This is a genomic window from Citrobacter sp. CFNIH10 (assembly GCF_002934585.1).
GTDB lineage: Bacteria > Pseudomonadota > Gammaproteobacteria > Enterobacterales > Enterobacteriaceae > Citrobacter_A > Citrobacter_A amalonaticus.
The window spans coordinates 4,133,667-4,358,177 of record NZ_CP026216.1 but is presented as its reverse complement, the minus strand read 5'-3'; the positions used below and the strand labels follow the sequence as shown (position 1 = coordinate 4,358,177).

Below are 224,511 nucleotides of genomic sequence, written 5' to 3'. Positions count from 1 at the left end.
GTTCCGTTGTTTTTTGGACTGAGAAGGGCGCGGCACGTATGTCTAAGATTGTTGACACGGATGAAGCATGGTCTTTCTTCGAGCGTCTGGAAGACTCGTATTTCCGACCAACTCCAGTGGTTGGTATCCCGCTTACTTATGAAGCTGCGCTTGAAGACCTGCTGGTAAAAGTTAAGGAAAACCGCATCATCACCGAGCAGCGTGACCGGGCTGTGAAAGAGAAGCTTTGGATCTCTGAAAAGAGAGAGGCTACAGCAATGGCTACCGCTTCCGCTGAAAAGCGCAAGGCTAACGCATTAGCTGAAAAGCTTGGTGAGAGCAGGAAGCACGCCACTATAAAGGCTGTCCACAGAGCTACTGGAAAACTTGTAGGCCATTGGCCCATGAAGAAATGGTGCGCTGCAAATGGATTGTCACCGAAGGATGTTCCTGACGAGACCTACGGAACAGTGAAGTCCTGGCCGCGTGAGGCATGGCTTGCTGTGTATGACGTAGATCTTCGCAAGCTGTTTTAATGTAGTGTCGACAACTCAAACCCGCTTAACTGCGGGTTTTTGTGTAGATCGTCCACACATAGGAAACCTCCAGTCTTCAGACTGAAAGTATAGGTGATGGGGCATGGGTGGGGCATAAAACGTCACTCGTTCTAAGGTGAACTTAGACGACTGAAGTTTTCGACGACTGCAACCATCTGTTATTTGGTGCGCTCTTGGACGATCTTTGTCGTTTATGAAAAATACATGGTCATATGATGTCCATGCAGGTTTAGGTTTGAGTGCCGGATGGCGCTGGCGCTTATCCGGCCTGTGATTCCCTGTAGACCGGATAAGGGGCCGTTGCCTTCCGGCAAACAGTTACTTCTGAATCAAATAACGAATTGTCGGCCCATCTTGCTGAATATCGAGCACGTTGTAGCCATGGTTGCGCGCGTCCAGCGGAATGTTATTGATGGATTGCGGACAGTCGCTGACCACTTCCAGAATTTCCCCTTTCTTCAACTGCGGCATCGCTTCCAGCGTCGCGACGGCAGGGTAAGGGCAGGGCTCGCCGACCATATCAAGGCGATAATCAGGAACAATGTTTTTCATGCGGATTCCTTAGCAGGGGTCAGCCCGGCACGACGGAAGAAATGTTTTTCCCAGCCGATGATTAACATCAGGGCGGCAAACAGCAGCAGATAGGTCACCAGCAGGCCGCCGAGCGGACCGAAGGTGTTGAGTAGATTAATTTTATCCCAGTTGGTGGCCAGCGCAGGGGCGAAGTCATCCCAGTAGTAGGCCAGAATCGTTGAGCCGATGACGTTACCGAGACCCACCCACCAGTAGTGTACCTGGCCTTCCACCGCGCGGTACATCCAGCCGGTTTCACACCCGCCCGCCAGCACGATACCAAAACCAAACAACAGCCCGCCGATTACTGCATTCGGGCCCGCCCACATGATTTTGGCTTCCACGCCCAGTTGTACGTAGCTGAAAATACCGATTGCGCTGACGCCCATCCCGAAGATGATCGCCTTTGCCATATGGGTGCGTCCGGTGATCCACAGATCCCGGAAGGCGGAGGTGAAGCAGATTTGCGCGCGCTCGATCAGCAGACCAAAACCCACGCCGAACAGCATCGCCAGACCCAGCTTCGGCTGGTTCATGGCGGTCAGCAGCGCCCAGCCAATCATGCCGATAAACACCAGCATGCCGAGGCGGAAACGACGGCGCGCCTGATCCGGTTTCTGCGTCAACGGCGACGCAGCGGAGACTTTCTGCATCTTGACCGGAATGCGGAATATTGGCAGCAGGGTGAATCGCGCGCCAAACCAGGAACCGATGGCGGTTGCTAGGGCAAAGAACCAGGCGTGCAGAGAGAATTGAGGAATACCGGTAAAGAATGCCGCCAGGTTGCAGCCCATCGCCATACGCGCGCCGAACCCGGCGATGATCCCGCCCAGCACCGCCTGCATGATGCGGATGCGACTGCGCGGCATGCGTAGTTTGACGTTGTTGGCCCACAACGCTGCCGCGAAGCAACCGCCGAACATACCGAGGATCATCATCCCGTCGATGCGAGTGAGCGGGGTGCCTTCCAGGTGGATCAGCTTGTAGTAGCCCCATTCTTCCGCATGGACGCCAAACAGTTGCAGGATTTGTCCGCCCCAGCGGGTAAATTCACCCGTGACGGCCCAGAAGGTGCCAGTGATGCCAAAATAATACGTAGAGAGAATACCCGCTGCGATGACCGCAGGGATGGGCGCCCAGAATTTAACTAACCAGGCTTGTTTGAATTGTTGCCATGACATGTGTTTTGCCTCTGAACTCAGAAGGTGTGAAACAAGAAAGCGGATAGTACACCACGGCGGCAATTTTGCCTGGTACTATTAAGCGGTAATCCCAAATGGATCAAAGTTCTGCTGGCACCGCGAAAGGCTGGCGACCGCAGGCCTTTAATGCCACAATCCTCTTTTCTTCGCATGCAGGATGAATGATGAAAAAATGTGCAATCGTTGGGGCGTTACTGATGTTAGCGGGATGCGCCGAGGTGGAAAACTACAATGATGTGGTCAAAACGCCTGCGCCCGCCGGGCTGGAAGGGTACTGGCAGACTAACGGGCCGCAGCGCAAACTGGTGAGCCCGGAAGCTATTGCCAGTCTGGTGGTGACCAAAGAGGGCGATACGCTCGATTGTCGCCAGTGGCAGAGGGTTATTGCGCTGCCAGGTAAGCTAACGATGTTGTCCGGTGACTTAACCAACGTGACGGTCAAACGTGAACTTTATGAGATCGAGCGGGAAGGGAACACCCTGGAATATGACGGGATGACCCTGCAACGCGTGGACCGTCCAACGGTGGAGTGTGCCGCCGCGTTGGAGAAATCCCCGCTGCCAACGCCATTACCGTAATCAATTGTCCCCGACAGTTTTCCCTGTCGGGGCGCTTCATCAGATCACCTCTTCAATGACCCATACGCTGACGCTGCCGCCATTGCAGTAAAACGTAGCCTCGCCATTTTCGTCAGTGATGACGATCTCCTCGCGGTTTCCCAGATAGTCGCGCCAGGTTTTATTGCCGTAGTTTTCACCCAGCATAAGCGTTTTTTCACCGTCGTCGCCATTGGATAACACCACCACACATCCGGGATCGTCGTCCGTTCCGCTACGACTGAAAGCAATGCAGTTGGGATGATCAAACCAGAGCGTCTGAATGCCGTGGGCGAAACGCTGGCGGGCAAGAATGAGTAAGTCGAGTTGTTCAATGATCGGCATGTCGATGGTATAGGTTTCTCCGTCGCCTCCGGTATCTTCATAGTGCGCGCCATAGAGATCTGGATAGAAAATCGACGGTACGCCATTTTCCCGCAGCAGGATGAGCGCGTAGGCCAGCGGTTTGAACCATGCTTCAACGGGGGCTTCCAGCGCTTGCAACGGCTGGGTGTCATGGTTGGCGACCAGCGTCACGGCGTGAAACGGATCGGCTTCTACCAGCGTGCCGCTGAAGATCTGGCTCATGTCGTAATCACGTCCCTGACGCGACGCTTCATGAAAATTGAGCTGTAACGGGGCGTCGAACAGCATCGTTTTGCCTTCCACCTGGTCGATATAGGTTTGCAGCTTATCCACTTCGTGCGACCAGTATTCGGCAACGATAAACAGCGGCTTCGGTGCCACCTCCTGAACGTGTTCAATCCACTCTTTATAGAACCAGGCCGGAATGTGTTTTACCGCATCGAGACGAAAGCCATCACACTGCGTTTGTTCCATCACCCAGCGCGCCCAGTATTTAATCTCCTCAGTGACGGCGTGATTACGAAAATCGATATTTTCACCCATCAGGTAATCGAAATTGCCCATTTCATCGTCGACCTGGTCGTTCCAGCCCTCGCCGGTATAGTCGTTGACGATTTTAAAAATGCCGTCTTCGTCAGGGTTTTCGATGTGGTCGATGCCGCTGAAACATTTGAAGTCCCAGATGAACTGCGAGTACTGACCGCCTCGCGCCGGAAAGGTGTAACGCGTCCAGGCTTCGCATTCGATGATCTCATCGGCAATCTGCGTGCGATCGTCTTCGTTGACCCGCTGTACGCGGAGGGGCTCTTTTTCGTCCGCCCCCATTTTGTGATTCACCACCACGTCGAGTAGCACCGCGATGTCGTTTTTCTTCAGCGCGTCGATAGCCGTAAGAAGCTGCGCCTTATCACCATATTTGGTGGCAAGGGAACCTTTTTGGTCAAACTCGCCGAGATCAAACAGATCGTAAGAGTCATAGCCGACGGAATAGCCGCCTGACGCGCCTTTATAGGCGGGCGGTAACCAGACCATGTTGATACCGATATCATTGAGGCTGTCTGCGCGCTCTGTCACCTCTTGCCAGAGTTTGCCACCTTCAGGGTAATACCAGTGGAAGAACTGCAGTAACGTGGGGTTTTTCATCTTCCGAGCTCCAGAAGTCTTGTAGACGACCTCTGGAGTATGGAAGATTTTTGCTAACGTAGCGGGAATTATTGTGGAGCAGGGGGAGCGTCGGGTACCAGCAGCATGCCGGAAAGCCGACCATAAGCATTGTTAAGCGACTGCTGACGCGTTGACTGGCCGATCAGACCACTAAGCTCATCGAGCCGTTGGCGCAGTAAACCTTTCAGGCATTCTTCGTTATCCAGCGTCTGTTTGATATAACTGGCCACGATATCCTGAATACTGCGTGTCATGCCCGGTGGAGTTTGCGTTTCAACGACCGCTTCAATACTTTGCAGATAGGTGACTTCCTGTTCCAGTAAAAGGTCCCATTCACCCCGCTGCGCAAGTTCGAGCAGCGACTGACTGAGCAGCGCAATGCGCTGCCAACGGTTGATAAACTCCACGGCTGAGGTCATTAACGAGACTCCTGGGAAGATGCTTTCGGTGAGATCTGTTTCCAGGCTTCCGCAATGTTGCCGAGTAACCCTTCCACTTCTTCAATGGCTTGACTGTCATTGCGTAAATTAGCAAGTAATAAACGACGGATCATATAGTCATACAGCGAAGAGAGATGGTCGGCGAGTTCGCCGCCATTCTCCTGATCCAGTCCCGCTTTCAGACCATTATCAATGATATTGATAGCCTTACTCAGCGCTTCCCCTTTGGCGGTAATATCACCTTGCTCTAAAAACAGGCGAGCGCGCACCAGGGCGCTGTTTGCGCCATCAAACAACATTTCGATCAACTGGTGCGGACTCGCACTCATCACGCCGCTTTCCACGCTGATTTGCGCATAAGCTTTGGTACCGCTCGCGGTATACATGTTTACCTCTGGTTATCAGGAACTGGTCATCGCAGTAAATTGCTGGTTCAGGTAGCTACTGGTGTTATTCAACTTGCTCATCATCGTATCCAGTTGCGTAAATTGAGCCTTATACCGCGCAATGGTATCGTCGATACTGGCACTGACGGAAAGATACTGTTTAGTCAGTTTTTTCAGCGTGGCATTGATGCTGTCCTGGGCGCTGTCGATAATGCCATCATCGGCCAGGTAACCTTTCACCAGCGAAGCCACTTTGGTCGTAATTCCGGTCTCTTTGCCATCACCGACTAACAGCTGTTGAACATCCACGCTATTATCGGTTAGCGCTTTTTTCAGTTTTTCATCATCAATTTTCAGCTTACCGGTGGTGCCATCCTGGGTAATGCCCATTTGCGATAACGTTTGGAATTTCCCGTCATTGGCGCTGGAGGAGAATTGACCACGGATACCGGTCTGGATGGTGCGAACGGTGCTGTCACCGAGGAGTGCGCCGTTGCTCGTGCTTTGTTCTTCTGCGCCCGGATCGACTGAGGTGTATTTCGTCAGGGTACCAATGGTATCTACCAGCGAATTGTATGCGTCCACCCAGCTTTTAATCGCGGTTGTTGCTTTATCATTACTTTTCGTTACCGTGACGGTGACATCTTTAACTTCTTTTGTCAGGTTCAACGTAATACCCTGAGGGGCATCGGTCACGGTGTTACTGCTACGAACAATATCAATGCCGTTGACGTTAAGTTCTGCGTCTTTCGCTTCAACAATTTGCTCAACGTTATTGCCAACCACATCCGGGTTATTGAAGCTGATAAATTGATTGAGTTTTTCATCTCCTGAGACGGAGATGCTCATTTTATTAGCGACACCCGTTTCTGATGAGGTCAGTACAAGCTGAAAATCATTGTCTTTCAGTTTTACAATACTGGCAGTGACACCACCGTTGGCATTATTAATCGCATCACGCATCTCGACTAAAGAAGTCTGATCTTTGGTAAGCTTTATCTCCAGAGGCTTCTCTTTCCCGTCCTGCTTAATGATGAGTGTGCGTTCCGCGTTGTCATTACCTTGGACAGCTTTACTGTCCGTCACTGTTGTGGTCGTGCGAAGCGATTGCGCTTGGGCTATATGCGTCACATTTATTTTATAAATACCAGCCGCTGCTCCTGCTGTGGTGCTGACGGTGAGATCGGTTGAGTTGCTGACTGCGGTCGTGCTTTTAAAAAGGTTTGCATCATTCAGTGCAGTGTTCGCGGTCTGGAATTTTTCCAGCGAGCTTTTTAACGTTCCAAACGCCGTCAGTCTTGCTGTAAAACTGCTCTGCTGCTGAGTGATAGGTTTCAGGCGTCCCTTCTCAGCCGTGGTCAGGTTCGTCAGTAATGTATCCAGCGGCAGGTTTGAACCCACGCCTAATGAAGTAAAAGAAGCCATGCGTAATCCCTTTTAATTGCAAACAGTGGTTAGCCACCTTATCGGCAATCTGGCGGCAAAGTTTAATAATAAATTTGGAGAAATAATGGCCGGAATAGTGTGCAAGAAGACGGGTTATTCAAAGGCTAAGAAAAAATGGGGGGAAACTAAAAATTCTCTAAAGTTCGAAATTCAGGTGCCGATACAAGGGTTACGGTGAGAAACCGTGGGCAACAGCCCAATAACATCAAGTTGTAATTGATAAGGAAAAGATCATGGCACAAGTCATTAATACAAACAGCCTGTCGCTGTTGACCCAAAACAACCTGAACAAATCTCAGTCTTCCCTGAGCTCTGCGATTGAGCGCCTGTCTTCCGGTCTGCGTATCAACAGCGCGAAAGACGATGCTGCGGGTCAGGCGATTGCTAACCGCTTTACGTCAAACATTAAAGGCCTGACTCAGGCTTCTCGTAACGCCAACGACGGTATCTCCATCGCGCAGACGACGGAAGGTTCTCTGTCGGAAATCAACAACAACCTGCAGCGTGTCCGTGAACTGTCTGTGCAGGCAACGAACGGCACCAACTCCGAATCAGATCTGAAATCCATCCAGGCTGAAATCACCCAGCGCCTGAGCGAAATTGATCGTGTATCCGGTCAGACTCAGTTCAACGGCGTAAAAGTGCTGGCTTCTAACCAGACCATGAAAATTCAGGTCGGTGCAAATGATGGCGAAACCATCGAGATCAATCTGCAAGAGATCACTTCCAGCACTCTGGGTTTAGGTAATCTGGATGTGACTAACAAAGGTCTGGATCTGAGCAAGCTGTCTACTACTGCGCTGACTGATGCTAAACCATCTTCTAGCGTTCCGACTGCAAGTCATACGTTGACTGCAAAAGATACTGCAACAACCAATCCATACTCTCTGTATGTTGATGATGCGGATGCCAACATTGTTTACGCAAGTAATAACGGCACAGATTTCTACAAAGTGTCTAACTATGACAAAGATACCGGGGTTGTAGATTTTGACGGTGCAACGAAGGAAACCGGCACTATCACTGCAACTAAAGCAGCCGCTGGTCAAAACGTCAATATTGGTGGCACTACCGTTGTAAACGCAGATTCTATCTCTCTGAATAACACGGCTCTTGCTGCGACGACCTCTTTCTCTGTTGATAAAGATGGTCAGATGTATGTGAAAGTAGGTTCTGATATTTTCAAAGGTACGGTTGACCTGAATACCGGGATTGTGAGCTATAAGAGCTCTGATACTCCGGAAGCTGCGGCAGCGGCGAGCGAAGCTGCTGTTACCACTGGTGACGTTATTGGTAGTACTACGCCAGCGGTTAAACTGGATCTTGGGGGCATTACAGGTCTGGGTGACAACCCGCAGGTATTCTCCGTTAAAGGCGGCGGTTATGTCATCAAAGGTACTGAAAACGATGCCGATGCATACTACAGCGCCACCATCAAAGATGATGGTACCGTTGTGAAAGGCGATAAGCTGAATTCTGATCCGATGGCTTCTATCGATAAAGCGCTGGCTCAGGTTGACTCTTTGCGTTCTGACCTGGGTGCGGTACAGAACCGTTTCGATTCTGCTATCACCAACCTAGGCAACACCGTTAACAACCTGTCTTCTGCTCGTAGCCGTATCGAAGACGCTGACTACGCGACTGAAGTGTCTAACATGTCTCGTGCGCAGATCCTGCAACAAGCAGGTACTTCTGTACTGGCACAGGCTAACCAGACGACTCAGAACGTTCTGTCTCTGCTGCGTTAATTTACGCTTCTTGCGCAAACCCCGCTCCGGCGGGGTTTTTTCGTTCTGGCTTTACCGGTAACCCCTAAATAACCCCTCATTTCACCCACTATTCACCCGATTAAAACCCCTGCAGAAACGGATAATCATGCCGATAACTCATTTAACGCAGGGCTGTTTATCGTGAATTCACTGTATACCGCTGAAGGTGTAATGGATAAACACTCGCTGTGGCAGCGTTATGTACCGCTGGTGCGTCACGAAGCGTTGCGCCTGCAGGTGCGTTTGCCCGCGAGCGTAGAACTGGACGATCTGCTACAGGCGGGCGGTATCGGGTTATTGAATGCAGTTGACCGATATGACGCTCTGCAAGGAACGGCATTTACCACTTACGCAGTGCAGCGTATTCGTGGGGCGATGCTGGATGAACTACGCAGCCGCGACTGGGTGCCGCGTAGCGTTCGGCGCAATGCCCGCGAAGTGGCACAGGCGATGGGGCAACTGGAACAGGAATTAGGGCGCAACGCGACAGAAACTGAGGTGGCGGAGCGGCTGGCGATTCCTGTAGAAGAATATCGTCAGATGTTGCTTGATACCAACAACAGCCAACTCTTCTCCTATGACGAGTGGCGGGAAGAGCATGGCGATAGTATCGAGCTGGTGACAGAAGAACACCAGCAGGAAAACCCGTTACAACAGCTCCTTGAGAGCAATTTGCGCCAGCGCGTGATGGATGCCATTGAAGCCCTTCCGGAACGCGAACAACTGGTGCTCACGCTCTATTACCAGGAAGAACTCAATCTCAAAGAGATTGGCGCGGTTCTGGACGTCGGAGAGTCACGGGTCAGCCAGTTGCACAGTCAGGCCATAAAACGGTTACGCACGAAGCTGGGTAAGTTATAGCGAACGACGTTGTCGGCGCTGAAAAATGCCGCACAACGTATTGACTACCAGGAGTTCTCATGACGGTGCAGCAATCAAAAAGACGGCCTCTAAGCCGCTACCTCAAAGACTTTAAACACAGCCAGACGCATTGCGCCCATTGCCACAAGTTACTGGATCGCATCACGCTGGTGCGCAAAGGGCAGATCGTCAATAAAATCGCCATTTCCCGCCTCGATACACTCATGGATGAAGCCGCCTGGCAGCAGGAGCAGAAAGAGTGGGTGGCGCTATGCCGTTTCTGCGGCGATCTGCACTGCAAGACGCAGAGCGATTTCTTCGACATCATTGGTTTTAAACAATTCCTGTTTGAACAGACCGAAATGAGCCACGGGACCGTACGCGAGTATGTTGTCCGTCTGCGCCGTCTCGGTAATCATCTCAGCGAGCAGAAAATTTCTCACGATCTGCTCCAGGACGGTTACCTTGATGAAAACCTGGCGCCGTGGCTGCCGGAGACCAGCACCAACAACTATCGCATCGCGCTGCGTAAGTACGCACAATATAAAGCGCATGCTCGCCCCGAGCAGCAACAGAATTCCTCCCTCCGGATGACTTCTGATATATATTAAAAATGAATAAGATGTAGCAGAGTGATTTATGTCGTTACCCATAAACGCTCTACACTACGGGCATTCATAACAACATTCGGGGTAAATATGAAATTAGCACTTCTGGGTCGCCAGGCGCTGATGGGCGTGATGGCTGTGGCGCTTGTCGCGGGAATGAGCGCAAAAACGTTTGCAGATGAAGGTTTGTTAAAGAAGGTTAAAGATCGCGGCACGCTGCTGGTGGGGCTGGAAGGTACCTATCCGCCGTTCAGTTTCCAGGGCGATGACGGTAAATTGACCGGTTTTGAAGTGGAATTTGCCGAAGCGCTCGCGAAGCATCTGGGCGTGAAAGCCACGCTGAAACCGACCAAATGGGACGGGATGCTGGCCTCTCTGGATTCTAAACGCATCGATGTGGTGATCAATCAGGTCACCATCTCCGACGAGCGGAAGAAGAAATATGATTTCTCTACCCCTTATACCGTCTCCGGTATCCAGGCGCTGGTGAAAAAAGGCAATGAAGGCGCGATTAAAACCGCAGCCGATCTGAAAGATAAGAAAGTGGGCGTGGGTCTGGGTACTAACTATGAAGAGTGGTTACGTCAGAACGTCCAGGGCGTTGATATCCGGACTTATGATGATGACCCGACGAAATATCAGGATCTGCGCGTAGGCCGTATCGACGCCATTCTGGTGGATCGTCTGGCGGCGTTGGATTTGGTTAAAAAGACCAAAGATACGCTGGCGGTCACCGGTGAAGCCTTCTCCCGTCAGGAGTCAGGCGTTGCGCTGCGTAAAGGCAATGAAGATCTGCTGAAGGCGGTGGACGCAGCGATTGCTGAAATGCAGAAAGACGGCTCGCTGAAGGCGCTTTCTGAGAAGTGGTTTGGCGCGGATATCACCAAATAGTCCGAACGATATGAAAAAAAAGGCGCTTTAATCAGCGCCTTTTTTATTTCATGCGTTTGAACGTGCATAATAAAAAGAACATCACAACAACGAATAATCGGAGGCTTTATGCCACTGCACAACCTGACACGCTTTCCGCGCCTGGAATTTATCGGTGCGCCGACGCCGCTGGAATACCTGCCGCGCTTTTCTGACTACCTGGGACGGGATATCTTCATCAAACGCGATGACGTCACACCGATGGCGATGGGCGGAAATAAGCTGCGCAAGCTTGAGTTCCTGGCCGCAGATGCGCTGCGTGAAGGCGCTGATACGCTGATCACGGCAGGCGCGATTCAGTCTAATCACGTGCGTCAGACGGCGGCGGTCGCCGCGAAGCTGGGACTGCACTGCGTGGCGCTGCTGGAAAACCCCATTGGCACCACGGCGGAAAACTATCTCACCAATGGCAACCGACTGCTGCTGGATCTGTTCAACGTACAGGTTGAGATGTGCGAGGCGCTACATGCACCGGATGCCCAATTGCAAGAACTGGCCACCCGAATCGAAGCGCAGGGCTTTCGTCCCTACATTATACCGGTCGGTGGTTCAAACGCGTTGGGGGCATTAGGCTATGTTGAAAGCGCGCTGGAAATCGCTCAGCAGTGTGAAGGCGCGGTGCAGCTCTCTTCGGTGGTGGTAGCATCTGGCAGTGCAGGAACGCACGCCGGGCTGGCGGTTGGGCTGGAACAACTGATGCCGGATGTGGATCTGATTGGCGTAACCGTTTCACGCAGCGTAGCCGATCAAAAGCCGAAAGTGGTGGCGCTGCAACAGGCTGTTGCCAGAGAACTGGAACTGACAGCGGCGGCGGAGATTTTGTTGTGGGATGACTACTATGCCCCAGGCTATGGCACGCCAAATGAAGAGGGGATGGAAGCCGTGAAGTTGTTGGCGCGTCTGGAAGGGATCCTTCTCGACCCCGTCTATACCGGAAAAGCGATGGCCGGACTGATTGACGGAATCAGCCAGAAACGCTTTAAAGACGAAGGCCCGATTCTCTTTATCCATACTGGTGGGGCGCCTGCGCTGTTTGCCTACCATCCACACGTGTAATTTCGGATAAGCTCATGCAAGAAAGTATCCAACTGGTTATTGATTCCCTGCCGTATCTGCTCAAAGGGGCGGTGTTTACGCTGCAACTCAGTATTGGCGGGATGTTCTTCGGCCTGCTGCTGGGATTTATCCTCGCGCTGATGCGCCTGTCGCCGCTGCTGCCACTGCGCTGGCTGGCGCGTTTCTATATCTCTATTTTTCGCGGTACGCCGCTTATCGCACAACTGTTTATGATCTACTACGGTCTGCCGCAGTTTGGTATTGAGCTGGATCCGGTGCCGTCCGCAATGATTGGCCTGTCGCTCAATACGGCGGCCTATGCCGCGGAAACGCTGCGCGCGGCGATTTCATCGATTGACAAAGGACAGTGGGAAGCGGCTGCCAGTATCGGGATGACGCCGTGGCAGACCATGCGTCGCGCCATTTTACCGCAGGCTGCCAGGGTAGCGCTGCCGCCGCTGAGCAACAGTTTTATCAGTCTGGTGAAAGACACGTCGTTGGCGGCCACCATCCAGGTGCCAGAATTGTTCCGTCAGGCGCAACTGATCACCTCGCGCACGCTGGAGGTATTCACCATGTATCTGGCGGCATCGCTGATCTATTGGATCATGGCAACCGTGCTGTCTTCATTGCAGAACTACTTTGAAAATCAACTGAACCGCCAGGAGAGAGAGCCGAAATGAGTGCGATCGACGTAAAAAACCTGGTCAAGAAATTTCATGGGCAGACGGTGCTGCACGGCATCGATCTGCAAGTGCAGGCGGGAGAGGTGGTCGCGATCATCGGTCCCAGCGGGTCGGGAAAAACGACGCTTCTGCGCAGTATTAACCTGCTGGAACAACCGGAAGCGGGTACGATCACCGTGGGTGATATCACCATTGATACGGCGCGATCGCTCGGTCAGCAACGAACGCTGATTCGCCAGTTGCGCCAGCATGTGGGCTTCGTGTTCCAGAGCTTCAATCTCTTTCCCCATCGCACGGTACTGGAGAATATTATTGAAGGTCCGGTTATCGTGAAAGGCGAGGGCAAAGAAGAGGCGATGGCGCGGGCGCGGGAACTGCTGGCGAAAGTGGGGTTGGCCGGGAAAGAGACCAGCTACCCGCGGCGCTTATCCGGCGGGCAGCAGCAGCGAGTGGCGATTGCCCGTGCGCTGGCCATGCGCCCGGAAGTGATTCTGTTTGATGAACCGACGTCTGCGCTCGATCCTGAGCTGGTGGGCGAGGTGTTGAGCACTATCCGTCAACTGGCGCAGGAAAAACGCACCATGGTGATTGTGACCCATGAAATGAGCTTTGCCCGCGATGTTGCGGACCGGGCGATATTTATGGATCAGGGGCGCATTGTGGAACAGGGGCCAGCCAAAGCGCTATTTGCCAATCCACAGCAACCGAGAACCCGTCAGTTTCTTGAGAAGTTTCTGCTGCAATGATTGGTTTTCTCCACTCGTCCGGGATTATCCCATTTCGGCCGAGTGGAGATGCATAAATAGTAATACCAGACGCATGATGATGAACGTATTTCCCTGGACAAAATACGCGAACTGAAACAACGCTCAAGTAATCTGCTCCCTGACCGATATTTTATACATCTACCGTATGTTTATGTGATAGGTTATTTCTCACATTTAAAATGATTATCACTCTCAAGGGTGCGAATACTGAGTATGCAGGATTTAGATTTCTTTACCTGGCGACGGACGATGCTGTTACGCTTTCACGAAATGACTTGCGCAGAAGACGTCTACAGCGAATTACAGCAGCAGACACTATTGCTGGAATTTGATTATTACGCGCTGTGTGTCAGGCATCCGGTTCCGTTCACGCGTCCTAAAATTTCCCTTCATACCACTTATCCCGATGCGTGGGTTTCGCAATATCAGGCGGAAAACTATTTCGCGATTGATCCTGTGCTGAAGCCGGAAAACTTCATCCAGGGACATCTGCCCTGGAATGACGCATTATTCAGTGACGCGCAGACGATGTGGGATGCTGCTCGTTCACACGGATTACGCAAAGGCGTCACGCAATGTCTCATGCTGCCAAATCGCGCATTAGGCTTTCTCTCGGTCTCACGGTCAAGCCTGCGTAATACGCCGTTTGCGGGCGATGAAGTCGAATTGAAACTGCAGTTGCTGGTGCGCGAAAGCTTAACGGTACTTTCCCGACTCGAAGATGAAATGGTGATGGCGCCGGAAATGCGCTTTAGCAAACGAGAAAAAGAGATTCTGAAATGGACGGCGGAAGGGAAGACTTCAGCTGAAATTGCGATGATTCTGTCGATATCAGAAAATACCGTTAACTTTCACCAGAAGAATATGCAGAAGAAGTTTAACGCGCCGAATAAGACGCAGATTGCGTGCTATGCCGCGGCGACCGGGCTTATCTGAAACAATAAACGTTCTGCGTGGCAGACGATAAACCGGCTGAAAGCACTGCTCTCAGCCGGTTTTTCTTTACTGACGGTAAGCTTGTTTAATTTGCTTAACAGTGCTGGAAAATACTGCAGCCTGCGCGTCGTCTTCGACCAGCGCGATCTGTTTTTCCATTTTAAGAATCACGCGGCCCGCATCCGCCTGGCCCATGGCTTGCAGCATCAGCGTTAACAGCGCCTTCAGGCAGGTGACTTCATTAGCCAGTTCTTGATTATTCTCGGCAGTGGAAAAATCAGGCGTACTCATTTATTTTCCTCGTAATGTTTCAGTAAAAATTTGCGATGATAAATGTTAAGGCCGCGGAGTATACCATAAGCTGAGGGAAAAATAGCAGTGGTTGTTTTTCGATCGGAAATCACACCAGCGGAGTTAAATTAAACAACAACATAAGAAGTCTATATTTTCCTCATTTATTGTTTATTCCGAGTATTTTACTCGTTAATTATTGTTACAAACTTACCTGTCTATTTAGCATTTAGGCGAGAGAAAGCGAGTTTTTGTCACTATTGTGAAACCTCGTTCCCGAAAATAGTGCGTGTAACTGGCTGTTCTTAGCCTAAGTTTCCACAAAGCGTACAGACTAATTTCCGAAAACGAGAGCAAAATCGGTTACCGGACGTTTTTTACGTTTTAAAGTTGAGATAAAACCCGCTAATATAGTGGCGATCCACTATCAGTAGCGTTATCCCTATTCTGGAGATATTCCTTTGATCAACGTTCTTCTTGTTGATGACCACGAACTGGTGCGCGCAGGGATACGACGCATTCTTGAAGATATAAAGGGTATAAAAGTTGTCGGTGAAGCAGGTTGCGGTGAGGATGCCGTTAAATGGTGTCGCGCCAACACCGTCGACGTCGTGTTGATGGACATGAACATGCCCGGTATTGGTGGCCTTGAAGCCACGCGCAAAATTGCGCGTTCAACTGCCGATATTAAAGTGATTATGTTGACCGTTCACACGGAAAACCCGTTGCCGGCAAAAGTGATGCAGGCCGGAGCCGCAGGTTACCTGAGTAAGGGCGCTGCGCCTCAGGAAGTGGTAAGTGCCATCCGCTCGGTTTATTCCGGGCAGCGCTACATTGCTTCTGACATCGCCCAGCAAATGGCATTAAGCCAGATTGAACCCGAAAAAACGGAAACCCCGTTTGCCAGTTTGTCTGAGCGCGAATTGCAGATTATGCTGATGATCACTAAAGGTCAGAAGGTGAATGAGATTTCCGAGCAGTTGAATCTCAGCCCTAAAACGGTGAACAGCTATCGCTATCGTATGTTCAGTAAACTAAACATTCATGGTGATGTAGAGCTGACTCACCTGGCAATTCGCCATGGCCTGTGTAATGCGGAGACGTTAACAAGCCAGTGAGCGATCAGTTTGACGCGAAAGCGTTCCTAAAAACCGTAACCAGTCAACCCGGCGTTTATCGTATGTATGATGCCGGTGGTACGGTTATCTATGTGGGTAAAGCGAAAGACCTGAAAAAACGGCTTTCCAGCTATTTCCGCAGCAACCTGGCTTCGCGTAAGACCGAAGCGCTGGTTGCGCTCATTCAGCAAATCGATGTGACGGTGACGCACACCGAAACGGAAGCGTTGCTGCTCGAGCACAACTATATCAAGCTGTATCAGCCGCGTTACAACGTGCTGTTACGTGATGACAAATCCTATCCCTTTATTTTTCTCAGCGCGGATACGCATCCCCGGCTGGCTATGCACCGTGGCGCGAAACATACCCGAGGCGAATACTCTGGCCCGTTTCCCAACGGCTATGCCGTCCGTGAAACGCTGGCGCTGTTACAGAAAATTTTCCCGATCCGTCAGTGTGAAAACAGCGTTTATCGCAATCGCTCGCGCCCTTGTCTGCAATACCAGATCGGCCGTTGCCTGGGGCCCTGCGTCGAAGGCCTGGTGAGTGAAGAAGAGTATGCGCAGCAGGTTGACTATGTTCGGTTGTTTTTATCCGGTAAAGATGACCAGGTCTTAACTCAACTGATCGCGCGGATGGAGAAAGCCAGTCAAAATCTGGCGTTCGAAGAGGCTGCGCGTATACGCGATCAGATCCAGGCCGTGCGCCGGGTGACGGAGAAACAGTTCGTTTCCAACGCGGGGGACGATCTGGACGTGATCGGCGTTGCGTTTGATGCCGGGATGGCCTGTGTCCATGTGCTCTTTATCCGCCAGGGGAAAGTGCTGGGCAGCCGTAGTTATTTCCCGAAAGTGCCGGGAGGGACTGAACTGGGCGAAGTGGTAGAAACCTTCGTCGGGCAATTCTACCTCCAGGGCAGCCAGATGCGCACGTTGCCTGGCGAGATCCTGCTGGATTTCAATCTGCACGACAAAACGCTGCTGGCCGATTCGCTTTCTGAACTGGCAGGGCGTCGTATTAATGTGCAGACCAAACCCCGCGGCGATCGCGCACGTTATTTGAAACTGGCGCGGACCAATGCCGCCACGGCGCTGACCACGAAACTCTCTCAGCAGTCGACCATTACCCAACGGTTGACGGCGCTGGCAACCGTGCTGAAGCTGCCAGCTGTAAAACGGATGGAATGTTTTGACATCAGCCACACGATGGGCGAACAGACGGTGGCATCGTGCGTGGTCTTTGATGCGAACGGGCCGCTGCGTGCGGAATACCGTCGCTACAATATCACCGGTATCACGCCGGGCGATGACTATGCGGCAATGAATCAGGTACTGCGTCGCCGTTATGGTAAAGCGATCGAAGAAAGTAAGATTCCGGATGTGATCCTGATCGACGGCGGAAAAGGGCAACTGGGGCAGGCGAAGGCCGTTTTCGCCGAGCTGGATGTCCCCTGGGATAAAAACCACCCTCTGCTGTTAGGTGTTGCAAAAGGCGCTGACCGTAAAGCCGGTCTGGAAACGCTGTTCTTTGAACCGGAAGGTGAGGGATTTAGCTTGCCGCCGGATTCGCCGGCATTGCATGTGATTCAGCATATCCGCGATGAGTCCCACGATCATGCCATTGGCGGCCACCGTAAAAAACGGGCGAAAGTGAAAAACACCAGTACGCTGGAGACCATCGAAGGCGTTGGACCGAAACGTCGCCAAATGTTGTTGAAATATATGGGTGGTTTGCAAGGATTACGTAACGCCAGCGTTGAAGAAATTGCAAAAGTGCCGGGTATTTCGCAAGGACTGGCAGAAAAGATCTTCTGGTCGTTGAAACATTGAGTCCGCTGTAGCAACATAGGGGTAAATTCTCTGACAACAGATAGTTACCCGTCACTATGCAATTTAATATTCCAACGTTGCTTACGCTGTTTCGCGTCATACTTATCCCATTCTTTGTCGTGGTGTTTTATCTGCCATTCACCTGGGCGCCGTTCGTTGCTGCGCTGATCTTCTGTATCGCTGCGGTGACCGACTGGTTTGACGGTTTTCTGGCGCGTCGCTGGAACCAGAGTACGCGTTTTGGTGCGTTTCTCGACCCGGTTGCGGATAAAGTGCTGGTGGCAATTGCGATGGTACTGGTGACCGAGCACTATCACAGTTGGTGGGTGACGCTGCCCGCGGCCACGATGATTGCACGTGAAATCATCATTTCCGCGCTGCGTGAATGGATGGCGGAACTGGGTAAGCGCAGCAGCGTGGCGGTCTCCTGGATCGGCAAAGTCAAAACCACCTCGCAAATGGCAGCGCTGGCCTGGCTGCTGTGGCGTCCGAATATCTGGGTGGAGTACGCGGGGATTGCACTGTTCTTCGTCGCTGCGGTCCTGACGCTGTGGTCAATGTTCCAGTATTTGAACGCCGCGCGTGGGGATTTGCTTGATCAGTGATCGTTTCGCCGTAAATTTCAGCAAACGAGCGTAAGTGGCGAAAAATATCGTTGACTCATTGCGTCAGGTAAGTAGAATGCAACGCATCGAACGGCAGCACAGATTGCCAGACGATAGTAAAATCAAGTGATTAACGATTTACTTGATGATGCGGGAATAGCTCAGTTGGTAGAGCACGACCTTGCCAAGGTCGGGGTCGCGAGTTCGAGTCTCGTTTCCCGCTCCAGATTAAGACATCGGCAGTTGCGGGTGTCAGTCGCAAGACAAAGATTTAAGGCGCGTTAGCAAAGCGGTTATGTAGCGGATTGCAAATCCGTCTAGTCCGGTTCGACTCCGGAACGCGCCTCCACTTTCTTTCCGAGCCCGGATGGTGGAATCGGTAGACACAAGGGATTTAAAATCCCTCGGCGTTCGCGCTGTGCGGGTTCAAGTCCCGCTCCGGGTACCATGGGAAAAGCAGAATAATCAAAGCAATAAGCAGTGTCGTGAAACCACCTACGGGTGGTTTTTTTGTGTCTGAAATTTGCCTCCAGATTGTCTGGTAACCGTCTGTGGGCGTCATTTCATGGACGAGAGTTTATGGTGTATTGTGCTGAAACCGAACGCGTTTTCTGTATACTGATCTCCAGTCTGGCGATTCGCAGTGAGGCGACATCATGTTAAGCATTGAAGCTAAGCGCAAAAGAGACGCACTTTTCAGGAATTACGCAAGCAATGTAGATTTCGTGCTTAACACGCCTCTTCATGAGCAAAGAAGAGTATGGGAAGAAGGGGCAATGAATGTTCCGTTACCCGAAAATGTCAGCACAGAAGAAATTGATGAAGAGGGTATTTCAGCGGAGTGGGTGCGACATTCGCAGGCCGAAAAGCGGAAAGTTATTCTGTACCTTCATGGCGGAGGTAACAGTCAGGGATCAAGCATCACACACCGGAAACTGGTTGGACATATTGTCCATTGTGCAAACGTGAATGCCCTCACGCTCAACTATTCATTAGCTCCTGAAAATCCCTTTCCCGCCGGTTTGATGGATGCCAAATATGCCTGGCAGTGGCTATTAGCGCAGGGGTATCGGCCTGATGAGATCATTCTTGGCGGTGACTCAAGCGGTGGAGGGCTGGTTTTATCTCTGCTCCTGCTACTCAAAAGTGAAAATTCTCCGTTGCCGCATTCCGGTTTCTTGTTATCTCCGATGCTTGATTACACCTTATCGGGCGACAGCATCTCTTCCTGTGCAGATAAGGACCCGCTGATCGTTATTGAGGATTTGCGGCAAACCGTCGCATACTATTGTTCTGATGCCGAAACCTCAAATCCGCTGGTTTCTCCTCTTTTTGGCGATCTGACCGGACTTCCCCCTCTCCTGGTACAGACAGGAAGCGATGAATTACTTCTCGATGACGCGATCCGCCTTGCGAAACAGGCGACAGAGGCGGGTGTTAACGTTCAAATTGAAGTGTGGAAAGGTATGTGGCACGTCTTCCAGTCATCCGCTGGCAAGATACCGGAGGCCAGTCGCGCAATACGCCGAATCGCATCCTTTATTCATTCTTAGCCACCTGAAACATTGTAAATAGGGCGTCAAACAAAGCGCGTCAATATAATACGCAACAGAGATATATTCTGGGCTGTAAAACCAGGAATAATCCCGCCTCTATTTAACAAGTCAATGATAAAAATAAAATGATATTTTCACAAATAAATAGCCCTATACATTTGGCATTTTTCTGGCTATATTTAATACGGGTGATTTCTATTCTTCATCTTTCAGTAGATGAAATCATCTGATGTTACGAGAGTATTTTATCATTTAACATGAAGGCCATTATTCTGAAACGTACAGTTTTGGTGGCTTTCTGTGCATCTAATTTTATATTCTACCGGCTTTTATATGATGCCTGAAAAGTAATATTTCTTTTAAAAACAAAGAGAATTCTTATCAGGAGTATTGGTTTTTAATAAATCGGAATAATGGGAATTGGATGCTAATTATCTTAATTAGCAAGGTTATACGCTGTTATTAAGAACCTGGTATTGATGAAATATATCGTAGTGAGGAGATAGTGTTATTGTTTTATTTAAAATCATTAGCCGGGAAATTTTCTTTCTGGGGAAAAACGTTATCGCAGCGACACTGGCAATGAAAATGCTTATCAGGAGGACAGACAAATGATTCAAGGGATATTGAAAAAGATATTATTAGCAGCTTCAGGTTGTACCGTTATAGTTGCTTTTCCTGTCTACACGGAAGAATTAGTCAGCCGGAATTACACCACCGGCATAAACCAGATTGCTTCGGGTGATCATACCGTAACGGCGGGTGATGTGTTGCTGGATGCCAGCGGATATACCGGAATGTTTTATTACCAGCGTTCAATACTTAATACGACTAATGGCAGGATGAATATTGACATTGCTCAGGGCAAGACATTGAGCATTATAGGGTTTAATAATAATCCCGTTGATAACAGTTCTGCGGTTTATGCCTGGAAAAGAGGAACACTTAGCGGAACGATGACCTTTACCGGAGGCAATGTTGTTGTCAGCAATGTTGTTAAAGACAGCTATTCCGATATCTATGGCCTCTTCGCCGGGCCTGGAGGGGTACTAAATTTTGAGAGCGATGGTGAAAATAAAATCAATCTCTCAGTGCTCGTGCCTCTGGCCGATGAGGTTTCTACGCACCGCCATGGTATTGGTCTTTATGGGGGAGAGTTGAATTTTAACGGAGGGCTGTTTTACATCAATGTTGATGGCGATCCGGGGAGTTACTCGATTGACAGACGCATCGGGATATTAATAGCCGGGGGCAGTTCAGTGAACGTCAGGGCGGATAACATTCTGATTGATACAAATGAATCTGCAATCATGGCCGGGAGAGATGCAGGATCGGCTAATTACCCGATGGCCAATAATGTCGTCAACAGCGTGAATCTGGAAGCAAATTTCATCCATCTGAAAAGCAGTCAGGGTATTTTATCCAGAGTGAGTAGCGATTACCTCACCCGCTCGCGTTTCACCTTCACCGGCACTACGCTCATTGAAGCCATTGTCCATGGAGATATAGACAATCTTTTTGGTGACAATGTTGGGGGGGACATTCTTTCTGCTAACTCGACAGATTTTGTCTTTAACAGCGACACGACCCTGATTGGTGAAAACCTGACGCCACTCGGTACGCGTGGTGAATATGAACACGAATATCTTGGATGGTTAGATGGGCACTGGCTTAGAGGCGTCGCGCTGATGGATACCTCATCATTAATCGCCAATGCGGATTTCAAACTCCAGAGCAACGGGGGATATTACAACACGGGACTCTACCTGTGGGAAAGTCAGGCCCTCTTCAAAGGGAGAACGTCTATTTCCGTATTAAACGGCGTGGATACAACTCGGGGTGTCTATCTTTATGGCAGTCCCGAAGAAACGACTTATGCTGAATTTCAGGATGACCTGACGGTTTCCACTTCAGGTTCTCAGGCGAAGTATATTTCCGGGATTGAAGTTCTTGCCGGAGGCAAAGCGGATATTCAGAAAGGGTTATTTATCAATGATAATCCTGCGATAACCTGGTCGCTGTTCTCATCAGGCGATGGAAGCCTGATTGATGTGAACACATCAGAAACCGGAACCGTTCAGATTGACGGCGATATTGGGGCGACAAACGGCGGTACGCTGAATATGACCCTCAATAATGCCAACTCCTGGTTAACCGCGGCCAGTTATACCGCAACAACAACGTCGACCAGCCAGGGTGTCGTAGACATGAATATCACTAACGGCGCGGTATGGAACATGACTGGCAATTCGCATGTCACTAACCTGTCGCTGTCGGGCGGGCGAGTGAATATGCTGGCGCCGGGCAATACTGGCGCGTTTAAGTCTTTGACTGTGGAAGGCGATTATACCGGCGGTGGCACCCTGATGATGAACACGGTACTCGGAGGGGATAACTCCGCAACGGACAAACTCATCGTAGAGGGAAATACCTCCGGCCACACGTTGGTGGCAATCAATAATATTGGTGGCATGGGCGCGCAGACGGTCGAAGGGATTGAAATTGTCAATGTTGCAGGAAACTCCAGTGGGACTTTCGAGAAAGAGAGTCGCATTGTTGCCGGTGCGTATGATTACAATGTGATCCGGCGCGGCAGCAACTGGTATTTAAGCAGCACTGGGGGGCTGAGTGACCCCGTTGACCCGGGCGTGCCAGCTTCGCCAGAAATCCCGCAGGCACCGGTTCACCCTGGTGGTCCTTCACAGATTCGCCCGGAATTTGGCAGTTATCTGGCTAATAACCTGGCTGCCAATACCCTGTTCATTTCGCGGCTTCACGATCGTCTTGGCGAAACGCAGTATACCGATGCGCTAACTGGTGAGAGTAAAACTACCAGCATGTGGATACGCAACGTGGGAAGTCATACGCGCTTTAACGACGATAGCGAACAGTTAAAAACCCAGAGCAATAGTTATGTGCTGCAACTTGGCGGCGATCTGGCGCAGTGGAGTTCAGATGGTCTGGACCGCTGGCATCTTGGGCTAATGGCGGGTTATGCCAACAGCCGTAGCCGCACCACATCAGCGTTAAATAACCATCATTCCCGTGGTTCGGTCGACGGTTACAGTGTGGGTCTGTATGGTACCTGGTATGCCAACGAACCTGATCAATCCGGAAGCTATGTGGACACCTGGATGCTCTATAACTGGTTTGATAACACCGTCAATGGTCAGTATCAGGTAAGTGAAACGTATAAATCCAAAGGCATCACGGCTGCGGTTGAGGCGGGTTACAGCCTGAAGGTTGCAGAAAGTCAGCAACTGACCTACTGGATCCAGCCCAAAGCTCAGATCGTCTGGATGGATGTGCAGGCGGACGATCATCGGGAACGTAATGGCACGCCGGTGAAGGCGGATAGCACTGGTAATCTGATGACCAGTCTGGGTGTCAGAGCATACGTCAATCGTAAACCCACCGTCGAAGAGGACAAGATGGCAGGCATCCAGCCATTTGTTGAAGCGAACTGGATCCACAACTCACACAGCCCGCGAGTGACCATGGGTGAGATGCCAAATGACGTCCAGGGAGTAAAAGATTTGGCAGAACTGAAAATTGGTGTGGAAGGACAACTCTCCTCTCGCTTGACGGTCTGGGGAAATATCTCCGGGCAAGTGGGGAGCGACCACTACAGCAATGCCCAGGGCATGGTGGGTGTGAAATACAACTGGTAAGCATGGGACTGGATATTCCATGAGAAGGGTGAGGGGCAGGGTAAAATCTGCTCCTTTTTTATTCGGGCCTGAGTCGAGTCTGTTCCAGCTAATTACAAAAGATGGGTCGTCTGTCTTCGTTTCAGAGGGTATCTTGAGAGAATCGATGTTTATCTCCCTCCATGACCATGAGAAAACGACCATGAAAAAAGACGTTCATCAGGTGAAGCAGTACCGTCGTGTGATACCTGATGTTGAAATACTGTCGTTATATTCAGCGCGCGCGTTCCCTCGTCACTCTCATGATCAATTCGGCATTGGGGTTTTCATCCAGGGAAGCCATCGCTCATGGAGTAATATCGGCAATGTAAATGCGGTAACAGGGGATATCATCATGGTCAATCCCGGCGAAATTCACGACGGGATCCCCGCTACGGGTCCGCGGGGCTGGCATATGTTGTATATCAATCCTGACGTCTTTATAAAAGAATGGAATACCGACATACCCACAGGTGATTTAACCCTGAAGCCTGTGGCTAACGATCCTACTCTTGGTCTGATGATTAGGCAGTTTCTTCATCAGCTCGCTGCCGATGATCCTGATGCTATGGCGATTGAAGAGATGATCATGCGTTGCCTTATGCAGGCTGGACGGCACCACACCCTTTCTGCCGCACCGCGTATTCTGCCTTCTCCGACAGTACGACGGGTAAAAGAGTTCATTGATGATGCCCCGGAGGAGAACATGACATTGACAAGATTAGCCAGTCTGTGTGACATCTCCCGATTCCAGCTCATTCGCCGTTTTTCCAGGGAGGTGGGGATGACGCCGCATGCTTATCTTTTACAGTCCAGAGTTCGGCTGGCAAAAAAACTCTTGGCACAGGGCAAGAGAACGGTTGATGTTGCATTAATGGCTGGTTTTTCCGATCAAAGCCATCTGACTCATGCATTTCAGAAACAGACAGGCATCACGCCGGGGCAATATCGTTCCGCGATGGTGGATTAACCATCTGCAATTTTCTACAAGATCTGCAGGGGTATCCTGATAAACACTGACTCTCCTGTTTTGTGTTTACCAGAGATAACGCCATGCTAATCAGTATCGAATTCTTATTAACCTCTTTGATTGTGATTATTTCGCCGGGAACCGGTGCTATCTACACCATCGCGATGGGGCTGTCGCGGGGGACAGCGATGAGTTTGCTGGCTGCCGTGGGATGTACATTGGGGATTGTTCCGCATATGTTGGCCGCCATCACGGGATTAGCCGCCATTTTCTACTCCAGTGAAATGGCGTTTACCGTCATCAAATATGCCGGGGTCGTGTGGCTGTTATATATGGCGTGGAATATCATAAAAGAGAAATCAACATTACAACCGGATGATTGCGACATTTCTCAGTCAAGGGTAAAAGTGATCCTGCACGCGATATTTATCAATCTGTTAAATCCCAAGTTGTCACTGTTCTTTTTGGCCTTCCTTCCTCAATTCATTCAAACCACATCAACCGCACCGGCAACCGATATGTTAATACTGAGTCTGATCTTCATGTTAATGACGCTGCTCGTGTTCATGTTGTATGGTGTTTTTTCATCCTTTATGCGCACGAAGGTATTAAACCACCCGATGATTTTGTCGGGACTACGGATCCTGTTTTCATGTGGTTTTGTGAGTCTGGCGGTGAATTTATTGTTAACCCAGCGTGGGTAGCGCGAGTCAGGTCTGTGGCATACTATGTCTGTGGGAAGGTTATTCCTGAGAATTGCTCTTGCGGTGAGTTTATTCATTACGCCGCAAGAACGCTCTGTAATAGGATGGGATATTATCGGCAAGCAATGGCGTCAAGTTGAAACAACATTCCTGATGTGCCTCCGCGATGAGCAAATTCAGTCTGAATGGATTTTCTGGCCGGAAATTGGCCATCAAAGCGCTGCTTCATGACGTTCTCCATCACCGGAATATCCCACACGTCGCGGAACAGCGCATCAATTTTCACGACTGACTGCAGCGTCAGGCCGATAGTGCTTAGCCTTTCACTCAGATTATCAAACGCGCCATTGATTTGTGCCTCAATGGGTTGTCCGATATTACCAACACAGTAACTCACAAAGATAAAACCGCCAGCCTCAACCATTCCGGCAAGCGCCCAGTCTTCATTTATTTCATGCCTTGTAATCGTCGTCATAATGTAAGTCATTATCCTTTGGTTTTACATGGGGTCGTTTCTGTCACCATACTAGCCTCAGACATTCTCATGATAAAGGGATCTTTCAAAGATGAGAAATAAAAAAGGTCAAATGTCCTTAAAGATTTTTTTATCATTTTTTATAAATACTCCGACGTGGTTAATGCGTTTCTCCAGAGGGGAGGCTTCTCGATCCAGGTAAGAAAATAACATTATTTTTAGTAAGTAACATTCGGTGTAAAGAATGAGTAACGTATTTAAACTTCTTATGGTCAGTGAGAAACTCAGGCTGCTTATCCCGGCGTCATTGCATGAGACGGGTGATCTCAGGACTGCATCACTCATCAATATTCCTTTAATATGATTTTATTGTGTGCTGACAGTTTAATGTTTTTGTTTTATCTTATTGTAAATCATACGGTTACAAACATGATTTTTACTTGAGATGTCTGATGTTCTTCATTTAAGGTCGTTTAAGGCTATTTAAAATGACAGTTTAAGATATTTACAGCAATAATCAATATCATAAAGACGGTAGTTGTCTTTATTGTGGTTTTGTTTGAATTTTTCAATTAATTTTCAGGAATGTATCGCCAGGCGAAAGGAATCGACTCTGTGGAAACGGTAAAAATATAATGTTGTAATAGATGAATTTAGCATGCAATTTCAAATCCTGGAAATATCGCTGTTACAAGTGGAGTTAACGAATAATGCATATATTTTCACATGATCAGTACTTTATTGCTGGTCTGCAGCAAATACTGTTCTTTACTGGTCTTGATAAATCACCTGAGATTGTTGTTTTTGATCCAGGAGGTGGTACTGTTTATATTACAAACAGTATTGAATGTCTGCGTGCGGATACAATGGATACGTTAACGCATTTTACACAACTACGATGCTATTCATTGACCCGAAATGCGCCTTTAACGGAGTACTTTTACGTACTGGATCAGCTAAAGCAGAATAAGCGGATCCCTCTGCATACCCGATCATTGTCGAACAGGGAACGGATAATCATTGAATATTATCTGGCGGGACTCGGAAAGCGCGCCATTGCACGAAACATGCTGCTCAGCGAGGGAGCTATCAGCAATAGTCAGTTAAGAGCGTTGCGGAAAATGAATATGAAGAATATTGCATTGTTTCTTCAGGTTATGCGCAACTGGTGCGTCTTCAGAGCCAAATATTCCTGTGAACGCAGTATCACATTTTTGCCATAGGCTTTAAGAATTATCGATTATTCCATTGGGCAACATGTCCAGGGGACGACACGGTGATGAAGAACCATTTTAGGGGGATAACGGGAATTATCCAAAGGACATCGCGATGATATTGTACTTAATTAATGGAACAGTAGAGTTCAATCCGCAGACCAGAAGCCTGAAAAATCAATCAACTGGAGAGGTTGTTTATTTACAGCAACCCGCCACTGCATGTTTCCTTTATCTTATTTTGAATCAGGGTAGGGTCATCGCGCAAAAAGAACTGGTAAACGAAGGCTGGAAAGCGCGTGATGTTGTGACCCTGCCCAATACGTTTTATCAGACTATTTTAACATTACGTAAGACACTGGAAGAGATAGGATTACCAAGACATATGGTAAAAACTATTTCCCGTCAAGGACTAACATTATCATCAGATATTGTGATTGAACCGTTTCCTCTTCAGAATCTTGCTATTTCTGAAAATTCAGCAATCAAAACGCTAACCAGTGAAAAAGAATGCACCGCAAGCATTCTACCGAACAAATCCCGCGGGCTACGCATTGGAATATCCTTTTTCTTTATTGTGACGATAATAAACTGCATGTTTATGTATCAGAATCGATTGAAAATGCCATTTCAGAATTTTGTGGCCCTGCACATGGATAAGAAAAATGATAATCGCTGCCATGTCTATTATGAAGTGACGCAGTCGGTCACTGATAATTACGCTGCGCTGATAAAAAAATATTCGAACTTTTGCCAGGACAACAATTATATCTTTCTCTCTGACTACGCCAAAACCGGACGTGCTGTGGCTTTTGTGTGCAACAAAGATGTTCGATCTGACACTGAGGCATTTTGTTCATCTCATTTTTTCTGGAATTTACACCAATGAGTAAAAATACGGTTGTATTACTCCTGATTTGGTTGTTCAGCACATCGGTGATTTCCGGTGTTTACCTGTTATATCTGCTATTCAAACCGTCATACCTGGATTGTATTGGTGATGCTGACTGGAATGTTGGTGATGCCCGTTTCGTTGGCGTGGTTTCCTATCAGATGCACAAGCGAGAAGGGCTGGCCGTCATTACGGGTAAAGTGGATGGCGAGACAAAGATTAATGTCAATCGGCTGGTCTATTTTAACTATACCCAGCAGTTCAGAACGCGGATTTTACATACAGTACGCATTGTCAAAACCTTTTCCGATACCGTGACGGATGAAAAACTCGAAAAGATATTATCTCCATTCTTTTTGAAGAAAGGTGGTGAATTGACCCTGACCGTGGATGAGTATCAATCTGCGTATGTCTTTTCAAACGCCAATGTGCCGTATCTGTTTTGCAGAAAGAAATGATGAGGAGAATGGATGCCCATGTGAGGTGTCCCACGCGGCAATCAGTATCCGTTTCCTCGTTCGCCATGTAAGATAGCCGCTGGCGAGAGTGTTTACCGAGGACAAGTATGATGAAAACGGGACCGTTGAACGAAAGTGAACTGGAGTGGCTGGATGATGTGCTGACCAAGTACAACACCGAACATGCCATTCTTGACGTGGCAGAACTGGATGGACTGCTGACGGCTGTACTCAGTTCACCACGTGAAATTGAGCCAGAGCAGTGGCTGGTTGCCGTATGGGGTGGGGCGCAATATGTGCCGCGCTGGTCCTCTGAAAAAGAGATGACGCGTTTTATGAATCTCGCTTTCCAGCATATGGCGGACACCGCTGACCGGTTGAATGATTTCCCGGAACAGTTTGAACCGCTGTTTGGTCTGCGCGAAATTGAAGGGCGTGAGATTACCATCGTGGAAGAGTGGTGCTTCGGCTACATGCGCGGCGTTGCGCTTTCCGACTGGTCCGCGCTACCGGATACACTGAAACCCGCTCTTGACGCCATTGCGTTGCACGGTACAGAAGAGAATTTCGAGGTGGTTGAGAAACTCACCCCGGAAGCGTTTGAAGAAAGCGTTGAGGCGATCCGCCTGGCAGCGTTGGATCTCCATGCATACTGGATGGCGCACCCGCAGGAAACGCCAGTGCAGGTGCCAGTGAAAGCGGAAGTGAAAGTCGGCCGCAACGATCCATGCCCGTGTGGAAGCGGTAAAAAATACAAGCAGTGCTGTCTGCACTGAAAAGAAAGGGGCTGACGCCCCTTTTCTTTATCCCACTTCGGGCAGCAGTCCGGCGGCAATCAGAAATTGTACGCCGATCACCACAATGCCACAGGTAAACACCAGTGCCAGCGCGGGGCGTCCGCCCAGTACGCGATAGCCCGCCTGCGGATTCTGTTTACGACTCTGCCATGCCAGCAGTGAAGGGATGATCAGCGCCAGCACTGCCAGCGCGACGCCGGCGTAGCCCAGCGCCATCACAAAACCACGTGGATAGAAGAGGGCGAAAGCCAGCGGTGGCAGAAAGGTGATTGCACCCGTTTGCAACCGGCCAGCGGCTGTATTGCGGCCCTGAAACAGATCGGCCAGATAATCGAACAGCCCCAGAGCGACGCCGAGGAAAGAGGTTGCCAGCGCTAAGTCAGCAAAAAGGTGCACCGCCAGCTCAACGTGCGGCGAGGCAACGACCTCCCGTAACGCCTGCAACAAACCATTCAACCCGGCATGATTTGCCAGCAGTCCCATAAACGTTGTGGAGTTGATGCTACCGAGCGTCGCCAGTTGCCAGAAAATATAGGCCACTAACGGAATCGCGCTGCCGATAATAAATACCCACCGCAGTTTGCGGATGTTGCCTTCCATGTAACTCACGATGCTGGGGACGCTGCCGTGAAAGCCGAAAGAGGTGAAAATGACCGGGATAGCCGAAAGCGCCAGCCCCTGCTCAAGCGGCAGGGTCAGAAGATTGACTTTATGGATGTGCGGCATCAGCAGCGCCAGCATCACGACCAGGAAAATAATCTTGGCGCTAAAGAGAAAGCGGTTAAACAAATCGACCAGCGAGGTGCCCACGCAGACGACGCCACCGGCAACAAAGGTGAACAGTAATACGCCAGCGGTGGGGGACATTTCGCTTCCGGTCCAGTCGCTGATACTGGAGGCGAGTAACTCACCCGCGCCGCTGATATAAGCGGCGGTCAGCGCATACATCAGGAACATCATACTGAAGCCGGTTATCCACTGACCATAGCGTCCCAGATAGCGCTTAGCCAGCGTCCCTAAACCGGTGTCAGCGGGGACGTGCTGATACACTTCAAGCAGCAACAGCGCGGTGTAGCACATCAATGCCCACAACCCAATCAATAACGCTAAAGTGACGCCAAAACCGACCCCGGCGGCCGCCAAAGGCATCGCCAGCATCCCTGCGCCAATCGTGGTGCCTGCCACGATGAAAACACTTCCCAGAGTTCTATTCTTCACGCTTTACACTGTCCCAGAGAAAACCAACGGTTAGATCTGCGGCGCAGGGTAAGGCAAAACGCTATTTTCGTCAAATGACCGTTACATCGACTGTATAAGAATATTTACACCCTAAATGAGCGCAACCTGCGTTGGCGCAAAGCAGAGGATGCCGTTTCGCCGTAGGCTACGCACTTTATTGAGGAGGAATGATGGATTCTGTTCACGGTCACGAAGTGTTGAATATGATGATTGAGTCAGGCGAGAACTATTCTACGGCTAGCCTCGAAGCTGCGATTAAGGCGCGGTTTGGCGAAGCGGCGCGTTTTCATACTTGCTCAGCGTCGGGCATGACGGCGGGAGAACTGGTGGCGTTTCTGGCGGCGAAAGGGAAATTTATCGCTCAGGATGACGGTTTCTCTACGCACGAAAGCAAGATATGCCGTCATTAAGAAAACGGTGAGGAATTTCCTCACCGTTTTATGATTAATTTGCGGTATCGAGCGTCGACAGCTCTTTATCGATAAAATACAAACCTTCGCCGCTTTTTCCTGCCAGCGTTAATTTATCAATCACCGATTTAAACAATTTCTCTTCTTCATGCTGTTCGGCAACATACCATTGCAGGAAATTAAAGGTCGGATAATCCTGACTAGTCATTGCGGCATGCGCCAGTTCGTTAATTTTCTGGGTGATCAACTGTTCGTGTTCGTAAGTCACACGGAATAACTCATCCAGCGATGCATATTCAGCAAAAGGCGATGAGACGGTATTAATGCGCGGCAGGCTGCCGGTATCGGTCAGATAGTCAAACAGACGCTGCATGTGCGTCATCTCTTCCTGCGCGTGGCGACGCAGGAACGCGGCGGCACCTTCAAAGCTGTGGTAGCTACACCAGGCACTCATCTGCTGATAGAGCAGGGAGGAATATAATTCCAGGTTCATTTGCTCATTCAGTTTGTCGATCATTTCTGTTTTCAGCATGACTTCGCTCCACAAAATTCATAAATATGTTGATGTGGCGTCACTATAATTTGTTATTTAAATATTTGCAAAAGGTAAAATAATAAATTTAATTATTAAAAATACGAATGGGAATAAAACGCATTTGCGCTATAAAATAATTAGCGCGGGATAAATCAGGCCAGTTAATACTGGCCCGTAAATTAATAATAATGAGGTGCTGCTTGCGAAATGGCGATGCCCTGACATTGCCAGGAGAGTGTAATTTTCGTGTTCATACACAGGGAGCCTGCATAAACACTGCAGGTGCTGACGGGTTGACCGAATGGCAGGGCGCTGGCATAGCCTAGTTGCTGACACGCGCGTGTGGCGGTGCCCTGGGCGATATAGTCGTCGGTATAGGCGTTTTGCAGCATCGCCTGATCGTAACTCAATCGCACAACGCCGGTTGTCGCGCTGGCATCACTCACCTGTGCCTGTCTGTTGATCGCGCATCCCGTCAGGAGTATCAGTGAGAGGGCAATAAAAAGAGTCTTCATGGTATCGCTCTGAATGTTCGGTGATACGCTATCCTAATTCACACATCAGCGTTTCAATGGCCTGAATAACTTATAGATCAGCAACGACTAATTCACACGACGACGGTCATTTTGCGGTCACCTGAAGAAAATGTGAAATTATCCATCATTTTTAAAACCATCTTTCATAAAATTTGAAAGTATGTTTGCTAAGTAGTACTGTGCGGTATCGTGATGACTCAAGGCGGGACTTCCCGCATCGCATTCAGGAGAAGACAGAATGAAAATTGCACTGATGATGGAAAACAGCCAGGCGGGTAAAAACGCCATCATTCACCGCGAGCTCAAAGCGGTGGCGGATGAAAAGGGTTTTCCGGTATTCAACGTCGGGATGAGCGACGAGAATGACCACCACCTGACCTATATCCATCTTGGCATCATGGCGAGCATTCTGCTGAATTCAAAAGCGGTTGATTTTGTGGTGACCGGCTGTGGTACAGGCCAGGGCGCGTTGATGTCACTGAATATTCATCCGGGCGTGGTGTGTGGCTACTGCATTGATCCGGCGGATGCCTTCCTGTTCGCGCAGATTAACAACGGTAATGCGCTGTCTCTGCCGTTTGCGAAAGGGTTTGGCTGGGGAGCGGAACTGAACGTGCGCTTTATCTTCGAGAAAGCCTTTACGGGGCGCAATGGCGAAGGTTACCCGCCAGAGCGTAAAGAACCGCAGGTGCGTAACGCCGGGATCCTTAACCAGGTCAAAGCGGCGGTCGTTAAAGACAACTATCTTGATACGCTGCGTGCCATCGATCCGGAACTGGTGAAGACGGCAGTTTCTGGGCAGCGTTTCCAGCAATGCTTCTTTGAAAATGGCCAGAGCAAAGAGATTGAAGCGTTCGTTCGCGAAATCCTCGGCTAATTTTTGCTGACAAGCCGGAGGGCGTAATGCGCATCCGGCTTTCCACTTTACTTCCTGGCAGACACCGCGCTGCCCGCCTCTTTCACCAGTCGTAACGTCTCCACCATGCCAGTCAGGCAGATAAGCGCGATGACCACAAAAACCAGACGAAAGCTGATGCCGCTAAACTGAATCCCGAGGGACAGCACCAGCAAAATAAGCCAGACAGGCGTGCTGAAGGTGATCTGGGTGGCAGAAGAGATTCTTCGTTTGCTTTCTGTGGTTCGAGCTTCTTGCATCGTGCACTTGCCATTCAAAAAAAACGATAAAAATTCACCAGAACTGATATTGCTGTAGGTAATTGATTTATCGGTGAAAGAGTCGCAAATGCAAAGAATATGTTAAGTATAAAACGTGATGCAAATCACGAAGTAGTTGATTTTTGTGATGATGGTCATACTATATGCGCATAGACGATAACACCTGCATAACAAAATAGTTGGAGTCATGGCATGAAACTGCGCAAAATCCTGAAAAGCATGTTTGAAAATTATTGCAAAACGTTTAAAGACGTACCGCCGGGCGATATGTTCCGCTGATAAAAAACCTGCTTCGGCAGGTTTTTTTATACCCGTCGTCCGCGGCGTCAGGTGTGGCTATCGTTTCGGCCTCTGAATCGGTACTATGACGGTCTTTCATCACTAACAGGAACGCCTGCTATGTCCCAACCGCTGAATGCCGATCAGGAACTGGTCTCTGACGTTGTCGCCTGCCAGCTCGTCATCAAACAAATTCTCGATGTTCTCGACGTGATTGCTCCCGTTGAAGTTCGCGAAAAAATGACCAGCCAGCTGAAAAACATTGATTTTTCAACGCATCCCGCAGCTGCCGATCCCGTCACGCGGCGCGCTATCCAGAAAGCGATCGCACTGATTGAACTGAAATTCACGCCGCAGGGCGAAGCGCACTAAAATAAGCCATTGTTTTATATTATAGAAATACTTTTTGCAATGCCTCCCAAAGTGGAGGCATCAGGCTGAAAAGGCTTTGCGAATTGGCCTGCCGGGGAGTGAAATGCAGGCCAATAGCGTGGTCAATTAATGCTGTTGATAATTGACGACGTTGAGCACGTGCTGATCGGTCTGCTCAGGGCACAGTCCCGCGCGTTTGGCGCTACGCACTTCCTCAAGAATCGTTTGTAACAACAGCCCATCTTGCTGCTGTTCTTTTTCCAGAGCGTGGAGAAAATTCAGGGTAGGCGCATCGTTCAGGGCTTCCGCTTCGTTGGTGAGCTGCGAAAGCGTGCTGGCGCGCTGCTCATAATCTTCCATTGTTTTCTGAAACAGTTCTTCCAGCGAATGTAAGTCTTCGCCTGGTACATCAATGGCCTTAACGACCGGATTCGCCCCGGCATTTTTCATGAAGTTAAAGACGCGCATCATTTGGGTGACATTACTCTGGGCTTGAGTACGTAAGAAAGTCGCAGTACCCATCAGACGGTGTTCAGAACACCACTCACTCAGATGGAGGTAGAGATTGGAAGCATAAAACTCAAGATTCATTTGATTATTGAGTTTGTTTACCATTCCAACTGCAGCCATATCAATATCCTTATTTCCTGATAGAAGGGATGTGCAGCGCTAATCTGCACAACTTACTGTTAGCAGAATACGTCCATTCTGCCAGTCCATTATGTGATCGAAGAGTCAATTCCATCGCGAATCGAAAATAAGCATACCTGCATCAACGGAATAAGAAAATCCTTAAATGGCATTGTTTATGATTTTTTACACATTACTGAAGTTAATACATCACCCCGTATTTGGTAAACAGAATGTGAAATTATATATCTGATTGATTTTGTTGAATCTTGAATGGTTTTATGATTTTGAAATAATGTTTTAAGTCACAAAAGTGGATAGTTTAGCGTGGTAATATCAGAATATTGATAATCTTTACCGTCCCTGCCGCGATAATAATCCTGTGAAACCGTTCTGGCAGAAATAATGCCAGTTTGTCTCTTACTAAAAATCAGGGCAGCGACATCTTGTTCAATTATAACCGAATGATTAATTCGTCATTTTCGGTGTTATCAGCCTGTAATAAATGAGGAAAGGTGAATGAAAAGAGTGGCCGTCTTGCTGGCATCGGGTTTCGAGGAAGCGGAAGCGATCGTTACTATTGATATCTTGCGTCGTCTGAATATTGACGTCGATACCCTGGCCTGCGCGGAATCTCGCGCCGTCGTGAGCTACCACAATGTCCCAATGGTCACCGATTACACGCTGGCGGGGCAGCAGGAGCGCCTGTATGACGCGGTGGTGCTGCCGGGCGGCCCACAAGGGAGCGTAAACCTGGCGGCGAATCCACAGGTTATTGAGTTTGTCTCGCGCCATGATGCCGCCGGAAAATTAATTTGTCCCATTTGTTCAGCGGCCGCTCGTGTATTAGGCGGCAACGGCTTACTGAAGGGGCGCCGTTATGTCTGCTCAGGCGATCTCTATAAAACGGTGACTGATGGCGTTTATGTTGATGCGCCGGTTGTGGAGGATGGGCATCTCCTGAGTGGTAAAGGATTAGGCCATATTTTTGATTTTGCCCTGACGCTGTCAGCCCGTTTGTTAGGCGATGACCAACCCGTTCGTGAACATGCTGAACATATCTATTATCCCTGGTAATTCGTTTGTACCCGAATACAGGGGGATTCGGGTACAAGGACTTGTGAGCTGACCTTATGGATTAATGTGCTACGCCACTTTTTATTTGTCTGACAATTACCCCATTTCTTATGTCATTTTCCGCTGAATTTATGTACGCAATTACTGTAATTCTGCGGTGTGATGCCGCTCTCCTATGGAGAATCAATTTCCCGCTACAACTATTCCAGCACTGGCACTTATCTTGAGTTCTTTTGGTAATGCCTTGTTTTTCGTCTGAATTACATAAAGTCGTTGAATATTACCCTACATAAAATGACGCTAAAGCTGGAGTTAACCATGCACAAATTCACTAAAGCGCTGGCAGCCATCGGTTTGGCTGCCGTTATGTCACAATCCGCTATGGCAGAATCGATGAAACTGGGTTTTCTGGTGAAACAACCGGAAGAACCCTGGTTCCAGACGGAGTGGAAATTTGCCGATAAAGCCGGGAAAGATTTGGGCTTTGAAGTGATTAAAATTGCGGTGCCGGACGGCGAGAAGACGCTGAATGCGATCGACAGCCTGGCGGCGAGCGGGGCGAAGGGGTTTGTTATTTGTACCCCGGATCCAAAACTGGGTTCCGCTATTGTCGCGAAGGCGCGCGGCTACGACATGAAAGTGATCGCCGTGGACGATCAGTTCGTCAATGCCAAAGGCAAACCGATGGATACCGTCCCGTTGGTGATGATGGCGGCAACCAAAATCGGCGAACGTCAGGGCCAGGAACTGTATAAAGAGATGCAGAAACGGGGTTGGGACGTCAAAGACACCGCGGTTATGGCGATTACGGCCAACGAACTGGATACCGCACGTCGTCGTACCGGCGGTTCGATGGAAGCGCTGAAAGCCGCCGGTTTCCCGGAAAAACAGATCTACCAGGTTCCTACCAAATCTAACGATATCCCCGGCGCATTTGATGCTGCCAACTCCATGCTGGTTCAGCACCCTGAAGTTAAACACTGGTTGATTGTCGGCATGAACGATAACACGGTACTCGGCGGCGTGCGCGCCACAGAAGGCCAGGGCTTTAAGGCGGCGGACGTGATCGGCATTGGTATTAATGGCGTTGACGCAGTGAGCGAACTGTCGAAAGGGCAGGCGACCGGCTTCTATGGCTCACTGCTGCCAAGCCCGGACGTTCACGGTTATAAATCCAGCGAAATGCTCTACAACTGGGTGACTAAAGGCGCAGAACCACCGGCATTCACCGAAGTGACTGACGTGGTGCTGATCACCCGTGACAACTTCAAAGAAGAGCTGGCGAAAAAAGGGTTAGGCGGTAAGTAAGACGACAGCAAGTGAAAAGCCGGATGGCATCGCTCATGTCGCCATCCGGCAACCGGTTAGAACGATACTGACTCACGGAGACGTTATGCAACAGTCTACCCCGTATCTCTCATTTCGCGGCATTGGTAAAACCTTCCCCGGCGTTAAAGCGCTTACGGATATCAGTTTTGACTGTTACGCCGGTCAGGTGCATGCGCTGATGGGTGAAAATGGCGCCGGGAAATCAACGCTTTTAAAAATTCTCAGCGGTAACTATGCGCCAACCACGGGCTCTTTGGCGATTCGCGAGCAGGAAATGCGCTTCGCGGATACCACCGCCGCGCTGAATGCCGGCGTTGCCATTATTTACCAGGAATTACATCTCGTGCCGGAGATGACCGTTGCCGAGAATATCTATCTCGGGCAACTGCCACACAAAGGCGGCATTGTGAACCGCACTCTGCTTAATTATGAAGCGGGTTTACAACTTAAACATCTGGGGATGGATATCGATCCTGCGACCCCTCTGAAATATCTCTCCATCGGCCAGTGGCAGATGGTGGAAATTGCCAAAGCACTGGCGCGCAACGCCAAGATTATTGCCTTCGATGAACCGACCAGTTCGCTCTCTGCAAGGGAGATCGAAAACCTGTTCCGGGTGATCCGCGAACTGCGTAAAGAAGGGCGCGTCATTCTGTATGTTTCGCACCGCATGGAAGAGATTTTCGCGCTCAGTGATGCGATTACCGTGTTTAAAGATGGCCGTTACGTGAAAACCTTTACCGACATGCAGCAGGTCAACCACGATGCGCTGGTGCAGGCGATGGTTGGGCGCGATCTGGGCGATATTTACGGCTGGCAGCCACGTCCCTATGGCGCAGAACGCCTGCGCTTGCATGCCGTAAAAGCGCAGGGCGTACGCACACCCATCAGCCTTACGGTACGCAGCGGCGAAATCGTTGGGCTGTTTGGGCTGGTAGGCGCGGGCCGCAGTGAGTTAATGAAAGGCTTATTTGGCGGCACCCGTATCAGCGAAGGGCAGGTGTACATCGACGAAAAACCGATTGATATCCGCAAGCCGGCGAATGCTATCGCGGCAGGCATGATGCTGTGCCCGGAAGACCGGAAAGCGGAGGGGATCATCCCGGTGCATTCGGTACGTGACAACATCAACATCAGCGCCCGGCGTAAGCATGTGCTGGGGGGATGTGTGATCAACAACGGATGGGAAGAAACCAATGCTGACCAACACATTCGCTCGCTGAATATCAAAACCCCCAGTGCCGAACAGTTAATTATGAATCTCTCCGGTGGTAACCAGCAAAAGGCGATTCTCGGTCGCTGGCTATCGGAAGAGATGAAAGTGATTTTGCTCGACGAACCGACACGCGGCATTGATGTTGGCGCGAAGCACGAAATTTATAACGTTATTTATGCCCTGGCCGCACGCGGCGTTGCCGTGCTGTTCGCCTCCAGTGACCTGCCGGAAGTCCTCGGCGTGGCTGACCGCATTGTGGTGATGCGGGAAGGAGAGATCGCCGGGGAATTACTTCACGAACAGGCGGATGAGCGCCAGGCGCTAAGCCTTGCGATGCCTAAAGTTAGCCAGGCTGTCGCCTGAGAAAGGAGAGAATGATGTCTTCCGTAACAACTTCCGGATCGGGCGCACCAAAGTCGCCATCACCCTTTAGCCTGGGACGTATCTGGGACCAGTATGGCATGCTGGTGGTCTTCGCCGTCCTGTTCCTCGCCTGCGCTATTTTTGTGCCGAACTTCGCAACATTCATCAACATGAAAGGGCTGGGGCTGGCGATCTCCATGTCGGGCATGGTGGCCTGCGGCATGTTGTTCTGCCTGGCATCAGGAGATTTTGACCTGTCCGTGGCGTCGGTGATTGCCTGTGCCGGGGTGACCACGGCGGTGGTCATCAACATGACCGAAAGCCTGTGGATTGGCGTGGGGGCGGGTCTGTTGCTGGGGGTGCTGTGCGGGCTGGTTAACGGCTTCGTGATTGCACAACTCAAGATCAACGCGCTGATCACCACGCTGACAACGATGCAAATCGTCCGTGGTCTGGCATACATCATTTCCGACGGTAAAGCGGTGGGGATTGAAGACGAGCGCTTCTTTACCCTCGGCTACGCCAACTGGTTCGGCTTACCGGCGCCGATCTGGCTCACGGTAGGCTGCCTGATTATCTTTGGCTTGTTGTTGAACAAAACCACTTTCGGGCGCAACACGCTAGCGATTGGGGGCAACGAAGAGGCGGCGCGTCTGGCCGGGGTGCCGGTGGTGCGTACCAAAATCATTATTTTCGTGCTCTCCGGTCTGGTCTCTGCGGCGGCCGGGATTATCCTCGCCTCGCGTATGACAAGTGGACAGCCGATGACCTCCATTGGCTATGAACTGATCGTCATCTCCGCCTGCGTGTTAGGCGGCGTTTCCCTGAAGGGCGGCATCGGAAAAATCTCATATGTGGTGGCGGGTGTCCTGATCCTGGGGACCGTGGAGAATGCGATGAACCTGCTGAACATTTCGCCCTTCGCCCAGTACGTCGTACGCGGCTTGATCCTGCTGGCAGCAGTGATCTTCGACCGTTACAAACAAAAAGCCAAGCGTACGGTCTGATAAAAAAGTCTAACTTTTTAGTCTAGTTCCTCTCCTTTGCCAGCCGCTACACCCGGCTGGCAATTGTCTTTGCAAATGGCGAGCATCGTCACACTGTCTATACTTACGGTTGCTTATGAGGCGCGATTCGCGCGGCTCAGATATAACAATAAGGAGGAGTACCGGGTGGCAGAACCGTTAACCGTAACCCCTGAACAGTCCGTGCACTATGCTTATTTTTTTGATCTCGATGGAACCCTTGCGGAGTTAAAGCCGCATCCAGACCAGGTGGTGATTCCTCCCACGATCCTTCAGATGCTCCACCACCTTGCAGAACGCAACGCAGGGGCTTTGGCATTGATTTCAGGGCGCTCAATGGTTGAACTTGACGCGTTGGCTCACCCCTGGCGCTTTCCGCTGGCAGGGGTGCATGGGGCTGAACGCCGTGACATCAATGGGAAAATGCATATTGTGCATCTCCCTTCGGCAATAGAACGCGATATTAGCGTGCAGTTACATACGGCGCTGGCGAAACTGCCGGGGACGGAGATGGAAACCAAAGGGATGGCGTTTGCGCTGCACTATCGACAGGCGCCAGAACATGAAGCTGCGCTGCAGGCGCTGGCACTGCGTATTACGCAAACCTGGCCGCAGCTTGCGCTCCAGCAAGGGAAGTGCGTTGTCGAAATTAAGCCGAAAGGCACCAATAAAGGTGAAGCGATAGCCGCGTTTATGCGTGAAGCGCCGTTTGCCGGGCGGGTCCCTGTTTTTCTGGGTGACGATCTGACCGATGAGACCGGGTTTCGCGTGGTGAACGAGGCGGGTGGTATTTCAGTGAAGGTGGGAGAGGGGGAGACGCAGGCGCAATGGCGATTAGCCGGGGTGCCAGACGTCTGGCGCTGGCTGGAGTCTGTTTACACTGCACAACAAGAAACAACCATGAATGACAGGAGAGATGGCCATGAGTCGTTTAGTCGTAGTATCTAATCGAATTGCGCCCCCCGATAACAAAACCAGTGCAGGCGGCCTGGCCGTTGGTGTGCTGGGCGCGCTGAAAGCGGCGGGGGGACTGTGGTTCGGTTGGAGTGGCGAGCTGGGTAACGAGGATCAGCCATTAAAAAAGGTCACCCGGGGCAATATCACCTGGGCGTCGTTTAACCTGAGCGAAAAAGACCACGAGGAGTATTACAACCAGTTCTCTAATGCCGTGTTGTGGCCCGCCTTTCACTACCGTTTAGATCTGGTGAATTTTCAGCGCACCGCCTGGGAAGGCTATCTGCGGGTGAACGCGCTGCTGGCAGATAAGCTGCTGCCGTTACTGAAAAAAGATGACATCCTCTGGATTCATGATTATCACCTTTTGCCGTTCGCCAGCGAACTGCGTAAACGTGGCGTGAATAATCGTATTGGTTTCTTCTTACACATTCCTTTCCCAACGCCGGAAATCTTTAACGCGTTGCCGTCATCGGAAGAGTTGCTTGAGCAGTTATGCGATTTTGACCTGCTGGGATTCCAGACTGAAAACGACAGGCTGGCCTTCCTTGACTGTCTCTCCAGCCTGACGAGAGTCACGACTCACGATACGCGCAGCCACACGGCCTGGGGAAAATCGTTCAGCACCGAGGTGTATCCCATCGGAATCGAGCCGCAGGAGATTGCCCAGCAGGCTTCTGGTCCACTGCCGCCAAAACTGGCGCAGCTGAAAGCGGAGCTGAAGAATCTAAAGAATATCTTTTCCGTTGAGCGACTGGATTACTCAAAAGGGTTGCCAGAGCGTTTTCAGGCCTACGAGGCGTTGCTGGAGAAATACCCTCAGCATCACGGAAAAATCCGTTATACGCAGATTGCGCCCACTTCACGTGGCGATGTGCAGGCGTATCAGGATATCCGTCACCAGCTTGAGACAGAAGCCGGGCGCATTAACGGTAAATACGGGCAACTGGGCTGGACGCCACTGTTCTATCTCAACCAACATTTCGACCGCAAATTACTGATGAAAGTGTTTCGCTATTCAGATGTAGGGCTGGTCACGCCGCTGCGAGATGGTATGAATCTGGTGGCGAAGGAATTCGTTGCTGCCCAGGATCCCGCCAATCCAGGCGTTCTGGTGTTGTCTCAGTTCGCCGGTGCGGCAAATGAGCTGACCTCAGCGCTGATCGTTAATCCTTACGATCGCGATGAAGTCGCGGCGGCGCTGGATCGTGCACTCACAATGCCGCTTTCCGAGCGTATTTCGCGGCATGCTGAGATGCTGGAAGTGATTGTCAAAAACGACATCAACCACTGGCAGGAGCAGTTTATCTGCGATCTAAAGACGATCACCCCGCGCAGCGCTGAAACTCTTCAGCAACGGAAAGTCGCGACGTTTCCAAAGCTTGCCTGAGCGAGGTTTTTGGGGATCAATCTCCTTCAAGCGGGACCAGCAGGACATCCACCAGGCTTGAACTCACCACACTTTTCGCCGAGCAGGAGGCTCGCGAAAAGAAGCTATGGTTGTGGTTGCCACAGATGACCAGATCCACGTCGTGTTTGCGGCACACGTCCAGAATATGCTCGCTTAACTCGCCGTAGGTAATGAACGTCTGCGCGATCGGATAGCCCGCCTCTTTCCCCAGTTTTTCAAGAAAATCAGTGGTCTCTTCATGCATTACCGCGCGTAAATCCTCCAGCATGGGGGCGGCAAATTGATTGTATAACTCGGGGTCGGAGGCGAGGGTGATGAGGCTGATTCGTGCGTTGACGGGACGGGCAATGGAGACGGCTTTCGCCAGGAGTTGTTGGCTTTCCGGGGTGACTGCCACGGCGACAAGAATGTGGGTGTAGCTCATAACTCGCTCCTTATTGCAAGAATATGAGGTGGTTCTTCAGCATTACTCCGATTTGCTGACAACTGCAATGCCTCTATATGACAATAATGTGAACGCTATCATAATTATTCATTAATATTCCTTATAGGTGTAACTCAGGAATAACTAAAAAAGTTAACCAAATCGATTGACTTAAATTAAATCAGCGAGTCAATCAAAATTTGGTTTAACAAATTCATGTTCGTGATTAATCGCAATCTAATCATAAACTCTGCGTATTCATAAAAAATAAGTAACAAATAACATGTTGTTTCACAAGCATAAAAATAATTTTGCTTGCGCAGGCGGATAAATGCATTTCAATTATTTTACTTACGTGATATTAACGCTGGTTGCGTAAAATCTTTCGCTGCCCCTGACGCTTGATTTAATACCCGTGAGAATAAAATGGCGTTTTGCTGATTAATTTCCCAGCAAAATAAAAGCCCAACTGATGGATTTATGTTAACGATTAAGTTAATTTATGTGAAGTGCATCACATATTTTCCAAATTCGCAGCGTGGATTTGTTGTATGTCTCGGGTGTGACGAGTACAGTTGCGTCGAATTAGGAAAAATCTTAGGCATTTGTAAGAATTCATGTGCTCGCGTTACAACCAGGCAAGATGCCAGCGTGACGCGCGCATTGATGTTTTAAGCGCCTGAGTCGAAGGTATGTGTTTGACCTATTTGATTTTTTTACCGGGAATTCCCGGCGACATCACGGGGTGCGGTTTTTCCGCATAAAAATAAAAGTTGGTTATTCTGGATGGGAATAATGCATACATCCGAGTTGCTGAAACACATTTATGACATCAATTTGTCATATTTACTCCTTGCACAGCGTCTAATCGTTCAGGACAAAGCGTCCGCCATGTTTCGTCTCGGAATCAATGAGGAAATGGCGACCTCTCTGGGGGCGCTGACCCTTCCGCAAATGGTAAAACTGGCAGAAACGAATCAGCTTGTGTGTCATTTCCGTTTCGACAGTCATCAAACCATTACGCGTCTGACTCAGGATTCCAGAGTAGACGATCTCCAGCAAATTCACACCGGTATCATGCTGTCCACGCGTCTGTTAAGTGATGTCAATCAGGCTGATGAAACCGCGCGTAAGAAAAGGGCCTGATGATGAGTGAAAAAAGCATTGTTCAGGAAGCTCGTGATATCCAGTTAGCGATGGAATTGATCACACTGGGTGCCCGTTTGCAAATGCTGGAAAGCGAAACGCAGTTAAGCCGCGGTCGCCTCATCAAGCTGTACAAAGAACTTCGCGGCAGTCCCCCGCCAAAAGGCATGCTGCCGTTTTCCACTGACTGGTTTATGACCTGGGAGCAAAATATTCATGCTTCCATGTTCTGTAATGCCTGGCAGTTCTTACTTAAAACGGGCCTGTGTAGCGGTGTTGATGCCGTCATTAAAGCGTATCGACTGTACCTGGAACAGTGTCCGCAGGGTGAAGATGGACCGCTGTTGGCGTTGACTCGCGCGTGGACGCTGGTGCGTTTTGTCGAAAGCGGCTTGCTTCAGTTATCAAGCTGTAACTGCTGTGGTGGTAATTTCATTACCCACGCTCACCAACCTGCGGGCAGTTTTGCCTGCAGTTTATGCCAGCCGCCTTCCCGTGCGGTAAAAAGACGTAAACTTTCCCAGGATGCTGCCGATATTATTCCACAACTGCTGGATGAACAGATCGAACAGGCTGTTTAACCGATACGGTGTGGACGAAACACTCCAGCAGCGGTAAGTCATTACCGCTGCTTTTTTTTGCCTCGCCAACGCGTTAACGCCCCGACTGCGCATCCTGTCATAGTCAACAGCAGAAGGATGATGTCGTGCTTATCTTATTAGGTTACCTGGTGGTTATTGGTACAGTTTTCGGCGGTTACATGATGACTGGTGGAAACCTGGGGGCACTCTATCAACCGGCTGAATTTGTCATCATCGGTGGCGCGGGAATAGGGGCATTTATCGTGGGTAACAACGGTAAAGCCATCAAGGGGACACTGAAAGCGCTGCCGTTACTGTTTCGTCGTTCGAAATACACCAAAGCGATGTATATGGATCTGCTGGCACTGCTCTATCGCCTGATGGCTAAGTCTCGCCAGCAGGGGATGTTCTCGCTTGAACGAGACATTGAGAACCCGAAAGAGAGCGAAATTTTTGCCAGCTATCCCCGTATTCTGGCCGACTCGGTGATGCTGGAATTCATCGTCGATTACCTGCGCCTGATCATCAGCGGCAACATGAATACCTTCGAGATCGAAGCGCTGATGGACGAAGAGATTGAAACGCACGAAAGTGAATCGGAAGTCCCGGCCAACAGCCTGGCACTGATGGGAGATTCACTGCCGGCGTTTGGTATCGTTGCGGCGGTGATGGGGGTTGTACACGCCCTTGCGTCAGCGGATCGACCGGCTGCAGAACTGGGCTCACTGATTGCCCATGCGATGGTCGGTACATTCCTCGGTATTCTGCTGGCCTACGGTTTTATTTCACCGCTTGCCAGCGTCCTGCGTCAGAAGAGCGCGGAAACGAGCAAGATGATGCAGTGTGTGAAAATCACGTTGCTGTCAAATCTGAACGGTTACGCCCCGCCGATCGCCGTCGAGTTTGGACGTAAAACGTTGTATTCCAGCGAGCGCCCGTCATTCATTGAACTGGAAGAACATGTTCGCGCCGTGAAAAACCCGAACCAACAGCAGCAGACGACGACTGAGGGCGCATGAAGAATCGGTCTCATCCTATCGTCGTGGTTAAACGGCGCAAACATAAGGGGCATGGCGGCGGCGCACACGGATCGTGGAAGATTGCTTACGCTGACTTTATGACCGCCATGATGGCCTTTTTTCTGGTGATGTGGCTCATTTCCATCTCCAGCCCTAAAGAACTGATTCAGATTGCCGAATACTTCCGTACCCCGCTGGCGACGGCGGTGACGGGAGGGAATCGCATTTCCAATAGCCAGAGCGCGATTCCTGGCGGTGGCGATGACTTTACCCAGCAACAGGGTGAGGTGAATAAGCAGCCGAACCTCGATGAACTGAAAAAACGTATGGAACAAAATCGCCTGAGCAAACTGCGTGGCGACCTCGATCAGCTCATCGAATCGGATCCCAAACTGCGGGCGCTGCGTCCGCATCTGAAGATTGACCTGGTGCAGGAAGGGCTGCGTATTCAGATTATCGACAGCCAGAATCGCCCGATGTTTAAAACCGGTAGCGCTGAGGTTGAGCCTTATATGCGTGACATCCTGCGGGCAATCGCTCCGGTGCTGAACGGTATTCCCAACCGTATCAGCCTGTCCGGGCATACGGATGATTTCCCTTACGCGAACGGTGAGAAAGGCTATAGCAACTGGGAGCTCTCTGCCGATCGCGCCAATGCTTCGCGGCGTGAACTGGTACAGGGCGGTCTGGATGACGGAAAAGTATTACGGGTGGTCGGCATGGCCGCCACGATGCGTATGAGCGATCGCGGTCCGGATGACGCCATCAACCGCCGAATCAGTCTGTTGGTGCTGAACAAACAGTCCGAACAGGCCATTTTGCATGAAAACGCTGAAAGCCAGAACGAGCCGGTAAGTGTATTACAACAGCCTGAGGCCAGTCCGCAGGTAAGCGTTCCCACATCGCCACCAGCCAATCCGAGGTGATAGCGTGAGCATGGATATAAGCGATTTTTATCAGACTTTTTTTGATGAAGCTGACGAGTTGTTGGCTGACATGGAGCAACATCTGCTCGATCTGGCGCCCGAAGCGCCGGATGCCGAGCAACTGAATGCCATATTTCGTGCAGCGCACTCCATCAAAGGGGGCGCCGGCACGTTCGGCTTTACCGTTTTGCAGGAAACCACGCATCTGATGGAGAACCTGCTGGATGATGCGCGTCGCGGTGAGATGCAGCTCAATACCGCCATTATCAACCTGTTTTTGGAAACGAAAGATATTATGCAGGAACAGCTCGATGCCTATAAAAGTTCGCAGGAGCCAGATGCCGCCAGTTTCGAATACATCTGCACGGCATTACGCCAGTTAGCGCTGGAAGCAAAAGGTGAAACCGCGCCAGCGGTGGTGGCGAATGCCCGACTGAGCGTGGTCGACAACACGACACCTGACGACGTGGTCGTGGCAGAAGAAGCGAAATTACGCATCTTTCTCTCGCGCCTGAAGGCCAGTGAAGTGGCCCTGCTGGAAGAAGAGCTGGGCAATCTGTCCACCCTGTCTGATGTCGTCAAGGGCGAAGACAGACTGGCGGCCACGCTTGATGGCGACATTGCAGAGGATGACGTCATTGCCGTGCTGTGCTTTGTGATTGAAGCCGACCAGATTGCCTTTGAGAAAGTGGTGACAGCGACGGCACCCGCGGTCCAGCCGGAAGTGTCTGAAGTGGCTGAAGTGGTTGCGGTCGAACAGCCTGTCGTCGCCGTCCCAGCGGTGAAAGCGGTTGGCAGAGAAGCGCAAACCGGACGCGTAGAGCGGGAAAAACCGGCACGCGCCAGTGAATCCACCAGCATTCGCGTGGCGGTGGAGAAGGTAGATCAGCTGATCAACCTGGTCGGTGAGCTGGTGATTACCCAGTCAATGCTGGCCCAGCGTTCGAACGAACTCGACCCGGTCAATCATGGCGATCTCATCACCAGCATGGGGCAGTTACAACGTAACGCCCGCGATCTGCAGGAATCGGTGATGTCGATTCGTATGATGCCCATGGAATACGTGTTCAGCCGCTTCCCGCGTCTGGTGCGCGACCTGGCGGGCAAGCTTGGTAAACAGGTTGAACTGACGCTGGTCGGCAGCTCGACGGAACTCGACAAGAGCCTGATTGAACGCATTATCGACCCGCTAACGCACCTGGTGCGTAACAGCCTTGACCACGGTATCGAACTGCCGGAAAAACGCATGGAATCTGGTAAGAATGTGGTGGGCAATCTGATTTTGTCGGCGGAACATCAGGGCGGCAACATCTGCATCGAAGTGACCGATGACGGGGCTGGACTGAACCGCGAGCGCATTCTGGCGAAGGCGATCTCCCAGGGGATGGCGGTCAATGAAAACATGACCGATGACGAAGTGGGGATGCTGATTTTTGCCCCAGGCTTCTCGACGGCCGAGCAGGTGACCGACGTTTCCGGACGCGGCGTGGGTATGGATGTGGTGAAACGGAATATCCAGGAGATGGGTGGCCACGTTGAAATCCAGTCGAAGCAAGGGACCGGCACCACCATTCGTATTTTGCTGCCGCTGACGCTGGCGATCCTCGACGGCATGTCCGTGCGCGTCGCCGACGAAGTCTTCATTCTGCCGCTGAATGCGGTGATGGAATCCCTGCAACCACGTGACGATGATCTGCATCCGCTGGCAGGGGGCGAGCGTGTGCTGGAAGTACGCGGCGAATATCTGCCGCTGGTTGAGTTGTGGAAAGTCTTTGAAGTGGAAGGGGCGAAAACCGAAGCCACCCAGGGCATCGTGGTGATCCTGCAAAGCGGCGGTCGCCGTTACGCGCTGTTGGTCGATCAGTTGATCGGTCAGCACCAGGTGGTGGTTAAAAACCTGGAGAGTAATTATCGCAAAGTGCCGGGTATTTCAGCCGCCACTATTCTTGGCGATGGCAGCGTCGCGCTGATTGTGGATGTCTCCGCCCTGCAGGGTTTAAATCGCGAACAACGTATGGCGATCACCGCCGCCTGATTGAGTAAGAAAGGGTAAAATATGACCGGTATGACTAATGTAAGCAAACTGGCCGGCGAGCCGTCAGGTCAGGAATTCCTGGTGTTTACGCTGGGAGATGAAGAGTACGGTATCGACATCCTGAAAGTGCAGGAGATCCGTGGTTACGATCAGGTCACGCGCATTGCCAACACGCCTGCCTTCATCAAAGGGGTGACCAACCTGCGCGGCGTGATTGTGCCGATTGTCGATCTGCGCGTGAAGTTCTGCCAGGGTGATGTTGATTACAACGATAACACCGTGGTGATTGTGCTGAATCTGGGACAGCGCGTGGTGGGGATCGTTGTCGATGGCGTGTCTGATGTGCTGTCGCTGACCGCAGAGCAAATCCGTCCGGCACCGGAATTTGCCGTAACGCTGTCAACGGAATACCTGACCGGACTCGGTGCGCTGGGCGACCGGATGTTGATTCTGGTGAACATTGAGAAACTGCTGAACAGTGACGAAATGGCGCTGTTAGATATGGCCGCCTCTCACGTCGCCTAATCGCATGATCAGATGACGGCGTAAACGCCTTATCCGGCCTACCACCTCAACGTAGGCCGGATAAGCGAAGCGCTATCTGACAGTCAACCGTTATGCTCCGACCTGCTGTGACACCGCCTCCTCCTCACTCTCTTCCAGTAAGCCTTCGTTTTGTGCCAGCATCGCCGTCGCAATACCGTTACCTAACACGTTAATGGCGGAACGGCCCATGTCGAGAAAATGGTCGATACCCATCAGGAGCAAAATGCCGGCGACCGGAATGTTAAAGCTCGGAATCGTTGCCGCCAGCACCACTAACGCGGAACGCGGAACGCCGGCAATACCTTTTGACGCCAGCATCAGCGTGAGCATCAGGACGCTAATCTCAGCAAACGACAGATGAATGTTGTAGGCCTGCGCGATAAACATCGACGCAAAAGAGCAGTAAACCATTGAACCGACCAGGTTGAACGAGTAACCAATGGGCAGCACGAAAGAGACGATGTTGCGCGAGCAGCCAAATGTCGTCAGTTGCTCCAGCGTTTTCGGATAGGCCGCTTCAGAACTGCTTGTGGTAAAGGCCACCAGAACCGGATCCTTGAGCATACCAAGCAGGCGAAACACCTCTTTTTTCAGTACCAGATATCCCACTGCCAGCAACACCAGACAGGTCATCAGAATTGCCACGTAATAACCGCCAATGAACGAGGCGTAGTTGAGCAAAATGCCCAATCCTTCGGTGGCGATCACCGAGGAGATGGCGGCAAAAATGGCCAGCGGGGCGACGTACATCACGTAGCCGGTCACTTTCAACATAATGTGGGAAACCACGTCCAGCGCCGCCACCAGCGGGGTATTGAATTTTTCGCCCAACGACGCGCCGCCGATCCCGAAGAACATCGAGAACACCACAATCTGCAAAATTTCGTTATTGGCCATCGCACCGGCAATGCTGGTAGGAATGGTATGTGACAGGAAACCTTTCAGGCTCATCCCGCCGACGGCGAGACCGGTATCCACGGCTTCTTTCGGGATAGCCAGATTGAGTCCGCTGCCGGGTTGTTCCAGGGTGACAATAAAAAGGCCCACCAGAATGGAAAGAATAGAAGAGCTGATGAACCAGATCATCGCTTTGCCGCCCACACGTCCGATGGTGGACGTCTCGCCAAGACGCATAATGCCCACAGTCAGAGTGCTGAACACCAGGGGGGCGATAACCATCTTAATTAAACGTAAGAAGATGTCGGTGAGGAGGGTGATGTTATCCGACCAGGCGGCAATGACGCTTTCGGATGTATACGAGTGAATAACCGCACCTGACACAATACCTGCCAGCATGAAAATCACGATGAATATCGTGAGTTTATTTGCATTTGCCACTAAAAATCCCTCGGGCTGAATTTAACAATTTTTTATCAGCGATACATATGTTTTATGTATTTAATTACGCCAAATCATTTCCTACCTAACCTGGAGTAATTCGTCGTGGGTTACAACTTTTTTTTATTATTTGCTTATTTTGTTGTATTCATGACCGCGTACTTTTTAGCACGGGATAGCATAAACGTCTGTGACTGCCAGCCACGCGTCTGCCATCTCAGTGACAGGGTGGAGTGGATATCGCCTTCTGACCTGGATTTCCCTTTCGCAAACGTAAAGTTCTTATCAAGGGTGCCGATAACGTTGTTAACTCGTTTTCAGGAAGGTGCCTTATGTTTAACCGTATCCGCGTTGTCACAATGCTGATGATGGTGCTGGGGGTTTTCGCACTGCTACAGCTTGTCTCTGGTGGTTTGCTGTTTTCGTCTTTACAGCAGAATCAAAAAAGTTTTGTTATTTCCAACGATCTACGCCAACAGCAGAGTGAACTGACCTCGACATGGGATCTGATGCTGCAAACACGTATCAACCTCAGTCGTTCCTCTGCACGCATGATGATGGACGCCAACAATCAGCAGAGTAGTGCAAAAAACGATCTGCTGAAGAGCGCGAAAAATTCCCTCGCTCAGGCGGCAGAGCACTACGCCAGATTTAAAGCTATCGATCCGCTGCCAGAGATGGTGGAGGTCAGCAACAATGTGGACGAAAAATACCAGAACTATTTTGCCGGTTTAACCGAACTGGTGCAGTTCCTGGAAAGCGGCAACATGGATGCCTTTTTCGCGCAACCGACGCAGGGAATGCAAAACGGGCTCGGCGACGCGAAGAGCAAGTACGCCAGCGTCAGCGAAAAACTCTATCGCCAGGCGTTTGATGAAAGCGCGCGCGACTACCAGTTTGCGCAGTGGCAACTCGCCATTCTGGCGGTGGTGCTGGTGCTGATCCTGGTGGTGGTGTGGTACGGCATTCGTCACACCCTGCTCAACCCGCTTGCCAGCGTCATCGCTCATATTCGTGAAATCGCCGGCGGTAACCTGACCAACACGCTGACCGTTGCCGGACGTAATGAAATTGGCGAACTGGCTGGTAGCGTCGATCACATGCAGCGCTCGCTGGTAGACACCGTCACCCAGGTGCGCGAAGGCTCCGATGCCATCTACGCCGGTACCACGGAAATCGCCACCGGCAACACCGATCTTTCATCGCGGACCGAACAACAGGCGTCGGCGCTGGAAGAGACGGCGGCCAGCATGGAAGAGTTAACCGCGACGGTGAAACAGAACGCCGACAATGCCCGACAAGCGTCGCAACTGGCGCAGAGCGCCTCGGAAACCGCGCAGCACGGCGGCAAAGTGGTGGATAACGTCGTTAAAACGATGCATGAAATTGCCGGTAGCTCGAAGAAAATTGCCGACATTATCAGCGTTATCGACGGTATTGCCTTCCAGACCAATATCCTGGCGCTGAACGCCGCGGTGGAAGCCGCGCGAGCAGGTGAGCAGGGGCGTGGCTTTGCGGTGGTCGCCGGTGAGGTACGTAATCTGGCCAGTCGCAGTGCGCAGGCGGCAAAAGAGATCAAAGCGCTGATTGAAGATTCCGTTTCGCGCGTGGATACCGGCTCCGTGCTGGTCGAAAGCGCGGGCGAGACCATGAACGATATCGTCAATGCGGTGACCCGCGTGACCGACATTATGGGCGAAATTGCCTCTGCTTCTGATGAACAAAGCCGTGGCATCGATCAAGTGGCGCTGGCGGTTTCTGAAATGGACCGCGTGACGCAGCAAAACGCCTCGCTGGTCCAGGAATCCGCAGCCGCTGCGGCCGCGCTGGAAGAACAGGCCAGCCGACTGACGATGGCGGTCTCCGCATTTCGTCTTGCCGCGCGTCCTTATGCGGTAAAAACCAAAGAAGAACGGACTTCTGCAGACGCGCCCCGCAGCGCGCAGAAGCCCTCGTTAAGCATGGAGCACGATACTAACTGGGAAACATTTTGACCGAAATTTAACACTGCGGCCGTTGCCGCCTGATGGGAGCGTTGATGTTTAATCGTATTCGAATCTCGACCACGCTGTTTTTGATTTTGATCCTCTGCGGTGTATTGCAGATTGGCAGTAATGGCTTGTCTTTCTGGGCATTTCGGGACGGTTTTCAGAGCCTGAATCAGGTCGAGCAGAGTAATCAGCAACGCGCGGCGCTGGCACAAACGCGCGCCGTTTTATTACAGGCGAGTACCGCCCTCAACAAGGCCGGGACATTAACGGCGCTGAGCTATCCGCCCGATGACATCAAAAGCCTGATGGTTATCGCGCGCGAAAGCCTGGCGCAGTCCGCCACGTTGTTCAATGGCTTCAAGGCTATCGAGGCGAATACGGAATCGGGCAAAGCGCTGCAGGACGCAACGGAGAAAAGCTTCACCCAGTGGCACAGCGATCTGGAACATCAGGCCACCTGGCTTGAAAACAACCAGTTGTCAGACTTTCTGACCGCGCCAGTGCAGGCGTCACAGGATGCCTTTGATGTGAACTTTAACGCCTGGCAGCAGAACATTAACCATGTGCTGGTGGTGGCTGGGCAACAGAGCAAAAACAACTATCACATGTCGGCAGCGATCTTTATCAGCATGGTCATTATTGCCGCGCTGTTAACCACCGGAGCGCTGTACTGGTCGCGCAAAATGATCGTCCAGCCGCTGGCGATTATCGGCAGTCATTTTGACAGCATTGCCGAGGGCAACCTGGCGCGGCCGATTGCGGTTTACGGGCGTAATGAGATTTCGGCGATCTTTGCCAGCCTGAAGGCGATGCAACAGGCGCTGCGGGAAACCGTCAGCGACGTGCGTCAGGGCAGTCTGGCGATGCACACCGGGATTTCTGAAATCGCGATGGGTAATAACGATCTCTCCTCACGCACCGAGCAGCAGGCGGCGTCATTGGCGCAGACGGCGGCCAGCATGGAGCAGTTAACGGCTACCGTCGGTCAAAACGCCGACAATGCGCGCCAGGCTTCCGGGCTGGCAAAAAGCGCCGCCGATACGGCGAAAACCGGCGGCGAACAGACCACCAAAGTCGCCAGTACGATGCAGGCGATTGCCGCCAGTTCGCAAAAGATTGGCGACATTATCGGGGTGATAGACGGTATCGCCTTCCAGACCAATATTCTGGCGCTCAACGCGGCGGTCGAAGCGGCGCGTGCTGGTGAGCAGGGGCGTGGATTTGCTGTGGTTGCCGGAGAAGTACGAAACCTGGCGAGCCGCAGCGCCCAGGCAGCAAAAGAGATTAAAGGGTTAATTGAAGAGTCGGTGAACCGCGTCCACCAGGGATCGCAACTCGTCGATACGGCTGCCCGTACCATGACGGAAATCGTCAGCTCGGTCACCCGGGTCAACGACATCATGGGCGAGATTGCCTCGGCGTCAGACGAACAACGCAGAGGAATAGAGCAGGTGGCACAGGCCGTCACCCAGATGGATCAGGTGACACAACAGAACGCCGCGCTGGTGGAAGAAGCCGCCGCCGCGACCGGGCAACTCGCGCATCAGGCCGACACGCTGTCAGCCCGTGTAGCAGTATTCAAACTTGAAGAGCATGTGGTAACACACCAAGAATCGGCACCGCCGCAGGCTGTGCCCGTTGTATCCTGAATGTGATTGAGAAGGCGCTATGACATCATCTCTGCCCAACGGGCAAACGTCATTATTGTTACAGATGACCCAGCGCCTTGCGCTGTCCGACGCGCACTTTCGTCGGATATGTCAATTAATCTACCAGCGTGCGGGGATCGTGCTGGCGGACCACAAGCGGGACATGGTTTACAACCGCCTGGTCCGTCGCCTGCGTACGCTGGGAATGGATGATTTTGGTCACTATCTCAGCGTGCTGGAAGCGAATCAAAGCAGCGCAGAGTGGCAGGCTTTTATCAACTCGTTGACCACTAACCTGACCGCTTTTTTCCGCGAAGGGCACCATTTCCCGGTACTGGCGGAAAGCGCGCGTCGTCACAGCGGCGAATACCGGGTCTGGAGCGCCGCGGCATCGACCGGTGAAGAGCCGTACAGTATCGCCATTACGTTGGCCGATACGCTGGGCATGGCGCCAGGGCGCTGGAAGGTGTTCGCCAGCGATATTGATACCGAAGTGCTGGAAAAGGCCCGTAGCGGGATCTATCGCCTGGACGAACTGAAGACCCTGTCGCCGCAGCAGCTCCAGCGTTATTTCATGCGCGGAACCGGTCCTCATGATGGGCTGGTGCGTGTACGTCAGGAACTGGCAAGCCACGTCGAGTTTTCCGTGATTAACCTGCTCGATAAGCAGTACAACGTGCCGGGACCGTTCGACGCCATTTTCTGCCGCAATGTGATGATCTATTTCGATAAAACGACGCAGCAGGACATTCTGCGCCGTTTTGTCCCTCTTCTTAAGCCTGATGGTCTGCTGTTTGCCGGGCATTCAGAGAACTTTAGTAACCTCGTGCGCGACTTTAGCCTGCGCGGGCAAACGGTTTATGCGCTAAGTAAGGGTAAAGCATGAGTAAAATCAGGGTGTTGTCGGTCGATGATTCTGCATTGATGCGTCAAATCATGACCGAAATTATTAACAGCTATAGCGACATGGAGATGGTGGCAACCGCACCCGATCCGCTCGTCGCCCGGGATTTAATCAAGAAATATAACCCTGACGTGCTGACGCTGGACGTCGAAATGCCGCGGATGGACGGCCTCGATTTTCTTGAAAAGCTGATGCGACTGCGTCCGATGCCGGTGGTGATGGTGTCGTCGCTGACGGGGAAAGGCTCGGAAGTGACACTGCGGGCGCTGGAACTGGGGGCGATCGATTTTGTCACCAAGCCGCAGTTGGGGATCCGCGAAGGGATGCTGGCCTACAGCGAGATGATTGCGGAGAAAGTGCGCACGGCGTCACGCGCACGTCTGACAGCCCATAAACCGCTTGCGGCGCCGGTCACCTTAAAGGCGGGACCGCTGCTCAGTTCGGAAAAACTGATTGCGATTGGCGCCTCGACGGGGGGCACCGAGGCAATTCGCCATGTGCTGCAACCGCTGCCGCTCTCCAGTCCGGCGGTCATTATTACGCAGCATATGCCGCCCGGTTTTACCCGCTCGTTTGCTGAACGTCTGAACAAGCTGTGTCAGATAACCGTGAAAGAGGCGGAGGACGGCGAGCGTGTTCTGCCGGGTCATGCCTACATTGCGCCGGGCGATAAACACATGGAACTGGCACGCAGCGGGGCAAACTATCAAATCAAAATTCATGACGGTCCGCCGGTTAACCGGCACCGGCCGTCGGTGGATGTGCTGTTTCATTCGGTAGCGATTCATGCGGGGCGCAACGCCGTCGGGGTGATCCTGACGGGAATGGGCAACGACGGCGCCGCCGGAATGTTAGCGATGCACCAGGCGGGCGCCTGGACGATTGCGCAAAATGAAGCAAGTTGTGTGGTGTTCGGCATGCCGCGCGAAGCTATCAATATGGGTGGCGTCAGCGAAGTGGTCGATCTTAGTCAGGTTAGCCAGCAGATGCTGGCGAAAATCAGTGCCGGACAGGCAATACGTATTTGAATCAGGAGTAATTTTTTATGGCGGATAAAGAGCTTAAGTTTTTGGTTGTGGATGACTTTTCCACCATGCGTCGCATCGTGCGTAACCTGCTTAAGGAGTTGGGATTTAACAACGTGGAAGAGGCCGAAGATGGCGCGGATGCGTTGAATAAACTGCAGGCAGGTGGGTTTGGTTTTGTCATTTCCGACTGGAACATGCCGAACATCGACGGTCTCGAGTTGCTGAAAACCATTCGCGCGGACAGCGGAATGTCCTCACTGCCGGTGCTGATGGTCACGGCAGAAGCGAAGAAAGAGAACATCATTGCCGCGGCGCAGGCCGGGGCCAGCGGCTACGTAGTGAAACCGTTCACCGCGGCGACGCTGGAAGAAAAACTCAATAAAATCTTTGAGAAACTGGGCATGTAAGGGGCTGACCATGATGCAACCACAGATTAAACCCGTAGATGAACATTCTGCCGGGGATATCATTGCCCGCATTGGTAGCCTGACCCGTATGCTGCGTGACAGTCTGCGCGAACTGGGACTGGACCAGGCGATTGCCGAAGCGGCAGAAGCCATTCCTGATGCCCGTGACCGTCTGGACTATGTAGTACAGATGACCGCGCAGGCGGCTGAGCGCGCCCTGAACAGCGTTGAGGCTTCTCAGCCGCATCAGGACGAGATGGAGAAAGGGGCGAAGGCGCTGAGCAAGCGTTGGGACGAGTGGTTTGAAAACCCGATTGAGCTCTCTGACGCCCGCGAGCTGGTGACAGACACTCGAAAATACCTCGGCGATGTGCCCGGGCATACCAGTTTCACCAACGCACAGTTGCTTGACATCATGATGGCGCAGGACTTCCAGGATCTGACCGGTCAGGTGATTAAACGCATGATGGATGTGATTCAGGAGATTGAACGTCAGCTGCTGATGGTACTACTGGAAAATATTCCGGAGCAGAGTTCTCGACCCAAACGCGAAAGTGAAAGCCTGCTGAATGGTCCGCAGGTCGATGCGACCAAAGCGGGCGTTGTCGCCAGCCAGGACCAGGTGGACGACCTGCTCGACAGCTTAGGTTTTTGAGAAACAGTAGCACCCAGCGAAAGCTGGGTGATCACACGGTTAGCGGAGATCCATCTTCACGGTAACGTTGCCTTCAAATTGACCCGGCTCTGGTTTAGTCGACGTGGTGCTAACTGGGGCCGCTTTCATTATGATTATGCCGTTGCCCTGCTCGTCCATCGTGACCGGTAAGTCGACTGAACCGTCCAGCACAACGTTTCCGTTATTCTGATCAAACATTCGTACGCCGACATCATCCCGGCCCTGCATTTTGGCAATCAGGCTGTTGCTGCCCGGAGCGACACCCTGATCGGCGCTGAGTGTCAGTTTAATTTTCCCGCTGTTAGCTGCTGCGGGATCGTCGCAATGGTAAGAGATATCGACGTCCCTGAGCGTATAACTTGTCGGGGGCTCACCGGGTGAAAAGAACTGTGAAGTAACAATATTGCCCAGTTCAACTTCTATGGTGCTGCCAGCGTTAATCGTACAACTGAGCGGGACGCTGAGCTTACCTGACAGCCTTAAATTAGACACAAGCTGCATGTCGGTGCTGGCACAATAGTTTCCGGTCGAAAGGCAGGAGTAGCTTTGCGCAATAACGGTTTCAGGGATGATTTCTTCACCCAAAATGGCTTGCTTAACATAAAGGGTGAGCACGGCGACATTCCACTTAAACTCCCGCTTTATACTGCTGCCGCCGGAAGGACGCGTTGAATCGCTGCAAACATCTTTGGTCCCTTCACTCGGTTTTATCGTTTCTGAACTCCTTTTCATGCTAGTGAACGGCGTTGGGTAGCTATCAATATTGATTGGCGTTAAGCCAGTTCCATCGGGTGAGTTTATGGCATCGGTGTAGCCCGTGACATCGACATCGAAATGTTCGGTCAGATAGCCATATCCCACTGTACCCGAGGGTAACGGACTTCCCGCTGCGGTGATTTCATATACGTAAGTGCCTGAGGATGTGTTCATCCCCTTCGGGCAGGCGCAGTTGGCAACCACGGATGGCCCTTGTGCAACCAGATGATAATCAGCATCATTGCCGATAACTTGTCCTGCTTGATTATTTTCAGCAGGGATCTCCACGTTGACAGTCGCGCTGTAGTCCACCGGAGGTGGAAAACAGTTGGTTAATACGACTGTGGCCGCCTGAGTGCTGGTCATAAAAGCCAGGAATGTCACCATCAGAGCGTGTTTCAATACCAGACGGCGAATAAGGCAGGCCTTTTTTTTATTCTGCATGGTTTGTCTCCGGCTTGCAGAGCGCACTGACCTGGCGAATACCACCGGGAGCAGTGTCAGAAGAGGGGGGGAGTGTAACCTCAGCATGGCAGATCTGTTCTGCTGAGCTGCCCCATTTCACGGTCAGGGGGATAGTTTCGCCGACGCCGGCGAGATAGAGCACGCCGCGATCGTCGACGATGCCGCTGAGGGAGAGGTTGTCCACACTGGCGACTGCGCCAAAGGGAATGGCGCGTCCATCAGGACGGCTGAGCGAAACCAGAACCCGGTAGCCGATATGCGCCGCAAATTGTGTGCTAACGGCGGCGTTGCGACTTGGCACCACTGTCATCGCTGTGGCATCCGTATCCACATCAGACGGCAAACTGGTCGTATCGACGCGGATAACGTTTTCCTGATAGGGCGTCAGTGAAGGGATGACGGCGTTGCCAAAAAGGTCGGTTTGAATGCCGCGCTGATTGACAAAACGCACGCCAGACGCACCTTTGGCGCTGACTATGGCGAATTGATCGCCTAAGGGCTGAGAAAGTGTGATACCAGCCGGATGAGCGACAATGCCACCGCTGAGTCCGTAGCTCAGTTGCTGAGAGCTATCGGATGCATAAGCGTATCCGGCGTTGAGGTTGGCATAGGGTGAACGATAGCTGCTGTAGATGCTACTGCTGTCTTCTCCGTTGTAGTTAGTCCGACTCTGCTGAAAAGAATAACTGAGGCGATCGTCATCCAGTAACGTGCCATTAAGCCCGACGTTATGCGTGGTGCTCCCTTGCTTGCTGGTGCTGAGATTATAGCTGGCCCAACTTTTAGGCAGCCATTGAGAAAGCGGCAGGTTAAAACTCAGAGATAGCATCTGATCGCCGGGCTGATCGCTGGTTTTGCTATAGGTATAAGCCAGATTGAGGCTGACACCGCCGATCATCCGATTGATGCCTGAGGTGATGCTTCGCTCTTTATTGCGGGTCTTCCAGTAATCCTGTTGATAACCAGAGATGTAAACATTACTGTCCAGCAGGCTCTGGGCAAGGTTAATCTGAATCCTGCTACGTTTGTTGTAGTGGTAAGACCAGTTGATATCGCTTGCATCATATTTTTGGTTTGCATCGGCGAACGTGTAATAACCGCTGGTCGAATAACGATAGTTCGCCAGAGTTAGGTTGGTGTCTGTTGATTCAAACTGTTTGGAATACAACAAACGCCAGGACTGTCCGTTATGCTGCTCGTTGTTATCCAGATTCGCGCGGGCCAGGGCCACATCGGTTGAAATAGCACCGAACTCACCCATCATCATGCCTGTACCGAGATCGCACGCCTGGTAATCCGACGAAGTGGTCACGCCACCAAACAATGTCAGAAAGTTATTCAGACCATAAATGGCGCTACCCTGAGCAAAAAGGGGGGTATGGCTTGCATGTGCATCGTCTGCGCGAAAACGGGCGAGGGTGCCTTCGTAGCGAATACTCCCCGGACGCTGCATGATAGCGACGCTTGAATAGGGTTGGGTGAAATGATGCTCGGTTCCATCGGCTTCCTTAACGGTAACTTCGAGATCGCCGCTATTGCTGGTGGAGTAGAGATCAGTAATTTCAAACGCACCCGGTGCGACGTTGGCCTGGTAGATGATATATCCATTTTGCCGCACCGAGACTTCGGCGTTAGAACTTGCGATACCACGAATAATTGGGGCAAATCCACGCTGGTTAAAGGGTAGCATTTGATCGTCAGAAGCTATGTTGATGCCGCGGTATTGGATACTGTCAAAGATTTCCCCACGGGTACTGTTTTCGCCAGCGACAAACTGGGCTTTTAAAGAACGAATGTCGTGTTGCAGCCAGGTATTGATGGTTTGCCACGTTTGCGTCTCATCGGAACGATTCCACGTTGAATAGTTGCGTAGTCGCCAGCCGCCGAGATTGGCGCCGCTTTGCAGGTTAAGATATTGACTGGAATAGCGGGACGACTCGCCCCCGGTACGCTCTGAGCCAGAGAACGCATAGTTGGTGAAAAGTACAGGCACACCGTCGTTCCACATTAATTCTGCGGCCTTATCACCATAGTGTTCATCAATAGCTGCTTGCGGCATACTGATGAACAATGTCATCGTGTTAAATTCAAACTTAACGGCAGCAAAGGGTATATAGTCCCCTAGAGGTTTCTCAAGTGGCTCATCGACTGGCAATTTCGCCAGTTCAGCATATGCATCGACGCGAATACCCCATTGCCGCAACTGCGTTGGCGTTAAGCTCGGTTGTAGCGCTCCAGATTTATCATTGATAAAGGCAATCAATTTATCGTCGATGTAGCGCTTATTCATGGATACTTTGGTTCGATACGTGCCAGCTAACTGGCCATTTGCTTTGGAAAAGAGAGAGAGATCGATATCCTGCTGTGATAGCTCATCCCCCTCAAGAGCTGAAGGAGAAAAATAATACTCCCGTGCAGACACATGGCTTACTGCAACGAGGAGCAAACCACTCAATCCTTTGATGAGAGTGGGGAAACGAAGCAAAGGAGGGGACAGGTGTAGTCCTTTAGCAGCCATTGCTTACCACTATTTCTGCGTTAAACTGGCGGTAAATTCAGCGGTTGCATTGCCATAATCGGTAATGCAACGCCAGGCTACCTTCGAACCCACAGTGGCGTTAGCAAGGGGAAATGTGTTGCTGGCTTTAGGGGCCACCATTTCGACGGCTGTCACTGACTTGCCATTAACCCGTAGGGTATCGAAAACGCTGTAATATTCCCCGCTATTAGTAATAGAGATCTGCCCATTGCGCTGGCTGAATTGAAGATGCTTACAGGCTTCTACAGGAGCGTCTTTTAATCCCACCGGACGCCAGAACAGTTTTAGCCTGGTTTTGTAAATAAGGCGTAAGACGTTTTTTGTCGAATCATCAGTGGCGGTGGCCGGGATGGTGCGAACGTTCATATAAAACAGGGATTCACGATCGGTGGGTAGCGCTTTACCCGACCAGGTAATACGTAAGTTCTGCTCTTTTTGCGGATCGAGCCGGAACAATGGGGGGGTGACAATAAACGGACCCCGTGTTTTTCCATCGCCAGTGTCTGTCCATGATTGAATAAGCCAAGGGAGCTCTTTTTCTGTATTGGTCAGCGTCAATGCAGCTTCTTTCTTGCTTGCATCATAGATAATACGTGTGCGTCCCACCTGGATACCTGCCGCATGGCTGAAAGCGGTAAATGCATAAGTCGTGATAAAAAAGATGAGCAAAGGAGTACGCATATAATTCCTTTTAATGCACGCACATGTTAGAAACTATCCTGGACGTGTTATTAAGCTTATCATTAATAACACGCGAGGAAATGTTTTAGCTTCACCTATAAAGAATATTAATTGTTAAATCGGCATCGGCCGCACCTGCGGTTATTGTTGAAGAGACAGATTTATAACGGGCCTGCAGAGTGGTTGAAATAGTGTCTGATGCAACGGCTGGCAATGGGATAAAGACTTGCCCGTCCGACTTATCAAGTTTGATCAGAGTATCTGTATGCCCTTCTTCGCTGAGCACGATACCTATGCCACCTGCCCCGGAGACGGCCAGTTTATCCGTTGTGCTCGCAACCGTTGTACCATTAAAGGTGAGCTGAACATTTGATAATCCATCACTTGCCATCGGGCAGCTGCTAAGCGAAATAATCACCGGAACCAGGTCGGTTTCAACGCCTACAGATGTAAAGTAAGATGTCGGATAAGTACCCAGCGGCACGTTATAAGTGGTACCACTGTCGCCGACAATCACACAGCTCGGCGTAATGATTTCCCCTGTAAAGTGGATTGTCCCTGCATTATCTTCTGGCGCCGCAACAGCGGTTGAAGTTGACAGCGCCAAAATCAGGCAAACAAAAATGTTCCTTTTCACTGTCTTATTCCCCATGTAAATAAAATTGGCGTATCAATTGAAAAAAAGTATATCTTTGAGATATAACCCTTAAGGGTATAGTGCAGTATACACAGAAATTCGTTATTCGAAAGTCCGTTTTTTAATTCTTGAAGTGAAATAATTAAGCTCGGGAAGGAAATATTGTTGTTTATACATGGTCCGCATGAATATAAGTTGATTTATATTTATTGATAATGGTGCTATGTTTTAACGATAAAAAAGTTGTAATGATAAATTTATATTAAAAATATAATGTTTAATTATTAATGATTGTAATTAAATGTTAATATCATCTTGCAGTAAAGCCATAACCAGACATTGAAGATTTCGCGCTTAAAGGTTATCAACGGTTTAAAAAGACCAGTTTACAGGGTCTTTTTAAGCCATTGCCCGGATGAAGATACTGTCATCATAACGCAAAGACAATCTGGGTTGAGCGCGTTCCTTGGCAGACGAAAACGACAACGACGACAAAACAGAAGCCCCCACACCCCACCGACTTGAGAAAGCGCGGGAAGAGGGGCAGATCCCCCGTTCCAGAGAACTGACCTCACTGCTGATTTTGCTGGTGGGCGTCTGCATTATCTGGATTGGCGGTGAGTCGTTGGCCAGACGGTTATCGGGCATGTTGTCGGCAGGACTGCGTTTTGACCACAGCATGGTCAATGATCCTAATCTGATCCTCGGGCAAATTATTCTGCTGATTAAAGAAGCGATGATCGCGCTGCTGCCGCTGATTACCGGCGTGGTGCTGGTGGCGCTGATCTCGCCGGTTCTGCTTGGCGGTCTGGTCTTCAGCGGTAAATCACTGCAACCCAAATTTTCCAAGCTCAATCCGCTGCCAGGCATCAAACGCATGTTTTCCGCGCAGACCGGGGCGGAATTGTTGAAAGCCATTCTGAAATCCACACTGGTGGGCAGCGTGACGGCGATGTATCTGTGGCATAACTGGCCGGAGATGATGCGCCTGATGGCGGAGTCACCGCGCGCGGCGATGGGCAATGCGCTGGATCTCGTTGGGCTGTGTGCGCTGCTGGTGGTGCTGGGGGTGATCCCGATGGTCGGATTCGACGTGATTTTCCAGATCATGAGCCATTTGAAAAAATTACGCATGTCACGCCAGGATATCCGTGACGAATTTAAACAGAATGAAGGCGACCCTCATGTGAAGGGGCGTATCCGGCAGATGCAGCGCCAGGCGGCGAGTCGACGCATGATGAGTGATGTCCCTAATGCCGATGTCATCGTCACCAACCCGACTCACTATTCGGTGGCGCTGCAATACGACGAAAATAAGATGAGCGCGCCGAAAGTCGTGGCGAAAGGGGCCGGACTTGTGGCCCTGCGCATTCGCGAGATCGGTGCCGAGAACAAAATTCCCACCCTTGAAGCGCCGCCGCTGGCGCGTGCGCTTTATCGCCATGCTGAGATTGGTCAGCAGATCCCCGGACAACTGTACGCCGCCGTCGCGGAAGTGCTGGCCTGGGTGTGGCAGCTTAAACGCTGGCGGCTCGCCGGTGGGGAACGTCCACCACAACCTGCAAATCTTCCAGTGCCTGAAGCCCTGGATTTTATGAACGAGAAGACTACCGATGGCTAATCTGGTTGCGATGCTGCGCCTGCCCAACAACATGAAAACCACGCAGTGGCAGATCCTTGCCGGGCCAATCCTCATTCTGCTGATCCTGTCGATGATGGTCCTGCCGTTGCCGGCGTTCATCCTTGACCTGCTGTTTACCTTTAACATCGCACTGTCGATTATGGTGCTGCTGGTGGCGATGTTCACCCAGCGCACGTTGGAGTTTGCCGCGTTTCCGACCATTCTGCTGTTCACTACGCTGCTGCGTCTGGCGCTGAACGTGGCTTCCACTCGTATTATTTTGATGGAAGGGCACACTGGCGCGGCGGCGGCGGGCAAGGTCGTTGAAGCGTTTGGTCACTTCCTGGTCGGCGGTAACTTTGCTATCGGCATCGTGGTGTTTGTTATTCTCGTCATCATCAACTTTATGGTTATCACCAAAGGTGCCGGGCGTATCGCTGAAGTGGGCGCGCGCTTCGTTCTTGACGGGATGCCGGGTAAACAGATGGCGATTGACGCCGACCTTAATGCCGGCCTTATCGGTGAAGATGAGGCGAAAAAGCGTCGTTCTGAAGTGACTCAGGAAGCCGACTTCTATGGCTCAATGGACGGTGCGAGTAAGTTCGTTCGTGGCGACGCCATCGCCGGTATTCTGATTATGGTGATTAACGTTGTGGGCGGTCTGCTGGTGGGGGTGCTGCAACATGGGATGAGCATGGGGCATGCTGCGGAAAGCTATACCCTGTTGACAATCGGTGATGGTCTGGTGGCGCAGATCCCCGCGCTGGTGATTTCAACCGCGGCGGGCGTCATCGTCACCCGCGTCAGTACCGATCAGGACGTCGGCGAGCAGATGGTCGGGCAACTGTTCAGTAATCCGAGCGTGATGTTGCTGAGCGCCGCGGTTCTGGGTCTGCTGGGCCTGGTGCCGGGCATGCCAAACCTGGTGTTCCTGATGTTTACCGCCGCGCTGCTGGGACTGGCCTGGTGGATCCGGGGACGTGAGCAGAAGGCGCCTGTCGAGCCACAACCGACTAAAGTTCCGGAAAACAACTCGGTGGTGGAAGCCACCTGGAACGACGTGCAACTGGAAGACTCTCTCGGCATGGAAGTGGGCTATCGCCTGATCCCGATGGTCGATTTTCAGCAGGACGGCGAACTGCTGGGTCGTATCCGCAGTATCCGTAAAAAGTTCGCCCAGGACATGGGCTTTCTGCCGCCAGTGGTGCATATCCGCGACAATATGGATCTGCAACCTGCGCATTACCGCATCCTGATGAAAGGGGTGGAGATTGGCAGCGGCGACGCCTATCCGGGACGCTGGCTGGCGATAAACCCAGGCACGGCGGCGGGGACATTACCCGGCGAACAGACAGTGGATCCGGCATTTGGACTGGACGCGATCTGGATTGAAAGTGCCTTAAAAGAGCAGGCGCAGATTCAGGGCTTTACCGTAGTGGAGGCCAGTACAGTAGTCGCCACCCATCTGAACCATCTGATTGGTCAGTATGCGGCTGAACTGTTCGGTCGCCAGGAGGCGCTGCAACTGCTGGATCGCGTGTCGCAGGAGATGCCGAAGCTGACCGAAGATTTAGTGCCGGGCGTGGTGACCCTGACCACGCTGCATAAAGTGTTGCAGAACCTGCTGGACGAAAAAGTGCCAATTCGCGATATGCGCACTATTCTGGAAACGCTGGCGGAACATGCGCCATTGCAGAGCGATCCGCATGAACTCACGGCGGTGGTTCGCGTGGCGCTGGGGCGCGCCATCACCCAGCAGTGGTTCCCGGGTAATCATGAAGTTAACGTGATTGGTCTCGATACCGCGCTCGAACGCCTGCTGCTGCAGGCACTCCAGGGCGGTGGGGGACTGGAACCCGGCCTTGCCGATCGACTATTGGCGCAAACTCAGGAGGCGCTGTCCCGCCAGGAAATGCTGGGTGCGCCGCCGGTGCTGCTGGTTAACCATGCGTTGCGTCCATTGTTGTCGCGCTTCCTGCGCCGCAGCCTGCCGCAACTGGTGGTGCTGTCGAACATGGAGCTGTCCGATAACCGTAACATCCGCATGACGGCAACCATTGGAGGTAAATAATGCGCAAACTGCTTTGGCTGTTACTTTTCCCGCTGGTGGTACAGGCTGCCGGGGAAGGGGCGTGGCAGGCCAGTAGTATCGGCATAACCCTGAATCATCGCGGCGTGGCGGCCTCGTCGTCGCCGCTTTCATCCAGCCAGCCCGTCTCCGGTCTGATGACGCTGGTCGCCTGGCGATATGAACTGAATGGCCCGACGCCTGCCGGTTTACGCGTGCGCTTATGTTCACAATCACGCTGTGTAGAGATAGAAGGGCAGAGCGGCACCACGCAGGCATTTAACAACGTGCCTGCCGTTGAACCCCTGCGTTTCATCTGGGAAGTCCCCGGCGGTGGTCGCTTAATTCCCGCATTAAAAGTTCAGAGCAATCAGGTGATTGTGAACTATCGTTAACGGTTATTCTCCTCATCAGGCAGTACGCTAAACTGCTGCCTGACTCTCATTTTTGACCTTGCCTTTTGATTGAAAAGAAACGCTGTTTTATAAATCGGTGACACGCGTTGCCGGTCTCTTTGCGTTTTTGCCATTTCAATCTCACCGGTGGCAAAAACGAAAAGGTATCCCACTTTGTAAGCTCTTACTGTAGCCGTGTAAGAACTCCTTTGGCGCAGCCAAACGGCCGGGAGTCCCCCAACCATTTGCAGGGTTAACGGCAATGAAAACACGTAAAATTGGATTGGTGAATTATTTCGCCTATGGTTCAGGCGATTTTCTGGGAGCAGGCACCACGGCGCTCACGGCAGCCTGGCTGCTCTATTTCTATACGACGTTCTGCGGGCTTTCTCCTATCGAAGCGACCTTCATCTTTGCGGCTGCAAGGGTGCTTGATGCTGTCGTCAGTCCGCTGATGGGCTTTTTGACCGATAACTTCGGTTCCACCTGGCTCGGTAAACGCTTTGGTCGGCGTAAATTCTTTATCTTGCTGGGGATCCCATGTGTATTCAGCTATTCACTGATGTGGGTAGGGGACATGGGATTCTGGTATTACCTGCTGACCTATCTGCTGTTTGATATCGTCTATACCATGATTCTGGTGCCTTACGAAACGCTGGTGCCGGAGATGACCGATGATTTCAAACAGAAAACCAAGTTTTCCGGCGCGCGTATCGGAATGGCGCAAATGTCCGCCATTCTGGCCTCTTTCCTGCCCGGCATTTTGTTAACCGCCTTCGGCAAGGACAACCCCATCTCCTTCTTTTATGCAAGCCTGGTGTTCTCAGTGCTGTGCGCACTGATGCTGACTTTTGTCTGGTTCTTTACCTGGGAACGCCCGCGTGAAGAGTGGACGGAAGCGGCGCTGCGGGCGGAAGAAGAGAAAAAGAGCCTGACGTTCAGCCAGAGCATGAACCGCCTGTTCGTAGAGTTGAGTTCCACACTGCGGATTAAGATTTTCCGTCAACATCTGGGGATGTATCTCGGCGGTTACATCGCGCAGGACGTGTTCAACGCCGTCTTTACCTACTATGTGGTGTTTGTCCTGATGCAGGAAGCGTCAATGGCGTCGAATTTGCTCGGTACGATGGCGATTTTCCAGTTCATTGCGGTTATTGCCATGATCCCGTTGTGCATCCGTTTTGGGCCCGCGCCGTCCTATCGAATGGTCGTGGTGTTGTTCGGTCTGAGCTCGCTCTCTTACGCGGTGCTTTACTACGCGGGATTGAGCGACATCTACTCTCTGTTGCTGCTGGTTTCTGCGGTGGCGGGGCTGGGCCGCGGTGGTATCAACTACGTTCCGTGGAACACCTACACCTACATTGCGGATGTCGATGAAGTCATTACCGGTCAGCGCCGCGAAGGGATCTTCGCCGGGATCATGACCCTGACGCGTAAAGCGTCGCAGGCAGGGGCGGTGATGCTGGTTGGGATTGTCATGCAAATGTCGGGCTTTGTTTCAGGGCAGAGCACGCAGCCTGAAGCGGTCAGCCATACCATTCTGTTGATTCTCAGTTGCGGTACGCTGCTGGTGCTGGCCTGCGGCTTCCTGGTCTCCCTGCGCTTTAAACTGAATTTGCAGACCCACAGCACGCTGCGTGAAGAGACGGTGAAAATGCGCGAATCCGGTCGCACAATGCCGGAAAGTATTACCCCACAGGCACGCGCCACCGTCGAGATGCTTGCCGGGCTGCCGTATGAATCACTTTGGGGTAACAACAATATTGGTTACCTGAATCGTAATAAACCCGCGGCTCCTTCACTGAAGCAGGCTGCGATATGGAATTCGACTTATCACAGAGGGTAAAGATATGAAGGTTTGGCCTGTCAAACATAGCTCGTTACTGCGTCAGCCGGAACGGTTTATCTCACGGGAAGCGCTGAAAGCGTTAATTCAGACGGTGACGACCAATCTGGTGAACATTAAGGACGAGACGGGTCAATTTCTGCTGCGCCTGGACGACGGACGTGTGATAGACACCAAAGGCTGGGCAGGATGGGAATGGACGCACGGCGTCGGGCTGTACGGGATGTATCAGTACTACCAGCAGACCGGCGACGAAACGATACGCGACATCATCGACAACTGGTTTGCTGACCGTTTTGCCGAAGGGACCACCACCAAAAACGTCAACACGATGGCACCATTTCTGACTCTGGCGTATCGCTACGAGGAGACGCGTAATCCCGCTTATCTGCCGTGGCTTGACGCATGGGCGGAATGGGCGATGTATGAGATGCCGCGCACCGATCACGGCGGTATGCAGCACATCACGCTGGCGGAAGAGAACCATCAGCAAATGTGGGATGACACCCTGATGATGACGGTGCTGCCACTGGCGAAAATCGGTAAGTTGCTTAAGCGTCCTGAATATGTGGAAGAGGCGACCTATCAGTTTTTGCTGCACGTACAGAATCTGATGGACCGGGAGACCGGCCTGTGGTTCCACGGCTGGAATTACGACGGGCATCATAACTTTGCCAGTGCCCGTTGGGCACGCGGCAATAGCTGGCTGACCATTGTGATCCCGGACTTCCTCGAACTGGTGGACCTGCCAGAAAATAACGCCGTGCGCCGCTATCTGGTACAGGTGCTAAATGCGCAGATTGCTGCGCTGGCGAACTGTCAGGATGAAAGCGGGTTGTGGCACACGCTGCTTGACGATCCGCAGTCCTACCTGGAAGCCTCCGCTACCGCAGGATTTGCCTACGGAATTTTAAAAGCGGTGCGCAAGCGTTATGTCAGTGCGGACTATGCCGAGGTGGCGGAAAAAGCGATTCGTGGAATTGTGCGGAACATTTCACCGCAAGGGGAGTTGCTGCAAACGTCTTTCGGTACGGGCATGGGCCACGATCTCGACTTCTACCGGGCGATTCCGCTGACTTCCATGCCCTATGGCCAGGCGATGGCGATGCTGTGTCTGACGGAGTATTTGCGGAAGTATTTCTGATAGCCTGAAAAAACAAAACCCGGCATTTGCCGGGTTCTGTTTATCGCTTACATGCGTTCTACGGTTTCGATACCCAGAGTATCCAGACCGAGCTTCAACGTTTTCGCCGTCAGCAGCGCCAGTTTCAGGCGGCTGTTACGAACTTCTTCGTTTTCTGCGCTCAGGATTGGGCAGTGTTCGTAGAAGCCTGAGAACAGACCGGCGACGTCATACAGGTAGGCACACATTACGTGCGGCGTCCCTTCACGCGCAACAACTGTTAGCGTTTCTTCAAACTGCAGCAGACGGGCAGCCAGCTGCGCTTCGCGATCTTCGCTGAGCTGTACCTTCGCGTTCGCCAGATCATTTTCATCCAGACCGGATTTACGGAATACCGACAGCACACGAGTGTAGGCATACTGCATGTAAGGCGCGGTATTGCCTTCGAAGGCCAGCATGTTATCCCAGTCGAAGATGTAGTCGGTGGTGCGGTTTTTGGACAAATCGGCGTATTTCACCGCGCCAATCCCGACGGCGTTGGCCAGTTTTTCCAGTTCGTCTGCCGGCATGTCCGGGTTCTTCTCGCTCACCAGACGACGGGCGCGTTCCAGCGCTTCGTCCAGCAGGTCTGCCAGTTTCACCGTACCGCCTGCGCGCGTTTTGAACGGCTTACCGTCTTTGCCCAGCATCATGCCGAACATGTGATGTTCCAGCGGCACGGCGTCAGGCACGTAACCGGCTTTACGCACGATGGTCCACGCTTGCATCAGGTGCTGGTGCTGACGGGAGTCGATGTAATAGAGCACGCGATCGGCATGCAATGTTTCATAACGGTACTTGGCGCAGGCAATATCGGTGGTAGTGTACAAATAGCCGCCATCTTTCTTCTGAATGATGACCCCCATCGGTTCGCCTTCCTTGTTTTTATACTCATCAAGGAATACGACGGTGGCGCCTTCGCTTTCGACGGCCAGACCCTTGGCTTTCAGATCGGCCACGATCCCCGGCAGCATCGGGTTGTACAGGCTTTCGCCCATCACATCGTCGCGGGTCAGGGTTACATTCAAACGGTCATAGGTGATCTGATTCTGGGACATGGTGATGTCGACCAGTTTGCGCCACATCTGCAGGAAGTATTCGTCGCCACCCTGCAGTTTTACCACGTAGCTACGGGCGCGCTCGGCGAAGGCTTCATCTTCGTCGTAATGTTTTTTGGCTTCACGATAGAAACCTTCGAGATCCGCCAGCGCCATTTCACCGGCGTTTTCCTGCTGCTGTTTTTCCAGATACGCGATCAGCATGCCGAACTGAGTGCCCCAGTCGCCGACGTGGTTGGCGCGAATAACGTGGTGGCCGAGGAACTCAAGGGTACGCACGGCGGCGTCACCGATAATGGTGGAGCGCAGGTGGCCGACGTGCATCTCTTTCGCCACGTTTGGCGCGGAGTAATCGACAACCACCGTCTGCTTCGCCGGTTTAGTCACGCCGAGACGATCGGAGGTCAACGCCTGTTCCACATGTTCCGCCAGGAATGCCGGGTCGAGGAAGATATTGATAAAGCCAGGGCCCGCGATTTCAACTTTGCTGGCGATACCGTTCAGATCCAGATGAGTCAGCACCTGCTCAGCCAGTTGTCGTGGAGCCATACCCAGTTTTTTAGCAACTGCCATCATGCCATTGGCCTGATAGTCGCCGAACTGTACTTTTGCTGACTGACGAACCTGCGGTTCGCAATCTGCAGGCGCGCCTGCAGCAATCATGGCCTGACTGACTTTTTCTGAGAGAAGAGCCTGAATATTCACCGGAATACCTTACGTTGATGAAGCGGGTTGATGTTTACCGCACCAGTTTAAGAATTAAGGGCGGGAGTATACTGCAAATGCCCCCCTGCGTCAGCACTGCGCAGCCGTAAGCGCGTACAGAAAATAAGCGTTAAAGGAGTGCATAAGCATGCATACCGCAAATCCTGCAATCTACGGTTGGTTGCGGGAGGTCAACGGAGTAAATTAGCGGCTTTGAACACCGATATGAGCTCTTATTATGGCCAACTGGCAGACCATTGACGAACTGCATGATATTTCCGCAGATTTACCGCGATTCACTCAGGCGTTCACAGAACTTTCCACTCGCCTCGGTCTGGATGTTGCACCGCTTGAGGCCGATCACATTTCTCTGCGTTGTCATCAGAACGCCACTGCTGAACGCTGGCGTCGAGGATTTGAACAATGCGGCGAGCTGCTGTCGGAAAATACCATCAACGGGCGACCAATTTGTCTGTTCAAACTGCATGAGCCGGTGTGCGTCGCGCACTGGCGCTTGAGCATTGTGGAACTGCCGTGGCCCGGGGAAAAGAGGTATCCTCATGAAGGGTGGGAACACATTGAGATTGTCCTGCCTGGCGCTCCTGAAACCCTGAATGCCCGCGCATTAGCGCTGCTTTCGGATGACGGACTGAGCCAGCCGGGCATTTTTGTGAAAACCAGTTCACCGAAAGGGGAACACGAACGTCTGCCGAACCCGACGCTGGCGGTCACTGACGGGAAGGTCACCGTCAAATTCCACCCGTGGTCAATTGAGGCAATCGTCGCCAGCGAACAGCAACAGGAGTGAATATGACATTGCTGGAAATCTGTTGTTACAGCATGGAGTGCGCGCTTACGGCGCAGCAAAACGGCGCGGACCGCATTGAACTGTGCGCCGCGCCAAAAGAAGGGGGCTTAACGCCATCACTGGGCGTGCTGCGCTCGGTTCGTCAGGCGGTGACGATTCCGGTACATCCGATCATTCGGCCGCGCGGTGGAGATTTTTGTTATACCGACGGTGAGTTCGCGGCGATGCTGGACGATGTACGGACCGTGCGTGAACTGGGGTTTCCCGGACTGGTGACAGGCATTCTTGATCCTGACGGTCATGTCGACATGCCACGTATGCGGCAGATTATGGACGCGGCAGGTCCTCTGGCTGTGACCTTTCACCGCGCGTTCGATATGTGTGCTAATCCGTTAAATGCACTACATAATCTTGCGGAACTGGGTGTCGCCAGAGTGCTGACGTCGGGGCAGAAATCCGATGCAGTGCAAGGTTTAGCAAATATTATTGAACTTATTGCTCACCCCGGTGCTCCAATCATTATGGCCGGAGCGGGGGTTCGCGCAGAAAATCTGCCGCGTTTCCTGGATGCCGGAGTACGGGAAGTACACAGTTCCGCCGGAACCTTGCTGGTTTCACCTATGCGCTATCGCAATCAGGGTCTGTCAATGTCGACAGATAAGCAAGCGGATGAATATTCCCGCTATGCGGTAGACGGCAAGTCGGTTGCTGAAATGAAAGGAATCATTTTTCGCCATCAGGCCAAATGATTTTACCGTTGCATCATGTCGCCCAATATGATGCTTGCTCGTACCAGGCCCCTGCCCATTCAACAGGGGCCTTTTTTTACGCTAAATTTCGCTGATGAATGACGTTGTAGGCCGGGCACGCGAAGCGTCCCCGGCAAAATGCCTTATCCGGCTTACGACCCATGACATCACGGCTTACGCGCAATTAATACGGCACGTAATGGGGCGGGGTAGCCTTCGACCGTTTTGCTGTGATCGTTCGGATCGAGGAAATCGGCCAGCGATTCGGTGACCATCCATTCGGTACGGCGCTGCTCTTCGGTCGTCGTCACGCAGACATCCGCGATGCGAACATCAACGAAGCCACATTTTTCCAGCCAGTTTTTCAGCGCCAGCGCGGAAGGGATGAAATAGACGTTGCGCATCTGCGCGTAGCGATCGCCCGGCACCAGCACAGTATTTTCATCGCCTTCCACCACCAGCGTTTCCAGCACCAGTTCGCCGTCTTTCAGCAGTTGATCTTTCAACTGCCAGAGATGCTCCAGCGGGGAGCGGCGATGGTAAAGCACGCCCATCGAAAAGACGGTATCAAACGCATTCAGCGCCGGAAGTTGTTCTATACCCAGCGGCAGCAGATGCGCACGCTGATCGTTTCCCAGCAGCTTTCGCACCGCTTCAAACTGGCACAGGAACAGTTGCGTCGGGTCAATACCAACAGCCAGATGCGCGCCCGCGCCAATCATGCGCCACATATGGTAGCCGCTGCCGCAACCCACATCCAGAATCGTGCGACCGGTCAGATCCGACAGATGCGGCAGTACGCGATCCCATTTCCAGTCAGAACGCCATTCAGTATCAATGTTCACGCCATACAGCGAGTATGGCCCTTTACGCCATGGCATCAGATTTCGCATCAGGGTGTCGATACGCTTGATCTGCCCCGGGCTCAGCGGCGCTTCACTTTCCGCCGTCACGCTGTGTAATAAATCCAGACGGTACGGCGTCAGTTCCGGCAGAAATTCCACCGCGTTTGACCACTGCTTAAACAGACCGTGCTGATCGCGCTGCCAGGCGGCAATCTGCGCGGGCAGCGTTTCCAGCCAGTGGGCAAGATGATTTTTGGCAATCAGCTGATAGAAGTTACCAAAGTCGATCATGCGCTTGCCTCAGCTTTCAATGCCACCAGTGAGCCAAAGTTAAAGCACTGGAACCACAGTTCGCTGTGCTCAAAACCGGCCTGACGCAGGCGGGCTTTATGGGTTTCAACTGAATCGGTCAGCATCACGTTTTCCAGCATGCTGCGCTTCTGGCTGATTTCCAGTTCGCTGTAGCCGTTGGCTCGCTTGAAGTAGTGGTGCATGTTGAACAGCAGTTCGCCCACTTTCGCATCTTCGAAGCTGAATTTTTCCGACAGCACCAGCGCGCCGCCCGGATTCAGCCCCTGATAAATCTTATCCAACAACGCCTGGCGCTCCGGCGGATCAAGGAATTGCAGGGTAAAATTCAGTACCACCATTGAGGCGTTCTCAATGGTGATGGCGCGGATGTCGCCTTCCACAACCTCAACTGGCGTGGGTGCCTTGTAAGCATCGATATGACGGCGGCAGCGTTCGATCATCGCCGGGGAGTTATCAACGGCGATAATTTTGCAGTTTTCATGATGGATATTGCGACGCACCGAGAGCGTCGCCGCACCCAGCGAACAACCCAGATCGTAGACCTGCGTATCCGGCTGCACAAAGCGCTCGGCAAGCATGCCAATCATCGAAATAATATTGGAATAGCCGGGAACAGAACGCTGGATCATATCCGGGAAGACTTCGGCTACCCGTTCATCGAAGGTCCAGTCGCCCAGGCTGGCGATGGGCGCAGAAAAAAGCGTGTCGCGGTGAGACATAACGTAAAAATCCGGGAAAAATAAAGTGGCGTATTGTGCGCTAATGCAGGGAGAAAACCAACTCCCACGGCATATACCAAAGGTTCGCCAGCACCATCAGTAACAATGCACACCAGGTGGCGCTCATGCCGGAGCGACGCCAGCGGAACAGACGGTGATGGAAACCGTAATAATGCATCAGCCGACCCACGAGCAGAATAATGCCGCAAATATGCACCATCCAGGTTTCTGCGCCGTTCATTTCCATAAACAGCAGCAGCACTAACGCGACGGGAATATATTCCACCGCATTACCATGAATGCGGATGGCTGTCTGGAGTTCACTGAAGCCGCCGTCACCATAGGCAACGCGGTATTGCATCCGCAGGCGGACAACGTCAAAAGAAAACTTCATCAACAACAACGCACCCAAAACGGCATACAGCGCGCTTACCATACAAACTCCCTTTAAAATGGCTGATGGCACTGTCTATGATAGGTGGCAATTTCAGAAAAGAGAAGATTGCTGTGGAATGGACGGAGCAGTTCCGATATCCGGTAAAACATCTCGCAAGTCCTGCCACAGGGTATCGACCAGTTCCGGAGCCTGCGCGATATCCGGGGTATGCAAAAAGAGATACGGTGTGGTGGTCTGTTCCCAGAGCGGTAATTTTTTTAGCCAGTCGGCAAAGAACGCCCGGTTTTGTCGCATATCATCGCTGCCGATAAAGCGCACCAGTGGATGGTTCGCGGTCACTACTGCATGTACCGGCAGTTTCGGCTTCTTGCGCTGGGCGTCGCGGATGGCTTCATTATGCGCATGGGCCGCGTGTACTGGACGACTGTCGAGGATAACCCGATTCACTCCGCGCCGATGCAATCCGCTATTGAACTGCTGTTCAGCGTCGCCTTTAGCTAAAAATTCAGGATGACGGACTTCGACGCCGTAGGTAAACATCTGTGGCAGGGCATCGAGAAAATGCCAGAGCGCAGGGAGATCACGTGGGCCAAAGGTGGCGGGCAATTGCAGCCAGTACTGACCGATGCGGCTTTCCAGCGGCGACATTCGGGTCAGGAATTCGTGCAGCAGATCATCGCAATTGCGCAGAGCTGCCTGATGGGAAATGGTCGCTGGAAATTTAAAACAGAAACGAAACGCATCCGTCGTTTGTGCGTACCAGCGTGCCACAATCTCCGCTTTTGGTAGCGCATACAGCGTGGTGTTGCCTTCCACACAGTTAACATGACGGGCAATATTGATTAACTTACTGATTTCAATAATGCTCTGGCGCTGCTATGTATGCTTTGGGGCATCTGTGGGGCAAAATCCGCGAGCCTCTGATTCAGCATTGCGATCTGCTCACTACTGCTGTCTGCCATCCACGCGCCGTATACGTTGAAGACCATCTGGGCGCTCGCATGGCCCATCTGACTGGCAATGAAGCTGGGGTTAGCGCCAGCTGACAGTGACCAGCACGCATACGTGTGACGCGACTGATATGCTTTCCTGTGCCTTATCCCTGCTCGCTTCATCGCTGCGTCCCATAAATCACCTATCGAGTCGACTTTGTAGATGATCCCCACCTGCTGACATCTTCTGACCAGTTGAGGGTTGAAAACAAATGTACACTCGTGGCTCTCAGTTCTGCCGTATTCGCGCAGCTGAACATCGATCCGATGCCTTTTTCCAAGCCTGGTCATTTCCGCCTGATTCCTCAGGACGCTGATCGCAGGCTGAATGAGGTGTATCACTCTGTTGGTACTGGCCTCAGTTTTCGGTAGAGTGAATTCACCTAGTTTTGTATAATTACGCCTGATTGTTATTGTTCCAGCTTCAAGATCGATATCCTCCCAGGCCAGGGAGGTCAGCTCCCCATGACGCACCCCTGTGTATACTGCAAGTGACCACAGGTTTTTCGTCTGCTGATGCCGGCATGCATCTATCAGGCGAATAAATTCGTCTCGAGTCAGCGGATCTGGCTCTGCCCTGGCTTTTTTCAGAGGCTTAATTCCTTCGAATGGGTTCACCTCTAAGTAACCGTGGTCAGCAGCAAACTGAAACATTCCGGCTATCGTCGTCATGTAATAATTCACCGTAACAACGCTTCGCCCTTTTGCAGGGGCTTTGCCTTTCGTCGGATTTTGATAACTGGTCAGCAGGTCTTTCCTGATGTACAGCAATTCCTCTTTAGTTACCGCTGACACCAGTCGATTACCTCCGATCCTTGGCACCACATTTCTTGCGACAGACTCATAGCGATTTAATGCGTTCGCGCAGATTTCCATCCGTTTCAGATCAAGCCATTTTTCTTCAAGTTCTTTCACCGTAATTTCTTTTTTACTTACACCAAAAGCCTTGAGGTTAGGGGAGTCAGGAAACTGTGCAGCATAATCAAATGTTCCTGTGCGGATGGCAAAACATACCGATGTCCGCAGTTCTCCGGCGATCTTCCTGTTCTTAGCGGTGTCAGGGACACCGAGGCTTTCCCTGACACGCTTACCTTTAAAATTAAACCAGATGCGTAAAGTTCCACCGTGGTTTTCGACGCCTGTTGGATATATGACTTTATCCATTGATACCTCCAGACGCCCAAGAGCGATATGAGCTTACCGTTTTCATGGCATCAAATCACCCAGGCTGTTTATTTTTCATCGAAGTCACCCATGCATCGACAGCCTTTCGGTTGTACATGCACTCACTGGATGGCTTAGGGTTCCCGTCTGGTGAAACGTGGATATATTCCCGGCCAACCATCCAGCACTCTTTTCTTGCCCGGAGGATGGTACCGGGCTTGAGCCCGGTAACCGCGATAAGAACGCTTTCACAAACCCACTCGTTAGGGGATAACTGAATAACATTGTTCATATACCCACCTCACACCATATTCAGGCCACGGCAGTGGCACCACACATCAAACATACGTTTAACCACTTCACGGCAGTAGAATCCTTCCTGATCTCTTGAGAGGTCGTAGCGGTTTCCGTACCGCTGGCGCACCCATATTTCAAATGCTTTGTGCATCACTTTACCTCTACGCTGATCCCGGCGATAACACCGGCCCGTTCGATAGCTTCTTTCACCCAGCTCTTATAGGTTTCCGGATGGAATATTTCTCCCTTTCCGGTACCGCTCCAGAACGCTTTTGAACTGGCGTCGGGAAGGGTGATGGTTAACGGTTTACCAGAGGTGACATCGTTAACCACTCTTTCCCAGCGGTCGCCGGTCTGTGATTCAAGGCGCTGAATTAACTCCCCGATGCTTAATGGGGCACTCAATTGCTGGCGTAAGCGCTGGATCTCCTCCGCCATGTAGTAGCCGGTTTTGCTCCAGGTATCGACGTCATCGCCCGTCATGTCTGGTTCCATGGTCGCCATCAGAACGGAATCGTGATAGTCCTGGCTGCCATCGGTGATCGCGACAGCGTAGGTATCACTATTTTCGCGCTTATGAATAAGCACAACCGGGCTTTTAATTTTCCTCATCTCGCACCTTAGTAATTCATCAAAAACTTATATTCAATCAGCGCGCCGAAAACGACGGCCACCAGCAGCAGGCCAAACAGCATGTACAGGAGAAATGGCTTCATCGTTTAGCCTCCCGCTGTACGGTTTTGTAGGCCCGCAACATATCGCGGGATTTGCCGGACAAAACTGACTTCATGAAAAGCACGCCGCTACGGGTTGCAATGATGCCTGGCGTGCAGAGCAGGGCGGCGTCTACCACCCGGTTATGTTTACGGAATTCAAACACGGTACTGGTGATCACGATGTTCGCTGCGGCTCCGTAGTCCTGATATTGGATCTTCATACAGCACTCTCATCATTCGCGTTTACTGGTGCCTTACGCAGAACGAATCCGCCAAACTCCGTATGCTGCCAGCGCTTGCGCTTACCGCCCGGGGGAGTGGATTCTTCCAGCAGAACCTGGAAGGCGTGCATGAATGATTCACGATGCACGCACAGACCGCGAACGCCTGGTAATTGCCTGGATGGCAGGTTTGCGAACCGAACGAGGCGACGGCAGGAAGGATCGGACAGACCGGTTTCCCACGAAATCTTATGCACCGGAACGAACTCAGCGTCAGTGCTAATGAATTCAGTTGAACTGATGCGTTGCTGTGGCGCTGCGGGGGATTCGGTCGCAGTAGTAACCAGGCTAGTACCGCTGACTTCCAAAACCGCTTTCATCGTCGCTGATGCGGTTGCTTCGGCAACCACCCGGACCAAGGAAAGAATATCGTTATTCATGCTGATCCCCTGCTGGTGTGATTTAGTTACTGGCACTTCTTTGCCGTATGTGCCAGTGGCCATGATGGTTGGAAGTACATCCTCACAAACCCAGTCCTGCACACGTTCAGCGGATGGGAGCTGGCTACGCAGGATCAGTCGGAACAAATCAGCCTGACCGGCAAGTTGAGTGCCACGTGGTTTTTCACCAAATCCCAATTCTAACGATTCGTTATAATTAAGTTTAATCAGATACTTACAATGGTCTTTCAGTGCTTTTGCTGGGTTCGTATACCCAAGCGACTTAGCCAATTCAACTGCGTCAAATGCTGGTTTTCCTTCGTAGAGGACCCCACTCATCGAAAAATCGAGCTCTTCTGAACTAAATGTCATCAGCTGGTTATTCATCATCAGTTCCCTCAGTGCATAACTGGCATTTCTGGCATGCCGCTGGTTTTAATCATTCCGATGTAGTCATCGTGAAGCATCTCAAGCCCCTCTCGTCCAAAGGGTGACATCCTGAATCCGTCTTCTGGATCTGCTATTACCATGTTCTGGTACATGCGAAGGGCCATCATTGAACCCTTCTCCACGCCGTATTTCTCAATCGCGATACTTTCTACGTGGTTGGCAAGAGAAAAGCGTAGTGGGCCAGGATAGATACTCAGATCGCCTTTCTTACCCGAATAAATAACTGCGGTGTCGACTCCTTCGGACTCGTTAGGGATATCGATAGTGCCGTTCTTATCCCTCTCTTCGTTGATGAACACAGTTGCCACAAGCCAGCGCCACAGGATGAGTTCCTTCTTGACATACAAAGCCACCCAGCCAGAAGCCTCGGCATCCATAATGCAGGCTAACCAACGCAACCCTTCCGATGGTCGGGAGTCAAAACGCGGACCATCGAACTGTTTAACCGCGCCAGACCAGCCAATTACACGGTTCCCGATTTTGATGCCGTTTGGCGTAGCTTCTGGAATGTCGTATTTACTGCTCATCGAACACCCTCCGGCTTGCTGGACTGAAGTTCTTCGCGCTCTTTCACGTAGCGGTCATGCATGGCGTCCCATTTCTCGCACCACTTCTGCATATCGCGCTTACGAGCCAGGATGCGGCGCAGACGACGAACGCAGCGGTTATGTGCAAAAAGATATTGCTGTGTGTGTTGGCCCATACGATTCACGAGGACACCATTGCTGAAAGCAGGCTCATCTGGTTCGTTGGTATTCAATCCAGCCCGCCAAAATGTTTTGGTTACCATGTAGTGAGCAAGGTTGTTGAGCGCTGCCCTTCTGCTGAGGAAACGGCGCGAATACCCGTGCCTTGAAACGACATAAACGGGCTGCAACTCTTTGGCAAAAGCGCTGTCAATTGAGGTAGTGTTGATGCGTTTATCGTTCATTTCCGATCCTTAACTTTGTTGTATCGTTCATGCGTCATTACTTCCCAGTTCCGGCCATCGTCTTTCGATAACAGCCTCCAGCGCGGATTAACCTTCAGGCTGAGATACCCGGTCCTTCGCATACGTCGCGCATAGATTCGCTTTCGCCGGTATCGCAGCAGGACCTGCATTGCCTGCAGGTGTACGCGTTCAGGTATTCGAATTGCTGTCAGTGCCACCAGTAACCTCTTCAATGCGTAGCTCCATTTCGCGAGCCATTTCGATAAAAGTGTCCAGAGCGCAAATGTGTTCGTCTTCAAAAAGTCGGCGATCGCATGTGACACGACCGTTTTCGATATAAAGAACAACACGCCCGGTGAAATTCGGAGAGACATGCAGATCCACGTTGATGACTGGCAATGGTATTAGCGTGTCGCGATACATAACCATTTGTTGTGAGTCCATCAGTTAACTCCTCCACATACGTATTTCTCTTTCGCGTGTTTAATTAATTCCGCAAAAATCTCGTCAACAATCATCTTCCCGGTTTCGGTCAGATATTCGGCGTGTCCATTGATATCGACACTTTTTATATATGTCTGGCGAATAAAGGTTTCCGCCTCTGCTGCAAATTCAGTCCGCGCCTGTTTTTCGAAGCGCTGCAAAAGTTTTGACATTGATTCTTCGTTAATCTCGATAACCTGAATATTTCCATCAGGCATATTAACGGACAGGCAATAACCGCCAGTCTTGCGCTTCATTCGGCTTAATGCTGCAATAGCAATGCGACGGCGATAAATTTCAATGGTGTTATTTTTCACGTCGTTTTTCCTCTGCCTTCACCCAGATATCGATATCTGATGAGATGTTCAAAGCAAGACCAAGCAACTGCTCAGTCTGGAGAGGGTTCATTTCCTTAAAACAAAGATGCATCAGGTCCAATAGTTCATTAAGATTTCTGGATGAATTAGCTACATCTTCAATGCTGTCATCTGTTGATGGGTCCCACATATTTACCTCCCATATGCTTTGCGCAGAAAGAGGTTGGCAATATGCAGATAGCTACCACCGTAAGAGGCAATTAACCGCGCAGTCTTGTGTGCTGCTTTATCCTTAACGAATAACATAAATATCACCTCGCTGAAATTTGGTTGCACGTATCCCCACCAGGGATGGTGTGATTTAAACTACTTATTAATTAATTTAATTTTGTTTCGATGCTTTTCAGTAAGTCATGTACTTTAATCGTATTATCGAAAATAAGTGATGCCATCAGGCAATCGGCGTCATCACTGTCTTTTCCTGAAAAATATGATTCGTTATATACGTGAGCCAGTTCCCTGAGTTTTGCAGCGCTGACTGTGGCATAAAAAATATCATCGGCAATATCATCGCTATTCCCGATGGGGGGGGCTGAACTGCCTTTTCGCCTTTTGCTAACTCTTCGATATATGTGTAAGCTGTTTCACGGGTTTTATCGAAAGAGCGAATGAGGCAGGCTAAGCCGCAATCAGTTTCCTCATTCATTTCTTCGGTGTTTTTATAAATCATTTCCAGAAGAGTACTGCCTTCGGAAATCTGAGCGGCAATGTCATTAAGCATTTCTAATGGAGTTTTCATTTGAGTTTCTCCGATTCGTTCTTGCGGGCCTCATCTGCATAATTGCAAACAAACGCAAAGAGAACGTCGCTGATTTCACGATACCCATCATCGTCAACAGCAGATAGCAAGCTAGCAGTTTCAGTGATTAAGGATATATTCTTGAAAGCATCGCATGGGCGGATGGACAACCCCTTAAATGTTTTTATCGGTTCAACCATTTTCTATCACCTCTACGTTAACTTGATAGTTGAATGATAGAGGGTGCTATTGGTTATTGCAATAGGTAATTCTATTTGTGATGCTATTATTTTTTATGTTATTGATATGAAAATAAAAAAACAGCTATTAGTCCCTTGTGAATTGCAATGTGCGCACAATGCTGTGAAAGTACTGGGATTAATCCTGACAACCAAAGAGAGGGTAATGATGCGATTATAAGTTGTCTGGATTCCACGCCCAGAACTATTGTTCATATCATTCAAAACAATAACTATGGGATGCCGGAGAGACTGCGAGGGAGGTAAATAAAACCCGGAACGGTGGCCGGGTTGGAAACTATTCACTGGAAGATTCATTGCCCTTCCGCTGGATTACCCATGCTTTCTGTACGTCTGTGGCATGCTGCCGATCACCTTTCCAAATATGAATATTTTGTTCATCTCTTCTTTCTCGATCGGGTCCCATGGGCGATAGGTATGGTTGTCAGAGATAACCAATAGCTTATCTTTCATCTTTTGCAAACGCTTAACATGCGACGTATCGTCGTATATGAACGCGTAAATGCCGTCACCGTCAAAGTGCTGAACGCTTATATCGACGAAAAGTAGATCTCCAGGCTCAATTGTTCCAGACATGCTATCTCCACGAACGTTGATGATGCGTATCTGTTCCTGTTTTCGGCCATTAAACATTTGGCGCGCATCTTCAACCGAGTATTCCACGGAGCGTAACACCTCCACGAATTCGCTGTTAATTATTCCAGGCCCTGCACTAACCGTGAGGTCAAGTACGTCAACTCTGAAGATGTTTGGGTCTGTTTTGTTGGTAATTACGGAGGTCGGTTGTTGGGCATCGGCTCTCATCGGCCCAGTTCCGTTTGACAACCACTCCGAGCGAACACCCAAAGCATTCGCTATTTCAACTATTTTTGTTGTTCCTCTGGCATTGCCTGATGTTATGCGCCATATGGTTGGTTGCGCCATATCAGCTGCTTTGGCTAATTGCCCTTGGCTCATACCCATCTCACTCATTGCGTAGTTAAGTCTGTCAGCTAGTGTCTTAAGTTTACTCTCTTGCATTTTTATAGCCTCCGCTATCACATTTTAGCCTCGCATGATAAACAAGTCTATTGCTCATTCAAATAGCAATTGCTATTATTTGTCGATAGCAATCAAATGAAATGGGTAAAAAAATGAAATCAGCAATCGAGAGAGCTATTGATGCTGCTGGCGGGGTTAATGCTTTAGCCCGCGCAATCGGTATCAAACAACCATCTGTTTCTCGCTGGAGGAAGGTTGGTGTTGTTGGGGTGGATCATGTCCCTGATGTTGCAGCTTTGACTGGGATTCCCGCTCATGAGTTGAGACCCGATAAGCCAAAGCTTTTCCCGCCCCCGGGTAATGGGGTGTGACATGTCACGGCATGCTGGAGGAATCATGAATCACTCTGACTTCGTACGTAAATATTCATTCGATAACCCACTTCAGCGGTTGGTCATGCTTCGCATTTTGATGGGCGGATCCATGGATGGAGAAGGGGAGCGAGTAATCGATCATCAGGTACTTTACGAATTCTGTTGCTGCTCAAAGCAGGCAATGTTTAAGGAGATCAAGGCCCTTGAACGTGCAGGTTTCCTGAAAGTGAGAAAAATTGGTGCTCTCGATACCGGGCTTGCAGTTCGTCTTGAGCCAGCTCGCGGCTACACAATCACGCCAGTTCAGGAGTTTGTATGAGTAGCAAAATTCTCGGTAACGTCTGGGACGCGTGCGCAGCGCATGACATTAAGGGAGCCAAACTTGTGATTATGGCACGCCTGGCTGACTACTCGAATGATGATGGTGTCTGCTATCCGAGTGTTGAAACTATTTGCCGCCAGCTGGGGCTCGGGGAAAGCACGGTCAGGACCGCCATCGCAGAACTGGAGTCTTCCGGTTGGCTGCGTCGTGAATCACGCCGCAAAGGTAATCGCAACACGTCCAATCTTTATCATTTGAATGCCGACCGTCTCGAGACTCTGGCACGCATTGAGAAGGACAAAGTGGCAGCGCTGAAACAGCAGCGAAGGGCTAACGGTTTTCACCCGTCAGATTCTGAACCTTCAAATTCTGAACCTTCAAATTCTGAACCGTCAGATTCTGAACCGTCAGATTCTGGATGTTCAAGCGGTTTTCACCCGTCAGATTCTGACAAAAATGGCGTTTTCACCCGTCAGAATCTGACCCCAGATCCACAAGTAAATTCAAAACATGATCTACAAGTAAATTCAAAACAAGAATCACAAGATATTGGCGTGTGTGGCAAAGCATCTTCTGAACATCGCTCTTCCAAAGAGAACTATTCCAACGAGTTCGAGCAGGCTTGGCAGGCATACCCCAAGCGTGCTGGTGGAAATTCAAAAGCAGCAGCCTTCAAGGCCTGGAAAGCTCGGCTGAAAGACGGAGTTAAACCTGAAGACATGCTGGCAGGCGTTAAGCGCTATGCAGCCTACGTGCGCACCACTGGTAGCGTTGGCACGCAATACGTCAAGCAGGCGGCAACGTTCTTTGGACCTGATCGCCATTTCGAAGAAGCCTGGCAAACTCCATCCGCTCCCGGCGGTGGGCGTCGCAGTGCGCTTCCGGTATCTGGCTTCAGCGAACAGGATTACGGCCAATCAGACTGCAACTGGTAACAAGGGGAAACACAATGCTGAACATCAAACAACGCGAGGAAAGGGATTCGCTGCTGACGAAACGTGAAGGTCTTCGTGAAGAACTGGCTTTTTCTGTGGAACATAAAAAACCGTGGCAGTGGGGAAACTGGGAGTCAGGCGAAGTTCACGTCGTCTCCTGCGAAAAACATGGTGACTATGAGCGTATGTCGCTAACTGGAAAAGCGTTTCGTGGCGCCGAAAATGTTAAACATTCCCAGTGTCCGGACTGCGTGAAAGAGGAGCTTGCTGACATCGAATCTGGTTTGCGTGAATTACGTGTGGCAGATTTGATGGACAATGCGGGGATCGCTCGACGCTTTGAAGCATGTGAATTCGCTAACTACCAGGCTGTCAATCAGGATGCTGCCAAAAATCTCGCGGCATGTCAGCGTTACACCACCAGTTGGCCAGATCGCCTGAAGGCTGGAACCGGGCTCGTCATGACGGGAAATTGCGGCACCGGGAAAAATCATCTGGCCATATCCATGGCAAAAAGCATCATCCGCAATCACCTTGCAAGTGTGGAAATCACCGACGTTATGCGACTGACTCGAGCCGTGAAAAACACATGGCGCCACAGCGCAGAAAGTACCGAGGATGAAGTAATTGAACGTTTCTCATCTCTGGATCTGCTGATTATCGATGAGGTGGGCGTTCAGTTTGGTAGTCCGACTGAAATGACCATACTGCAGGAGGTTGTCAACGCCCGATATGAGAGCGTACTCCCTACAATCCTGATAAGTAACCTGACCTTTGAGCAACTCAAAGAGTCAATTGGCGAACGTATCGTAGATCGTGTTACCGATGGTGGACGTAACCGCCTGGCATTTGGTTGGGAAAGCTATCGTGCGATTGCTGGTGGAGTGGCTGCATGATGACTCCGGTATGGAGAAACGATGATCTGGAAGGTGCGGTAATTGGCGCTATTTTTCTGCGCAATACCGATCCTGAGGTTCTGGGCATTCTTTCCCGCCTGCCGGCGAGTGCATTCTCAGTCCGGCAGTATCGTGAAATTTATTCCGGCATCTGTCGACAGGCTCGTGGGATCGGAGTGATAGATCCATTGCTGCTTTGCGAAACCATGCCAGAGCACAGCGCAACCATTCTTGAATCCAGTCGTATCACTTGGGCGAAGTCAGCTCTGGATTATTACGTTTCCACACTGGAGCGTAATGCCGCTGTCCGCGATGCTGAGATGGTGGTTGAAAAGGCACTGGCAGGGATCCGCAATGCGTCCAACGGTGATAACGCTGTTGAGGCCCTGAAAAGCGCCCAGGATGCCATGGCCGCAATTTCTCTTACTCCCGATACCGTTCAGCCCGTACATATCGACGAGGTACTCACGGCCGTCGTCGAACGCGCAGATGCCAGACACCAGGGGTTGGATGTAGCAAAAACCTTGCTTACCGGGATTGACGAGCTGGACGCGAAAACCGGAGGGATTGAGCAAACCGATCTGGTCTTCATTGCCGCACGGCCATCGATGGGAAAAACAGAACTGGCGCTGGATATTATCGACAAGGTTTCAGAGCAGGGACACGGCGTACTGTTTTTCAGCATGGAAATGGCAAATATCCAGATTGGTGAGCGCATGGTGTCAGCAGCTGGTGGTATGTCGGTATCCCGACTCAAGGAGGTAGCAAAATTCCAGGATGAAGACTGGGCACGACTTTCAACCGGTGTTGGTCGCCTGACGGGCCGAAGTGTGTGGATGGTAGATGCCACAGATCTGACGCTTGAGCAGATCCAGCAAACGGCAACCAGCCATCAGATAGCCCATCCTGAAACTGCGCTGGTGGTTATTGATTACCTGTTACTTATTAAAATCCAGAGTGCAGCGCGTTATGACCTGGCTGTAGGTGAGTTGTCGAAGGGGCTAAAGCGACTCGCCAAAACAAACCGGACACCTGTGTTGGCTTTGAGTCAACTTTCACGTGGTGTTGAATCCCGTCAGAACAAACGTCCCATGAACTCAGACCTGAAAAACTCCGGTGAAATCGAGGCTGACGCTGACATCATCATGATGCTCTATCGCGACGAAGTGTATAACCCGGAATCTCCGGCAAAGGGGATTGCGGAAATCAACATCACCAAGCAGCGAAATGGTGTTCTTGGCACGGTATATCGGCGCTTCTACAACGGGCATTTCCTGCCGATCGACCAGGAAGAAGCAAAACGAAAATCAGCACCGATGCCTAAATCACAACCACGACGCTATTCAAAAGGTAATCAGACTGGCCATGCAGATTTTTAATATTACCCCAATGGGTAAGCCACGAATGACCCGGGCCGACAAATGGAAAACGCGACCAGCAGTTATGCGTTACCGGGCGTTCTGCGATGAGGTTAGGCTGAACAAGGTTGTTATGCCGGAAGCGGGTAGCCACATCACATTCGTTCTGCCAATGCCAAAAAGCTGGAGCCAGAAGAAACGCGCCACCATGAAAGGGCAGGCCCACCAGCATAAACCAGACGCCGACAACATGATCAAAGCGCTGATGGATGCCTTATTCGCTGATGATGCGCATATCTGGGACTTTCGCGTCACTAAGGTCTGGGGCGAAACCGGGCAGATTTTAATTTCTTCGATCGAGAGGGCCGCATAATGAAACTGGAAGCATCGCTAAAACATTTCAGCCCTCAGGGTATGCACATCAGCGACAGTGTGAAAGGAACTTCCCCGGATCGGATAACCGGCACTGATGTCATGGCGGCCATCGGCACGACCAGCAGCCGCGCACGGTTCGGACTGGCTGCTTTCTTCGGTAAGGCGGGGATCAGTAAGACGGATGAGCAACTGGCGGTTCAGGCGCTGGCGCGTCACGCGATGGACGTTGCACCGAAAAATGTGCGCAAAGCCGCTGGTGGTGAATTTGGCTGGAGCATGCTGGTACTGGCTCAGTTTGCCTTTGCTGATTACTCCCGTTCGGCGGCTACAAGCGTGACGTGTCACAACTGTGGTGGTACCGGACGAACAACTCGCGAGCAGGTTACCAGAAAGGTTTCGTACCCGTGGGGTAAGGCACCATACTGGGCTAGCCGTTCTCGTGCCGTTCGTCCGTCTGACTGGGAGCACTGGACAGAGGTAACAGAGGTTGTACCGGCAGTCTGCGATGTTTGCGAAGGCAAGGGAATTATCAGTGCTCGTTGCCGTTGCGGCGGTAAAGGGGAGGTGCTCGATCGCAGGGCCACGAAAGAGCATGGGGCGCCGGTGTTTAAAATCTGTGAGCGTTGTGGTGGTGAAGGGTATTTGAGAGTGTCTTCTGCGACCGTTCACCGCGCTATCCTCAAACGTCTACCGGACCTCCATCAGTCGTCGTGGTCCCGTAACTGGAAGCCGTTATATAAAATGCTGGTGGATGTACTGCACAAAGGAGAACGCCATGCAGCATCAGAATTCGAGAAGGCGACAAGTTATTAATACGATCGGAACAGATAGGGACGATTTTTTACACGTTAGCATTGACTTTGCATAAAATCGTCCTGTATGCTTCTAATCATGGATACATACATCCAAATGAAACTGATTATGAACCCTGCCAGTCGGCGGGGTTTTTGCTTTTCTGGAGGTCTACAATGCGAGACGAAAAGCAGCAACCCTATTTTTTTAACCCGGGCATGACGTCCGAGCAGCTTGAAGACTGGCTGGGGCAACAAAAACTTCATCTCACTCACTTCAACCGCCTGGTGAAAGAAAAAGCCGCTCTTGAAGAACGGCTCAGTGAGATTTCGGCAGAAATTGAACGGATGCCTACTGATTGTCTTGAAGGAAAACTGAGTTTTCCTTGGGATCCCAGTCCTCTTCTGAGAAATCATCAACCGGGTAGTGACTGACTGGCAGTTTTTGCGAGCGGAGAAATTCCGCAGCTTTTTCAGACATGTAATCAGGCTTTAACCTGTCTGAAATAATAAACAGACTGTCATTAAGAGACAGGCTTCTGATATCCTCCAGTTTCCACTTTGTGATTTGAAAAATCAGGTGATGAAGCGCCTTTTTGTTGTCCAGCAAGTAATAGTCAGATGACTGGCATTTTCTGTACTCAAAGAGGACGCATTCAAGAGTGAATATCTGGCCGATCCGATACCACACCTGGCTGGCCCGATAGCTGTTCGCTCCCGAAAGTGAAGAGACCGGGAAACTGTTACTATGACAAACCCTGGTCTTGATGATTTGGAAAAGGTCTGAGTAATTACTCATTTTTACCCCGTTTGATATTGTGGTTTTGGCGAATCAACAATATCAAACGGGGAAATGCGCCGCTAGTCAGCGGCAACCATTCACAGGCTGCGCATTTGCGTGGCCTTTTTCATTTTCAGGCTCACGGGAATCAATCACTACGTGCTTTGTTGATAAATCCAGCCCGTGAAGCCTGACCCTTTCAAACACAGCGCCATCCGAACTATCGGAGGTGAGGCCTATGAAAATGCCATACAAACAAGATTTCATCGCTGCGCTACTTGCCGCCAAGGAGCAGGGTATTGGTGCAATGCTGGCTTTTATCATGGCGTACCTGCGTGGTCGCTATAACGGCGGCGCGGTAACAAAAACGCTAATTGATGCGCTGATGTGCGCGATGATTGCCTGGTTTATTCGTGACCTGCTCGACTTCTCCGGATTGAGTAGCAACCTCGCATACATTGCCAGCGTCTTTATTGGATACATCGGCACCGATTCGATCGGCAATCTGATTAAAAAATTCGCAGCCAAAAAGGCGGGAGTTGACGATGCAAACCAGTCCTGACGGCATTGCGCTGATTAAAAAATTCGAAGGTTGCCGGCTGACCGCCTATCCAGATCCGGGAACAGGCGGCGCACCGTGGACGATTGGCTACGGCTGGACCTACCCGGTAGATGGCAAGCCAGTAAAGCCTGGAATGACTATCGACCAGACCACTGCTGATCGGCTGCTGAAAACGGGGCTGGTGAGTTATGAAAACGATGTGTTGAAACTGGTCAGAGTGAAACTGACACAAGGCCAGTTTGATGCGCTGGTATCGTTCGCTTACAACGTCGGCTCGCGTGCGCTATCAACATCCACGCTGTTGAAGAAGTTGAACGCTGGCGATATCAAAGGCGCTGCTGATGAGTTTCTGCGCTGGAATAAAGCTGGTGGAAAAGTTATGCCGGGGCTCACGAATCGCCGCAAGGCTGAGCGTGATGTGTTCCTGTCATGATGGGCATCCTGGAGAAATACTGGAAACTACTGGTGATGATGTTGCTGGTGCCCGCCGCATTCATTGCCGGAAATGTCTGGAGTGATCGGGGCTGGGAAAAGAAGTGGGCAGAACGCGACAGCGCTGAGTCGTCACAGACCGTGAACGCGCAGACTGCCGCACGGATGATTGAACAAGGGCGCATTATTGCCCGGGATGAGGCTGTTAAAGATGCACAAGCGAATGCCGCCAAAGCTGCTGCCACTGCTGCTGGCCTGTCTGCCACTGTTAACCAGCTGCGCACCGAAGCAACAAAACTTGCCACCCGCCTGGACGCCGCAAAGCACACCGCAGATCTTGCCGCTACCGTCAGAAGCAAAACAGCCAGAGCCGACGCCGGAATGCTCGCCGACATGCTCGGAGATATTGCAGCAGAAGCTAAACGTTATGCTGCAATCGCTGACGAACGCTACAACGCCGGAATGACGTGCGAGCGTATTTACGACTCGGTAAGAGAGTCAAACAATGAACCAGCAAAAAAGTAAGTTTCAGGTTGGCTGATAGTGGAAATCGTACCGATTACTTTTAAGCGGGCCTGTTGTTTCGTTCAGCAACTGCATAGACACAACAAACCACCTGCCGGTCATAAATTTAGTATTGGCCTACTGCATGAAGGTGTGCTGGTGGGCGTAGCTATGGCAGGCCGCCCGGTTGCACGTTTTTTTGATGATGGACTGACGCTTGAAGTCAACAGAACCTGCACGGATGGAACGAGAAACGCAAACTCAATGCTGTATGGTGCTGTTAGGCGGACTGCATGGGGGATGGGGTATCGGAGGGTTATCACATATACCCAAGCTGGAGAATCGGGGGCTTCCCTCCGTGCTGCTGGCTTTTCTCTCGTAAAAAAGTTACCAGCCCGAGGTAGTTGGGCGGAATCGAGCGTTAAACGTCGCGCTGGTCGGTCGCAAGCATTTGGCGGGGTAGAGCGTCACCTCTGGGAAATTCATCGTTAGCATTACAGAAGCTCTTCGTTGAGGGGCTTCGATAATGGAATCCCACTTTTACTCTGAAGTGCTTGAAAATGTCCTTCTGTTAGAAGCATATTATTACTTTTAACTGAACAGGACGTGAACATGACTGATAAGTTAAATGCTCTGGATAAATGGCTAAATGTAGATACGTGGTATACCGCCCATCCTTCAGATGATGAACGTTTTTACAAAGCTGTATATGCAGTGTTGAAAGCCAATAAAGGTGTTTACATTAGTGCCGAAGAGATAGGTAATTACATCGAGGCTCATTATAAAGGAAAATTAGCTGATGATTTTCTGTTTGAGGAGTCTCAAAGGGCTGCCATCCAATTCGAAACTATTCGAAATTTTTGCCTCACTAATAACCTTCTCTAACCAGAAGAATGAACATCACCGCCTCCGGGCGGTTTTTCTGTCAGTTTCATTTGGTCGGGATTCCGACCGTTGTCCTTGTTGATAATGTTCCCAACCCCGCAAGTAATACCTGCGGTATTTCGAGCATTGACAATGAGGGAAATACAATGTCTGACATTATGCTGTTTGGTCGAGGTTATTCTGGTGAAGTTTGGTATGCAGAGTGTCAATCAGGTCTTCTTGAACTCTTCGAAAGACCTGACATGTATTTGTTGGGTGGTATCAGCGATACCGAGGGCTTTGTGTCTGTATCATTTACAATTTCGGCACAAACGATCCGAGGAAACAACTATCTAATTGCCTTTGCTGACAAAAGGCCTTCAAACGAAGAAATTGAATGGGCGTTCTTCCACAGTGACAGGAAACCAGAGCCGACAACCGATTAACCATCTGGCCTCGCAATAGCGGGGCTTTTTACTTACTGAGGAAAACTTATGTCCGTTCGCGCGAAATTCCGCTGCCACTTCATTCAGAAAGCAGAAGACGATTCACACCGCACAATTCATATGAGCCCTGTAATGGCAGATACCACCGAAAACAAGTCGTGGTCAAAGCACACACCTGGCGGTCAGTTGCAGATGGTTATCTCGAACCCTGCAGCATTCGAACAGTTCGAGCAGGGCAAAGAATACTTCATCGATATCAACCCGGCTGATTAACGGCATTACAGCAGGCATTCGCTGAGTGCCTGCTGTAAAGTAGATGGTTAGAGTAATTTTATAAATTTATCGCTTTCGTTAACTTGTTTGGCAATCCTGAGAATTACCGCAGCAATAGAGGCAATGAACTTTTCACGATTTGAAATACCTTCGTCATTTAGATGTATTCCTTTATCACCAACCAGAATGCCAAATTTTGGGTTTTCAATTAGCTCTCTTTGATCGCCCTTGCTTATGTGGGTGATTAATTTATTTATTTCTTCATCGGTAATTTCTGAGTTATCAATTTGATGAGAGCGTGCATTCCTGATTTTGTTTACGACTTTAAGCTCCTGGTAAGAAAACTCATTCAAACCAAAATTTGTAGCGAGCTTGAGTTTAGCCGCATATGACATAGTTAGGTTTTCGCCGAAACCATCAAAAAAATTAACGTTGTTTGATGCCGCACAGCACCACGCTTCAATAATTTTCTCGGTTACCAGGTGAAGGCGCAAGACTACACCTATGTCGTCTTCACTTTGCATTATCGAAGATAGCCTTTCCCATGTTTGTTCATTAAGTAGAACCATTTCATTGAAAATTTTCTTATTCATAAATCATTCCTTTGTTGAGCATACCAGTGCTCGTGGGCAGATGAGCACTCTACACCAGTATACAGAGAGGTAACGCATGGGCGGAACAATCGAGATCAGTGAAGTTGGCATGACAGTCAATATGGCTGGTGGCGGGAAAATTGTTGTCGGAGATTGGGTCGGTAATACAGCACCCAAGGCTGAACCACTCCCACCTCTTAACACGGAAGAGGAACTTTACGGGCGTGGCCTTTGCCTCTTACCTGTTGGTTGGGAAGATCTAAGCGGTGGCGGGCACTGGAAAAACCACCTATGCGATCCTTTGCGCCAGTTGTGGCCATCGTTCAACAGAGAACAGAAAATGGCTATAGCCCATACCATCAATGAGTTGTCAGATGAGTTGACCAACATCGCTTACGAACACTCCTGGTAGTAACACTGAAGCGCATCGCACGCGCACATCTAAGAGAGTCTTTCAGTAGTGAGCCTGGGTAAACCGTTACCTCTTGGCGGCTTTACCGTGCGACAGGCTCACGTCTAAAAGGAAACGTATCATGAGCAACAAAATCTTTACGCTATCTGGCGCTGCTACTGACGTGATCTACGCGCTGTTTTACCGTGGCGCATTGCTATCTGGTGACCTGCCGTCTAAATCCGGTGCCGCCGAACTTCGCGAACTGGGATTTGCTGAAACCCGCCACACCGCAACTGAATACCAGAAAGAAAATCACTTCACCTTCCTGACTGCTGAAGGGCAGAAATTTGCCGTTGAACACCTGGTCAACACGCAGTTTGGTAAAGAACGCCAGAAGGAATATGTCTGCACTATGGCTCTTGAGGTGGATGCCTCCAATGTTCAAAAGATGATCGATGAATTTAATGAGCGCCTAAGCAATGTTGCCGGGTTCAAATTTGACGGCAGCGGCAAACTATTCATCAATGGGGCATCTATTGGTGGTGAAATTTACGCTGAGAAACCTGAAGCTACTCAGCCGGTGACCAATATCTACAACATCAACTTTGGTGTCAGTCGCAATAAATCAGAAAAGGCAGACTTTAGCGACAATGGAATTGATATCCATGTAAATGTTGAAGACCTTCTGCGGAATGCTCTGGCTGCCCACGAAGAAATCGAGCGTCTGCGAAAGGCTATGAAGGACGCTGCTAGCGAAGGCGTACAGCAGGCTTTAGAGGCAGTAGAAAGAGATTTCAGATGTAACGGTAAACTCCGTCGCCTTCTCGGGATTTAAATAGCAGGAGGTTATATGCGTCTCACTGTATTAGATGGCGATCCAGGCAGGAAGATTAATCCCGGTGTTGAACGGTACACCGTCTATCTCGACGGCGTAGAGGTTAAGCACGTTTACACCGCAGACGATGAGAAGGGCGAAGTAATTGCTGCTGTTCACGATGAGCGTGGCTATGTGGTAGCAGTTGGCGGTGAAGTGAAGCGGCAAACGCTTTACGGGGCAGTAATCATTCAACGCCGATAATTCCCTACTGGAGAGAATATGCAGGTCATTATTGATAATGTCCCGTATGCGCCTGTCTGTAATTCGTCTGCCAGGATCGGGATAGCAATCTCAACGTACAATCGCGCTGACGTTCTGAGCCTCGCCCTGACTCAGCATATGAAGTTTTTACCTGCTGGCGCGCTGGTGGTCGTTGTAGACGACGGATCAAAGCCTGCTGCTGTAGTTCCTGCTGGTGTGCAACTGGTTCGCCAGGAAACATCACTCGGCATTGTTGCTTCGAAGAACGCCAGTCTGACCGCGCTGATGGATGCTGGATGCGAACACTTTTTCCTTTGGGACGATGACGCGTGGCCGATTGCCGATGGCTGGCATCTTCCGTATATCGAATCACCAGAACCGCATCTGGCATATCAGTTCCTCGACCTTGCCGGGCCACGCAAACTTAACGATCTCGCGGTACTGTATCGCGATGATGAGCATGTGGCATACACCGGGCAACGCGGCGTGATGCTGTATTACCATCGCAGAGCTATTGAACGTGTCGGCGGCTTTGACTGGGTTTATGGTCGGGGCATGTATGAACACAGCGATCTTGCGCTGCGTATCCATAACGCTGGACTGACTACCTGGGCTTATGCCGATGTAACTGGTTCCGAAAAGTTGATTCATTCGCTCGATGAGCATGAAGCCGTAGATCGGTCGGTGCCAACGGCTGACAGGAAAGCGCTGGTGGAACGTAATGTGAAAATCCACAACGAACGGCGAGATACGGGGTATACCGGTTACGTTGAGTACCGGCAGCAGCGCGACGTGGTAATCACAACGTTGCTTACCAGCCAGCCTGACCCGCAGCGCGGCACGAAAATGACGGCCTCGCCTGACATGTTGACCACTTGGGCTAAATCAATCCGGGGTGCCGATGCCGTAGTGCTGGCCGATCAACTAACCTCCGCTCCTGATGGCGCTCAACTGGTGACAGTTCCTCATGTCGCAATGAACGTCTATTTCCGGCGCTGGCTGCATATCTGGCAGCACCTTCGTAATCATCCTGAATACCGGTTCGTCTGGTGTACCGATGGTACTGATGTCGAAATGCTTTGCGCACCGTGGGAAGAGATGGAGGCCGGAAAACTCTACGTTGGCTCGGAGCCGAAAACCTACGCTGACGCATGGGCAAAGCAGAATCACCCAGAGAGTATCTATCAGGAGTTTATCGAACAGCACCGTAACGATGTGATGCTTAATGCCGGGCTGCTGGGCAGTACGCGCGCTGAAGTAATGGCGTTCGCTCATGGCATTATCCGTCTTTATTACCGGATCGAGAGTTATCGTTTCTGGAAGAAAGAACAGGCTGGCGCCGCAGTGGGTGACATGCTGGCATTCGGCATAGTGGCGAAGTCTTTCGGCGATCGGATAGTAACCGGTCCGCGTATCCACACCGTGTTCAAGTCTGATGGTGTCGGTAAGGAGTACGCCTTTTGGAAACACAAGTGAAGTTTGTTGTGGTTGGTCATCATTCCCGCCTTGCCTCAGCCGCATTACTGGCTGATGAACTTGGCTCACACCTGCTTATCGATGAAGGGAATCACGGTGCGAACTGGAATCATCGTCGTGCTATTGAATGGGCTGCTGAGCAACCTTGCCGGGTAGTGGTGCTGGAGGACGATGCCCTGCCAGTCCGTGGGTTTATGGATCAGGTTGCTGTCTGGCTGGCGAGGTTCCCGTGTCACATGCTGAGTTTTTACCTCGGTACTGGGCGGCCGCCACAATATCAGATGCAGATTGCTGAGCGGCTAATAGTGGCTGATAAGACTCGCGCTGATTACATCACGCTGTCGAGACTCATTCACGGCGTTTGCTACAGCGTCCCGCCTGAGCATGTGCAGCGCGTGCTATCCCGCTGGGATAACAGCAAGCCCGCCGATTACGCTGTGGGTGATGCATGGGGTGGCTCAGTGATCTATCCGTGTTACTCGCTGGTGGACCATGCAGATGGTGAACCGGTTGAACGTCACCCTGACTCAGCGCCACGCACAGAACGCCGCAGGGCGTGGAGGTTAGCCTGATGCCTGCATTAATACCGAGGGCATGCCGCAAGCGTGGCTGTCCTGGCACAACCACAGACCGCTCAGGCTATTGTCCCAAGCATCTTAACGAAGGCTGGCAGCAACATCAGCGAGGACAGAGCAGGCATCAACGAGGTTATGGCAGCAAGTGGGACAGGCTGCGCCCCATCGTTCTCGACAGAGATAAACACCTTTGTCAGGAATGCCTGCGAAATGGAAGGTATACACCCGCTGAGACGGTGGACCACATCAAGCCGAAAGCTCACGGCGGTACTGACGATCTCTCTAATCTGGAATCAATTTGCAGCGGCTGCCATAAAGCCAAGACAGCACGCGAGCGCCTGAACAGAAATTAAGTAACGAGGTGAAGATGACTGAATCGAAAAATGGTTCAGGGCTTTCGCACGCCCATGCAGTCTGCGTAGTGGATGGATGCGGATTATCGGTACGGTCCCATAACAGTCAGTATTGTGAGAAGCACTACATGCGCGTCCGGCGCCATGGCACAACAGAGAAGCTCAGCACAAGAAAGAATGGCAAGCTGGAGCATACGGGCGGATATCTGTTGGTGTACGCGCCCGACCATCCTTTGGCATGTGGAAGTCCACGCGTTTACGAGCACCGGAAAGTTTATTACGACAAACATGGAGCAGGACCGTTCAGTTGTCACTGGTGTGCAAAAACGGTGAGTTGGGAAACTCTTCATATCGATCACCTCGATGACTGTAAGACCAATAACGAACCTGACAATCTTGTGCCAAGTTGTCCTGTGTGTAATCAGAAGCGAGGCGTAGACAAGATGAGAAGGACAATGCGGGAGAACTCCAACCGCAGATATACCGCTCACGGTAAAACGATGTGCCTTAACGAATGGGCTGATTACCTGGGGATTTCGAGAAACTCGATTGAGTACCGACTGAAGGCTGGCTGGGACATTAACAAGGTATTCAGTCCGCGTATTGGTAACAGTGGTCCCCCAAGCCGGAAGTTGACGAGAATCGTACATGAATCGGTTAAATGATATCTGCTCTCATTTGTTCAGTGTGGGGGAGGGCGGGTAAAAACCTCATGGGAATCAGTCTAAAGGACCGCCGCCTAACCTCTTTTCACATCGCCGCAGGTTAGAAAACTTTTTTATGGGGTCCCCCACTCGATGATTAATAGGAGTTTTCGATTATGTCTGGACCACCGAAAACCCCGACCCATCTACGTTTGGTGAGGGGTAACCCATCTAAACGCCCGATCAATGAGAACGAACCAAAACCCCCTTCAGGGGTACCCCCAACGCCGAAGCATTTCGACAAGCAGGGGAAATACTGGTTTAAACGGATGGCCGACGAGCTTGATGCTATCGGTGTGATGTCTCAGCTTGATGCCAGAGCCCTTGAGCTGCTGGTTGAGGCCTATACCGAATACCGGCATCACTGCGACACGCTTGAAGTTGAGGGCTACACCTACCGGACCGAAACGCAGAACGGTGATGTGCTGATCAAGGCTCATCCCGCCGCCATCATGAAAGCTGATGCCTGGAAACGTCTGCGCGCCATGCTTGGTGAGTTCGGCATGACGCCAGCCAGTCGCTCGAAAGTGAATGCAAAAGGTCCTGATGCGGTTGATTCGCTGGTCGAGTTTATGAAAGCGAGGGATTAATGGCTAAGGTTGCAGAAGGCATCCGCTACGCCGAGAGGGTGGTGGCGGGGGAAATTATTGCCTGTGAGTATGTGCGCCTTGCCTGTCAGCGTTTTCTTGACGATCTGGCACATGGCGAAGAGCGCGGTATTTTCTTCAGTGAACCGCGCGCGCAGCACATTCTGAATTTCTATAATTTTGTACCTCACGTAAAAGGCGCACTGGCAGGACAGCCTATTGAGCTGATGGACTGGCACGTTTTCATCCTGATTAATATTTTTGGTTTCGTTATCCCGCTGGTTAACGAAGAAACGGGAGAAACCGTCCTGCGTAACGACGGTAGCGGTCGTCCAGTAATGGTTCGGCGCTTTCGTACAGCAGATGTTGAGGTGGCCCGTAAAAATGCCAAATCAACTCTTTGCTCCGGCGTGGGGCTTTATATGGCTGGTGCCGACGGCGAGGGCGGTGCGGAGGTTTATTCCGCTGCAACCACCCGTGACCAGGCACGAATTGTTTTTGAAGACGCGAAAAATATGGTCAAGAAGGCGAAAGCCACGCTTGGGCGGATCTTCGAATTCAACAAGCTCGCTATCTACCAGGAGCAAACGGCCTCCAAGTTCGAGCCATTATCATCAGATGCGAACAACCTCGATGGTCTGAACATCCACTGCGCTATCGTCGACGAGCTGCATGCTCACAAAACCCGTGACGTCTGGGACGTTCTGGAGACGGCAACCGGCGCGCGTCTGCAATCGCTGCTTTTCGGTATCACCACCGCCGGTTTCAACAAAGAAGGCATCTGCTACGAATTGCGTGATTACGCAATCAAGGTCCTGCGCGGCCTGGTTAAAGACGATACGTTTTTTGCCATCATCTACACCTTAGATGAAGGTGACGATCCCTTTGATGAAAAAGTCTGGCAGAAGGCGAATCCGGGGCTGGGTATCTGTAAGCGCTGGGATGACCTGCGCCGCCTGGCTAAAAAGGCGAAAGAGCAGGTTTCGGCCAGAATCAACTTTTTCACCAAGCACATGAATATCTGGGTTACCGCTGAGTCAGCCTGGATGGACATGATGAAATGGGAGAAATGCGAGTTTATCGCCCCGCAGCACGAACTTAAAACCTATCCCTCCTGGGTGGGCGTTGACCTGTCAAACAAAATTGATATCTGTGCGGCCGCTAAAGTCTGGCGCGCGCCAGATGGCCACGTTCATGCGGATTTCAAATTCTGGCTACCGGAAGGACGCCTTGAGAAATGTTCACGCCAGATGGCAGAGCTCTATCGTAAGTGGGCCGGGATGGACAAGCTGATCCTTACCGACGGTGATGTAATCGACCATGCTCAGATTAAGGAAGAGCTACAGTTGTGGGTTGCTGGTGAGAGCCTGAAAGAAATTGGCTTCGATCCGTGGAGTGCGACGCAGTTCAGCCTTGCGCTGGCAGAAGAAGGGCTGCCGCTGGTGGAGGTACCGCAGACGGTTCGCAATTTCTCTGAGGCGATGAAAGAGGTCGAAGCACTGGTATACGGTGGCCGCTTCCATCACAGCGATCACCCGGTAATGAACTGGATGATGTCCAACGTAACCGTCAAACCTGACCGGAACGAGAACATTTTCCCGAACAAGTCCACACCAGAGGCCAAGATTGATGGCCCGGCGGCATTGTTCACAGCAATGAGCCGCGTTCTGGTTAACGGTGGTAACGACCAGCAGGATCTCTCCGGATTCTTCAATAATCCCATCATGGTAGGTTTCTGATGAAAAAAAACAAACAGCCAGGCAGGGTGAAAAGCGCTCTGCTTAACTGGCTCGGTGTGCCTATCAGCCTGACTACCGGCACGTTCTGGGAGGAATGGTTTGGCACCAGCAGCAGCGGGAAGGTGGTCACGGCCGATAAAGCCATCCAGCTATCGGCTGTGTGGGCATGCGTAAGACTGTTAAGCGAGTCTATATCAACCCTTCCGCTGAAAATATACGTTCGACAGCCTGACGGTTCGCGTAAAGCGGCAACTGATCATCCGGCCTATTCGATACTGTGCCGCCGACCCAATTCAGAAATGACACCATCACGCTTTATGTTGATGGTGGTCGCCAGTATTTGCCTGCGCGGGAACGCCTTCATTGAGAAGAAATTCATCGCAAACCGCCTGGTTTCGCTGGTGCCTTTACTGCCACAGAACATGGTGGTTAAACGTCTCACTACCGGGGCGCTGGAATACAAATACACTGAAAACGGAAACGAGCGCGTCATTCCGGTCAAAAACATCATGCACATTCGCGGGTTCGGTCTGGACGGTGTTTGCGGCATGATGCCGATGAAGACTGGCCGGGATGTGATCGGTTCAGCAATGGCGGTTGAAGAGTCCGCGGCGAAAATCTTCGAACAGGGCCTGCAGAGTTCAGGATTCCTCTCTTCTGATAAAGCTCTGGATGATACTCAACGTGAAAAACTTCGCGGTTACATGGCGGCGTTTACAGGTTCGAAAAACGCCGGGAAAATCATGGTTCTTGAGGGGGGGTTGAAGTACCAGGGCGTGACCATGAACCCGGAAGATGCTCAGATGCTCGAAAGCCGCGCATTTAGCATTGAGGAGATCTGCCGCTGGTTTCGCGTGCCGCCTTTCATGGTTGGTCATACCACGAAACAAAGCAGCTGGGCATCCAGCCTGGAAGGTATGAACCTGCAGTTTCTGACTCATACACTTCGACCGCTGCTGGTGAATATTGAGCAGGAAATTGGCCGGTGCTTACTCGACAGCGATGATGAAGTGTTTGCAGAATTCTCTGTTGAAGGTCTACTGCGAGCCGATAGTGCCGGTCGCGCGGCATACTATACAAGCGCGCTTCAAAATGGCTGGATGTCCCGTAATGACGTTCGTCGTCTTGAGAACATGCCGCCAATTGAAGGGGGCGATATTTACACCGTTCAGCTCAACCTGACGCAACTGAAAAATCTCGAAAGCAGCAACCCTGCCGTTCAGGCTCTGGCCCTGCGAGAGCTGCATAACCACGTATTCCCCGATATTTCCTTTGAACAATCTCCGCTGAAACAGGCCGCTTAGGAGCACTTTCCTGATGAGCAAAAAACAACTTCCGGTAGCACCGGCGGGTCGCCCCTGCGCGCGCGTTACCTGTGAAACATTACCGTCCGCACTGGACCGCTGGGACGGCGGGATCAAAGCGGCGGCCACCGACGATAACAGCATTTCTGTTTTCGATGTTATCGGGCAGGACTACTGGGGCGAAGGGGTAACAGCTAAACGTATTGCCGGTGCGCTTCGGGCGATGAACGGTGCCGACGTTACGGTGAATATCAACTCACCGGGCGGCGATATGTTCGAAGGTCTGGCTATTTATAACCTGCTCCGCGAATACGAAGGCCGTGTAACGGTGAAGGTGCTGGGCATTGCCGCCAGTGCTGCCTCGATAATTGCGATGGCCGGGGATGACATTCAGATTGGCCGCGGTGCCTTCCTGATGATCCACAACTGCTGGGTATACGCGATGGGAAACCGCCATGACTTTGCTGAACTGGCACAGTCGCTGGAGCCCTTCGATACCGCAATGGCTGATATTTACGCGGCGCGCTCCGGCCTTGATATGGCCGCCGTGCAAAAGCTGATGGACGCGGAAAGCTATATCGGTGGCAGTGATGCTGTGGCGAAGGGACTGGCAGACAGCCTGCTTTCTGCTGATGCAGTCAGCGACGGCGACGAATCACCTGCAGCCGCGCTTCGCAAACTTGATGCATTGCTGGCCAAGACCAACACCCCGCGCTCTGAGCGCAGAAAACTCATTAAAGCCTTATCCGGTGGCATGTCTGGCGCTGTCACCACCAACGACGGTACGCCGGGCGCTGCCGAAGATATCAAACCTGAAACCATCAATTCACTTGAAAGCGCCCTGGCGGCGTTAGTCAAATAAGGACCTTTTATGTCTGAAGTAAACGATATTCTGAAAAAAGTCACTGCCAGCATCGAAGAGGCAACTGGCAAGTTCAACGCGAAAGCAGAAGACGCACTCAAAGAGGCGCAGAAATCCGGCAAGCTGTCAGAAGAAACAAAGGCAGCCGTTGATAAAATGGCTTCTGAGTTCAACGCCCTGCGCGAAGCAGAAAAAACGCTGAAGGCTGCGATGGGGGAACTGGAGCAACATGTTGCTCAGATGCCGCTGGCTAACGCGAAGCATGTTGTGGAATCAATCGGCCAGCAGGTGATCTCTGCTGAAGCGCTGAAAACTTTTGCTGCAGGTGTTGAAGGTGGCAAACGTATCAGCATCCCTGTGAAGGCTGCCCTGACTTCGGTGGATGTGCCTGATGGTGTTGTGGAGCCACAGCGCCTGCCGGGTATTGATACGGCACCGAAACAGCGCCTGTTTATCCGCGATCTGATTGCTCCAGGTCGTACTTCCTCCTCTGCTATCTTCTGGGTGCAGCAGACGGGCTTTACCAATAACGCGAAAGTGGTTCCTGAAAACACGCAGAAACCATACAGCGAAATTGAGTTTACGCCGAAAATCACTGGCGTCAGCACCATTGCCCACCTGTTCAAAGCCTCTAAGCAGATCCTGGATGACTTCGCACAGCTGCAGTCCACCGTTGATGCCGAAATGCGCTACGGGCTGAAGTACGCAGAAGAGCAGGAAATTCTCTTCGGTGATGGTACCGGCGTGCATCTGCATGGCATCGTTCCTCAGGCGTCAGCGTTTGATCCAGCGTTCACTGTTGAACAGCAGAGCGGTATTGACGATCTGCGTCTGGCAATGCTGCAGGTGCAGCTGGCGCGCTTCCCGGCTTCCGGTCATGTCCTTCATTTCATTGACTGGGCGCGGATCGAGCTGACAAAAGACAGCCTGGGCCGCTACATCCTGGCTAACCCTGCGGCGCTGACTGGACCGACTCTGTGGGGCCTGCCGGTTGTTGCCACCGAAGCAGCGGCATTCCAGGGTAAATTCCTGACCGGTGCTTTCAACGCAGGCGCGCAAATCTTCGACCGCGAAGATGCGAACGTGGTGATCTCCACAGAGAACGCCGACGACTTCGAGAAAAACATGCTCACCATCCGTTGCGAGGAACGTCTGGCGCTGGCCGTCAAACGCCCTGAGGCATTTGTATACGGTGCATTCCGCACTGGCGCTGGTAGCTGATGAAATAGCGGCCTTCGGGCCGCTTTTACAGGTGGGAAAATGAAACTGATTGCACTTAAACCGATTTATTTCGGCGGTACCGTCGTTACTGAGGGGCTTCCGCTGGAAACTCTGGAACAGCACGGTCGCGAGCTCATCAAAAAAGGCTATGCGATGCTCGATGAATCAGAAAATCCTGCAGAGCAGGAACAGCAGCAGGAACAGCAGCAGGAACAGCAGCAGGAACAGCCGGAAGTAAAAGCGGACAAGAAGGCGAAAAAATAATGGTCGACCTTGATGTGGTGAAACAGCACTGCCGCATTGATACCGATTTTTCCGGAGACGATGCCCTGCTGACTTTATACACCGGTGCGGCGGCGCGTTACGTCCAGACATGGACAAGGCGAACGCTCTATGAAAACCAAAGCTCCCCTGGCTACGCAGACGACCCGGACCCGATTCTACTGAATGATGATGTTAAAGCGGCCATGTTATTGCTGATAGGTCACTGGTATGCCAACAGAGAATCAGTTTCCGTCGGTCAGACCGTTGCAGAGGTCCCGTTTGCAGTTGAAGCCTTGCTGCAGCCATACCGAATTTACGGGGTATAGGAGGACTTTATGCAGGCCGGAAGACTGAGAGACAGGGTGGTGGTTCAGAACATCACAACATCCAGAGATCCTTCTGGCCAGCCTGTTGAAACATGGCATGACGGCGCAGAAACCTGGGCAGAAGTAAAGGGCATTAGTGGGCGCGAGCTGGTAGCCGCTGGTGCTGAAACCGCAGTCGCCACTATCAGGGTATGGACACGATTTCGTAGCGATATAACTGCTGCGTCCAGACTCAGGGTTATGACTGGCCCGTTCAAGGGGGCCATTTTGAATATCATTGGTCCGCCAATCCCTGATTCTCGTGGTATTCAGCTCGAAATTCTTTGCAAACAGGGTACCGAAAAATGATTGAGACGAGCATCGATTTTTCCGGGCTGAATGACATCGCAAAGGATCTGGAGGCGCTTAGCCGCGCTGAAAACAACAAGGTTCTGCGTGATGCTACGCGCGCCGGCGCCGAAGTGCTTAAGGAAGAAGTGATCGCCCGCGCTCCGGTGCGTACCGGGAAACTGAAAAAAAACGTGGTGGTGGTTACCCAAAAAAGCCGCCGCCGCGGGGAAATTTCTTCCGGCATCCATATTCGTGGTGTTAACCCGCGCACTGGGAACAGCGATAACACGATGAAGGCGAATAACCCGAGAAACGCCTTTTACTGGCGATTCGTCGAAATGGGTACCGTTAACATGCCGCCGCACCCGTTCATTCGTACCGCGTTCGATGTTCGCCAAGAGCAGGCGACGGAGGTCGCGATCAGACGCATGAACCAGGCCATTGATGAGGCATTAAGCAAATGACGGAAGACGATCTCTATCCTCTGCTGGAGTCGCTGGCCGGAGGGCAGGTCTATCCCTACGTTGCCCCACTCGGCAGTGACGGGAAGCCTTCAGTCTCGCCGCCCTGGGTAATTTTCTCGATTATTACCGACGTGGCCGCTGACGTTCTCTGTGGTCAGGCTGAATCTGCCGTTTCTGTGCAGGTTGATGTCTATTCCAGCACCATCACCGAAGCGCGTACGATCAGGAATATGGCGCTTGATGCACTGCAGGTTCTTAGGCCAGCGAACATCGTAAAAACGCCAGGCTATGAGCCTGATCTGCGCTATCACCGGGCAACGCTTGAATTTCAGGTAACCGTCTGACCAGACCTAAACCATCCCACCCGCTCCGGCGGGTTTTTTATTTTCAGGAGACAGTTATGTCCTCACTTTATGAAAAATCTCAGGGCACAAAGATTCAGATTACCTCTGCCCCTGTAACGTCAGAGACTGTAGACGATGCAACCTTTCTTGACCTCCATTGCACGATCAAAGAAGTGCAATTTACTGGTGGGCAAAAGCAGGACATCGACGTTACGACTCTGTGCTCTACTGAGCAGGAGAATATCAATGGACTGGGTGCGCAGTCAGAAATTTCACTATCGGGTAATTTCTACTCTAACCCGGCGCAGGATGCTCTGCGTGAAGCATATGACAACGACACCACATACGGTTTCAAAATCATTTTCCCTTCTGGGATCGGCTTCCAGTTCCTGGCTGAAGTTCGCCAGCACACCTGGTCATCCGGTACAAACAGCGTTGTGGCTGCAACTTTCTCGCTGCGTCTGAAGGGAAAACCAACAAAAATTGATCCTGGCTCTTAAGGAGTAACCGATGAAATCTATCAAGGAACTTGCGCTGGCTAAAATGTCAGGATTTAGACATAAAACCATTCCTGTTCCAGAGTGGGGCGGGGTGAAAGTGGTCCTGCGTGAACCTTCTGGAGAAGGCTGGCTGCGTTGGCAGGAAATTACAAAATCCAGTACCGACGAAGAAGAAGTGACAGTATCGGAGAAAGCTCACCGTAACTTGTGTGCAGATGTGGCTCTGTTCATTGACGTGCTGTGTGATGCTGATAAGCAGCCTGTTTTCAGTCAGGAAGATGAAGAGCAGGTTCGTGAAATTTACGGCCCTGTTCATTCCCGCCTGCTGAAACAGGCACTTGATCTCATCACATCAGCGGAAGACGCAAAGGAAAAGTAGCCACCCCCGGTGTAAAGTTTCTGATGGCGCTCGCGCTCCGGATGGGGCGCACGCTCTCGGAACTCAGGCAGAGCATGACGGCCAGTGAGTTGCTTATGTGGATCGAGTTTGACAGACAGAGTCCTGTTGGTGATATTCGCGCTGATATACAGGCGGCGCAAATTGTGTCTGCAATTTATGGATCACAGGGGGGCAAGGTGCCGCTGGATGATGCAATTTTGCGCTGGGGGAGTGATGAACAGAATGAAGGAAAGGACCAGTTTGCAAACCTTGAGGCTGCATTAACCGCAGCAATCCAGTGACATTATAATCATTCCACATTAATATTTATTGCCTTCTAAATATGGAATAGGGATATGAATAAATTACTTCTGGTTTTTGCTATCGCTCTATTATCTGGATGTTCTACGCAGCCCGTTTCTACAGAACAAGCAAGAAGTGTTTCTGCTGACAGAATTTGGGATAAAAAAATCGTTAAAAATTCTGCTGATACCGGGACAGTTATCGTCAAAAGAGATTCCGGACTAATGGGTAGTGCGTGCCTTATCAGTATTTATATTGACGGCAATCCAATTGCAGATATTGATTCAAGGGAAAAAGTGACCTTCTACCCGAATCCTGGTCGGCATGTTTTAAGTGCAACGCCTCATGGCTGGTGTGCTGGTGGCATGGTTGAGGTCGGGGCTGAAGTTGTAAAAGATAAGGTATTAATATACCGGGTTGGATACGGGGCTAACGGCGATTTCAGATTCTCACCTACAGCTTTTTAAGTAAACTCTCGAATTAAAGACACCCGCCAAAAATGGCGGGTTTTTTATTGGGTGAAATATGGCGACTCTCCGCGAACTGATTATTAAAATTTCGGCTAACTCTCAGTCTTTCCAGACGGAGATCGCGCGTGCTTCACGCACCGGTCAAGATTACTATCGCACCATGCAGAATGGTGGTCGTCAGGCGGCAGCAGCATCAAGAGAAACACAGAAGGCGCTGGCGGAAGTAACCAGTCAGCTTAATTCAGCAAAAGCCTCTGCTATGGGTCTGGCAGGCGCTTTTGCAGGCGCATATGCCACTGGTCATCTGATTTCTCTGGCGGATAAATGGAGTTCAGTTAATGCCAGATTAAAGCAGGCATCGCAATCGACTGATGATTTTAAAGAATCACAGCGTGCACTGATGGATATCAGCCAGCGAACCGGCACCGCATTTTCAGATAACGCCAGCCTGTTTGCTCGTTCGGCGGCTTCTATGCGCGAATATGGTTACAGTTCAGAAGAGGTTCTGAAAGTAACCGAAGCTATTTCAACGGGACTTAAGCTGTCTGGTGCCAGCACATCTGAAGCCAGTTCAGTAATCACCCAGTTCAGCCAGGCGCTGGCGCAAGGCGTCCTTCGTGGAGAAGAGTTTAACTCTGTCAATGAAAATGGCGATCGTGTAATACGTGCCCTTGCCTCCGGGATGGGAGTAGCAAGGAAAGACCTTAAAGCGATGGCTGATCAGGGGCAATTAACCGCTGACAAGGTGGTGCCTGCTCTTATCAGCCAGCTTGGATCACTTCGCGAAGAATACAGTGCTATGCCGCAGACAGTGGCGGCAGCATCAACAAAAATTGAAAATGCCTTCATGGCATGGGTTGGCGGTGCGAATGAAGCGACCGGCGCGACAAGCGCACTGACCGGTGTTCTCAATACCATTTCAGATAATATTAACACCGTAGCTGCTGCCGCTGGTGCTCTGGCCGCTATTGGCGGGGCAAGGTATCTTGGTGGTATGTTCGGTGATCTCAGTGGGCAAACAGCACAACTGATCGATGCACGTAAAAATGAGATTGCGCTGGCTGCCGCCCGCGCCAGTTCAGCAACACAGTCTCAGCGAAAAGCCGCAGCAGATGCAATTGCAGCAGAACGATCTTACCAACTGGCCCAGACAGAGCTTGAACTTGCACGTAACACCAATGCAGAGGCAACAGCAACGCAGAACGCTATTGCGAAAAGACGGGCGATGATCACGGCAAATGCCGCGCTGGTTCAGTCTAACCGTGCTGTTACTGCATCACAGCAGGCTCTTAACTCTGCGACCTCTGTGATGGGACTTGTCAAAAGTGGAGCAACAGGGCTGCTTTCACTGGTTGGTGGTCTGCCTGGATTACTGATGCTTGGCGCTGGTGCCTGGTACACCATGTACCAGAATCAGGAACAGGCCCGACAATCTGCCCGCGAATACGCAAACCAGATTGACGAGATCAAAGAGAAGACATCGAAAATGTCTCTTCCTGAGTTGGACAGCAACCGTAGTCAGACTGTCGCAGCACTGGAAGAACAAAAAAGGTTGATTACAGAACAGGAAAAAAGAGTAGCCAGCCTGAACCGTCAGATTAATGAACTCAATGAGGCGAGAAATAAACCGGGAATAACTCAAGAAAACGATCTCAATATTCTTAAGTCAATATCAATACTGACTGATCAAATTTCAGTTGAGGAAGAAAAACTTGCTCAACTGAGAGAAAAATCTCGATCGGTATCGCAAGCTCTTGAGGAAAACGAAAGGCGGCGTAATGACCTGATTAAAGAGCGAGCCTGGCGTCAAAACGCCGAGTATCAGTCTTTGGTAAACATGAATGGTCAGCATACTGAGTTCAACAGGCTGCTGGGGCTTGGTAATGATCTTCTTCGTGCGAGACAGGGACTTGCCAACATTCCTCTCCGTATACCTCAGGCCGATCTGACCAGCAAGCAGACTGATGCACTGGCGAAGAGTCGCCGTGAACTGGAGCTGTCACGGTTACAGGGAGAGGCGAAAGAGCGGGCGCGACTCGGATACGCTGCTGACGATCTCGGGCTTACAAATGATCCTCAGTATCAGACAAACAGACAGGAGTTGATAAACAACGGCCTGGCGGAATGGAGAAATAATCAGGCTAATAAGCCGAAAGCTAAAGGCGGGAAAACAGAAGCTGAAAAAACGGCGGATACTTACGACAAGCTGATTAAACAGCAGAAAGAGCAAATCGCTCTGGCTGGGCAAAATACCGAACTGGCTAAACTGAAATATCAGGTAAGTCAGGGTGAGCTTGCTACTCTGACCGAAACGCAGAAACAAACGCTTTTGCAAAATGCAGCACTTATCGACCAGCAGAAGATTCGTGAACAACTGGCTGCATATGAAGCAAACCTCGCTGATGCCAACGCCAGTGCTCGAGCCTCTAATCAGGCAGAGCTGACAGGGTACGGACAAGGAAGCCGCATCCGCGAACGTATGCAGGAAATGCTGCGCATACGGGAGGAATTTCAGCAGAAGAACGTTGATCTACAGCGGCAATATCAATCTGGAGATATTTCCGAGGACCTCTACCGTCAGGAACTGGCGCTGAATAATCGCTATCTCGATGAACGTCTTCGCGATCAGGAAGCTTATTACACTGCCTCTGATGCCCAGCGCAGCAACTGGACCGCTGGCATGCGTGAAGGATTCGCTAACTGGGCTGATACTGCTTCGGATTACGCTTCGCAATCTGCTGATCTGGTTAATAACTCCATGTCTGGGCTCGTCGGTAATATTTCTGATGCTCTGGCCGGTAATAAAGTCGACTGGGAAGACTGGGCCAATTCGGTGCTTCAGTCTATGCAGAAAATCATTCTGAACGCGATGCTGGTGGACTCCCTGCGGTCGGCCAGTAACAGCGGTTTTTTCAGTTCTATTGGCGGAATGTTTGGTGCGTCTGGGGCAGGAGGAAGCACCCCCTCAGGCACTTATAACTCTGCTGCGTCTGGTATCAAGTTGAATGCCAAAGGAGGCGCCTATGCTTCTGAAAGTCTCAGTGCTTACAGCAACAGCATTGTGAGGACGCCAACTTATTTTGCTTTCGCAAAAGGCGCGGGCCTGATGGGAGAAGCTGGGCCAGAAGCGATTATGCCGCTGACGCGTTCTGCCGATGGCTCTCTTGGGGTCCGTATGGTTGGGGCACAGCCTGCATCTGGTGGGAATGGAGATATCAATATTACCCAACACTTTTCCATCTCCGGTAACGGAGACGCGGCACTGAAACAGGCTATGCAGGAAGCTGCCCGTCAGGGAGCGACTGACGGTGCGAAACAGGCACGTCAGGATATCTTGCAGGACTTTTCCAATCGGGGCCAGGCGAGGCGCTTACTCGGCGTATAAAACAGGAGTTAACTATGGCTGCACTTGAATGGCCGGATGATGTCTGTCCGGCGTCTTTGTCGTGGCGACCTGAAAGCAACACAAAAACTTTTCGTTCTCCCTTCAACGGGGCATCACAGACTGTCCGTTTCCCAGGTACCCGTTGGGTATGTTCTCTGACCTTTAACAATCTTTCAGATGAGAAATCGCGGCGTATTGATGCGCTAATTGCTGAACTCGATGGTGAGTATGGCAGGGTGAAAATCCACGACTGGGGGCGGGGAGGAAGAACTCCGGCAGGTGTACCGGTTGTGAATGGTGCCAGTCAGACAGGGACACAATTGCAGACACGCGGATGGACTCCTGGCGTAATGGTTTTGAAACAAGGCGACTACATCACTGTGAACGATGAACTGAAGATGATCACCGCCGACGTGACGAGCGCGGCGAACGGGACAGCCATGATTACGTTTGCGCCTATGCTTCGTAGTTCCCCGCCTGCTAATGCTGCGATTGAGGTGGCGAAACCTTACGGCATTTTCAAACTGAAGGATAACCAGCAGGGGGCGGGGAACAGGGTGCCGGGTGTGTTCACCAGTTACACGCTGGAGCTTGAGGAGGCGTTTTAATGTTGTATTCACCATTTTCTGACGCAATGGTTGACTGGCTTTCCCGCGACCGGGTGACAGCGGTGATCGCCGCAAGCATTCAGTTTGAGTCCGGTACTGTTTACGTGCATTCAGGTACCGGGACGATAGTGCTGGGTGGCTACGTCTATTACGGAATGGGACGCATGGGCTCGATTGATGATGCCACCGAGACGAACACGACCAGCCCGACGCAGGTGAAGATGACGCTTTCCGGGCTTGACCTGACACTGTTCGCCAAAACACTGAATGAACGTTGTGTTGGTCGCAATGCTGAAATCTACCTGGTTGCGATGAACGATAACGGCGTGGTGCAGGTTGCCGATCTTCTGTTTAAAGGGAAAGTATCGGGTACCGGGGCCACAGCCGGGGAAACCAACGCCCTGCAATACACTATCAGTAATATTTTTGAAGACTGGCAACGACCTTTCCCGGATCGCTATACCGACGAATCACAGCAAGCCTCTTATTCTGGCGACCGCATATTCCGCTATGTGGCGCAGATGGCTGAACGTTCCATTTTCTGGGGCAACAAAAAGGATGCGCCTGGGTTTACTTATAAGTGAGGAAGCATGAAGCACCATGACTGGCAAAACAGATTAAATGCAGTGATGAAGGCCGCCATTGAGCGGCCTTTTTCATGGGGCAAACATGACTGTTGCCTGTTTGCGGCTGACTGCGCACAGGCCATGTGTGGCGCTGATTATGCGGCAGACTGGCGTGGAACTTATGACAGTGAAACCGGCGCAAAGAAAGCGATTCTTACAGGTGGCGGGACGCTGGAAAAAGTGATCGGCAAATACCTTGACGAGATTCCGGTGAAACTGGCGCAGCGTGGTGACATCGCCATCGTCGAGAACGGCGGGGCGAAGTGCGCTGGCGTGGTGTATTCCGGTTCGGTCTGGGTGCCTGGTGAAAATGGTCTGGTGAGTTTACGGGTAAAACCGCTGAGCGTCTGGAGGGTTCGTTAATGCCTGCTGCTATTCCTATCATTGCGACCGTTGCAGCAGGTGCTGCTGCTTCATATCAGTATTACGGGATCGCAATGGCTATCACTGTTGCCGCCCAGGTTGCAACTCAGGCACTCACCAAAAAACCATCAATCGATTCATACCGTGACACATCAGAACGTAAACAGGTTCTTCGTGCAGCGGCCAGCGCCAAAACGGTTGTGTATGGACGTACCACTGCCGCCGGTACGTTGTTCTTTTCAGAAGAACAGCCAGGCCAGCAGGATGATGGTGAAATGTTGCACCTGGCCGTTGCTCTCGCAGGGCATTCATTATCCAGCATCGGAACGGTATGGCTCGGCGACGAACCCATCAGCAGTTATCCCGAGCATGCCTCATTCCAGTTGCATACGAACCGGCAGACCGCTGATCCGTTCATGCTGTCGAACTGCCCGTCATGGAAAAATGACATGATCGGCAAGGGGATCACATGGCTTCGTGTCTCCCTGAAATTCAGCGCAGAGAAATTCCCGTCCGGTATTCCCAATATCAAGGTAGAGAAGTTTGGGCGCGTCGTATACGACCCGAGAACAGGCCTGACCGGATACAGTAACAATGCTGCGCTGGTCATCCTGGACTATTACCGCAACTACCTGAAGGTTCCTGATTCAGACATCAACTGGGATCAGTTTCAGGAAGCCGCCAACATCTGCGATGAGGATGTGATCACCGGCGGCAATACCGTCGAAAGACGCTACACGATCAACGGTGAGTTTGACCTCAGCGAAAACAAGGTGAGCATTCTGGAGGGGATGCTTGCGGCCTGTGCAGGAGACGTGACCTATATTGCCGGTAAGCATGGTTTGCTGGTTGGTGCGTACTATGGCCCGGCAACGGAAGTGATCACTGAAAGCCAGCTGGCCGGTGATATCGAAATCATGCCGGAAGTTTCCCAGTCTGAGCGTGTAAACACTATCAAAGGAACATTCGTCGATCCACAACAGGGATTTACTGAAGCTGATTTCCCATCCGTATCGGTAAGCGAGTGGGTGGCGGAGGACGGCGTCGAAATCTCGCAGGATATGAAACTGCGATTTGTGACGAGTGAGTTTCAGGCCCAGCGCCTGGCTGATGTGAAGTTAAAGCGTACCCGTATTGCCAGAACGATGAACGTTACGCTGAATCTCAGCGGCTACCGATATCGCCCTGGGATGTACGTGAAAGTCAATTTCCCGTCTATCGGCATTGTGAACGTTGAGATGCGGGTGACGGACTGGAAATTCGGTGTACAGAACGGCGTGCAACTGACACTGAAACAGGAAACGGCTGATGTATGGGGTGATGCTGTCGGTAAGCCTATAGAGCGCCCTCCATTCACTCAGTTACCGTCCGGTGGTGTTGCCCAGCCGCAGAACATGAAGTACACCGTAGAAGAAATCGGCCAGGTGGTCCAGGGGATACTGTCCTGGGAAAATATCGGGCAGGTTGTCTATAACAAAGTCGTTATTCGTCGTAATGGCCAGATGGTGCTTTCTGCTCAGGTGCCGGGGGCTTTCACTCGTCTGACTGGGTTGCCAAGGAATACTTACACTGCGCATGTTTCAGCGGTGAATCAGATGGGGGCTGAATCGCCGGAAGCTTATCTTGAGTTCAGTGTTGAAGCGCCGCCGCCGCCCTCGCATGTTGATATTGAGCAGGGTTTCTTTGCGGTGACGATGATCCCCCGTCTTGCCGCTATCACCAACGTTTCCACCCAGTTCGACTTCTGGACATCAGGTGAGACGCAACTGTCGGGCACCTCAACTGAAATCGTTGAGGGCAACGCCAGCAGAGAGGGGATGGGCACCACGTGGACCAGCAATCAGTTGCAGGTCGGGCATACCTATTACTGGTATATCAGGACCATTAACGCATTCGGTGCTTCTGCATTTATCGAAGTCCCTGCTCTGTGCTCAATGGATACAGGAAGCCTGATCGACCTCATTGATGATTCTGTTCAGAATTCCGAAGCGTTCCAGAACGTTAAAGGCGGGGTTGATACAAACCTTGAAGGCATAATGGAAAATGCCCTCGCCAATCACGGCACGGTCCAGCGTCAGTTTGAGCAGTATGGTGAAGTGAAAGCCGAAGTCATGACGGTGACCACCACGGTTGCAAATCTTGATGGCGCATTCGCTGAACTCGCTGATTATGTTCAGGCGCAGATCGGGCCTGATGGTGAACTGATGGCGGCTGTAAATCAGAAATTAACAGCTGAAGTGAAAAGCGATGGCACTGCGAAAGCATCGTACACACTGGACCTTGGGATTGTCAGAAACGGTGTGAAATATAACACCGGGTTTGGCATGTCCATTGAGCCATCGGGCAGCACCTATAAATCCACCGTGGTTTTTGCTGCTGATCAGTTCGGCATTTATTCTGGTAGCGATCCGGGAAATTATACCGCCGCTTTCTTTGTCTATAACGGACAGGTATTTATCCGCGATGCGCTTATTCAGGATGCCAGTATCACCAATGCCAAAATTGCGAACTATATCCGCTCGAATAATTTCCTCGCCGGAACACGTGGCTGGAATATAGATAAGAGTGGCGACTGTGAATTCCATGGAAAACTGTATGCGACCAGTGGCCAGTTTGCATTTAACGGTGTGAATAATACGGTCGTTATTAACGGCAATGGAATTACTGTCAATCTGTCTGGCGGTGGACGAGTCGTTGTCGGTAAATGGTAGGTGAATTATGCCAGAAGGTATTCTGATTGATTATAACGATGGTCGCCCGGTGATGGCGATTACTGCGGGGCTTCGTGCCCCGTCATATTGTGGCGCAACATCCGGGCAATATGGAGATGGGGGAGGTTCCAGTTACAGTGTCCCTGTTACCATGACTGCTGGTTCAGAGCTTGTCACCATTGCACGAAGGCCAGTTGTAATTCAGGATTTTACAAATCCTCCAAATATTTATTTTATGTCTTCCGTAACAAGGAATGGAAATTCATCGGTAAATATTAACTTTGGTAAAAAAGGGTTCAGGAATGGCGAGAAGGTCGATTTTGACGCAACATTTCTCGAAATACTCCCTGCCGCTACATATAACGAAGGGATTCTGGTCGCCAGTTCAACGGATTTTACCGCTATTTCGAATCGCTCACTATTGATGACCTGTGCTTATACAGGCCGAATTACTGTAAACGGGAGTACGGTGCTACCCGTCTCAGGTATTCCATTTGGCAAATGGGATAATCCAAATGTTTCTGTTGCATTTGACGGGACCAATATCATTGTACGGAGTATCTCTTATAGCGGAACGGATGATGTCACCGCATCCGTCACAATTGACCTTGCAATATTTAATCAGACTGCGCCGGTCGGTGGTGATGGCATCACTATGACAAATCCAGCAGGTCAGGTGACGTTTTCAACACAAAAGCGACCAATGGTCTATGACCGGACCATTCAGATAACTGACTCCTTCCAGAGTATTGGTGGTGGGTACTGCCATCTTACCAATACCGGGACACAAACCAGAATGGTTAACGGGGTCGCCAATGTGCGTACTAAAGGGATCGTCATGTCTGGTGGAAGCATACGTTCAGCATATAACCGTGTTTTCGGTAACTACAACGTTAGCGGCTGGGATGCCACATTTAACCAGAATATCAGCATGCCGCTTCTTATCATTCCTAACATGTATTGAGGAAACCCCATGTCCGCAGGAACGTTAACCCTGACCAATAAATCAGAGACTGTAACGGGTAATGGAACAGCATTTATCACCGAACTGGCTTCAGGCGCTTTTATAGTCGCGACGGTCGGCGGGATTTCTTACACGCTACCTGTGAAAAGTGTCAACAATTCAACATCAGTTACGCTTGTCAACAAATACACTGGCCCGACACAGTCCGGGGTGGCATGGAATGCAGTATCACGTGACACGCAGAACCAGGTTACAGCGGCGCTGGTGGTACAAAGCACCGAGGCGTTGCGTGGACTGAACTACGACAAGCAAAACTGGCAGCAGTTTTTTACGGCAGAAGGTGATGTAACCATTACTCTTCCGGATAATAGCCAGATAACCGGACCCTCTGCAAAAAAATTGATCAGCAGTGTTATCACGATTGATGAAGTGCGATCTTTAATTGATGCTATATGTCCGGTGGGTATGATGATTAACTGGCCTTCTGTAGTTCTACCTGATAACACATCTCTTGGCGTTAAATACCTGCGTCTTAATGGGGCATCATTCAGTAAAACGCTTTATCCGAAGCTCGGGGCGATTTACACCTCCGGTGTTTTACCCGATGTGCGGGGCGATGTAGTACGTGGGTATGATGATGGCAGGGGTATTGATCAGGGACGAGCGATCCTTTCAGAGCAGGCTGATGCAATCCAGAATATAACAGCAACGCTGAATGTACGCGGAATGCCTGGACTGTCAACCGGCTTACTTTTTTCAGCATCCGGAGCTTTCAGTTTGTCATCGGGTACAGGGGCTTCGGTTATTGGTGCGACGGGAGCCACATCATCAACAGCAATGGATGTGCTTTCATTCTCCGCAGAAAACGTTGCGAGAACAGCGACAGAAACCCGCATGCGTAACATGGCATGGAATATGATTGTGAGGGCAACGTAATGATTCAGTTCGATAATGCAGGGCTGGCTACAGCAGATGGACAACTAAAAGTATATGTCACCGACGATCGCGGCTTTCTGGTTGGTGAGGCGGTGGCGCAGATCAGCGAGGGAACGTCACTACCTGCGCACTCATATACAGATTTGCCGCCAACGGCCGGCGACAGTGAAGTGGTTATGCGCAGTTCTGACGGTCACCATTGGCTTGTTCTGCCAGACTACCGGGGACAAACTGCGTATGCGAAAGACGGCAGCGGAACAATGGAAATCAAAGAAGCAGGTGAAGTTCCGGATGCATATACCCTGGTAAAACCGCAAACAGAATTTGATTTATGGGATGGGGTTATGTGGGTAACTGATGAAGTGGCAGCACATACAGCCGCTGTAGCGAAAGCTGAAGCCTGCCGTCAGCAGCTGATAGACAACGCCATGCAATCTATTGGCACTATTCAGTTGAAGATACAGATGGGAAGAGCGTTAAGCGATAAGGAAAAATGGAAGTTGAATGCGGTTCTGGACTACACAGACGAGGTATTAGCTATTGAAACAGACTCGCCTGACAACATCCAATGGCCAGAACTTCATTTATGATGAAATAGCCGCAACCACACCGTATGCAAGAGTGGGTTGCGGCTGACTGACGAACGTCCGATAGTGCGAGTATTGAATGATTGTCAGCCGCCGCGGATTCTACATATGCAATATGACAAATCAATGCGTTTAATCTGAAACCAGCCACATATCAGATTCTTCAAACATTTCCTCAAGCATGCGGTTCAGCCGTTCTTTCTCAGTTTTGGTGCAGTCGCTGTTTAAGGCGTTAGCCTGCATTGGCTTTACCCTCACCTCAGCATCGGGAAAAATCCGGTGCACCCGCTTCGTCAATTCGGTCAGAATGATGTTACTTGCACCTGGCAACCCGGCAACGTTTCTCTTGTCATAAACCAGCTCAACAAACATTTTTACCTTCCCCCTTTACTGGTTGGATATACAGTTATTATTGACTGGTTATCCATACAGCGTCAAGCGAGCTACAAGCCAGTTTTGAATGATTTTTTGGGGCAAGTGTGGGGCAAAAAATACCCCTTTGGGGCATATTGGGACATGGTTGGGACGTTATAGCGCATATGAACTTTGCCGAATTTCATATGATGTTAATTTTTAATGCATTGAATATGCTAAAGAAAACACATGCTCTTGGGCGTTCTTTAGTGATTTTTAAAATGCCTGCGTCACGCAGTTAAAGTGGCGGGCGTACTCTTCAAGACCGGTGATGCCAAGACGCACCCATTTTGGGTGCGACCATTGCGGCAGACCAATGTAGATCATAAGGCGTTGACGATCTCTTCTGTGCTGCGCACCCGCGCAATACGAGGGAAGATGTGCGTCAGGCTGTTCTGATGCTGGTCGGCGCTGGCGGCGCTACAGGCGTCTTCGGCAATCACCAGGCTAAAACCCAGCTCCCAGGCGTTACGTGCGGTGGACTCGACGCCGATATTGGTCGAAATCCCGCACAGTACGATGGTGTCGATACCGCGGCGGCGTAACTGAAGCTCAAGATCCGTGCCATAGAATGCGCCCCACTGGCGCTTGGTCACTTCCAGATCGCTGTCGTCTTTGCCCAGCGCAGGCGGATAGGTCCACCAGTTTTCCGGCAGCGCTTGGGCCGGTGCCTGTGCATCTACGGGTTGTTTGAGCGCTTCGGCGTAATCATCAGACCAGCCCACGCGGACCATTACCACCGGGGAGCCGTTAGCACGAAACGTCTGTGCCAGCCGGGCAGCGCGCGCCACCACGTCATTGGCAGAATGAGGGCCGCCGGCGAAGGGCAGGATCCCTTCCTGCAGGTCGATAATGACCAGGGCGGTCGTTTTTGCGTTCAGTTGTAACATGATAACTCCCGTCAAGAATCGAAATTCCATTACACCTTAATCGCGATTGGGTGTGTAACGAGCGACAATTTTTGTTATTTTTTGTGAGAATACGCAATGCCCGTCCAGGAAACAGGCGTACAGTCAGTACCGGGCTTATCGTGCGGCGGAATTTCCAGTATAATAGCCGCCTTTTTTCATTCAGTTGTGACATACAGTTAAAGCTGCGACATCGTGGCCTGCAAGACAGGCGACAATCCGCCTGCGGCTAATTAAGGGATATCTCATGCGTACAGAATATTGCGGACAGTTGCGTCTGTCCCACGTGGGGCAGCAGGTGACTCTGTGTGGTTGGGTCAACCGTCGTCGTGATCTTGGTAGTCTGATCTTCATCGACATGCGCGATCGCGAAGGTATCGTGCAGGTGTTTTTCGATCCGGATCGTGCGGACGCGTTAAAGCTGGCCTCTGAACTGCGTAATGAGTTCTGCATCCAGGTGACGGGCACCGTGCGTGCGCGTGACGAGAAAAACGTTAACAGCGAAATGGCGACTGGCGAAATCGAAGTGCTGGCCTCTTCGCTGACGATCATCAACCGTGCAGAATCACTGCCGCTTGACTCTAACCACGTGAACACCGAAGAAGCGCGTCTGAAATACCGTTATCTGGATCTGCGTCGCCCGGAAATGGCGCAACGCCTGAAAACCCGCGCAAAGATCACAAGCCTGGTACGTCGCTTTATGGACGACCACGGTTTCCTCGATATCGAAACCCCGATGCTGACCAAAGCCACGCCGGAAGGCGCGCGTGACTATCTGGTTCCTTCGCGTGTACACAAAGGCAAATTTTACGCCCTGCCGCAGTCACCACAGCTGTTTAAACAACTGCTGATGATGTCCGGCTTTGACCGTTACTACCAGATCGTCAAATGCTTCCGCGACGAAGACCTGCGTGCTGACCGTCAGCCTGAATTTACCCAGATCGATGTGGAAACCTCCTTCATGACCGCCGAACAGGTACGTGAAGTGATGGAAGCGCTGGTGCGTAACCTGTGGAATGAGGTGAAAGGTGTGGAACTGGGTGACTTCCCGGTCATGACTTTTGCTGAAGCCGAGCGTCGTTACGGTTCTGACAAACCGGACCTGCGTAACCCGATGGAACTGGTGGACGTTGCCGACCTGCTGAAGGCCGTTGAGTTTGCCGTGTTCTCTGGCCCAGCGAACGATCCGAAAGGTCGCGTTGCTGCGCTGCGTGTACCAGGCGGAGCGAGCTTAAGTCGTAAGCAGATCGACGACTACGGTAACTTCATTAAGATCTACGGCGCGAAAGGTCTGGCTTATATCAAAGTCACCGAGCGAGCGAAAGGTCTGGAAGGTATCAACAGCCCGGTGGCGAAATTCCTCAATGCGGAAATCGTGGAAGCCATCCTTGAGCGCACTGGCGCGCAGGACGGCGATATGATTTTCTTCGGTGCGGACAACAAGAAAGTGGTGGCTGACGCGCTGGGCGCGCTGCGTCTGAAACTGGGTAAAGACCTGGGTCTGACTGACGAAACGAAATGGGCGCCGCTGTGGGTCATCGACTTCCCGATGTTTGAAGACGACGGCGAAGGCGGCCTGACCGCGATGCACCACCCGTTCACCTCACCGAAAGACATGACGGCTGCAGAACTGAAAGCGGCGCCGGAAGACGCGGTGGCGAATGCCTACGATATGGTGATCAACGGCTACGAAGTCGGTGGTGGTTCCGTGCGTATTCACAGCGGTGAAATGCAGCAGACCGTGTTTGGCATTCTGGGCATCAATGAACAGGAACAGCGTGAGAAGTTTGGCTTCCTGCTCGACGCACTGAAATACGGTACGCCGCCGCACGCGGGTCTGGCATTCGGTCTTGACCGTTTGACCATGCTGCTGACCGGCACCGATAATATTCGTGACGTAATCGCCTTCCCGAAAACCACCGCTGCGGCGTGTCTGATGACCGAAGCGCCGAGCATCGCGAACCCGGCAGCACTGGCTGAACTGGGTATCGACGTGGTGAAGAAGGAAGAGAAAAACTGATATGGCTGATATGCACGAAATCATTCGCGCTACCTCGCGGCGGCAACGGAGTGAGTTCCCATGATCATAGCTAACACTATGAATGGGATGAGCGAAGGCAGCCAACAACGAGATAGCGTGAAGGATAAAGTGTATAAGCGTCCCGTTTCGGTTCTGGTCGTTATCTACGCGCAGGACTCGAAACGGGTGTTGATGTTACAGCGACGCGACGATCCTGAATTCTGGCAGTCGGTTACCGGCAGTGTGGAAGAGGGAGAGACCGCGTCGCAGGCCGCCATGCGCGAAGTAAAGGAAGAGGTCGCCATTGACGTTGCGGTTGAGCAACTGACCTTAATTGACTGTCAGCGCACGGTGGAGTTTGAGATTTTTTCTCATTTACGTCATCGCTATGCACCGGGTGTGTTGCGCAATACAGAATCCTGGTTCTGCCTTGCGCTGCCGCACGAGCGTCAGATCGTTTTTAGCGAACATCTGGCCTACCAGTGGCTTGATGCGCCAGCTGCGGCGGCGCTCACTAAGTCATGGAGCAACCGGCAGGCGATTGAAGAATTTGTGATTAACATCGCCTGAGAGGGCGTGCTTTTTTGAGGAAATATTTATGGCAGGTCATAGTAAATGGGCCAACACCAGACACCGTAAAGCGGCGCAGGATGCGAAGCGCGGCAAAATCTTCACCAAGATTATTCGTGAGCTGGTGACAGCAGCCAAACTGGGCGGCGGCGATCCGGATGCGAACCCGCGTCTGCGTGCGGCTATCGACAAAGCGCTGGCTAACAATATGACCCGTGACACGCTGAACCGTGCAATCGCCCGCGGCGTGGGTGGTGATGATGATGCGAACATGGAAACCATCATCTATGAAGGTTATGGTCCTGGCGGCACTGCCGTGATGATTGAATGTCTGTCTGACAACCGTAACCGTACCGTTGCCGAAGTGCGTCATGCCTTCAGCAAAACCGGGGGTAACCTGGGCACGGATGGTTCTGTTTCCTACCTGTTCAGCAAAAAAGGCGTCATCTCTTTCGAGAAAGGGGATGAAGACGCCATTATGGAAGCGGCACTGGAAGCGGGTGCGGAAGACGTGGTGACCTTCGATGATGGCGCGATTGATGTCTACACGGCATGGGAAGAGATGGGTAAAGTGCGTGACGCACTGGAAGCCGCCGGTCTGAAAGCCGACAGTTCTGAAGTCTCTATGATCCCGTCGACCAAAGCGGAAATGGATGCGGAAACCGCACCGAAACTGATGCGTCTGATCGACATGCTGGAAGATTGTGACGACGTGCAGGAAGTTTATCACAACGGTGAAATCTCTGATGAGGTTGCCGCTACATTAGAATGATGGGGCTTAATCCCGTTAGAACCGGAGGCGCGTGATGTCCATCATTCTCGGTATTGATCCGGGCTCCCGCATCACCGGTTACGGCGTGATACGTCAGGTCGGTAGACAACTGACGTATCTCGGCAGCGGCTGCATTCGTACCAAAGTCGACGATCTTCCGTCACGCCTGAAGCTGATTTATGCCGGCGTGACGGAAATCATCACCCAGTTTCAGCCCGACTACTTTGCCATCGAGCAGGTGTTTATGGCGAAGAACGCCGATTCTGCGCTCAAACTGGGGCAGGCGCGCGGGGTAGCGATTGTGGCGGCGGTCAACCAGGAACTGCCGGTATTTGAATACGCGGCACGTCAGGTCAAGCAGACGGTGGTTGGCATTGGTAGCGCAGAGAAAAGTCAGGTGCAGCACATGGTGCGAACCTTGCTGAAACTGCCCGCGAATCCGCAGGCGGATGCGGCAGATGCGTTGGCCATCGCTATTACGCACTGCCATGTTAGTCAGAATGCGATGCAAATGAGCGAATCACGCCTCAATCTTGCCCGAGGTCGCTTGCGATAATGACAAATGAGGCTGGATATCTATCCAGCCTTTTTTTATGATACAGCTTTACTTTCGGCCCAACGCAGGAGCGTAACGTGATAGGCAGACTCAGAGGCATCATTCTGGAAAAACAACCCCCGCTGGTGTTACTCGAAGTGGGCGGCGTCGGCTATGAAGTGCATATGCCCATGACCTGTTTTTATGAGCTCCCGGAATCCGGAAAAGAAGCCGTTGTCTTTACCCACTTCGTGGTTCGCGAAGACGCGCAGCTGCTGTACGGTTTTAACAATAAGCAAGAGCGCACGTTGTTTAAAGAACTCATTAAAACCAACGGCGTCGGGCCTAAACTGGCGCTGGCGATCCTCTCCGGGATGTCCGCACAGCAGTTCGTCAATGCTGTCGAACGCGAAGAACTGGGCGCGCTGGTCAAGCTGCCTGGTATTGGCAAAAAAACGGCTGAACGACTGATTGTCGAAATGAAGGACCGTTTCAAGGGTCTGCATGGCGATCTCTTTACGCCAGCCGCCGATCTGGTGCTGACCTCGCCAGCGAGCCCGGCGACGGACGATGCCGAACAGGAAGCGGTTGCGGCGCTGGTGGCGCTGGGCTATAAACCACAGGAAGCCAACCGCATGGTGAGCAAAATCGCTCGCCCGGATGCCAGCAGTGAAACACTGATCCGCGAAGCCCTGCGCGCCGCGTTATGAGGTAAAGGATGATAGAAGCAGATCGCCTGATTTCGGCAGGTGCCGCACTCACAGAAGATGTCGCCGATCGCGCCATTCGCCCGAAATTACTCGAAGAGTATATCGGTCAACCTCAGGTGCGTTCGCAGATGGAGATTTTCATCCAGGCGGCAAAACTGCGGGGTGATGCGCTCGACCACCTGCTGATTTTTGGTCCTCCCGGACTGGGGAAAACCACGCTTGCCAATATCGTTGCCAATGAAATGGGCGTCAATCTGCGTACCACTTCCGGTCCGGTGCTGGAAAAAGCGGGCGATCTGGCTGCGATGCTGACCAACCTTGAGCCGCACGACGTACTGTTTATCGATGAGATCCATCGACTGTCGCCGGTGGTGGAAGAGGTGCTCTATCCAGCGATGGAAGATTATCAGCTGGATATTATGATCGGCGAAGGGCCGGCGGCGCGTTCAATTAAAATCGATTTGCCGCCGTTTACCCTGATTGGCGCAACGACTCGCGCGGGTTCACTGACCTCTCCTCTGCGCGATCGCTTTGGCATTGTGCAGCGTCTGGAATTTTATCAGGTGCCGGATCTCCAGCATATCGTTGGGCGCAGCGCGCGCTTTATGGGGCTGGAGATGAGCGAGGAAGGGGCGCTGGAAGTGGCGCGTCGCGCACGCGGTACGCCGCGTATCGCCAACCGGCTACTGCGGCGCGTACGGGATTTTGCCGAAGTGAAGCATGATGGCACCATTTCCGCCGATATAGCTGCTAAGGCGCTGGATATGTTGAACGTGGATGCGGAAGGGTTTGATTACATGGACCGCAAGCTGCTGCTGGCGGTGATCGACAAATTCTTTGGCGGACCGGTCGGGCTGGATAACCTGGCGGCAGCCATCGGTGAAGAGCGTGAAACCATTGAAGATGTGCTGGAGCCGTATCTGATTCAGCAAGGTTTTTTGCAGCGCACGCCGCGCGGAAGAATGGCGACAGTACGCGCCTGGAACCACTTTGGCATTACGCCACCGGAAATGCCTTAATGCCTGATGGTGCTGCGCTTATCCGGCCTACAAAATCACGTAGGCCGGATAAGACACGTTAGCGTTGCCATCCGGCAACATACCCGTCAGCTTGCCTGCTTCTTCATCATGCTGAAGATAAACAGCAGTGCGGCGCACAGCACCACTGATGGGCCCGCAGGGGTATCGTAGAAGGCCGAGAAGGTCAGCCCACCTGTAACCGCTATCATTCCAGTTCCTACTGCAACGCCAGCCATCTGTTCCGGCGTCCGCGCAAAACGACGCGCCGTAGCTGCCGGGATAATCAGCAACGAGGTGATGATCAGCGCCCCGACGAACTTCATCGCCACGCCAATGGTTAATGCTGTCACCAGCATCAGTAAAAGCTTCACGCGCTGCAGTTTCACCCCGTCAACAAATGCCAGATCGGGGCTGATGGTCATTGACAGCAGATTGCGCCATTGCCAGAAGAGGATCGCCAGCACGATCACCACTCCCATGGCGATAGAGATCAAATCGTCCGGCGTAACCGCCAGCAGATCGCCAAACAGGTAAGCCATCAGATCCACGCGAATATTCGACATCAGGCTGACCACGACCAGGCCCAGCGACAGCGCACTGTGCGCCATAATGCCAAGCAGCGTATCGATGGCAAGGTGAGGGCGCTTCTCCAGCCAGACCAGGCCTGTCGCCAGCATTAGCGTCACGGCAATGACCGCATAGAAAGGGTTCACATCCAACAACAGGCCAAAAGCGACGCCGAGCAGCGACGCATGTGCCAGCGTATCACCAAAATAAGACATCCGACGCCAGACGACAAATGAACCCAGTGGACCCGCCGCACAGGCCAGCATGATCCCGGCTAACCAGCCAGGCAGTAATAATTCAATCATGATTGACCATTTCCCCGGCGCAACACAATACGACCCTGCAGGTCGTGGCGGTGATTATGATGATGACGGTAAATTCCCAGTTGCTCCGCGCCGCGAGGGCCGAACATCGAGATAAATTCCGGGTGCATGGAAACGATTTCAGGAGTACCTGAACAGCAAATGTGATGATTCAGACACAACACTTCGTCGGTTTTTGCCATCACCAGATGCAGGTCATGGGACACCATCAGCACGGCGCAATCCAGCTCACGACGTAACTGATCGATAAGGTCGTACAGCGCGACCTGGCCGTTGACATCTACGCCCTGAGTGGGTTCGTCAAGCACCAGAAGCTGTGGCTGATTGAGGAGCGCGCGCGCTAACAGGACGCGCTGCGTCTCGCCGCCGGAGAGCTTTTGCATCGGCGCGTCAATCAGATGCCCGGCCTGTACACGTTTCAGGGCCGGCAGGATGTCATCTTTCTTCGTATCGGGGCGCAGGCGTAAGAAACGACTGACGGTAAGCGGCAGGGTGGTATCGAGATACAATTTCTGCGGAACGTAGCCAATTCGCAGCTTACCATTACGCGTGATCACCCCTTCATCCGGGGCGACCAGTCCGAGAACGACGCGAACCAGCGTTGACTTCCCGGCGCCATTTGGGCCGAGTAGCGTTAAAATTTTTCCGGGTCTCAGTTCAAGCGAAACGTCAGAAAGGACGCGGCGCTGGCCGAAAGAGACCGAGACATTTTCCAGTGAAACCAAAGTCGTCATGTCAATTTTAGTCTTGCAGAAGTTATAGAATGTTATAATATCACATTTCTCACATTCATTACGATGATTGGTCGCATTATGTTACATAAAAATACGCTTCTTTTCGCTGCATTATCCGCCGCTCTTTGGGGCAGTGCAACACAGGCGGCAAATGCCGCCGTTGTCGCTTCTCTCAAGCCATTAGGGTTCATTGCTTCTGCCATTGCTGATGGCGTCACGGAGACCCAAGTCTTACTTCCGGATGGGGCATCCGAACATGATTATTCACTACGTCCATCTGACGTAAAACGCTTACAGGGCGCGGACTTAGTTGTCTGGATTGGGCCGGAAATGGAAGCGTTCATGGAAAAGTCCGTCAGCAACATTCCCGCCGCTAAACAGGTAACGATTGCGCAACTCAAAGACGTGAAACCGTTGCTCATGAAAGGGGCTGACGATGATGATGATGAGCACGACCACGATCATGACCACGGCGAAAAAGGTGACGCACATCACCATCATGGTGATTACAACATGCATCTTTGGCTCTCCCCAGAGATAGCGCGGGCCTCAGCGGTTGCAATCCATGAAAAATTAGTGGAACTTATGCCGCAAAGTCGAGCCAAACTTGACGCCAACCTGAAGGATTTTGAGGCACAATTAGCCGCAACCGATAAGCAGGTCGGTAACGAGCTCGCACCGCTCAAGGGCAAAGGGTATTTCGTTTTTCATGACGCCTATGGCTATTACGAAAAACACTACGGACTCACTCCATTGGGTCACTTCACCGTCAACCCTGAGATACAACCTGGTGCGCAGCGTTTACATGAAATAAGAACACAGTTGGTTGAGCAAAAAGCAACCTGCGTTTTTGCTGAGCCACAGTTCAGGCCAGCGGTCGTTGAAGCCGTTGCGAGAGGGACATCCGTTCGAATGGGAACGTTGGATCCCCTCGGGACAAACATCAAACTGGGTAAAACGAGCTATTCAGCGTTCTTGAACCAACTAGCGAACCAGTATGCGAGCTGCCTGAAAGGAGATTAATGAGGAAGTGAATACGTGCAACAGATAGCCCGCTCTGTCGCCCTGGCATTTAATAATCTGCCCAGACCCCATCGCGTTATGCTGGGGTCGCTTACTGTTCTAACACTGGCCGTTGCTGTCTGGCGGCCTTACGTTTATCACCCGGAATCTGCCCCCATTGTTAAAACGATCGAACTGGAGAAGAGCGAAATTCGTTCACTGCTCCCGGAGGCCAGCGAGCCTATCGATCAGGCGGCACAGGAAGATGAAGCCATTCCTCAGGATGAGCTGGACGACAAAACCTCGGGAGAAGCGGGCGTTCATGAATATGTCGTTTCGACGGGCGATACCCTCAGCAGCATTCTGAATCAGTACGGCATTGATATGGGTGATATCACCCAGCTTGCCGCGTCCGATAAAGAGCTGCGTAATCTGAAGATTGGTCAACAGCTCTCCTGGACGCTGACCGCGGACGGCGATTTACAGCGTCTGACGTGGGAAATGTCGCGTCGCGAAACCCGTACCTATGACCGTACTGCGGCGAACGGCTTTAAAATGAGCGCGGAAACGCAGCAGGGCGATTGGGTAAACAGCCTGATGAAAGGCACCGTTGGCAACAGTTTTGTCGCCAGTGCGAAAGCTGCCGGGCTGACCAGCGCTGAAATTAGCGCGGTGATCAAAGCGATGCAGTGGCAGATGGACTTCCGCAAACTGAAAAAAGGCGATGAGTTCTCTGTGCTGATGTCTCGTGAAATGCTGGACGGCAAGCGTGAGCAGAGCCAGTTGTTGGGCGTGCGTTTGCGTTCAGAAGGTAAAGATTATTACGCTATCCGTGCCGAAGACGGAAAGTTCTACGACCGCAATGGTACCGGGCTGGCGAAAGGCTTCCTGCGTTTCCCGACGGCGAAACAGTTCCGCATTTCGTCTAACTTCAACCCGCGTCGAACCAACCCGGTTACCGGACGTGTCGCGCCACACAGAGGCGTGGACTTCGCGATGCCGCAGGGGACGCCGGTGCTGTCCGTGGGTGACGGTGAAGTCGTCGTGGCGAAACGCAGCGGTGCGGCTGGCTATTATGTGGCGGTGCGTCACGGTCGTACCTATACCACGCGCTATATGCACCTGCGGAAACTGCTGGTGAAACCGGGACAAAAGGTTAAACGTGGCGATCGTATCGCACTCTCCGGTAACACCGGACGTTCTACTGGCCCGCATCTTCACTATGAAGTCTGGATTAACCAGCAGGCGGTTAACCCGCTGACGGCGAAACTGCCGCGTACCGAAGGACTGACCGGTAAAGATCGTACCGATTACCTGGCGCAGGTCAAAGAGGTTCTGCCGCAGTTACGCTTCGATTAATCACTCATGACCTCAAAGCCGGTACGCAGCGCGTGTGCCGGCTTTTTTATTTTGTGCGCGGCAGGGTGCGCCGCTACACTATCATCAGATTTACTTTTCGCGTCATCAGGCACTGGATAAGCATGGAAACAAAAAAAAATAATAGTGAGTACATCCCTGAGTTTGAGAAATCTTTTCGCCATCCGCGTTACTGGGGCGCATGGCTGGGCGTCGCGGCGATGGCGGGTATCGCCTTAACCCCTGCATCCTTTCGCGACCCGCTGCTGGCAAAACTGGGCCGTTTCGCCGGGCGTCTGGGTAAAAGCTCGCGTCGCCGGGCGTTGATTAACCTGTCATTGTGCTTTCCGGAACGTAGCGAAGCTGAGCGCGAGGCTATCGTCGATGAGATGTTTTCAACTGCGCCGCAGGCCATGGCGATGATGGCGGAACTGGCGATTCGCGGTCCGGAAAAAATTCAGTCACGCGTTGACTGGGAAGGGCTTGAAATCATCGAGGAGATGCACCGCAACAACGAAAAGGTGATCTTCCTGGTGCCGCATGGCTGGGGTGTGGATATTCCGGCAATGTTAATGGCGTCTCAGGGCCAGAAGATGGCGGCAATGTTCCATAATCAGGGAAACCCGGTGTTTGATTACGTCTGGAACACGGTGCGTCGCCGCTTTGGTGGTCGCCTGCATGCGCGTAATGACGGCATCAAGCCGTTCATTCAGTCTGTTCGTCAGGGGTACTGGGGATATTATCTGCCCGATCAGGATCATGGTCCTGAACACAGTGAGTTTGTCGATTTCTTTGCCACCTATAAAGCGACGTTGCCGGCCATTGGTCGACTGATGAAAGTGTGTCGGGCGCGCGTCATTCCGCTGTTCCCGGTATACAACGGCGATACCCACCGGTTGACGATTCAGGTGCGCCCGCCCATGGACGATCTTCTGACCGCAGATGACAACACTATTGCCCGTCGAATGAATGAAGAGGTGGAAATTTTTGTTGGCCCGCATCCCGAGCAATATACCTGGATCCTGAAACTGCTGAAGACCCGCAAACCGGGCGAGATCCAGCCGTATAAGCGCAAAGATCTCTACCCCCTCAAATAAAAAAAGGCCTCTCACATGAGAGGCCTCTTTGTATCAGCCGTCGATTACTCGACGGTCAGAATACGCGTGGTATTGGTTGAGCCAATGGTGCTCATCACGTCGCCTTGCGTCACGATCACCAGATCGCCGGACACCAGGTAGCCTTTGTCACGCAGCAGATTCACCGCTTCGCTTGCTGCGACAACGCCTTCCGCCGCACTGTCGAAATGCACCGGCGTGACGCCACGGTACAGCGACGTCAGGTTCAGCGTACGCTCATGACGTGACATGGCGAAAATCGGCAGGCCGGAGCTGATGCGAGAAGTCATCAGCGCAGTACGACCGGATTCCGTCATGGTAATGATCGCGGTCACCCCTTTCAGGTGGTTTGCCGCGTACATGGCGGACATCGCAATCGCTTCTTCAACATTGTCGAACTGCACGTCCAGACGATGTTTGGAGACATTGATGCTGGGGATTTTTTCTGCACCCAGGCAGACACGCGCCATCGCCGCGACGGTTTCCGCCGGGTACTGGCCTGCCGCCGTTTCGGCTGACAGCATGACCGCATCGGTACCATCCAGCACGGCGTTCGCGACGTCCATCACTTCCGCACGGGTTGGCATTGGGTTGGTGATCATCGACTCCATCATCTGGGTCGCGGTAATCACCGCGCGGTTCAACTTACGTGCGCGACGAATCAACGTCTTCTGGATGCCGACCAGTTCCGGATCGCCAATCTCAACGCCGAGGTCGCCACGAGCGACCATCACCACGTCAGAAGCCAGAATGATGTCATCCATCGCATTCTGGTCGCAGACCGCTTCCGCACGCTCAACTTTGGCCACAATCTTGGCATCACAGCCCGCATCACGCGCCAGGCGGCGAGCGTAGTTCAGATCTTCGCCGCAACGCGGGAAGGAGACAGCCAGATAGTCAACGCCAATCTGAGCGGCGGTCACGATATCGGCTTTGTCTTTTTCGGTCAGGGCTTCTGCGGAGAGACCGCCGCCCAGCTTGTTGATGCCTTTGTTGTTGGAGAGCGGGCCGCCCACGGTCACTTCCGTGAACACTTTCATACCCTGAACTTCCAGCACTTTTAACTGCACGCGGCCATCGTCGAGCAGCAGAATGTCGCCAGGTACCACGTCTGCTGGCAGACCTTTGTAGTCAATGCCGACTTTTTCCTTGTCGCCTTCACCTTTACCCAGGTTGGCATCCAGGAGAAATTTGTCACCGATGTTGAGGAATACTTTGCCTTCTTTAAAGGTAGAGACGCGAATTTTTGGCCCCTGGAGATCACCCAGAATGCCTACGTGGCGTCCCAATCTGGCAGCGATCTCACGAACTTTATCCGCGCGCATTTTATGATCTTCTGGCGAACCGTGAGAGAAATTCATCCGCACGACGTTAGCACCAGCAGCGATAATCTTTTCAAGATTGTTATCGCGGTCGGTAGCCGGGCCTAATGTCGTAACGATTTTGGTTCTGCGAAGCCTTCTGGACATGTAATACTCCGTTGACTGAAACAACTAGGTGTTGCGTGAAAATTGATCCGGCAGTTCTGAAAACCTTACCCCCGTCATACTTCTGGTTGCCTGTGCGTTGGCCTCCTTGCTCACCCCAGTCACTGATTTCAGTAAGCTCCTGAAGATTCGCTGTGTTGCCGCCTTTCCACAACTCGAATTACGTAGGGTCTACATAGCATAGCGAACAAAACCGGATGACGAATTTAAGTCGTACTTATTATTGCTATTAGCGGTCATTACTCTTGATGAGCAGTTCTTTATCAAAACGCGATTCCTTGAGCGCTTCTTTGACACGCTTCAAGTTATCTCTGAATTTTGCCCCACGGCGCAAAGTAAATCCCGTAGCCAGCACATCTATCACGGTCAACTGCGCAAGTCGAGAGACCATGGGCATATAAATGTCAGTATCTTCCGGCACATCGAGCGTAATTGCCAGCGTGGCTTCACGCGCCAGCGGCGTATCAGCGGAGGTTAACGCGATCACCATGGCATCGTTTTCACGTGCAAGCTGCGCCAGTTCGACCAGACTCTTGGTGCGACCGGTATGCGAAATCAGCACGACCACGTCATCGTCACTACAATTCATACAGCTCATCCGTTGCAAAACGACGTCGTCGGAGTAGATAACCGGAACGTTGAAACGGAAAAACTTGTTCATGGCATCATGGGCGACGGCGGCGGACGACCCCAGGCCAAAGAAAGCGATTTTCTTGGCCTGCGTCAGTAAATCCACCGCGCGGTTGATCGCCGATTTGTCCAGCGACTGGCGAACGTGGTCAAGACTGGCCATCGCGGATTCGAAAATCTTGCCCGTATAGGATTCGACACTGTCATCTTCATCCACATTACGATTAACATAAGGGGTACCATTTGCCAGACTTTGTGCCAGATGCAGTTTAAAATCGGGGAAGCCCCGGGTTTCCATGCTGCGACAAAAACGGTTCACCGTCGGTTCACTGACGTTGGCTTCCTGCGCAAGCGTGGCAATACTGCAATGGATGGTCCGCTCGGGTGAGGCGATGATGACATCGGCGACTTTGCGTTCAGATTTGCTCAAATGTTCCAGTTGAGACTGGATCTTTTCCAGCATATTCATGATGTAGACCCACGGAAATAACGATTTCAGTGATACAAGAAATCGAGAGGCAATTTTGGTAGATAGTACCCCTGCTAATCAGAGAAGGGGGCAAAATGGTCAGCAGAGTTGTTGTTTTTTTTCATAACATGATCAACATCGTGTTTTGACTCAACGTTATGCGTCGCAAACCAACGACAATTTTGACCAATTTGCGCCGTTAAGCGCCAACCGCACGGTGGGTTAAGCGTTTACGGTTTCCGGAATCACGTAAAAGCAGTACAGTGCACTGTAATAAAATTACAAGTAATGCCTGGCAAAGTACCAGGATAGCTAACTAAGGAGAATGACATGGCGGTAACGCAAACAGCCCAGGCATGTGACCTGGTCATTTTCGGCGCGAAAGGCGACCTTGCGCGTCGTAAATTGCTGCCTTCCCTGTATCAACTTGAAAAAGCCGGTCAGCTCAACCCTGAAACCCGCATTATCGGGGTAGGCCGTGCCGACTGGGATAAAGATGCCTACACGAAGGTGGTGCGCGAAGCGCTCGAAACCTTCATGAAAGAAAAGATTGATGAAGGATTGTGGGACACCCTGAGCGCTCGCCTGGATTTCTGCAATCTGGATGTGAACGATACCGCGGCGTTTACTCGTCTTGGGGCGATGCTCGATCAGAAAAACCGCACCACGATCAACTACTTCGCCATGCCGCCAAGCACGTTTGGCGCAATCTGTAAGGGACTGGGCGAAGCGAAACTGAATGCCAAACCGGCACGCGTGGTGATGGAAAAACCGTTGGGTACCTCACTGGCGACATCTCGCGAGATCAACGATCAGGTTGGCGAATATTTTGAAGAGTGCCAGGTTTACCGCATCGACCACTATCTGGGAAAAGAGACCGTTCTGAACCTGCTGGCGCTGCGTTTTGCCAACTCCCTGTTTGTGAATAACTGGGATAACCGCACGATCGATCATGTGGAAATCACCGTGGCAGAAGAGGTGGGCATTGAAGGGCGTTGGGGTTATTTCGACCAGGCCGGGCAGATGCGCGACATGATCCAGAACCACCTGCTGCAAATTCTGTGCATGATTGCGATGTCGCCGCCGTCGGATCTGAGCGCTGACGCCATTCGTGATGAAAAAGTGAAGGTGCTGAAGTCGCTGCGTCGTATCGATCGCTCAAATGTGCGTGAAAAAACCGTTCGCGGCCAGTACACCACCGGCTTTGCTCAGGGCAAAAAAGTCCCGGGCTATCTGGAAGAAGAGGGTGCGAACAAGAGCAGTAACACCGAAACGTTTGTGGCGATCCGCGTCGACATTGATAACTGGCGCTGGGCGGGCGTGCCGTTCTACCTGCGTACCGGTAAACGTCTGCCGACGAAATGTTCTGAAGTTGTGGTTTACTTCAAAACGCCTGAATTGAACCTGTTTAAAGAGTCCTGGCAGGATCTGCCGCAGAACAAGCTAACCATTCGTCTGCAGCCGGATGAAGGCGTGGATATCCAGGTTCTGAACAAAGTTCCGGGTCTTGACCACAAGCATAACCTGCAAATCACCAAGCTGGATCTGAGCTACTCCGAAACTTTCAATCAAACGCATCTGGCGGATGCTTACGAGCGTCTGCTGCTGGAAACTATGCGCGGCATTCAGGCGCTGTTTGTGCGTCGTGATGAAGTCGAAGAGGCGTGGAAGTGGGTAGACTCCATTACCGAAGCGTGGGCGATGGACAACGATGCGCCGAAACCGTACCAGGCCGGGACCTGGGGGCCGGTTGCTTCGGTGGCGATGATCACCCGTGACGGTCGTTCCTGGAATGAATTCGAGTAAAAGTGTCTACCACTCCTGTGTTATTTTACCGGTAACATGATCTAACACAGATTGTTGAACAATTTTTGCACTTTTAAGCCTCGTGTGGATTCACCCGCGAGGCTTTTTTTATTACACTGCCTGAAACGATTTTGCCCCTGAGCTCCGGTGAACAAGCGTTTCCTGTATTTATACACGCAGTAAATGAACTTGCCAAACCTGTAGCTCTGACAGATAAATTTCAGGAGCCTCTATGAATCCGAATTTGTTACGCGTAACACAACGTATTGTTGAACGTTCCCGTGAGACCCGTTCTGCCTACCTCGCTCGTATAGAACAGGCTAAATCCTCGACCGTTCACCGCTCAAAACTGGCATGCGGGAATCTGGCGCACGGATTCGCGGCTTGTCAGCCAGACGATAAAGCCTCTCTGAAAAGCATGTTGCGTAACAATATCGCGATCATCACTTCCTACAACGACATGCTCTCCGCACATCAACCCTACGAACATTATCCGGACATCATTCGCAAAGCGCTGCATCAAGCCAATGCGGTCGGGCAGGTCGCGGGCGGCGTTCCGGCAATGTGTGACGGCGTCACGCAGGGGCAGGACGGTATGGAGCTTTCGCTGCTGAGCCGCGAAGTGATTGCGATGTCCGCCGCGGTGGGACTCTCTCACAACATGTTCGACGGCGCGCTGTTCCTCGGCGTCTGTGACAAAATCGTCCCGGGTCTGGCGATGGCGGCGCTGTCATTCGGTCATCTGCCTTCCATCTTCGTGCCGTCAGGTCCAATGGCGAGCGGCCTGGCGAATAAAGAGAAAGTCCGCATTCGTCAGCTTTATGCTGAAGGTAAAGTTGATCGTATGGCGCTTCTGGAGTCTGAAGCCGCCTCCTATCATGCGCCGGGCACCTGCACGTTCTACGGTACCGCGAACACCAACCAGATGGTGGTGGAGTTCATGGGGATGCAACTGCCGGGGTCCTCGTTTGTTCACCCGGATGCTCCGCTGCGTGAAGCGCTGACGGCAGCAGCAGCGCGCCAGGTGACGCGTCTGACCGGTAACGGTAACGAATGGATGCCGATCGGCAAAATGATTGATGAAAAAGTGGTGGTGAACGGGATTGTCGCGCTGTTGGCGACCGGCGGTTCAACGAACCATACCATGCACCTGGTGGCGATGGCCCGCGCTGCGGGTATCCAGATTAACTGGGATGACTTCTCTGACCTCTCCGACATCGTGCCGCTGATGGCGCGTCTCTATCCTAACGGCCCGGCGGATATTAACCACTTCCAGGCCGCGGGCGGTGTGCCGGTCCTGATGCGTGAACTGCTGAACGCGGGTCTGCTGCATGAAGATGTCAACACCGTAGCTGGTTACGGCCTGAAGCGCTACACCCTGGAACCGTGGCTGAACAATGGCGAACTCGACTGGCGTGAAGGCGCGGCCAAATCGCTGGACAGCAATGTCATTGCTTCCTTTGACCAGCCGTTCTCTCATCATGGTGGCACTAAAGTGCTGAGTGGTAACCTCGGTCGTGCGGTTATGAAAACGTCCGCCGTACCGGCCGAGAATCAGGTGATTGAAGCGCCGGCCGTTGTTTTTGAAAGTCAGCATGATGTCCTGCCGGCCTTTGAAGCGGGTCTGCTGGACCGTGACTGCGTGGTGGTTGTGCGTCATCAGGGACCAAAAGCGAACGGAATGCCAGAATTACATAAACTCATGCCGCCACTTGGTGTATTATTGGACCGTCGTTTCAAAATTGCGTTGGTTACTGATGGTCGACTTTCCGGTGCGTCCGGTAAAGTGCCTTCAGCCATCCATGTAACCCCGGAGGCCTATGATGGCGGACTGCTGGCAAAAGTACGCGATGGCGACATTATTCGGGTGAACGGACAGACAGGTGAATTGACGCTGTTGGTTGATGAGGCGGAGCTTGCCGCTCGCCAGCCGCATATCCCGGATCTGAGCGCATCGCGCATCGGTACGGGGCGTGAAATGTTCGGCGCGCTGCGTGAACAGTTGTCCGGCGCAGAACAGGGCGCAACCTGTATTCATTTTTAAGGCATATTTTGTAATCAGGCGAGAGAAAAACTCTGATGAAAAACTGGAAAACAAGTGCAGAAGCAATCCTGACCACCGGCCCGGTTGTCCCGGTGATCGTAGTGAATAAACTGGAACACGCTGTGCCGATGGCAAAAGCGCTGGTTGCGGGTGGGGTGCGCGTACTGGAAGTGACGTTACGTACCGCCTGCGCGATGGATGCTATCCGCGCTATCGCCAAAGAGGTTCCGGAAGCCATTGTGGGTGCGGGTACGGTGCTGAATCCGCAGCAACTGGCTGAGGTTACTGCAGCCGGTGCGCAGTTCGCTATCAGCCCAGGTCTGACCGAGCCGCTGCTGAAAGCGGCAACCGAAGGCACGATCCCGTTGATTCCTGGCATCAGCACCGTTTCTGAACTGATGCTGGGTATGGACTACGGCCTGAAAGAGTTCAAATTCTTCCCGGCAGAAGCCAATGGCGGCACTAAAGCGCTGCAGGCCATTGCCGGTCCGTTCTCTCAGGTGCGTTTCTGCCCGACTGGCGGCATCTCTCCCGCTAATTACCGCGATTACCTGGCACTGAAAAGCGTGCTGTGCATCGGCGGCTCCTGGCTGGTGCCGAATGACGCGCTGGAAGCTGGTGACTACGATCGTATCACCAGACTGGCTCGCGAAGCGGTTGAAGGCGCGAAGCAGTAAGCTACCCATGTGTAAGCCGTAGGCCCGATGAGACGCGTTAGCGCCGCCATCGGGTTTTGCCGGATGGTGGCATGACTGCCTTATCCGGCCTACGGCTGCTGTTGTTTACCCAGTCACTTTCACCTGCGCGGCGGCGTTCTTCGCGCGTTCAATAGCGTCATCAACGTTGTCTGCCGTTGCCAGCGCCACACCCAGGCGACGCGATCCTTCAATTTCCGGCTTACCGAAGAAACGGACCTGCACACCGGCACCGACGGCGGCCTGAACATTGCCAAACGTCACGTCCTGACTGGTCAGTTGCGGTAAAATCACTGCAGAAGCTGCCGGACCATACTGACGAATGGCCCCCACGGGCAGTCCGAGGAAAGCGCGTACATGCAGGGCAAACTCCGACAGATCCTGAGAGATCAGCGTCACCATGCCGGTATCATGCGGGCGAGGGGAGACCTCGCTGAAGATGACCTCATCCCCGCAAACAAACAGCTCCACGCCAAACAGACCGTGACCACCCAGGGCTAATACCACTTTACGGGCAATGTCCTGAGCGCGTTCCAGCGCCAGTGCGCTCATCTGTTGCGGCTGCCAGGATTCACGATAATCGCCATCTTCCTGGCGATGACCCACCGGTGCACAGAAATGGACGCCATCGACCGCGCTGACGGTGAGCAGGGTGATTTCAAAATCAAACTTCACAACCCCTTCGACGATGACCCGACCGGCACCCGCGCGACCGCCCTGTTGGGCATAGTCCCAGGCTTGTGCCAGCTGCGCTTCGCAACGAATAAAACTCTGCCCCTTGCCGGATGAACTCATCACCGGTTTGACAATGCAGGGATAACCAATTTCAGCCACGGCGTCGCGGAAGGTGGCTTCACTGTCGGCAAAACGGAAGGTTGATGTGGGCAGTGCCAGTTCTTCTGCCGCCAGGCGGCGAATACCTTCACGATTCATCGTGAGTTTTGTCGCGCGCGCGCAGGGCACGACGTTCAACCCTTCCTGTTCCAGCGCCACCAGCATATCCGTGGCAATGGCTTCAATCTCTGGCACGATATAGTGCGGTTTTTCCAGCTCCACTACGCGACGAAGCGCGTCGCCATCCAGCATATTAATGACGTGAGAACGATGTGCGACATGCATGGCCGGTGCGTCGGCATACCGGTCCACCGCGATCACTTCCACGCCGAGACGCTGGCACTCGATGGCCACTTCTTTACCCAGTTCACCAGAACCCAATAACATCACCCGAGTTGCTGCCGGACGCAGCGCTGTGCCTAATATCGTCATGAAAATATCCCCCAACAAATTTGGCCGCAGTATATACGAAAACGTTTGCGTCTGTCTTTATTGCCAGGTTGATTTCAGCGGTGAAATAGAATATACTGTACATAAATGGGTCTTCCCTTGTTGTGGTGGCTGAAGGCATGATAATGGTGTATTTAATCGCCAGAGGTCACCGCCATGGACGAAAAGTCCCTCTACGCTCATATTCTCAACCTGTCCGATCCGTGGCAGGTAAAGTCCCTTTCTCTCGATGAAAATGCCGGTTCTGTTACTGTCACTATTGAGATCGCTGAAAACACCCGGCTAGCCTGTCCGACCTGCGGTAAATCCTGTTCTGTTCACGATCACCGTCATCGTAAATGGCGCCATCTTGATACCTGCCAGTTCACCACTATTGTTGAAGCCGATGTTCCACGAATTATGTGTCCGGAGCATGGCTGCCTGACGTTGCCTGTTCCGTGGGCTGGCCCCGGAAGCCGGTATACGTTGCTATTCGAATCGTTCGTTCTCTCATGGCTGAAAATCAGCACCGTTGATGCTGTCAGGAAGCAACTTAAGCTCAGTTGGAATGCGGTTGACGGCATTATGACCCGGGCAGTTAAGCGAGGTCTTGCCCGGATAAAAAAGCCATTATCCGCCCGTCATATGAATGTGGATGAGGTCGCCTTTAAAAAAGGACATCGTTACATAACGGTGATCTCCGATCGCGATGGTCGGGCGCTGGCCTTAACGGATGATCGCGGCACAGAGAGTCTTGCCGGCTATCTTCGCACGCTCACTGATGGGCAGTTGCTGGCTATCAAAACGCTCTCAATGGACATGAACGCGGGCTATATAAGAGCAGCGCGTATCCACTTACCCAGTGCGGTTGAGAAAATCGCCTTTGACCGCTTCCATGTGGCGAAGCAACTGGGCGAGGTAGTTGATAAAACCCGTCAGAATGAACATCCGCACCTCCCTGTTGAAAGCCGACACCAGGCAAAAGGAACCCGCTTCCTGTGGCAGTACAGCGATAAGTGGATGACCGAATCCCGGCAGGAAAAGCTGATGTGGCTGCGTGCACAGATGAAGCTGACGAGCCAGTGCTGGGCGCTGAAAGAGCTGGCAAAGGATATCTGGAACAGGCCATGGAGCGAGGAAAGACGGAGTGACTGGCAGAGATGGTTGGCGCTGGCGGCTAACAGTGACGTTCCCATGATGAAAAATGCCGCGAAAACGATAGGAAAAAGGCTGTACGGGATCCTGAATGCGATGCGACACAGTGTCTCAAACGGAAATGCGGAGGCACTTAACAGCAAGATCAGGCTGCTGAGGATAAAAGCCAGGGGATACCGAAACCGGGAGCGCTTTAAACTGGGGGTGATGTTCCACTACGGAAAGCTGAATATGGCGTTCTGAGCCTTCCCACCATGATCGGGGAAGACCCACATAAATACAGTAATATTGAGAGGCTGCAACATGGCGGTTGAAGTTAAATACGTAGTCATTCGGGAAGGTGAGGAAAAAATGTCATTTACCAGCAAAAAGGAAGCCGATGCGTATGACAAGATGCTGGATACGGCGGATCTACTCGACACCTGGCTTGAACAGTCCCCGCTAACGCTGGAAGACGAACAGCGTGAAGCGCTGTCGCTGTGGCTGGCCGAACAAAAAGAGGTGCTGAGCACCATCCTCAAAACCGGCAAGTTGCCTTCTCCGCAGGTGGTTGATAATGACGCCGCTGCCGGGGACGATACGCAGGCGGCCTGAATCTGACTTGCGCTCCTGACGTTTTGTACCATGCTTTTCCCTGTATCACTGTGCTATGGAGAAAGGGAAAAGTATGAAAAGAACGGGCGTGTTAGCCTGCTTGCTGTTGTTATGCACCAGCGTATCGGTGTCTGCGGCAGGCACGGACAGTAAGACGGTTAAGTTCCTTAACTGTGAAGGTCTGGATACCGAGGGTATTGCGGCGAGCGTTAAGCGCGATTATCAGCAGAATCGCATTGCGCGTTGGGCCGACGATCAAAAACATGTGGGTCAGGCCGACCCGGTGGCATGGGTTAATCCAAAAGAGATCACCGGTGGCGAGGGTAAGTGGGTAGTACCGCTGACCGTGCGTGGGAAAAGTGCGGATATTCATTATCTGGTGAAGGTCGACTGCAAGGCCGGCACGGCGGAATATCGTTCGCAATAGCACGAACATTTGCGCATCTTTAGCGCTGACAGACATTTCCTGACATCCCCTCGGGTACGCTTTGACAATTCATTGTCAGTACTTGAGGGGCAAAATGGCTAACTGGCTTAATCAATTACACTCTCTTCTCGGGCAAAACGGATCGTCCTCCTCTTCTTCAGGTGAACAGGGATTAAGTAAGCTGCTGGTACCCGGCGCGTTGGGTGGTCTGGCGGGGTTACTGGTCGCTAACAAATCCTCACGCAAACTGCTCAGCAAATATGGCACCAGCGCGCTGTTGGTCGGCGGCGGTGCGGTAGCGGGGACGGTCTTGTGGAACAAGTACAAGGATAAAATCCGTGCGGCGCATCAGGGTGAACCACAGTTCGGCGCGCAAAGTACGCCGCTGGATGTGCGCACCGAACGGCTGATCCTGGCGCTGGTCTTCGCCGCGAAAAGTGATGGCCATATCGATGCCAACGAGCGGGCGGCAATCGAACAGCAACTGCGTGAAGCAGGCGTAGAAGAGCAGGGGCGCGTTTTCATTGAACAGGCGATTGAGCAGCCGCTCGATCCTCAGCGCCTTGCGCAGGGGATCCGCAACGAAGAAGAGGCGCTGGAGATCTATTTCCTCAGCTGTGCGGCGATTGATATCGACCACTTTATGGAGCGCAGCTACCTGAACGCGCTGGGTGATGCGCTGAAGATCCCACAGGATGTCCGTGATGGTATTGAGCAGGATTTGAAACAGCAAAAACAGGCATTACCTGGCTAACGAAATACCGCGCGCAGCATGTTTCGCTTGCATCATTCGTGACTTTTGCCACCCTTAGAGGATGTATAAAGACGAAAGAAACAGACACATGCTGCCAAAAGCAAATCGTATCCCTTACGCCATGACGGTCCATGGCGACACGCGCATTGATAACTACTACTGGCTGCGGGACGACACGCGCTCGCAGCCCGAGGTGCTTGACTACCTGCAACAGGAAAACCGCTACGGACATCAGGTTATGTCTACGCAGCAAGCCTTACAGGATTGTGTGCTAAAAGAAATTATCGATCGCATTCCTCCCCGCGACACCTCTGCGCCATACGTGAAGAACGGTTATCGCTATCGCCATCTCTATGAACCCGGGTGTGAGTACGCCATTTATCAACGCCAGTCTGCACTGAGTGAGGAATGGGATGACTGGGAAACGCTGCTTGATGGCAACAAACGGGCGGCACACAGTGAGTTCTACACTCTGGGACGACTGGCGATAACGCCGGATAACACCATTATGGCGCTGGCGGAAGATTATCTTTCGCGCCGCCAGTACGGGATCCGTTTTCGCAATCTGGAAAACGGTAACTGGTATCCGGAGATGCTGGATAATGTGGCTCCCGAATTTGTCTGGGCAAATGATTCCCTGACCTTTTACTACGTCCGTAAACATGCCACGACGCTCTTACCTTACCAGGTCTGGCGTCATACCGTCGGCACGCCCTCAGCCGATGACGAGCTGATTTACGAAGAAAAAGACGACACTTTCTACGTCAGCCTGCACAAAACGACGTCGCAACATTACCTCGTCATTCATCTGGCGAGCGCGACGACCAGCGAGGTTTTACTGCTGGATGCTGAACTGGCTGATGCTGAACCTTTCATATTTCTGCCGCGCCGCAAGGACCACGAATACAGCCTCGATCACTATCAACATAAGTTTTATCTGCGTTCGAACCGCGAGGGTAAAAATTTTGGTCTTTATCGCACCCGTGTGCGCGATGAGAAACAGTGGGAAACGCTGATCCCGGCCCGTGAAGCGATCATGCTGGAAGGGTTTACGCTTTTTACCGACTGGCTGGTAGTGGAAGAGCGCCAGCGTGGCTTAACCAGCCTGCGGCAGATCAATCGTAAAACTCGAGAGGTGGTGGGGATTGCCTTCGACGATCCGGCTTATGTCACCTGGCTTGCGTACAATCCGGAACCGGAAACCTCACGCCTGCGCTATGGCTACTCCTCGATGACCACGCCGGACACGCTGTTTGAACTGGACATGGATACGGGTGAACGACGGGTAATTAAACAGACAGAGGTACCGGGATTTGACGCCGCCAACTATCGCAGTGAACACCTGTGGATCACCGCCCGTGATGGTGTCGAGGTTCCGGTATCACTGGTCTATCATCAGAAATACTTCCGTAAGGGGCAAAATCCGTTACTGGTTTACGGCTACGGTTCCTACGGCGCCAGCATGGATGCCGATTTCAGCAGCAGCCGGTTAAGTCTGCTGGATCGTGGATTTGTCTATGCCATCGTTCACGTGCGAGGCGGAAGCGAACTGGGGCAGCAGTGGTATGAAGACGGTAAATTCCTGAAAAAGCGCAATACCTTCAACGACTATCTTGATGCCTGTGATGCGTTGATTGCCCAGGGCTACGGCTCGCCCTCTCTCTGTTATGGCATGGGCGGTAGCGCGGGAGGAATGCTGATGGGCGTGGCGATCAACGAGCGTCCCGAACGCTTTCATGGCGTGGTTGCCCAGGTGCCGTTTGTGGATGTGGTGACGACGATGCTGGATGAGTCGATACCCCTGACGACCGGTGAGTTTGAGGAGTGGGGGAATCCGAAAGATCCGCAGTATTACGCTTACATGAAAAGCTACAGTCCGTACGATAACGTCAGGGCGCAGGCTTACCCGCATCTGTTGGTCACCACCGGACTGCATGATTCGCAGGTCCAGTACTGGGAACCGGCAAAATGGGTGGCGAAACTGCGCGAGCTGAAAACTGATGACCATCTGCTGTTACTGTGCACCGATATGGATTCCGGACACGGCGGTAAGTCAGGTCGTTATAAATCCTGGGAAGGCGTGGCGCTGGAATTTGCATTCCTGATTGGTCTGGCACAGGGAACATTGCCCGGTAACGACGCTGTTCAGGCGTTATCCAGATAGTGTTTGAGGGTTAAACGCAGCTCCGGGCTCATGCTGTCGAGGTTGTTAAACAACCAGCGCAAATAGCCCGGATCGCGCTCTGCGACATCGGAAACGGCTTTGCCGCGATACTTACCAAAGGTGAAGGTGGTCAGTAACCCCGGCCGCCCGGTAATGTCGACCATCTGTTCCGCCGTCCAGCCGGAAGTATTCATAATATCGATGAGCAGCGCGGCGGTAATATAGCAGTCATAGAGTGCGCGGTGGTGATGCAGGCCCGCAGGCGTTTGTACGTTCAGTTTACGTGACTTATAGAGCGCCATATTACTGTACTTAATCCCTGGCCAGAGGCGGCGGGAAAGTTTCATGGTGCAGATCCACTCGCCAGGCATGTCTGGCAGCACACGACGGTCAAAGCTGGCGTTGTGCGCCACATACCATTCGCTGCCGTAATAGTGGGGGATAACCTCTTCAATCCACGGCTTATCTGCCACCATCGCTTCGGTAATGCGATGAATGGCCATCGCCTGCGGCGAGATTGGCCGGTCAGGGCGCACCAGGTGGCTCATAGGATTCACAATCTTACCGTCAACCACGTCAACAGAGGCGATCTCTACAATCCCGCCCTGCAGGCCACAGGTCTCAGTATCGATGATGCGCAGCATGTAAAACTCCTGACCGAAAACGATTAGCGTAATGGAATGATATCACCTTGCCAACCCTGCGTTGTGCGCTGCCCCGTTAATAACAGCGAACCACGGTCGGCGCGGACAATTAATTGCCCGCTTTCATCCCATAATGCGCTACTTCCTCGCGCATTGGCCATCAGTACGGCAATCGAGAATTGATGTGAGAAATGTTGTAACTGCGACGTGGAGGTCAGCAATTCCGGCTCACTGACGCTTTGGCTGGTGGTAAACAGAGAAAACGCCGGATCCATATCGACACCTTCCGGTTGCTCATCCACCACGCTGATCGTTTTCAGGCCCTTACCAAGACACGCGCCGTGGCTTTGAGGAAACAAACGCAGTGAGGTTATCCATGGTGCGAAGACGGCAATCCCTTTGACAAAACGGTTGTTATGCTCGACCGGAAGACCGGCAATGATCGTCATGCGGTGCGCGTGGGCGGCCTGAGAGAGCGGTTGTAGCAGACTGATATCGATATCCGGCGGCGCAGGCAGGCACTGCGATTCGTCCATGCAACCGAGTAAGGAGAGGGCGGGAAACACCAACAGTTCGCACTGTTGCCGGGCTGCTGCGTCGATGAAATTCAGGTGATGAGCGATATGTCCACGAACAGATGTTTTTAGCGGTTCATACTGTGCAGCGGCGATTTTCCAGCGTGACATAATGACTTCCTTTTCATAGTGTCTACAATCATCCTTAAATCATAGAATAAGAATGCACTTATACTGTAGCAGGCAATATGTAAGGATATGTAACTTCACGCCGAAAAATTATTTAGGTTTCGGCTCATACGGTAAACGGGACAACGAAACGGACGCCAGACGATGGGCGATCAGACGCTCGCGAAACCAGTCGCGCAGATGTGCAGGTTGCTCACGTTCTACCACTTCAGCGACAACGGGCATGTTGTAGCGCTCTTTAAACGCGACGCCGGCAGCGGCCAGATCTACGTTTACTTTGTCCATTTCAGCTTGTTCAAGCTGAGCCAGATTTTTGTGCATGGGCTTCTCCTTCGATCTTGCGCGCAGAAGTTACTAAGAGTCGACCACAATGGCAAGCCGCAATTGATGATTGTCGACGTGAACATTATAGAAGGTTATCCTCTCAGGATAAGTCATTACAAAAGGGAATAGTTGATATGGTCTCTCCTGCACGTACTTTCCGCTATACGCTCCTTTTTCTGGCAGCCGCTCTGGCAACCCCCACCGTGTGGGCGCATGCGCATCTGACACACCAGTATCCCGCGGCGGATGCCGAGGTAACCGCCGCGCCGCAGGCGCTGACGCTTAATTTCTCTGAAGGTATTGAGCCCGGATTCAGCGGGGCGACAATTACCGGTCCAAAACAAGAGGGAATCAGAACCCGTCCCGCAAAGCGTAACGAACAGGATAAAAAACAGCTCATCGTCCCGCTTGATGAAACGCTGAAGCCGGGTCAATACACGGTGAACTGGCACGTGGTGTCTGTCGATGGGCACAAAACCAAAGGGCAGTACACCTTTAGTGTGAAATAAACATGCTGACGCTGACGTGGGTTGTTCTCCGCTTCATCCATTTTACCGCCCTGATGCTGGTGTTTGGCTCTGCGTTCTACGGCGCATGGCTCGCACCGGCATCGATCCGCCGTCTGATGAGCAGACGCTTCCTGCGCCTGCAACAACATGCTGCGTTATGGAGTTTTGTGAGTGCATTACTGATGCTGGCAGTCCAGGGTGGGCTTATGGGCTCTGGCTGGCAGGATGTTATCTCCGTGTCTGTCTGGGGCGCGGTATTGCAAACTCAGTTTGGCGGTGTGTGGCTCTGGCAAATCGTTCTGGCGCTGGTTACGTTGGTTGTCGCGTTGATTGTGCCGCGTGATTTAGCGCGACTATTACTGCTCTTAACTCTCGCACAGTTTGCCCTGCTGACGGGGATTGGGCATGCCACACTGCACTCGGGGGTTATTGGTGCGCTCCAGCAGACAAACCATGCAATGCATCTGATTTGCGCTGCAACCTGGTTTGGAGGACTGCTACCGGTGATTTATTGCATGCACATGGCAAAAGGACGCTGGCAACAGCAGGCGGTTTACACCATGATGCGTTTTTCCCGCTATGGGCATCTTGCCGTGGCGGGCGTATTACTCACCGGTATCACCAATCTGCTGTTTATTCAGGGTTTTTCCCTGCCATGGCAGACCGCCTGGGGGCAACTGCTTTTGCTAAAATGTGCACTTGTCCTGCTAATGGTGGCAATCGCACTGGCGAATCGGTATCTTCTCGTACCACGAATGCGGCAGGATAGTCGACGCATCAATCGGTGTTTTATTTGGATGACGAAGATCGAATGGGGAGTTGGCGCCGTCGTGCTGGCAATCGTCAGTGTGTTTGCGACGCTGGAACCGTTCTGAAGGACAGGCAAAATTCATGAAAAAAGTGATTCTCTCTTTGCTGCTTCTGACTAGCTCAGGGGTTGCGCTGGCGGCACCGCAGGTCATCACCGTAAGCCGTTTTGAAATCGGTAAAGATAAATGGGCGTTCAATCGTGAAGAGGTGATGCTGACCTGTCGGCCAGGAAACGCGCTGTATGTGATTAACCCCAGCACGCTTGTTCAGTATCCGTTAAACGATGTTGCACAAGAGCAGGTGGCGAGCGGTAAAACAAATGCGCAGCCCCTGTCGGTGATTCAGATTGACGATCCGGCAAAACCGGGTGAAAAAATGAGTCTGGCACCGTTTATCGAACGAGCGGAAAAGCTCTGTTAGTTACCAAAAGTATCTTTCTGATTTCCAATAAAAAACCGCAAGCCTTTTGTAAAGCGTCTTGCGGTTTTTACATTTCAGCCAGTGATCAGCGCCGTTTTTTTCCAGCCGTGCAAGCCGCAGACTGGAAAACCTGGCGTCGTCATCTATTCTTAAAAGGCAAGGCGACTTAGCCTGCATTAATGCCAACTTTTAGCGCACGGCTCTCTCCCAAGAGCCATTTCCCTGGACCGAATACAGGAATCGTATTCGGTCTCTTTTTATCTATAGAACGGGTGCTTTTCCTGAGCCTAATGGCATTTCGCACTTATCATTCTGAGTAAACCATACCCACACCCGGGCATAAACGTCCAGCGTTTTTTGCTGCTATTGTTAAATTTGTGTTAGGGCGTGACTGAGGACAAAACTCTCATGAAACAGCCTGAAAAAAGCTACCAAATGATCGAAGGGGCACAGTGGCGACACATCTGGGTGGTCGGGGATATCCACGGCTGTTTTGCGCTGCTGATGGCAAAGCTGCGGGCCTGTCGCTTTGATCCCTGGCAAGATTTACTGGTCTCTGTGGGCGATCTCATCGATCGCGGTCCTGACAGTTTGCGCTGCCTGCAGTTGCTGCATAAGCGCTGGATGGTGGCAGTCAGAGGGAACCATGAACAGATGGCGATAGATGCATTGCGTACGTCACAGTGGTCGTTGTGGACGATGAATGGTGGCGGCTGGTTTACGGCGTTGCCTGAGCAGAAACGGCATCATGCAACGCTGGCACTGGAATACTGCCAGCATCTGCCGTGGATCCTGGAATTGCATTGCCGCGAGGCGACCCATGTGGTCGCCCACGCCGATTACCCGGAAGATATTTATCAGTGGCAAAAGCCGGTTAACCTTACGGAGGTGTTGTGGCGACGCGCGCGACTGAGTGCGCATCTGGCAGGAGAAGGGACAGCTATCGCCGGCGCTGACCATTTCTGGTTTGGCCATACGCCGTTGCGTCAACGTGTAGACAGCGACAATCTGCACTACATCGATACGGGAGCGGTATTCGGCGGCGAGTTAACGCTGGTACAACTACAGTAATTAAAAGTCGCTGTATTGCTGGGCGGGCGCCCAGAATCCATCGATAAAATCCTCAACCGGAAAGCAGCCGCCCTGACGAATCCGTTGATCGTCCATATAATACAGGCACTGCCGCTCTGTATCGTAAACATCCACTACGATATCTTCGCAACCACCATCCAGATAACAGACAAACAGAACCAGTGCGAACATCCTATCCTCATTTTGTACAGCCATAACAAAAGTGTAGGAGGAATTAACGCAAGCGGGAAGGGGGAAATAAATAACCCGCCGGCAGACGGGTTCTTTTTGAATCAGGCAAGACGCATGATCCAGGCATCAGACTTACGATCGTAGTGTTTACGGAAAAGAACCGAATGTTCGCCATTCAGTAGGGCCGGAACGCTGGTTTCGTCGTCCCAGGCATCCAGTTGCATGCATAAATCCGGATCAGATTTACACGGAATGGTTAACGTTCGGTCTCCCGGCGACTCGCCGTGTAACTCGGCATCGTCAATTTCAAAGGCGCCAATGCGCACACTGGTTTTCATCATCGTGCTCTCCGTTAATTCGCTGATTGTGGTACGACCAGTTAGGCCGTCCATTTTTCAGCGTAGTCAACGCAGGCAAAAGCGCCAGTCAAAAAATGCGCAAATTTTCTGATTTCAGACATTACCGGTAAACAATTTGCCATCACGAACCAGTTCACGCGGGTAACTGTTTTTCAGGCGCGAGCCGATCCGTTTGACAAGGCCAATCGGCTGATGCTGGAAGGTCACCAGCACATCGTCAGTGGCGGGGACGGTCTGCGGGTAGACATCGCGACCGCGATACCACTCTTCGGCTTCCTGCTGAGACAGTTCAAACGCACAGCGATGATTGACATCAGCCAGCGCGATGACCGCTTCGTGCTGCCAGCGATAACCTTTATTATGCGTTTCAGCCAGCTTAATGCCGAGCCGGGAGAAACGGACTTTGCCGATCAGCGGTTCTATCTCCGCCGGGAAAAGCCAGACCTCTTTATCACGCTGCCAGAGGCGCAGGTTTTCGCCCCAGTGCAGACTGAGGGCATTAGCTGCCTGGGTCAGATTCGCGGCTTCGCGACCTTTGACGGGGGTGAAGGGGAAGTTGCCCACTTTGTACTTCGGTGCTGGCAGTGCGGGAATGGAGGCCGTTTTACGCAGGCGGGCGACGAAGAATCCTTCGCAGTCATAAATCTGCGGGAACACATGCAAGAAACCTTCTGCCGTCAGCGCCTGATTCGCCTCAGGAAAAAGATCGCCCAACGGTAAAAATTCCACTGCCTCCGGCCAGGTCTCTTTCAGCCAGGCCAGCACCGACTCGTTTTCTTCACGATTCAACGTACAGGTTGAATAGACCAGCGTACCGCCAGGGCGCAGGGCGTGAAACGCACTTTCGATCAGTTCGCGCTGGGTTGCGGCAATCTCAAGATTGCTCTCAACGGACCAGTTTTTTAGCGCATCCGGATCCTTACGCACCACACCTTCACCCGAGCAAGGTGCATCAAGCAAAATCGCATCGAACATTTCCGGCAGCGCTGCACCAAATACGCGGCCGTCAAAATGGGTCAGTGCCACGTTACTGATCCCACAGCGACTGATATTGGCATGCAGCACTTTCACCCGACTGGCTGAGTATTCGTTCGCGAGGATCGCACCCTGATTACCCATGCGCGCAGCGATTTGCGTGGTTTTTGAGCCAGGCGCGGCAGCAACGTCCATCACGCGTTTGGGGGAATTATCGTCGGCAAACAGGGCGGCAACCGGCAACATGGAACTGGCTTCCTGAATATAAAACAGACCGCTCAGATGCTCGGCGGTACTGCCGAGCGGCAGCGCATCTTCATCCTCACGCTCAATCCAGAAACCTTCTTCGCACCAGGGAACGGGCGTCAACGACCAGCCATACGGGGCGGTTAAGGTGAGAAAATCGGCCACAGAAATCTTAAGCGTATTCACGCGGATGCTGCGGCGTAATGGGCGCTGGCAAGCGGCGAGAAAATCGTCAAAAGAGAGGTGCGCAGGCATTGCCTCGCGCATTTGCGTTAAAAAGGCGTCAGGAAAATAAACAGCGTGTTGAGTCACGGGGGAGTACCACCGGCAGAAAAACAAGCGCGCAGTGTAGCATAAAGGCTCCGGCGCGAGCACGCCGGAGCCGGATATTAACGTGGCAGCGCGGTGCCCCATTCACGCCACTCTTTCGGTTCACTTTCCAGCAGCAGGAAGTGTTTACCCGCCTGCGCTTTCGGCGCCAGCGGAGTGCCAGGGGGCGTGGCGAAGGCGATGCCGCCGCGAATGAACTGATTAAAGGTACCGGTCTTCACTACGCCGCCCGTCAGGCCGAAGTCCAGACTGTAACCGGACGCCAGCCAGAAGACAGAGTTGTTGCGGACCAGGTGCTGGTAGCGTTGACTGATGCGCAAGGCGATCATCACGCGGTCAGACAGGGTGCCGAGCGTCATGCCGGTGACAGTACCAACTTCAATCCCGCGGAACAGTACCGGCGTACCGATCGCCAGCGAGCCCGCTTCGGGAACTTCGAGCACAATACTCAGCCCGTCAAGGTAGCGTGAGTCGGTAATGGTCGCTTCTTGCAGTTCAAAGTCACGGCGCGGATTACCCCGACCCGGCTCGACGTTGATGTAGGGTTGCAGGATCGTGTCGAGATGTTCCACGCCAGCGGCCGAGATTTGCGGCGTAATCACAGAGAAGCGCGTCCCGCCACGGGCGAAGGTCTGCACATATTCCGGATACAATACCGCCTTCGCCTGTACCTCGTTGCGCGAAGTGAGCAGCTCAAGCGTCTGGATCTGTCCGATATCAATACCGAGGTAGCGAATGGGCATTCCTGCCGCCAGTTTCCCGGCATCAAAGGCGTGAAGGGTAATCTGCCCGCCAACCGCACGTGCGGCGGTTTCGGAAGCATACAAAATGCGCTTGTCGCCTTTGCGCTGGCTGGCGCTGGCACCGCTGAGGTTATCAAAGCTGATCGCCCCCTTCAGAGCACGCGACAGGGGAGAGGCCTGCACGGTTAACCCGCTGCCGTTGAGCTGCACTTTTGCGCCACCTTCGGCCCAGAAGACGCTATTGCTGGTCAGCAGGTTGCGGTACTCCGGTTTGATGTGCAGATCGATGTCAAAGGCGTCGGCGCGCGGGCGTACAGTAATCACTTCACCCACTTCAAATTTACGATACAGCACCACGGAGCCGGCCTGCACGTCCGGCAATGTTTCCGCTCGCAGGCTCAGGGTAGTGGTCGGCAGATCGCTCAGGCTATTCTCTACCGCTTTTTCCAGGTTGGCATACAGCGGATAGCTGGATTTCATTTCCCCTTTGCTGCCGGGCAATATGCGAATACCGCCACTGATCCATTCGCTGGCGCTGGCACCGAGGAACTCCACGCCATCCAGACCTACTTTGACATCCACGCGGCTGTTGACCACGAATTTGCTGTCACCCTGGACCAGGCCACGATGTTGCGGATCGACCGCCACAATAAACTCGACCCCTTTGCTGGTCAGCTTACGTTCGATCACCTGCCCCACCTGGACGCCGTGAAGGATCAGCGGTTGACCTGCATCGATACCGTAGCTTTCGGGCGCGGTCAGGGTAAAGGTCAGGACGTCCGGTTCGTGGAGCAGTGCTTTTTCACCGGGGACGACCACGAACTCGCTGCGCGGTTCACCGGTGCCGGGCACCAGTTCAAAGGTTTTACCCGTCAGTAACGAACTGATATTAGCGTCACTGAGCGAAAGTTTGGGACTGCGCAATTCAATGCGCGTGCCGTCACGTAACAGCGCTACGACGCTGGGGTCAACGGTCATTTCACCGGTGACTTTGCCACCGGATTGTAAATCCAGTTTTGTGAGCTGGCCGACTTCGAGCCCCTGATACATCAGGGGAGTAGAATCAGCCTTCAGTCCTTCGCCGCTCGGCAGTTCAAGTTTAATAATGACGCCGCGCTGACTGTGGGCCAGATCTTTATACAGGCCGAAGGTATCATCTTGCTCTGCCGTTTTTGAATCATCGGGTGAGTCAAAGGCGATTGCACCATTTACCAGGGCCGCCAGACTTTCCAGTTTAACCTTCGCACCACTCAGGCTGACGTCAGCATCCACGCCGGAAACGTTCCAGAAGCGACTGCCTTTTTTCACCAGATTGGTAAATCGGCGTTCAACCAGCACGTCGATGGTGACGCCCTGTTTGTTCGGGTTAATGCTGTAGTCGTAGACTTTACCGACCGGGATTTTGCGGAAATAAACCAGCGAGCCGCTGTTCAACGAACCGAGGTCGGGCGCGTTGAGATGAATCATCAGATCGCCGTTATCCAGCCGATATTTCGGCTGGGTGTCGAGGGCGACGAAATGATCTTGCTCTTTACCTTTACCGGGCATCATGCCGATATAGTTGCCGCCGACCAGCGCATCGAGGCCAGAGACGCCTGCGAGCGACGCTTTAGGCGTCACCAGCCAGAACTGCGTCTCTTCGCGTAGCGCGTCTTTCATGTCGGACTTGATGCTGACCCGCACCTCAATTTTGCGTAAATCCTTGCTGAGGCTGATGTCCTGAACCGTACCCACCTCAACGCCCTGATAGCGAACAGGCGTACGGCCCGGGACAATGCCATCCGCAGACATGAAGTCGATGGTCACAGTGTTACCGCGATCTTCATAGCTGTTCCATATCAGCCATCCCGCAATCATTAATGCGATCAGCGGGAGTAGCCAGAATGGTGAGATACGGTGTTTCGTTTTAATCTGCGCTTCAGTCTGCGAAGCGGGCGTTTCCTGACTCATGTGCATCCCAAAGTAAGCGGCTGTCCAGCCATTCCACTGCAAGAATAGTCAAAATGACCGCTGAGCCGAAATAAAACGCAGCCGGTCCCATAGTAAAAGCAAGAATCTGGTCGCGGTTAATCAGCGACATGGTTAAAGCGATAACAAAAAGATCCAGCATCGACCAGCGACCGATCCACGTGACCAGACGCAAGAGTTGCATTCGCGTGCGTAAACCCTGTTCGCATTTGAACTGAATGCTGAGTAGCAGCGTAAACATGACGATCACTTTAGTGAATGGCACCAGAATACTGGCGATAAAGACCACGGCGGCCACGGCGACATTGCTGTTCGCCAGCGACAGGATACCGGACATGATCGTATCTTCCTGTCGTCCGCCGTTCACGTAGATAACCGAGATAGGCAGAAGGTTAGCAGGCAGCAGCAAAACAATCGATGCCAACAATGCCGCCCAGCATTTTTGGATGCTCTGGTTTCGGCGCTCGCGTAAAGGAATATGGCAGCGCGGGCAGCGGCCACGCGGGTCCGGATAGCCGGTAAAATGGCAGCCGAGACAAACGCGCAACTGCTCATCCGGACGCTTTGCCGGTCTCTGCGGATAAAAACGTTCCCATAGTTGTTCGATGTTCAGGTGCGACAGCGTCAGGATGCTCAGGACCACCAGCGCAATAAAGGCGTAAAGTCCTACGCCCGGCTGCAAAAAAGCGTAATCCTGAACTTTGATCGATGCCACACCAATGCCCACCAGATAGATGTCCAGCATCACCCACTCTTTAAGCCTTTCCAGCATTAGCAGCACCGGGCGCAAATTCATACCGAGAATATTGCCGAACCACAGATACGCAATTGCGGTGACGAGGATCAGCGGCGCGCCCGCGACACAAAACAGCACCATCGCCGCGGTAATGGGATCGCCTTGCTTTGTCATCTGCCAGATCCCCTGCATCACATTGGCATCAATACGGATGCCCAGCAGATAGATGTGCAGCAGCGGCTCGCCCCAGGCGAAGGGCATCAGCAACAGCATGGTGACCGCCATCGCGCCCAGCCGCGTCAGCGACCAGTCGCGGCCATCACGAATTTTCGCCTGGCAGCGGGGACAGTATGCGCTCTGGTGAGAACGCATCTTCGGCAGACTAAACAGCAAATCGCACTGAGGGCAACGCTGATAGTGCGCACGAGGCAGTGCTTCGCTGATGGATCGGATCGCTATTTTTTTTGTCGGCGTGATCTGGGGTGTCTTGAGAGCCATGTATCGCGAATCAAAGTGTTAGATTTATGTAATCTTAACTCATGACGGGAATGATCTTGAGCATTAACGCATTTAATGCTTATTTTAATAGGCTGGCAGTATCAGAGTAAGACAACTAAGTGATTATATAATGAACAAGACAGAGCTATACGCGGAACTGAACCGCGATTTCCAGGCATTAATGGCAGGAGAGACCAGTTTTCTGGCCACGCTGGCGAACACCAGCGCACTGTTATACGAACGTCTTTCGCAAGTGAACTGGGCCGGGTTTTACCTGCTTGAGGGCGATACGCTGGTATTAGGTCCGTTTCAGGGCAAAATTGCCTGTGTACGAATCCCGGTGGGGCGCGGTGTGTGCGGCGCAGCCGTTGCCCACAATCAGGTGCAGCGGGTTGACGACGTTCACGCCTTTGATGGTCACATCGCCTGCGATGCGGCCAGTAATGCGGAAATTGTCCTGCCATTAACCGTCAATGGTCATATTATTGGCGTGCTGGACATCGACAGTACGGCGTTTGGGCGCTTCACCGCTGAGGATGAAGAGGGGCTTCGCCGGCTCGTTGCGCAGCTTGAAACCGTGCTTGCAATGACGGATTACAAAAAATTCTTTGCGAGCGTCGCAGGATAATCAACGGATAACGTAGCAATTACTGATGGCGTCATTATAATGACGCCTGTTCATGCCTGCTGCTTGTTGGCTACGTCCGTTGTAATCAGGAAATTTCATGGAAAATCAACCTAAGTTGAATAGCAGTAAAGAAGTCATCGCGTTTTTGGCCGAGCGTTTTCCGCAGTGTTTTAGTGCGGAAGGCGAAGCGCGCCCACTGAAAATTGGCATTTTTCAGGATCTGGTAGAGCGTATTGAGGGCGAAATGAACCTCAGCAAAACGCAACTTCGTTCCGCTTTACGTCTTTATACTTCAAGCTGGCGTTATTTGTACGGCGTTAAGCCGGGCGCAACGCGTGTCGATCTCGACGGCAACCCGTGCGGTGAGCTGGATGAGCAGCACGTTGAACATGCGCGTAAGCAGCTTGAAGAAGCGAAAGCTCGCGTTCAGGCGCAGCGTGCAGAACAGCAAGCGAAAAAACGTGAAGCTGCCGCTGCTGCAGGGGAAACTGAAGACGCCCCGCGTCGTGAACGTAAGCCGCGTCCTGCACCACGCCGCAAAGAAGCGACTGAGCGTAAACCGCGTGCTGAAAAACCTGCCGCGAAAGCGCCTCGCGCACCTCGTGAAGAGAAATTGACTCCGGTTTCGGATATTTCAGCGCTGAGCGTTGGACAGTCTCTGAAGGTGAAAGCGGGCAACGATGCGATGGATGCCACCGTATTAGAAATCACCAAAGATGGCGTCCGTGTACAGCTGAATTCGGGTATGTCTTTGATTGTACGCGCAGAACACCTGGTGTTCTGAAACGGAGGCCAGGCCTGGCATGAACACATTTTTTAGGCTTACCGCGTTAGCTGGCCTGCTTGCAATAGCAGGCCAGACCTTCGCAGTGGACGACATTACGCGTGCCGATCAGATTCCTGTTCTTAAGGAAGAAACCCAGCACGCGACGGTGAGTGAACGCGTCACGTCGCGTTTTACGCGTTCTCACTACCGTCAGTTCGATCTCGATTCGGCCTTTTCCGCCAAAATTTTCGACCGCTATCTGAATTTACTCGACTACAGCCACAACGTGCTGTTGGCGGGGGATGTCGAACAGTTTGCGAAGAAGAAAGGGCAACTGGGTGACGAATTGCGTTCGGGTAAGCTCGACGTTTTTTACGATCTCTATAATCTGGCGCAAAAACGCCGCTTCGAGCGTTTTCAGTACGCACTGAAATTGCTGGAACGTCCGATGGACTTCACCGGGACTGACACCTTCAATCTCGATCGCAGCAAAGCACCCTGGCCAAAAGATGAGGCTGAGCTGAATGCGCTGTGGGACGGCAAGGTGAAGTTCGATGAGTTAAGTCTGAAACTGACCGGCAAAGACGATAAAGAAATTCGTGAGACGCTGACGCGTCGTTATAAATCCGCGATCCGTCGTCTGACGCAAACTAACAGTGAAGATGTCTTCTCACTGGCGATGACCGCGTTTGCGCGGGAAATCGATCCGCATACCAACTATCTCTCGCCACGCAATACCGAGCAGTTTAATACCGAGATGAGCCTGTCCCTTGAAGGGATTGGTGCTGTGCTGCAAATGGACGATGACTATACGGTCATTAACTCCATGGTGGCTGGCGGTCCGGCGGCGAAGAGCAAGGCGATTAGCGTCGGCGATCGCATTGTCGGTGTGGGTCAGACCGGTAAGAGCATGGTCGATGTGATCGGCTGGCGCCTGGATGATGTGGTTGCGCTTATCAAAGGGCCAAAAGGCAGCAAGGTTCGTCTTGAAGTTCTGCCTGCCGGCAAAGGCACAAAAACCCGTATTGTCACACTGACGCGTGAGCGTATCCGTCTGGAAGACCGTGCCGTTAAAATGTCTGTGAAGACGGTAGGTAAAGAGAAAGTCGGCGTACTGGATATCCCGGGCTTCTACGTTGGCCTGACTGACGATGTCAAAGTTCAGTTGCAGAAACTGGAAAAACAGAACGTCAGCAGCATCGTCATCGATCTGCGGACCAACGGCGGCGGGGCGCTGACGGAGGCTGTTTCGCTGTCCGGTCTGTTTATTCCTTCCGGTCCGGTGGTTCAGGTTCGTGACAACAACGGTAAAGTCCGTGAGGACAGCGATACCGATGGCGTTGTGTATTACAAAGGCCCGCTGGTGGTTCTGGTCGATCGCTTCAGCGCGTCGGCATCGGAAATTTTCGCTGCGGCCATGCAGGATTACGGCCGTGCGCTGATTGTTGGTGAGCCGACTTTCGGTAAAGGTACCGTGCAGCAGTATCGTTCGCTGAATCGTATTTACGATCAGATGCTGCGTCCAGAATGGCCCGCACTGGGCTCCGTTCAGTACACGATCCAGAAGTTCTATCGTGTGAATGGCGGCAGTACTCAACGTAAAGGCGTCACGCCGGATATCATCATGCCGACGGGGAATGAAGAGACCGAAACCGGTGAGAAATTTGAAGATAATGCGTTGCCGTGGGATAGCATCGATGCCGCAACGTATGTGAAATCAGACGATCTGACGCCGTTCGGCCCTGAATTACTCAAAGATCATAACGCGCGTATCGCGCAGGATCCTGAGTTCCAGTACATCATGAAGGATATCGCCCGTTTCAATGCGATGAAGGATAAACGCAACATCGTATCTCTGAATTACGCACAGCGTGAAAAAGAGAATAACGAAGATGATGCGCTGCGCCTGGCGCGAATCAATGACCGGTTTAAACGAGAAGGAAAACCGGTTCTGAAGAAACTGGACGACCTGCCAAAAGATTACCAGGAACCGGATCCGTATCTTGATGAAACAGTGAAGATTGCGCTGGATCTGGCGACGCTCGAGAAAGCGAAGCCCGCGGTACAACCGACCGCAACGAAATAACCTCATACAGGCACAAGAAATTGTGCCTGTTTTTTTAACAAGCGCATGAAGTCGTCAGCCTGATGCAGAAAAATGTAAAGTTGTGTCTTTCTGGTGACTTACCGGGCATTGATGCTTGAAAATAGCCGTACGACCCATACGATGTGGGTAATCGCATAGTGCGTTTTGTTAAGTTGAGGTTAAAAGAAAATTATGATGCGAATCGCGCTTTTCCTGTTGACGAACCTGGCCGTCATGGTCGTTTTCGGGCTGGTGCTGAGCCTGACAGGGATTCAGTCGAGCAGCGTTCAGGGCCTGATGATTATGGCGCTGCTGTTCGGTTTCGGTGGTTCCTTCGTTTCACTGCTGATGTCAAAGTGGATGGCCTTACGCTCCGTCGGTGGGGAAGTGATCGAGCAACCGCGTAACGAAAGAGAGCGTTGGTTGATGAATACGGTCGCCACGCAGGCGCGTCAGGCCGGTATCGCCATGCCGCAGGTCGCTATCTACCATGCGCCGGACATTAACGCGTTTGCCACCGGGGCGCGCCGTGATGCCTCTCTGGTTGCGGTCAGTACCGGTCTGCTGCAAAACATGAGCCCGGATGAAGCTGAAGCCGTTATTGCTCACGAAATTAGCCATATCGCGAACGGTGACATGGTTACCATGACGCTGATCCAGGGGGTTGTGAACACCTTTGTTATCTTCATCTCGCGCATTCTGGCGCAGATTGCCGCTGGTTTTCTCGGTGGTAACCGTGATGAAGGCGAAGGCAGCAATGGCAACCCGATGATCTACTTTGCGGTCGCAATGGTACTGGAACTGGTGTTCGGTATTCTGGCGAGCATCATTACCATGTGGTTCTCTCGTCACCGTGAATTCCACGCTGATGCGGGGTCCGCCAAACTGGTCGGCCGTGAAAAGATGATTGCTGCGCTGCAGCGTCTGAAAACCAGCTACGAACCGCAGGAAGCATCCAGCATGATGGCCTTCTGTATCAATGGTAAAGGTAAATCGCTGAGCGAACTGTTTATGACTCACCCGCCGCTGGATAAACGTATCGAAGCGCTGCGCAGTGGGGAATACCTGAAGTAAGCCTGTCGGTAAGAAGAGAAAGCGCGTCCATGGACGCGCTTTTTTTACGCCTGTGCCCGGGGCTGTGTGATGCGTAGACCGCTCACCACCGCTGCCACGGTCGCCAGAATCCCTGCCATTAGCAAAGAAACATGCGTGCCGTTATCTCCGAACTGGTTCAACAACAGCGCAACCAACGCCGCACCTGAGCTTTGTCCTAACAGACGGGCGGTGCCCAGCATGCCGCTGGCGCCGCCGCTGCGTTCACGTGGCGCAGAGGTGATGATCGTGTGGTTATTGGGGGATTGAAATAAACCAAACCCGGCACCGCAGAGAATCATCGGCCAGATGATATTCAGATCGGACGGCACGGCAGGAAGTAATAGCAGGGCAAACAGTCCACTTGCCATCACCAGCAGGCCCAGCGCGCCCAGTAAACCGGCATGGACGCGTTCAATCAGATACCCGGCCAGCGGCGCCATGACCATCGTTGCCAGCGGCCAGGGGGTGAGCAACAAACCGGTTTCTACTTCACTCCGCCCCAGTACCGTTTGCAGATAGAAGGGCAGGGAGACCATCGCCAGCATCTGCGCGCAGAAAGAGCAGATTGAGGTGCCTATCGACAGTGAAAAAAGAGGAATACGCAGCAGGTCGACCGGCAATAATGGTACCGGTAATGAAAGCTGACGACGGATAAAGAAATAGCCCACCACCATTATTGCCGCCACTTCGGCCCCGATCAGCGTCATGGGTTGTCCCTGTGCAAAACCACTCAGTGCGGTGATCAACAGACCAAACGTCAGCGCATTCATCACGGCGCTGGGGATGTCAAAACGCGGTTTATTGCTGCGTGAGCCATTAGGCGGCAGAAAGCGCATTGCCAGAATCAACGCAATAATCCCTAACGGCACATTGATCAGAAACAGCCATTTCCACGAGGCAATTGAGAGGATAGCGGCCGCGATGGTTGGGCCTGCGGCCGCAGAGACGGCAACGATAAAGGAGTTGATACCCATCCCGCGACCCAGATGGCGCTGAGGATAAATCAGACGAATCAACGCCGTGTTGACGCTCATCAGCGCAGCGCCGCCGAAACCCTGAACGACGCGCGCCATCGTCAACATTTGTAGCGAGTCCGCGAGAGCGCAAAACAGTGAGGCCAGCAGAAAAACCACTAGTCCGCATTTGTAGATGCGTCGATAGCCAAACATATCGCCGAGAAACGACAGCGACAGTAACGAGACGACAATGGCGATCTGATAGGCGTTGACGACCCATATTGAGCTGGCGGCTGAAGCGTGTAAGTCAGTGGCTATCGTGGGGAGCGCCACGTTGGCAATGGCGCCGTCCAGTACGGCCATCGAAATACCAATAACGATGGTTAAAATAGCACCATATCGCTGTGGAAGCGGCAGGCCGTCGGCCTGGGATTTATTCATGTGATTGATAGTTTTTGCGAAGAATATGATCAGGGTAGTGATTTTAGCATTGATATTCAGGCTTTATATCGCAGATTTGTAACGAAGTAAGCAAAGATGGATTGCGGGGGCCTGGCCATGAAATTATAATAAAAAATCGTTCTGATTTTTATAAAACACTCGTAATGAGGTGATAGATGGCTAACGCAGATCTGGATAAACAGCCTGATTCTGTATCTTCCGTGCTGAAGGTTTTTGGCATTCTGCAGGCGCTGGGTGAAGAGCGCGAAATAGGGATTACCGAGTTATCACAACGCGTCATGATGTCAAAAAGCACCGTTTATCGCTTTTTACAGACCATGAAAACATTGGGATATGTGTCACAGGAAGGTGAATCCGAGAAGTATTCTCTGACGCTGAAACTGTTTGAACTGGGCGCTCGCGCGCTACAGAATGTTGACCTTATCCGCAGTGCGGACATCCAGATGCGTGAACTCTCTCGTCTGACGAAAGAGACGGTGCACCTCGGCGCGCTGGACGAAGACAGCATCGTCTACATTCATAAGATTGATTCGATGTACAACCTGCGCATGTATTCGCGTGTGGGTCGCCGCAACCCGCTTTACAGCACCGCGATTGGTAAAGTGCTGCTGGCCTGGCGCGATCGTGACGAAGTGAAGCAGATTCTGGACGGCGTTGAGTACAAGCGCAGTACCGGGCGCACTATCACCACCACGGAAGCATTGCTGCCGGTGCTGGATAAAGTCCGCGAACAGGGTTATGGCGAAGATAACGAAGAACAAGAAGAAGGTTTACGCTGCATTGGCGTACCGGTATTCGATCGTTTCGGCGTCGTGATTGCTGGTCTGAGTATCTCCTTCCCCACGCTGCGTTTTTCTGAAGAAAAACTGCATGACTACGTTTCGATGCTGCATACCGCGGCGCGTAAAATCTCTGAGCAAATGGGTTACAACGATTATCCGTTCTGACGATGTCATGCTGTCGATAGTAAAGAAACGGCCGGCATTTTTGCCGGCCGCTTTAATCCTGTGACATTCTGCTTAAGCAATACGCCAGGCGCGATTCACGACGACGGGATATTAACCGTTATCGACGACCACGGTACTCTTACGCAATATCGGACAATCCGTTAATCCGATGATACCGCTATCGGTATGAACATATTGCGCGGTGGCGGTTCCTCGCGCGGTGAGATACTTGCATTGCAACCCCAGCCCGGCAGCATTCTCCTGACTGCCTATCAGCACACCATACCCACTGAGTAATAATCCAATCCATACAAGCGCAAACAACACGATAGCGCGAATAATCAAACGCATTATGACCTCTTTTCTTCTATAAGTTAGATTGAGCTTAGCGCTTACGCTCATTGATACAAGTAAATGATTCTTAAAAAATCACGAATGTCTGCTGTAGTTAGTCCTGGTTTAAGATACGCATGATAATTTGGTGGCATAAGATGTTGATGCGGAGAGTGGAGTGAAAAAGTTTCGATGGATAATTCTGGTGGTGGTAGTGCTTGTGTGTCTGCTGCTGTGGGCCCAGGTGTTCAACATCATGAGTGACCAGGATGTACAATTTTTCAGCGGAATTTGCGCCATCAATAAATTTATCCCCTGGTGAGATCATTTTTTCATCCGTTGATTTCCTTCCTGTGGCGCGGTGGTAAAATGGCGCGTCTACATTGAGGTGGTGAAATGAACGAAGTCCTGAATTCCGGCGTGCTTAATTTTGCGTCGTTGATTGTATCGGTGGGGGTTCTGGTTGTTGGGCTGGTGCTGTGGTTCTTTATCAACCGTGCGAGCTCGCGAACCAATGAGCAGATTGAGCTGCTTGAAGCGTTGTTAGACCAGCAGAAGCGACAAAATGCACTATTGCGTCGTCTCTGTGAAGCGAACGAGCCGGAAAAAGTGGCAGAGGCATCGCCTAAGGCTAATGACCCGCAAGAGGATGAGGATATCATCCGTCTGGTCGCAGAACGTTAATCCTCGTGTAACAGGAAGCGAAGGGGCTGGCGTCTCGCCAGTCTTTCCTTCCTGGTTTGTTATCCTGCACCCTATTAGTGCAGTCGCATGCCGCTTCGCTATATCCGTTCCTTCTTGTGTCATTGTGCGAGTTATTGCAAGCACACACGTAATTATATTTTTCCATACGTTAATAATGTGATCTTCCCCGTTTTGTGAGAATGATCGGCTTTATAATAAGCGAAACGTTTCTTTCACTATTTTTGTGCATTGTCATCATTCTTTCATTAAATGGGTGCATAAGAACAGTAGATATCAAGATGGAGCGAAATGTGGCGTTATTATGATATCGGGCCATTTTGCGTTGAAACAAATTATGCATAACAAAGCAGAATTTGTGATAACCGCAGATTGCTACGTTTTGACATCGCAACGATCTGGAAGTCGCGAAATTATTGAGCTATGGTTGAAAAGATCCCGCCGCGCTGCGGGTCTGGTAAGGGCTCAGCGAGCGCGCGGGAATATATCGGCTTGAGGATTGACGCATAACTGTGCAGATACTCTGTATCGACTGGCGAGATTTGTGCGACCGATCGAGACACGTTTAAAAATGGCTTGCCATAATTAACGTTGTATGTGATAACACGTTTTGGGTTAAACGAGGTACAGTTCTGTTTATGTGTGGCATTTTCAGTAAAGAAGTCCTGAGTAAACACGTTGTCGTTGAATACCGCTTCTCTGCCGAGCCTTATATTAGTGCCTCAAGCAGTAATGTCTCAGTTTTATCTATGTTATGCCTGCGGGCGAAGAAAACACTCTAAGGAATTTTGCAAATGGCAAAGATTAAAGGTCAAGTTAAGTGGTTCAACGAGTCTAAAGGTTTTGGCTTTATTACTCCGGCTGATGGCAGCAAAGACGTGTTCGTACACTTCTCCGCTATCCAGGGTAATGGCTTCAAAACTCTGGCTGAAGGCCAGAACGTTGAGTTCGAAATTCAGGACGGCCAGAAAGGTCCGGCTGCTGTTAACGTAACAGCTATCTGATCGACACCACTGATTTGAAGCGCATCTGCGCATCAACCTCAGATTTAAAGCCTCGCTGATGCGGGGCTTTTTCATTCATCTTCCTTCAAAGTATGTCTGAATGCCTCCTCCGTTAGCGCTTTGTTGCAAAGCCGTGATGTTATTAGCATAGTTTTCACCGCTTTCCCGCCGTTATTCCCGTTAAATCAGTCACCTGAATATCATGTTTGCCGGAGAACAGGTGAAAAAGAAAAATGATGGTACGGTGCGAAGTTTCACACCGCTGCGTTTTGCGCTGCTTTGTATCGCCATATTGCTGAGCCTGGGACTGTTGCTAGGGCGCGTTGCCTGGTTGCAGATTGTTGAACCCGACCGTCTGGTCAAACAAGAAGATATGCGCTCATTGCGTGAAGTCACCACGGCATCGCCGCGTGGAATGATCACCGATCGGCAGGGGCGACCATTGGCGGTCAGCGTACCGGTGAATGCGGTGTGGGCTGACCCCCACACGTTATTGAGCAAAGGAGGCGTAGGCGACAACGAACGCTGGCAGGCGCTGGCCAACACGCTACATCTTTCACTCACGAACCTGGCGGCGCGCGTTAACCACGATCCGTCGGCAAGGTTTATCTATCTTGCGCGTCAGGTCTCTCCTCAACAGGCGCAGTGGATCGATAAGCTGAACCTGCCCGGCATCAATTTGCGCGAAGAGTCCCGGCGCTTTTATCCGGCAGGACATGTCGCGGCGAATCTGATTGGTTTCACCAATATCGACGGGCAGGGCATTGAAGGGGTTGAGAAAAGTTTTAACGCACAGTTAATCGGAAAGCCGGGCTCCCGCCTGGTCCGCAAAGATAAATTCGGTCACGTGATTGAAAACATCACGGAAGTTAATCCTGTGCCAGCGCATGAACTACAACTCAGCATTGATGAGCGGCTGCAGACCGTCACCGAGGATGCGCTGGACAATGCGGTTAGCTGGAACAAAGCGGAATCCGGCGCCGCCGTGCTGGTGAACGTTGCCACTGGCGAGATCCTGGCGATGGCCAGCTTCCCCGATTTTAACCCGAACAATCGTGATGGTGCGGTGCTTGATGATTTTCGCAATCGTGCGATTAGCGATACTTTCGAGCCGGGCTCGACGGTGAAACCGCTGGTTATCATGACGGCGCTTGAGCAAGGGATTGTCCAGCCTGATAGCGTGATCGACACGCATCCGTTTTACCTCGACGGGCATCGGATTCGCGATGTGGGCTTTTATCCGGAACTGACGCTGACCGGCATTTTGCAAAAATCGAGTGACACCGGGGTTTCGCATCTTTCATTAGCAATGCCCGTCCAGCGTGTCGTCGATACCTATCGCCGCTTTGGCTTTGGTCAACCCACGGGGCTGGGACTCACCGGTGAGAGTCAGGGGGTGATGCCGCAACGTCGTTACTGGAGCGATCTGGATCGCGCGACCTTTGCCTTTGGCTACGGCCTGATGGTGACGCCGCTGCAACTGGCGCACGTCTATGCCACGATTGGCAGTTTTGGCCTGTACCGACCACTCTCTATCACGCGCATCGACCCGCCCGTTATCGGCAAGCGTGTCATGTCGGAAGCGCTGGTCAGACAGGTGGCGCACATGATGGAAAGCGTCGCCCTGCCGGGGGGCGGTGGGACGAAGGCGGCGGTCCGGGATTATCGCGTGGCGGTTAAAACCGGGACGGCGAAGAAGATCGGCGCTGACGGTAAATACGTTGATAAATATGTGGCTTACACCGCAGGGGTGGCACCGGCAAGCAACCCGAAGTTTGCGCTGGTGGTAGTGATCAACGATCCGCAGAACGGGGCCTATTACGGTGGCGCGGTGTCGGCACCGGTTTTCAGCCAGATAATGGGCGATGTGCTGCGACTGGAAAACGTCAAACCGGATGGGATGCCCGCCGACTCCAGCCATTTGCTGGTGATGCAGAGCAATTCGCCGACACACTCCACGCGCTAAGTGATTCTCCCGGGGCGTAAATCGCGTTACACTTGCGCCCTGAATTTACCTGCCGGAGTTGTTATGTCGTTTTCCTGTCCACTTTGTCACCAGCCCCTTGCGCACGTTAATAACAGTTTTATCTGTCCGCAGCGGCATCAGTTTGATGTGGCAAAAGAGGGATACGTTAACCTGTTGCCGGTACAGCATAAGCGTTCACGCGATCCGGGCGACAGCGCGGAGATGATGCAGGCACGGCGTGCGTTTCTGGATGCCGGACATTATCAACCCTTGCGTGATGCTATTGTTGAGCAGCTTTCCGCGCGTCTCGACGCGTCGGCAACCTCGATTCTTGATATCGGCTGTGGGGAAGGGTATTACACTCATGCCTTTGCCGATGCGTTGCCGACGGCGACCACCTATGGACTGGACGTGGCGAAAGTGGCTATTAAAGCGGCGGCCAGACGCTATCCGCAGGTAACATTCTGCGTCGCCTCAAGCCATCGTTTGCCGTTTGCAGATGCAAGCCAGGACGCCATTGTGCGGATTTACGCGCCGTGTAAAGCGCAAGAGCTGGCGCGTGTGGTCAAACCGCAGGGGTGGGTGATGACGGCAACGCCGGGACCGCGCCATTTAATGGAGCTGAAAGGGTTGATTTACGATGAGGTCCGACTCCATGCGCCGCATGCTGAGCAACTGGAAGGGTTCACCCTGCTGGAGGATATCGCACTGGCGTATCCGATGCGCCTGAACGGAAAGGAAGCGGTAGCGCTATTGCAGATGACGCCTTTTGCCTGGCGGGCAAAGCCGGAGGTCTGGGAACGTCTGGCGAGTACAGAAGTGTTTGACTGCCAGACAGATTTTCGTCTTCACCTCTGGCAGCGTGCGGATTAACCGTGAAAGTGTGTCCAGAGGATCTGGACGCCGATACCGATCAGTACCACCCCGCCCAGAATTTCAGCCCGTTTGCCAAGCAGCGGGCCAATGAAGCGACCAACCATCATTCCCAGTGTGGACATGATAAGCGTGGCACAGCCAATAGCCAGTGCCGTAGCGATAATATTGACCTGTAAGAACGCCAGACCCACGCCGACCGCCATAGCGTCGAGGCTAGTGGCGATAGCGGTGGTGACCAGTAACCAGAAACCGTGACGGCGCAGCGGTTCATCATCTTCATTATCCGCGCCGCGAAATCCCTCAATAATCATTCGTCCGCCCAGAAAGACCAGCAGGATGAAAGCAATCCAGTGATTCCATTCCAGCACGAATTTGCTGGCTAACATACCGAGCGCCCAACCGATCAGCGGCGTTAATGTTTCAACTGCGCCGAAGATTAAACCGGTACGCAGGGCTTCAGAGAATTTGGGTTTATGCAGGGTCGCGCCTTTGCCAATTGATGCGGCAAAAGCATCCATCGACATGCCAAAAGCGAGAATAATAGTGGCGGTGATATTCATGACAGCGTCCTGACCGGGGTTTCCATAAAACACACCACTGCCCCCAGTAAACATGCACACCTGAACCCGGGGTTCATACAGTATGCATAGCAGTTGATGTGCCTATGGTCTCGCCTGACTGAAAGAGATTTCAGTCCGTACGTGCCACGTTTTGCAACGAGTATGTTGACACGTACATTTCCGGAGTCTGGAAATCGGCTACTCCCCAAATGACGGCGCAACCTTAACATATTTTGAGAATATAAAACAACAACGGAGAAATATTATTTGATCTCTAATTGAAAACGATTTTCATTTGGGTTTATTGGTAGATAGAACGTTAAAATAAATAACATTTGCGCTGTCGTATTATAGCCTTAGCTATGTTTTTAACTGCAAGTAAATTGCGAAAAATAAAGCTCAGGCTATACCTCTAACTTACTGAGAGGAAACGAGAAGTTTATATATCTTTTCCAGATCGTCGATATTCCTCACACGAATTAGCAGACGCCGTTGTTCTAATTGCATCACCAGAACACCATCTTCCGATAAATTCATCGCTTTAATGCGGTTATATTCTATCCAGACGTTGGCGAAGAAAAATCCATCCTGTTTGAAGATGATCTTAGGGACCCGGATCCAGAAAATATAAAACCCCATTAAGGCCAGAGCACATAATAACCAGGTGGTGATGATTGCCCCATGGCTGGTGACATTGTTGTAGATAAGAATTGCGATGAGGCCAATGAAGATGATGCTGTCGACGCGGCTTCGGCGCAGCAGGGGAATCGCAAGCAAAGTCGGGCCATTGCGGCGTGGCATGATGAACTGATCGTAAATGGCGTAAGCCAGTAACGCGGCAATAAAGAAAACCAGCACCAGGTCCGTGATAGTCATTGATCCTTGTTCCTCCAGATAAAAAAAGGGGCCTTATAGGCCCCGGTAGTGTACTACAGTCTTACAGACCCAACAGGCCGAGCGCATAACCCGCGATACCGATGACAAAGAAGCCAACGATAATCCACAGTGGGTTGACTTTCTTACGCAGCAGCCACATACAGGCGAAGGTCAGCAGCAGCGGAACCAGACCCGGCATCAACTGGTCGAGAATGGTCTGTACGGTGGTAACACGTGTCTGCCCATCCTGACCGGTGATAGTTGAAACCACCAGCGGGATGTTTACATGCGTCCACTTGTTCACCAACGCCCCCATGACAAACAGGCCGAGGATTGACGCCCCCTCAGTCAGTTTTTGCAGGAATCCGCCGCCCATATCTTTAACGATATCGACACCTTTGCGATAACCGTAGGCGACACCGTAGTAACGGGTCAGCAGACGGACTGCGTTGAACAGAATGAAGAACAGCAAGGGACCGAGCAGGCTGCCGCTCATCGCGATACCCGCACCTAACGCGGCGAATACCGGACGCACAGTACCCCAGAAAATCGGGTCGCCCACGCCTGCCAACGGGCCCATCAGACCGACTTTGATACCGTTAATGGCACCATCGTCAATTTCTGCCCCGTTAGCACGCTGTTCTTCCATCGCCAGCGTTACGCCGAGCACCGGCGCGGCTACGTACGGATGGGTGTTAAAGAATTCCAGGTGACGCTTGATGGCTTGCTTACGCGCATCGTTGTTCTCTGGATACAGGCGACGGATAGCCGGTACCATGGAGAAGCAGAAACCCAGCGCCTGCATACGTTCGAAGTTCCATGAACCCTGAAACAGGTTAGAACGAATGAACACGCCACGAATGTCACTCTGTGTGAGTTTTTTCTCAGTGGTAGTTTTAGTCATATCAACCATTTCGCTCACCTGCTAGTCCAGTTCGTTATCGAGGGAGTTGTCACCCGCAGCCTGTGCTGGTGCACCCGCCACGCGGTTATATTTCGGGCTCAGTTGGATGTAGAGGATGGCCATGACCGCACCAATCACACCCAGAGCAACCAGGTTGAAGTTAGTAAATGCCGCAGTCACGAAGCCGAGGTAGAAGAACGGCATCAGGTAGCCTGCACGCATCATGTTGATAACCATCGCGTAACCGACCACAACGATCATGCCACCGGCGATGTTCAGACCGCCAGTCACCACTTCCGGAATCGCATTCAGCATGCCCTGAACTTCGCTGGTGCCTACGGAAATCGCAACGATAACCGCCGGGATAGCGATACGCATCGCCTGCAGGAACAGGGAAGAGACATGCAGCCAGGAGAGCGCTGTCAGGTTACCGTTTTCCGCCGCTTTATCCGCCGCGTGCTGGAATGCCACGGTGATAGTACGAACGATGATCGTCAGAACCTGGCCTGCTGCAGCCAGCGGAATCGCCAGCGCGATACCGGCACCGATGCTTTGGTGACCCGCAATAACCAGAACGGTAGAGATAATGGACGCCAGTGCGGCATCAGGTGCAACGGCAGCACCGATGTTCATCCAGCCAAGGGCGATCATTTCCAGGGTACCACCGATGATAATACCGGTTTTCATATCCCCGAGAACGGCACCAATCAGCGTACAGGCCACCAGTGGGCGGTGGAACTGAAATTCATCGAGTACCGACTCCATACCCGCGATACATGCGACGATGAACACCAGCACAATCTGAAGAGTGGTAATCTCCATTGTACTTCTCCTATTGCTATAACAGCCTTAAGTGTGAAAGCTCATTCAATGCCAGGGGTTACTTGCCCACTTTGGCAATCAAATCCATCATTTTCAGTTTCTGATCGGTTGACACTTTACGCGCCTCAAGCTCAATACCGCGGGCATTAAGTTTGTTAAAGGCTTCGATGTCTTTCTCATCGACAGAGATGGCGTTGTTGACCTGCGTTTTACCCTGACGGAAAGCCATGCCGCCAATGTTTACGGAGGTGATTTTTACGCCGCCTTCGACAATGCGTTCAACATCGGTCGGATTGGTGAACAGCAGCATTACACGTTCGCCCGCGTATTTCGGGTTGTTGTAAACGCGAATCATCTTGGCAACATCCACCACGTGAGCGGTCACGCCAGGAGGCGCCACCTGCGTCAACAGCGTTTTACGCACGGTGTCTGCCGCCACTTCATCGCTGACTACGATAATGCGGGTCACGTTGGTTTCTTTGGTCCAGCGGGTAGCCACCTGACCATGGATCAAACGGTCATCAATACGGGCAAGACCGATTTGCATATAATCGTTCGGTCCCATTGGTTTTGCCGGGGCCGCGGCTTTGGGGGCCGTTGCGACGGGGGCAGGGGCGGCTTTTTCCACCGGTTTCGCTTTCAGCGCTTTCACGCCTTCGCGACCGGTTTCAACTGCCAGCGCGACCAGTTCATCGAAGCTTGGGTTGTCGTCACGCGCCATCAGCGTTTCGACCAGCATAGGGATGTTCACCCCGGCAATCACTTCATACTGTTCTTTGTCGACGACAATGCGGCTGGCAGCGTTGAACGGACTGCCTCCCCATGTATCGACGAGAAACAGCACGCCGTTACTGGTATCGAGTTTTGCCAACTGAGCGTTGTACTTTTCAATCAGCGTTTCGGCATTTTCGCCGGGCACGAAATCGATCCAGCCGACGTTTTCCTGCTCGCCTAACAGCATTTCTGCTGTCTTGAGTAACTGCTCTGCAGCCCAACCATGTGTGCCTATAACAATAGCAATGGTCACTTGCTACCTCCTTTATTATCGTTAACACATCAACGTGAGAGATGTATTTGAATCGCCGTCCGCAACAGAATCGATTCAGATAAGGGTTACAATGAAAAACATATGATGTCCGTGAATTATTTTAGATATCGAAAAAAATATTTTATGTGATGAAGATCCGTAATTTAGTTTTCGGCAATGAGAAATTTCGTAGAGTAAAATATCCCTGTTACAACACTTTGCAAAGGAAGGTAAATCTTTGCCAAAAACAGGTTGCCTCTGTTATGTTTACGTTCTGTTTAACTAACCAGGAGTATAGGGCACTAGCCCGCTGTATGGATCGTCACCGACGTCATTTCACTTTCAGGCCGCATCGCGCCTGCCAGTCTGGCATGTCTTGCCACACGTTTTATCTGCACTGTGTTTTATCGCCTGTTAACCATTCCTTAAGCAGGAGCTTGTCATGGAATTCTTAATGGACCCCTCGATTTGGGCGGGTTTGCTCACGCTTGTCGTCCTGGAAATTGTCCTGGGTATCGATAACCTGGTTTTTATTGCGATTCTTGCGGATAAGCTGCCGCCGAAGCAGCGTGACAAAGCGCGTCTGATTGGTTTATCCCTGGCGCTCGTGATGCGTCTGGCCTTGCTGTCTATTATTTCGTGGATGGTCACCCTGACCCAACCGCTGTTCACCGTCATGGATTTCACTTTCTCCGGTCGCGATCTGATCATGCTGCTGGGGGGTATCTTTCTGTTGTTTAAAGCCACGACGGAACTTCATGAACGGCTGGAAAACCGCGAACACGATTCCGGGCATGGTAAAGGTTATGCCAGTTTCTGGGTGGTCGTGACGCAGATCGTTATCCTGGATGCGGTATTCTCGCTGGATGCGGTGATTACTGCCGTCGGTATGGTGAACCATCTGCCTGTGATGATGGCAGCGGTTGTGATCGCGATGGCGGTGATGCTGCTGGCATCCAAGCCGCTGACGCGTTTCGTCAACCAACATCCGACGGTGGTGGTGCTCTGTCTGAGCTTCCTGCTGATGATTGGTCTGAGCCTGGTCGCCGAAGGTTTTGGTTTCCATATTCCGAAAGGCTACCTGTACGCCGCGATTGGCTTCTCGATCATTATCGAAGTGTTTAATCAGATTGCGCGTCGCAACTTTATTCGCCATCAGTCAACACTGCCGCTGCGTGCGCGCACGGCTGACGCGATCCTGCGTCTGATGGGGGGTAAACGTCAGGCGGCGGTAGCGCATGAATCCGACAGCCAGGCCGCCGTTCCGATCCCGGAAGGGGCATTTGCGGAAGAAGAACGCTATATGATTAACGGCGTGCTGACGCTGGCACAGCGCTCGCTGCGCGGCATCATGACTCCGCGCGGTGAAATCAGCTGGGTGGATGCTAATCTGAGCGTTGATGAGATCCGCGAGCAGTTGCTCTCCTCGCCGCACAGCCTGTTCCCGGTGTGTCGTGGCGAACTGGATGAGATCATCGGTATCGTGCGGGCGAAAGAGCTGCTGGTGGCGCTGGAAGAGGGCGTTGACGTCGCGGCTATTGCGTCGGCTACACCGGCTATCGTGGTGCCGGAAACGCTGGACCCTATCAACCTGTTGGGTGTCCTGCGTCGTGCACGCGGTAGCTTTGTTATCGTCACCAACGAATTTGGCGTGGTGCAGGGGCTGGTTACGCCGCTGGATGTCCTTGAAGCCATTGCCGGTGAGTTCCCGGATGCTGATGAAACGCCGGAAATTACCGTTGACGGCGAAGGCTGGTTAGTCAAAGGCGGCACCGATCTGCATGCCCTGCAACAGGCGCTGGCGGTGGATAACCTGGTTGATGAAGACGAAGACATCGCCACGGTCGCGGGACTGGTGATTGCGGCTAAGGGTCACATTCCCCGTACGGGCGATGTGATCGAGGTTCCTCCGCTGAGCATTACCATTGTCGACGCTAATGACTACCGCGTGGATCTGGTGCGAATTGTTAAAGAACAACCTGCGCAAGAAGAAGAGGAATAATCCTCTCTAACGCAGGGGCATAACGGGCGCGATGCGTCCGTTATGCCTGGGCGGCGGCGGGTTACTGCCCGCCAGCCACTGCGGAAAATCGCGCAGCGGCATCGGCTTCGCAAATAAAAATCCCTGCAGTAAATCCACACCGTGGCGACGCAGATGCTGCGCCTGCTCCTGCGTTTCAACCCCCTCCGCGACCAGTTCGATATTCAGTCGTTGCCCAAGGGCGATGATGATGTCGGTCACCGTTGAATTGACCGCATCAGTACCAATCGCATGGGTAAAGGACTTATCAATTTTCAGAATGTCAGGGCGCAACTTTTCCAGCCATGACAATGAACTGTTGCCGGTTCCAAAATCATCGATCGCCAGCTTGATGTTTTGCCGTTGCAACGCGTGAACGATTCGGTAATCAACATCCTGCAGCGCATCCCGCTCGGTCAGTTCTATCACCAGTTGCTGAATGGGCTGCTGACTGAACCAGTACTGATCGAGATCTTTTAGCAATTCACCCTGCTGAAAATGGCTGGCAGCGACATTAATACCAATATGAAACTGGCTGCTCATGGGGAAAAAATGACGTTGCCGAATGGTTTCCGCTAGCACATAACGCGTCAGCGGTGCGATCTGGTGATGCTCTTCGGCAATCGGGATAAAGACGTCCGGTGAAATCCACCCCTGACGTGGATTATTCCAGCGCAGCAGGATCTCCACCCCCATGCACTGTCCGGTCCGCCCGTTCAGTAGCGGCTGGCAAAAAAGCTCAAATTCGCGCTGTGCCAGCGCGAGATTAATCTCCCAGGAAAAACTCATTCGACTGGCGGTGGCCAGCCACGCCAGATAGCCCACCAGCAGACTGAGCAATAATGCCAGCGGCAACTGCGCGGGCAGGGCTTTGAGCGCCAGCGCCTCTGCCGCTGGCCCGGTCACGCTAATAGTAAAGGGATAGTGCTGTGAGGTGAGTTGATAGCGTTGCTCATCGTTGAGCGCAGGCAGGCGCTGTACTACGCCGCTCCCGTAAATTAAATGTCGGTTGCCGACTGTCAGGCTGGCAGCGGTAATCTGCGGCTTACGCGGTTCCAGCAGCAGCCTGGTAAGCAGGTCGATATTGATAATCTCCAGTATTCCGTCCTTTCCGTCGGGAGAGGCCGGGTACCACTGGACGAGAATCGGGCTGCCTTTAATCAGCAGCGGATCGGTGGACAACAGCAGTTGCGCGTTTGCGGTGGGAAGGTCGGGCTGAAGCTGATGAACCGGGATATTGCGATAGCCAAAGACGCTGGAACAGTACAGTATGCCGCGCTGGACCAGGGCAATTGCGCGTACCGTTTGCAGTCTGGCAGCCTGTTTGCGCAGCGGGAGATGCGTAGCGGAGCAGGGAAGGCCAATCAGTGGTAACAGGATATCACGGCCATTCTGCAACGGACGCAGTACTTCATCGAGCGTGGCGACCGCCCTGGAGGCAAAGGTAACGGTGTGATGGTGATTTAAATTGCGCTGTGAAATAAATCGGACGCCCAGGGTCAGGATGAGCGTAATGAGCGCGCAAAGTATGCACAGGATAAAACGTTTACGACGATATTTTTTTATGATCCGTTGTGCTGTCTGCATGCGGGCCGCCTGATAACCGTCAGCCACAAAAGCCAACCGTAACAGAGCAAGTGTAGTGGGGAATTGGCGAGCAGACGAGAAAGGGGGCAAAATTTCGCCCATCCGTTGCAGATGGGCGAGGAAAAAGTATTAGCGTCGCTTGCTGAAGTGTTTAGTCACACTGAACTTTAATCGCCAGACCACCGCGTGAGGTTTCGCGGTATTTGGCGTTCATATCCTTACCGGTTTCGTACATCGTTTCGATGACTTTATCCAGTGAGACGCGCGGTGCGCTGGTACGACGCATCGCCATCCGTGCGGCATTGATCGCTTTTACAGAGGCAATTGCATTACGTTCAATGCACGGTACCTGCACCTGACCGGCAACCGGGTCGCAGGTCAGCCCCAGGTTATGCTCCATGCCAATTTCAGCGGCGACACACACCTGCTCCGGGCTCGCGCCCAGCAGTTCCGCAAGACCGGCCGCCGCCATTGAGCAAGCCACGCCCACTTCGCCCTGACAGCCGACTTCCGCTCCCGAAATCGAGGCATTCATCTTATACAACGCGCCGATGGCGCCTGCCGCCAGGAAGTAGCGGGTATAAATATCGGGACTGACGGACTCAATAAAGTGATCGTAGTAGGCCAGAACGGCTGGCACGATACCGCACGCGCCATTGGTTGGCGCGGTGACCACCCGACCGCCTGCCGCGTTCTCTTCGTTGACCGCGAGGGCGAACATGTTCACCCAGTCGATCACATTCATCGGGTCGTTAGAGAGCTTATCGCTGGAAACCAACATCCGACGCAGCGCAGAGGCGCGACGCGGAACGCGCAGTGGACCCGGCAACACGCCTTCGGTATTCATACCGCGATCGATACAGGCCTGCATGGTCTGCCAGACGTGACCGAAGTATTCTTCAATCTCTTTTTTGTCGTGCAAGGCCAGTTCGTTCTGCATCGCCAGTCCGGAAAGGGACAGGCCAGTGTTGTTGCAGTACTCCAGCAACTCGGTTGCGGATTTGAACGGATAAGGAACGCTTACCTCATTTGCCGCATCCTGACCAAAATGCTCTTCATCGACGATAAATCCGCCGCCGATGGAGTAGTAGGTTTTGCTGTAAACGACGGCATCGCCGTTATACGCATGGATCTGCATGCCGTTTTCGTGAAGCGGCAGGTTACCGTTATGAAAACGCATGCCGTCGTTTTGGGGGAAATCTACTTCGTGCTGACCGTGCGCCAGCAGCAGGCGACCGCGCGCCTCTACGTCGCGGATGAAACCTGGGATACTATCAATATCCACGGTGGCTGGCTCATTGCCTGCCAGACCCATAATAATGGCGATATCGGTGTGGTGACCTTTACCCGTGAGCGACAGTGAACCATACACGTCGACGGCAACACGAGTAACGCTATCCAGTAATCCTTTTTCGACCAGGTCATCGACGAACTGTTTACCCGCCTTCATAGGCCCTACAGTATGGGAAGATGAGGGACCAATCCCCACCTTAAACATGTCGAATAGACTAATCACGATAATACTCCTGACAGGGTGACTGGAAACTTCCAGAAACGATGTAATAACTGCGCATAGTGTAAGAGGGAACGCGGGGATCGGCTTAACTATTCACATGAATTAAACTAATGGGTAACCGCGTTTTTACTAATGTTGTGACGGGAGTTTCAGGTTGTGTCTTCTGCGCGTAAAGATAAGTATAGTCAGGGCTTCACACCAATTTGTAGCGCCAGTTCACGAATAATTCCGGCGGTCATTCCCCAGACGAAATAATGCTCATACCAGGAAAGCCACACGCGATGCGAATCCCCGCGACGCCAGACATCCAGCGGGTGATAGCGGCCTAAATGCAGCGCCTGCGCCAGCGGCATTTCAAAGACGGCGGAAACCTCGTCTTCGCTGGCGCGGTAAGGCAGATTAGGCGGAATAATGCCCACTACCGGCGTGACCTGGAAGCCGGTCACGCTGTCCACCGGCGGCAGCACGCCGATCACATCAACGGCTTCTGGCGGGATTGCCACTTCTTCTTCGGCTTCACGCAGCGCGGCGGCGATGAGAGAGGCGTCGGTGCTGTCAACCGCGCCGCCGGGGAAGGCCACCTGCCCGGCGTGTTTGCGTAAATGCACCGAACGCTGGGTCAACAGCAGCCCTGGCTGGGGGCGGCGAACCACGGGAATGAGCACGGCGGCCTGGCGCAGGTTCAGCGACTCGCGATTAATCTGCGGGCGCAAAAGTTGGAAGCGCGATAGAAAATCATCCAGCGTCAGGCTCTTGTTCTCCATGTCTCAGTTCTCCAGTTGTTGCAGGATACGATTCACTTTATCAAAGGTTTCCTGATATTCCGCCTGTTCCTCGCTATCGGCGACAATACCGCCGCCAGCGGAACAGTACAGTTGACCGTTCACGGCGGTCAGGGTGCGGATGGTAATGCTGGTATCCATATTGCCGCAGACGCTCAGATAACCGATGCTGCCGCACCAGGCGTTACGGCGGTGGGGTTCCAGCTCATCAATAATTTCCATGGCGCGCACTTTCGGTGCCCCGGTAATCGAGCCGCCCGGAAACGCGGCGCGGAGCAGGTCACTGGCATGCCGCGTGGGGGGTAACCGCGCGATCACGGTGCTGACCAGATGATGCACCGCCGGGAAGGGTTCAACCACGAACAGTTCCGGCACCTTCACCGAGCCCGGTACCGCCACGCGACCAATGTCGTTGCGCATCAGATCGACAATCATTACGTTTTCCGCCCGATCCTTTGCTGAGTTCGCCAGTTTCTGCGCCTGTTTCCGGTCTGCCTCTTCCTGCGGCAATCGCGGCAGGGTGCCCTTAATGGGGCGGGTCTGAATGTCGCCATCAGCCAGAAGAATAAACCGTTCAGGCGACAGGCTCAGAATGGCGCCGTCATCCAGGCGTAAAAACGCGCTGAACGGGGCGCGGTTCGCCTGATTGAGCCGCGCGAAGGCCAGCCACTCATCGCCCTGATAAGACGCCTGAAAACGCTGGGCCAGATTGACCTGATAGCAGTCGCCACTGTGCAGATACGCCTGCACCTGGCGGAATTTTTCGCCGTATTGCTCACGCGTCATGTTCGATTGCCAGTCGGTGGTTAACCTGAACGGCACACGCGCAGGAGGTTGCTGGCTTTCCAGCCAGGCGAGTCTGGCGTGGGCGTCCGTGTGGCTGAGTAAGCTCACGGTCTGGCGCTGATGATCGACAATCAGCGCCCAGTCGTAGAGGCCTATCGCCATGTCCGCCAGCGCGATATCCTGCCGGGCATAGCTGGGCAAAGATTCGAAGCGGCGTCCCAGATCGTAGCCAAATAACCCCAGCGCGCCACCCTGGAACGGTAAATCGGCGTTCACTGGCGGCTGAAGATTCAGCTCGGTCAGTGCGCTTTGCAGTACAGCCAGCGGATCGTCATGAGTAAGACGACAGCCTTGCGCATCGCGAATCTGCGTGGTTTCGCCGTGCGTTTTCACGGTGCAAAGCGGATCGGCTACCACAATGTCAAAACGGCTATGTGGGTGATCCGCGTGACCGGAATGCAGCAGCATTGCCCACGGCAGATGGCTTATTGGCGCGAAATACTGTTCGGCGGCGTCCTGACGCCAGGGGAGCGTGATAATAGCGGGAGATAACGTCTTCATTGATCCTGACTGTGCTGGCTATGTTCCGGGTTGCATGAAATAATTAGCGCAGACAATTTAGCAGGAGTTAACGATGTTTGCAGGTTTACCTTCACTCAGTCACGAACAGCAACAGAAAGCGGTTGAGCGTATTCAGGAACTGATGTCACAGGGTATGAGCAGCGGTCAGGCGATTGCGCTGGTGGCCGAAGAGCTGCGCGCCACCCATACCGGTGAGCGGATTGTGGCGCGTTTTGAAGACGAAGACGAGTAGCCCCGGCTTACACCGCGGCGACGATTTTAATCTCAACTTTATATTTCGGGTTCATTAATCCAGCCTGAACCGTACAGCGTACCGGCGCATGACCGGCCACAACCCAGGCGTCCCAGGCTTTGTTCATCGCTGCGAAATCATGCTTATCGGCAAGGAAAATGGTGGCATCAAGAATGCGTGACTTGTTGCTGCCTTGCTGTTCCAGCGCGGCGTCAATCTGTGCCAGCGTGTTGGCGGTCTGCTCGAAGGCATCGGCATCAAGGTTTGCTGGTACGCCAGTGTAGTAGAGCGTGTTGTTGTGGATCACCACGTCAGACCAACGATCTTCGGCATCAATACGGATGATAGTCATAAAGCCTTCCTCTTTTACGTTCTGCATAAAATGGCAAGACTGCCATATTGTCAGGGCGGCGTCACCTCTTCAACTGGCGTAAGCCGCTGCGGCCTGACATAATCCCTGTTCAAATCAACAGGGGGTAGTGTGACGGACGATTTTGCACCAGAAGGTCAACTGGCTAAAGCGATACCGGGTTTCAAACCGCGCGAACCACAGCGGCAGATGGCGATGGCCGTCGCTCAGTCCATCCAAAAATCACAGCCTCTGGTGGTAGAAGCCGGAACGGGGACAGGGAAAACCTACGCCTATCTGGCACCGGCGCTGCGCGCAAAAAAGAAAGTGATTATCTCGACCGGTTCGAAGGCGTTGCAGGATCAGCTATACAGCCGCGATCTGCCAACGGTGGCTAAAGCGCTGAAGTACACCGGAAGGCTGGCCCTGTTGAAAGGACGTTCAAACTATTTATGCCTGGAGCGCCTTGAACAGCAGGCGCTGGCGGGTGGCGATCTGCCTGTTCAGACCTTAAGCGATGTGATCCTGCTGCGCTCGTGGTCGAATCAGACCGAAGATGGCGACATCAGTACCTGTGTCAGCGTAGCCGAGGATTCTCAGGCCTGGCCGCTGGTCACTAGCACCAACGACAACTGCCTCGGCAGCGACTGCCCGCTGTATAAAGACTGTTTTGTGGTGAAAGCACGTAAAAAGGCGATGGACGCGGACGTGGTAGTGGTGAACCATCACCTGTTTCTGGCCGATATGGTGGTCAAAGAGAGCGGTTTCGGTGAGCTGATCCCGGAGGCGGAGGTGATGATTTTCGATGAAGCTCATCAGCTACCGGACATCGCCAGCCAGTATTTTGGCCAGTCGCTCTCCAGTCGTCAGCTGATGGATCTGGCGAAGGACATCACCATTGCCTATCGTACCGAGCTGAAAGACACCCAGCAGTTACAGAAATGCGCCGACCGTCTGGCGCAAAGCGCGCAGGATTTCCGCTTGCAACTGGGTGAGCCGGGATATCGCGGCAACCTGCGTGAACTGCTGGCCGATCAGCGGGTGCAGCGCGCGTTTTTACTGCTCGATGATACGCTGGAGCTGTGTTACGACGTGGCGAAATTATCCCTTGGACGTTCGGCGTTGCTTGATGCCGCGTTTGAGCGCGCTACGTTGTATCGCGCACGTCTCAAACGGTTGAAAGAGATCAACCAGCCCGGTTATAGCTACTGGTACGAATGTACCTCGCGCAATTTTACCCTCGCGCTGACCCCGCTGACGGTGGCGGATAAGTTCAAAGAGGTGATGGCGCAGAAGCCAGGAAGCTGGATTTTCACCTCGGCAACGCTGTCGGTGAATGATGACCTGCATCACTTTACGGCGCGTCTGGGGATTGAAGAAGCGGAATCAATGCTGTTGCCGAGTCCGTTTGATTACACCCGCCAAGCCCTGCTCTGTGTGCCGCGTAATCTGCCACAAACCAATCAACCGGGCGCGGCGCGACAGCTGGCGGCAATGTTAAGACCGATCATCGAAGCGAACAACGGACGCTGCTTTATGCTCTGTACCTCGCATGCGATGATGCGCGATCTGGCGGAGCAGTTCCGCGCTACCATGACGCTTCCGGTGCTGTTGCAGGGTGAAACCAGCAAAGGCCAACTGCTGCAACAGTTCGTCAGCGCGGGTAACGCATTGCTGGTGGCGACCAGCAGCTTCTGGGAAGGGGTGGACGTGCGCGGCGATACGCTGTCGCTGGTGATCATCGACAAACTGCCGTTTACATCGCCAGACGATCCGCTACTGAAGGCACGGATGGAAGACTGTCGTTTACGTGGCGGCGATCCGTTTGATGAGGTGCAACTGCCCGACGCGGTGATTACGCTGAAGCAGGGCGTCGGTCGTTTGATCCGTGATGCCGATGACCGTGGCGTGTTGGTGATTTGTGACAATCGACTGGTGATGCGACCTTATGGCGCGACGTTTCTTGCCAGCCTGCCGCCGGCGCCGCGCACCCGGGATATCGCCCGTGCTGTGCGATTCCTCGCAATACCATGCTCCGAGTAATTTGTTACGGAGTATGGTAAGATGCGGGCCATTTTATTGATCTAAGCACGAAGACTCATGCGAATTCTGGCTATCGATACCGCCACAGAAGCCTGTTCTGTGGCGCTGTGGAACGACGGTACTCACTCTGCTCATTTTGAGCTTTGCCCACGAGAACATACTCAACGCATCCTGCCGATGGTGCAGGATATCCTTGCCGCTAACGGCACCTCTCTGACTGAACTCAATGCGCTGGCCTACGGGCGCGGGCCGGGCAGTTTTACTGGCGTGCGCATCGGAATTGGCATCGCCCAGGGGCTGGCGTTAGGTGCTGACCTGCCGATGATTGGCGTCTCCACGCTGGCGACAATGGCGCAGGGCGCATGGCGTAAAACCGGCGCGACTCGCGTTCTGGCGGCCATTGATGCGCGAATGGGCGAGGTCTACTGGGCCGAGTATCAGCGTGATGAAAAGGGCGTCTGGCACGGTGAAGAAACCGAGGCCGTGTTGAAGCCTGAGCAGGTCACCGAGCGCTTACAACAGCTTTCCGGCGAATGGGTGACTGTCGGGACGGGCTGGCCTGCCTGGCCTGAACTTGGCAAAGAGAGCGGACTGGCGCTGCGCGACGGTGACGTCCTGCTGCCCGCCGCGGAAGATATGTTGCCGATCGCCTGCCAGATGTTGGCTGACGGTAAAACCGTGGCGGTCGAACACGCGGAACCGGTTTATTTACGTAACAACGTGGCCTGGAAGAAACTTCCCGGAAAAGAGTGAATCTCAGTAGTATGACCCGTAAAACATCGGGTTAGCCGTTTGAGAAAAGGAGTCGCAGTATGGCGGTTCAAAAACAAGTTGTGAAAGGCCTGCTCGCGGGCGCCATCGCCCTCATGTTAAGCGGGTGCGTCACGGTTCCGGAGGCGATTAAGGGCTCCAGCCCCACGCCGCAGGACGATCTGGTGCGGGTGATGAATGCCCCGCAGCTGTATGTCGGACAGGAAGCGCGCTTTGGCGGTAAAGTGGTGGAGATTCAAAACCAGCAGGGAAAAACCCGTCTGGAAATTGCCACTGTTCCGCTCGATAGCGGGGCGCGGCCGATTCTGGGCGAACCGTCGCGTGGTCGTATATACGCCAATGTGAATGGCTTCCTCGACCCGGTTGATTTCCGGGGGCAACTGGTGACCGTCGTTGGGCCGATTACGGGTACCGTTGAAGGTAAAGTGGGTAGCACGCCGTACAAATTCATGACCATGGACGTGACGGGCTACAAACGCTGGCGGCTTGCTCAGCAGGTGGTGATGCCACCACAACCGATCGACCCGTGGTTCTACGGCGGGAGAGGCTGGCCGTATGGCTATGGCGGTTGGGGATGGTACAACCCTGGTCCTGCACAGGTTCAAACGATCGTCACAGAGTAACGCGTTGTATTATCAGTAAAAGAAACAGCGGCTGGTCCGCTGTTTCTGTTTTATTAACGTCATAACAAAAATAAATAGTGACGCGCTTCGCAACCTTTCAGTTGAGTAATTAATAAACTGGTACGCTGAGTTAATATTATGTTAACGACTTGTTTATTATCTGGGGTTGAGATGACGACGAACACTCATTTTAGAGGTGATGCAGTGAAGAAGGTTTGGTTAAACCGTTACCCCGCAGATGTGCCTGCGGAGATCAATCCTGACCGTTATCAATCCCTGGTGGAACTGTTTGAACATGCTGTCGCGCGTTATGCCGATCAGCCCGCGTTTATGAACATGGGGGAGGTAATGACCTTCCGCAAGCTGGAGGAGCGTAGCCGCGCCTTCTCAGCTTACCTGCAACAGGGGCTGGGGCTGAAAAAGGGCGACCGCGTCGCGCTGATGATGCCAAACCTGCTGCAATATCCGGTGGCGCTGTTTGGCATTTTGCGTGCCGGGATGATTGTGGTGAACGTCAACCCGCTTTATACCCCGCGTGAACTGGAGCATCAGTTAAACGACAGCGGCGCGGCGGCGATTGTGATTGTCTCCAACTTCGCCCATACCCTGGAAAAAGTGGTTGATAAAACCAGCGTTAAGCACGTCATTCTGACCCGTATGGGCGACCAGCTTTCCACGGCTAAAGGCACGCTGGTGAACTTCGTAGTGAAGTACATCAAACGACTGGTGCCGAAATATCATCTGCCGGATGCGATCTCTTTTCGCAGTGCGCTGCACGCCGGGTACCGTATGCAGTATGTTAAACCGGAAGTGGTTTCTGAGGACCTGGCGTTTTTACAGTACACCGGCGGAACGACCGGAGTGGCGAAAGGGGCGATGCTGACGCATCGCAATATGCTGGCTAACCTGGAGCAGGTGAAAGCCACTTACGGACCGCTTTTGCATCCGGGTAAAGAACTGGTGGTGACCGCGTTGCCGCTGTACCACATTTTTGCCCTGACCATGAACTGCCTGCTGTTTATCGAGCTGGGAGGGCAGAACCTGCTGATCACCAACCCGCGCGACATTCCGGGGCTGGTTAAAGAGCTGGCGAAGTATCCGTTTACCGCGATGACCGGCGTGAACACTTTGTTTAACGCCTTGCTGAACAATAAAGAGTTCCAGCAACTGGATTTCTCTTCGTTGCATCTTTCTGCGGGCGGCGGCATGCCAGTGCAACAGGCGGTGGCAGAACGCTGGGTAAAACTGACAGGACAGTATCTGCTTGAAGGGTATGGCCTGACCGAATGCGCGCCGCTGGTCAGCGTTAACCCGCACGATATTGATTATCACAGCGGCAGCATCGGCCTGCCAGTGCCATCGACCGAAGCCAAACTGGTGGACGATGACGACAACGAAGTGTCGCCGGATCAGCCGGGTGAACTGTGCGTGAAAGGGCCGCAGGTGATGCTGGGCTACTGGCAGCGTCCTGATGCGACCGATGAAATCATCAAAGACGGCTGGCTACACACCGGTGATATCGCAGTCATGGACGATGAAGGCTTCCTGCGCATTGTCGATCGTAAGAAAGATATGATTCTGGTCTCCGGATTTAACGTTTATCCGAACGAGATCGAAGATGTGGTGATGCAGCATCCGGGCGTGCTGGAAGTGGCTGCCGTCGGTGTTCCGTCCGGCAGCAGCGGCGAAGCGGTGAAGATTTTTGTGGTGAAAAAAGAGGCTTCACTCACCGAAGAGGCGCTGGTCACTTTCTGCCGCCGTCAGCTCACGGGCTATAAAGTCCCGAAACTGGTTGAATTCCGCGATGAACTGCCGAAATCAAACGTCGGCAAAATTTTACGTCGAGAATTGCGTGACGAAGCCCGTGCCAAAGTGGACAATAAGGGCTGAGCGTTAAGCAACACGTCAAACGCCGGGTGAATCCGGCGTGAGAGTGATCGCAAACCTTATGCCGATACCGGACAAGCCGAGATCACCTTATTAAAAACCAGGAAAATCAATTTATTGATTTTCGGCTGATAACCACAAAGAAGGAAAAACCACGCTTTTTTCTTCTTTGTCAGCAATCTGACGCCGGGTGAATCCGGCGTTTTTTTTGGCGTAAACCGAAGAGAATGCAATTTGAATTACCAAATGATCACCACTGACGACGCGCTGGCGACCCTGTGCGAAGCGGTCCGTGCGTTTCCTGCGATTGCCCTGGATACCGAATTTGTTCGTACCCGCACCTATTATCCGCAACTGGGCCTGATTCAGCTGTTTGACGGCGAACATGTCGCGCTGATTGATCCGCATGGCATTAGCGACTGGTCGCCGCTGAAAGCGATTCTGCGCGATACCGCCATCACCAAGTTTTTGCACGCGGGCAGTGAAGATCTGGAAGTCTTTCTGAATGCGTTTGGCGAACTGCCGCAGCCGCTGATCGATACCCAAATCCTGGCGGCATTTTGTGGTCGTCCCCTGTCGTGGGGTTTTGCATCAATGGTGGAAGAGTTCACCGGCGTGGCGCTGGATAAGAGCGAGTCACGTACCGACTGGCTGGCGCGTCCACTGACTGAGCGCCAGTGCGAATACGCGGCAGCCGACGTCTGGTATCTGTTACCGATTGCCGGGAAACTGATGGCGGAAACCGAGGCGGCGGGCTGGTTGCCTGCGGCGCTGGATGAGTGTCGTCTGATGCAAACCCGTCGTCAGGAGATCCTGGCACCGGAAGATGCCTGGCGCGAGATCACCAACGCCTGGCAGCTACGCACGCGTCAACTGGCCTGCCTGCAACTGCTTGCCGACTGGCGTCTGCGTAAAGCGCGTGAGCGCGATCTGGCTGTTAACTTCGTGGTTCGCGAAGAGCACCTGTGGTCCGTGGCGCGCTATATGCCCGGCAGCATGGGCGAACTCGACAGCCTGGGGCTTTCTGGCAGTGAAATTCGCTTCCACGGCAAAACGCTGCTCTCGCTGGTTGCCAAAGCGCAGGCGTTGCCGGAAGAGGCGCTGCCGGAACCGCTGCTGAATCTGATGGATATGCCGGGTTATCGCAAAGCGTTTAAGGCGATCAAGGCGCTGGTGACGGAAGTGAGTACGGAACATCACGTCAGCGCAGAGCTGCTGGCGTCACGTCGTCAGATCAACCAACTGCTCAACTGGCACTGGAAGTTAAAGCCGCAGACAACGGAACCTGAACTCATTTCCGGCTGGCGTGCGGCGTTAATGGCGACGAAGCTCAATACGCTACTGCAGGAATACCAGCAATAAGCGGCTGTTGCCGGATGTCATTAGCGGCATCCGGCACGATGGTTTTACGACTCTAACACCTTACAAATGGCATCACCGACCTGCTGCGTCGATGCGCTACCTTTCAGATCCGGCGTTTTAGGGCCAGTGGCAATGACGTGCTCAATCGCTGCCAGAATTCCGTCATGCGCGGCGGTGTACTTCGCTTCTCCTGCACCGAGGAAATCCAGCATCATCGCCCCCGCCCAGATGGTCGCAATCGGATTGGCGAGGTTTTTGCCATAAATATCCGGTGCGGAACCATGTACCGGTTCGAACAACGAGGGGAAGTTACGCTCAGGGTTCAGGTTAGCCGAGGGGGCAATGCCAATGGTGCCGGTACAGGCCGGACCGAGATCGGAAAGAATGTCGCCAAACAGATTCGAGGCGACCACCACATCGAAGCGCTCCGGCTGCATCACAAAACGGGCGCAAAGAATATCAATGTGCTGCTTGTCCCAGCGGATATCGGGGTAGTGCTGCGCCATGGCTTCTACGCGTGTATCCCAGAACGGCATACTGATTGCCAGACCATTGGATTTGGTCGCCGACGTCAGCGTCTTACGCGGGCGGCTTTGGGCTAATTCAAACGCATAGCGCAGAATACGATCCACGCCCCGACGGGTGAAAACGGACTCCTGGATGACCACTTCATGCTCAGTGCCTGGGTTGATATGTCCGCCCAGTGAAGAGTATTCCCCTTCAGTGTTTTCACGCACGACGTAGAAATCAATATCGCCAGGCTTCTTGCCGGCCAGCGGGCAGGGCACGCCGGGGAAGAGGCGAACCGGGCGCAGGTTCACATACTGATCGAATTCCCGACGGAATTTCAGCAGCGACCCCCACAGGGAAATATGGTCCGGAACCGTCTCCGGCCAGCCGACGGCGCCAAAGTAAATGGCGTCAAAGGAGGATAACTGTTCGCGCCAGTCATCCGGCATCATTTTCCCGTGCTCAAGGTAATAATCGCAACTGGCCCATTCGAACGTCTCAACGCTGAGCGACAGATCCCAACGTCTGGCGGCGGCCTGCAAAACGCGAATGCCTTCTGGCAGCACTTCCTTACCGATGCCATCACCAGCAATGGCGGCAATACGACAGGTTTTTTTCATACCAGTTCTCACTTGTAGGGTAGCAAAATTGACTTCCTCCTTATCCTATAATTGACTGATCCACAGTTAATCTCCCTAACTGGTGAAACATAAAACACAGATCATGAATAATCCTCCTCTGCTGACTGATTTACGCGTCTTTACGCTGGTCGCCCGTCGGGCGGGATTCGCTGCCGTCGCCCAGGAACTGGGGGTCTCACCCGCCTATGTCAGTAAACGCATTGCGCTGCTTGAACAGAACCTGAATGTGGTTCTGCTGCACCGCACCACGCGTCGCGTCACCATTACGGAAGAGGGTGAGCGCATCTATGAATGGGCGCAGCGTATTCTGCATGATGTCGATCAGATGATGGATGAACTCTCTGATGTCCGGCAGGTTCCGCAAGGGATGCTGCGCATCATCAGTAGCTTTGGTTTTGGTCGACAGGTGGTGGCTCCTGCGCTGTCCGCCCTGGCAAGACAGTATCCGCAACTGGAGTTGCGCTTTGATGTGGAAGACCGGCTGGTGGATTTAGCCAATGAAGGTGTCGATCTCGATATCCGTATTGGCGACGACATTGCGCCAAATTTGATCGCCCGCAAGCTGGGAACGAACTACCGAATCCTTTGTGCATCGCCGTCGTTCCTGGCACAGCACGGTACGCCAAAACAGCTTGCCGATCTTGCTACCTGTTCCTGCTTAGTGATCAAAGAGCGTGACCATCCCTTTGGGATCTGGCAATTGCAGAATAAAGAGGGGGAGCACGCCATTAAGGTGACCGGGCCGCTGTCATCGAATCATGGTGAGATTGTGCATCAGTGGTGTCTGGACGGACAGGGGATTGCGCTGCGCTCCTGGTGGGATGTCTGCGATAACATTGCCAGCGGTCATCTGGTGCATGTCCTGCCGGAGTATTACCAACCGGCCAATATCTGGGCGGTGTATGTTTCACGACTGGCGACGTCAGCCAAAGTGCGTATTACGGTGGAATTCTTACGCCACTATTTTGCCGAGCGCTATCCGGCATTCTCACTGAAATAAAGCGGGGGATAAGCGCTTCCCTTGGACTGGTGCATCCGTTAGCATATTGTTTCGCAGTTAAGCGAAAAAGTGGTTTCAGGAAGAAGAGGTTAACGTGTTTGCAGAGTATGGTGTACTGAATTATTGGACTTATCTGGTCGGGGCTATTTTTATTGTCCTGGTTCCGGGACCGAACACGATATTTGTGCTGAAAAACAGCGTCGGACGTGGAATGAAGGGCGGTTACCTTGCGGCAAGCGGGGTATTTATTGGTGACGCGGTGCTCATGTTTCTGGCGTATGCCGGGGTGGCGACGCTGATTAAAACGACGCCAGTGCTGTTTAATATCGTCCGCTATCTCGGTGCCTTTTACCTGCTTTATCTGGGCGCAAAAATCCTCTATACCACGCTTAAAGCAAAAAGCGGTGAGACAACTGAAGACGCGGTTCCCTTTGGCGCCATTTTTAAACGTGCGCTGGTATTGAGCCTGACGAACCCAAAAGCCATTCTGTTCTACGTCTCCTTTTTTGTGCAGTTTATTGATGTGAATGCGCCGCACGCGGGACTGTCATTCTTTATTTTAGCGATCACGCTTGAAGTGGTGAGCTTCTGCTACCTGAGCTTCCTGATTATCTCGGGCGCCTTTGTCACACAGTATATCCGTACTAAAAAGAAACTGGCGAAGATCGGAAACTCGCTGATTGGCCTGATTTTTGTCGGTTTCGCCGCACGGCTGGCGACCCTACAGTCGTAAGCCATGGAGCCCGCCATCGGCGGGTTTTTTATTGAGGTAAACGACAACAAAACAGCGTGTCATTGGCGGTTCACTTTTGAATAATCTCATGTAAAATCCGCACTTTATATTTCGTTCGCAGGATAATCGATGAAGTATCGTTCTGATATTGACGGCATAAGGGCGATTGCCGTATTGCTGGTGGTGTTATTTCACGCCGGATTTTCGCTATTTGCATCCGGTTTCATCGGGGTCGATATTTTCTTCGTCATTTCAGGCTTTCTCATCGTATCGATAATAAAAGACCGAATGGATGCGGGGCATTTCAGCTTTAGCGATTTTTATTTGCGTAGAATATGGCGATTGCAGCCAGCAATGCTGACAATGATGCTGCTGTGCGTTGTCATTGCGTCGCTATTCTGGTTGCCTGAAGATTATGCCTCTTTTCTCAAAAGCATAAAGCAGACGCTGCTGATTGTCTCAAACCGCTATTTTGGCGATGAAACAACCGCCTATGCAGCGCCTGATTCAAACGCCATGCTGTTGCTTCACACCTGGTCTTTATCCATCGAGTGGCAATGGTATGTCTTTTTTCCGGTAATCTATTACGTCATCCGTAAAAAAACGCACGAACGGGCGCTTAACTATCTGGCGCCATTGCTGACGATTGCAGGCATCTATATCGCCTGGCACTACTCAGGTGCGCATCCGACGAAAACGTATTATTTCTTCGCCTCCCGACTCTTTGAGTTCATGCTCGGTGCATAGACTCAACCAAGATGATCCAGTAGGGATATCCGGGATTAGATTGGATTACACGGAATCGTGTGAGAGGAAAACCAGATTTGGCAAGGGATTGAGCTAGGTGAACTGCTCTATGCGCCGCGACGCGTCAAAAAAATTAAAGCGATCCACTTTTTACTGATTGGCAGATAACACGATCCATTTTACCTTGTATTAAATTACGCGTTAAAAGCCTTTAAAGATAATTCCAATTTTAACTTAACAGGTCTACTCACCACGTCTGCAACGGAGGACAGGTCAGAGTACCGATAAGCCAGCCAATGAAAGCCATCAGCCAGCTTTCTTACCATGCGTGCTTACATGTGGCGCAGGGTTCGCATTCTCAGTGGAATGACCTCGGCGCAAAATCTCTTTTTCGCCCTGAGTTTTAGTGGTGAGCACATCTGAAAATAAAGCATTAACACCATGACGTTGGTATTGAGAGATAATCAATTGTTTTTCTTCCGTTTTAAGACTTTCAAAAATAATCCCCCACCACTTCAATAATTCAGATTCATTAACCTCGTCCTTTTTGACGAGATCATCCTCACTCCCACTTATAAGCCAACTAATTGATTTTCCTGTTGATTCTGATAACGCATGCATTTTGTCAATACCAGGATAAGTGTTACCACTCATATACTTACGTATAGTTGCCTCGCTAATCCCACATCTTTTAGCAAATGAGTTCACGGACTCTTTCCCAATTGCAGCCTTCAGCCTCTCTCCAAAACGATTTATTCCTCCCGATAGAATAGTATCGGATGTATTTTCGACCAAAAAGTCACCGCTTTTTCTGTATGTGTCTGTCATGCAATAAAATTCCTTTCTTAAAAAACACCCCTCAAAATAAATCAAATAGGACGAATTTAACTTTACATTCGTACTATTTGATCGTATCTTTACTCTCGAACCGGTAACGCCTTTCGGTTGCCGGAACCGGTAAACATTTAAGGATCGCAGAATGCAGACAAAAAACCAAGACTGGCATGCAGAGGATATTAAAGCTGCTGTCCGTAAGCGCGGGACGACATTCAGCCGGCTTTCCCGTGAAGCCGGTCTGAAGTCAGACAGCCTGCGCAATGTGCTTCGTTTCCACTGCAAAAAGTACGAGGCCATTGTGGCTGGTGTGATTGGCGTCGAACCTGGTGAAATCTGGCCCAGCCGTTACTCAAAAGGAGCTGAATCACAGGGAGGATTGCATGATTGATTTATGGGTCACGGTCCAGGACTGTTGTGGTGTCGCCGGATTACCAGCCGGTGCGCCAAACGTTCGCCGGAAACTGGAAAGTTTTGTTGCAGGCAATGAAACGCTGACCCGCAAACGTGCGGGTAGCAAGGCGGTTGAGTTTAATGTGTGTGCTTTCCCTGCACATATCCGGGCTGAAGTGTTGCTCCGCCATAATCAGATTGAAACCTCTGCCGGCGTTATTCAGTTGCCTGAAAAACAGGTTGATCCTGCCCGCCAGAAGCTCTGGAGAAACTGGGAACGTGCCGGCGCAGCCCAGCGTGAACAGGCGCAGGAGCGGGTAAAAGCCGTTATTCTGATGACCGAACTGGTTAACAGCGGCCTTGGCGTTCGTCAGTCAGCAACGCTGGCGGGTAAACAGCTCAGTGTCTCTGAAAATACCCTGCGTACCTGGTATCGCCGGACCCGCAACCACCCGCGCAATGACTGGGGACCGGCTCTGCTGGATACCCGTATCACGTCCGGTTCAGCCTGTGTGCGTAAAGCGGATTTCGACGAGGAAGCATGGGAGTGGATCAAGACGGATTACCTGCGACTGGAGCAGCCCGCGCTGACCGCCTGTTACCAGCGGCTGGAAAAGAAAGCACAGGAAACCGGCTGGGTGATCCCGTCATACGATACCGTCAGTCGCCGCATTAAAGAAATCCCGGTGGAAGCCCGCGTGCTGCTGCGCGAAGGGGAATATGCGCTTTCCCAGCTTTACCCGTCGCAACGACGGACTGTCGCCAATATGAGCGCCGGTGAATGGCTGAACGGTGACGGCTACAAGCACAATGTGTGGGTTATCTGGCACAACGGCGAGGAATGCCGCCCTAAAACATGGTTCTGGCAGGATGTGTACAGCCGTAAGATTGTAGGCTACTACACCGACATCAGCGAAAACACGGATGCCATTCGCTATTCCCTGCTGGACGTGATCGACAAGTACGGTCGTCCACAGCATATCACCATCGATAACACCCGCGCAGCGGCGAACAAGTCCCTGACGGCCGGCGTTCCTAACCGCTATCGCTTCAAAGTGCGCGATGACGATCCCATCGGGATTATTCCTATGCTGGGGATTGACCTGCACTGGACTACCGTCGAATACGGTCACGGTAACGGTCAGGCAAAACCCGTTGAACGCGCATTTAACGCCGGTGGTGTCGGTGAATATGTCGATAAACACCCCGCCTGTGCCGGAGCCTGGACGGGTCCGAACCCGACGGCCAAGCCGGATTACCAGTACAAAAAAAATGTGCGCGGCAATAAAACCCGCCCCATTCCGGTAGAAACCTTCCTGCAGGCGCTGGATGACGGTATCGCAATGTGGAATGCCATTGTCGGTCGTGAAACCGAAATATGCGGCGGGAAGCTGTCATTTGATCAGGCTTTTGCAGCCAGCTACGGGCAGCGCATCCATCAGTTCTTGCCACAGGAACAGCTGCGCATGCTGATGCTGTGCTCAGAGGCGACCACAGTCCGCCGTGACGGCACGTTTACCCTTAAATCTGGCGGTCAGATCCAGAACCAGGAAAACGTCTATAAGGCAGAGGCCCTGCTGGGTGCGCCGGTCAAAAAAGTCGTGGTGCGCTTTGATCCACGCAACCTGCACGGTGATGTTTTTTGCTATGACCTGGACGGGAACTATATCTGTCAGGCGACCTGCGATGTTGCTGCAGCCTTTGGCGATACTCAGGCAGCCCGCGAACATAAGCGACTCAAAACACAGAAAATCAAGGCCGCGAAGAAAGTGGCAAAAGCACAGACGCAGATGGATATCCTGGAGCTTTCAGAGCTTATGGCAAAACCCGACGCGCCGGCGACCGTTTCCCGACCTGTTGTGGCCTTTCCGGTGTCAGGAAATACCGTCAGAAAACCGCAGCCGGTAACAGAGGAACAACAGGATAACAGTGCATTTAATGATTATATGGAGAGCGTATATCAGCAGCAGTTAATGAAATAAAAAAGACGGTCTTGCCGGACCGTCAGTTAAATAAAAACAACCTGTTTCAAAAAAGGATAAATGATATGACAACTGAAATCCACACGAATATTGATACTGTTCGCGAGCATATTCTTGTACTGAAAAATGATGGTGCTGTAATGGCGGATATTGCCCGCGAATCCGGCGTCAGCGCTTCCCGTCTGTCCCAGTTCCTGAGTGGAACCTATCGTGGTAACAGCCAGATTGTCGCGGATGCGCTGGCAGCGTGGCTCGACAACTGCAACACCGAACGTAATTCACTGCCGGTGATGCCGGAATTTGTGGAAACACCGACCGTTAAAAATATCTGGGGCGCGTTCCAGTATGCCCAGCTGACTCAGAGTATTGCAGTCGTCTATGGCAATCCGGGCCTGAGCAAAACCACCGCACGGGACCGCTTTGTTGCATCCCGTCCTAACGTCTGGACATTCACGGTATCCCGTTCCAGCGTTAAGGTTGCTGGTTGCCTTTATGCCATCGCGCAGGCTATTGGCGTGAAAGAGCCACAGGTCTATCGTCCTGACTTTCTTTACCGTCAGGTGCGCGACGAGCTTAAGGGCAAAAAAGGGCTGATTATTGTCGATGAAGCCGACCGGCTGGGCTATGAGACGCTGGAAGAGTTGCGCATCCTCCAGGAAGAGTCTCAGGTCGGTCTGGTACTGATTGGTAACCATCGTGTATACAAGCGCCTGACAGGCAACCAGAGCCGTGACGTTGATTTTGCACGTCTTTTCTCCCGCATAGCGAAACGGGTTGTCATTGAAACTGCCACTCAGGCGGATATTGACGCCATCGCTGACGCCTGCGGGCTGGATAAGGATGCCCGGCAGGTTATCAACTGGATAGCCCGCCAGCCTGGCGCACTGCGCATGGTGTTCTATTCCCTGCAGCTTGCTTCCACGAAGGCGCTGGCAATGAGTGAGGCGTTAACAACCTCGCATATTATCGCCGCCATCAAAGACCTCGGATGTGAATATAAGGGGTAATTATCATGAATAAAGAGAACATAGGCCGGGAGAAAAAGTAATGTTTCCTGAACTGATTTCGACACACATGCAACAGATTATGGCGACTGAAGCCATGCTGAATCAAAAGGGATGCCATGTTCAGTCGTTTAGCCTGACAAGAGCACGACCAGTGCTGAAGGTGTTATGTCCCCCAGTCGAACTGCTCAACAGTGCTGTGCGTATTGTCGAGCGTAATAACAGCGGCTCCCGTTCATTATGGGTAGCCAGTTTCAATGGCTGCCGGATTATCTGGCGCTGAGGAGTCAAAATGGCAAAAATTATTTTTACAGTGACCACCAAGGAAGTGTTCTCCGAAGGTTCTCAGGTCAAAGAGGTTGTAGACGTTAATGTGCAGATGGAAGGTGTGAACTATGAATCCCCAAATGCTGCCGATCACATAGCCAGTATTATTAACAGAATGTCGGAACGGATTATTAAGGCTGCAAATATTCATTATATGAATGAATGGAAAGCACGTTCCGGGAATACAGAATCAAACACCACTCATTAAGGCAAAACAGATGAATAATTCAAATACCGTACCCGCGGGCTACCGCACTAATGCCCAGGGACATTTAATCCCTGAATCTCAGGTCAAGCCTGTGGATAAGCTGCGTGATGAAGTTGTCATGCTGATCGTCGCGGCTGCACATCAGCAGCGTCAGGCGCTGGCCGCGTTCAAACTGGAGTCAATGCAGAGAATCGCCGACTTTACCGACCTTTCAGCCTCGGAGTATGGCGTGGAATACGGCGGTACGAAGGGCAATGTGACCCTGGTGAGCTTCGATGGCCGTTACAAACTCATTCGCGCTGTCGGTGAACATCGTGTGTTTGATGAACGCATTCAGGCAGCTAAAAAGCTGATTGATGACTGTATCAGTGAGTGGTCTGTCGGCGCTAATGAGAAGATTATGGCAATGATTGATCATGCTTTTCGGGTCAACAAACAGGGCAAAATTGATATCAACCAGGTACTGGGTCTGCGCCAGCTGAATATTGACGATGCCAAATGGAATGAAGCAATGGATGCCATTGCTGATGCAATTCAGGTGACGGGCACCAGTCAGTATTTGCGTATTTATGAGCGTCAGACGGATGGTAACTATCAGCAAATCTCGCTGGATTTAGCCAGACTCTGATTATTAGTTAATTAACTCTGATTTTTATTTCGGCGCTTGCGTCAGGGCTTCGCTCGCGCCGTATCCACAAAAAGGAATATTAAATGAGCGAACAACAATTAATTTCGATGATTATCGACCTGAAATCCTGGCATCAAAACCGCGTTGATAAATGCCAGATGATCATTGATGAAAAAGATGCCGATATTCGCCTGGATATGGGAGAAAGCGGCGTTATGGAGTTTGAGGCTGACACCAAAGAAGCACGTTTCATCAGAATTGGTGTCCAGCTGGCACTCCTCCAGTTCCAGCCTTTCCCCATCACCATGAAACCGGAGGATGACGATATGGAGGATGAAGACGATGAATAAGCCTCTTGTTTTCGACGCAGCGCTGGCGCTATGGGGCTATGACCGTCAGGTCCTGGCTACCGCTGAAGAATGTAACGAACTGGCCGCTGTCTGCACCCGTTTTGTTACCCACAAGGCCAACGGGAATCGTATCGCGGAAGAAGCTGCCGACGTGGAGATCATGATTGAACAGCTCCGCCACAACGGGATGAACGACATGATTGATCATCATAAAACCCGAAAGCTGGCGCGTCTCTCGCAGCGTGTTGGCGTGGAATGCCCGGCAGTATCACCTTCCAGTCCGTCAGTCTCTTCCCTGCTGGAGGAAGCGCTGGAACAGCTGGAGCTGGCACAGGCGCTTTACTTGGACAAAGTGACCAGCAAGCGTCTGGCCGCAGCCAGAACGCGTAGTTGTATCGCCGCGCTGATGCAGGCGGCACAGGGCATGGTTCGCGAGCAACAGCAGGCAGAAAGCCGTCAGGGAGAAAGAGCATGATAGACAGCATCAAATCCGTACTTACGGAAAAAGGCGAAATGACCTGCCTGCAACTGGTTAGCGTTACGGGTAAAAGTGCCCAGGAACTGATTTCCGTCCTTCGTCAAGCCGTGGACGGTGGAGAACTGTCGGAGCGCAACGGTTTTTATGCGCTTACCTCGTCGGACGGTACGGTATCCCGTCGCTGCTCTTATAAATGGGTTGAGGGAGCTGTGTTGCCTGAATGGGTTGTGAATCTGGCAACCGGTATTCGTTCATGTGAGACCGTTTTTGTGATCGCTGAAACTGATTCATGGCTGCAACAGCAGGGTTTTCCCCAGTTTGTCACTGCGCTGATTGATGTCCGGTTAATGCACATTCAGTGCTGGTCCACTGGCAGGATTATTGATGCTCACGTTCTTCGGTATCTGCCACTCGATACGGGGGCAATCCTGTGAACATATTACTGGGCATCATTATTTACCTTATTTTCGTGTTTTTAACGTACCTGCTGGTTTCCACTCTTGATGGCAAATACAGCCACGAGAAGCCGGAAGATTCTGTCAACGCCTGGGTATTCGGTATTGCATGGCCTTTTACACTGCTGCTTGGACTTGGGCTGCTCATGATGTGGGCTGCAATTGACTGGTGGGATCATCTTTACCACAAGGTTAAAAAAGGATATTTCGGGGGCCGAAAATGAGCGAAGAAATGCAGCGTTATGACGATGAAATCAAATGGCGGAATGACGCAATTAACTGCCTCATCCGGGCTATTAATGGTCTTGAGCTGAATGCGGAAGAAGAATTTCTCCCTGAAATGATTCAGGATGCGATCCAGACAGTCCGCAGTCAGCGGCATACGGTTCTGATCCTGTCTGCCCGTCAGATTCTCGAAGCAGCAGAGTTTGCCGGGCTGGATGTTTGTGTTGACCCTGTAAACGATGAGCTTGACGAAGAATACTGTATCCGAACCGGCATGATTGCAGCCAGCCCAAACGAAGGGCTGGAGCCGTATGAGGGGCCGCTTATTGAATCCCTTCTGTATCCAGAAGAAGGCGCTGTGCCGCTGTCAGGGGAGCAACCGTTTAAAGAGTATGAGCCGGTTATTGATGAAGGTTTCCTGCGTCAGGCTGCGCAGTGTAACGGCTGGCCTGGTGAACTTGCGTCCCGCCTTCTGGTAGCGGCTGAAATTGGTCAGTGGATTGTTGGCGAAGACACCGGCTTAAGCAGCCTGACAATGGCATCTATATGGCTTGGTGCTAAATCCGGGCAGTTCAGTTTCCCGCGCGATCCTTCGGACTTCGGTCGCTGCTGGCGACTGGTTGAACAAATACCGGCTATTCGCGACGCTTTTCCCCGTATTGGTGCTATCTACCCTCCGATAGCCCCCTATCTTGAGCACTGGGAAGAGCTTTCCTTCCTTTATAAGACAGCGCTTGATCGCGGCACTGGTAAAGCGCCAGAGCTTTATCAGCGGATGATTACCTTACGGGGAGATAAATAATGCCGATTTCAAAAGAACAATGGGACGGTATCCTGAATACCCTCAGCGGTTTGTATGGCGAGGTCGAATTCAGACTGCCATCCGGGGAAGATATTACCGTTAATAAAAGGTTTATTGCCGAGAATAAAATGGCCTTAATTGTCTGGGTTAACGGGGAGCGCAGTGCGGCATGGGGTTTACCTACGCATGAACAGTTTCGGCCATTGGTAAAGCATGTCTGGCGTCGGCAGACTCGCAGACCTGGAGCCTCGGTTATCCGTAAAATATCAAAGATGAAAGGTGGTAAGCGATGGTTAAAGCAGAAAGAAAATGCCCACCTGTTTGATGTGGTCGAGTATTGGGTGTGTTATTTCAACTCCGCAGCCTCCCTGGTTCGCCAGTACCGCAAAATTGAGGGGCTGGAGCTTTTAACTCCCCTCAGCGAGGTAATGAAAGATGCGGGCTAACACTATTAAACTGATCCATGTAGCCCGGCGTTCGCTCGGCCTTGATGATGAGACATACCGTTCCATGCTGGCTTCGGTTGTGCCGGGCAAACACAGTTGCCGGGATATGAACGATACACAGCTGAAAAAGGTGCTTGAAACGATGAAAAAACGGGGTTTTAACCCTGTATCAAAAGCAAAGCCGAAGGTTTCGGGAGGTATTGCCGGTAAAATCCGGGCGATCTGGTCTGTGATGTATCGTCAGGGTTTTGTAACCCGAAACGATGACGCGGCGCTGGATGCATATGTCAGGCGTATCACCCGGCTCAGGAACGGCGGCGAAGGCGTGGCAAAACTGGTGTGGCTTCGTGAAGAACATGCGCTGGTTGTGCTGGAAACCCTCAAAAAGTGGCATATGCGATGCATGCTCGAACAAATACCCGACAATGGTATCAAGCCTACATATGACCGCACATGTGAGCGTTATCTGTCTATGTTATTAAATAAAAAGGGGTAAACATGGAATCGCAATCAAAATCCTCCATTGAGATATCGACCAGCGAAGTGCTGGCGGCTGAACTAATCGCCAGCGGCTGGCCGAAAGATGTTATTTTTACGTCATTGAAGGGAATTACCGACCACGATTTTCGTGAAAATGTTATTACTGAGATTAGCCAGCGTTTAAGGGTGGAATTGTTATCCAGACTTAACCTGTATCATGTCTCCAACAGCCTTGAGAATATCCGTGTACGGGCGCTTTCTGTCGGGGCCTACGATGCTGCGGCCCTAGCTGCATCCCGACTGGCGGATTTGCTTCCGTTAGTTACCAAGCCCTAATTTTTCTTTCAGTATTTTTTCGGTCAGAGCAGCACCCACCTTTTGAAGGAGGCTGAATGGGGCCTCCTTCGCTTCTTCCTTTAACCTTTCAAAAACGGGTTTCTGATTAAGCATATTGATGAAATCATGCCCAGTCTGCGTCAGTCTGATAGGTGTCGAAGTATATCCAAAGTTACGTGGCGTCATATGCAAACCAACTGCCTTTGCGTCACAAGTAGTCAAGTTCATGTTGCTGATGAGACCATTTTCAACAATCAACAAAAAATGACCTATAGATTTGTCCAGTTTCTCCTGGTCTTCTTCGTCAACAAAGCCCAGGTCCTTAATGGTGATGAATGGGCCAGGTGCTTCCAAAAAAGTGTTTAACATCCTTTTAATTTCATCAAGTTCAACTTGCATATGTTTTCTTCCGCTCCTTACACCATGTTAATATTCAAGGGATTTTACGACGTTTATAACCATAACCATTCCATTTTTGTCAGAATAATCGATCTGTATCAATAAGTTAAATGCAGGTGGTGAGTGGTGAATTTTGTTGGTACAGATTTGAGGGGAAACTAAAAATGAAAGCTAAAATACTGGCAACCATGATTGCCTGTTGTGCAAGTTTAAGCGCATGGGCACAGACAGGCTCGGGTGAGCAAAACACAGTCAAAAAAGATCCTGCTTCAGGATTCTGGACCTGCAATGGTATACGGTTACATATGGGTGTTGATTTAACTTCCTGGCAAAATCTGGATGATGGTGATACTTACGTGCAAACAGAGCCACCATCACTAGAAAATGATAAGGAGATCGCTGTACATGGTACTTCGTATACCTTTGCCTCAATGCGTAACCCTGCTGTCATCAAATTCTTTGTCGTGGATAAATCAGGGAAAAAACTCTACATGCATGACGATATAAAGTTTTTCAAGTTACACCCTTGCAAACGCGACCAATAAAGTGAACACCCGTCCCGCCACTGCGCGGGATTTTTTGTATACTGGCAGTGTACTTACCTTGAGGAGGGTTTATGTCACAACAGTCGGAACTCTTTGAGCACGATCCGGCCGTCCATCAACTGCTTGACCATATCGACAATATTCCGGTCAGTGAACTTGAACACCACTGGCCGCAGATGCTGGTTGCGCTGGTTGATGTGATGGAGGCAGAATTAAAGCGCCTTAACGTGGGCGCGGATAACCGGATGCTGGCCCGCAAACTGGCGCTGGCGATGTCTCACTATATGGGCGGGCGGCAGTATTATCTCCCTTCCGGTGATAAGCTGGTTAACGCATTGCGTGATGATCTTATTTATTCCCGCTTTAACGGCCGCAATCTGGAAACCCTGCGTCGGGAACATCGTCTGTCACAGACGCAGATTTACGATATTATTGCCCGGCAGCGTAAACTTCATACCCGCCGCCATCAGCCCGATCTCTTTTCGCATTAATCTCCTGTAACGACCGGCTGCGCTCGAGAGCGCGGGTTGTACTCAGATACCGGAATCCCCGATACATCCCCCTTTTTTTTATTCTCGGCAGGTGATCCACATTCGGATAAGCCCATGCCAAAAATCCCCAAAAGCCTGAAAGCGTCTTTACTGGCCATCGCCATTGCCGGCGGCGGTTATCAGGAGATGACGCGGGAAACTCTGGTCCATGTCGAAGGAATTGAATATTACCCCTACCGCGACGTGGCAGGGGTGCTGACCGTCTGCGTGGGTCATACCGGTGCGGATATTCAGATGCGAACCTACTCCCATGATGAGTGTATGGCACTGCTCGACAGCGATTTAAAGCCCGTTCACTCCGCCATTAAACGCCTTGTGAAAGTGCCTTTAACGGATTATCAGCGTACCGCGCTGGCAACGTTCGTGTTCAACACAGGCATCGGTGCGTTTACCTCATCAACTCTGCTTAAAAAGCTTAATGCCGGTGATTTTCAGGGTGCCCGCGATCAGATGCAGCGCTGGGTATTTGCCAGCGGCAAAAAATGGAAAGGTCTGATGACCCGCCGTGAAGTGGAAATGGCCATCTGGTCTGTCGGGGGCATTCATGACCTTAAGTAACGTGGTGCTGGTTGTGTATGGTGCTGTCAGCATTCTGGCACTCGCCGGGTTTGCGGTGGCTCTCGATAAAGAGAAGGACGCCAGTAACCTGCTTCGCCAGGAGCTGCAGACCCAGACACAGGCCCGGAATACAGCGGAATGGCTGCTGCACAGCCAGGAGCAGACCATACAGATATTCAGTGCAATTCGGGTAGCAAATGCTGCATCCCGACGTGAAAGCGAGACCCTTCACAATGAAGCTATGCAACAGATTACTGCAGCCCTCAGTTCGGATGACTGCGCTAAACAGCTTGTTCCTGACGCTGCTGTTGAGTGGCTGCAGCGGCTCGAAAACCGCGCCCGTGCCGGTGGTGGTAATACCGCCGGCCATTGATGCCGAACTGCTGACCGGGACGCCTGTTCCGCAACGGCCGTCGCCGTTCTCCTATGGCGCGTCCGTTAAATGGAATGCCGCCCTGCTGCTGGCGCTGGGCCAGTGCAACCGGGACAAAGACGATGCCCGTCAGCAGGACTTAAAAAGGACAGAAGTCTATGGACGCCGACCAGATTCTGGAGGCTGAAGAATTACTGCGGGATATCTGGCAGCAACAGGGTTATGTCTGGCCCGGCCCTCAGATAGCCCCTGTTGCGCCAGAGCGGATATGCGCATTATGCCGGCGCAGTTGCGGCATAGCTGAACTGACTGACCTGATAGCCCCGTCATGTCCGTTCTGTCATTCAGGGAGTTAATGTGGACCTGTTTACTATTCTGGGATTCTGGCCGTACCTGATGCCCGTCGCGTTCGGCGGTATCGTCTGGGCCATGCGCAGGACCTTTGCGAGTACCGAACGGGTTGAAAAGCTTGAGAACCGTCTGACTGAGATGGAAACCCGGTACGCCAATATGCCTGGCATCGAGGACATACAGGAGACGCGCCTGCGGATGACGGAAATGGCCGGGGACATGAAGGTGATCGGTCAGCAGGTTCGCTCGCTTACTCACCAGATTGAATTGCTGTTAGAAAACGCTGTAAACCGGAGCAACTGATGATTAACGATATTCTGACTGAAGACCGCCGTCTTGTGATCCTGCGCTCTCTGATGGACTGCAACAACGAGGCCAATGAGTCCATTCTGAATGACTGCCTTGATGCGTATGGTCATAACGTGTCCCGCGATCTGGTGCGCACCCAGATTGACTGGTTGCAGGAACAGGGACTGGTGACCGTGGAAGACCTGCGTGGCTTTTATATTGTGACCATCACCGGCCGTGGTCAGGACGTTGCTGAAGGCCGCGCCCGCGTATCGGGTGTGAAAAAGCCCCGCGCACGCTGAGGAGCCATGATGGAAAAGAAACCCACCCGAGGCCGCGCCAGCAAGGTTGATCTGCTGCCTGAAAATGTCCGCAAAACACTGCATGAAATGCTGCGCGATAAGGCTATTCCGCAGGCGCAGATCCTTGATGAAATCAATGCGCTTATCGACGATGCGGGTCTGCCGGAGGATATGCGCCTGTCCCGTTCCGGCCTGAACCGCTACGCCTCCAGTGTTGAACAGGTGGGCCATAACCTGCGCCAGATGCGGGAAATGACCCAGGCGCTGACGACTCAGCTCGGCGATAAGCCGATGGGTGAGACCACCAAACTGATTCTGGAGATGGGGCGCAGCCAGTTGTTTAAAGCACTGATGCGCCAGATTGAAGATCCAGAAGCTGAAGTCGATATCGACATGCTCAAAAATGCCATGCTGGCAGCGCAGCGTCTGGAATCAACAGCCATGTCCAGTCACAAACGCGAGAAAGAGATCCGCCAGGCCTTTGCAGAAGAAGCAGCCAACGCTGTCAGCGATGAGCTACGGGGCAGGGATGGTATGAGCGAAGAGCTGGAGCAGCGTATTCGTAACGTTCTGCTGGGGAAAGCATAATATGGCTAAGCCTGAAAAAAGACTCACCCCACTCAACCAGCCTCGCCAGATTGACCTGCAGGAAGAGGCCTGCAAGCTTGGTGTCGATATTGTCACCGATGCTGACAGCATTAACCCGGCCAGCGAAGCGGCTTTCCTTCCCTATCAGGCCAGGTGGTTCAGCGATGACAGCCAGATTTGCATTGCTGAAAAATCCCGCCGTACCGGTCTGACCTGGGCAGAGGCCGGCCGCAACGTCATGACGGCCGCAAAACCCCGTAAGCGCGGTGGCCGCAATGTCTTTTATGTCGGTTCCCGTCAGGAGATGGCGCTGGAGTACATCGCCGCCTGTGCGCTGTTTGCCCGCGCCTTCAACCAGCTGGCGAAAGCCGACGTTTATGAGCAGACCTTCTGGGACAGCGATAAGAACGAAGAAATTCTGTCGTACATGATTCGCTTCCCGAACAGCAATTTTAAAATTCAGGCGCTGTCCTCGCGGCCGTCCAACCTGCGTGGGTTGCAGGGTGATGTCGTTATTGATGAAGCCGGTTTCCATGAGTCGCTCGATGAGCTGCTGAAAGCGGCGTTCGCGCTGACTATGTGGGGCGCTCGTGTGCGCATTATTTCCACGCATAACGGCGTTGATAACCTGTTTAACCAGTACATTCAGGATGCGCGAGAGGGCCGGAAAGATTATTCCGTTCATCGTATTACCCTGGATGACGCCATCAGCGATGGCCTGTATCGACGTATTTGCTATGTCACTGGTCAGGAGTGGTCCGCCGAAAAAGAGAAAAAATGGCGCGATGACCTGTACCGTAATGCCCCGAACAAAGAGAGCGCCGACGAGGAATATGGCTGCGTGCCGAAAAAATCCGGTGGTGCCTACCTTTCCCGCGTACTGATTGAAGCGGCGATGACACCGGAGCGTGATATTCCGATCCTGCGCTTTGAAGCTCCTGACGATTTTGAGTCCTGGTCGCCGGAACTGCGGGAAGCAGAAGTATCCGCGTGGTGTGAAAAAGAGCTGGCCCCGTTACTGGCTGCGCTCAACCTTCAGCATAAGCACGCATTCGGTGAAGACTTTGCCCGTAATGGCGACCTGACCGTTTTTGTTCCGCTGGAAATCACCGCTGACCTGTATAAGCGTGAGTGCTTTCGCGTCGAGCTGAAGAACGTCACCTATGACCAGCAGCGCCAGATCATGTTGTACATCCTCGCCCGTTTACCTCGCTTTATCGGCGCGGCCTTTGATGCCACCGGTAATGGCGGGTATCTCGCTGAGGCTGCGCGTCTGGTGTATGGCCCGGAGATGATTGACAGCGTGCACCTCTCTGCCGCCTGGTATCAGGAATGGATGCCAAAGCTTAAAGGTGAATTTGAGGCGCAGAACCTGATTATCGCCCGTCACCAGACAACGCTGGATGACCTGCTCAATATCAAGGTCGTCAACGGCGTTCCCCAGATTGATAAGGGCAGAACCAAAGACGCCAATGCCAGTGGCACTGGTGGTAAACGCCACGGTGACTTTGCGGTAGCGCTGGCGATGGCGGTACGCGCCTCTTATATGAATGGTTTTGTCATCGACGAGGACAGCGTGCAGGCACTGCCCGGTAAGCGCCGGGAAGATGCGCATGATGATGAAACCCATGATGACTATCACGAATTTGAAAGAGGATGCTGGTAATGGGCCGTATTCTGGATTTAACGGGCAATCCCTTCGATTTTGATCCTGATTTGCAGACGGCGCAGGAATCACTGGTGATGATGGCCAGGCGTACCCAGGAGCACCCGTCCAGTGGTATCACGCCAAACCGTGCCGCCATTGTCCTGCGTGACGCCGAACGAGGAGACCTGACGGCTCAGGCAGACCTCGCCTTTGATATGGAAGAAAAGGACACGCATCTGTTTTCCGAACTGTCAAAGCGCCGGCTGGCTATTCAGTCTTTGCCCTGGAGCATTCAGCCACCGAAAGACGCCACTCCGCAGGAAAAGAAAGATGCGGCCATGCTCGATGAGATGTTGCAGGATGCTGCCTGGTTTGAGGACGGCATTTTTGATGCCGGTGATGCCATCCTCAAGGGCTACAGCATGCAGGAAATCGAATGGGGCTGGCTGGGTAAGCAGCGCGTACCCGTTGCGCTTCACTGGCGTGATCCAGCGTTATTCTGTACGCCCGAAAGCAATCTGAATCAGCTCAGGTTGCGCGATGGCAGCGCCGACGGTGTTGAACTTCAGCCGTTTGGCTGGTTCCGCCATCAGGCTAAATCCCGTTCAGGATATGCCGGCACGCTGGGGCTGGTGCGAACGCTGGTATGGCCGTTTATCTTCAAGAACTATTCGGTGCGTGATTTTGCTGAGTTTCTGGAGATTTACGGCCTGCCGATGCGCGTGGGCAAGTATCCAACTGGCGCAACCTCCCGCGAGAAAGCCACACTGATGCAGGCGGTCATGGATATCGGGCGTCGTGCCGGCGGCATTATTCCGATGGGGATGGCGCTGGAGTTCCAGAGTGCTGCTGACGGTCAGGCTGACCCATTCCAGGCACAAATCAGTTGGGCTGAGCGGTCTATGTCAAAAGCCATTCTGGGGGGGACGCTGACCACGGAAGCCGGTGACAAAGGTGCTCGTTCACTGGGAGAAGTGCATAACGAAGTCCGTAAAGAGATCCGTAATGCCGACCTGCGGCAGTTGCGTCGCTCAATCAACCGTGACCTGATTTATCCGTTACTGGCAGTCAACAGTCGAACCACCCTCGACCCGTGCCGTTTGCCGGGTGTCGTGTTTGATTCCGGGGAATACGAAGACCTCTCCATGTTTGCGGAGGCCATCCCGAAACTGGCGGTAGGTATGCCGGTTCCAGTGTCCTGGATTCAGGAAAAGCTGAATATTCCCCAGCCGAACGGCAATGAGCCGGTATTTTCTGTCGCATTGTCTTCTGATGGCGAACCGCCTCAGACGGGACAGGCCAGCCTCAGCGCGACAGACCTGAAACAGACCGACGACATTGATGATATGGGCGACGGCGTCAGGCCGGAAGCCCTGCAGCAGGCAATTGATCCGGTACTGAAACCGGTGATTGCTTCCATCATCAAAAACGGTCCCGAAAGGGCGATGCAGGACGCAGCTGCGCTTTACCCTGAACTGGATGACGCGGCGCTGATTGATCTCCTGACACGCGCCATTTTTGTTGCTGATCTCTGGGGACGTATCGATGGCACAGGCAGTTGATCTCGCGTATGCCGCCCGGCTACCGCCCAAAGAGGCGGTGGCCTACTTTCGCGCCAAAGGGCATAACATTACCTGGAACTGGTATGAGCAACTCACAGAAGCCCATGCCCGCGCTTTTACTGTTGCCAAAGCCGTGCGACTGGATGTACTGAACACTCTCCGCGACGAGGTTGATCGCGCTGTTCATGATGGCATCACCCGCCAGGAATTTACCCGGACACTGGCCCCGCGCCTTCAGAAGCTTGGATGGTGGGGTAAACAGATTGTGGTGGATACACAGGGCAACGCAAAAGAAATTGAGCTGGGCAGCCCGCGACGTCTGGCAACCATCTACAACGTCAATATGCGCACCGCCTACAACAGCGGCCGGTATGCGCAGATGATGAACAACGCTGAAGATTATCCATACTGGCAGTATGTGGCCGTTATGGACGGGCGTACCCGCCAGGCCCATGCAGCCCTTAACGGGATGGTGTTTCGCTATGATGACCCGTTCTGGCAGACGCACTACCCGCCTAATGGCTGGAATTGCCGCTGCCGCGTCAGGGCGTTGTCTGCTGAACGTATGAAAGCGCTGGGGCTGAAAGTCAGTTACGGGGCATCATTTGTGCATACACATGAAGTGGATGCCGGCATTGATGAGACCACCGGCGAAGTCTTCCGTACTGACTCCACCACGTTCGACAATGGCCGCGTGAAAATGACGCCGGACGTGGGCTGGTCATATAACCCCGGCTCGGCGGCGTTCGGCACGGACCAGACGCTTATCCGTAAACTTGTCGAAACGAAGGACGCGCAGCTGCGTGAGCAGGTCGTCCAGTCGCTCAACAACAGCCGGGAGCGCCAGCTGGCATTTTCTGTCTGGGCGAAGCGCGTTCTGACCACCCGGCGGGCAGGCAACGCGGTCCAGACGCTGGGGTTCATGACGGAGTCCGTTGCCGGTGCCGTTCGCCAGCGTACCGGCGATACACCGTCGCGTCTGCTGGTCATCAGTGAGAAAAACCTTTTGCACACTGACAGCAGCAAACATCAGCGTACCGGTGTGGCGCTGACGGCTGATGATTTACAGTTACTGCCCTCGCTGATGGCGGCACCGCAGGCCGTTCTCTGGGATAAGGTACACAGCAATCTTATTTATCTGGTCAGCGCCCGTGAAGGTACGGCAAAAGTGGTGGTTAATGCCTCATATGCCCTGAAGCGTCAGGCTGATTTGCTGGATGTGCTGATTAATGCGTACCGTCTGCCGGACGTCGGTTCACTGAAGGCGGCGGTTGCCGGGGGCAATATGGAAGTGCTGGAGGGACGTCTTGATTAAGGCACCGGCAGGAGTCGAACCTGCATACATGCTCCCCACTGGGGTTTACACCGGCTTTACCATTAAGCGTACAGTGCCTGTAACACCAGTATATTCGGTTATTTATCAGGGTTCAAATTATGAGCATTGATCTGGCGGTTGTGGTGGATATTCGCCGCATTCAGACGGCGTTTATGGATCTGGGCGCGATGGCGAATGACGGGGATATCCCACGGGCGGCAGCGGCGGTGCTGCTGTCGTCCACTGAGCAGGCATTTGAGCAGGAGTCTGATCCGGAAACCGGTGCTCACTGGGCGAACTGGAGCGATCCGTATCTTGCGTGGCGTGAAAAGCATAATTATATTCCCGGCTCCATTCTGACCCTTAATGGCGATCTGGCAAGAAGCATTACCACTGACTATGGCCCGGACTGGGCGCTTATCGGTTCCCCGATGATTTACGCCGCTATCCATCAGTGGGGTGGCAAGGCGCGTTATACGGTGCTGGAAGCCCGTCCATACATGGGGCTGGATAAAGTTGGCAGGAAAGAAATCTATGTCGCCATCAAAAAACGCGCTGAAATGGCGCTGAAACCGTAATACACTGACAGTCATGCGATGACCCCGTAAAAATCTTTTAAACGCGTACAGAAAGATTTAAACGTGTTTTAAACGGGGTTATGTTCCTTTCCCCGCTTCGTTTCCCCCCGCGCCCTCATTTTCAGTCAGATACCGGAATCCCCGATGTCTGTTTGCGCACGTAAAAATGGTCCGGCGTTATTCAGACATGAGCGGACCATGAAAACAAAACCCTCCTCAATCGGCATTGCCATTCTTACTGCCAGCATGGATTCAGACGGCTGGTGTCAGTTATTTCCTGCCGGTCGTTTTCGTGCCCGTGATGGCCGTCCCTTTGATGTTCGTGAAGGCTGGCTGATGGACGCGGGTATCGCTGCGCGTCTGATTGATGGCGTCCGGGCGCTGGGGCAGGACATTCTCATTGATTACGAGCATAACCAGCTGCGTAAAGATGAAGGTCTTTCCCCGGACGAGTTGAAGGCGGCCGGCTGGTTTAACGCTGACGAAATGCAGTGGCGTGATGGCCTCGGACTTTACGTTAACCCCCGCTGGACACCTGCCGCCCGTGAATACATTGCCAACGAAGAATATGGCTTCCTGTCTGCGGTTTTTCCTTACGACAGAGCCACCGGCGCACCGACGTTATTACGCATGGTCGCACTTACCAATGACCCTGGCGCAACCGGTATGGAAAAACTGGTGGCGCTCGCGGCGTCTTTTGCTGCTTCAGACACCCACCCCAATGAGGATACTTCGATGAATGAACACCTGCGCCAGTTGCTGGCGCGACTCGGTATCACCCTTGCTGAAAACGCCGACATTACCGTTGAGCAGGCCACCGCTGCGCTGACGGCATTTGATCTGCTGAAGGCCAGGGCGGACAAACATGATGAACTGAGTTCGCAGGTGACTGCGCTCAGCGCTGAACTGACCACAGCCAAAGCCAGCCCGGCCCAGATTGATCTGACTAAGTATGTGCCAGTTGAAACCTATGACGCCCTGCGCCAGCAAATGGCTGAACTGTCCGGGGAGCACTCCACCGCGTCCCTGAGTGCCGTTCTGGACGAAGCCGAACGCGACGGTCGTATCTTCAAATCTGAGCGCAGCTACCTTGAGCAGCTCGGTGGACAGATTGGTGTGGCGGCGCTGTCGGCACAACTGAAGGTCAAGCAGCCTATTGCGGCGCTGACGGCTCTGCAGACCACGACGACCAGCATCCCGGACACTCGCCGTGAAGATCTGGCTGCGCTGTCTGCCGATGAAAAAGCCGCCGCCAAAGCACTCGGCATGTCTGATGCCGAATATCAGAAACTCAAAGAGGAAGACGATAAATGATCGTAACCCCTGCTTCCATTAAAGCCCTGATGACTTCCTTCCGTAAGGATTTTCAGGGTGGTCTGGATGGTGCCCCGTCGCAGTACCAGAAAATTGCGATGACTGTACCGTCGTCTTCTAAATCCAATACCTATGGCTGGCTGGGCAATGCGCCGCAGTTGCGTGAATGGGTGGGTGCCCGCGTGGTTAAACAGATGGCAGCGCATGGCTATGTCATCGATAACAAAACCTACGAAGGCACGGTCGGGATTTCCCGCGATGACTTTGAAGATGACAACCTTGGGGTTTACAGCCCGCTGTTTGCTGAACTGGGACGTTCTGCGGCGGTGCAACCTGATGAGCTGATCTTCGCGCTGTTAAAGGACGGCTTTAACCAGGCCTGCTACGACGGTCAGAACTTCTTTGATACTGACCATCCGGTTTACGCTTCCGCTGACGGAACCGGCGCGGCAACGTCTGTTGCAAACGTATTCCAGCAGTCTGCGGAGTGGACCGGCACGCCGTGGTATCTGCTGGACTGCTCCCGTGTCATCAAACCACTGATTTTCCAGGACCGCCGCAAGGTTGAACTGGTCACCAAAACCCGCATCGATGATGACCATGTCTTCACCGACAACGAGTTCCTGTTTGGTGCAAGCTGCCGTCGTGCAGTCGGCTTCGGTTTCTGGCAGATGGCCTTTGCCATGAACGCCGACCTGACGCTTGACAATCTGTGGACGGGCTGGACGTCCATGCGTGGCTTCAAAGCTGACGGGGGCCGCCCGATGGGCATCAGACCGACGCATCTGGTTGTGCCACCTTCGCTTGAAAAAGCTGCCGTGCAACTGCTGGAGCGTGAGCTGATTGCCGGTCAGAACGGTACGGTCAGCAACGAAATGGCCGGAAAACTGGAACTGGTGGTCGCCGACTACCTGTAACCCCATTTAAAGGCGGTTAATACCGCCTTTAATCCCCGTTTAATGTGGACTCAAAGGGAGAACCCATGTCATGTCGGATGAAATTCAACAAGGGGCTGATGGTATTCAGCCGGGCGCTGAAACAGCTGGTAATGCGCTTTTCCGGGTGGTGGTCAAATGTTACCGCAATGTTTACCGTCGCGCGGGCATCCCGTTCACCCGTGGTGAAAACACCCTGGTGGACGTCACTGCATCGCAGCTTGAAATTCTGCGCCGCGACAGCGTCCTCAAAATCGTATCTGAAACGCCAGCATCGCCGTCGCCGGAATCAGGGGCCGTGGACCACGTGGACGTGGGCACTGAGCTGAATCCTGATTTGTTAAATGCTGCGCAGCTGACTGCGCGGATTCTGGCTGTCGTTAAAGGCCTGGATAAATCGAAAACAGAGCTTTTCACCACAGCCGGTACGCCAAAAGTCGCCGCCGTTTCTGCGGTTCTCGGGGAAACCATCACCGCTGAGCAGCTTAAAACCGCGCTGGCTTCTGTGACTGACGGAGACGAGTAATGAGCTATGCCACTGTTGCCGATATGGTGAAGCGTTATCAGCGCCGCAATCTGGATTTGCTGACCAAAACCCGCACGGATAATGGTCAGCCTGATGACGGCATTATTGATGAAGCCCTGGCGGATGCCACGGCGCTGATGGACAGCTATATCGTTGCCCGCTACACCCTGCCGCTGACAGTGGCCCCGGCAACCCTCCCGCAGGTCTGTGGTGTGATTGCCTGGTATTACCTTAATGATGTCAGGGCAACAGAGCAGGCAACACAGCGCTATAAAGACGCCATCCGCTGGCTGGAAGGCGTGCGCGACGGAAAAATTCCGCTCGGTACGGATACCGACGGCACGTCACCGGAAAGCGAGGACCTGGTGGAAGTCGTCTCCGACCCGTCAGTGTTCTCCCGTAAGCAACAGGGGTTTATCTGATGATCGGTGCAACAGAAACCGCGTTGCTGGACACGGTGAAATCCCTGTTCGGGCAGACCCTGCGCGATATCGACACCCATCCTGGAACATGGGATGACGTGGCGATTAAGCGGATGATCCTGAGCGAACCTGCCGTGTACCTGGCCTGGCTGGGGTGTGGTGAAGGCCGCACAGCCAGAGAGGTTGAGAGTCGCTGGGTGTTCTATGTCTGCGCCAGCATGTTGAATGGCCGCGAAGGAGATCGTCTGGGGGTTTACCAGATAGTTGAGCGTCTGGTCGCCGGAATTAACTGGAAGTCTTTTGGCCCCACATCAGCACTGAAGCTGACCAAAGCCCAGAACCTGTACACGGATGCACAGGGTGCGGCCGGGTGCGCCCTGTACGGTCTGTATTTCAGTGGTCGTACACCCATTGCCGGCGACGTCGATCTCAGCTCGCTGGATGATTATGAGCGCCACTGGCAGACCTGGAAACACCCGGACGGCACACCACCGTTTGAGGCCCATATCAACGTAAACGAGAAAAAACCATGAGCGACACGCTGAAACTGAAACCTGTTGCGGGACGCACGGTTCGCGACCCGAAGACCATGAAGGTACTGGCCGCTGACGGTGAAGAGAAACCGCGTACCAGCTACTGGACCCGCCGCCTCGCTGATGGTGATGTTGCGCTGGTCGAAGCCACGACCAGTGGTGATGCCCGGACAGCTACTGATGCCGGAAACAGCGATAAATCCGCTGCTGATGAATCCCCGACCCCTGCGAAAAAAGGTGCGAAATGAGCGATATCTCTTTTGACCAGATCCCCTCCGATGTGCGCGTTCCGCTCGCGTATATCGAATTTAATAACAGCAATGCCGTTGGCGGTACGCCGGCTCCACGCCAGCGCGTGCTGATGTTCGGCCAGCGTTCGGCTGATACTGATGGTAAACAGACCGGCACTGAACCGTCCGACACGCTGGTACGTATCTACTCACCATCACAGGCCGCAGCGGCATTCGGGCAGGGGTCGATGATCCACCTGATGGCGAAAGCTTTTCTGAAGGCAAATCGTGTGGCTGAGCTTTACTGCATTGCTCAGGGTGACGGTGCCGGCAGTTCCGATGCGGCCACCATCAGTCTGAGCGGGACTGCGACTGAAAACGGAACGCTGGTCACCTATGTTGCCGGCACGCGTATTCCGGTGACGGTCAGTATCGGTGATAAAGGTGCCGACACGGCTACAGCGCTGGCTGCACTGATTAATGCCAGAGCCGACCTGCCGGTGACAGCCTCCGTTGTGTCTGATGCCGGCGGCGAGAACGCGGACCCGACACATGCTGATGTTAAGCTCTCCGCACGTTTTACCGGTCGTTCCAGTGTGACGGACGTCCGCTTTAACTATTACGATCAGGAAATGACGCCGGGCGGTATTGTGGCGACGGTGACATATCCGGCGGATACCAACAGTAACCCTGACCTGGCGAATTCTGTTGCTGCAATGGGTGACCTGCAGTTCAAATATCTGGTTATGCCCTATCTGGACCCGACCAACCTTAACCTGTTGCGTACCGAACTTCAGGAGCGCTGGGGTCCGATTAATCAGGCTGATGGTATCGCGTTTACCAGTTATCACGGCACTCTGGGAGAGATTACGACGTTTGGTCAGAGCCGTAACGACCACCTGCTGTGCTGTCTTGGCGTTCCTGCCACTCCGCAACCGCAGTATGTCTGGTGTGCTTCGCTGACGGCCATCACGGCGGCGTCACTGAGTATTGATCCGGCACGTCCGGTGCAGACGCTGGTTATTCCTGACCTGATGCCACCGGCGACAACCGCCCGTTTTAAATGGGAGGAACGCAACGGATTGCTGTATGACGGCATTTCGACGTTCACGGTCAACGATGGTGGTGAGGTACAGATTGAACGCCTGTGCACCATGTACCGCACCAACAGCTTCGGCGACCCGGACCCGTCTTATCTCAATGTTGAGACCATCGCCACACTGAGTTACCTGCGTTATTCGACACGTGTGCGCATCACGCAGAAATTCCCGCGTCATAAGCTTGCCGATGACGGTACGAACTTTGCGCCGGGTCAGCCTGTCGTGACGCCGGCAACCATCAAAACCGAGCTGCTGGCGCTGTTTACCGAATGGGAAACAGCCGGACTGGTGGAAGACTTCACCACCTTCAAGGATGAGCTGTACGTGGTCCGTAACAAAAATGATCGCGACCGTGTCGATGTGCTGGCCGGGCCGAACCTTATCAACCAGTTCCGCATCTTTGCAGAACAAATCCGCTTCATTCTTTAAGGAGGAGGCATGTCAGGAAATCAACGTCAGGGCGTCGCGTTTATCTACGTCAACGGCCGCGAGCTGGAGACACTGACCGGGACCACATTCACTCCGGCCGGTGATACCCGTGAAACCGTCAAGGGGAGCCGGGTCTACGGCTATAAATCGACGCCGCGCGAGGCCACGCTGGAATGCAAAATCCCGGGCGGCGGGGATATCGGTCTCGATGAGGTCATCAACTGGACGGATATCACGGCGGAGTTCCGGGCTGATACCGGTGAGTCCTGGATGATGCCGAACGCGTGGCAGACCGACGAGCCGCAGAACAGCGACGGTGATATCACCATCAAACTTGCTGCCAAAACCAGCAAACGTATTGCGTAAGGAACCATCATGGAAACCCTCATTAACGACGATAAGCAACAACAGGTGGCTGAAGAAGCCGCACAGCTTGAACAGGAGATCCTGTCCGCGCTTAAACACGGCACGTTCCGTCTTCTCGATGGCCTGCCGTTCGGTCAGGGTGACGAGCTGGAAATGCAGTATGACATTACCTTTCGTGAACTGACCGCCGGCGACATTATTGACGCACAGCTTGCTTCTGAGCGTGTGGTGGAGACAAAACAGGGGCCGCAACTGGTGAGTTCACCTTCGCAAATGGGGCTGGAGATGCTGCGCCGGCAGATTGCGAAAGTGGGCGTGATTAACGGCCCGCTGTCGCTGCTGATGCTCAAGAAGCTTTCCCAGCGCGATTTCCATCGCGTGTCGCTGGCCTCCGATTTGCGCGATCTGGCACAAGCGGCATCAATGATGCCTGAACGGGGGCGAGTGGTTGCAGTGTCGGAATGAGATTGAACAGGCGGCGATAGCGGTCGGCGTCATGCTCAAAGGAGGCCCGGAATGGGCCTTATCCCTTCCTCTGTCCCGCCTTTTCCGGCACTGCAAGCAGGCAGAAAAACTCTTTAAAAGGTAACCATCATGGCCGGGCAATTACGCGCCTCAATCATTATTGATTTAATGGGCAACATTGCCCAGCGTTCCCGCCAGTACGCGGGAAACATTTCTTCAATGGCCCGCAGCAGCCAGGTGGCCATGCGCGGGCTGCGTACCTCCGTTGTTAACGTCTCAAACTCCATTGACCGCCTTGGCTCCAGTGCGACCCGAACATTCGGGATGCTGGCCGCAGGCGGTGCCACCGTTGCCGGTCTGGGTTATACCGCCAATAAGCTCTTTATCAGCATTGCCGCCACCCGTGAAAACCAGCGCATTGCGATGAACTCCCTGTACAAGGGCAATCAGCAGCACGCCACGCAAATGATGCAGTGGGCAATTCAGAACGCAAAAGACTCCACGTGGGGCCTGACGGGGGTCATGCAGGAATTCATTAGTTCCAAAGCATTTGGCATGTCGGATGATGAGACGAAAAACTTTATCACCATGCTCCAGGATCAAGGTGCACTCAAGGGCTGGGATCTGAGTGCGGCGCAAGGGGCCTCTCTTCAACTCAAACAGATGTTCTCACGCCAGCAGATCACCGCTGCGGATGCCAACCTGCTTACCGGCTATGGAATTAACGTTTATCAGGTTTTAGCTGACCGCTGGAATAAAGATATTAAAGAGGTTCGCAAGGCAGGAGAAAAAGGCGAGCTTGGTATTAAGTCCATCATTCAACTGTTTCAAGCGCTCCAGGAAGAATCCAGCGGTGCCCAGAAAAACGCGATGAACAGCTGGACGGGGCTGACGGCGCAGATGGGCGACGTCTGGGAGGATTTCGCCGATAAGCTGATGAACAAAGGTCCCTTTGAGCGGCTCAAGGGCCAGCTGCGCGACGTGCTCGGCTGGTATGACCGAATCAGCAAGCCCGGCGCGAATGGTCTCAGCGAACTGGATACGCTGACTGACGATCTGGCGGACAAATTTAATTCCGCGTTTATCAGTATTAAAAGCGCCGCAGACCAGGCATGGCGGGTGCTGCGAATGGGGAAAAATGCCCTCAGCTGGGTGGATGAGAATATCGTCAGCCTGAAGACGATGGCGAAAGTGATTGGTGGGATCTGGCTTGCCAATAAAGCCCTTCGCATTAGTGGTGCGTTCGTCCGTCCGGCCTGGAACGTGGCGACGTCGCCTTACCGGGCTTACCGCTGGATGCGCGGGCGTAATCAGCCTGGTGCGCCGGGTATGCCCCCGGTTTTATCTAACCCGGCATTAATTCAGCAGGTTTTCGTGACCAACTGGCCCGGCGCGTTCGGCGGTGGTGATGTGTATGCCGGCAACGGCAAACGTAAACGCGGCCCCGGTCGTGGGCGCGGCAGAACTGTGCCGGTTGTTCCGCCCGCGTCACCGGCTCCTGCGGCAAGAGGCGGTATTTTCTCACGTATCTTTGGTGGTGCCGGCTCCATGCTGGCGGGTGCAGGTTCCGCCATCAGCGGTGCCGGTAAATGGATTGCAGGCAGCGCGGCAGGTCGTCTGGTTGCTCGGGGAGCTGCAGGACTGGGGTCAGTTGTCAGCGGCGCGGGTAACTGGCTGGCCAGCAGTGCCATTGGTCGGGTGGCTGCCCGTGGCAGCAAGGCGCTTGGCTGGATGGGGCGCGGCGCAGGTAAAGTCTTCTCACGTCTGGGTGGTCCCGTTATAGCCGGCGCGATGATGGTGCCGACACTGATGGACGAGAATGCCTCAACGGAGCAGAAAGGGTCTGCCATCGGCGGGACCGTCGGAGCCTGGGCTGGCGGCACGGTCGGCTCGCTTCTGGGACCCATTGGCACTGTGGCAGGTGCCACCCTTGGTGGCGTGCTGGGTGATTATCTGGGGGGATGGCTGGGTAACGTCTACAACGATTTTACCAGCAAGAATGACTCTGCTCAGCCACAGACGCCGCCACCTGAGCAAAAAGTCAGCGCACAGGCGCAGCTCAAAATTCAGCTGGCGGATGGCCTGCAAATCACCAGTACAAACGTTCAGGAAGATGGCATGGGAATGAACGTCTGGACCGGCCAGAACCTTTACCCCTACTGACGGAATAAACCATGTTTGAAAGCACTGTAGCCAGTATTAACAGCGTCCGCGACTCTCTGGGGCTGAAAGGCCGGAATGTGAACGGCGTCGGTTCATTCCGTAATGTCCCGTTCCTGACCTACCGCGAGCAGAAACAAAGCGGCGGTCGTCGTATCGTCAAACGTGAGTATCCGCTGCGCGATGCCGGCGGCGCAATCGACCTTGGTCGCAAACTGCGTGAACGGACGTTCAGCGCCTGCCTGCTGGGTAAAAATGTTGAAGCCGAAAAAGACAACCTGATTGAAGCGCTGGAGGCTCCCGGCGCAGGTGAACTGATGCATCCGGATTTTGGTGCGCTGCAGGTCCTTGTGGACAGCTTTGAATGCCGAAAATCCGCCGATGACCTGGACTATTATGAGTTCACCATCACGGTGTATCCGGCTGCTGAAGACAGTGCACCTGAATCCGCGACAGATACGGCTGCGGCGGTGACGGATAAGAAAAACTCCCTGTTTGGCGAACTGGGCGACACGCTCAGTGATGCCTGGCAGACGGTACAGGAAGCCACGGACGGTGCCATTGCGGTAGCGGATGCCATCAGCGGGATATTCGATGATATTTCCGGTATTGTGGAGAACGCGGGGGTTATGGGTTCCGTTAATGGCCTGCTTTCGGCGCTGGCAAAAGTCAAAGGCTCCGCGCAGGGCATGATTAACGCGCCGGCACTGCTTGCCGCTAACCTGCTTGGGGCATTTTCCGGGTTTTCTGATATCACCGATTCCGGTAGCGCATTCCGGTCGTATGAACGTCTGGGCGTCATGCTGAAGCGTCGCCAGTCCGGTACGGATACCACACATCTTGATCAGGCGGCTTCCGCCAATATCAATTCGTTGTATTATGTTGCCACCGTCGCCACGCAGGTCAGTCAGGCCGAAGCGGCATCCGCGGTACTGACCGATGCCCTTAATACCGATACCGGCCTGAGCCGCACCCCCGAACTGACCACCTCAACGCCTTCCAGCTCTGTCGCGCAGGCCACTCCGTCACAGGACTCAGCTACCGGAATCTCAACATCCTCATCCGGCGCGGTAGCCTCTGATACTGCGAATCAGTCCGACACATTCCCGCTGTTTGAAAGTCAGGCTGATATTGAACGGGTCGCCAGTGATACCGGCAAACAGCTCGATGACAGCACCATTGCTGCCTCTGATGCCGGTTTTACCGCCAGCAGTCTTGCGCTTGCCACATTCCGTCTGGTGGTGGTTAACGATTTGCGTACTCGCGGCGTTCACCTCCCGGATGTGCGTTCGGTCAGTCTGAGCCAGACCGAACCGGCACTGGTGGCCCTGTACCGCGAAACGGGTGACAGCCTTCACTGGCAGCGTATGGGTCGCCGTAACAGTATACCGAATCCACTCTTTATGCCGGGTGGCGTGCCGCTGGAGATATTAGATGGCTGATGTAGTTGAGCTGCGCACCGCTGGAAAGATTTTTGCCGGATGGACGACCATCAATATCAATCGCTCCATCGAATCCCTGTCCGGCTATTTTGATCTCGGCGTGAATGTGCAGCCCGACACAGACCTTTCCTCACTCTCACCGGGTCAGCCTTTCACGCTGACCATCAATGGCCAGACGGTCATCACGGGCTACCTCGATGGCCGTCGTCGCAATATGACGGCCGATTCCATGTCGATCACCATCACCGGTCGGGATAAAACCGCCGACCTGATTGACTGCGCCGCCGTGTATCAGGGGCGACAGTGGAAAAACCGTACACTGGCGCAGATTGCCAGCGACCTGTGTTCCCCTTATGGCGTGAAAGTACGCTGGGAACTGACGGACAAAGCGTCTTCTGCGCCCTTCACCACGTTCACCCTCGACTACTCTGAGACCGTGTATGAAGCGCTGGGCCGTGCCAGTCGTGCGCGTGGTGTGCTGATGACCAGCAATGCCGCCGGCGAGCTGGTATTTACCCGTGCCGACGACACGCAGACCGACAAACTGGTGCTGGGCGGAAACCTGCTGGAGCTGGAGTTTGATGAGGATGACCGTGACCGCTTCAGTGAATATCTTGTCGCGGGTCACGGCCGCGCCAGCGGAAAAACCGGCGACGATCAGGACGCGAAGAGTATTGCCAGCCAGAAAGGTCAGGTGAAAGACAGCGAGATCAGACGTTACCGTCCCACCATTATTCTTGCCGACAGTAAAACTGACGCTAAAAGCGCAGAGGGACGCGCCGTGCGCGAGATGCGCCGGCGTCTGGCGAAGTCCCGCACCTTTGAGGCTAAGGTCGATGGCTGGCTGCGCAGTGATGGTTCCCTGTGGATGCCGAACCTGCTGGTCGATATTGACGCCAGTAAGTTCAGCATGAATACCGGCCCGTTGCTGGTCAGTAAAGTCGTGCTTGCACTGGATGATCGTACCGGCGTCGTGACCACACTGACCCTGACGCCACGCGATGGCTGGCTGGTTCCGGTAGAGCCTGACAGCAAGACGAAAAAATCACGTAAAGGCGAGGACAAGAGCGGCATTGATGCCCTTGCTGAAGAGTATTACCGCAAACACCCGGAGAAGCGCCCGTGAGTGAACAGGCATTTTCACGTCTTATCGCACCGGTCATGCGCCGGCTGCGCTTAATGATTGGCCGTGCTGTCATCACGATAGTCAATGACAGCCTCAAAGAGCAGAACCTTCAGGTGACGAGTCTGGATGGTGAACCACTGGACGACGTGGAGCGTCCGCAAAACTACGGGCAGTTCAGTGTCCCGCTGGCCGGGGCTGAGGCCATTGTCCTGAGCCTTGGCGGAGATACGGACTCCGCCGTCGCTGTTGTGGTCGAAGACCGTCGTTACCGTCCAACCGGTCTGGTTGCCGGCGACAGTGGTATTTACCACTACGAAGGCCATCGCATCCGCCTGACAAAAGACGGCCGCGCCATTGTCACCTGCAAAACGCTTGAGGTTTATGCCGATAAAAGAATGGCGGTGACCACACCACTCGCCTCGTTTTCGGATGATGTTGAGATTGGTAAGAACCTGCTCGTTAAAGGTGAGACTGAGTCAAAAGGCTATCTCACAGCGCCAGACGCCATTCTCGCAGGTAAGAGCACCGTGAAACATACCCACGAAGAGCACGGCGACGGTGGAGGAACCACGGGGCCAATGCAATGACCGACCTTGCTTTTGTCTGGAACAACGGCCGGGGCAATATCGCCCAGGATGGCACTGACATGCTGACCGACGACAGTCTGACCAGTGACGTCATTATTTCCCTGTATACAGACCGCCGGGCGCTGGATTCGGATGAGATACCGGGTGGTGATACTGACCGTCGTGGGTGGTGGGGCGACAGTTTCCGCCCCCGTCCCGTCGGATCACGGCTCTGGCTGTTGTCACGTGAGAAAACGCTCCAGTCCGTACTGGATCGCGCCGCCGAATATGCGCTTGAGGCGCTGCTCTGGCTGAAAGAGGCACAGCGCGTTAAAAAAATCAGCGTGGCATCCAGTCAGCCCGTCGCCGGGTGGCTTCAGCTTGACATTGAGCTGACCCTGCCAGACGGGGCAGTGATGCCCTACACGTTTAAATCGCAATTTAACGGAATTTAACATGCCTTATAAAGCCCCCGGACTTTCAGAATTAATTGCCCGCGCTGAAAATAATATTCAGCAGCGACTGAAAGGTTCTGTATCCAGTAACCAGGAAAAAATTCTGGGCGTGATGGCCTACGCGCAGGCCGGGCTGGATGCCGGGCTGCATGAGCACCTGTCATGGGTATACCGCCAGATTATTCCGGGGGACGCGGATGAGGCAGAGTTACTGAAGCATTGCCAGTTCTGGGGTATTCGACGCAAACAGCCAACGCCTGCCGGTGACAATATTACCGTTCCTGTGAATGTTGCCGGTACTATCCCCAAAAATACCCGCTGGCAGCGAAGTGACAGCACGGTTTACCTTCTTGAGAATGACCTTGAGGTGACGACGCCGGGGCAGACCGCCGTTCCTGTGGTGGCGGTGATTTCTGGTGCGGCGGGTAATGCTGCGCCGGGTACGATCCTGACGCTGGTGACGCCCGTTGCGGGTGTGGGTGCTCAGGCTGTTGCAGAGAACGGACTGACGGGGGGCAGCGATATTGAGCCTGTCGCCGAGTTGCTGGCCAGACTGGAGTTCCGTGCCCGGCATCCGCCCTGTGGCGGGAACCGGTATGACTATGAGCGCTGGGCGCGTGAATGTGCCGGTGTGACCCGCGCATGGTGTGAGCCAACCTGGCAGGGGCCGGGAACCGTCGGTGTGACCTTCGTCATGGACAGTAATGCTGACATTGTGCCCGGACAGGCCGACATTGATCGCGTTGCCGCTTATATTGCCGGTCACCCAAATCCGGTGACGGGCGTTATTGAAGGTCAGCCGGAAGGGCCGGAGGTGACAGTCTTCGCGCCGACATTAAAACCGGTGCCCATGACGATAAAAATCTCGCCAAAAACGGATGAACTTAAAGCAGAAATAACCAGAGGGATTAACGCGCTTTTTTATAATAAATGCGAGCCAGGGGGAACCATTAATCCATCCGGTATCGTTCGCATTATTGCTGCCAGTCAGTCGCTGACCGATTTTGAATTAGTCCAGCCGACCGCAGCGGTATATTCCGAAAGTACCGAATTACTGGTTCCGGGTGAAATAACATGGGCATGACAAAATACCAGCGCGTTTTTCTGCAATTATTACCCACCGGCCTTGCGTGGAATAAAGACCCGGATAAAACGCTGGGTAAGCTTGCCGGGGCGCTGGCTGATTCGCCAGAACAGGATGCGGAAAGCATTGAGAAGGTGCTCAGTGAGCGCTTTCCTGACCAGTCAACCGTATTGCTGGATGACTGGGAAAAGTGGCTGGGTCTGCCTGACTGTACCAGTGCAGGTCAGACCATCGAAGAACGGCGGACCGCTGCGGCCGAAAAATATCGCATGGTGGGAAGCCTGAACCGTCAGTTTTACATCGATCTCGCAGCCCGTTACGGCTTTGATATTGAGATTGAATCATTCAGTGACGGGGCTTATGCGACCTGTATGGATAACTGCCTTACCCGGTTACGTAAGAATTACGGGCGCTTTACGTCCCATATTATCGTTAAAAACCATATCGACTACCGGAATGCGACGGTGCTGGACAATTGTCTGACGCCTTTACGTGTTTATTCAGGCGGCGTTCTTGAATGTCTGTTTGAGAAATATAAACCCGCGCATCAGGTATTCATTTATATCTACCAGTAAAAGGAATGCATCATGTTCCATTTAGACAATAACAGTGGCGTTTCTGCCATGCCTCCAGTGGGCACGGTGCAGAGTTCCGCGCCGCGCTGGTTCACTGAAGGTGGCGGCGGAACACCTGCCAGTTATCCGGGTGCCGCATGGTACAACATTATCCAGGCTGAATTACTGAACTTCCTGAGTGCCTACGGTATCGCACCGGACAAGGCACAGTTTAACCAGCTCCAGCTGGCGATTGAGGAAGCCATCAGTCAGAAAGCGACAGCGGCCAGCCCGTTACTCGCTGCAATCGCCGCGCTTGTCACGTCAGCTAATAAAATGCCTTATTTCACCGGCAAAGATAAGGTGGCCATGACGGACCTGACCGCTTTCGCCAGAACGTTGCTCAGTCGTGATGATGCCGCTGGCGTTCTCTCAGACCTTCAATTGGGAGAAGCGGCAAAACGGGATGTCGGCACCGGCGCAAATCAGATCCCAGATATGAATAGCTTTGCATTCCTTGCGTCAGGATCCGGTTATACATATTTACCTAACGGATTAATTTTGCAGTGGGGAATAATTACAACGAGTGCAAACGAAGTGACCGTAACACTACCGATTATCTATCCGAATGCAATTCTCAACGTTTTTGCCGTTTCAGCACACACGCCCGGAAATGCAACTACGTCTGTTGCAGCATTCGGCACTTACATTACATCCGGTGTGCGAGGGTCGTTCACTGCTCGCAGTAGCATTTCGACAATCGGCGGACGTTTTTTGGCTATAGGGTATTGATATGAACAATTATTTTTACAGCGCATCTGAAAATGGATTTGTTGATGGCGATAAGAAGGAAGTTTACGAGCGAGCGGGAACCTGGCCAACGGATGCCGTAGAGGTTGACGCAGCAACATTTGTTGAATTCACAGGGCTGCCGCCAGACGGGAAAGTGAGGATTGCCGGTGATGATGGGATGCCCGCGTGGGGAGACGTACCGGCTAAATCGCAGGCTGAGATGGTTGCAGAAGCAGAGGAAACACGTCAACAACTCGTTGACACTGCAATGCAGTCTGTCAGCACTATCCAGCTAAAATTGCAGGTGGGCAGAACGCTGACAGACGCGGAAGCGACAAAACTGAATATTGTGCTGGATTATATCGACGCGGTTAACGCTATAGATACGACCAGCGCGCCAGATATTAACTGGCCTGTTCCCCCGGAAGCGTAGGCCAGACGGGTTTTGCTGTATCTACGCGCATCAGCAGAACCCGATATTTCTTCCAGTCAGCCAGCGCGACTGTTTCCTCATCCGTCGCGATACCGGCGTCAACAGCATCCTGCCGCCAGGCAATTTCAGAATCTGCGTTAGCCTTCAGACTCAACTTCATTTTTTCTGCGTCCGCTATTTTTTCCTCATATGTTGGGAGCGGGACATCAACCCATGCAGGCATACCATCAACCACTCCCCGCACTTTTCCTACAGGCGACACCCCGTTAAATTCAGCCTCAACAGTATCATCAATATCAATTAAATCACTAAGGTCATCCCATGACGATTGATAAGCAGGGAGCATTTCAATCGGGAAAACGCGTTATATTTTGCTGACCATTTATATTTATTCATTTTATTCACCTATGCAGAACCAGTTAAATCGTACCTGTGCACCCGCACGACGAAAGAAAAACGATGTTTTTGATAACGAGTTATCGTCCTGGAGAACGTAGGCAATAGATCCCGCATCAGCACTGGTCCCTGATAGAGACATAATTACTCGCCCTACTGAAATGGGGAAAGGAACCGGAAAATTTATGGTCCCTGTTGTTGCAGAGCCAGTGTAAGTCCCCCACTGCAATAGTTTCCCGTTTGGTAATTGGCTCCATCCTGAGCCAGCACCAAAGCTGGACATATCCGGTATCTGATTTTCCCCTGTACCAACATCTCGTTTTGCTGCCGTTCCCAAACCAACCTTTCATAGAGTGCTGCTCGCGCCACTCAATCCTGCGGTTCCTGAACCCCAACCAAAGGTCCCTTTTTGATAGCCTTAACTCATACAAACGAACGGAGATAAGACTTATGATTATTGGATATGCGCGGGTATCAAGTAACCATCAGGACACGGAACTGCAAATGCAGGCACTGAGAGCCGCTGGCTGTAAGATGATTTTTGAAGAAAAGGCTTCCGGCCGTAAGACCAACAGGCCAATACTCAACAAGGTCGTTAACATGCTGGAGCCGGGGGACGAGCTGGTCATATGGAAACTGGATCGTATCGGGCGTAACGTCCTGCACGCGCTGTTAACGTTCCAGAGTCTTTCCGAACGTCAGGTCAACATTCGTTCTGTCACTGATGGTGTTGATCTCAGTACGGCAAGCGGTCGCTATAATTTCCGCAATATTCTCTCTGCGGCGCAGTATGAATCAGACCTCAATAGCGAGCGAACTCTCGCAGGTCTGGCAGTCGCAAGAGCAAAAGGCCGGATTGGTGGCCGTAAGCCTAAATTTACCGATGAACACTGGGATTCATTTGGGCAAGAAATTATGGCGGGACGTTCACATCGTGAAGTGGCTCAACAATTTGGTGTCGGTGTATCGACGCTGTATAAAAAATTTCCTTCGACTACCTCTCATCACGAGTCATCGACGTCCGTTTAAAACCGTCTTTAAATGTCATTAAAGTGTGCATTTTGCAAATATCGTGATCCAGTTTGGATTGGATCGCGATATTTGCGCACGTGGATCGCTTTGGCTGCGCCGCTCCACTCGGTGTCTGTGCCTGTATTTATCTCCCGATGGCACAAAAAATAAACAAGATCGCGCTTAATAGCCTTTCGTTCGTTGCGGTGGCGGCAATATTGTTTGTTAGCGTCAGAAGTGATGTCATTCTGGGTTATCCCAATGCTTACACCCTGATCGTTTGCGTCAGTACCGCGGTGTTAATTTTCACCGGTAGCCAGCAAAATATTCTGACCTGTAAATTGCTGTCATTCCCGCCGTTGGTCTGGCTTGGCACGATCTCCTATTCGCTTTATCTCTTTCATTGGCCGATTTTCGCGACACTGCACTACATCGGTATTACCAGTGTCTATGCCAGAATGGCTGGTCTGGGTCTGGCTGTGTTGCTGGCGATGGGATCATATTATTTCATCGAGAAACCCTACCGGAAGCCTCGTCAGTCGTTGAAAAAAACGCTGATTCTGCTGGTGGTTATCCCACTGATTGCCATTATTACCCTGATGTCGGTCAGTAAGCGTTTTGACGGATTTAGCTATCTACGATTCGGCGAGTCGTTAAGTCATATCAACCATGTGCTCAAAGAGACGAAGATAAAGCAGCGTCAGGATTGTATGAACGAAAACGTCACAGGAACTGATATGGCTTGTGTGGTGGGGGATAAAACCGCTTCTGAGAAAGCGCTCCTGATGGGCGATTCGCACTCTAATCAGTACTGGAATTTCTTCGATATTATGGGGAAAAATGCGCATGTTGCTGTTGATATGAAAGCGACTTCACTGTGCCTGGCGATTCCCCGTGTGTATCACGACGATCTCTATACTTATAAAGGCGATTATTACCGGGCCTGTCATGAGAATGTCAAAAAATACTATGAAGCGATCCGAAACCATAAATATAAATATGTGATCATTTCTCAGGTCTGGGAAAACTATGCGGCATTCAGGGTCAGATCGCAGATTGAGGATTCCCCATCGCCTGCGGAATCTATCAATATTCTCACCCGAGCCACGGAACAGGCAATACAGGACATTATTGATGCCGGGGCGCAGCCGGTACTGGTGAAAACGATGTTCCCGATGCCTAAGAACTTCCTGACCTGTTTTTATGAACATTTTAAGACGCGGGGAGAGTATGAGCCTCAGGCATGCAACCCGAATCCACAGATTAATAAAAGTGTCTGGACGGAACCGTTTTTTGCCACGTTACAGGCCCGCTTCCCATCGTTGATTATTGTCGATCCCAAAAATGTGCAATGTCCTGACGGGCTGTGCAGGACGGAAATTGAGGGCATACCGCTGTATCGTGACGTCGGTCATTTAAATGATTACGCCACGAAAGCGTTGGGGGAGGTGTATCTGGAGCAATTTGGCAATCCATTAAAAACACCTGGTCGATAATATAGCAGGAGGAGAGCCTGGAGGCAGGCTTTCCTCTGTCAGACAAAACCAGTGATGAATGTCACTTGCCCCTTTTGGTGTATTTAAAATGCCAGTTATGAGGCGTAACCTTTCTGGAACAGCGGTTTACTCACAATCGCATCCTACCGACTGGAAGAGGGAAGGACATGCTTCAGATTCCACAAAATCATATTCACACACGTGCCACGCCGTTCTGGAACAAAGAAACGGCACCTGCCGGAATTTTCGAACGCCACCTTGATAAAGGAACCCGACCGGGCGTTTATCCCCGTTTGTCGGTGATGCAGGGGGCGGTCAAATATCTCGGATATGCGGATGAACACAGTCCAGAAGCCGAAACAGTGATGATCATTGAAGCGGGCCAGTTTGGTGTGTTCCCACCGGAAAAGTGGCACAACATCGAAGTGATGAGCGATGACACCTATTTCAATATCGACTTTTTCGTCGCGCCAGAGGTACTGATGGAAAGCGCGAATCAACGAAAAGTCATTCATACCGGGAAGAAATAATCATGGGCAAAGCAACCTATACCGTCACTGTGACGAATAACAGCAATGGCGTCTCTGTCGATTACGAAACCGAAGCGCCAATGACTTTACTGGTGCCTGACGTCGCCGCTGAAGTGGTGAAAGATCTCGTCAATACCGTGCGTTCCTACGATACGGAAAATGAGCACGACGTCTGCGGCTGGTAAGTCACGCTATGCAGAGAGGAAACCGGCTGTCATCGCCGGTTTTTTTTCGCTTTCCGGAAATGCTCCCCCACACCTGTCCTGAAACGGCGGACGTCGTCACTCAGCGCAAAAATTTACAAACCGTATATTTGTAGGATCAATAAATGGTTACGCACAATGTGGCGACGCTTTGCGCAGCGGCGTGTTGCCAATGACTTGATCCCTGTCGGAGTTGAAATTACTGTATATAAAAACAGTATTAAAGGTGTGCATTATGACGTTGTACAGACCTGCGGAATGGCATGAAGTCATTACCTTTCCACTTTTCAGCGATCGGGTTCCATGCGGATTCCCCAGTCCGGCGGCCGATTACGTTGAGCAGAGTATCGATCTCAACAAATTACTTGTTCAGCATCCCAGTTCGACTTATTTCGTCAGGGCTGCTGGCGACTCGATGATCGATGCGGGGATCGGCGACGGCGATCTGCTGGTGGTGGACAGTTCACGTACTGCCAGCCACGGAGATATCGTGATTGCGGCGGTGGAGAGGGAATTCACGGTGAAGCGGTTGCAGTTACGACCTACCGTTCAGCTTAACCCTATGAACAGCGCCTATTCTCCCATCATCATCGGCAGTGAGGACGCCCTGGCGATTTTTGGCGTCGTGACATTTATTGTAAAGGCGGTGAGTTAACTATTGCTGCGTATTGTTTGTCCCCCTGACGTTGCAAACCGTACACGGCTGGTTTCCTTGTGATTCCCCGGTGGTCTTAAGTGGTATCCCAATGGCAGGCAGGTTAATTACTCATTAACCTGCCTGTTTTGTGAGCAGACATACCCACTTCGGTTTACGTTGTTACGGAGAGGAACGGAGATATCCGACTGACGTAGGGATACGGCATGCGAACAAACTTGATTAACAACGTCATGTCACTCACCCACAGGGTTATGCACCGTTTCTGTGGATAACCGACCACGTTTTCAGGCAGAACAATCCACTAAAAAAGCGCCAGAATTTTGCTTGCAAGTTAAAAAATATCTTAAATAATACTGTATATAAATACAGTTTCTATGGGGTGTGACGTGTTTGCGTTATGCGATGTGAATTCATTTTATGCGTCCTGTGAGACGGTGTTTCGGCCCGATCTGAAAGGCAAACCGGTTGTTGTGCTGTCAAATAACGATGGTTGCGTGATTTCCCGTAGTCCCGAAGCGAAACCGTGGGTGGTCATGGGAGCGCCCTATTTCAAGCAAAAAGAGGCGTTCCGGCGTCATGGGGTGGTGTGTTTCAGTTCGAATTATGAACTCTACGGTGACATGAGCAATCGGGTCATGTCGACGCTCGAAGCGCTATCACCACGCGTTGAAATTTACAGTATCGACGAGGCCTTTTGCGATTTGACGGGAGTCCGAAACTGTCGGGATCTCACGGATTTTGGCAAAGAGATCCGCGACACGGTCTTAAAGCGGACACATCTGACGCTCGGCGTGGGGATTGCACAGACAAAAACGCTGGCCAAGCTGGCCAACCACGCGGCGAAGAAGTGGCCGCAGCAGACGGGTGGCGTTGTGGATCTGTCGAATCTCGAACGGCAGCGAAAACTGATGGCGGCTCTGCCGGTTGATGAGGTGTGGGGCGTTGGTCGTCGTATCAGTAAAAAGCTGACCGCGATGGGCATAAAAACGGTACTCGATCTGGCGGATACGCACATCGCGGTGATACGCAAGCACTTCAATGTCGTACTGGAAAGAACCGTGCGGGAGTTACGCGGTGAGCCTTGCCTGGCGCTTGAGGAGTTTGCGCCCGCGAAGCAGGAGATCGTTTTTAGTCGCTCATTCGGCGAGCGCATTACGGAATACGAACAGATGCGCCAGGCGATTTGTGCTTATGCGACGCGCGCGGCGGAGAAGCTCCGGAGTGAGCATCAGTATTGCCGGTTCATTTCGACATTTGTGAAAACGTCGCCGTTTGCGCCGAATGAAACCTGGTACGGCAATAGCGCGTCCGTAAAACTGCTGACACCGACACAGGACAGCCGGGACATCATCAGCGCAGCCACGCGATGCCTGGACGCTATCTGGAAAGAGGGGCATCGTTATCAGAAGGCTGGAGTCATGCTCGGTGATTTTTTCAGTCAGGGCGTGGCGCAACTCAATCTGTTCGATGATAACGCACCGCGTCCCGGCAGCGAGAAGTTGATGGAAGTTCTGGATACGCTCAATGCCAAACAGGGAAGAGGAACGCTGTACTTTGTCGGGCAGGGGATTCAGCCACCATGGCAGTTAAGACGGCAGATGCTTTCTCCGCGCTACACCACGCGTTTTTCCGATCTGCTGGTGGTCAGGTGATCGTCGCTGCAGGTATGAATCATCGGGAGACAGAAAACACGGTCTCCCTTCACATAATCTGCTCCTACA

257 protein-coding genes, 4 tRNA genes and 4 pseudogenes (2 of these 265 running past the window's edge) are annotated in these 224,511 nt (G+C 52.4%); 189 read left to right on the top strand and 76 right to left on the bottom strand.

Annotated features, from left to right (window positions below):
- Positions 1–515: the 3' portion of an ORF6N domain-containing protein gene (locus C2U53_RS25130; protein WP_044326827.1), read on the top strand. It extends 259 nt beyond the left edge of the window; only the last 515 of its 774 coding nucleotides appear in the window; the start codon falls outside the window, past its left edge; the stop codon is at positions 513–515.
- Between the two features lie 339 nt (positions 516–854).
- On the opposite strand, the gene yedF is transcribed toward C2U53_RS25130, so the two are convergent.
- Together yedF and yedE are read right to left on the bottom strand one after the other, a co-directional pair.
- Positions 855–1,088: a sulfurtransferase-like selenium metabolism protein YedF gene (yedF, locus tag C2U53_RS25125; protein ID WP_043000292.1), complete on the bottom strand. Its 234-nt coding sequence runs from the start codon at positions 1,086–1,088 to the stop codon at positions 855–857.
- Positions 1,085–2,290 carry a selenium metabolism membrane protein YedE/FdhT gene (yedE, locus tag C2U53_RS25120; RefSeq protein ID WP_043000293.1) on the bottom strand — a complete coding sequence of 402 codons (1,206 nt, stop codon included), beginning with the start codon at positions 2,288–2,290 and terminating at the stop codon, positions 1,085–1,087. Before yedE ends, yedF begins: the two co-directional genes overlap by 4 nt.
- Positions 2,291–2,475: 185 nt before the next feature.
- Here yedE and yedD point away from each other — a divergent pair, with 185 nt between their 5' ends.
- Positions 2,476–2,889 (top strand): lipoprotein YedD, encoded by a 414-nt coding sequence (yedD, locus tag C2U53_RS25110; RefSeq protein ID WP_043000294.1) that lies wholly within the window; start codon positions 2,476–2,478, stop codon positions 2,887–2,889.
- Between the two features lie 39 nt (positions 2,890–2,928).
- Here the strand turns inward: yedD and amyA are convergent, their stop codons facing one another.
- The 4 genes from amyA to fliD form a co-directional block, all read right to left on the bottom strand.
- On the bottom strand, positions 2,929–4,416 hold the full coding sequence (gene amyA / locus C2U53_RS25105; RefSeq protein WP_104446625.1) for an alpha-amylase: 1,488 nt from the start codon (positions 4,414–4,416) through the stop codon (positions 2,929–2,931).
- 68 nt (positions 4,417–4,484) lie between these two features.
- Positions 4,485–4,856, bottom strand: a complete 372-nt coding sequence (gene fliT / locus C2U53_RS25100; protein ID WP_043000296.1) for a flagella biosynthesis regulatory protein FliT — start codon at positions 4,854–4,856, stop codon at positions 4,485–4,487.
- Positions 4,856–5,263 carry a flagellar export chaperone FliS gene (gene fliS / locus C2U53_RS25095; protein WP_043000297.1) on the bottom strand — a complete coding sequence of 136 codons (408 nt, stop codon included), beginning with the start codon at positions 5,261–5,263 and terminating at the stop codon, positions 4,856–4,858. Before fliS ends, fliT begins: the two co-directional genes overlap by 1 nt.
- A 15-nt stretch (positions 5,264–5,278) precedes the next feature.
- Entirely contained in the window at positions 5,279–6,688 is a 1,410-nt protein-coding gene (gene fliD, locus C2U53_RS25090) for a flagellar filament capping protein FliD (RefSeq protein WP_104446624.1), read from the bottom strand.
- A 254-nt stretch (positions 6,689–6,942) separates the two neighbouring features.
- Here fliD and C2U53_RS25085 point away from each other — a divergent pair, with 254 nt between their 5' ends.
- The 8 genes from C2U53_RS25085 (at position 6,943) to sdiA (ending at position 14,322) form a co-directional block, all read left to right on the top strand.
- Complete coding sequence (locus C2U53_RS25085) at positions 6,943–8,457, top strand: flagellin (RefSeq protein WP_043000299.1); 1,515 nt, start codon at positions 6,943–6,945, stop codon at positions 8,455–8,457.
- 162 nt (positions 8,458–8,619) lie between these two features.
- The gene (locus C2U53_RS25080; protein WP_042318303.1) at positions 8,620–9,339 is read left to right on the top strand and encodes an RNA polymerase sigma factor FliA; all 720 of its coding nucleotides are present in this window, start codon (positions 8,620–8,622) and stop codon (positions 9,337–9,339) included.
- 59 nt (positions 9,340–9,398) lie between these two features.
- Positions 9,399–9,950 (top strand): flagella biosynthesis regulatory protein FliZ, encoded by a 552-nt coding sequence (gene fliZ, locus C2U53_RS25075; protein WP_043000300.1) that lies wholly within the window; start codon positions 9,399–9,401, stop codon positions 9,948–9,950.
- 87 nt (positions 9,951–10,037) lie between these two features.
- Positions 10,038–10,838 (top strand): cystine ABC transporter substrate-binding protein, encoded by an 801-nt coding sequence (gene tcyJ / locus C2U53_RS25070; protein ID WP_043000301.1) that lies wholly within the window; start codon positions 10,038–10,040, stop codon positions 10,836–10,838.
- A 108-nt stretch (positions 10,839–10,946) separates the two neighbouring features.
- Positions 10,947–11,933, top strand: coding sequence for a D-cysteine desulfhydrase (gene dcyD / locus C2U53_RS25065; RefSeq protein WP_043000302.1), 987 nt, complete (start codon positions 10,947–10,949; stop codon positions 11,931–11,933).
- A gap of 14 nt (positions 11,934–11,947) precedes the next feature.
- The gene (gene tcyL / locus C2U53_RS25060) at positions 11,948–12,616 is read left to right on the top strand and encodes a cystine ABC transporter permease (RefSeq protein ID WP_042318310.1); all 669 of its coding nucleotides are present in this window, start codon (positions 11,948–11,950) and stop codon (positions 12,614–12,616) included.
- The gene (gene tcyN, locus C2U53_RS25055) at positions 12,613–13,365 is read left to right on the top strand and encodes an L-cystine ABC transporter ATP-binding protein TcyN (RefSeq protein ID WP_043000303.1); all 753 of its coding nucleotides are present in this window, start codon (positions 12,613–12,615) and stop codon (positions 13,363–13,365) included. Before tcyL ends, tcyN begins: the two co-directional genes overlap by 4 nt.
- Positions 13,366–13,599: 234 nt before the next feature.
- On the top strand, positions 13,600–14,322 hold the full coding sequence (sdiA, locus tag C2U53_RS25050) for a transcriptional regulator SdiA (RefSeq protein WP_104446623.1): 723 nt from the start codon (positions 13,600–13,602) through the stop codon (positions 14,320–14,322).
- A gap of 66 nt (positions 14,323–14,388) precedes the next feature.
- Here sdiA and C2U53_RS25045 read toward each other — a convergent pair whose 3' ends face one another.
- Positions 14,389–14,613, bottom strand: a complete 225-nt coding sequence (locus tag C2U53_RS25045) for a DUF2594 family protein (RefSeq protein WP_042318315.1) — start codon at positions 14,611–14,613, stop codon at positions 14,389–14,391.
- Between the two features lie 461 nt (positions 14,614–15,074).
- On the opposite strand from C2U53_RS25045, the gene uvrY reads away from it, so the two are divergent.
- From uvrY to C2U53_RS24995, 10 genes are all read left to right on the top strand, one after another.
- Entirely contained in the window at positions 15,075–15,731 is a 657-nt protein-coding gene (uvrY, locus tag C2U53_RS25040) for a UvrY/SirA/GacA family response regulator transcription factor (protein WP_043000305.1), read from the top strand.
- Complete coding sequence (uvrC, locus tag C2U53_RS25035; RefSeq protein WP_104446622.1) at positions 15,728–17,560, top strand: excinuclease ABC subunit UvrC; 1,833 nt, start codon at positions 15,728–15,730, stop codon at positions 17,558–17,560. The genes uvrY and uvrC overlap by 4 nt, the downstream gene beginning before the upstream one ends.
- A gap of 56 nt (positions 17,561–17,616) precedes the next feature.
- Complete coding sequence (pgsA, locus tag C2U53_RS25030) at positions 17,617–18,165, top strand: CDP-diacylglycerol--glycerol-3-phosphate 3-phosphatidyltransferase (protein WP_042318323.1); 549 nt, start codon at positions 17,617–17,619, stop codon at positions 18,163–18,165.
- Between the two features lie 150 nt (positions 18,166–18,315).
- Positions 18,316–18,391: transfer RNA gene (locus tag C2U53_RS25025), tRNA-Gly, on the top strand.
- Positions 18,392–18,440: 49 nt separating this feature from the next.
- Positions 18,441–18,514: transfer RNA gene (locus C2U53_RS25020), tRNA-Cys, on the top strand.
- 12 nt (positions 18,515–18,526) lie between these two features.
- Positions 18,527–18,613: transfer RNA gene (locus tag C2U53_RS25015), tRNA-Leu, on the top strand.
- A 208-nt stretch (positions 18,614–18,821) separates the two neighbouring features.
- Positions 18,822–19,718, top strand: coding sequence for an alpha/beta hydrolase fold domain-containing protein (locus tag C2U53_RS25010; RefSeq protein WP_104446621.1), 897 nt, complete (start codon positions 18,822–18,824; stop codon positions 19,716–19,718).
- 614 nt (positions 19,719–20,332) lie between these two features.
- The gene (locus C2U53_RS25005) at positions 20,333–23,392 is read left to right on the top strand and encodes an autotransporter outer membrane beta-barrel domain-containing protein (protein ID WP_246876140.1); all 3,060 of its coding nucleotides are present in this window, start codon (positions 20,333–20,335) and stop codon (positions 23,390–23,392) included.
- A 181-nt stretch (positions 23,393–23,573) separates the two neighbouring features.
- Positions 23,574–24,380 carry an AraC family transcriptional regulator gene (locus tag C2U53_RS25000; RefSeq protein WP_058588332.1) on the top strand — a complete coding sequence of 269 codons (807 nt, stop codon included), beginning with the start codon at positions 23,574–23,576 and terminating at the stop codon, positions 24,378–24,380.
- An 83-nt stretch (positions 24,381–24,463) separates the two neighbouring features.
- Complete coding sequence (locus C2U53_RS24995; protein WP_080343234.1) at positions 24,464–25,084, top strand: LysE family translocator; 621 nt, start codon at positions 24,464–24,466, stop codon at positions 25,082–25,084.
- A 112-nt stretch (positions 25,085–25,196) separates the two neighbouring features.
- Here the strand turns inward: C2U53_RS24995 and C2U53_RS24990 are convergent, their stop codons facing one another.
- Entirely contained in the window at positions 25,197–25,571 is a 375-nt protein-coding gene (locus tag C2U53_RS24990; protein WP_225738862.1) for a RidA family protein, read from the bottom strand.
- A 698-nt stretch (positions 25,572–26,269) separates the two neighbouring features.
- Between C2U53_RS24990 and C2U53_RS24980 the strand changes: the two genes are divergently transcribed.
- From C2U53_RS24980 to C2U53_RS24965, 4 genes are all read left to right on the top strand, one after another.
- Complete coding sequence (locus C2U53_RS24980) at positions 26,270–26,782, top strand: LuxR C-terminal-related transcriptional regulator (protein ID WP_043000311.1); 513 nt, start codon at positions 26,270–26,272, stop codon at positions 26,780–26,782.
- A 106-nt stretch (positions 26,783–26,888) separates the two neighbouring features.
- Entirely contained in the window at positions 26,889–27,662 is a 774-nt protein-coding gene (locus tag C2U53_RS24975; RefSeq protein ID WP_104446620.1) for a winged helix-turn-helix domain-containing protein, read from the top strand.
- On the top strand, positions 27,659–28,123 hold the full coding sequence (locus C2U53_RS24970; protein WP_061069997.1) for a hypothetical protein: 465 nt from the start codon (positions 27,659–27,661) through the stop codon (positions 28,121–28,123). The genes C2U53_RS24975 and C2U53_RS24970 overlap by 4 nt, the downstream gene beginning before the upstream one ends.
- A gap of 110 nt (positions 28,124–28,233) precedes the next feature.
- Entirely contained in the window at positions 28,234–28,899 is a 666-nt protein-coding gene (locus C2U53_RS24965) for a YecA family protein (RefSeq protein WP_043000313.1), read from the top strand.
- 27 nt (positions 28,900–28,926) lie between these two features.
- Here the strand turns inward: C2U53_RS24965 and tyrP are convergent, their stop codons facing one another.
- Positions 28,927–30,138: a tyrosine transporter TyrP gene (gene tyrP, locus C2U53_RS24960; protein ID WP_104446619.1), complete on the bottom strand. Its 1,212-nt coding sequence runs from the start codon at positions 30,136–30,138 to the stop codon at positions 28,927–28,929.
- A gap of 191 nt (positions 30,139–30,329) precedes the next feature.
- On the opposite strand from tyrP, the gene C2U53_RS24955 reads away from it, so the two are divergent.
- Positions 30,330–30,569 carry a YecH family metal-binding protein gene (locus C2U53_RS24955; RefSeq protein ID WP_043000315.1) on the top strand — a complete coding sequence of 80 codons (240 nt, stop codon included), beginning with the start codon at positions 30,330–30,332 and terminating at the stop codon, positions 30,567–30,569.
- 34 nt (positions 30,570–30,603) lie between these two features.
- Here the strand turns inward: C2U53_RS24955 and ftnA are convergent, their stop codons facing one another.
- Positions 30,604–31,101: a non-heme ferritin gene (gene ftnA / locus C2U53_RS24950; RefSeq protein ID WP_042318344.1), complete on the bottom strand. Its 498-nt coding sequence runs from the start codon at positions 31,099–31,101 to the stop codon at positions 30,604–30,606.
- Positions 31,102–31,283: 182 nt separating this feature from the next.
- Positions 31,284–31,619: a YecR-like lipofamily protein gene (locus tag C2U53_RS24945; protein ID WP_043000316.1), complete on the bottom strand. Its 336-nt coding sequence runs from the start codon at positions 31,617–31,619 to the stop codon at positions 31,284–31,286.
- Positions 31,620–31,878: 259 nt separating this feature from the next.
- On the opposite strand from C2U53_RS24945, the gene C2U53_RS24940 reads away from it, so the two are divergent.
- Complete coding sequence (locus tag C2U53_RS24940) at positions 31,879–32,517, top strand: RpiB/LacA/LacB family sugar-phosphate isomerase (protein WP_043000317.1); 639 nt, start codon at positions 31,879–31,881, stop codon at positions 32,515–32,517.
- A gap of 47 nt (positions 32,518–32,564) precedes the next feature.
- On the opposite strand, the gene C2U53_RS24935 is transcribed toward C2U53_RS24940, so the two are convergent.
- Entirely contained in the window at positions 32,565–32,795 is a 231-nt protein-coding gene (locus C2U53_RS24935) for a hypothetical protein (protein WP_043000318.1), read from the bottom strand.
- 213 nt (positions 32,796–33,008) lie between these two features.
- On the opposite strand from C2U53_RS24935, the gene azuC reads away from it, so the two are divergent.
- On the top strand, positions 33,009–33,095 hold the full coding sequence (azuC, locus tag C2U53_RS24930) for a stress response protein AzuC (protein ID WP_086513008.1): 87 nt from the start codon (positions 33,009–33,011) through the stop codon (positions 33,093–33,095).
- Positions 33,096–33,215: 120 nt separating this feature from the next.
- Positions 33,216–33,467, top strand: a complete 252-nt coding sequence (locus C2U53_RS24925) for a DUF2766 family protein (RefSeq protein WP_043000319.1) — start codon at positions 33,216–33,218, stop codon at positions 33,465–33,467.
- 126 nt (positions 33,468–33,593) lie between these two features.
- Here C2U53_RS24925 and C2U53_RS24920 read toward each other — a convergent pair whose 3' ends face one another.
- Positions 33,594–34,097 (bottom strand): non-heme ferritin-like protein, encoded by a 504-nt coding sequence (locus tag C2U53_RS24920; RefSeq protein WP_043000320.1) that lies wholly within the window; start codon positions 34,095–34,097, stop codon positions 33,594–33,596.
- 519 nt (positions 34,098–34,616) lie between these two features.
- Between C2U53_RS24920 and C2U53_RS24915 the strand changes: the two genes are divergently transcribed.
- The 6 genes from C2U53_RS24915 to otsA all read left to right on the top strand — a co-directional run bounded on the left by C2U53_RS24915 (position 34,617) and on the right by otsA (position 41,451).
- Positions 34,617–35,174, top strand: a complete 558-nt coding sequence (locus C2U53_RS24915) for a DJ-1/PfpI family protein (RefSeq protein WP_043000321.1) — start codon at positions 34,617–34,619, stop codon at positions 35,172–35,174.
- A 318-nt stretch (positions 35,175–35,492) separates the two neighbouring features.
- A complete protein-coding gene (araF, locus tag C2U53_RS24905) occupies positions 35,493–36,482 on the top strand; it encodes an arabinose ABC transporter substrate-binding protein AraF (RefSeq protein ID WP_043000322.1) in 990 nt (329 codons plus the stop codon).
- Positions 36,483–36,567: 85 nt separating this feature from the next.
- A complete protein-coding gene (gene araG, locus C2U53_RS24900) occupies positions 36,568–38,082 on the top strand; it encodes an arabinose ABC transporter ATP-binding protein AraG (RefSeq protein ID WP_044328750.1) in 1,515 nt (504 codons plus the stop codon).
- Between the two features lie 14 nt (positions 38,083–38,096).
- Positions 38,097–39,089 (top strand): arabinose ABC transporter permease AraH, encoded by a 993-nt coding sequence (araH, locus tag C2U53_RS24895; protein WP_104446618.1) that lies wholly within the window; start codon positions 38,097–38,099, stop codon positions 39,087–39,089.
- 165 nt (positions 39,090–39,254) lie between these two features.
- Positions 39,255–40,055, top strand: coding sequence for a trehalose-phosphatase (otsB, locus tag C2U53_RS24890; protein ID WP_043000325.1), 801 nt, complete (start codon positions 39,255–39,257; stop codon positions 40,053–40,055).
- Complete coding sequence (otsA, locus tag C2U53_RS24885) at positions 40,030–41,451, top strand: alpha,alpha-trehalose-phosphate synthase (RefSeq protein WP_043000326.1); 1,422 nt, start codon at positions 40,030–40,032, stop codon at positions 41,449–41,451. The genes otsB and otsA overlap by 26 nt, the downstream gene beginning before the upstream one ends.
- Positions 41,452–41,467: 16 nt before the next feature.
- Here otsA and uspC read toward each other — a convergent pair whose 3' ends face one another.
- The gene (uspC, locus tag C2U53_RS24880; RefSeq protein ID WP_043000327.1) at positions 41,468–41,896 is read right to left on the bottom strand and encodes a universal stress protein UspC; all 429 of its coding nucleotides are present in this window, start codon (positions 41,894–41,896) and stop codon (positions 41,468–41,470) included.
- A 795-nt stretch (positions 41,897–42,691) separates the two neighbouring features.
- Here uspC and flhD point away from each other — a divergent pair.
- The 6 genes from flhD (at position 42,692) to cheW (ending at position 48,128) form a co-directional block, all read left to right on the top strand.
- A complete protein-coding gene (gene flhD / locus C2U53_RS24875; RefSeq protein ID WP_043000328.1) occupies positions 42,692–43,042 on the top strand; it encodes a flagellar transcriptional regulator FlhD in 351 nt (116 codons plus the stop codon).
- A 2-nt stretch (positions 43,043–43,044) separates the two neighbouring features.
- Positions 43,045–43,623, top strand: coding sequence for a flagellar transcriptional regulator FlhC (flhC, locus tag C2U53_RS24870; RefSeq protein WP_042318680.1), 579 nt, complete (start codon positions 43,045–43,047; stop codon positions 43,621–43,623).
- 125 nt (positions 43,624–43,748) lie between these two features.
- On the top strand, positions 43,749–44,642 hold the full coding sequence (motA, locus tag C2U53_RS24865; protein WP_043000329.1) for a flagellar motor stator protein MotA: 894 nt from the start codon (positions 43,749–43,751) through the stop codon (positions 44,640–44,642).
- Positions 44,639–45,568 (top strand): flagellar motor protein MotB, encoded by a 930-nt coding sequence (gene motB / locus C2U53_RS24860; protein WP_043000330.1) that lies wholly within the window; start codon positions 44,639–44,641, stop codon positions 45,566–45,568. Before motA ends, motB begins: the two co-directional genes overlap by 4 nt.
- Positions 45,569–45,572: 4 nt before the next feature.
- On the top strand, positions 45,573–47,603 hold the full coding sequence (cheA, locus tag C2U53_RS24855) for a chemotaxis protein CheA (RefSeq protein WP_104446617.1): 2,031 nt from the start codon (positions 45,573–45,575) through the stop codon (positions 47,601–47,603).
- 21 nt (positions 47,604–47,624) lie between these two features.
- On the top strand, positions 47,625–48,128 hold the full coding sequence (gene cheW / locus C2U53_RS24850) for a chemotaxis protein CheW (protein ID WP_043000332.1): 504 nt from the start codon (positions 47,625–47,627) through the stop codon (positions 48,126–48,128).
- A 90-nt stretch (positions 48,129–48,218) separates the two neighbouring features.
- Here the strand turns inward: cheW and C2U53_RS24845 are convergent, their stop codons facing one another.
- Positions 48,219–49,487, bottom strand: coding sequence for a dicarboxylate/amino acid:cation symporter (locus C2U53_RS24845; RefSeq protein ID WP_044327049.1), 1,269 nt, complete (start codon positions 49,485–49,487; stop codon positions 48,219–48,221).
- A gap of 332 nt (positions 49,488–49,819) precedes the next feature.
- Here C2U53_RS24845 and tar point away from each other — a divergent pair, with 332 nt between their 5' ends.
- Genes tar through cheZ form a run of 6 tightly spaced genes read left to right on the top strand, consistent with a single transcriptional unit; the run spans position 49,820 to position 56,121 of the window.
- Positions 49,820–51,481: a methyl-accepting chemotaxis protein II gene (gene tar / locus C2U53_RS24840; RefSeq protein ID WP_044264796.1), complete on the top strand. Its 1,662-nt coding sequence runs from the start codon at positions 49,820–49,822 to the stop codon at positions 51,479–51,481.
- 44 nt (positions 51,482–51,525) lie between these two features.
- On the top strand, positions 51,526–53,127 hold the full coding sequence (gene tap, locus C2U53_RS24835) for a methyl-accepting chemotaxis protein IV (RefSeq protein ID WP_043000335.1): 1,602 nt from the start codon (positions 51,526–51,528) through the stop codon (positions 53,125–53,127).
- Positions 53,128–53,146: 19 nt separating this feature from the next.
- Positions 53,147–54,013: a protein-glutamate O-methyltransferase CheR gene (gene cheR, locus C2U53_RS24830; RefSeq protein ID WP_043000336.1), complete on the top strand. Its 867-nt coding sequence runs from the start codon at positions 53,147–53,149 to the stop codon at positions 54,011–54,013.
- Complete coding sequence (locus C2U53_RS24825) at positions 54,010–55,059, top strand: chemotaxis response regulator protein-glutamate methylesterase (protein ID WP_043000337.1); 1,050 nt, start codon at positions 54,010–54,012, stop codon at positions 55,057–55,059. Before cheR ends, C2U53_RS24825 begins: the two co-directional genes overlap by 4 nt.
- Before the next feature lie 17 nt (positions 55,060–55,076).
- On the top strand, positions 55,077–55,466 hold the full coding sequence (gene cheY / locus C2U53_RS24820; protein ID WP_043000338.1) for a chemotaxis response regulator CheY: 390 nt from the start codon (positions 55,077–55,079) through the stop codon (positions 55,464–55,466).
- Positions 55,467–55,476: 10 nt separating this feature from the next.
- Complete coding sequence (cheZ, locus tag C2U53_RS24815) at positions 55,477–56,121, top strand: protein phosphatase CheZ (protein ID WP_043000339.1); 645 nt, start codon at positions 55,477–55,479, stop codon at positions 56,119–56,121.
- Between the two features lie 39 nt (positions 56,122–56,160).
- Here the strand turns inward: cheZ and C2U53_RS24810 are convergent, their stop codons facing one another.
- The 4 genes from C2U53_RS24810 to C2U53_RS24795 all read right to left on the bottom strand — a co-directional run bounded on the left by C2U53_RS24810 (position 56,161) and on the right by C2U53_RS24795 (position 61,220).
- Positions 56,161–57,342, bottom strand: coding sequence for a fimbrial protein (locus C2U53_RS24810; RefSeq protein ID WP_043000340.1), 1,182 nt, complete (start codon positions 57,340–57,342; stop codon positions 56,161–56,163).
- A complete protein-coding gene (locus tag C2U53_RS24805; RefSeq protein ID WP_246876139.1) occupies positions 57,332–59,809 on the bottom strand; it encodes a fimbria/pilus outer membrane usher protein in 2,478 nt (825 codons plus the stop codon). The genes C2U53_RS24810 and C2U53_RS24805 overlap by 11 nt, the downstream gene beginning before the upstream one ends.
- A gap of 81 nt (positions 59,810–59,890) precedes the next feature.
- A complete protein-coding gene (locus tag C2U53_RS24800) occupies positions 59,891–60,583 on the bottom strand; it encodes a molecular chaperone (RefSeq protein WP_044257621.1) in 693 nt (230 codons plus the stop codon).
- A 91-nt stretch (positions 60,584–60,674) separates the two neighbouring features.
- Positions 60,675–61,220: a fimbrial protein gene (locus C2U53_RS24795; RefSeq protein WP_228530439.1), complete on the bottom strand. Its 546-nt coding sequence runs from the start codon at positions 61,218–61,220 to the stop codon at positions 60,675–60,677.
- 466 nt (positions 61,221–61,686) lie between these two features.
- On the opposite strand from C2U53_RS24795, the gene flhB reads away from it, so the two are divergent.
- From flhB to C2U53_RS24770, 5 genes are all read left to right on the top strand, one after another.
- On the top strand, positions 61,687–62,841 hold the full coding sequence (gene flhB / locus C2U53_RS24790) for a flagellar biosynthesis protein FlhB (RefSeq protein ID WP_043000344.1): 1,155 nt from the start codon (positions 61,687–61,689) through the stop codon (positions 62,839–62,841).
- A complete protein-coding gene (gene flhA / locus C2U53_RS24785; RefSeq protein ID WP_104446615.1) occupies positions 62,834–64,912 on the top strand; it encodes a flagellar biosynthesis protein FlhA in 2,079 nt (692 codons plus the stop codon). Before flhB ends, flhA begins: the two co-directional genes overlap by 8 nt.
- Positions 64,912–65,304 carry a flagellar protein FlhE gene (gene flhe / locus C2U53_RS24780; protein ID WP_043000346.1) on the top strand — a complete coding sequence of 131 codons (393 nt, stop codon included), beginning with the start codon at positions 64,912–64,914 and terminating at the stop codon, positions 65,302–65,304. Before flhA ends, flhe begins: the two co-directional genes overlap by 1 nt.
- A gap of 262 nt (positions 65,305–65,566) precedes the next feature.
- Positions 65,567–67,150 carry an MFS transporter gene (locus tag C2U53_RS24775; RefSeq protein ID WP_043000347.1) on the top strand — a complete coding sequence of 528 codons (1,584 nt, stop codon included), beginning with the start codon at positions 65,567–65,569 and terminating at the stop codon, positions 67,148–67,150.
- 4 nt (positions 67,151–67,154) lie between these two features.
- Positions 67,155–68,294, top strand: a complete 1,140-nt coding sequence (locus C2U53_RS24770) for a glycoside hydrolase family 105 protein (RefSeq protein WP_104446614.1) — start codon at positions 67,155–67,157, stop codon at positions 68,292–68,294.
- A gap of 47 nt (positions 68,295–68,341) precedes the next feature.
- On the opposite strand, the gene argS is transcribed toward C2U53_RS24770, so the two are convergent.
- Positions 68,342–70,075, bottom strand: coding sequence for an arginine--tRNA ligase (gene argS, locus C2U53_RS24765; protein ID WP_044257623.1), 1,734 nt, complete (start codon positions 70,073–70,075; stop codon positions 68,342–68,344).
- A 238-nt stretch (positions 70,076–70,313) separates the two neighbouring features.
- On the opposite strand from argS, the gene C2U53_RS24760 reads away from it, so the two are divergent.
- On the top strand, positions 70,314–70,883 hold the full coding sequence (locus tag C2U53_RS24760; RefSeq protein WP_044257624.1) for a VOC family protein: 570 nt from the start codon (positions 70,314–70,316) through the stop codon (positions 70,881–70,883).
- Between the two features lie 2 nt (positions 70,884–70,885).
- The gene (gene cutC / locus C2U53_RS24755) at positions 70,886–71,632 is read left to right on the top strand and encodes a copper homeostasis protein CutC (RefSeq protein ID WP_104446613.1); all 747 of its coding nucleotides are present in this window, start codon (positions 70,886–70,888) and stop codon (positions 71,630–71,632) included.
- Between the two features lie 167 nt (positions 71,633–71,799).
- Here the strand turns inward: cutC and cmoB are convergent, their stop codons facing one another.
- The 19 genes and pseudogenes from cmoB to C2U53_RS24670 form a co-directional block, all read right to left on the bottom strand.
- Positions 71,800–72,768 (bottom strand): tRNA 5-methoxyuridine(34)/uridine 5-oxyacetic acid(34) synthase CmoB, encoded by a 969-nt coding sequence (gene cmoB / locus C2U53_RS24750; protein ID WP_044257625.1) that lies wholly within the window; start codon positions 72,766–72,768, stop codon positions 71,800–71,802.
- Complete coding sequence (gene cmoA, locus C2U53_RS24745) at positions 72,765–73,508, bottom strand: carboxy-S-adenosyl-L-methionine synthase CmoA (RefSeq protein WP_104446612.1); 744 nt, start codon at positions 73,506–73,508, stop codon at positions 72,765–72,767. The genes cmoB and cmoA overlap by 4 nt, the downstream gene beginning before the upstream one ends.
- Before the next feature lie 40 nt (positions 73,509–73,548).
- Positions 73,549–73,944 (bottom strand): MAPEG family protein, encoded by a 396-nt coding sequence (locus tag C2U53_RS24740; RefSeq protein WP_042318401.1) that lies wholly within the window; start codon positions 73,942–73,944, stop codon positions 73,549–73,551.
- 51 nt (positions 73,945–73,995) lie between these two features.
- Entirely contained in the window at positions 73,996–74,769 is a 774-nt protein-coding gene (locus C2U53_RS24735; protein ID WP_104446611.1) for a DUF72 domain-containing protein, read from the bottom strand.
- On the bottom strand, positions 74,748–76,061 hold the full coding sequence (locus tag C2U53_RS24730) for a site-specific integrase (protein WP_058588206.1): 1,314 nt from the start codon (positions 76,059–76,061) through the stop codon (positions 74,748–74,750). Before C2U53_RS24730 ends, C2U53_RS24735 begins: the two co-directional genes overlap by 22 nt.
- 55 nt (positions 76,062–76,116) lie before the next feature.
- Positions 76,117–76,353, bottom strand: a complete 237-nt coding sequence (locus tag C2U53_RS24725) for an excisionase family protein (protein WP_058588205.1) — start codon at positions 76,351–76,353, stop codon at positions 76,117–76,119.
- Positions 76,354–76,362: 9 nt separating this feature from the next.
- Positions 76,363–76,509, bottom strand: coding sequence for a hypothetical protein (locus tag C2U53_RS30030; protein ID WP_172740596.1), 147 nt, complete (start codon positions 76,507–76,509; stop codon positions 76,363–76,365).
- Positions 76,509–76,685, bottom strand: a pseudogene (locus tag C2U53_RS30485) (ATPase); the annotation flags it as partial. The gene C2U53_RS30030 and the pseudogene C2U53_RS30485, both read right to left, overlap by 1 nt.
- 385 nt (positions 76,686–77,070) lie before the next feature.
- Positions 77,071–77,295 carry a hypothetical protein gene (locus C2U53_RS24715; RefSeq protein ID WP_044257017.1) on the bottom strand — a complete coding sequence of 75 codons (225 nt, stop codon included), beginning with the start codon at positions 77,293–77,295 and terminating at the stop codon, positions 77,071–77,073.
- Complete coding sequence (locus C2U53_RS24710; protein ID WP_104446610.1) at positions 77,292–78,122, bottom strand: BRO family protein; 831 nt, start codon at positions 78,120–78,122, stop codon at positions 77,292–77,294. Before C2U53_RS24710 ends, C2U53_RS24715 begins: the two co-directional genes overlap by 4 nt.
- Positions 78,123–78,133: 11 nt before the next feature.
- Complete coding sequence (locus C2U53_RS24705; RefSeq protein ID WP_058588202.1) at positions 78,134–78,712, bottom strand: hypothetical protein; 579 nt, start codon at positions 78,710–78,712, stop codon at positions 78,134–78,136.
- Positions 78,709–79,116, bottom strand: a complete 408-nt coding sequence (locus C2U53_RS24700) for a hypothetical protein (protein ID WP_058588201.1) — start codon at positions 79,114–79,116, stop codon at positions 78,709–78,711. Before C2U53_RS24700 ends, C2U53_RS24705 begins: the two co-directional genes overlap by 4 nt.
- Positions 79,113–79,334, bottom strand: coding sequence for a hypothetical protein (locus tag C2U53_RS30480; RefSeq protein WP_227657190.1), 222 nt, complete (start codon positions 79,332–79,334; stop codon positions 79,113–79,115). Before C2U53_RS30480 ends, C2U53_RS24700 begins: the two co-directional genes overlap by 4 nt.
- Positions 79,306–79,560: a hypothetical protein gene (locus tag C2U53_RS24695; protein WP_104446609.1), complete on the bottom strand. Its 255-nt coding sequence runs from the start codon at positions 79,558–79,560 to the stop codon at positions 79,306–79,308. Before C2U53_RS24695 ends, C2U53_RS30480 begins: the two co-directional genes overlap by 29 nt.
- Positions 79,560–79,916, bottom strand: coding sequence for a hypothetical protein (locus C2U53_RS24690; protein ID WP_104446608.1), 357 nt, complete (start codon positions 79,914–79,916; stop codon positions 79,560–79,562). Before C2U53_RS24690 ends, C2U53_RS24695 begins: the two co-directional genes overlap by 1 nt.
- A complete protein-coding gene (locus C2U53_RS24685; protein WP_046481461.1) occupies positions 79,906–80,106 on the bottom strand; it encodes a hypothetical protein in 201 nt (66 codons plus the stop codon). The genes C2U53_RS24690 and C2U53_RS24685 overlap by 11 nt, the downstream gene beginning before the upstream one ends.
- A 261-nt stretch (positions 80,107–80,367) precedes the next feature.
- Entirely contained in the window at positions 80,368–80,715 is a 348-nt protein-coding gene (locus tag C2U53_RS24680; RefSeq protein ID WP_246876138.1) for a hypothetical protein, read from the bottom strand.
- Positions 80,712–80,915 carry a hypothetical protein gene (locus C2U53_RS24675; protein WP_046481459.1) on the bottom strand — a complete coding sequence of 68 codons (204 nt, stop codon included), beginning with the start codon at positions 80,913–80,915 and terminating at the stop codon, positions 80,712–80,714. The genes C2U53_RS24680 and C2U53_RS24675 overlap by 4 nt, the downstream gene beginning before the upstream one ends.
- A gap of 372 nt (positions 80,916–81,287) precedes the next feature.
- A complete protein-coding gene (locus C2U53_RS24670) occupies positions 81,288–81,995 on the bottom strand; it encodes a helix-turn-helix transcriptional regulator (protein ID WP_046481458.1) in 708 nt (235 codons plus the stop codon).
- 113 nt (positions 81,996–82,108) lie between these two features.
- Here C2U53_RS24670 and C2U53_RS24665 point away from each other — a divergent pair, with 113 nt between their 5' ends.
- The 8 genes from C2U53_RS24665 (at position 82,109) to C2U53_RS24630 (ending at position 87,442) form a co-directional block, all read left to right on the top strand.
- Complete coding sequence (locus C2U53_RS24665) at positions 82,109–82,327, top strand: carph-isopro domain-containing protein (protein WP_046481457.1); 219 nt, start codon at positions 82,109–82,111, stop codon at positions 82,325–82,327.
- A 25-nt stretch (positions 82,328–82,352) separates the two neighbouring features.
- Positions 82,353–82,649, top strand: a complete 297-nt coding sequence (locus C2U53_RS24660; RefSeq protein WP_032635108.1) for a hypothetical protein — start codon at positions 82,353–82,355, stop codon at positions 82,647–82,649.
- Positions 82,646–83,587: a helix-turn-helix domain-containing protein gene (locus C2U53_RS24655; protein WP_104446607.1), complete on the top strand. Its 942-nt coding sequence runs from the start codon at positions 82,646–82,648 to the stop codon at positions 83,585–83,587. Before C2U53_RS24660 ends, C2U53_RS24655 begins: the two co-directional genes overlap by 4 nt.
- Before the next feature lie 14 nt (positions 83,588–83,601).
- Positions 83,602–84,483, top strand: a complete 882-nt coding sequence (locus tag C2U53_RS24650) for an ATP-binding protein (protein WP_046481455.1) — start codon at positions 83,602–83,604, stop codon at positions 84,481–84,483.
- Positions 84,480–85,862: a replicative DNA helicase gene (locus C2U53_RS24645; protein ID WP_104446606.1), complete on the top strand. Its 1,383-nt coding sequence runs from the start codon at positions 84,480–84,482 to the stop codon at positions 85,860–85,862. Before C2U53_RS24650 ends, C2U53_RS24645 begins: the two co-directional genes overlap by 4 nt.
- Positions 85,849–86,214 (top strand): RusA family crossover junction endodeoxyribonuclease, encoded by a 366-nt coding sequence (locus tag C2U53_RS24640; RefSeq protein ID WP_099433526.1) that lies wholly within the window; start codon positions 85,849–85,851, stop codon positions 86,212–86,214. The genes C2U53_RS24645 and C2U53_RS24640 overlap by 14 nt, the downstream gene beginning before the upstream one ends.
- Positions 86,214–87,029, top strand: coding sequence for an antitermination protein (locus C2U53_RS24635; protein ID WP_099433525.1), 816 nt, complete (start codon positions 86,214–86,216; stop codon positions 87,027–87,029). The genes C2U53_RS24640 and C2U53_RS24635 overlap by 1 nt, the downstream gene beginning before the upstream one ends.
- Positions 87,030–87,184: 155 nt before the next feature.
- Positions 87,185–87,442 carry a hypothetical protein gene (locus C2U53_RS24630; RefSeq protein ID WP_099433524.1) on the top strand — a complete coding sequence of 86 codons (258 nt, stop codon included), beginning with the start codon at positions 87,185–87,187 and terminating at the stop codon, positions 87,440–87,442.
- Here the strand turns inward: C2U53_RS24630 and C2U53_RS24625 are convergent.
- Positions 87,360–87,806, bottom strand: coding sequence for a hypothetical protein (locus tag C2U53_RS24625; RefSeq protein WP_099433523.1), 447 nt, complete (start codon positions 87,804–87,806; stop codon positions 87,360–87,362). The genes C2U53_RS24630 and C2U53_RS24625 overlap by 83 nt on opposite strands.
- Positions 87,807–88,026: 220 nt before the next feature.
- Between C2U53_RS24625 and C2U53_RS24620 the strand changes: the two genes are divergently transcribed.
- The 7 genes from C2U53_RS24620 to C2U53_RS24590 all read left to right on the top strand — a co-directional run bounded on the left by C2U53_RS24620 (position 88,027) and on the right by C2U53_RS24590 (position 90,869).
- Entirely contained in the window at positions 88,027–88,350 is a 324-nt protein-coding gene (locus C2U53_RS24620; RefSeq protein ID WP_058588188.1) for a phage holin, lambda family, read from the top strand.
- The gene (locus C2U53_RS24615; protein ID WP_058588187.1) at positions 88,334–88,783 is read left to right on the top strand and encodes a lysozyme; all 450 of its coding nucleotides are present in this window, start codon (positions 88,334–88,336) and stop codon (positions 88,781–88,783) included. The genes C2U53_RS24620 and C2U53_RS24615 overlap by 17 nt, the downstream gene beginning before the upstream one ends.
- On the top strand, positions 88,780–89,307 hold the full coding sequence (locus C2U53_RS24610; RefSeq protein ID WP_104446605.1) for a DUF2514 domain-containing protein: 528 nt from the start codon (positions 88,780–88,782) through the stop codon (positions 89,305–89,307). Before C2U53_RS24615 ends, C2U53_RS24610 begins: the two co-directional genes overlap by 4 nt.
- Before the next feature lie 18 nt (positions 89,308–89,325).
- Positions 89,326–89,778 (top strand): XF1762 family protein, encoded by a 453-nt coding sequence (locus C2U53_RS30475; protein WP_104446604.1) that lies wholly within the window; start codon positions 89,326–89,328, stop codon positions 89,776–89,778.
- A 120-nt stretch (positions 89,779–89,898) separates the two neighbouring features.
- Positions 89,899–90,171 (top strand): hypothetical protein, encoded by a 273-nt coding sequence (locus C2U53_RS24600; RefSeq protein WP_099433162.1) that lies wholly within the window; start codon positions 89,899–89,901, stop codon positions 90,169–90,171.
- An 8-nt stretch (positions 90,172–90,179) separates the two neighbouring features.
- Complete coding sequence (locus C2U53_RS24595) at positions 90,180–90,596, top strand: hypothetical protein (protein ID WP_099433161.1); 417 nt, start codon at positions 90,180–90,182, stop codon at positions 90,594–90,596.
- A 48-nt stretch (positions 90,597–90,644) separates the two neighbouring features.
- Positions 90,645–90,869, top strand: coding sequence for a hypothetical protein (locus C2U53_RS24590; protein WP_099433160.1), 225 nt, complete (start codon positions 90,645–90,647; stop codon positions 90,867–90,869).
- Between the two features lie 47 nt (positions 90,870–90,916).
- Here C2U53_RS24590 and C2U53_RS24585 read toward each other — a convergent pair whose 3' ends face one another.
- Positions 90,917–91,462 (bottom strand): hypothetical protein, encoded by a 546-nt coding sequence (locus C2U53_RS24585; protein WP_099433159.1) that lies wholly within the window; start codon positions 91,460–91,462, stop codon positions 90,917–90,919.
- Positions 91,463–91,538: 76 nt separating this feature from the next.
- Between C2U53_RS24585 and C2U53_RS24580 the strand changes: the two genes are divergently transcribed.
- From C2U53_RS24580 to C2U53_RS24440, 28 genes and pseudogenes are all read left to right on the top strand, one after another.
- The gene (locus C2U53_RS24580; protein WP_104446603.1) at positions 91,539–91,874 is read left to right on the top strand and encodes a hypothetical protein; all 336 of its coding nucleotides are present in this window, start codon (positions 91,539–91,541) and stop codon (positions 91,872–91,874) included.
- A 121-nt stretch (positions 91,875–91,995) separates the two neighbouring features.
- Positions 91,996–92,691, top strand: a complete 696-nt coding sequence (locus C2U53_RS30470; protein WP_246876137.1) for a Fur-regulated protein — start codon at positions 91,996–91,998, stop codon at positions 92,689–92,691.
- A gap of 15 nt (positions 92,692–92,706) precedes the next feature.
- Positions 92,707–92,934, top strand: a complete 228-nt coding sequence (locus C2U53_RS24570; RefSeq protein WP_104446602.1) for a hypothetical protein — start codon at positions 92,707–92,709, stop codon at positions 92,932–92,934.
- Positions 92,935–92,952: 18 nt separating this feature from the next.
- The gene (locus C2U53_RS24565; RefSeq protein WP_104446601.1) at positions 92,953–94,410 is read left to right on the top strand and encodes a glycosyltransferase family 2 protein; all 1,458 of its coding nucleotides are present in this window, start codon (positions 92,953–92,955) and stop codon (positions 94,408–94,410) included.
- Positions 94,395–94,982 carry a hypothetical protein gene (locus C2U53_RS24560; protein ID WP_104446298.1) on the top strand — a complete coding sequence of 196 codons (588 nt, stop codon included), beginning with the start codon at positions 94,395–94,397 and terminating at the stop codon, positions 94,980–94,982. The genes C2U53_RS24565 and C2U53_RS24560 overlap by 16 nt, the downstream gene beginning before the upstream one ends.
- A complete protein-coding gene (locus C2U53_RS24555; protein WP_104446600.1) occupies positions 94,982–95,338 on the top strand; it encodes an HNH endonuclease in 357 nt (118 codons plus the stop codon). The genes C2U53_RS24560 and C2U53_RS24555 overlap by 1 nt, the downstream gene beginning before the upstream one ends.
- 820 nt (positions 95,339–96,158) lie before the next feature.
- Entirely contained in the window at positions 96,159–96,632 is a 474-nt protein-coding gene (locus tag C2U53_RS24545) for a phage terminase small subunit P27 family (RefSeq protein WP_104446598.1), read from the top strand.
- Positions 96,632–98,368 (top strand): terminase large subunit, encoded by a 1,737-nt coding sequence (locus C2U53_RS24540; RefSeq protein WP_016063095.1) that lies wholly within the window; start codon positions 96,632–96,634, stop codon positions 98,366–98,368. Before C2U53_RS24545 ends, C2U53_RS24540 begins: the two co-directional genes overlap by 1 nt.
- Positions 98,368–99,672, top strand: a complete 1,305-nt coding sequence (locus C2U53_RS24535) for a phage portal protein (RefSeq protein WP_104446301.1) — start codon at positions 98,368–98,370, stop codon at positions 99,670–99,672. The genes C2U53_RS24540 and C2U53_RS24535 overlap by 1 nt, the downstream gene beginning before the upstream one ends.
- A 13-nt stretch (positions 99,673–99,685) precedes the next feature.
- The gene (locus tag C2U53_RS24530) at positions 99,686–100,534 is read left to right on the top strand and encodes a head maturation protease, ClpP-related (protein ID WP_104446597.1); all 849 of its coding nucleotides are present in this window, start codon (positions 99,686–99,688) and stop codon (positions 100,532–100,534) included.
- A gap of 9 nt (positions 100,535–100,543) precedes the next feature.
- Complete coding sequence (locus C2U53_RS24525) at positions 100,544–101,755, top strand: phage major capsid protein (protein ID WP_063846376.1); 1,212 nt, start codon at positions 100,544–100,546, stop codon at positions 101,753–101,755.
- Positions 101,756–101,794: 39 nt separating this feature from the next.
- Positions 101,795–102,019: a hypothetical protein gene (locus C2U53_RS24520; protein ID WP_053528466.1), complete on the top strand. Its 225-nt coding sequence runs from the start codon at positions 101,795–101,797 to the stop codon at positions 102,017–102,019.
- Positions 102,019–102,345, top strand: a complete 327-nt coding sequence (locus tag C2U53_RS24515; protein ID WP_045286829.1) for a head-tail connector protein — start codon at positions 102,019–102,021, stop codon at positions 102,343–102,345. The genes C2U53_RS24520 and C2U53_RS24515 overlap by 1 nt, the downstream gene beginning before the upstream one ends.
- Before the next feature lie 9 nt (positions 102,346–102,354).
- Positions 102,355–102,693 carry a phage head closure protein gene (locus C2U53_RS24510; RefSeq protein ID WP_001549110.1) on the top strand — a complete coding sequence of 113 codons (339 nt, stop codon included), beginning with the start codon at positions 102,355–102,357 and terminating at the stop codon, positions 102,691–102,693.
- Positions 102,690–103,139, top strand: a complete 450-nt coding sequence (locus tag C2U53_RS24505) for an HK97-gp10 family putative phage morphogenesis protein (RefSeq protein WP_104446596.1) — start codon at positions 102,690–102,692, stop codon at positions 103,137–103,139. Before C2U53_RS24510 ends, C2U53_RS24505 begins: the two co-directional genes overlap by 4 nt.
- A complete protein-coding gene (locus C2U53_RS24500) occupies positions 103,136–103,483 on the top strand; it encodes a DUF3168 domain-containing protein (RefSeq protein ID WP_104446595.1) in 348 nt (115 codons plus the stop codon). The genes C2U53_RS24505 and C2U53_RS24500 overlap by 4 nt, the downstream gene beginning before the upstream one ends.
- A 56-nt stretch (positions 103,484–103,539) precedes the next feature.
- A pseudogene (locus C2U53_RS24495) lies at positions 103,540–103,959 on the top strand (phage tail protein); the annotation flags it as partial.
- A gap of 34 nt (positions 103,960–103,993) precedes the next feature.
- Positions 103,994–104,362, top strand: coding sequence for a phage tail assembly chaperone (locus C2U53_RS24490; RefSeq protein WP_104446594.1), 369 nt, complete (start codon positions 103,994–103,996; stop codon positions 104,360–104,362).
- A gap of 23 nt (positions 104,363–104,385) precedes the next feature.
- Positions 104,386–104,664, top strand: a complete 279-nt coding sequence (locus C2U53_RS24485; protein WP_104446593.1) for a DUF4035 domain-containing protein — start codon at positions 104,386–104,388, stop codon at positions 104,662–104,664.
- A gap of 54 nt (positions 104,665–104,718) precedes the next feature.
- Entirely contained in the window at positions 104,719–105,132 is a 414-nt protein-coding gene (locus C2U53_RS24480; RefSeq protein ID WP_104446592.1) for a hypothetical protein, read from the top strand.
- Between the two features lie 58 nt (positions 105,133–105,190).
- Complete coding sequence (locus C2U53_RS24475; RefSeq protein WP_104446591.1) at positions 105,191–108,520, top strand: phage tail tape measure protein; 3,330 nt, start codon at positions 105,191–105,193, stop codon at positions 108,518–108,520.
- 14 nt (positions 108,521–108,534) lie between these two features.
- Positions 108,535–109,128 carry a hypothetical protein gene (locus tag C2U53_RS24470; RefSeq protein WP_104446590.1) on the top strand — a complete coding sequence of 198 codons (594 nt, stop codon included), beginning with the start codon at positions 108,535–108,537 and terminating at the stop codon, positions 109,126–109,128.
- Positions 109,128–109,712 (top strand): hypothetical protein, encoded by a 585-nt coding sequence (locus tag C2U53_RS24465; protein WP_104446589.1) that lies wholly within the window; start codon positions 109,128–109,130, stop codon positions 109,710–109,712. The genes C2U53_RS24470 and C2U53_RS24465 overlap by 1 nt, the downstream gene beginning before the upstream one ends.
- Before the next feature lie 6 nt (positions 109,713–109,718).
- Positions 109,719–110,117, top strand: coding sequence for a hypothetical protein (locus tag C2U53_RS24460; protein WP_104446588.1), 399 nt, complete (start codon positions 109,719–109,721; stop codon positions 110,115–110,117).
- Positions 110,117–112,828 (top strand): DUF1983 domain-containing protein, encoded by a 2,712-nt coding sequence (locus C2U53_RS24455; protein ID WP_104446587.1) that lies wholly within the window; start codon positions 110,117–110,119, stop codon positions 112,826–112,828. The genes C2U53_RS24460 and C2U53_RS24455 overlap by 1 nt, the downstream gene beginning before the upstream one ends.
- Positions 112,829–112,835: 7 nt before the next feature.
- Positions 112,836–113,792 carry a DUF6453 family protein gene (locus C2U53_RS24450; RefSeq protein WP_104446586.1) on the top strand — a complete coding sequence of 319 codons (957 nt, stop codon included), beginning with the start codon at positions 112,836–112,838 and terminating at the stop codon, positions 113,790–113,792.
- Between the two features lie 9 nt (positions 113,793–113,801).
- Positions 113,802–114,182: pseudogene (locus C2U53_RS30465) on the top strand (hypothetical protein); the annotation flags it as partial.
- A 545-nt stretch (positions 114,183–114,727) separates the two neighbouring features.
- Positions 114,728–115,318, top strand: coding sequence for a tail fiber assembly protein (locus C2U53_RS24440; RefSeq protein WP_172740582.1), 591 nt, complete (start codon positions 114,728–114,730; stop codon positions 115,316–115,318).
- A 129-nt stretch (positions 115,319–115,447) separates the two neighbouring features.
- On the opposite strand, the gene C2U53_RS24435 is transcribed toward C2U53_RS24440, so the two are convergent.
- The 3 genes and pseudogenes from C2U53_RS24435 to C2U53_RS24430 all read right to left on the bottom strand — a co-directional run bounded on the left by C2U53_RS24435 (position 115,448) and on the right by C2U53_RS24430 (position 116,619).
- Positions 115,448–115,687: a DinI family protein gene (locus C2U53_RS24435; protein WP_104446585.1), complete on the bottom strand. Its 240-nt coding sequence runs from the start codon at positions 115,685–115,687 to the stop codon at positions 115,448–115,450.
- A gap of 273 nt (positions 115,688–115,960) precedes the next feature.
- Positions 115,961–116,056: pseudogene (locus tag C2U53_RS30455) on the bottom strand (hypothetical protein); the annotation flags it as partial.
- Complete coding sequence (locus C2U53_RS24430) at positions 116,053–116,619, bottom strand: hydrolase (protein WP_058588175.1); 567 nt, start codon at positions 116,617–116,619, stop codon at positions 116,053–116,055. The gene C2U53_RS24430 and the pseudogene C2U53_RS30455, both read right to left, overlap by 4 nt.
- A gap of 265 nt (positions 116,620–116,884) precedes the next feature.
- On the opposite strand from C2U53_RS24430, the gene aspS reads away from it, so the two are divergent.
- From aspS to ruvB, 6 genes are all read left to right on the top strand, one after another.
- The gene (gene aspS / locus C2U53_RS24420; RefSeq protein WP_044328622.1) at positions 116,885–118,657 is read left to right on the top strand and encodes an aspartate--tRNA ligase; all 1,773 of its coding nucleotides are present in this window, start codon (positions 116,885–116,887) and stop codon (positions 118,655–118,657) included.
- Between the two features lie 117 nt (positions 118,658–118,774).
- Positions 118,775–119,227 (top strand): dihydroneopterin triphosphate diphosphatase, encoded by a 453-nt coding sequence (gene nudB, locus C2U53_RS24415; protein ID WP_043001901.1) that lies wholly within the window; start codon positions 118,775–118,777, stop codon positions 119,225–119,227.
- A gap of 28 nt (positions 119,228–119,255) precedes the next feature.
- The gene (locus tag C2U53_RS24410) at positions 119,256–119,999 is read left to right on the top strand and encodes a YebC/PmpR family DNA-binding transcriptional regulator (protein ID WP_043000357.1); all 744 of its coding nucleotides are present in this window, start codon (positions 119,256–119,258) and stop codon (positions 119,997–119,999) included.
- A 34-nt stretch (positions 120,000–120,033) separates the two neighbouring features.
- Positions 120,034–120,555 (top strand): crossover junction endodeoxyribonuclease RuvC, encoded by a 522-nt coding sequence (gene ruvC / locus C2U53_RS24405; protein WP_000022509.1) that lies wholly within the window; start codon positions 120,034–120,036, stop codon positions 120,553–120,555.
- Between the two features lie 77 nt (positions 120,556–120,632).
- Positions 120,633–121,244 (top strand): Holliday junction branch migration protein RuvA, encoded by a 612-nt coding sequence (gene ruvA / locus C2U53_RS24400; RefSeq protein ID WP_104446584.1) that lies wholly within the window; start codon positions 120,633–120,635, stop codon positions 121,242–121,244.
- Positions 121,245–121,252: 8 nt separating this feature from the next.
- Positions 121,253–122,263 (top strand): Holliday junction branch migration DNA helicase RuvB, encoded by a 1,011-nt coding sequence (gene ruvB / locus C2U53_RS24395; protein WP_043000359.1) that lies wholly within the window; start codon positions 121,253–121,255, stop codon positions 122,261–122,263.
- Between the two features lie 86 nt (positions 122,264–122,349).
- Here the strand turns inward: ruvB and znuB are convergent, their stop codons facing one another.
- Complete coding sequence (gene znuB, locus C2U53_RS24390; protein ID WP_044257629.1) at positions 122,350–123,135, bottom strand: zinc ABC transporter permease subunit ZnuB; 786 nt, start codon at positions 123,133–123,135, stop codon at positions 122,350–122,352.
- Entirely contained in the window at positions 123,132–123,887 is a 756-nt protein-coding gene (gene znuC / locus C2U53_RS24385; RefSeq protein WP_043000361.1) for a zinc ABC transporter ATP-binding protein ZnuC, read from the bottom strand. Before znuC ends, znuB begins: the two co-directional genes overlap by 4 nt.
- 78 nt (positions 123,888–123,965) lie before the next feature.
- Between znuC and znuA the strand changes: the two genes are divergently transcribed.
- The 3 genes from znuA (at position 123,966) to lpxM (ending at position 127,342) form a co-directional block, all read left to right on the top strand.
- The gene (gene znuA, locus C2U53_RS24380; RefSeq protein ID WP_043000362.1) at positions 123,966–124,910 is read left to right on the top strand and encodes a zinc ABC transporter substrate-binding protein ZnuA; all 945 of its coding nucleotides are present in this window, start codon (positions 123,966–123,968) and stop codon (positions 124,908–124,910) included.
- 15 nt (positions 124,911–124,925) lie between these two features.
- The gene (gene mepM, locus C2U53_RS24375) at positions 124,926–126,248 is read left to right on the top strand and encodes a murein DD-endopeptidase MepM (protein WP_043000363.1); all 1,323 of its coding nucleotides are present in this window, start codon (positions 124,926–124,928) and stop codon (positions 126,246–126,248) included.
- Positions 126,249–126,370: 122 nt separating this feature from the next.
- On the top strand, positions 126,371–127,342 hold the full coding sequence (gene lpxM, locus C2U53_RS24370) for a lauroyl-Kdo(2)-lipid IV(A) myristoyltransferase (RefSeq protein WP_043000364.1): 972 nt from the start codon (positions 126,371–126,373) through the stop codon (positions 127,340–127,342).
- A 44-nt stretch (positions 127,343–127,386) separates the two neighbouring features.
- Here the strand turns inward: lpxM and pyk are convergent, their stop codons facing one another.
- Both pyk and C2U53_RS24360 read right to left on the bottom strand, forming a co-directional pair.
- Positions 127,387–128,829 (bottom strand): pyruvate kinase, encoded by a 1,443-nt coding sequence (pyk, locus tag C2U53_RS24365; RefSeq protein ID WP_043000365.1) that lies wholly within the window; start codon positions 128,827–128,829, stop codon positions 127,387–127,389.
- Positions 128,830–129,076: 247 nt separating this feature from the next.
- A complete protein-coding gene (locus C2U53_RS24360; protein ID WP_043000366.1) occupies positions 129,077–129,946 on the bottom strand; it encodes a MurR/RpiR family transcriptional regulator in 870 nt (289 codons plus the stop codon).
- A gap of 330 nt (positions 129,947–130,276) precedes the next feature.
- On the opposite strand from C2U53_RS24360, the gene zwf reads away from it, so the two are divergent.
- The 3 genes from zwf to kdgA all read left to right on the top strand — a co-directional run bounded on the left by zwf (position 130,277) and on the right by kdgA (position 134,473).
- Entirely contained in the window at positions 130,277–131,752 is a 1,476-nt protein-coding gene (zwf, locus tag C2U53_RS24355; protein WP_043000367.1) for a glucose-6-phosphate dehydrogenase, read from the top strand.
- 232 nt (positions 131,753–131,984) lie between these two features.
- Positions 131,985–133,796: a phosphogluconate dehydratase gene (gene edd, locus C2U53_RS24350; RefSeq protein ID WP_104446583.1), complete on the top strand. Its 1,812-nt coding sequence runs from the start codon at positions 131,985–131,987 to the stop codon at positions 133,794–133,796.
- 35 nt (positions 133,797–133,831) lie between these two features.
- Positions 133,832–134,473 (top strand): bifunctional 4-hydroxy-2-oxoglutarate aldolase/2-dehydro-3-deoxy-phosphogluconate aldolase, encoded by a 642-nt coding sequence (gene kdgA, locus C2U53_RS24345; protein ID WP_043000369.1) that lies wholly within the window; start codon positions 133,832–133,834, stop codon positions 134,471–134,473.
- A 105-nt stretch (positions 134,474–134,578) separates the two neighbouring features.
- Here the strand turns inward: kdgA and purT are convergent, their stop codons facing one another.
- Complete coding sequence (gene purT, locus C2U53_RS24340; RefSeq protein ID WP_104446582.1) at positions 134,579–135,757, bottom strand: formate-dependent phosphoribosylglycinamide formyltransferase; 1,179 nt, start codon at positions 135,755–135,757, stop codon at positions 134,579–134,581.
- Between the two features lie 174 nt (positions 135,758–135,931).
- On the opposite strand from purT, the gene C2U53_RS24335 reads away from it, so the two are divergent.
- The 5 genes from C2U53_RS24335 (at position 135,932) to ptrB (ending at position 140,848) form a co-directional block, all read left to right on the top strand.
- Positions 135,932–137,152 carry an ISL3-like element ISKox3 family transposase gene (locus C2U53_RS24335; protein ID WP_000343760.1) on the top strand — a complete coding sequence of 407 codons (1,221 nt, stop codon included), beginning with the start codon at positions 135,932–135,934 and terminating at the stop codon, positions 137,150–137,152.
- A gap of 60 nt (positions 137,153–137,212) precedes the next feature.
- Entirely contained in the window at positions 137,213–137,503 is a 291-nt protein-coding gene (gene yebG / locus C2U53_RS24330; protein ID WP_043000371.1) for a DNA damage-inducible protein YebG, read from the top strand.
- Positions 137,504–137,576: 73 nt separating this feature from the next.
- Positions 137,577–137,930: a protein YebF gene (gene yebF, locus C2U53_RS24325; RefSeq protein WP_043000372.1), complete on the top strand. Its 354-nt coding sequence runs from the start codon at positions 137,577–137,579 to the stop codon at positions 137,928–137,930.
- Positions 137,931–138,024: 94 nt separating this feature from the next.
- Complete coding sequence (locus tag C2U53_RS24320; protein WP_043000373.1) at positions 138,025–138,684, top strand: tellurite resistance TerB family protein; 660 nt, start codon at positions 138,025–138,027, stop codon at positions 138,682–138,684.
- 88 nt (positions 138,685–138,772) lie between these two features.
- Entirely contained in the window at positions 138,773–140,848 is a 2,076-nt protein-coding gene (gene ptrB, locus C2U53_RS24315) for an oligopeptidase B (RefSeq protein WP_104446581.1), read from the top strand.
- Here ptrB and exoX read toward each other — a convergent pair.
- The 3 genes from exoX to C2U53_RS24300 form a co-directional block, all read right to left on the bottom strand.
- Positions 140,830–141,492: an exodeoxyribonuclease X gene (gene exoX / locus C2U53_RS24310; protein WP_043000375.1), complete on the bottom strand. Its 663-nt coding sequence runs from the start codon at positions 141,490–141,492 to the stop codon at positions 140,830–140,832. The genes ptrB and exoX overlap by 19 nt on opposite strands.
- A 23-nt stretch (positions 141,493–141,515) precedes the next feature.
- Positions 141,516–142,178, bottom strand: a complete 663-nt coding sequence (locus C2U53_RS24305; RefSeq protein WP_104446580.1) for a carbon-nitrogen hydrolase family protein — start codon at positions 142,176–142,178, stop codon at positions 141,516–141,518.
- 108 nt (positions 142,179–142,286) lie between these two features.
- Positions 142,287–142,517, bottom strand: coding sequence for a DNA polymerase III subunit theta (locus tag C2U53_RS24300; protein WP_042318454.1), 231 nt, complete (start codon positions 142,515–142,517; stop codon positions 142,287–142,289).
- Positions 142,518–142,654: 137 nt separating this feature from the next.
- Here C2U53_RS24300 and yobA point away from each other — a divergent pair, with 137 nt between their 5' ends.
- The 4 genes from yobA (at position 142,655) to pphA (ending at position 145,330) form a co-directional block, all read left to right on the top strand.
- Positions 142,655–143,029, top strand: coding sequence for a CopC domain-containing protein YobA (gene yobA / locus C2U53_RS24295; protein ID WP_044326804.1), 375 nt, complete (start codon positions 142,655–142,657; stop codon positions 143,027–143,029).
- A gap of 2 nt (positions 143,030–143,031) precedes the next feature.
- Positions 143,032–143,904, top strand: a complete 873-nt coding sequence (gene copD / locus C2U53_RS24290) for a copper homeostasis membrane protein CopD (RefSeq protein WP_104446579.1) — start codon at positions 143,032–143,034, stop codon at positions 143,902–143,904.
- Positions 143,905–143,920: 16 nt separating this feature from the next.
- Positions 143,921–144,259: a YebY family protein gene (locus C2U53_RS24285; protein ID WP_043000379.1), complete on the top strand. Its 339-nt coding sequence runs from the start codon at positions 143,921–143,923 to the stop codon at positions 144,257–144,259.
- Positions 144,260–144,667: 408 nt separating this feature from the next.
- Positions 144,668–145,330 (top strand): protein-serine/threonine phosphatase, encoded by a 663-nt coding sequence (gene pphA, locus C2U53_RS24280; RefSeq protein ID WP_043000390.1) that lies wholly within the window; start codon positions 144,668–144,670, stop codon positions 145,328–145,330.
- On the opposite strand, the gene C2U53_RS24275 is transcribed toward pphA, so the two are convergent.
- The 5 genes from C2U53_RS24275 to yebS all read right to left on the bottom strand — a co-directional run bounded on the left by C2U53_RS24275 (position 145,331) and on the right by yebS (position 151,377).
- Positions 145,331–145,522, bottom strand: coding sequence for a YebW family protein (locus C2U53_RS24275; RefSeq protein WP_043000391.1), 192 nt, complete (start codon positions 145,520–145,522; stop codon positions 145,331–145,333).
- Between the two features lie 101 nt (positions 145,523–145,623).
- Positions 145,624–145,860, bottom strand: coding sequence for a YebV family protein (locus C2U53_RS24270; RefSeq protein ID WP_161215572.1), 237 nt, complete (start codon positions 145,858–145,860; stop codon positions 145,624–145,626).
- Positions 145,861–145,974: 114 nt separating this feature from the next.
- Positions 145,975–147,414, bottom strand: coding sequence for a 16S rRNA (cytosine(1407)-C(5))-methyltransferase RsmF (gene rsmF, locus C2U53_RS24265; protein WP_104446918.1), 1,440 nt, complete (start codon positions 147,412–147,414; stop codon positions 145,975–145,977).
- A 77-nt stretch (positions 147,415–147,491) separates the two neighbouring features.
- A complete protein-coding gene (locus C2U53_RS24260; RefSeq protein WP_104446578.1) occupies positions 147,492–150,125 on the bottom strand; it encodes a PqiB family protein in 2,634 nt (877 codons plus the stop codon).
- Positions 150,094–151,377 carry a membrane integrity lipid transport subunit YebS gene (gene yebS / locus C2U53_RS24255; RefSeq protein ID WP_043000395.1) on the bottom strand — a complete coding sequence of 428 codons (1,284 nt, stop codon included), beginning with the start codon at positions 151,375–151,377 and terminating at the stop codon, positions 150,094–150,096. Before yebS ends, C2U53_RS24260 begins: the two co-directional genes overlap by 32 nt.
- A gap of 130 nt (positions 151,378–151,507) precedes the next feature.
- Between yebS and C2U53_RS24250 the strand changes: the two genes are divergently transcribed.
- From C2U53_RS24250 to htpX, 4 genes are all read left to right on the top strand, one after another.
- Complete coding sequence (locus C2U53_RS24250) at positions 151,508–152,005, top strand: GAF domain-containing protein (protein WP_043000396.1); 498 nt, start codon at positions 151,508–151,510, stop codon at positions 152,003–152,005.
- Between the two features lie 97 nt (positions 152,006–152,102).
- Positions 152,103–152,789 carry an RNA chaperone ProQ gene (proQ, locus tag C2U53_RS24245; RefSeq protein WP_043000397.1) on the top strand — a complete coding sequence of 229 codons (687 nt, stop codon included), beginning with the start codon at positions 152,103–152,105 and terminating at the stop codon, positions 152,787–152,789.
- A gap of 19 nt (positions 152,790–152,808) precedes the next feature.
- A complete protein-coding gene (gene prc, locus C2U53_RS24240; protein ID WP_104446577.1) occupies positions 152,809–154,857 on the top strand; it encodes a carboxy terminal-processing peptidase in 2,049 nt (682 codons plus the stop codon).
- 192 nt (positions 154,858–155,049) lie between these two features.
- Entirely contained in the window at positions 155,050–155,931 is an 882-nt protein-coding gene (gene htpX, locus C2U53_RS24235; RefSeq protein ID WP_042318474.1) for a protease HtpX, read from the top strand.
- 44 nt (positions 155,932–155,975) lie between these two features.
- On the opposite strand, the gene C2U53_RS24230 is transcribed toward htpX, so the two are convergent.
- Positions 155,976–157,349 (bottom strand): MFS transporter, encoded by a 1,374-nt coding sequence (locus tag C2U53_RS24230; protein WP_104446576.1) that lies wholly within the window; start codon positions 157,347–157,349, stop codon positions 155,976–155,978.
- Positions 157,350–157,525: 176 nt separating this feature from the next.
- On the opposite strand from C2U53_RS24230, the gene kdgR reads away from it, so the two are divergent.
- Positions 157,526–158,317 carry a DNA-binding transcriptional regulator KdgR gene (gene kdgR, locus C2U53_RS24225; RefSeq protein ID WP_043000400.1) on the top strand — a complete coding sequence of 264 codons (792 nt, stop codon included), beginning with the start codon at positions 157,526–157,528 and terminating at the stop codon, positions 158,315–158,317.
- Between the two features lie 111 nt (positions 158,318–158,428).
- Here the strand turns inward: kdgR and C2U53_RS24220 are convergent, their stop codons facing one another.
- Positions 158,429–158,668, bottom strand: a complete 240-nt coding sequence (locus C2U53_RS24220; RefSeq protein WP_043001907.1) for a YobH family protein — start codon at positions 158,666–158,668, stop codon at positions 158,429–158,431.
- Positions 158,669–158,828: 160 nt separating this feature from the next.
- Here C2U53_RS24220 and mgrB point away from each other — a divergent pair, with 160 nt between their 5' ends.
- The 6 genes from mgrB (at position 158,829) to rlmA (ending at position 163,195) form a co-directional block, all read left to right on the top strand.
- Entirely contained in the window at positions 158,829–158,972 is a 144-nt protein-coding gene (gene mgrB / locus C2U53_RS24215) for a PhoP/PhoQ regulator MgrB (protein WP_104446575.1), read from the top strand.
- Between the two features lie 74 nt (positions 158,973–159,046).
- Positions 159,047–159,334, top strand: coding sequence for a YebO family protein (locus C2U53_RS24210; RefSeq protein ID WP_043000401.1), 288 nt, complete (start codon positions 159,047–159,049; stop codon positions 159,332–159,334).
- Positions 159,335–159,990: 656 nt separating this feature from the next.
- Positions 159,991–160,134, top strand: a complete 144-nt coding sequence (locus tag C2U53_RS24200; RefSeq protein ID WP_043000402.1) for a DUF2627 domain-containing protein — start codon at positions 159,991–159,993, stop codon at positions 160,132–160,134.
- Between the two features lie 12 nt (positions 160,135–160,146).
- Positions 160,147–160,356: a transcription antiterminator/RNA stability regulator CspE gene (gene cspE / locus C2U53_RS24195; RefSeq protein WP_001062678.1), complete on the top strand. Its 210-nt coding sequence runs from the start codon at positions 160,147–160,149 to the stop codon at positions 160,354–160,356.
- Between the two features lie 220 nt (positions 160,357–160,576).
- Complete coding sequence (gene ftsI, locus C2U53_RS24190) at positions 160,577–162,322, top strand: peptidoglycan glycosyltransferase FtsI (protein WP_104446574.1); 1,746 nt, start codon at positions 160,577–160,579, stop codon at positions 162,320–162,322.
- 63 nt (positions 162,323–162,385) lie between these two features.
- Positions 162,386–163,195 (top strand): 23S rRNA (guanine(745)-N(1))-methyltransferase, encoded by an 810-nt coding sequence (gene rlmA, locus C2U53_RS24185; protein ID WP_104446573.1) that lies wholly within the window; start codon positions 162,386–162,388, stop codon positions 163,193–163,195.
- On the opposite strand, the gene mntP is transcribed toward rlmA, so the two are convergent.
- The 5 genes from mntP to manX form a co-directional block, all read right to left on the bottom strand.
- Positions 163,192–163,758, bottom strand: coding sequence for a manganese efflux pump MntP (mntP, locus tag C2U53_RS24180; RefSeq protein ID WP_043001909.1), 567 nt, complete (start codon positions 163,756–163,758; stop codon positions 163,192–163,194). The genes rlmA and mntP overlap by 4 nt on opposite strands.
- 417 nt (positions 163,759–164,175) lie before the next feature.
- Positions 164,176–164,634: a DUF986 family protein gene (locus C2U53_RS24170; protein ID WP_044264750.1), complete on the bottom strand. Its 459-nt coding sequence runs from the start codon at positions 164,632–164,634 to the stop codon at positions 164,176–164,178.
- 61 nt (positions 164,635–164,695) lie between these two features.
- A complete protein-coding gene (locus C2U53_RS24165; protein ID WP_043000405.1) occupies positions 164,696–165,547 on the bottom strand; it encodes a PTS mannose transporter subunit IID in 852 nt (283 codons plus the stop codon).
- A 12-nt stretch (positions 165,548–165,559) separates the two neighbouring features.
- Positions 165,560–166,360 (bottom strand): PTS mannose/fructose/sorbose transporter subunit IIC, encoded by an 801-nt coding sequence (locus tag C2U53_RS24160; protein WP_042318487.1) that lies wholly within the window; start codon positions 166,358–166,360, stop codon positions 165,560–165,562.
- Between the two features lie 58 nt (positions 166,361–166,418).
- Entirely contained in the window at positions 166,419–167,387 is a 969-nt protein-coding gene (manX, locus tag C2U53_RS24155) for a PTS mannose transporter subunit IIAB (RefSeq protein WP_043000406.1), read from the bottom strand.
- Between the two features lie 149 nt (positions 167,388–167,536).
- Between manX and C2U53_RS30790 the strand changes: the two genes are divergently transcribed.
- A complete protein-coding gene (locus tag C2U53_RS30790) occupies positions 167,537–167,842 on the top strand; it encodes a hypothetical protein (protein ID WP_371415068.1) in 306 nt (101 codons plus the stop codon).
- Positions 167,830–169,389 carry a CNNM family cation transport protein YoaE gene (yoaE, locus tag C2U53_RS24145; RefSeq protein ID WP_043000408.1) on the top strand — a complete coding sequence of 520 codons (1,560 nt, stop codon included), beginning with the start codon at positions 167,830–167,832 and terminating at the stop codon, positions 169,387–169,389. The genes C2U53_RS30790 and yoaE overlap by 13 nt, the downstream gene beginning before the upstream one ends.
- A 6-nt stretch (positions 169,390–169,395) precedes the next feature.
- On the opposite strand, the gene C2U53_RS24140 is transcribed toward yoaE, so the two are convergent.
- The 4 genes from C2U53_RS24140 to pabB all read right to left on the bottom strand — a co-directional run bounded on the left by C2U53_RS24140 (position 169,396) and on the right by pabB (position 174,639).
- Entirely contained in the window at positions 169,396–170,994 is a 1,599-nt protein-coding gene (locus tag C2U53_RS24140) for an EAL domain-containing protein (protein WP_172740593.1), read from the bottom strand.
- Between the two features lie 151 nt (positions 170,995–171,145).
- Positions 171,146–172,510 (bottom strand): L-serine ammonia-lyase, encoded by a 1,365-nt coding sequence (gene sdaA / locus C2U53_RS24135; RefSeq protein ID WP_044257644.1) that lies wholly within the window; start codon positions 172,508–172,510, stop codon positions 171,146–171,148.
- Between the two features lie 185 nt (positions 172,511–172,695).
- Positions 172,696–173,274 carry a CoA pyrophosphatase gene (locus C2U53_RS24130; protein ID WP_043000411.1) on the bottom strand — a complete coding sequence of 193 codons (579 nt, stop codon included), beginning with the start codon at positions 173,272–173,274 and terminating at the stop codon, positions 172,696–172,698.
- Between the two features lie 3 nt (positions 173,275–173,277).
- Positions 173,278–174,639: an aminodeoxychorismate synthase component 1 gene (pabB, locus tag C2U53_RS24125; RefSeq protein ID WP_090049221.1), complete on the bottom strand. Its 1,362-nt coding sequence runs from the start codon at positions 174,637–174,639 to the stop codon at positions 173,278–173,280.
- Between the two features lie 73 nt (positions 174,640–174,712).
- Here pabB and C2U53_RS24120 point away from each other — a divergent pair, with 73 nt between their 5' ends.
- Positions 174,713–174,892 (top strand): YoaH family protein, encoded by a 180-nt coding sequence (locus C2U53_RS24120; RefSeq protein WP_043000413.1) that lies wholly within the window; start codon positions 174,713–174,715, stop codon positions 174,890–174,892.
- A 7-nt stretch (positions 174,893–174,899) separates the two neighbouring features.
- Here C2U53_RS24120 and C2U53_RS24115 read toward each other — a convergent pair whose 3' ends face one another.
- Positions 174,900–175,244, bottom strand: coding sequence for a RidA family protein (locus C2U53_RS24115; protein WP_043000414.1), 345 nt, complete (start codon positions 175,242–175,244; stop codon positions 174,900–174,902).
- 129 nt (positions 175,245–175,373) lie between these two features.
- Between C2U53_RS24115 and C2U53_RS24110 the strand changes: the two genes are divergently transcribed.
- From C2U53_RS24110 to rnd, 5 genes are all read left to right on the top strand, one after another.
- Entirely contained in the window at positions 175,374–177,284 is a 1,911-nt protein-coding gene (locus C2U53_RS24110) for an ATP-dependent DNA helicase (RefSeq protein ID WP_104446571.1), read from the top strand.
- Between the two features lie 57 nt (positions 177,285–177,341).
- On the top strand, positions 177,342–178,037 hold the full coding sequence (gene tsaB, locus C2U53_RS24105; protein WP_044257648.1) for a tRNA (adenosine(37)-N6)-threonylcarbamoyltransferase complex dimerization subunit type 1 TsaB: 696 nt from the start codon (positions 177,342–177,344) through the stop codon (positions 178,035–178,037).
- 59 nt (positions 178,038–178,096) lie between these two features.
- Positions 178,097–178,678: a Slp family lipoprotein gene (locus C2U53_RS24100; protein WP_044264737.1), complete on the top strand. Its 582-nt coding sequence runs from the start codon at positions 178,097–178,099 to the stop codon at positions 178,676–178,678.
- Between the two features lie 204 nt (positions 178,679–178,882).
- Positions 178,883–180,568, top strand: a complete 1,686-nt coding sequence (gene fadD / locus C2U53_RS24095; protein ID WP_061070023.1) for a long-chain-fatty-acid--CoA ligase FadD — start codon at positions 178,883–178,885, stop codon at positions 180,566–180,568.
- A gap of 231 nt (positions 180,569–180,799) precedes the next feature.
- Complete coding sequence (rnd, locus tag C2U53_RS24090) at positions 180,800–181,927, top strand: ribonuclease D (protein ID WP_104446570.1); 1,128 nt, start codon at positions 180,800–180,802, stop codon at positions 181,925–181,927.
- A gap of 44 nt (positions 181,928–181,971) precedes the next feature.
- Here rnd and C2U53_RS24085 read toward each other — a convergent pair whose 3' ends face one another.
- Positions 181,972–183,057, bottom strand: a complete 1,086-nt coding sequence (locus C2U53_RS24085) for a tartrate dehydrogenase (RefSeq protein WP_043000420.1) — start codon at positions 183,055–183,057, stop codon at positions 181,972–181,974.
- 103 nt (positions 183,058–183,160) lie between these two features.
- Between C2U53_RS24085 and C2U53_RS24080 the strand changes: the two genes are divergently transcribed.
- The 3 genes from C2U53_RS24080 to C2U53_RS24070 all read left to right on the top strand — a co-directional run bounded on the left by C2U53_RS24080 (position 183,161) and on the right by C2U53_RS24070 (position 185,558).
- The gene (locus C2U53_RS24080; RefSeq protein WP_043000421.1) at positions 183,161–184,078 is read left to right on the top strand and encodes a LysR family transcriptional regulator; all 918 of its coding nucleotides are present in this window, start codon (positions 183,161–183,163) and stop codon (positions 184,076–184,078) included.
- A gap of 94 nt (positions 184,079–184,172) precedes the next feature.
- Positions 184,173–184,811 carry a leucine efflux protein LeuE gene (gene leuE / locus C2U53_RS24075; protein WP_104446569.1) on the top strand — a complete coding sequence of 213 codons (639 nt, stop codon included), beginning with the start codon at positions 184,173–184,175 and terminating at the stop codon, positions 184,809–184,811.
- A 129-nt stretch (positions 184,812–184,940) separates the two neighbouring features.
- Positions 184,941–185,558 carry an acyltransferase gene (locus C2U53_RS24070; protein WP_104446568.1) on the top strand — a complete coding sequence of 206 codons (618 nt, stop codon included), beginning with the start codon at positions 184,941–184,943 and terminating at the stop codon, positions 185,556–185,558.
- 306 nt (positions 185,559–185,864) lie between these two features.
- Here C2U53_RS24070 and C2U53_RS24065 read toward each other — a convergent pair whose 3' ends face one another.
- Complete coding sequence (locus tag C2U53_RS24065) at positions 185,865–186,386, bottom strand: helix-turn-helix domain-containing protein (protein ID WP_104446567.1); 522 nt, start codon at positions 186,384–186,386, stop codon at positions 185,865–185,867.
- A gap of 151 nt (positions 186,387–186,537) precedes the next feature.
- Between C2U53_RS24065 and C2U53_RS24060 the strand changes: the two genes are divergently transcribed.
- The 14 genes from C2U53_RS24060 (at position 186,538) to C2U53_RS23995 (ending at position 194,506) form a co-directional block, all read left to right on the top strand.
- A complete protein-coding gene (locus C2U53_RS24060; protein ID WP_104446566.1) occupies positions 186,538–186,783 on the top strand; it encodes a helix-turn-helix domain-containing protein in 246 nt (81 codons plus the stop codon).
- Positions 186,776–188,767: a transposase domain-containing protein gene (locus C2U53_RS24055; RefSeq protein WP_246876136.1), complete on the top strand. Its 1,992-nt coding sequence runs from the start codon at positions 186,776–186,778 to the stop codon at positions 188,765–188,767. Before C2U53_RS24060 ends, C2U53_RS24055 begins: the two co-directional genes overlap by 8 nt.
- A 65-nt stretch (positions 188,768–188,832) precedes the next feature.
- Positions 188,833–189,774: an AAA family ATPase gene (locus C2U53_RS24050; RefSeq protein ID WP_104446565.1), complete on the top strand. Its 942-nt coding sequence runs from the start codon at positions 188,833–188,835 to the stop codon at positions 189,772–189,774.
- A 40-nt stretch (positions 189,775–189,814) separates the two neighbouring features.
- Positions 189,815–190,054 (top strand): hypothetical protein, encoded by a 240-nt coding sequence (locus C2U53_RS24045; RefSeq protein ID WP_233479558.1) that lies wholly within the window; start codon positions 189,815–189,817, stop codon positions 190,052–190,054.
- 9 nt (positions 190,055–190,063) lie between these two features.
- The gene (locus tag C2U53_RS24040) at positions 190,064–190,306 is read left to right on the top strand and encodes a hypothetical protein (protein ID WP_104446564.1); all 243 of its coding nucleotides are present in this window, start codon (positions 190,064–190,066) and stop codon (positions 190,304–190,306) included.
- Between the two features lie 10 nt (positions 190,307–190,316).
- Positions 190,317–190,934 (top strand): DUF3164 family protein, encoded by a 618-nt coding sequence (locus C2U53_RS24035; protein WP_104446563.1) that lies wholly within the window; start codon positions 190,317–190,319, stop codon positions 190,932–190,934.
- An 83-nt stretch (positions 190,935–191,017) separates the two neighbouring features.
- Positions 191,018–191,284, top strand: a complete 267-nt coding sequence (locus tag C2U53_RS24030; protein ID WP_104446562.1) for a hypothetical protein — start codon at positions 191,018–191,020, stop codon at positions 191,282–191,284.
- On the top strand, positions 191,277–191,759 hold the full coding sequence (locus C2U53_RS24025) for a hypothetical protein (protein ID WP_104446561.1): 483 nt from the start codon (positions 191,277–191,279) through the stop codon (positions 191,757–191,759). The genes C2U53_RS24030 and C2U53_RS24025 overlap by 8 nt, the downstream gene beginning before the upstream one ends.
- The gene (locus C2U53_RS24020) at positions 191,756–192,196 is read left to right on the top strand and encodes a hypothetical protein (RefSeq protein ID WP_104446560.1); all 441 of its coding nucleotides are present in this window, start codon (positions 191,756–191,758) and stop codon (positions 192,194–192,196) included. The genes C2U53_RS24025 and C2U53_RS24020 overlap by 4 nt, the downstream gene beginning before the upstream one ends.
- Positions 192,193–192,441, top strand: a complete 249-nt coding sequence (locus C2U53_RS24015) for a hypothetical protein (protein ID WP_104446559.1) — start codon at positions 192,193–192,195, stop codon at positions 192,439–192,441. Before C2U53_RS24020 ends, C2U53_RS24015 begins: the two co-directional genes overlap by 4 nt.
- On the top strand, positions 192,438–193,244 hold the full coding sequence (locus tag C2U53_RS24010) for a hypothetical protein (RefSeq protein WP_104446558.1): 807 nt from the start codon (positions 192,438–192,440) through the stop codon (positions 193,242–193,244). Before C2U53_RS24015 ends, C2U53_RS24010 begins: the two co-directional genes overlap by 4 nt.
- Positions 193,244–193,690 carry a hypothetical protein gene (locus tag C2U53_RS24005; RefSeq protein ID WP_104446557.1) on the top strand — a complete coding sequence of 149 codons (447 nt, stop codon included), beginning with the start codon at positions 193,244–193,246 and terminating at the stop codon, positions 193,688–193,690. Before C2U53_RS24010 ends, C2U53_RS24005 begins: the two co-directional genes overlap by 1 nt.
- Positions 193,680–194,186 carry a gp16 family protein gene (locus C2U53_RS24000; RefSeq protein ID WP_104446556.1) on the top strand — a complete coding sequence of 169 codons (507 nt, stop codon included), beginning with the start codon at positions 193,680–193,682 and terminating at the stop codon, positions 194,184–194,186. The genes C2U53_RS24005 and C2U53_RS24000 overlap by 11 nt, the downstream gene beginning before the upstream one ends.
- A gap of 2 nt (positions 194,187–194,188) precedes the next feature.
- Positions 194,189–194,506, top strand: coding sequence for a hypothetical protein (locus C2U53_RS23995; RefSeq protein ID WP_104446555.1), 318 nt, complete (start codon positions 194,189–194,191; stop codon positions 194,504–194,506).
- Here C2U53_RS23995 and C2U53_RS23990 read toward each other — a convergent pair.
- Positions 194,489–194,905 carry a DUF2513 domain-containing protein gene (locus C2U53_RS23990; RefSeq protein WP_104446554.1) on the bottom strand — a complete coding sequence of 139 codons (417 nt, stop codon included), beginning with the start codon at positions 194,903–194,905 and terminating at the stop codon, positions 194,489–194,491. The two genes, C2U53_RS23995 and C2U53_RS23990, sit on opposite strands and share 18 nt — an antisense overlap.
- Positions 194,906–195,069: 164 nt before the next feature.
- On the opposite strand from C2U53_RS23990, the gene C2U53_RS23985 reads away from it, so the two are divergent.
- From C2U53_RS23985 to C2U53_RS23940, 11 genes are all read left to right on the top strand, one after another.
- On the top strand, positions 195,070–195,450 hold the full coding sequence (locus tag C2U53_RS23985; protein ID WP_172740591.1) for a hypothetical protein: 381 nt from the start codon (positions 195,070–195,072) through the stop codon (positions 195,448–195,450).
- 71 nt (positions 195,451–195,521) lie between these two features.
- Complete coding sequence (locus C2U53_RS23980; protein WP_104446552.1) at positions 195,522–195,941, top strand: Mor transcription activator family protein; 420 nt, start codon at positions 195,522–195,524, stop codon at positions 195,939–195,941.
- Between the two features lie 114 nt (positions 195,942–196,055).
- Positions 196,056–196,559 (top strand): lysozyme, encoded by a 504-nt coding sequence (locus C2U53_RS23975; protein ID WP_104446551.1) that lies wholly within the window; start codon positions 196,056–196,058, stop codon positions 196,557–196,559.
- Positions 196,546–196,932: a DUF2570 domain-containing protein gene (locus C2U53_RS30015; protein ID WP_172740555.1), complete on the top strand. Its 387-nt coding sequence runs from the start codon at positions 196,546–196,548 to the stop codon at positions 196,930–196,932. The genes C2U53_RS23975 and C2U53_RS30015 overlap by 14 nt, the downstream gene beginning before the upstream one ends.
- Positions 196,910–197,119, top strand: coding sequence for a peptidase (locus C2U53_RS23970; RefSeq protein ID WP_246876135.1), 210 nt, complete (start codon positions 196,910–196,912; stop codon positions 197,117–197,119). The genes C2U53_RS30015 and C2U53_RS23970 overlap by 23 nt, the downstream gene beginning before the upstream one ends.
- Before the next feature lie 170 nt (positions 197,120–197,289).
- Positions 197,290–197,586, top strand: a complete 297-nt coding sequence (locus C2U53_RS23965) for a DUF2730 family protein (RefSeq protein WP_104446549.1) — start codon at positions 197,290–197,292, stop codon at positions 197,584–197,586.
- On the top strand, positions 197,586–197,873 hold the full coding sequence (locus tag C2U53_RS23960; RefSeq protein ID WP_104446548.1) for a hypothetical protein: 288 nt from the start codon (positions 197,586–197,588) through the stop codon (positions 197,871–197,873). The genes C2U53_RS23965 and C2U53_RS23960 overlap by 1 nt, the downstream gene beginning before the upstream one ends.
- Before the next feature lie 9 nt (positions 197,874–197,882).
- On the top strand, positions 197,883–198,461 hold the full coding sequence (locus C2U53_RS23955) for a DUF3486 family protein (protein WP_104446547.1): 579 nt from the start codon (positions 197,883–197,885) through the stop codon (positions 198,459–198,461).
- 1 nt (position 198,462) lies between these two features.
- On the top strand, positions 198,463–200,127 hold the full coding sequence (locus C2U53_RS23950) for a hypothetical protein (RefSeq protein WP_104446546.1): 1,665 nt from the start codon (positions 198,463–198,465) through the stop codon (positions 200,125–200,127).
- A complete protein-coding gene (locus C2U53_RS23945) occupies positions 200,127–201,671 on the top strand; it encodes a DUF935 domain-containing protein (RefSeq protein WP_104446545.1) in 1,545 nt (514 codons plus the stop codon). The genes C2U53_RS23950 and C2U53_RS23945 overlap by 1 nt, the downstream gene beginning before the upstream one ends.
- A complete protein-coding gene (locus tag C2U53_RS23940; protein WP_104446544.1) occupies positions 201,655–202,986 on the top strand; it encodes a phage minor head protein in 1,332 nt (443 codons plus the stop codon). The genes C2U53_RS23945 and C2U53_RS23940 overlap by 17 nt, the downstream gene beginning before the upstream one ends.
- Here C2U53_RS23940 and C2U53_RS30010 read toward each other — a convergent pair.
- A tRNA-OTHER gene (locus tag C2U53_RS30010) sits at positions 202,986–203,064 on the bottom strand. The two genes, C2U53_RS23940 and C2U53_RS30010, sit on opposite strands and share 1 nt — an antisense overlap.
- A 41-nt stretch (positions 203,065–203,105) precedes the next feature.
- Between C2U53_RS30010 and C2U53_RS23935 the strand changes: the two genes are divergently transcribed.
- From C2U53_RS23935 to C2U53_RS23845, 19 genes are all read left to right on the top strand, one after another.
- Positions 203,106–203,564, top strand: a complete 459-nt coding sequence (locus tag C2U53_RS23935) for a phage virion morphogenesis protein (RefSeq protein WP_104446543.1) — start codon at positions 203,106–203,108, stop codon at positions 203,562–203,564.
- A gap of 198 nt (positions 203,565–203,762) precedes the next feature.
- Positions 203,763–204,878, top strand: a complete 1,116-nt coding sequence (locus C2U53_RS23930) for a phage protease (RefSeq protein ID WP_104446915.1) — start codon at positions 203,763–203,765, stop codon at positions 204,876–204,878.
- Positions 204,875–205,795 (top strand): Mu-like prophage major head subunit gpT family protein, encoded by a 921-nt coding sequence (locus tag C2U53_RS23925; protein ID WP_104446542.1) that lies wholly within the window; start codon positions 204,875–204,877, stop codon positions 205,793–205,795. The genes C2U53_RS23930 and C2U53_RS23925 overlap by 4 nt, the downstream gene beginning before the upstream one ends.
- Positions 205,796–205,865: 70 nt before the next feature.
- A complete protein-coding gene (locus C2U53_RS23920) occupies positions 205,866–206,339 on the top strand; it encodes an HI1506-related protein (protein ID WP_172740590.1) in 474 nt (157 codons plus the stop codon).
- Positions 206,339–206,761 carry a gp436 family protein gene (locus C2U53_RS23915; protein ID WP_104446541.1) on the top strand — a complete coding sequence of 141 codons (423 nt, stop codon included), beginning with the start codon at positions 206,339–206,341 and terminating at the stop codon, positions 206,759–206,761. Before C2U53_RS23920 ends, C2U53_RS23915 begins: the two co-directional genes overlap by 1 nt.
- Positions 206,761–207,294 carry a phage protein Gp37 gene (locus C2U53_RS23910; protein ID WP_104446540.1) on the top strand — a complete coding sequence of 178 codons (534 nt, stop codon included), beginning with the start codon at positions 206,761–206,763 and terminating at the stop codon, positions 207,292–207,294. The genes C2U53_RS23915 and C2U53_RS23910 overlap by 1 nt, the downstream gene beginning before the upstream one ends.
- Positions 207,291–207,542 carry a DUF2635 domain-containing protein gene (locus tag C2U53_RS23905; protein WP_104446539.1) on the top strand — a complete coding sequence of 84 codons (252 nt, stop codon included), beginning with the start codon at positions 207,291–207,293 and terminating at the stop codon, positions 207,540–207,542. The genes C2U53_RS23910 and C2U53_RS23905 overlap by 4 nt, the downstream gene beginning before the upstream one ends.
- Positions 207,539–209,053, top strand: a complete 1,515-nt coding sequence (locus C2U53_RS23900; RefSeq protein ID WP_104446538.1) for a phage tail sheath subtilisin-like domain-containing protein — start codon at positions 207,539–207,541, stop codon at positions 209,051–209,053. The genes C2U53_RS23905 and C2U53_RS23900 overlap by 4 nt, the downstream gene beginning before the upstream one ends.
- A 9-nt stretch (positions 209,054–209,062) precedes the next feature.
- A complete protein-coding gene (locus C2U53_RS23895) occupies positions 209,063–209,419 on the top strand; it encodes a phage tail tube protein (RefSeq protein WP_104446537.1) in 357 nt (118 codons plus the stop codon).
- A gap of 9 nt (positions 209,420–209,428) precedes the next feature.
- The gene (locus tag C2U53_RS23890; RefSeq protein WP_104446536.1) at positions 209,429–209,884 is read left to right on the top strand and encodes a phage tail assembly protein; all 456 of its coding nucleotides are present in this window, start codon (positions 209,429–209,431) and stop codon (positions 209,882–209,884) included.
- A gap of 129 nt (positions 209,885–210,013) precedes the next feature.
- Positions 210,014–212,047 (top strand): tape measure protein, encoded by a 2,034-nt coding sequence (locus C2U53_RS23885; protein ID WP_104446535.1) that lies wholly within the window; start codon positions 210,014–210,016, stop codon positions 212,045–212,047.
- Between the two features lie 11 nt (positions 212,048–212,058).
- Positions 212,059–213,486, top strand: coding sequence for a DNA circularization protein (locus C2U53_RS23880; RefSeq protein WP_104446534.1), 1,428 nt, complete (start codon positions 212,059–212,061; stop codon positions 213,484–213,486).
- Positions 213,479–214,612 carry a phage baseplate assembly protein gene (locus C2U53_RS23875; protein ID WP_104446533.1) on the top strand — a complete coding sequence of 378 codons (1,134 nt, stop codon included), beginning with the start codon at positions 213,479–213,481 and terminating at the stop codon, positions 214,610–214,612. Before C2U53_RS23880 ends, C2U53_RS23875 begins: the two co-directional genes overlap by 8 nt.
- A gap of 35 nt (positions 214,613–214,647) precedes the next feature.
- Positions 214,648–215,199, top strand: a complete 552-nt coding sequence (locus tag C2U53_RS23870; protein ID WP_104446913.1) for a phage baseplate assembly protein V — start codon at positions 214,648–214,650, stop codon at positions 215,197–215,199.
- The gene (locus C2U53_RS23865; protein WP_104446532.1) at positions 215,196–215,633 is read left to right on the top strand and encodes a phage GP46 family protein; all 438 of its coding nucleotides are present in this window, start codon (positions 215,196–215,198) and stop codon (positions 215,631–215,633) included. Before C2U53_RS23870 ends, C2U53_RS23865 begins: the two co-directional genes overlap by 4 nt.
- 1 nt (position 215,634) lies before the next feature.
- Entirely contained in the window at positions 215,635–216,717 is a 1,083-nt protein-coding gene (locus tag C2U53_RS23860; RefSeq protein WP_104446531.1) for a baseplate J/gp47 family protein, read from the top strand.
- On the top strand, positions 216,708–217,292 hold the full coding sequence (locus C2U53_RS23855) for a YmfQ family protein (RefSeq protein ID WP_104446530.1): 585 nt from the start codon (positions 216,708–216,710) through the stop codon (positions 217,290–217,292). The genes C2U53_RS23860 and C2U53_RS23855 overlap by 10 nt, the downstream gene beginning before the upstream one ends.
- A 12-nt stretch (positions 217,293–217,304) precedes the next feature.
- Positions 217,305–218,063, top strand: coding sequence for a hypothetical protein (locus C2U53_RS23850; protein ID WP_104446529.1), 759 nt, complete (start codon positions 217,305–217,307; stop codon positions 218,061–218,063).
- 1 nt (position 218,064) lies between these two features.
- Entirely contained in the window at positions 218,065–218,496 is a 432-nt protein-coding gene (locus tag C2U53_RS23845; RefSeq protein WP_104446528.1) for a tail fiber assembly protein, read from the top strand.
- Here the strand turns inward: C2U53_RS23845 and C2U53_RS23840 are convergent.
- Together C2U53_RS23840 and C2U53_RS30785 are read right to left on the bottom strand one after the other, a co-directional pair.
- Positions 218,468–218,842, bottom strand: coding sequence for a tail fiber assembly protein (locus tag C2U53_RS23840; RefSeq protein ID WP_104446527.1), 375 nt, complete (start codon positions 218,840–218,842; stop codon positions 218,468–218,470). The genes C2U53_RS23845 and C2U53_RS23840 overlap by 29 nt on opposite strands.
- Before the next feature lie 51 nt (positions 218,843–218,893).
- The gene (locus C2U53_RS30785; protein WP_371415046.1) at positions 218,894–219,175 is read right to left on the bottom strand and encodes a hypothetical protein; all 282 of its coding nucleotides are present in this window, start codon (positions 219,173–219,175) and stop codon (positions 218,894–218,896) included.
- A 167-nt stretch (positions 219,176–219,342) separates the two neighbouring features.
- On the opposite strand from C2U53_RS30785, the gene C2U53_RS23830 reads away from it, so the two are divergent.
- The 6 genes from C2U53_RS23830 to C2U53_RS23805 all read left to right on the top strand — a co-directional run bounded on the left by C2U53_RS23830 (position 219,343) and on the right by C2U53_RS23805 (position 224,442).
- Positions 219,343–219,921 carry a recombinase family protein gene (locus C2U53_RS23830; protein WP_104446526.1) on the top strand — a complete coding sequence of 193 codons (579 nt, stop codon included), beginning with the start codon at positions 219,343–219,345 and terminating at the stop codon, positions 219,919–219,921.
- A 137-nt stretch (positions 219,922–220,058) separates the two neighbouring features.
- Complete coding sequence (locus C2U53_RS23825; protein ID WP_172740589.1) at positions 220,059–221,399, top strand: acyltransferase family protein; 1,341 nt, start codon at positions 220,059–220,061, stop codon at positions 221,397–221,399.
- 167 nt (positions 221,400–221,566) lie between these two features.
- Positions 221,567–221,929 (top strand): DUF1971 domain-containing protein YeaR, encoded by a 363-nt coding sequence (gene yeaR, locus C2U53_RS23820; RefSeq protein WP_043000424.1) that lies wholly within the window; start codon positions 221,567–221,569, stop codon positions 221,927–221,929.
- A 2-nt stretch (positions 221,930–221,931) separates the two neighbouring features.
- Positions 221,932–222,114: a DUF1869 domain-containing protein gene (locus C2U53_RS23815; RefSeq protein ID WP_012132688.1), complete on the top strand. Its 183-nt coding sequence runs from the start codon at positions 221,932–221,934 to the stop codon at positions 222,112–222,114.
- A gap of 253 nt (positions 222,115–222,367) precedes the next feature.
- Positions 222,368–222,787 carry a translesion error-prone DNA polymerase V autoproteolytic subunit gene (locus C2U53_RS23810; protein ID WP_043000425.1) on the top strand — a complete coding sequence of 140 codons (420 nt, stop codon included), beginning with the start codon at positions 222,368–222,370 and terminating at the stop codon, positions 222,785–222,787.
- A gap of 389 nt (positions 222,788–223,176) precedes the next feature.
- Positions 223,177–224,442 (top strand): Y-family DNA polymerase, encoded by a 1,266-nt coding sequence (locus C2U53_RS23805; RefSeq protein ID WP_043000426.1) that lies wholly within the window; start codon positions 223,177–223,179, stop codon positions 224,440–224,442.
- A 64-nt stretch (positions 224,443–224,506) separates the two neighbouring features.
- Here the strand turns inward: C2U53_RS23805 and C2U53_RS23800 are convergent, their stop codons facing one another.
- On the bottom strand, positions 224,507–224,511 hold the final stretch of the coding sequence (locus C2U53_RS23800) for an MBL fold metallo-hydrolase (protein WP_044257654.1). 832 nt of this gene lie beyond the right edge of the window; 5 of the gene's 837 nt are visible here — the last part of the coding sequence; its start codon lies beyond the right edge, outside the window; its stop codon occupies positions 224,507–224,509.

Bases quoted from the DNA above. Each gene is read 5' to 3' on its own strand.
- C2U53_RS24710 (WP_104446610.1), bottom strand. From the start codon at position 78,122: ATGAATAACCAGCTGATGACATTTAGTTCAGAAGAGCTCGATTTTTCG.
- C2U53_RS24275 (WP_043000391.1), bottom strand. From the start codon at position 145,522: ATGTTCGCACTGGTTCTGTTTGTCTGTTATCTGGATGGTGGTTGCGAA.
- cutC (WP_104446613.1), top strand. From the start codon at position 70,886: ATGACATTGCTGGAAATCTGTTGTTACAGCATGGAGTGCGCGCTTACG.
- C2U53_RS24540 (WP_016063095.1), top strand. From the start codon at position 96,632: ATGGCTAAGGTTGCAGAAGGCATCCGCTACGCCGAGAGGGTGGTGGCG.
- C2U53_RS24030 (WP_104446562.1), top strand. From the start codon at position 191,018: ATGAGCGAACAACAATTAATTTCGATGATTATCGACCTGAAATCCTGG.
- C2U53_RS23920 (WP_172740590.1), top strand. From the start codon at position 205,866: ATGTCGGATGAAATTCAACAAGGGGCTGATGGTATTCAGCCGGGCGCT.
- C2U53_RS23925 (WP_104446542.1), top strand. From the start codon at position 204,875: ATGATCGTAACCCCTGCTTCCATTAAAGCCCTGATGACTTCCTTCCGT.
- C2U53_RS24250 (WP_043000396.1), top strand. From the start codon at position 151,508: ATGAACAAGACAGAGCTATACGCGGAACTGAACCGCGATTTCCAGGCA.
- C2U53_RS24600 (WP_099433162.1), top strand. From the start codon at position 89,899: ATGACTGATAAGTTAAATGCTCTGGATAAATGGCTAAATGTAGATACG.
- tcyN (WP_043000303.1), top strand. From the start codon at position 12,613: ATGAGTGCGATCGACGTAAAAAACCTGGTCAAGAAATTTCATGGGCAG.
- tar (WP_044264796.1), top strand. From the start codon at position 49,820: ATGTTTAACCGTATCCGCGTTGTCACAATGCTGATGATGGTGCTGGGG.
- C2U53_RS23815 (WP_012132688.1), top strand. From the start codon at position 221,932: ATGGGCAAAGCAACCTATACCGTCACTGTGACGAATAACAGCAATGGC.
- C2U53_RS24725 (WP_058588205.1), bottom strand. From the start codon at position 76,353: ATGAACAATGTTATTCAGTTATCCCCTAACGAGTGGGTTTGTGAAAGC.
- mntP (WP_043001909.1), bottom strand. From the start codon at position 163,758: ATGAATATCACCGCCACTATTATTCTCGCTTTTGGCATGTCGATGGAT.
- C2U53_RS24715 (WP_044257017.1), bottom strand. From the start codon at position 77,295: ATGAAGATCCAATATCAGGACTACGGAGCCGCAGCGAACATCGTGATC.
- C2U53_RS24130 (WP_043000411.1), bottom strand. From the start codon at position 173,274: ATGGAGAACAAGAGCCTGACGCTGGATGATTTTCTATCGCGCTTCCAA.
- C2U53_RS24585 (WP_099433159.1), bottom strand. From the start codon at position 91,462: ATGAATAAGAAAATTTTCAATGAAATGGTTCTACTTAATGAACAAACA.
- cmoA (WP_104446612.1), bottom strand. From the start codon at position 73,508: ATGTCTCACCGCGACACGCTTTTTTCTGCGCCCATCGCCAGCCTGGGC.
- C2U53_RS30015 (WP_172740555.1), top strand. From the start codon at position 196,546: ATGACCTTAAGTAACGTGGTGCTGGTTGTGTATGGTGCTGTCAGCATT.
- C2U53_RS24475 (WP_104446591.1), top strand. From the start codon at position 105,191: ATGGCGACTCTCCGCGAACTGATTATTAAAATTTCGGCTAACTCTCAG.
- cheW (WP_043000332.1), top strand. From the start codon at position 47,625: ATGACCGGTATGACTAATGTAAGCAAACTGGCCGGCGAGCCGTCAGGT.
- C2U53_RS24935 (WP_043000318.1), bottom strand. From the start codon at position 32,795: ATGCAAGAAGCTCGAACCACAGAAAGCAAACGAAGAATCTCTTCTGCC.
- C2U53_RS24025 (WP_104446561.1), top strand. From the start codon at position 191,277: ATGAATAAGCCTCTTGTTTTCGACGCAGCGCTGGCGCTATGGGGCTAT.
- C2U53_RS24730 (WP_058588206.1), bottom strand. From the start codon at position 76,061: ATGGATAAAGTCATATATCCAACAGGCGTCGAAAACCACGGTGGAACT.
- C2U53_RS24080 (WP_043000421.1), top strand. From the start codon at position 183,161: ATGAATAATCCTCCTCTGCTGACTGATTTACGCGTCTTTACGCTGGTC.
- C2U53_RS24680 (WP_246876138.1), bottom strand. From the start codon at position 80,715: ATGAAAACTCCATTAGAAATGCTTAATGACATTGCCGCTCAGATTTCC.
- C2U53_RS24640 (WP_099433526.1), top strand. From the start codon at position 85,849: ATGCAGATTTTTAATATTACCCCAATGGGTAAGCCACGAATGACCCGG.
- C2U53_RS25000 (WP_058588332.1), top strand. From the start codon at position 23,574: ATGAAAAAAGACGTTCATCAGGTGAAGCAGTACCGTCGTGTGATACCT.
- C2U53_RS24170 (WP_044264750.1), bottom strand. From the start codon at position 164,634: ATGACTATCACGGACCTGGTGCTGGTTTTCTTTATTGCCGCGTTACTG.
- tap (WP_043000335.1), top strand. From the start codon at position 51,526: ATGTTTAATCGTATTCGAATCTCGACCACGCTGTTTTTGATTTTGATC.
- C2U53_RS24590 (WP_099433160.1), top strand. From the start codon at position 90,645: ATGTCCGTTCGCGCGAAATTCCGCTGCCACTTCATTCAGAAAGCAGAA.
- C2U53_RS24660 (WP_032635108.1), top strand. From the start codon at position 82,353: ATGAATCACTCTGACTTCGTACGTAAATATTCATTCGATAACCCACTT.
- C2U53_RS23865 (WP_104446532.1), top strand. From the start codon at position 215,196: ATGACCGACCTTGCTTTTGTCTGGAACAACGGCCGGGGCAATATCGCC.
- cheY (WP_043000338.1), top strand. From the start codon at position 55,077: ATGGCGGATAAAGAGCTTAAGTTTTTGGTTGTGGATGACTTTTCCACC.
- C2U53_RS23940 (WP_104446544.1), top strand. From the start codon at position 201,655: ATGGCACAGGCAGTTGATCTCGCGTATGCCGCCCGGCTACCGCCCAAA.
- fliT (WP_043000296.1), bottom strand. From the start codon at position 4,856: ATGACCTCAGCCGTGGAGTTTATCAACCGTTGGCAGCGCATTGCGCTG.
- C2U53_RS23875 (WP_104446533.1), top strand. From the start codon at position 213,479: ATGGCTGATGTAGTTGAGCTGCGCACCGCTGGAAAGATTTTTGCCGGA.
- znuA (WP_043000362.1), top strand. From the start codon at position 123,966: ATGTTACATAAAAATACGCTTCTTTTCGCTGCATTATCCGCCGCTCTT.
- C2U53_RS24610 (WP_104446605.1), top strand. From the start codon at position 88,780: ATGATGGGCATCCTGGAGAAATACTGGAAACTACTGGTGATGATGTTG.
- C2U53_RS24160 (WP_042318487.1), bottom strand. From the start codon at position 166,360: ATGGAGATTACCACTCTTCAGATTGTGCTGGTGTTCATCGTCGCATGT.
- yebF (WP_043000372.1), top strand. From the start codon at position 137,577: ATGAAAAGAACGGGCGTGTTAGCCTGCTTGCTGTTGTTATGCACCAGC.
- C2U53_RS24700 (WP_058588201.1), bottom strand. From the start codon at position 79,116: ATGAACGATAAACGCATCAACACTACCTCAATTGACAGCGCTTTTGCC.
- C2U53_RS24625 (WP_099433523.1), bottom strand. From the start codon at position 87,806: ATGAGTAATTACTCAGACCTTTTCCAAATCATCAAGACCAGGGTTTGT.
- araG (WP_044328750.1), top strand. From the start codon at position 36,568: ATGCAACAGTCTACCCCGTATCTCTCATTTCGCGGCATTGGTAAAACC.
- C2U53_RS24320 (WP_043000373.1), top strand. From the start codon at position 138,025: ATGGCTAACTGGCTTAATCAATTACACTCTCTTCTCGGGCAAAACGGA.
- yedD (WP_043000294.1), top strand. From the start codon at position 2,476: ATGAAAAAATGTGCAATCGTTGGGGCGTTACTGATGTTAGCGGGATGC.
- pgsA (WP_042318323.1), top strand. From the start codon at position 17,617: ATGCAATTTAATATTCCAACGTTGCTTACGCTGTTTCGCGTCATACTT.
- C2U53_RS23825 (WP_172740589.1), top strand. From the start codon at position 220,059: ATGGCACAAAAAATAAACAAGATCGCGCTTAATAGCCTTTCGTTCGTT.
- C2U53_RS24070 (WP_104446568.1), top strand. From the start codon at position 184,941: ATGAAGTATCGTTCTGATATTGACGGCATAAGGGCGATTGCCGTATTG.
- otsA (WP_043000326.1), top strand. From the start codon at position 40,030: ATGAGTCGTTTAGTCGTAGTATCTAATCGAATTGCGCCCCCCGATAAC.
- C2U53_RS24450 (WP_104446586.1), top strand. From the start codon at position 112,836: ATGCCAGAAGGTATTCTGATTGATTATAACGATGGTCGCCCGGTGATG.
- azuC (WP_086513008.1), top strand. From the start codon at position 33,009: ATGAAACTGCGCAAAATCCTGAAAAGCATGTTTGAAAATTATTGCAAA.
- C2U53_RS23995 (WP_104446555.1), top strand. From the start codon at position 194,189: ATGGAATCGCAATCAAAATCCTCCATTGAGATATCGACCAGCGAAGTG.
- C2U53_RS24085 (WP_043000420.1), bottom strand. From the start codon at position 183,057: ATGAAAAAAACCTGTCGTATTGCCGCCATTGCTGGTGATGGCATCGGT.
- C2U53_RS24675 (WP_046481459.1), bottom strand. From the start codon at position 80,915: ATGGTTGAACCGATAAAAACATTTAAGGGGTTGTCCATCCGCCCATGC.
- C2U53_RS24050 (WP_104446565.1), top strand. From the start codon at position 188,833: ATGACAACTGAAATCCACACGAATATTGATACTGTTCGCGAGCATATT.
- C2U53_RS24925 (WP_043000319.1), top strand. From the start codon at position 33,216: ATGTCCCAACCGCTGAATGCCGATCAGGAACTGGTCTCTGACGTTGTC.
- fliS (WP_043000297.1), bottom strand. From the start codon at position 5,263: ATGTATACCGCGAGCGGTACCAAAGCTTATGCGCAAATCAGCGTGGAA.
- C2U53_RS23880 (WP_104446534.1), top strand. From the start codon at position 212,059: ATGTTTGAAAGCACTGTAGCCAGTATTAACAGCGTCCGCGACTCTCTG.
- tsaB (WP_044257648.1), top strand. From the start codon at position 177,342: ATGCGAATTCTGGCTATCGATACCGCCACAGAAGCCTGTTCTGTGGCG.
- C2U53_RS24045 (WP_233479558.1), top strand. From the start codon at position 189,815: ATGTTTCCTGAACTGATTTCGACACACATGCAACAGATTATGGCGACT.
- C2U53_RS23905 (WP_104446539.1), top strand. From the start codon at position 207,291: ATGAGCGACACGCTGAAACTGAAACCTGTTGCGGGACGCACGGTTCGC.
- C2U53_RS24120 (WP_043000413.1), top strand. From the start codon at position 174,713: ATGTTTGCAGGTTTACCTTCACTCAGTCACGAACAGCAACAGAAAGCG.
- C2U53_RS24565 (WP_104446601.1), top strand. From the start codon at position 92,953: ATGCAGGTCATTATTGATAATGTCCCGTATGCGCCTGTCTGTAATTCG.
- C2U53_RS24220 (WP_043001907.1), bottom strand. From the start codon at position 158,668: ATGCGTTTGATTATTCGCGCTATCGTGTTGTTTGCGCTTGTATGGATT.
- C2U53_RS24615 (WP_058588187.1), top strand. From the start codon at position 88,334: ATGCAAACCAGTCCTGACGGCATTGCGCTGATTAAAAAATTCGAAGGT.
- C2U53_RS23890 (WP_104446536.1), top strand. From the start codon at position 209,429: ATGGAAACCCTCATTAACGACGATAAGCAACAACAGGTGGCTGAAGAA.
- C2U53_RS23915 (WP_104446541.1), top strand. From the start codon at position 206,339: ATGAGCTATGCCACTGTTGCCGATATGGTGAAGCGTTATCAGCGCCGC.
- amyA (WP_104446625.1), bottom strand. From the start codon at position 4,416: ATGAAAAACCCCACGTTACTGCAGTTCTTCCACTGGTATTACCCTGAA.
- C2U53_RS24810 (WP_043000340.1), bottom strand. From the start codon at position 57,342: ATGCAGAATAAAAAAAAGGCCTGCCTTATTCGCCGTCTGGTATTGAAA.
- C2U53_RS23955 (WP_104446547.1), top strand. From the start codon at position 197,883: ATGGAAAAGAAACCCACCCGAGGCCGCGCCAGCAAGGTTGATCTGCTG.
- cheZ (WP_043000339.1), top strand. From the start codon at position 55,477: ATGATGCAACCACAGATTAAACCCGTAGATGAACATTCTGCCGGGGAT.
- zwf (WP_043000367.1), top strand. From the start codon at position 130,277: ATGGCGGTAACGCAAACAGCCCAGGCATGTGACCTGGTCATTTTCGGC.
- C2U53_RS23870 (WP_104446913.1), top strand. From the start codon at position 214,648: ATGCGCCGGCTGCGCTTAATGATTGGCCGTGCTGTCATCACGATAGTC.
- fliD (WP_104446624.1), bottom strand. From the start codon at position 6,688: ATGGCTTCTTTTACTTCATTAGGCGTGGGTTCAAACCTGCCGCTGGAT.
- C2U53_RS23840 (WP_104446527.1), bottom strand. From the start codon at position 218,842: ATGCTCCCTGCTTATCAATCGTCATGGGATGACCTTAGTGATTTAATT.
- C2U53_RS24480 (WP_104446592.1), top strand. From the start codon at position 104,719: ATGAATAAATTACTTCTGGTTTTTGCTATCGCTCTATTATCTGGATGT.
- C2U53_RS24510 (WP_001549110.1), top strand. From the start codon at position 102,355: ATGCAGGCCGGAAGACTGAGAGACAGGGTGGTGGTTCAGAACATCACA.
- C2U53_RS24335 (WP_000343760.1), top strand. From the start codon at position 135,932: ATGGACGAAAAGTCCCTCTACGCTCATATTCTCAACCTGTCCGATCCG.
- C2U53_RS24000 (WP_104446556.1), top strand. From the start codon at position 193,680: ATGCGGGCTAACACTATTAAACTGATCCATGTAGCCCGGCGTTCGCTC.
- C2U53_RS24230 (WP_104446576.1), bottom strand. From the start codon at position 157,349: ATGAATAAATCCCAGGCCGACGGCCTGCCGCTTCCACAGCGATATGGT.
- C2U53_RS23980 (WP_104446552.1), top strand. From the start codon at position 195,522: ATGTCACAACAGTCGGAACTCTTTGAGCACGATCCGGCCGTCCATCAA.
- C2U53_RS24485 (WP_104446593.1), top strand. From the start codon at position 104,386: ATGGCGCTCGCGCTCCGGATGGGGCGCACGCTCTCGGAACTCAGGCAG.
- araF (WP_043000322.1), top strand. From the start codon at position 35,493: ATGCACAAATTCACTAAAGCGCTGGCAGCCATCGGTTTGGCTGCCGTT.
- C2U53_RS24490 (WP_104446594.1), top strand. From the start codon at position 103,994: ATGAAATCTATCAAGGAACTTGCGCTGGCTAAAATGTCAGGATTTAGA.
- yeaR (WP_043000424.1), top strand. From the start codon at position 221,567: ATGCTTCAGATTCCACAAAATCATATTCACACACGTGCCACGCCGTTC.
- C2U53_RS23945 (WP_104446545.1), top strand. From the start codon at position 200,127: ATGGGCCGTATTCTGGATTTAACGGGCAATCCCTTCGATTTTGATCCT.
- C2U53_RS30030 (WP_172740596.1), bottom strand. From the start codon at position 76,509: ATGCACAAAGCATTTGAAATATGGGTGCGCCAGCGGTACGGAAACCGC.
- prc (WP_104446577.1), top strand. From the start codon at position 152,809: ATGAACACATTTTTTAGGCTTACCGCGTTAGCTGGCCTGCTTGCAATA.
- C2U53_RS24570 (WP_104446602.1), top strand. From the start codon at position 92,707: ATGCGTCTCACTGTATTAGATGGCGATCCAGGCAGGAAGATTAATCCC.
- C2U53_RS24955 (WP_043000315.1), top strand. From the start codon at position 30,330: ATGGATTCTGTTCACGGTCACGAAGTGTTGAATATGATGATTGAGTCA.
- araH (WP_104446618.1), top strand. From the start codon at position 38,097: ATGTCTTCCGTAACAACTTCCGGATCGGGCGCACCAAAGTCGCCATCA.
- C2U53_RS24300 (WP_042318454.1), bottom strand. From the start codon at position 142,517: ATGCACAAAAATCTGGCTCAGCTTGAACAAGCTGAAATGGACAAAGTA.
- purT (WP_104446582.1), bottom strand. From the start codon at position 135,757: ATGACGATATTAGGCACAGCGCTGCGTCCGGCAGCAACTCGGGTGATG.
- htpX (WP_042318474.1), top strand. From the start codon at position 155,050: ATGATGCGAATCGCGCTTTTCCTGTTGACGAACCTGGCCGTCATGGTC.
- uspC (WP_043000327.1), bottom strand. From the start codon at position 41,896: ATGAGCTACACCCACATTCTTGTCGCCGTGGCAGTCACCCCGGAAAGC.
- C2U53_RS24100 (WP_044264737.1), top strand. From the start codon at position 178,097: ATGGCGGTTCAAAAACAAGTTGTGAAAGGCCTGCTCGCGGGCGCCATC.
- ptrB (WP_104446581.1), top strand. From the start codon at position 138,773: ATGCTGCCAAAAGCAAATCGTATCCCTTACGCCATGACGGTCCATGGC.
- C2U53_RS24060 (WP_104446566.1), top strand. From the start codon at position 186,538: ATGCAGACAAAAAACCAAGACTGGCATGCAGAGGATATTAAAGCTGCT.
- flhC (WP_042318680.1), top strand. From the start codon at position 43,045: ATGAGTGAAAAAAGCATTGTTCAGGAAGCTCGTGATATCCAGTTAGCG.
- C2U53_RS23900 (WP_104446538.1), top strand. From the start codon at position 207,539: ATGAGCGATATCTCTTTTGACCAGATCCCCTCCGATGTGCGCGTTCCG.
- C2U53_RS24995 (WP_080343234.1), top strand. From the start codon at position 24,464: ATGCTAATCAGTATCGAATTCTTATTAACCTCTTTGATTGTGATTATT.
- C2U53_RS24140 (WP_172740593.1), bottom strand. From the start codon at position 170,994: ATGCAGACAGCACAACGGATCATAAAAAAATATCGTCGTAAACGTTTT.
- C2U53_RS24970 (WP_061069997.1), top strand. From the start codon at position 27,659: ATGAGTAAAAATACGGTTGTATTACTCCTGATTTGGTTGTTCAGCACA.
- C2U53_RS24580 (WP_104446603.1), top strand. From the start codon at position 91,539: ATGGGCGGAACAATCGAGATCAGTGAAGTTGGCATGACAGTCAATATG.
- aspS (WP_044328622.1), top strand. From the start codon at position 116,885: ATGCGTACAGAATATTGCGGACAGTTGCGTCTGTCCCACGTGGGGCAG.
- C2U53_RS23860 (WP_104446531.1), top strand. From the start codon at position 215,635: ATGCCTTATAAAGCCCCCGGACTTTCAGAATTAATTGCCCGCGCTGAA.
- lpxM (WP_043000364.1), top strand. From the start codon at position 126,371: ATGGAAACAAAAAAAAATAATAGTGAGTACATCCCTGAGTTTGAGAAA.
- C2U53_RS24635 (WP_099433525.1), top strand. From the start codon at position 86,214: ATGAAACTGGAAGCATCGCTAAAACATTTCAGCCCTCAGGGTATGCAC.
- C2U53_RS24915 (WP_043000321.1), top strand. From the start codon at position 34,617: ATGAAAAGAGTGGCCGTCTTGCTGGCATCGGGTTTCGAGGAAGCGGAA.
- C2U53_RS24005 (WP_104446557.1), top strand. From the start codon at position 193,244: ATGCCGATTTCAAAAGAACAATGGGACGGTATCCTGAATACCCTCAGC.
- kdgA (WP_043000369.1), top strand. From the start codon at position 133,832: ATGAAAAACTGGAAAACAAGTGCAGAAGCAATCCTGACCACCGGCCCG.
- ruvC (WP_000022509.1), top strand. From the start codon at position 120,034: ATGTCCATCATTCTCGGTATTGATCCGGGCTCCCGCATCACCGGTTAC.
- C2U53_RS24555 (WP_104446600.1), top strand. From the start codon at position 94,982: ATGCCTGCATTAATACCGAGGGCATGCCGCAAGCGTGGCTGTCCTGGC.
- C2U53_RS24630 (WP_099433524.1), top strand. From the start codon at position 87,185: ATGCGAGACGAAAAGCAGCAACCCTATTTTTTTAACCCGGGCATGACG.
- C2U53_RS24990 (WP_225738862.1), bottom strand. From the start codon at position 25,571: ATGACTTACATTATGACGACGATTACAAGGCATGAAATAAATGAAGAC.
- C2U53_RS24505 (WP_104446596.1), top strand. From the start codon at position 102,690: ATGATTGAGACGAGCATCGATTTTTCCGGGCTGAATGACATCGCAAAG.
- C2U53_RS25010 (WP_104446621.1), top strand. From the start codon at position 18,822: ATGTTAAGCATTGAAGCTAAGCGCAAAAGAGACGCACTTTTCAGGAAT.
- C2U53_RS24620 (WP_058588188.1), top strand. From the start codon at position 88,027: ATGAAAATGCCATACAAACAAGATTTCATCGCTGCGCTACTTGCCGCC.
- proQ (WP_043000397.1), top strand. From the start codon at position 152,103: ATGGAAAATCAACCTAAGTTGAATAGCAGTAAAGAAGTCATCGCGTTT.
- edd (WP_104446583.1), top strand. From the start codon at position 131,985: ATGAATCCGAATTTGTTACGCGTAACACAACGTATTGTTGAACGTTCC.
- C2U53_RS23855 (WP_104446530.1), top strand. From the start codon at position 216,708: ATGGGCATGACAAAATACCAGCGCGTTTTTCTGCAATTATTACCCACC.
- C2U53_RS24115 (WP_043000414.1), bottom strand. From the start codon at position 175,244: ATGACTATCATCCGTATTGATGCCGAAGATCGTTGGTCTGACGTGGTG.
- C2U53_RS24760 (WP_044257624.1), top strand. From the start codon at position 70,314: ATGGCCAACTGGCAGACCATTGACGAACTGCATGATATTTCCGCAGAT.
- C2U53_RS30790 (WP_371415068.1), top strand. From the start codon at position 167,537: ATGAAGATCCGTAATTTAGTTTTCGGCAATGAGAAATTTCGTAGAGTA.
- tcyJ (WP_043000301.1), top strand. From the start codon at position 10,038: ATGAAATTAGCACTTCTGGGTCGCCAGGCGCTGATGGGCGTGATGGCT.
- exoX (WP_043000375.1), bottom strand. From the start codon at position 141,492: ATGCTGCGCATCATCGATACTGAGACCTGTGGCCTGCAGGGCGGGATT.
- kdgR (WP_043000400.1), top strand. From the start codon at position 157,526: ATGGCTAACGCAGATCTGGATAAACAGCCTGATTCTGTATCTTCCGTG.
- C2U53_RS24020 (WP_104446560.1), top strand. From the start codon at position 191,756: ATGATAGACAGCATCAAATCCGTACTTACGGAAAAAGGCGAAATGACC.
- znuB (WP_044257629.1), bottom strand. From the start codon at position 123,135: ATGATTGAATTATTACTGCCTGGCTGGTTAGCCGGGATCATGCTGGCC.
- C2U53_RS24695 (WP_104446609.1), bottom strand. From the start codon at position 79,560: ATGGACTCACAACAAATGGTTATGTATCGCGACACGCTAATACCATTG.
- C2U53_RS24825 (WP_043000337.1), top strand. From the start codon at position 54,010: ATGAGTAAAATCAGGGTGTTGTCGGTCGATGATTCTGCATTGATGCGT.
- C2U53_RS24410 (WP_043000357.1), top strand. From the start codon at position 119,256: ATGGCAGGTCATAGTAAATGGGCCAACACCAGACACCGTAAAGCGGCG.
- flhA (WP_104446615.1), top strand. From the start codon at position 62,834: ATGGCTAATCTGGTTGCGATGCTGCGCCTGCCCAACAACATGAAAACC.
- C2U53_RS30785 (WP_371415046.1), bottom strand. From the start codon at position 219,175: ATGTCCAGCTTTGGTGCTGGCTCAGGATGGAGCCAATTACCAAACGGG.
- yebS (WP_043000395.1), bottom strand. From the start codon at position 151,377: ATGGCTCTCAAGACACCCCAGATCACGCCGACAAAAAAAATAGCGATC.
- C2U53_RS23990 (WP_104446554.1), bottom strand. From the start codon at position 194,905: ATGCAAGTTGAACTTGATGAAATTAAAAGGATGTTAAACACTTTTTTG.
- pyk (WP_043000365.1), bottom strand. From the start codon at position 128,829: ATGTCCAGAAGGCTTCGCAGAACCAAAATCGTTACGACATTAGGCCCG.
- C2U53_RS24055 (WP_246876136.1), top strand. From the start codon at position 186,776: ATGATTGATTTATGGGTCACGGTCCAGGACTGTTGTGGTGTCGCCGGA.
- C2U53_RS24360 (WP_043000366.1), bottom strand. From the start codon at position 129,946: ATGAATATGCTGGAAAAGATCCAGTCTCAACTGGAACATTTGAGCAAA.
- C2U53_RS24200 (WP_043000402.1), top strand. From the start codon at position 159,991: ATGTGTGGCATTTTCAGTAAAGAAGTCCTGAGTAAACACGTTGTCGTT.
- C2U53_RS24595 (WP_099433161.1), top strand. From the start codon at position 90,180: ATGAACATCACCGCCTCCGGGCGGTTTTTCTGTCAGTTTCATTTGGTC.
- C2U53_RS24535 (WP_104446301.1), top strand. From the start codon at position 98,368: ATGAAAAAAAACAAACAGCCAGGCAGGGTGAAAAGCGCTCTGCTTAAC.
- sdiA (WP_104446623.1), top strand. From the start codon at position 13,600: ATGCAGGATTTAGATTTCTTTACCTGGCGACGGACGATGCTGTTACGC.
- C2U53_RS24455 (WP_104446587.1), top strand. From the start codon at position 110,117: ATGCCTGCTGCTATTCCTATCATTGCGACCGTTGCAGCAGGTGCTGCT.
- C2U53_RS25005 (WP_246876140.1), top strand. From the start codon at position 20,333: ATGATTCAAGGGATATTGAAAAAGATATTATTAGCAGCTTCAGGTTGT.
- C2U53_RS24665 (WP_046481457.1), top strand. From the start codon at position 82,109: ATGAAATCAGCAATCGAGAGAGCTATTGATGCTGCTGGCGGGGTTAAT.
- C2U53_RS24645 (WP_104446606.1), top strand. From the start codon at position 84,480: ATGATGACTCCGGTATGGAGAAACGATGATCTGGAAGGTGCGGTAATT.
- C2U53_RS23845 (WP_104446528.1), top strand. From the start codon at position 218,065: ATGAACAATTATTTTTACAGCGCATCTGAAAATGGATTTGTTGATGGC.
- C2U53_RS24980 (WP_043000311.1), top strand. From the start codon at position 26,270: ATGCATATATTTTCACATGATCAGTACTTTATTGCTGGTCTGCAGCAA.
- cspE (WP_001062678.1), top strand. From the start codon at position 160,147: ATGGCAAAGATTAAAGGTCAAGTTAAGTGGTTCAACGAGTCTAAAGGT.
- motB (WP_043000330.1), top strand. From the start codon at position 44,639: ATGAAGAATCGGTCTCATCCTATCGTCGTGGTTAAACGGCGCAAACAT.
- yedF (WP_043000292.1), bottom strand. From the start codon at position 1,088: ATGAAAAACATTGTTCCTGATTATCGCCTTGATATGGTCGGCGAGCCC.
- C2U53_RS24440 (WP_172740582.1), top strand. From the start codon at position 114,728: ATGATTCAGTTCGATAATGCAGGGCTGGCTACAGCAGATGGACAACTA.
- C2U53_RS24470 (WP_104446590.1), top strand. From the start codon at position 108,535: ATGGCTGCACTTGAATGGCCGGATGATGTCTGTCCGGCGTCTTTGTCG.
- C2U53_RS24500 (WP_104446595.1), top strand. From the start codon at position 103,136: ATGACGGAAGACGATCTCTATCCTCTGCTGGAGTCGCTGGCCGGAGGG.
- C2U53_RS24035 (WP_104446563.1), top strand. From the start codon at position 190,317: ATGAATAATTCAAATACCGTACCCGCGGGCTACCGCACTAATGCCCAG.
- C2U53_RS23895 (WP_104446537.1), top strand. From the start codon at position 209,063: ATGTCAGGAAATCAACGTCAGGGCGTCGCGTTTATCTACGTCAACGGC.
- C2U53_RS23830 (WP_104446526.1), top strand. From the start codon at position 219,343: ATGATTATTGGATATGCGCGGGTATCAAGTAACCATCAGGACACGGAA.
- yobA (WP_044326804.1), top strand. From the start codon at position 142,655: ATGGTCTCTCCTGCACGTACTTTCCGCTATACGCTCCTTTTTCTGGCA.
- C2U53_RS24285 (WP_043000379.1), top strand. From the start codon at position 143,921: ATGAAAAAAGTGATTCTCTCTTTGCTGCTTCTGACTAGCTCAGGGGTT.
- ruvB (WP_043000359.1), top strand. From the start codon at position 121,253: ATGATAGAAGCAGATCGCCTGATTTCGGCAGGTGCCGCACTCACAGAA.
- C2U53_RS23960 (WP_104446548.1), top strand. From the start codon at position 197,586: ATGATTAACGATATTCTGACTGAAGACCGCCGTCTTGTGATCCTGCGC.
- C2U53_RS24210 (WP_043000401.1), top strand. From the start codon at position 159,047: ATGAACGAAGTCCTGAATTCCGGCGTGCTTAATTTTGCGTCGTTGATT.
- C2U53_RS24945 (WP_043000316.1), bottom strand. From the start codon at position 31,619: ATGAAGACTCTTTTTATTGCCCTCTCACTGATACTCCTGACGGGATGC.
- C2U53_RS24305 (WP_104446580.1), bottom strand. From the start codon at position 142,178: ATGTCACGCTGGAAAATCGCCGCTGCACAGTATGAACCGCTAAAAACA.
- C2U53_RS23935 (WP_104446543.1), top strand. From the start codon at position 203,106: ATGAGCATTGATCTGGCGGTTGTGGTGGATATTCGCCGCATTCAGACG.
- fliZ (WP_043000300.1), top strand. From the start codon at position 9,399: ATGACGGTGCAGCAATCAAAAAGACGGCCTCTAAGCCGCTACCTCAAA.
- C2U53_RS25045 (WP_042318315.1), bottom strand. From the start codon at position 14,613: ATGAGTACGCCTGATTTTTCCACTGCCGAGAATAATCAAGAACTGGCT.
- C2U53_RS24520 (WP_053528466.1), top strand. From the start codon at position 101,795: ATGAAACTGATTGCACTTAAACCGATTTATTTCGGCGGTACCGTCGTT.
- C2U53_RS24065 (WP_104446567.1), bottom strand. From the start codon at position 186,386: ATGACAGACACATACAGAAAAAGCGGTGACTTTTTGGTCGAAAATACA.
- C2U53_RS24525 (WP_063846376.1), top strand. From the start codon at position 100,544: ATGTCTGAAGTAAACGATATTCTGAAAAAAGTCACTGCCAGCATCGAA.
- C2U53_RS24435 (WP_104446585.1), bottom strand. From the start codon at position 115,687: ATGTTTGTTGAGCTGGTTTATGACAAGAGAAACGTTGCCGGGTTGCCA.
- rlmA (WP_104446573.1), top strand. From the start codon at position 162,386: ATGTCGTTTTCCTGTCCACTTTGTCACCAGCCCCTTGCGCACGTTAAT.
- C2U53_RS24975 (WP_104446620.1), top strand. From the start codon at position 26,889: ATGATATTGTACTTAATTAATGGAACAGTAGAGTTCAATCCGCAGACC.
- C2U53_RS24465 (WP_104446589.1), top strand. From the start codon at position 109,128: ATGTTGTATTCACCATTTTCTGACGCAATGGTTGACTGGCTTTCCCGC.
- cheR (WP_043000336.1), top strand. From the start codon at position 53,147: ATGACATCATCTCTGCCCAACGGGCAAACGTCATTATTGTTACAGATG.
- C2U53_RS25085 (WP_043000299.1), top strand. From the start codon at position 6,943: ATGGCACAAGTCATTAATACAAACAGCCTGTCGCTGTTGACCCAAAAC.
- C2U53_RS23810 (WP_043000425.1), top strand. From the start codon at position 222,368: ATGACGTTGTACAGACCTGCGGAATGGCATGAAGTCATTACCTTTCCA.
- C2U53_RS24460 (WP_104446588.1), top strand. From the start codon at position 109,719: ATGAAGCACCATGACTGGCAAAACAGATTAAATGCAGTGATGAAGGCC.
- C2U53_RS23850 (WP_104446529.1), top strand. From the start codon at position 217,305: ATGTTCCATTTAGACAATAACAGTGGCGTTTCTGCCATGCCTCCAGTG.
- dcyD (WP_043000302.1), top strand. From the start codon at position 10,947: ATGCCACTGCACAACCTGACACGCTTTCCGCGCCTGGAATTTATCGGT.
- C2U53_RS24770 (WP_104446614.1), top strand. From the start codon at position 67,155: ATGAAGGTTTGGCCTGTCAAACATAGCTCGTTACTGCGTCAGCCGGAA.
- C2U53_RS24740 (WP_042318401.1), bottom strand. From the start codon at position 73,944: ATGGTAAGCGCGCTGTATGCCGTTTTGGGTGCGTTGTTGTTGATGAAG.
- C2U53_RS24530 (WP_104446597.1), top strand. From the start codon at position 99,686: ATGAGCAAAAAACAACTTCCGGTAGCACCGGCGGGTCGCCCCTGCGCG.
- flhD (WP_043000328.1), top strand. From the start codon at position 42,692: ATGCATACATCCGAGTTGCTGAAACACATTTATGACATCAATTTGTCA.
- C2U53_RS24165 (WP_043000405.1), bottom strand. From the start codon at position 165,547: ATGGTTGATATGACTAAAACTACCACTGAGAAAAAACTCACACAGAGT.
- C2U53_RS23885 (WP_104446535.1), top strand. From the start codon at position 210,014: ATGGCCGGGCAATTACGCGCCTCAATCATTATTGATTTAATGGGCAAC.
- C2U53_RS24260 (WP_104446578.1), bottom strand. From the start codon at position 150,125: ATGAGTCAGGAAACGCCCGCTTCGCAGACTGAAGCGCAGATTAAAACG.
- C2U53_RS23985 (WP_172740591.1), top strand. From the start codon at position 195,070: ATGAAAGCTAAAATACTGGCAACCATGATTGCCTGTTGTGCAAGTTTA.
- C2U53_RS24040 (WP_104446564.1), top strand. From the start codon at position 190,064: ATGGCAAAAATTATTTTTACAGTGACCACCAAGGAAGTGTTCTCCGAA.
- C2U53_RS23975 (WP_104446551.1), top strand. From the start codon at position 196,056: ATGCCAAAAATCCCCAAAAGCCTGAAAGCGTCTTTACTGGCCATCGCC.
- yedE (WP_043000293.1), bottom strand. From the start codon at position 2,290: ATGTCATGGCAACAATTCAAACAAGCCTGGTTAGTTAAATTCTGGGCG.
- C2U53_RS23950 (WP_104446546.1), top strand. From the start codon at position 198,463: ATGGCTAAGCCTGAAAAAAGACTCACCCCACTCAACCAGCCTCGCCAG.
- C2U53_RS24705 (WP_058588202.1), bottom strand. From the start codon at position 78,712: ATGAGCAGTAAATACGACATTCCAGAAGCTACGCCAAACGGCATCAAA.
- C2U53_RS23910 (WP_104446540.1), top strand. From the start codon at position 206,761: ATGATCGGTGCAACAGAAACCGCGTTGCTGGACACGGTGAAATCCCTG.
- pabB (WP_090049221.1), bottom strand. From the start codon at position 174,639: ATGAAGACGTTATCTCCCGCTATTATCACGCTCCCCTGGCGTCAGGAC.
- C2U53_RS24670 (WP_046481458.1), bottom strand. From the start codon at position 81,995: ATGCAAGAGAGTAAACTTAAGACACTAGCTGACAGACTTAACTACGCA.
- C2U53_RS24655 (WP_104446607.1), top strand. From the start codon at position 82,646: ATGAGTAGCAAAATTCTCGGTAACGTCTGGGACGCGTGCGCAGCGCAT.
- C2U53_RS24940 (WP_043000317.1), top strand. From the start codon at position 31,879: ATGAAAATTGCACTGATGATGGAAAACAGCCAGGCGGGTAAAAACGCC.
- C2U53_RS24010 (WP_104446558.1), top strand. From the start codon at position 192,438: ATGAGCGAAGAAATGCAGCGTTATGACGATGAAATCAAATGGCGGAAT.
- tcyL (WP_042318310.1), top strand. From the start codon at position 11,948: ATGCAAGAAAGTATCCAACTGGTTATTGATTCCCTGCCGTATCTGCTC.
- C2U53_RS24920 (WP_043000320.1), bottom strand. From the start codon at position 34,097: ATGGCTGCAGTTGGAATGGTAAACAAACTCAATAATCAAATGAATCTT.
- flhe (WP_043000346.1), top strand. From the start codon at position 64,912: ATGCGCAAACTGCTTTGGCTGTTACTTTTCCCGCTGGTGGTACAGGCT.
- C2U53_RS24515 (WP_045286829.1), top strand. From the start codon at position 102,019: ATGGTCGACCTTGATGTGGTGAAACAGCACTGCCGCATTGATACCGAT.
- C2U53_RS30470 (WP_246876137.1), top strand. From the start codon at position 91,996: ATGAGCAACAAAATCTTTACGCTATCTGGCGCTGCTACTGACGTGATC.
- copD (WP_104446579.1), top strand. From the start codon at position 143,032: ATGCTGACGCTGACGTGGGTTGTTCTCCGCTTCATCCATTTTACCGCC.
- cmoB (WP_044257625.1), bottom strand. From the start codon at position 72,768: ATGATCGACTTTGGTAACTTCTATCAGCTGATTGCCAAAAATCATCTT.
- C2U53_RS23930 (WP_104446915.1), top strand. From the start codon at position 203,763: ATGAAAACAAAACCCTCCTCAATCGGCATTGCCATTCTTACTGCCAGC.
- yoaE (WP_043000408.1), top strand. From the start codon at position 167,830: ATGGAATTCTTAATGGACCCCTCGATTTGGGCGGGTTTGCTCACGCTT.
- znuC (WP_043000361.1), bottom strand. From the start codon at position 123,887: ATGACGACTTTGGTTTCACTGGAAAATGTCTCGGTCTCTTTCGGCCAG.
- C2U53_RS24545 (WP_104446598.1), top strand. From the start codon at position 96,159: ATGTCTGGACCACCGAAAACCCCGACCCATCTACGTTTGGTGAGGGGT.
- yebG (WP_043000371.1), top strand. From the start codon at position 137,213: ATGGCGGTTGAAGTTAAATACGTAGTCATTCGGGAAGGTGAGGAAAAA.
- ftnA (WP_042318344.1), bottom strand. From the start codon at position 31,101: ATGCTGAAAACAGAAATGATCGACAAACTGAATGAGCAAATGAACCTG.
- C2U53_RS24270 (WP_161215572.1), bottom strand. From the start codon at position 145,860: ATGAAAACCAGTGTGCGCATTGGCGCCTTTGAAATTGACGATGCCGAG.
- C2U53_RS24775 (WP_043000347.1), top strand. From the start codon at position 65,567: ATGAAAACACGTAAAATTGGATTGGTGAATTATTTCGCCTATGGTTCA.
- C2U53_RS24650 (WP_046481455.1), top strand. From the start codon at position 83,602: ATGCTGAACATCAAACAACGCGAGGAAAGGGATTCGCTGCTGACGAAA.
- C2U53_RS24685 (WP_046481461.1), bottom strand. From the start codon at position 80,106: ATGTGGGACCCATCAACAGATGACAGCATTGAAGATGTAGCTAATTCA.
- C2U53_RS24430 (WP_058588175.1), bottom strand. From the start codon at position 116,619: ATGTTACAACTGAACGCAAAAACGACCGCCCTGGTCATTATCGACCTG.
- C2U53_RS24800 (WP_044257621.1), bottom strand. From the start codon at position 60,583: ATGCGTACTCCTTTGCTCATCTTTTTTATCACGACTTATGCATTTACC.
- C2U53_RS24965 (WP_043000313.1), top strand. From the start codon at position 28,234: ATGAAAACGGGACCGTTGAACGAAAGTGAACTGGAGTGGCTGGATGAT.
- pphA (WP_043000390.1), top strand. From the start codon at position 144,668: ATGAAACAGCCTGAAAAAAGCTACCAAATGATCGAAGGGGCACAGTGG.